This is a genomic window from Frankia sp. AvcI1, assembly GCF_001420875.1.
GTDB lineage: Bacteria > Actinomycetota > Actinomycetes > Frankiales > Frankiaceae > Frankia > Frankia alni.
Genome location: NZ_LJFZ01000010.1, coordinates 2,793 through 227,218 on the forward strand (window position 1 = coordinate 2,793; position 224,426 = coordinate 227,218).

At 72.0% G+C, this 224,426-nt stretch carries 118 protein-coding genes and 196 pseudogenes; 129 read left to right on the forward strand and 185 right to left on the reverse strand.

Annotated features, from left to right (window positions below; genetic code table 11):
- Positions 1-966 precede the first annotated feature (966 nt).
- The 3 pseudogenes from UK94_RS32460 to UK94_RS73615 form a co-directional block, all read left to right on the forward strand.
- Positions 967-1,347, forward strand: a pseudogene (locus UK94_RS32460) (potassium-transporting ATPase subunit KdpA); the annotation flags it as partial.
- A gap of 1 nt (position 1,348) precedes the next feature.
- Positions 1,349-1,447 (forward strand): annotated as a pseudogene (locus tag UK94_RS49280) (potassium-transporting ATPase subunit KdpA); the annotation flags it as partial.
- Position 1,448: 1 nt separating this feature from the next.
- Positions 1,449-1,507 (forward strand): annotated as a pseudogene (locus UK94_RS73615) (hypothetical protein); the annotation flags it as partial.
- Between the two features lie 258 nt (positions 1,508-1,765).
- On the opposite strand, the pseudogene UK94_RS49285 reads toward UK94_RS73615, so the two are convergent.
- The 7 genes and pseudogenes from UK94_RS49285 to UK94_RS12310 form a co-directional block, all read right to left on the reverse strand.
- Positions 1,766-2,189: pseudogene (locus tag UK94_RS49285) on the reverse strand (mycofactocin system glycosyltransferase); the annotation flags it as partial.
- Between the two features lies 1 nt (position 2,190).
- Positions 2,191-2,400: pseudogene (locus tag UK94_RS49290) on the reverse strand (mycofactocin system glycosyltransferase); the annotation flags it as partial.
- 1 nt (position 2,401) lies between these two features.
- A pseudogene (locus tag UK94_RS49295) lies at positions 2,402-2,599 on the reverse strand (mycofactocin system glycosyltransferase); the annotation flags it as partial.
- Position 2,600: 1 nt separating this feature from the next.
- Positions 2,601-2,934: pseudogene (locus UK94_RS49300) on the reverse strand (glycosyltransferase); the annotation flags it as partial.
- A 1-nt stretch (position 2,935) separates the two neighbouring features.
- Positions 2,936-3,020 (reverse strand): annotated as a pseudogene (locus tag UK94_RS49305) (hypothetical protein); the annotation flags it as partial.
- Between the two features lie 6 nt (positions 3,021-3,026).
- Positions 3,027-3,265 (reverse strand): annotated as a pseudogene (locus UK94_RS49310) (hypothetical protein); the annotation flags it as partial.
- Positions 3,266-3,287: 22 nt separating this feature from the next.
- Entirely contained in the window at positions 3,288-3,974 is a 687-nt protein-coding gene (locus UK94_RS12310) for a class I SAM-dependent methyltransferase (RefSeq protein WP_050997086.1), read from the reverse strand.
- A gap of 4,576 nt (positions 3,975-8,550) precedes the next feature.
- On the opposite strand from UK94_RS12310, the gene UK94_RS12330 reads away from it, so the two are divergent.
- The 5 genes and pseudogenes from UK94_RS12330 to UK94_RS49345 all read left to right on the forward strand — a co-directional run.
- A partial coding sequence (locus tag UK94_RS12330) for a hypothetical protein (RefSeq protein ID WP_235487654.1) occupies positions 8,551-9,156 on the forward strand: 606 nt, incomplete at its 3' end.
- Between the two features lie 1,659 nt (positions 9,157-10,815).
- Positions 10,816-10,932 (forward strand): glycosyltransferase family A protein (locus UK94_RS49315; protein ID WP_235487729.1); only part of this gene is annotated, 117 nt, incomplete at its 3' end.
- A gap of 17 nt (positions 10,933-10,949) precedes the next feature.
- Positions 10,950-11,079 (forward strand): annotated as a pseudogene (locus UK94_RS49325) (glycosyl transferase); the annotation flags it as partial.
- Between the two features lie 34 nt (positions 11,080-11,113).
- A pseudogene (locus tag UK94_RS49335) lies at positions 11,114-11,284 on the forward strand (glycosyl transferase); the annotation flags it as partial.
- A 31-nt stretch (positions 11,285-11,315) separates the two neighbouring features.
- A pseudogene (locus UK94_RS49345) lies at positions 11,316-11,670 on the forward strand (galactosyltransferase-related protein); the annotation flags it as partial.
- 1,295 nt (positions 11,671-12,965) lie between these two features.
- Here the strand turns inward: UK94_RS49345 and UK94_RS49350 are convergent.
- Positions 12,966-13,267 (reverse strand): annotated as a pseudogene (locus UK94_RS49350) (SDR family mycofactocin-dependent oxidoreductase); the annotation flags it as partial.
- Positions 13,268-16,078: 2,811 nt separating this feature from the next.
- Here UK94_RS49350 and UK94_RS33715 point away from each other — a divergent pair.
- Positions 16,079-16,387, forward strand: coding sequence for a transposase (locus tag UK94_RS33715; RefSeq protein ID WP_011603752.1), 309 nt, complete (start codon positions 16,079-16,081; stop codon positions 16,385-16,387).
- 412 nt (positions 16,388-16,799) lie between these two features.
- Here UK94_RS33715 and UK94_RS49355 read toward each other — a convergent pair.
- The 19 genes and pseudogenes from UK94_RS49355 to UK94_RS12405 form a co-directional block, all read right to left on the reverse strand.
- Positions 16,800-17,161 (reverse strand): annotated as a pseudogene (locus UK94_RS49355) (type VI secretion system ATPase TssH); the annotation flags it as partial.
- Position 17,162: 1 nt separating this feature from the next.
- Positions 17,163-18,058 (reverse strand): annotated as a pseudogene (locus tag UK94_RS49360) (AAA family ATPase); the annotation flags it as partial.
- A 1-nt stretch (position 18,059) separates the two neighbouring features.
- A pseudogene (locus UK94_RS49365) lies at positions 18,060-18,162 on the reverse strand (hypothetical protein); the annotation flags it as partial.
- A 1-nt stretch (position 18,163) separates the two neighbouring features.
- Positions 18,164-18,638 (reverse strand): annotated as a pseudogene (locus UK94_RS49370) (type VI secretion system ATPase TssH); the annotation flags it as partial.
- 1 nt (position 18,639) lies between these two features.
- Positions 18,640-19,427, reverse strand: a pseudogene (locus UK94_RS49375) (Clp protease N-terminal domain-containing protein); the annotation flags it as partial.
- On the reverse strand, positions 19,418-19,670 hold a 253-nt coding region (locus UK94_RS12375; protein ID WP_268761317.1), incomplete at its 5' end, for a chaperone modulator CbpM. The gene UK94_RS12375 and the pseudogene UK94_RS49375, both read right to left, overlap by 10 nt.
- Position 19,671: 1 nt before the next feature.
- A pseudogene (locus tag UK94_RS73620) lies at positions 19,672-19,741 on the reverse strand (hypothetical protein); the annotation flags it as partial.
- On the reverse strand, positions 19,738-20,162 hold a 425-nt coding region (locus UK94_RS49380; protein ID WP_313949491.1), incomplete at its 5' end, for a DnaJ C-terminal domain-containing protein. The gene UK94_RS49380 and the pseudogene UK94_RS73620, both read right to left, overlap by 4 nt.
- Before the next feature lies 1 nt (position 20,163).
- A pseudogene (locus UK94_RS49385) lies at positions 20,164-20,712 on the reverse strand (DnaJ domain-containing protein); the annotation flags it as partial.
- A gap of 136 nt (positions 20,713-20,848) precedes the next feature.
- Positions 20,849-21,334, reverse strand: a pseudogene (locus UK94_RS12385) (nucleotide exchange factor GrpE); the annotation flags it as partial.
- 51 nt (positions 21,335-21,385) lie between these two features.
- Positions 21,386-21,521: pseudogene (locus UK94_RS49395) on the reverse strand (hypothetical protein); the annotation flags it as partial.
- Between the two features lie 20 nt (positions 21,522-21,541).
- Positions 21,542-21,672, reverse strand: a pseudogene (locus UK94_RS49405) (hypothetical protein); the annotation flags it as partial.
- Between the two features lies 1 nt (position 21,673).
- Positions 21,674-22,854, reverse strand: a pseudogene (gene dnaK / locus UK94_RS49410) (molecular chaperone DnaK); the annotation flags it as partial.
- Between the two features lie 32 nt (positions 22,855-22,886).
- Positions 22,887-23,058 (reverse strand): annotated as a pseudogene (locus UK94_RS49420) (Hsp70 family protein); the annotation flags it as partial.
- A 1-nt stretch (position 23,059) separates the two neighbouring features.
- Positions 23,060-23,261: pseudogene (locus tag UK94_RS49425) on the reverse strand (Hsp70 family protein); the annotation flags it as partial.
- Between the two features lie 190 nt (positions 23,262-23,451).
- Positions 23,452-23,843 (reverse strand): glycine zipper family protein (locus UK94_RS76050; RefSeq protein WP_313949492.1); only part of this gene is annotated, 392 nt, incomplete at its 5' end.
- Position 23,844: 1 nt separating this feature from the next.
- Positions 23,845-23,922, reverse strand: a pseudogene (locus UK94_RS76055) (glycine zipper family protein); the annotation flags it as partial.
- Between the two features lie 493 nt (positions 23,923-24,415).
- A pseudogene (locus UK94_RS49430) lies at positions 24,416-24,529 on the reverse strand (DUF1931 family protein); the annotation flags it as partial.
- Between the two features lie 350 nt (positions 24,530-24,879).
- Entirely contained in the window at positions 24,880-25,236 is a 357-nt protein-coding gene (locus tag UK94_RS12405) for a hypothetical protein (protein WP_011603761.1), read from the reverse strand.
- Positions 25,237-25,856: 620 nt separating this feature from the next.
- Here UK94_RS12405 and UK94_RS73625 point away from each other — a divergent pair.
- The 7 genes and pseudogenes from UK94_RS73625 to UK94_RS32495 all read left to right on the forward strand — a co-directional run.
- Positions 25,857-25,901, forward strand: a 45-nt coding sequence (locus tag UK94_RS73625) for a hypothetical protein (protein WP_268761329.1), incomplete at its 3' end; no start/stop codon positions are given.
- Between the two features lies 1 nt (position 25,902).
- Positions 25,903-26,749: pseudogene (locus UK94_RS49440) on the forward strand (cyclic nucleotide-binding domain-containing protein); the annotation flags it as partial.
- Between the two features lies 1 nt (position 26,750).
- Positions 26,751-27,572, forward strand: a pseudogene (locus UK94_RS49445) (NAD(P)/FAD-dependent oxidoreductase); the annotation flags it as partial.
- 132 nt (positions 27,573-27,704) lie between these two features.
- Positions 27,705-27,973, forward strand: a 269-nt coding sequence (locus UK94_RS49450) for an SDR family oxidoreductase (protein WP_268761318.1), incomplete at its 3' end; no start/stop codon positions are given.
- Between the two features lies 1 nt (position 27,974).
- Positions 27,975-28,076, forward strand: a pseudogene (locus UK94_RS49455) (NAD(P)-dependent oxidoreductase); the annotation flags it as partial.
- 1 nt (position 28,077) lies between these two features.
- Positions 28,078-28,195: pseudogene (locus UK94_RS73630) on the forward strand (hypothetical protein); the annotation flags it as partial.
- Between the two features lie 2,085 nt (positions 28,196-30,280).
- Positions 30,281-30,939 (forward strand): annotated as a pseudogene (locus UK94_RS32495) (CaiB/BaiF CoA-transferase family protein); the annotation flags it as partial.
- Between the two features lie 731 nt (positions 30,940-31,670).
- On the opposite strand, the pseudogene UK94_RS49460 reads toward UK94_RS32495, so the two are convergent.
- From UK94_RS49460 to UK94_RS12500, 31 genes and pseudogenes are all read right to left on the reverse strand, one after another.
- Positions 31,671-31,882: pseudogene (locus tag UK94_RS49460) on the reverse strand (long-chain fatty acid--CoA ligase); the annotation flags it as partial.
- Between the two features lies 1 nt (position 31,883).
- A pseudogene (locus UK94_RS49465) lies at positions 31,884-32,543 on the reverse strand (AMP-binding protein); the annotation flags it as partial.
- A gap of 1 nt (position 32,544) precedes the next feature.
- A pseudogene (locus tag UK94_RS49470) lies at positions 32,545-33,233 on the reverse strand (AMP-binding protein); the annotation flags it as partial.
- 116 nt (positions 33,234-33,349) lie between these two features.
- Positions 33,350-33,913, reverse strand: a pseudogene (locus UK94_RS49475) (amidohydrolase family protein); the annotation flags it as partial.
- A 1-nt stretch (position 33,914) separates the two neighbouring features.
- A pseudogene (locus tag UK94_RS49480) lies at positions 33,915-33,963 on the reverse strand (hypothetical protein); the annotation flags it as partial.
- Position 33,964: 1 nt separating this feature from the next.
- Positions 33,965-34,144: pseudogene (locus tag UK94_RS49485) on the reverse strand (amidohydrolase); the annotation flags it as partial.
- 417 nt (positions 34,145-34,561) lie between these two features.
- Positions 34,562-34,730 (reverse strand): annotated as a pseudogene (locus UK94_RS49490) (acetyl-CoA C-acyltransferase); the annotation flags it as partial.
- Between the two features lies 1 nt (position 34,731).
- Positions 34,732-35,505: pseudogene (locus UK94_RS49495) on the reverse strand (thiolase family protein); the annotation flags it as partial.
- A gap of 1 nt (position 35,506) precedes the next feature.
- Positions 35,507-35,767, reverse strand: a pseudogene (locus UK94_RS49500) (acetyl-CoA C-acyltransferase); the annotation flags it as partial.
- 23 nt (positions 35,768-35,790) lie between these two features.
- On the reverse strand, positions 35,791-36,336 hold a 546-nt coding region (locus UK94_RS49505), incomplete at its 5' end, for a serine hydrolase (protein WP_235487658.1).
- Position 36,337: 1 nt separating this feature from the next.
- A pseudogene (locus tag UK94_RS49510) lies at positions 36,338-36,462 on the reverse strand (serine hydrolase); the annotation flags it as partial.
- 1 nt (position 36,463) lies between these two features.
- Positions 36,464-36,632, reverse strand: a pseudogene (locus UK94_RS49515) (serine hydrolase); the annotation flags it as partial.
- 1 nt (position 36,633) lies between these two features.
- Positions 36,634-36,906 (reverse strand): annotated as a pseudogene (locus UK94_RS73635) (hypothetical protein); the annotation flags it as partial.
- The coding region (locus tag UK94_RS12465; RefSeq protein WP_235487660.1) for an acyl-CoA dehydrogenase family protein at positions 36,903-37,685 on the reverse strand (783 nt) is incomplete at its 5' end. The pseudogene UK94_RS73635 and the gene UK94_RS12465, both read right to left, overlap by 4 nt.
- 124 nt (positions 37,686-37,809) lie before the next feature.
- Positions 37,810-38,509, reverse strand: a 700-nt coding sequence (locus UK94_RS49525) for an acyl-CoA dehydrogenase family protein (RefSeq protein ID WP_235487662.1), incomplete at its 5' end; no start/stop codon positions are given.
- 1 nt (position 38,510) lies between these two features.
- Positions 38,511-38,693: pseudogene (locus UK94_RS49530) on the reverse strand (acyl-CoA dehydrogenase); the annotation flags it as partial.
- Between the two features lies 1 nt (position 38,694).
- Positions 38,695-38,952 (reverse strand): annotated as a pseudogene (locus tag UK94_RS49535) (acyl-CoA dehydrogenase family protein); the annotation flags it as partial.
- Positions 38,953-39,028: 76 nt separating this feature from the next.
- Entirely contained in the window at positions 39,029-39,787 is a 759-nt protein-coding gene (locus UK94_RS12475) for an ABC transporter ATP-binding protein (protein ID WP_011603776.1), read from the reverse strand.
- Positions 39,784-40,671 carry an ABC transporter ATP-binding protein gene (locus UK94_RS49540; RefSeq protein ID WP_313949496.1) on the reverse strand — a complete coding sequence of 296 codons (888 nt, stop codon included), beginning with the start codon at positions 40,669-40,671 and terminating at the stop codon, positions 39,784-39,786. Before UK94_RS49540 ends, UK94_RS12475 begins: the two co-directional genes overlap by 4 nt.
- Before the next feature lie 74 nt (positions 40,672-40,745).
- Positions 40,746-41,165, reverse strand: a pseudogene (locus tag UK94_RS49545) (branched-chain amino acid ABC transporter permease/ATP-binding protein); the annotation flags it as partial.
- A 1-nt stretch (position 41,166) separates the two neighbouring features.
- Positions 41,167-41,253: pseudogene (locus UK94_RS49550) on the reverse strand (hypothetical protein); the annotation flags it as partial.
- 1 nt (position 41,254) lies between these two features.
- Positions 41,255-41,399: pseudogene (locus UK94_RS49555) on the reverse strand (hypothetical protein); the annotation flags it as partial.
- Positions 41,400-41,430: 31 nt separating this feature from the next.
- A pseudogene (locus tag UK94_RS76060) lies at positions 41,431-41,646 on the reverse strand (hypothetical protein); the annotation flags it as partial.
- A gap of 23 nt (positions 41,647-41,669) precedes the next feature.
- A pseudogene (locus tag UK94_RS49570) lies at positions 41,670-42,470 on the reverse strand (branched-chain amino acid ABC transporter permease); the annotation flags it as partial.
- A 28-nt stretch (positions 42,471-42,498) separates the two neighbouring features.
- Positions 42,499-42,564 (reverse strand): annotated as a pseudogene (locus tag UK94_RS73645) (hypothetical protein); the annotation flags it as partial.
- A 1,758-nt stretch (positions 42,565-44,322) separates the two neighbouring features.
- On the reverse strand, positions 44,323-44,576 hold a 254-nt coding region (locus tag UK94_RS49580; protein ID WP_268761319.1), incomplete at its 5' end, for an acyl-CoA dehydrogenase family protein.
- A gap of 1 nt (position 44,577) precedes the next feature.
- Positions 44,578-44,879 (reverse strand): annotated as a pseudogene (locus UK94_RS49585) (acyl-CoA dehydrogenase family protein); the annotation flags it as partial.
- Positions 44,880-44,917: 38 nt separating this feature from the next.
- Positions 44,918-45,206: pseudogene (locus UK94_RS49595) on the reverse strand (acyl-CoA dehydrogenase family protein); the annotation flags it as partial.
- A gap of 1 nt (position 45,207) precedes the next feature.
- A pseudogene (locus tag UK94_RS49600) lies at positions 45,208-45,307 on the reverse strand (hypothetical protein); the annotation flags it as partial.
- 1 nt (position 45,308) lies between these two features.
- Positions 45,309-45,465: pseudogene (locus UK94_RS49605) on the reverse strand (acyl-CoA dehydrogenase family protein); the annotation flags it as partial.
- Between the two features lie 97 nt (positions 45,466-45,562).
- A complete protein-coding gene (locus UK94_RS12500) occupies positions 45,563-46,174 on the reverse strand; it encodes a TetR/AcrR family transcriptional regulator (RefSeq protein WP_011603780.1) in 612 nt (203 codons plus the stop codon).
- A gap of 88 nt (positions 46,175-46,262) precedes the next feature.
- Between UK94_RS12500 and UK94_RS12505 the strand changes: the two genes are divergently transcribed.
- From UK94_RS12505 to UK94_RS12565, 21 genes and pseudogenes are all read left to right on the forward strand, one after another.
- Positions 46,263-47,087, forward strand: coding sequence for an enoyl-CoA hydratase-related protein (locus UK94_RS12505; protein WP_055749976.1), 825 nt, complete (start codon positions 46,263-46,265; stop codon positions 47,085-47,087).
- 315 nt (positions 47,088-47,402) lie between these two features.
- Positions 47,403-47,545, forward strand: a pseudogene (locus UK94_RS49610) (hypothetical protein); the annotation flags it as partial.
- Between the two features lie 7 nt (positions 47,546-47,552).
- Entirely contained in the window at positions 47,553-47,729 is a 177-nt protein-coding gene (locus tag UK94_RS49615) for an OB-fold domain-containing protein (RefSeq protein WP_235487737.1), read from the forward strand.
- 25 nt (positions 47,730-47,754) lie between these two features.
- Positions 47,755-47,922: pseudogene (locus UK94_RS49620) on the forward strand (thiolase family protein); the annotation flags it as partial.
- Between the two features lies 1 nt (position 47,923).
- Positions 47,924-47,987: pseudogene (locus tag UK94_RS49625) on the forward strand (hypothetical protein); the annotation flags it as partial.
- A gap of 1 nt (position 47,988) precedes the next feature.
- Positions 47,989-48,060 (forward strand): annotated as a pseudogene (locus UK94_RS49630) (hypothetical protein); the annotation flags it as partial.
- A 1-nt stretch (position 48,061) separates the two neighbouring features.
- Positions 48,062-48,193, forward strand: a pseudogene (locus UK94_RS49635) (thiolase family protein); the annotation flags it as partial.
- Between the two features lies 1 nt (position 48,194).
- A pseudogene (locus UK94_RS49640) lies at positions 48,195-48,416 on the forward strand (thiolase family protein); the annotation flags it as partial.
- A 1-nt stretch (position 48,417) separates the two neighbouring features.
- Positions 48,418-48,877 (forward strand): annotated as a pseudogene (locus UK94_RS49645) (thiolase family protein); the annotation flags it as partial.
- Between the two features lie 1,756 nt (positions 48,878-50,633).
- Entirely contained in the window at positions 50,634-52,112 is a 1,479-nt protein-coding gene (locus UK94_RS12525; protein ID WP_041939169.1) for an aldehyde dehydrogenase family protein, read from the forward strand.
- Positions 52,109-52,674: SDR family oxidoreductase (locus UK94_RS49650; RefSeq protein ID WP_235487664.1), on the forward strand; the 566-nt coding region annotated here is incomplete at its 3' end. The genes UK94_RS12525 and UK94_RS49650, both read left to right, overlap by 4 nt.
- Before the next feature lies 1 nt (position 52,675).
- A pseudogene (locus tag UK94_RS49655) lies at positions 52,676-52,917 on the forward strand (oxidoreductase); the annotation flags it as partial.
- 102 nt (positions 52,918-53,019) lie between these two features.
- Positions 53,020-53,208: pseudogene (locus tag UK94_RS49660) on the forward strand (amidohydrolase); the annotation flags it as partial.
- Between the two features lie 21 nt (positions 53,209-53,229).
- Positions 53,230-53,790: amidohydrolase family protein (locus tag UK94_RS49665; RefSeq protein ID WP_235487667.1), on the forward strand; the 561-nt coding region annotated here is incomplete at its 3' end.
- A 41-nt stretch (positions 53,791-53,831) separates the two neighbouring features.
- A pseudogene (locus UK94_RS49675) lies at positions 53,832-54,090 on the forward strand (amidohydrolase family protein); the annotation flags it as partial.
- Positions 54,087-54,569, forward strand: a complete 483-nt coding sequence (locus UK94_RS12540; RefSeq protein WP_231861612.1) for a PaaI family thioesterase — start codon at positions 54,087-54,089, stop codon at positions 54,567-54,569. The pseudogene UK94_RS49675 and the gene UK94_RS12540, both read left to right, overlap by 4 nt.
- Positions 54,570-55,716: 1,147 nt before the next feature.
- On the forward strand, positions 55,717-55,948 hold a 232-nt coding region (locus tag UK94_RS49680; protein WP_268761320.1), incomplete at its 3' end, for a zinc ribbon domain-containing protein.
- A gap of 1 nt (position 55,949) precedes the next feature.
- Positions 55,950-56,118 (forward strand): annotated as a pseudogene (locus UK94_RS49685) (OB-fold domain-containing protein); the annotation flags it as partial.
- Positions 56,115-57,962, forward strand: a 1,848-nt coding sequence (locus tag UK94_RS12555; RefSeq protein ID WP_235487668.1) for a CoA transferase, incomplete at its 3' end; no start/stop codon positions are given. The pseudogene UK94_RS49685 and the gene UK94_RS12555, both read left to right, overlap by 4 nt.
- A 401-nt stretch (positions 57,963-58,363) precedes the next feature.
- Complete coding sequence (locus UK94_RS12560) at positions 58,364-58,660, forward strand: hypothetical protein (protein WP_011603792.1); 297 nt, start codon at positions 58,364-58,366, stop codon at positions 58,658-58,660.
- Between the two features lie 95 nt (positions 58,661-58,755).
- A complete protein-coding gene (locus UK94_RS12565; protein WP_055749983.1) occupies positions 58,756-59,610 on the forward strand; it encodes a patatin-like phospholipase family protein in 855 nt (284 codons plus the stop codon).
- 153 nt (positions 59,611-59,763) lie between these two features.
- Here the strand turns inward: UK94_RS12565 and UK94_RS12570 are convergent, their stop codons facing one another.
- The 9 genes and pseudogenes from UK94_RS12570 to UK94_RS49720 form a co-directional block, all read right to left on the reverse strand.
- Positions 59,764-60,555, reverse strand: coding sequence for an enoyl-CoA hydratase/isomerase family protein (locus tag UK94_RS12570; protein WP_011603794.1), 792 nt, complete (start codon positions 60,553-60,555; stop codon positions 59,764-59,766).
- A gap of 152 nt (positions 60,556-60,707) precedes the next feature.
- On the reverse strand, positions 60,708-60,924 hold a 217-nt coding region (locus UK94_RS49690), incomplete at its 5' end, for an SDR family oxidoreductase (protein WP_235487670.1).
- A 1-nt stretch (position 60,925) separates the two neighbouring features.
- A pseudogene (locus tag UK94_RS12575) lies at positions 60,926-61,469 on the reverse strand (SDR family oxidoreductase); the annotation flags it as partial.
- Between the two features lie 575 nt (positions 61,470-62,044).
- Positions 62,045-62,333 (reverse strand): annotated as a pseudogene (locus tag UK94_RS49695) (integrase core domain-containing protein); the annotation flags it as partial.
- A 1-nt stretch (position 62,334) separates the two neighbouring features.
- Positions 62,335-62,458, reverse strand: a pseudogene (locus UK94_RS49700) (transposase family protein); the annotation flags it as partial.
- A 1-nt stretch (position 62,459) separates the two neighbouring features.
- Positions 62,460-62,532, reverse strand: a pseudogene (locus UK94_RS49705) (hypothetical protein); the annotation flags it as partial.
- Between the two features lie 12 nt (positions 62,533-62,544).
- Positions 62,545-63,091 (reverse strand): annotated as a pseudogene (locus tag UK94_RS49710) (IS3 family transposase); the annotation flags it as partial.
- Between the two features lie 54 nt (positions 63,092-63,145).
- A pseudogene (locus UK94_RS49715) lies at positions 63,146-63,315 on the reverse strand (IS3 family transposase); the annotation flags it as partial.
- Between the two features lie 626 nt (positions 63,316-63,941).
- The gene (locus UK94_RS49720) at positions 63,942-64,106 is read right to left on the reverse strand and encodes a group II intron maturase-specific domain-containing protein (protein ID WP_235487738.1); all 165 of its coding nucleotides are present in this window, start codon (positions 64,104-64,106) and stop codon (positions 63,942-63,944) included.
- 225 nt (positions 64,107-64,331) lie between these two features.
- Between UK94_RS49720 and UK94_RS49725 the strand changes: the two genes are divergently transcribed.
- The 7 genes and pseudogenes from UK94_RS49725 to UK94_RS12635 form a co-directional block, all read left to right on the forward strand.
- A partial coding sequence (locus UK94_RS49725) for an SAM-dependent methyltransferase (RefSeq protein ID WP_235487741.1) occupies positions 64,332-64,479 on the forward strand: 148 nt, incomplete at its 3' end.
- Position 64,480: 1 nt separating this feature from the next.
- Positions 64,481-64,627, forward strand: a pseudogene (locus tag UK94_RS49730) (SAM-dependent methyltransferase); the annotation flags it as partial.
- Positions 64,628-64,730: 103 nt separating this feature from the next.
- Positions 64,731-64,911: pseudogene (locus UK94_RS49750) on the forward strand (SAM-dependent methyltransferase); the annotation flags it as partial.
- Between the two features lies 1 nt (position 64,912).
- Positions 64,913-65,192 (forward strand): annotated as a pseudogene (locus UK94_RS49755) (SAM-dependent methyltransferase); the annotation flags it as partial.
- A 208-nt stretch (positions 65,193-65,400) separates the two neighbouring features.
- Positions 65,401-66,545: pseudogene (locus UK94_RS32500) on the forward strand (transposase family protein); the annotation flags it as partial.
- Position 66,546: 1 nt separating this feature from the next.
- Positions 66,547-66,732: pseudogene (locus UK94_RS49760) on the forward strand (ISL3 family transposase); the annotation flags it as partial.
- A gap of 6,272 nt (positions 66,733-73,004) precedes the next feature.
- Complete coding sequence (locus UK94_RS12635) at positions 73,005-73,289, forward strand: hypothetical protein (protein ID WP_055749995.1); 285 nt, start codon at positions 73,005-73,007, stop codon at positions 73,287-73,289.
- A gap of 20 nt (positions 73,290-73,309) precedes the next feature.
- Here UK94_RS12635 and UK94_RS12640 read toward each other — a convergent pair whose 3' ends face one another.
- Positions 73,310-74,458 (reverse strand): acyl-CoA dehydrogenase family protein, encoded by a 1,149-nt coding sequence (locus UK94_RS12640; RefSeq protein ID WP_011603944.1) that lies wholly within the window; start codon positions 74,456-74,458, stop codon positions 73,310-73,312.
- A 197-nt stretch (positions 74,459-74,655) separates the two neighbouring features.
- On the opposite strand from UK94_RS12640, the gene UK94_RS12645 reads away from it, so the two are divergent.
- Positions 74,656-75,216, forward strand: a complete 561-nt coding sequence (locus UK94_RS12645; RefSeq protein ID WP_268761331.1) for a TetR/AcrR family transcriptional regulator — start codon at positions 74,656-74,658, stop codon at positions 75,214-75,216.
- Between the two features lie 271 nt (positions 75,217-75,487).
- Here the strand turns inward: UK94_RS12645 and UK94_RS12650 are convergent, their stop codons facing one another.
- The 7 genes and pseudogenes from UK94_RS12650 to UK94_RS73650 all read right to left on the reverse strand — a co-directional run.
- A complete protein-coding gene (locus UK94_RS12650; protein ID WP_041939221.1) occupies positions 75,488-75,919 on the reverse strand; it encodes a peptidoglycan-binding protein in 432 nt (143 codons plus the stop codon).
- A gap of 261 nt (positions 75,920-76,180) precedes the next feature.
- The gene (locus UK94_RS12655; RefSeq protein WP_055750071.1) at positions 76,181-76,897 is read right to left on the reverse strand and encodes a DUF2889 domain-containing protein; all 717 of its coding nucleotides are present in this window, start codon (positions 76,895-76,897) and stop codon (positions 76,181-76,183) included.
- 108 nt (positions 76,898-77,005) lie between these two features.
- Entirely contained in the window at positions 77,006-77,719 is a 714-nt protein-coding gene (gene ureG, locus UK94_RS12660; RefSeq protein WP_041939223.1) for an urease accessory protein UreG, read from the reverse strand.
- A gap of 64 nt (positions 77,720-77,783) precedes the next feature.
- Positions 77,784-78,323, reverse strand: a pseudogene (locus UK94_RS49765) (tRNA (adenosine(37)-N6)-threonylcarbamoyltransferase complex transferase subunit TsaD); the annotation flags it as partial.
- Between the two features lies 1 nt (position 78,324).
- A pseudogene (locus UK94_RS49770) lies at positions 78,325-78,854 on the reverse strand (tRNA (adenosine(37)-N6)-threonylcarbamoyltransferase complex transferase subunit TsaD); the annotation flags it as partial.
- Between the two features lie 121 nt (positions 78,855-78,975).
- Positions 78,976-79,175: pseudogene (locus tag UK94_RS49775) on the reverse strand (transcriptional repressor); the annotation flags it as partial.
- A gap of 1 nt (position 79,176) precedes the next feature.
- Positions 79,177-79,518: pseudogene (locus UK94_RS73650) on the reverse strand (transcriptional repressor); the annotation flags it as partial.
- Between the two features lie 192 nt (positions 79,519-79,710).
- Here UK94_RS73650 and def point away from each other — a divergent pair.
- From def to cobF, 7 genes and pseudogenes are all read left to right on the forward strand, one after another.
- On the forward strand, positions 79,711-80,289 hold the full coding sequence (gene def, locus UK94_RS12675) for a peptide deformylase (RefSeq protein WP_041939224.1): 579 nt from the start codon (positions 79,711-79,713) through the stop codon (positions 80,287-80,289).
- Between the two features lie 135 nt (positions 80,290-80,424).
- Positions 80,425-81,138: TIGR03621 family F420-dependent LLM class oxidoreductase (locus UK94_RS12680; RefSeq protein WP_235487672.1), on the forward strand; the 714-nt coding region annotated here is incomplete at its 3' end.
- A 1-nt stretch (position 81,139) separates the two neighbouring features.
- Positions 81,140-81,387, forward strand: a pseudogene (locus UK94_RS49785) (LLM class F420-dependent oxidoreductase); the annotation flags it as partial.
- Positions 81,388-81,778: 391 nt separating this feature from the next.
- Positions 81,779-82,053 (forward strand): FAD-binding protein (locus UK94_RS49790; protein ID WP_235487745.1); only part of this gene is annotated, 275 nt, incomplete at its 3' end.
- A gap of 16 nt (positions 82,054-82,069) precedes the next feature.
- Positions 82,070-82,255, forward strand: a 186-nt coding sequence (locus UK94_RS49795) for an FAD-binding protein (RefSeq protein WP_235487747.1), incomplete at its 3' end; no start/stop codon positions are given.
- A 66-nt stretch (positions 82,256-82,321) separates the two neighbouring features.
- On the forward strand, positions 82,322-83,275 hold the full coding sequence (locus UK94_RS49800) for an FAD-linked oxidase C-terminal domain-containing protein (protein WP_268761332.1): 954 nt from the start codon (positions 82,322-82,324) through the stop codon (positions 83,273-83,275).
- 20 nt (positions 83,276-83,295) lie between these two features.
- Positions 83,296-84,138 carry a precorrin-6A synthase (deacetylating) gene (gene cobF, locus UK94_RS12690; protein WP_055750074.1) on the forward strand — a complete coding sequence of 281 codons (843 nt, stop codon included), beginning with the start codon at positions 83,296-83,298 and terminating at the stop codon, positions 84,136-84,138.
- Between the two features lie 103 nt (positions 84,139-84,241).
- On the opposite strand, the pseudogene UK94_RS12695 reads toward cobF, so the two are convergent.
- From UK94_RS12695 to UK94_RS12705, 4 genes and pseudogenes are all read right to left on the reverse strand, one after another.
- Positions 84,242-84,631: pseudogene (locus UK94_RS12695) on the reverse strand (carbonic anhydrase); the annotation flags it as partial.
- Positions 84,632-84,800: 169 nt separating this feature from the next.
- Positions 84,801-85,245 (reverse strand): annotated as a pseudogene (locus UK94_RS49805) (alpha/beta hydrolase); the annotation flags it as partial.
- A gap of 1 nt (position 85,246) precedes the next feature.
- Positions 85,247-85,702 (reverse strand): annotated as a pseudogene (locus tag UK94_RS76065) (alpha/beta hydrolase); the annotation flags it as partial.
- 88 nt (positions 85,703-85,790) lie between these two features.
- Positions 85,791-86,897 (reverse strand): enoyl-CoA hydratase/isomerase family protein, encoded by a 1,107-nt coding sequence (locus UK94_RS12705; protein WP_050997360.1) that lies wholly within the window; start codon positions 86,895-86,897, stop codon positions 85,791-85,793.
- Positions 86,898-87,174: 277 nt separating this feature from the next.
- On the opposite strand from UK94_RS12705, the gene UK94_RS32505 reads away from it, so the two are divergent.
- Positions 87,175-87,612 (forward strand): DUF222 domain-containing protein (locus UK94_RS32505; RefSeq protein ID WP_157734235.1); only part of this gene is annotated, 438 nt, incomplete at its 3' end.
- A 264-nt stretch (positions 87,613-87,876) separates the two neighbouring features.
- Here the strand turns inward: UK94_RS32505 and UK94_RS49815 are convergent.
- The 20 genes and pseudogenes from UK94_RS49815 to UK94_RS49895 form a co-directional block, all read right to left on the reverse strand.
- The coding region (locus UK94_RS49815) for a replication initiator (protein ID WP_313949493.1) at positions 87,877-88,224 on the reverse strand (348 nt) is incomplete at its 5' end.
- Between the two features lies 1 nt (position 88,225).
- Positions 88,226-88,379: pseudogene (locus tag UK94_RS49820) on the reverse strand (replication initiator); the annotation flags it as partial.
- A 1-nt stretch (position 88,380) separates the two neighbouring features.
- Positions 88,381-89,262, reverse strand: a pseudogene (locus UK94_RS49825) (replication initiator); the annotation flags it as partial.
- A 1,308-nt stretch (positions 89,263-90,570) separates the two neighbouring features.
- Positions 90,571-91,077 (reverse strand): hypothetical protein, encoded by a 507-nt coding sequence (locus UK94_RS12725; RefSeq protein ID WP_011603961.1) that lies wholly within the window; start codon positions 91,075-91,077, stop codon positions 90,571-90,573.
- A 186-nt stretch (positions 91,078-91,263) separates the two neighbouring features.
- Complete coding sequence (locus tag UK94_RS12735; protein WP_157734230.1) at positions 91,264-91,617, reverse strand: DUF397 domain-containing protein; 354 nt, start codon at positions 91,615-91,617, stop codon at positions 91,264-91,266.
- A 3,652-nt stretch (positions 91,618-95,269) separates the two neighbouring features.
- Positions 95,270-95,473, reverse strand: a pseudogene (locus UK94_RS49830) (recombinase family protein); the annotation flags it as partial.
- A gap of 328 nt (positions 95,474-95,801) precedes the next feature.
- Positions 95,802-95,933, reverse strand: a pseudogene (locus tag UK94_RS73655) (hypothetical protein); the annotation flags it as partial.
- Position 95,934: 1 nt separating this feature from the next.
- Positions 95,935-96,087: pseudogene (locus UK94_RS73660) on the reverse strand (recombinase family protein); the annotation flags it as partial.
- A 1-nt stretch (position 96,088) separates the two neighbouring features.
- Positions 96,089-96,306, reverse strand: a pseudogene (locus UK94_RS49835) (recombinase family protein); the annotation flags it as partial.
- 21 nt (positions 96,307-96,327) lie between these two features.
- Positions 96,328-96,706 (reverse strand): annotated as a pseudogene (locus UK94_RS49845) (recombinase family protein); the annotation flags it as partial.
- 179 nt (positions 96,707-96,885) lie between these two features.
- Positions 96,886-97,560 (reverse strand): ABC transporter ATP-binding protein (locus UK94_RS49850; protein WP_235487674.1); only part of this gene is annotated, 675 nt, incomplete at its 5' end.
- A 1-nt stretch (position 97,561) separates the two neighbouring features.
- A pseudogene (locus tag UK94_RS49855) lies at positions 97,562-97,724 on the reverse strand (ATP-binding cassette domain-containing protein); the annotation flags it as partial.
- A gap of 213 nt (positions 97,725-97,937) precedes the next feature.
- Positions 97,938-98,981 carry an ABC transporter ATP-binding protein gene (locus tag UK94_RS12760; RefSeq protein ID WP_055750007.1) on the reverse strand — a complete coding sequence of 348 codons (1,044 nt, stop codon included), beginning with the start codon at positions 98,979-98,981 and terminating at the stop codon, positions 97,938-97,940.
- Positions 98,978-99,161, reverse strand: a 184-nt coding sequence (locus UK94_RS49865) for an ABC transporter permease subunit (RefSeq protein WP_235487676.1), incomplete at its 5' end; no start/stop codon positions are given. The genes UK94_RS49865 and UK94_RS12760, both read right to left, overlap by 4 nt.
- Position 99,162: 1 nt before the next feature.
- Positions 99,163-99,560 (reverse strand): annotated as a pseudogene (locus tag UK94_RS49870) (ABC transporter permease); the annotation flags it as partial.
- A 1-nt stretch (position 99,561) separates the two neighbouring features.
- A pseudogene (locus UK94_RS49875) lies at positions 99,562-99,979 on the reverse strand (ABC transporter permease); the annotation flags it as partial.
- A 354-nt stretch (positions 99,980-100,333) separates the two neighbouring features.
- Positions 100,334-100,585: pseudogene (locus UK94_RS49880) on the reverse strand (ABC transporter substrate-binding protein); the annotation flags it as partial.
- Position 100,586: 1 nt separating this feature from the next.
- Positions 100,587-101,678, reverse strand: a pseudogene (locus UK94_RS49885) (ABC transporter substrate-binding protein); the annotation flags it as partial.
- Between the two features lie 298 nt (positions 101,679-101,976).
- Positions 101,977-102,597 carry an ABC transporter permease gene (locus UK94_RS49890; protein WP_313949494.1) on the reverse strand — a complete coding sequence of 207 codons (621 nt, stop codon included), beginning with the start codon at positions 102,595-102,597 and terminating at the stop codon, positions 101,977-101,979.
- 2 nt (positions 102,598-102,599) lie between these two features.
- Positions 102,600-102,978 (reverse strand): annotated as a pseudogene (locus UK94_RS49895) (hypothetical protein); the annotation flags it as partial.
- 380 nt (positions 102,979-103,358) lie between these two features.
- Here UK94_RS49895 and UK94_RS12780 point away from each other — a divergent pair.
- The gene (locus tag UK94_RS12780) at positions 103,359-103,877 is read left to right on the forward strand and encodes an SRPBCC family protein (protein WP_055750011.1); all 519 of its coding nucleotides are present in this window, start codon (positions 103,359-103,361) and stop codon (positions 103,875-103,877) included.
- A 144-nt stretch (positions 103,878-104,021) separates the two neighbouring features.
- Here the strand turns inward: UK94_RS12780 and UK94_RS12785 are convergent, their stop codons facing one another.
- Positions 104,022-104,501, reverse strand: a complete 480-nt coding sequence (locus tag UK94_RS12785) for a hypothetical protein (RefSeq protein ID WP_011603975.1) — start codon at positions 104,499-104,501, stop codon at positions 104,022-104,024.
- A 192-nt stretch (positions 104,502-104,693) separates the two neighbouring features.
- Here UK94_RS12785 and UK94_RS49900 point away from each other — a divergent pair.
- From UK94_RS49900 to UK94_RS49915, 4 pseudogenes are all read left to right on the forward strand, one after another.
- Positions 104,694-104,984 (forward strand): annotated as a pseudogene (locus UK94_RS49900) (hypothetical protein); the annotation flags it as partial.
- A 1-nt stretch (position 104,985) separates the two neighbouring features.
- A pseudogene (locus UK94_RS49905) lies at positions 104,986-105,144 on the forward strand (M20/M25/M40 family metallo-hydrolase); the annotation flags it as partial.
- Position 105,145: 1 nt separating this feature from the next.
- Positions 105,146-105,960: pseudogene (locus tag UK94_RS49910) on the forward strand (M20/M25/M40 family metallo-hydrolase); the annotation flags it as partial.
- Between the two features lies 1 nt (position 105,961).
- A pseudogene (locus UK94_RS49915) lies at positions 105,962-106,052 on the forward strand (hypothetical protein); the annotation flags it as partial.
- A 57-nt stretch (positions 106,053-106,109) separates the two neighbouring features.
- Here UK94_RS49915 and UK94_RS12795 read toward each other — a convergent pair.
- From UK94_RS12795 to UK94_RS49940, 7 genes and pseudogenes are all read right to left on the reverse strand, one after another.
- Positions 106,110-106,556, reverse strand: coding sequence for an OB-fold domain-containing protein (locus tag UK94_RS12795; protein ID WP_055750013.1), 447 nt, complete (start codon positions 106,554-106,556; stop codon positions 106,110-106,112).
- 2 nt (positions 106,557-106,558) lie between these two features.
- Positions 106,559-106,840 (reverse strand): annotated as a pseudogene (locus UK94_RS49920) (thiolase); the annotation flags it as partial.
- Positions 106,841-107,865: 1,025 nt separating this feature from the next.
- On the reverse strand, positions 107,866-109,692 hold a 1,827-nt coding region (locus UK94_RS12805), incomplete at its 5' end, for a CoA transferase (protein WP_235487678.1).
- A 1-nt stretch (position 109,693) separates the two neighbouring features.
- Positions 109,694-110,508 (reverse strand): annotated as a pseudogene (locus tag UK94_RS49925) (CoA transferase); the annotation flags it as partial.
- A 195-nt stretch (positions 110,509-110,703) separates the two neighbouring features.
- A partial coding sequence (locus UK94_RS49930) for an acyl-CoA dehydrogenase family protein (RefSeq protein WP_268761322.1) occupies positions 110,704-110,965 on the reverse strand: 262 nt, incomplete at its 5' end.
- Position 110,966: 1 nt separating this feature from the next.
- A pseudogene (locus UK94_RS49935) lies at positions 110,967-111,523 on the reverse strand (acyl-CoA dehydrogenase family protein); the annotation flags it as partial.
- Position 111,524: 1 nt separating this feature from the next.
- Positions 111,525-111,825, reverse strand: a pseudogene (locus UK94_RS49940) (acyl-CoA dehydrogenase family protein); the annotation flags it as partial.
- Between the two features lie 237 nt (positions 111,826-112,062).
- On the opposite strand from UK94_RS49940, the pseudogene UK94_RS49945 reads away from it, so the two are divergent.
- A pseudogene (locus tag UK94_RS49945) lies at positions 112,063-112,252 on the forward strand (GntR family transcriptional regulator); the annotation flags it as partial.
- A gap of 1 nt (position 112,253) precedes the next feature.
- A pseudogene (locus UK94_RS12815) lies at positions 112,254-112,845 on the forward strand (FCD domain-containing protein); the annotation flags it as partial.
- 80 nt (positions 112,846-112,925) lie between these two features.
- Here the strand turns inward: UK94_RS12815 and UK94_RS12820 are convergent.
- Positions 112,926-113,735, reverse strand: an 810-nt coding sequence (locus tag UK94_RS12820; RefSeq protein ID WP_313949495.1) for an SDR family oxidoreductase, incomplete at its 5' end; no start/stop codon positions are given.
- A 231-nt stretch (positions 113,736-113,966) separates the two neighbouring features.
- On the opposite strand from UK94_RS12820, the gene UK94_RS12825 reads away from it, so the two are divergent.
- The 3 genes from UK94_RS12825 (at position 113,967) to UK94_RS12835 (ending at position 117,920) form a co-directional block, all read left to right on the forward strand.
- Positions 113,967-115,277 carry an acyl-CoA dehydrogenase family protein gene (locus UK94_RS12825; protein ID WP_055750016.1) on the forward strand — a complete coding sequence of 437 codons (1,311 nt, stop codon included), beginning with the start codon at positions 113,967-113,969 and terminating at the stop codon, positions 115,275-115,277.
- 439 nt (positions 115,278-115,716) lie between these two features.
- Positions 115,717-116,880 carry a MaoC family dehydratase N-terminal domain-containing protein gene (locus tag UK94_RS12830; protein WP_235487753.1) on the forward strand — a complete coding sequence of 388 codons (1,164 nt, stop codon included), beginning with the start codon at positions 115,717-115,719 and terminating at the stop codon, positions 116,878-116,880.
- Positions 116,877-117,920, forward strand: coding sequence for an LLM class F420-dependent oxidoreductase (locus UK94_RS12835; RefSeq protein ID WP_055750017.1), 1,044 nt, complete (start codon positions 116,877-116,879; stop codon positions 117,918-117,920). The genes UK94_RS12830 and UK94_RS12835 overlap by 4 nt, the downstream gene beginning before the upstream one ends.
- A 42-nt stretch (positions 117,921-117,962) precedes the next feature.
- On the opposite strand, the gene UK94_RS49950 is transcribed toward UK94_RS12835, so the two are convergent.
- The 3 genes and pseudogenes from UK94_RS49950 to UK94_RS12840 form a co-directional block, all read right to left on the reverse strand.
- Positions 117,963-118,412, reverse strand: a complete 450-nt coding sequence (locus UK94_RS49950) for an acyl-CoA dehydrogenase family protein (protein ID WP_235487756.1) — start codon at positions 118,410-118,412, stop codon at positions 117,963-117,965.
- A 9-nt stretch (positions 118,413-118,421) separates the two neighbouring features.
- A pseudogene (locus tag UK94_RS73665) lies at positions 118,422-118,492 on the reverse strand (hypothetical protein); the annotation flags it as partial.
- A gap of 1 nt (position 118,493) precedes the next feature.
- Positions 118,494-120,146, reverse strand: a pseudogene (locus UK94_RS12840) (acyl-CoA dehydrogenase); the annotation flags it as partial.
- Between the two features lie 197 nt (positions 120,147-120,343).
- Between UK94_RS12840 and UK94_RS49955 the strand changes: the two are divergent.
- The 11 genes and pseudogenes from UK94_RS49955 to UK94_RS49995 all read left to right on the forward strand — a co-directional run.
- A partial coding sequence (locus UK94_RS49955) for an AMP-binding protein (protein WP_235487683.1) occupies positions 120,344-121,129 on the forward strand: 786 nt, incomplete at its 3' end.
- A 1-nt stretch (position 121,130) separates the two neighbouring features.
- A pseudogene (locus tag UK94_RS49960) lies at positions 121,131-121,351 on the forward strand (AMP-binding protein); the annotation flags it as partial.
- Between the two features lies 1 nt (position 121,352).
- A pseudogene (locus tag UK94_RS49965) lies at positions 121,353-121,514 on the forward strand (hypothetical protein); the annotation flags it as partial.
- Between the two features lies 1 nt (position 121,515).
- Positions 121,516-121,758 (forward strand): annotated as a pseudogene (locus tag UK94_RS49970) (acyl-CoA synthetase); the annotation flags it as partial.
- A 1-nt stretch (position 121,759) separates the two neighbouring features.
- Positions 121,760-121,903: pseudogene (locus tag UK94_RS49975) on the forward strand (hypothetical protein); the annotation flags it as partial.
- 50 nt (positions 121,904-121,953) lie between these two features.
- On the forward strand, positions 121,954-123,156 hold the full coding sequence (locus tag UK94_RS12850; RefSeq protein ID WP_050997109.1) for an amidohydrolase family protein: 1,203 nt from the start codon (positions 121,954-121,956) through the stop codon (positions 123,154-123,156).
- A gap of 251 nt (positions 123,157-123,407) precedes the next feature.
- The gene (locus tag UK94_RS12855; protein ID WP_011603989.1) at positions 123,408-124,448 is read left to right on the forward strand and encodes an MBL fold metallo-hydrolase; all 1,041 of its coding nucleotides are present in this window, start codon (positions 123,408-123,410) and stop codon (positions 124,446-124,448) included.
- Between the two features lie 180 nt (positions 124,449-124,628).
- Positions 124,629-124,944, forward strand: a 316-nt coding sequence (locus UK94_RS49980) for an LLM class flavin-dependent oxidoreductase (protein ID WP_235487685.1), incomplete at its 3' end; no start/stop codon positions are given.
- A gap of 1 nt (position 124,945) precedes the next feature.
- Positions 124,946-125,385 (forward strand): annotated as a pseudogene (locus UK94_RS49985) (LLM class flavin-dependent oxidoreductase); the annotation flags it as partial.
- Position 125,386: 1 nt separating this feature from the next.
- A pseudogene (locus UK94_RS49990) lies at positions 125,387-125,487 on the forward strand (hypothetical protein); the annotation flags it as partial.
- A gap of 1 nt (position 125,488) precedes the next feature.
- Positions 125,489-125,684: pseudogene (locus UK94_RS49995) on the forward strand (LLM class F420-dependent oxidoreductase); the annotation flags it as partial.
- Positions 125,685-127,457: 1,773 nt separating this feature from the next.
- On the opposite strand, the pseudogene UK94_RS50005 reads toward UK94_RS49995, so the two are convergent.
- The 4 genes and pseudogenes from UK94_RS50005 to UK94_RS50020 form a co-directional block, all read right to left on the reverse strand.
- Positions 127,458-127,943, reverse strand: a pseudogene (locus UK94_RS50005) (ATP-binding cassette domain-containing protein); the annotation flags it as partial.
- Positions 127,940-129,197: ATP-binding cassette domain-containing protein (locus UK94_RS50010; RefSeq protein ID WP_235487687.1), on the reverse strand; the 1,258-nt coding region annotated here is incomplete at its 5' end. The gene UK94_RS50010 and the pseudogene UK94_RS50005, both read right to left, overlap by 4 nt.
- A gap of 1 nt (position 129,198) precedes the next feature.
- Positions 129,199-129,769 (reverse strand): annotated as a pseudogene (locus UK94_RS50015) (branched-chain amino acid ABC transporter permease); the annotation flags it as partial.
- A 4-nt stretch (positions 129,770-129,773) separates the two neighbouring features.
- Positions 129,774-130,834, reverse strand: a pseudogene (locus UK94_RS50020) (branched-chain amino acid ABC transporter permease); the annotation flags it as partial.
- 380 nt (positions 130,835-131,214) lie between these two features.
- On the opposite strand from UK94_RS50020, the gene UK94_RS12880 reads away from it, so the two are divergent.
- Complete coding sequence (locus tag UK94_RS12880; RefSeq protein WP_231861618.1) at positions 131,215-131,679, forward strand: hypothetical protein; 465 nt, start codon at positions 131,215-131,217, stop codon at positions 131,677-131,679.
- Between the two features lie 112 nt (positions 131,680-131,791).
- Here UK94_RS12880 and UK94_RS12885 read toward each other — a convergent pair.
- From UK94_RS12885 to UK94_RS12915, 13 genes and pseudogenes are all read right to left on the reverse strand, one after another.
- Positions 131,792-131,939: DUF5703 family protein (locus tag UK94_RS12885; RefSeq protein WP_235487758.1), on the reverse strand; the 148-nt coding region annotated here is incomplete at its 5' end.
- 1 nt (position 131,940) lies between these two features.
- Positions 131,941-131,995, reverse strand: a pseudogene (locus tag UK94_RS76070) (hypothetical protein); the annotation flags it as partial.
- A gap of 243 nt (positions 131,996-132,238) precedes the next feature.
- Positions 132,239-133,618, reverse strand: coding sequence for a hypothetical protein (locus UK94_RS12890; RefSeq protein WP_011603994.1), 1,380 nt, complete (start codon positions 133,616-133,618; stop codon positions 132,239-132,241).
- A gap of 174 nt (positions 133,619-133,792) precedes the next feature.
- Positions 133,793-134,946: pseudogene (locus tag UK94_RS50025) on the reverse strand (hypothetical protein); the annotation flags it as partial.
- A gap of 1 nt (position 134,947) precedes the next feature.
- Positions 134,948-135,152: pseudogene (locus UK94_RS50030) on the reverse strand (hypothetical protein); the annotation flags it as partial.
- 1 nt (position 135,153) lies between these two features.
- A pseudogene (locus UK94_RS50035) lies at positions 135,154-135,231 on the reverse strand (hypothetical protein); the annotation flags it as partial.
- Between the two features lie 669 nt (positions 135,232-135,900).
- A pseudogene (locus UK94_RS50045) lies at positions 135,901-136,814 on the reverse strand (FAD-dependent oxidoreductase); the annotation flags it as partial.
- A 1-nt stretch (position 136,815) separates the two neighbouring features.
- Positions 136,816-137,391, reverse strand: a pseudogene (locus UK94_RS50050) (NAD(P)-binding protein); the annotation flags it as partial.
- Between the two features lie 2,089 nt (positions 137,392-139,480).
- A pseudogene (locus tag UK94_RS50065) lies at positions 139,481-139,839 on the reverse strand (hypothetical protein); the annotation flags it as partial.
- Between the two features lies 1 nt (position 139,840).
- Positions 139,841-141,188: pseudogene (locus UK94_RS12910) on the reverse strand (glycosyltransferase family 39 protein); the annotation flags it as partial.
- A gap of 108 nt (positions 141,189-141,296) precedes the next feature.
- Positions 141,297-141,634 (reverse strand): annotated as a pseudogene (locus UK94_RS50070) (exodeoxyribonuclease V); the annotation flags it as partial.
- 1 nt (position 141,635) lies between these two features.
- Positions 141,636-141,890: pseudogene (locus UK94_RS50075) on the reverse strand (ATP-binding domain-containing protein); the annotation flags it as partial.
- Positions 141,891-142,007: 117 nt separating this feature from the next.
- Positions 142,008-143,768, reverse strand: a pseudogene (locus UK94_RS12915) (AAA family ATPase); the annotation flags it as partial.
- A 194-nt stretch (positions 143,769-143,962) separates the two neighbouring features.
- Here UK94_RS12915 and UK94_RS50080 point away from each other — a divergent pair.
- The 9 genes and pseudogenes from UK94_RS50080 to UK94_RS12940 all read left to right on the forward strand — a co-directional run.
- The coding region (locus tag UK94_RS50080; RefSeq protein WP_235487689.1) for a histidine phosphatase family protein at positions 143,963-144,232 on the forward strand (270 nt) is incomplete at its 3' end.
- Between the two features lies 1 nt (position 144,233).
- Positions 144,234-144,420, forward strand: a pseudogene (locus UK94_RS50085) (phosphoglycerate mutase); the annotation flags it as partial.
- 19 nt (positions 144,421-144,439) lie between these two features.
- A pseudogene (locus UK94_RS50095) lies at positions 144,440-144,525 on the forward strand (phosphoglycerate mutase); the annotation flags it as partial.
- A 1-nt stretch (position 144,526) separates the two neighbouring features.
- Positions 144,527-144,787: pseudogene (locus tag UK94_RS50100) on the forward strand (phosphoglycerate mutase); the annotation flags it as partial.
- 6 nt (positions 144,788-144,793) lie between these two features.
- Positions 144,794-145,336, forward strand: a complete 543-nt coding sequence (locus UK94_RS12925) for a DUF3090 domain-containing protein (protein ID WP_011604001.1) — start codon at positions 144,794-144,796, stop codon at positions 145,334-145,336.
- Positions 145,337-145,460: 124 nt separating this feature from the next.
- Positions 145,461-146,240, forward strand: coding sequence for an SCO1664 family protein (locus tag UK94_RS12930; RefSeq protein ID WP_055750029.1), 780 nt, complete (start codon positions 145,461-145,463; stop codon positions 146,238-146,240).
- Positions 146,241-146,452: 212 nt separating this feature from the next.
- A pseudogene (locus UK94_RS50105) lies at positions 146,453-146,618 on the forward strand (cysteine--1-D-myo-inosityl 2-amino-2-deoxy-alpha-D-glucopyranoside ligase); the annotation flags it as partial.
- Between the two features lies 1 nt (position 146,619).
- Positions 146,620-147,778: pseudogene (gene mshC / locus UK94_RS12935) on the forward strand (cysteine--1-D-myo-inosityl 2-amino-2-deoxy-alpha-D-glucopyranoside ligase); the annotation flags it as partial.
- A gap of 3 nt (positions 147,779-147,781) precedes the next feature.
- On the forward strand, positions 147,782-149,293 hold the full coding sequence (locus UK94_RS12940; RefSeq protein ID WP_055750030.1) for a hypothetical protein: 1,512 nt from the start codon (positions 147,782-147,784) through the stop codon (positions 149,291-149,293).
- 360 nt (positions 149,294-149,653) lie between these two features.
- Here the strand turns inward: UK94_RS12940 and UK94_RS50110 are convergent.
- Both UK94_RS50110 and UK94_RS50115 read right to left on the reverse strand, forming a co-directional pair.
- A partial coding sequence (locus tag UK94_RS50110) for a PAC2 family protein (protein ID WP_235487691.1) occupies positions 149,654-150,198 on the reverse strand: 545 nt, incomplete at its 5' end.
- Between the two features lies 1 nt (position 150,199).
- Positions 150,200-150,496, reverse strand: a pseudogene (locus tag UK94_RS50115) (PAC2 family protein); the annotation flags it as partial.
- Positions 150,497-151,823: 1,327 nt separating this feature from the next.
- Here UK94_RS50115 and UK94_RS12950 point away from each other — a divergent pair.
- On the forward strand, positions 151,824-152,669 hold the full coding sequence (locus UK94_RS12950; RefSeq protein ID WP_041940469.1) for an HAD-IA family hydrolase: 846 nt from the start codon (positions 151,824-151,826) through the stop codon (positions 152,667-152,669).
- Here the strand turns inward: UK94_RS12950 and UK94_RS12955 are convergent.
- The 9 genes and pseudogenes from UK94_RS12955 to UK94_RS12970 form a co-directional block, all read right to left on the reverse strand.
- Entirely contained in the window at positions 152,617-153,864 is a 1,248-nt protein-coding gene (locus tag UK94_RS12955; protein ID WP_157734231.1) for a DUF559 domain-containing protein, read from the reverse strand. The two genes, UK94_RS12950 and UK94_RS12955, sit on opposite strands and share 53 nt — an antisense overlap.
- A gap of 559 nt (positions 153,865-154,423) precedes the next feature.
- Positions 154,424-154,887, reverse strand: a 464-nt coding sequence (locus tag UK94_RS50120) for an FtsX-like permease family protein (RefSeq protein ID WP_235487692.1), incomplete at its 5' end; no start/stop codon positions are given.
- 1 nt (position 154,888) lies between these two features.
- Positions 154,889-155,271: pseudogene (locus UK94_RS50125) on the reverse strand (ABC transporter permease); the annotation flags it as partial.
- Between the two features lies 1 nt (position 155,272).
- Positions 155,273-155,636 (reverse strand): annotated as a pseudogene (locus UK94_RS50130) (hypothetical protein); the annotation flags it as partial.
- 16 nt (positions 155,637-155,652) lie between these two features.
- Positions 155,653-155,814, reverse strand: a pseudogene (locus UK94_RS76075) (hypothetical protein); the annotation flags it as partial.
- A gap of 56 nt (positions 155,815-155,870) precedes the next feature.
- Positions 155,871-156,681: pseudogene (locus UK94_RS50140) on the reverse strand (FtsX-like permease family protein); the annotation flags it as partial.
- Position 156,682: 1 nt separating this feature from the next.
- Positions 156,683-156,955, reverse strand: a pseudogene (locus UK94_RS50145) (hypothetical protein); the annotation flags it as partial.
- 130 nt (positions 156,956-157,085) lie between these two features.
- A pseudogene (locus UK94_RS12965) lies at positions 157,086-158,315 on the reverse strand (ABC transporter ATP-binding protein); the annotation flags it as partial.
- Positions 158,316-158,763: 448 nt separating this feature from the next.
- The gene (locus UK94_RS12970; protein ID WP_011604011.1) at positions 158,764-159,750 is read right to left on the reverse strand and encodes a PD-(D/E)XK nuclease family protein; all 987 of its coding nucleotides are present in this window, start codon (positions 159,748-159,750) and stop codon (positions 158,764-158,766) included.
- Between the two features lie 477 nt (positions 159,751-160,227).
- Between UK94_RS12970 and UK94_RS12980 the strand changes: the two genes are divergently transcribed.
- From UK94_RS12980 to UK94_RS50160, 4 genes and pseudogenes are all read left to right on the forward strand, one after another.
- Positions 160,228-160,818: site-2 protease family protein (locus UK94_RS12980; protein WP_313949497.1), on the forward strand; the 591-nt coding region annotated here is incomplete at its 3' end.
- A 28-nt stretch (positions 160,819-160,846) separates the two neighbouring features.
- Positions 160,847-161,193, forward strand: a pseudogene (locus tag UK94_RS50150) (peptidase M50); the annotation flags it as partial.
- Between the two features lie 68 nt (positions 161,194-161,261).
- Positions 161,262-161,705: pseudogene (locus tag UK94_RS50155) on the forward strand (tRNA (adenine-N1)-methyltransferase); the annotation flags it as partial.
- Between the two features lies 1 nt (position 161,706).
- A pseudogene (locus tag UK94_RS50160) lies at positions 161,707-162,146 on the forward strand (tRNA (adenine-N1)-methyltransferase); the annotation flags it as partial.
- Between the two features lie 363 nt (positions 162,147-162,509).
- On the opposite strand, the pseudogene UK94_RS50165 reads toward UK94_RS50160, so the two are convergent.
- Both UK94_RS50165 and UK94_RS50170 read right to left on the reverse strand, forming a co-directional pair.
- Positions 162,510-162,639: pseudogene (locus tag UK94_RS50165) on the reverse strand (ferredoxin); the annotation flags it as partial.
- A gap of 1 nt (position 162,640) precedes the next feature.
- Positions 162,641-162,833: pseudogene (locus UK94_RS50170) on the reverse strand (ferredoxin); the annotation flags it as partial.
- Positions 162,834-162,952: 119 nt separating this feature from the next.
- Between UK94_RS50170 and UK94_RS50175 the strand changes: the two are divergent.
- From UK94_RS50175 to UK94_RS50220, 12 genes and pseudogenes are all read left to right on the forward strand, one after another.
- Positions 162,953-164,017, forward strand: a 1,065-nt coding sequence (locus UK94_RS50175) for an AAA family ATPase (RefSeq protein WP_235487696.1), incomplete at its 3' end; no start/stop codon positions are given.
- Position 164,018: 1 nt separating this feature from the next.
- Positions 164,019-164,644 (forward strand): annotated as a pseudogene (locus UK94_RS50180) (AAA family ATPase); the annotation flags it as partial.
- Between the two features lie 619 nt (positions 164,645-165,263).
- Positions 165,264-165,463: proteasome accessory factor PafA2 family protein (locus UK94_RS50185; protein WP_235487698.1), on the forward strand; the 200-nt coding region annotated here is incomplete at its 3' end.
- A gap of 1 nt (position 165,464) precedes the next feature.
- Positions 165,465-165,633, forward strand: a pseudogene (locus UK94_RS50190) (proteasome accessory factor PafA2 family protein); the annotation flags it as partial.
- Between the two features lies 1 nt (position 165,634).
- Positions 165,635-166,763: pseudogene (dop, locus tag UK94_RS13000) on the forward strand (depupylase/deamidase Dop); the annotation flags it as partial.
- A 189-nt stretch (positions 166,764-166,952) separates the two neighbouring features.
- On the forward strand, positions 166,953-167,171 hold the full coding sequence (locus UK94_RS13005; RefSeq protein ID WP_011604017.1) for a ubiquitin-like protein Pup: 219 nt from the start codon (positions 166,953-166,955) through the stop codon (positions 167,169-167,171).
- Between the two features lie 571 nt (positions 167,172-167,742).
- A pseudogene (locus UK94_RS50195) lies at positions 167,743-167,864 on the forward strand (proteasome subunit beta); the annotation flags it as partial.
- A gap of 1 nt (position 167,865) precedes the next feature.
- Positions 167,866-168,136: pseudogene (locus tag UK94_RS50200) on the forward strand (proteasome subunit beta); the annotation flags it as partial.
- Between the two features lies 1 nt (position 168,137).
- A pseudogene (gene prcB, locus UK94_RS50205) lies at positions 168,138-168,567 on the forward strand (proteasome subunit beta); the annotation flags it as partial.
- A 1-nt stretch (position 168,568) separates the two neighbouring features.
- Positions 168,569-168,760: pseudogene (locus tag UK94_RS50210) on the forward strand (proteasome subunit alpha); the annotation flags it as partial.
- 1 nt (position 168,761) lies between these two features.
- Positions 168,762-169,168: pseudogene (gene prcA, locus UK94_RS50215) on the forward strand (proteasome subunit alpha); the annotation flags it as partial.
- A gap of 1 nt (position 169,169) precedes the next feature.
- A pseudogene (locus tag UK94_RS50220) lies at positions 169,170-169,294 on the forward strand (proteasome subunit alpha); the annotation flags it as partial.
- Positions 169,295-169,448: 154 nt separating this feature from the next.
- On the opposite strand, the gene UK94_RS50225 reads toward UK94_RS50220, so the two are convergent.
- The 3 genes and pseudogenes from UK94_RS50225 to UK94_RS50235 form a co-directional block, all read right to left on the reverse strand.
- Positions 169,449-169,808: dienelactone hydrolase family protein (locus UK94_RS50225; protein ID WP_235487700.1), on the reverse strand; the 360-nt coding region annotated here is incomplete at its 5' end.
- A 1-nt stretch (position 169,809) separates the two neighbouring features.
- Positions 169,810-169,982: pseudogene (locus tag UK94_RS50230) on the reverse strand (dienelactone hydrolase family protein); the annotation flags it as partial.
- 1 nt (position 169,983) lies between these two features.
- Positions 169,984-170,234, reverse strand: a pseudogene (locus UK94_RS50235) (dienelactone hydrolase family protein); the annotation flags it as partial.
- A gap of 1,277 nt (positions 170,235-171,511) precedes the next feature.
- Between UK94_RS50235 and UK94_RS34655 the strand changes: the two are divergent.
- The 18 genes and pseudogenes from UK94_RS34655 to UK94_RS13085 all read left to right on the forward strand — a co-directional run.
- Positions 171,512-173,050: a hypothetical protein gene (locus tag UK94_RS34655; RefSeq protein WP_200912804.1), complete on the forward strand. Its 1,539-nt coding sequence runs from the start codon at positions 171,512-171,514 to the stop codon at positions 173,048-173,050.
- Positions 173,051-173,107: 57 nt separating this feature from the next.
- Positions 173,108-173,518: proteasome accessory factor PafA2 family protein (locus UK94_RS50245; RefSeq protein ID WP_235487702.1), on the forward strand; the 411-nt coding region annotated here is incomplete at its 3' end.
- 1 nt (position 173,519) lies between these two features.
- Positions 173,520-174,466 (forward strand): annotated as a pseudogene (locus UK94_RS13040) (proteasome accessory factor PafA2 family protein); the annotation flags it as partial.
- A 91-nt stretch (positions 174,467-174,557) separates the two neighbouring features.
- On the forward strand, positions 174,558-175,187 hold the full coding sequence (locus tag UK94_RS13045; RefSeq protein WP_055750085.1) for an FKBP-type peptidyl-prolyl cis-trans isomerase: 630 nt from the start codon (positions 174,558-174,560) through the stop codon (positions 175,185-175,187).
- Between the two features lie 160 nt (positions 175,188-175,347).
- Positions 175,348-176,487, forward strand: a complete 1,140-nt coding sequence (locus UK94_RS13050; protein WP_235487704.1) for a WYL domain-containing protein — start codon at positions 175,348-175,350, stop codon at positions 176,485-176,487.
- A gap of 3 nt (positions 176,488-176,490) precedes the next feature.
- Positions 176,491-176,950: pseudogene (locus UK94_RS50250) on the forward strand (WYL domain-containing protein); the annotation flags it as partial.
- A 1-nt stretch (position 176,951) separates the two neighbouring features.
- Positions 176,952-177,483: pseudogene (locus tag UK94_RS50255) on the forward strand (WYL domain-containing protein); the annotation flags it as partial.
- A gap of 10 nt (positions 177,484-177,493) precedes the next feature.
- A complete protein-coding gene (locus tag UK94_RS13060; protein WP_041940474.1) occupies positions 177,494-177,709 on the forward strand; it encodes a hypothetical protein in 216 nt (71 codons plus the stop codon).
- Between the two features lie 483 nt (positions 177,710-178,192).
- A pseudogene (locus UK94_RS50260) lies at positions 178,193-178,243 on the forward strand (twin-arginine translocase TatA/TatE family subunit); the annotation flags it as partial.
- 1 nt (position 178,244) lies between these two features.
- A pseudogene (locus UK94_RS50265) lies at positions 178,245-178,416 on the forward strand (twin-arginine translocase TatA/TatE family subunit); the annotation flags it as partial.
- A 226-nt stretch (positions 178,417-178,642) separates the two neighbouring features.
- Positions 178,643-179,594: pseudogene (gene tatC, locus UK94_RS13070) on the forward strand (twin-arginine translocase subunit TatC); the annotation flags it as partial.
- Positions 179,595-179,681: 87 nt separating this feature from the next.
- On the forward strand, positions 179,682-179,811 hold a 130-nt coding region (locus tag UK94_RS73675; RefSeq protein WP_268761334.1), incomplete at its 3' end, for a hypothetical protein.
- Position 179,812: 1 nt separating this feature from the next.
- A pseudogene (locus UK94_RS50270) lies at positions 179,813-179,982 on the forward strand (hypothetical protein); the annotation flags it as partial.
- A 1-nt stretch (position 179,983) separates the two neighbouring features.
- Positions 179,984-182,069 (forward strand): annotated as a pseudogene (locus UK94_RS13075) (helicase-related protein); the annotation flags it as partial.
- A gap of 1 nt (position 182,070) precedes the next feature.
- Positions 182,071-182,717, forward strand: a pseudogene (locus UK94_RS50275) (RNA helicase); the annotation flags it as partial.
- Positions 182,718-182,841: 124 nt separating this feature from the next.
- Positions 182,842-183,963, forward strand: coding sequence for a cobalamin biosynthesis protein (locus UK94_RS13080; RefSeq protein WP_095212710.1), 1,122 nt, complete (start codon positions 182,842-182,844; stop codon positions 183,961-183,963).
- A pseudogene (locus UK94_RS50280) lies at positions 183,960-184,423 on the forward strand (cobyric acid synthase); the annotation flags it as partial. The gene UK94_RS13080 and the pseudogene UK94_RS50280, both read left to right, overlap by 4 nt.
- 1 nt (position 184,424) lies before the next feature.
- A pseudogene (locus tag UK94_RS13085) lies at positions 184,425-185,522 on the forward strand (cobyric acid synthase); the annotation flags it as partial.
- A gap of 43 nt (positions 185,523-185,565) precedes the next feature.
- Here the strand turns inward: UK94_RS13085 and UK94_RS13090 are convergent.
- A complete protein-coding gene (locus UK94_RS13090; RefSeq protein ID WP_041939241.1) occupies positions 185,566-185,793 on the reverse strand; it encodes a hypothetical protein in 228 nt (75 codons plus the stop codon).
- A gap of 369 nt (positions 185,794-186,162) precedes the next feature.
- Here UK94_RS13090 and UK94_RS50285 point away from each other — a divergent pair.
- Together UK94_RS50285 and UK94_RS50290 are read left to right on the forward strand one after the other, a co-directional pair.
- A partial coding sequence (locus tag UK94_RS50285; RefSeq protein ID WP_235487706.1) for an SDR family NAD(P)-dependent oxidoreductase occupies positions 186,163-186,545 on the forward strand: 383 nt, incomplete at its 3' end.
- A gap of 1 nt (position 186,546) precedes the next feature.
- A pseudogene (locus UK94_RS50290) lies at positions 186,547-186,919 on the forward strand (3-oxoacyl-ACP reductase); the annotation flags it as partial.
- Between the two features lie 108 nt (positions 186,920-187,027).
- On the opposite strand, the gene UK94_RS50295 reads toward UK94_RS50290, so the two are convergent.
- From UK94_RS50295 to UK94_RS50330, 11 genes and pseudogenes are all read right to left on the reverse strand, one after another.
- On the reverse strand, positions 187,028-187,504 hold a 477-nt coding region (locus tag UK94_RS50295; protein ID WP_235487708.1), incomplete at its 5' end, for a phosphotransferase.
- A gap of 1 nt (position 187,505) precedes the next feature.
- A pseudogene (locus UK94_RS50300) lies at positions 187,506-188,131 on the reverse strand (phosphotransferase family protein); the annotation flags it as partial.
- Positions 188,131-188,217 (reverse strand): annotated as a pseudogene (locus UK94_RS73680) (cupin domain-containing protein); the annotation flags it as partial. The pseudogenes UK94_RS73680 and UK94_RS50300, both read right to left, overlap by 1 nt.
- A 1-nt stretch (position 188,218) precedes the next feature.
- A pseudogene (locus tag UK94_RS76080) lies at positions 188,219-188,652 on the reverse strand (cupin domain-containing protein); the annotation flags it as partial.
- Positions 188,653-188,661: 9 nt separating this feature from the next.
- Positions 188,662-188,821, reverse strand: a 160-nt coding sequence (locus UK94_RS13110) for a ferredoxin (RefSeq protein WP_235487760.1), incomplete at its 5' end; no start/stop codon positions are given.
- 55 nt (positions 188,822-188,876) lie between these two features.
- Entirely contained in the window at positions 188,877-189,452 is a 576-nt protein-coding gene (locus UK94_RS50310; protein WP_313949498.1) for a cytochrome P450, read from the reverse strand.
- Between the two features lie 662 nt (positions 189,453-190,114).
- Positions 190,115-190,933 (reverse strand): mycofactocin-coupled SDR family oxidoreductase, encoded by an 819-nt coding sequence (locus UK94_RS13120; protein WP_011604041.1) that lies wholly within the window; start codon positions 190,931-190,933, stop codon positions 190,115-190,117.
- Between the two features lie 140 nt (positions 190,934-191,073).
- Positions 191,074-191,351: aldehyde dehydrogenase family protein (locus tag UK94_RS50315; protein ID WP_235487710.1), on the reverse strand; the 278-nt coding region annotated here is incomplete at its 5' end.
- A 1-nt stretch (position 191,352) separates the two neighbouring features.
- Positions 191,353-191,528: pseudogene (locus UK94_RS50320) on the reverse strand (aldehyde dehydrogenase family protein); the annotation flags it as partial.
- 1 nt (position 191,529) lies between these two features.
- A pseudogene (locus tag UK94_RS50325) lies at positions 191,530-192,222 on the reverse strand (aldehyde dehydrogenase family protein); the annotation flags it as partial.
- 1 nt (position 192,223) lies between these two features.
- Positions 192,224-192,467, reverse strand: a pseudogene (locus UK94_RS50330) (aldehyde dehydrogenase family protein); the annotation flags it as partial.
- A gap of 247 nt (positions 192,468-192,714) precedes the next feature.
- Here UK94_RS50330 and UK94_RS50335 point away from each other — a divergent pair.
- Positions 192,715-192,895, forward strand: a 181-nt coding sequence (locus UK94_RS50335) for a helix-turn-helix domain-containing protein (RefSeq protein WP_235487712.1), incomplete at its 3' end; no start/stop codon positions are given.
- 74 nt (positions 192,896-192,969) lie between these two features.
- Entirely contained in the window at positions 192,970-193,356 is a 387-nt protein-coding gene (locus UK94_RS50340) for a TetR-like C-terminal domain-containing protein (RefSeq protein WP_268761335.1), read from the forward strand.
- Between the two features lie 37 nt (positions 193,357-193,393).
- Here UK94_RS50340 and UK94_RS13135 read toward each other — a convergent pair whose 3' ends face one another.
- Positions 193,394-194,968, reverse strand: a complete 1,575-nt coding sequence (locus UK94_RS13135; protein ID WP_055750054.1) for a cryptochrome/photolyase family protein — start codon at positions 194,966-194,968, stop codon at positions 193,394-193,396.
- Positions 194,969-195,175: 207 nt separating this feature from the next.
- Positions 195,176-196,020, reverse strand: an 845-nt coding sequence (locus tag UK94_RS13140; protein ID WP_235487714.1) for a LysR family transcriptional regulator, incomplete at its 5' end; no start/stop codon positions are given.
- A gap of 132 nt (positions 196,021-196,152) precedes the next feature.
- Here UK94_RS13140 and UK94_RS73690 point away from each other — a divergent pair.
- A complete protein-coding gene (locus UK94_RS73690; protein WP_268761324.1) occupies positions 196,153-197,457 on the forward strand; it encodes an MFS transporter in 1,305 nt (434 codons plus the stop codon).
- A 235-nt stretch (positions 197,458-197,692) separates the two neighbouring features.
- On the forward strand, positions 197,693-198,316 hold the full coding sequence (locus tag UK94_RS13150) for a class I SAM-dependent methyltransferase (RefSeq protein WP_011604047.1): 624 nt from the start codon (positions 197,693-197,695) through the stop codon (positions 198,314-198,316).
- Positions 198,317-198,336: 20 nt separating this feature from the next.
- Here UK94_RS13150 and UK94_RS50355 read toward each other — a convergent pair.
- The 5 genes and pseudogenes from UK94_RS50355 to UK94_RS50370 form a co-directional block, all read right to left on the reverse strand.
- A partial coding sequence (locus tag UK94_RS50355; protein ID WP_235487716.1) for an HAD hydrolase-like protein occupies positions 198,337-198,675 on the reverse strand: 339 nt, incomplete at its 5' end.
- A 1-nt stretch (position 198,676) separates the two neighbouring features.
- Positions 198,677-198,984 (reverse strand): annotated as a pseudogene (locus UK94_RS50360) (HAD family hydrolase); the annotation flags it as partial.
- Between the two features lies 1 nt (position 198,985).
- Positions 198,986-199,062: pseudogene (locus tag UK94_RS73695) on the reverse strand (HAD family hydrolase); the annotation flags it as partial.
- A 113-nt stretch (positions 199,063-199,175) separates the two neighbouring features.
- On the reverse strand, positions 199,176-199,819 hold a 644-nt coding region (locus UK94_RS50365; protein ID WP_268761325.1), incomplete at its 5' end, for a glycosyltransferase.
- 1 nt (position 199,820) lies between these two features.
- Positions 199,821-200,357 (reverse strand): annotated as a pseudogene (locus UK94_RS50370) (UDP glycosyltransferase); the annotation flags it as partial.
- Between the two features lie 159 nt (positions 200,358-200,516).
- Here UK94_RS50370 and UK94_RS13165 point away from each other — a divergent pair.
- Both UK94_RS13165 and UK94_RS13170 read left to right on the forward strand, forming a co-directional pair.
- Positions 200,517-201,353 (forward strand): LLM class F420-dependent oxidoreductase, encoded by an 837-nt coding sequence (locus UK94_RS13165; protein ID WP_011604051.1) that lies wholly within the window; start codon positions 200,517-200,519, stop codon positions 201,351-201,353.
- A gap of 354 nt (positions 201,354-201,707) precedes the next feature.
- On the forward strand, positions 201,708-202,727 hold the full coding sequence (locus UK94_RS13170) for an SDR family oxidoreductase (RefSeq protein ID WP_011604053.1): 1,020 nt from the start codon (positions 201,708-201,710) through the stop codon (positions 202,725-202,727).
- A 76-nt stretch (positions 202,728-202,803) separates the two neighbouring features.
- On the opposite strand, the gene UK94_RS50375 is transcribed toward UK94_RS13170, so the two are convergent.
- The 21 genes and pseudogenes from UK94_RS50375 to UK94_RS50465 form a co-directional block, all read right to left on the reverse strand.
- Positions 202,804-203,021 (reverse strand): HAD hydrolase-like protein (locus UK94_RS50375; protein ID WP_235487717.1); only part of this gene is annotated, 218 nt, incomplete at its 5' end.
- Position 203,022: 1 nt separating this feature from the next.
- Positions 203,023-203,103: pseudogene (locus UK94_RS73700) on the reverse strand (hypothetical protein); the annotation flags it as partial.
- Between the two features lie 547 nt (positions 203,104-203,650).
- The coding region (locus UK94_RS50380; RefSeq protein WP_235487719.1) for an ABC transporter ATP-binding protein at positions 203,651-204,049 on the reverse strand (399 nt) is incomplete at its 5' end.
- A gap of 1 nt (position 204,050) precedes the next feature.
- Positions 204,051-204,175, reverse strand: a pseudogene (locus tag UK94_RS50385) (hypothetical protein); the annotation flags it as partial.
- 1 nt (position 204,176) lies between these two features.
- A pseudogene (locus tag UK94_RS50390) lies at positions 204,177-204,892 on the reverse strand (ABC transporter ATP-binding protein); the annotation flags it as partial.
- A 1-nt stretch (position 204,893) separates the two neighbouring features.
- Positions 204,894-204,997, reverse strand: a pseudogene (locus UK94_RS50395) (hypothetical protein); the annotation flags it as partial.
- A 1-nt stretch (position 204,998) separates the two neighbouring features.
- Positions 204,999-205,621 (reverse strand): annotated as a pseudogene (locus UK94_RS50400) (ABC transporter transmembrane domain-containing protein); the annotation flags it as partial.
- On the reverse strand, positions 205,618-206,958 hold a 1,341-nt coding region (locus UK94_RS73705; protein ID WP_268761326.1), incomplete at its 5' end, for a glycosyltransferase. The gene UK94_RS73705 and the pseudogene UK94_RS50400, both read right to left, overlap by 4 nt.
- 23 nt (positions 206,959-206,981) lie before the next feature.
- Positions 206,982-207,536: alpha/beta fold hydrolase (locus UK94_RS50415; protein ID WP_235487721.1), on the reverse strand; the 555-nt coding region annotated here is incomplete at its 5' end.
- A gap of 1 nt (position 207,537) precedes the next feature.
- Positions 207,538-207,887, reverse strand: a pseudogene (locus UK94_RS50420) (alpha/beta fold hydrolase); the annotation flags it as partial.
- A gap of 2 nt (positions 207,888-207,889) precedes the next feature.
- On the reverse strand, positions 207,890-208,198 hold the full coding sequence (locus UK94_RS13195) for a phosphopantetheine-binding protein (RefSeq protein WP_011604058.1): 309 nt from the start codon (positions 208,196-208,198) through the stop codon (positions 207,890-207,892).
- Positions 208,185-212,257: type I polyketide synthase (locus UK94_RS13200; RefSeq protein WP_235487723.1), on the reverse strand; the 4,073-nt coding region annotated here is incomplete at its 5' end. The genes UK94_RS13200 and UK94_RS13195, both read right to left, overlap by 14 nt.
- A 1-nt stretch (position 212,258) precedes the next feature.
- Positions 212,259-212,415 (reverse strand): annotated as a pseudogene (locus UK94_RS50425) (beta-ketoacyl synthase N-terminal-like domain-containing protein); the annotation flags it as partial.
- 1 nt (position 212,416) lies between these two features.
- Positions 212,417-213,113 (reverse strand): annotated as a pseudogene (locus UK94_RS50430) (beta-ketoacyl synthase N-terminal-like domain-containing protein); the annotation flags it as partial.
- A 57-nt stretch (positions 213,114-213,170) separates the two neighbouring features.
- Positions 213,171-213,593, reverse strand: a 423-nt coding sequence (locus UK94_RS50435; RefSeq protein ID WP_235487725.1) for a KR domain-containing protein, incomplete at its 5' end; no start/stop codon positions are given.
- Position 213,594: 1 nt separating this feature from the next.
- Positions 213,595-214,532, reverse strand: a pseudogene (locus UK94_RS50440) (SDR family NAD(P)-dependent oxidoreductase); the annotation flags it as partial.
- A 1,850-nt stretch (positions 214,533-216,382) separates the two neighbouring features.
- Positions 216,383-216,749: pseudogene (locus UK94_RS50445) on the reverse strand (acyltransferase domain-containing protein); the annotation flags it as partial.
- Between the two features lie 32 nt (positions 216,750-216,781).
- Positions 216,782-218,873 (reverse strand): annotated as a pseudogene (locus tag UK94_RS50450) (beta-ketoacyl synthase N-terminal-like domain-containing protein); the annotation flags it as partial.
- A 5-nt stretch (positions 218,874-218,878) separates the two neighbouring features.
- Positions 218,879-221,141 (reverse strand): annotated as a pseudogene (locus UK94_RS50455) (nitronate monooxygenase); the annotation flags it as partial.
- Between the two features lie 129 nt (positions 221,142-221,270).
- A pseudogene (locus UK94_RS50460) lies at positions 221,271-221,570 on the reverse strand (dehydrogenase); the annotation flags it as partial.
- A 1-nt stretch (position 221,571) separates the two neighbouring features.
- Positions 221,572-222,029, reverse strand: a pseudogene (locus UK94_RS50465) (SDR family NAD(P)-dependent oxidoreductase); the annotation flags it as partial.
- Positions 222,030-222,633: 604 nt separating this feature from the next.
- Between UK94_RS50465 and UK94_RS13215 the strand changes: the two are divergent.
- Entirely contained in the window at positions 222,634-222,999 is a 366-nt protein-coding gene (locus UK94_RS13215; RefSeq protein ID WP_011604063.1) for a nuclear transport factor 2 family protein, read from the forward strand.
- A 103-nt stretch (positions 223,000-223,102) separates the two neighbouring features.
- Here UK94_RS13215 and UK94_RS13220 read toward each other — a convergent pair whose 3' ends face one another.
- Positions 223,103-223,606, reverse strand: coding sequence for a nuclear transport factor 2 family protein (locus UK94_RS13220; protein WP_095212711.1), 504 nt, complete (start codon positions 223,604-223,606; stop codon positions 223,103-223,105).
- A gap of 142 nt (positions 223,607-223,748) precedes the next feature.
- Between UK94_RS13220 and UK94_RS50470 the strand changes: the two genes are divergently transcribed.
- Positions 223,749-224,094, forward strand: a 346-nt coding sequence (locus tag UK94_RS50470) for a helix-turn-helix domain-containing protein (protein ID WP_268761327.1), incomplete at its 3' end; no start/stop codon positions are given.
- Between the last annotated feature and the right edge of the window lie 332 nt (positions 224,095-224,426).

Sequence of the window (224,426 nt, forward strand, 5' to 3'; positions counted from 1 at the left end):
CCGCATCCCACCGCCAGGAGGCCGGGAACAACGGGTCCTGGATGCCGGCGGCCTCGGCANCTCCTGNGGGGGGAGNAGCCACGGTCGGCTCCGCGGCCTGTGCCATGGCCACGCCCGGACCGAGCAGGACGGCGCCGGTCGCGACACCAGACATCGTGAGAAGAGCGGCGTAACGTCCGGTCCTCTTCTTCATTCCGTACCCTTTCTCNCAAATTTCATTGACCCCACTACTGCGAGCCACAACCTAGCTGGTCAGTCCGTTGAATCGGCGCAGCCGGCCGTGCGGGTTACCCGCGGGATAGTTGACGGAGTCGAAGCTCCAGAGAAATCAGAAGGTTAACTCTTTGGCCTCTCAACCGCCGGAGTTCCGGTTTTGGGTCCAGGTGCAAAGCATCGGAAGGCTTCCCAGAAGATGGAAATAGACGGCGACGCGCCACCAGGTCAACGGCGTGCCGACGAGTCAGAAGCAAGATCTGCGGCCTGGGTACGGCGCTTCATCGCGGCATCAGCTAAAGGCACACCTTCCCCGAATGATGCGCAATGCTATCGGTTGCCGGCGGCCCGGTGAGGAAATCCGGTTTACAACAGGTTATGTGATCACGCGGATACCNGCGAGGATGTCCGGCGGATCGCCCAGGGAACGATGCCGAGAGCCCAGGTCGCCCCCGTCAGCCTGGGTGGGGCTCCAGAACCCCGATTTGGGTGGTTACCTGCACGTTCACCTGCCGGATCGGGCCAGTGTCAGGCAGGCTGGTGAGCCGTGGGGGACTCGAACCTGGTGGGCCTGACGCACCACAATAAGAACCGTCTGAGGCGCTGCCGACGAGGTCCAGCGGTGCCATCCAGTTCCAGCCGGAGAGGCCGTCATCGCCCTTGTTCACCATCCTGGTGAACGCGTTCGTGTTGACCCCGATGAATGCGGTCAACGCCTGGTCGTAGTCATGGAAGAGGGCATTGGATTTCTAGATGGGCACGAATGCCGCGGGCGTCGTCTTCATCGTCTCGATGGTGCTGGCCCTCGCGCTGACCTATCGACCGCTGGGTGACTACGTGGCCCGGGTGTACACGAGCAGGAAGCACCTGCGGGTCGAGCGGGGTATTTACCGGCTGGTCGGAGTGGACCCGGACGCCGAGCAGCGCTGGGCGGTGTACGCCCGCAGCGTGCGGTCAAGCCGGCGCTCGCCTGGAACACGGCGATCAGTCTCACCACCAACACGAACTGGCAGGCATACTCCGGCGAGTCGACGATGGGTCATCTGGTCCAGATGGCCGGGCTGGGTGTGCAGAACTGCGTCTCCGCCGCGGTGGGTATCGCGGTGGTGATCGCACTGGTGCGCGGGTTCGCCCNGAAGAACACCGACCAGCTGGGCAACTTCGGGTCGATCTGGTCCGCACCATCGTGCGCATACTGCTGCCGATCTGCGTGCTGATGGCCATCGTGCTGATCNCCGGCGGCGCGATCCAGAACCTCCACGGCAACCGCGACGTGACGACCCTGACCGGCGGCCGTCCAGCCCAGGCCACCCTCGTGATCCTCCACGTGGAGCACCACCGCACCACCTGACACCAGCACCGACACACCCCGCTGCGACTACCCACCGCAACAAATCGTTTTTGGGAAAGGCTCGGTGTCCCGTAGTGACCACCAGTACAGTAGGAACACCGGTCACTTTCATGGTAGCCCTCCCTCATCTTCCGGCAATGGCGAACTCTTTGACGCGACCCGTGAGAACCNTGTTCATCTGCGNCGGAAGACGCTTGAGGGTCAGGGCTGGATGGCGGGCAGCAACGGCCGGGCCGAGCGACCCGCGAGCGTGCCTGCCCAGAGCCCCGCGCCGTAGGCGAGGTCGTCGAGGCGACGGGCCACCAGGAACCGCGCCGCGCCGAGGTTCGGAGGGACGCGGCGATACTGGAGTGCGCTGTCCGTGAGGGCGGCCAGCAGGACGGCTCGACGGGCGCGCCGGGAGGCCAGCGCGGCGGCCAGGCTGACCGGCCACCAGTGACGCATCATGAGTCGGTTGGTCTGCCTGACGGCGGCGGCCAGGTCGTGCCCGGCGAGCTCGGCCGCGAGCAGGGCCGGGTGGTCCGAGCGGTTGGTGAGCCTCCTCAGGCGAACGGTGAGCACGGCGGACGCGACGGCGGCGGCGGGCAGGGACCACCGTCGCTGGGCCAGGAGCGCCCCGACGAAGNCGGCCCCGGCGGGGGTGAGGACAGCGGGCGCCGCCGCGGCGCCGTGGCGCTCGGCCAGAGCGCGCCCCCCGCTGCCGTAGAAGGCCTTACGGCGTAGCCACGGGATCAGCCGCACCCGATGATCATGCCAGGCGGTCGCGGAGGGTTCGTAGCGCACGTGCCATCCCTGGGCAGCCAGCCGCCAGACCAGATCAACATCCTCGGCAACCTNCATGCCGTCGGTGAAGCCGGTGCCGAGGGCGTCGACGCGGGCCACAAGACAGGCGCTGGGTAGCCAGGCCACCGGCGAGCGTGGGTGCACCAGAGCGGGCGCCGGCCCGCGATCCAGGGACGACCGAACATCCTCGTAACGGGAGATCCAGTTCGATCGGCCGGGCTGGGCGCGCCCGAGGATCCGGGGAGCGACGGCNGCGACCCGGGGATGATGGAAGTGGCGCAGCAGGGCGGCGATCGTGTCCGGGCCGACGGTGACGTCGGAGTCGACGAAGGCGACGAACGGGGTGGTCACCCGCTCCAGCCCGGCGTTACGGGCGCCAGCCGGGCCGCGGTGGCGGGGCAGCACCACCAGTTCGGCGCGGTGGCGGGTCGCGACCTCGGCGACGGGACGCGGTTCGCGGGAGCAGTCGTCGACCACGATCGTTCGGATTCGGTCGCCAAGGCCGCTCATCAGCGCATCGAGTGACGGGGCCCGGTCGCGGACCGGGATCACCACCGTGACCTCGGCCAGCTCGGTCGGCGGGAGCCNATCGATGACCGGGTGGGCCGCGCCGCTGGCCAGCATCTGCATGGCGAGCCGCTCGGAGATGGGACCGGTCACCCGTAGTCGGCGGNCGGTNAGCTGGGCGGCCGCCTCCGCGCGCGGATGAAGCAGCCGGGCGGGAGCCCCCCAGACCAGGGTGCGGCCGCCGTCGCGCACCCGGACGTCACGGCCGAGCTCGACGACGAGGCCGCCGGGCGGCAGGGCCGCCGCGGGGCCGCCGATCGGGGAGGTCATCCGTTGAACCCGCCTTCCGCACTGGCCGGCCCCGGCCCGCTGACGATCAGGGCGGGAGAGGATCGCGGACCGGTAGGCCATGCGCCGGGACGGCCGGTCTGGTTCACGCCCGTCGGCCCGGCGCGTCGGCGCGGCGGGCGATCACCGCGGTGATCAGCGGCGGTCTCCCGGTCGCCGGGTGGCTCCGACGGGTCCGCAGCCGCATCAGCGGGTCCAGATCGAGCGCCGGGGCCCAGCCCTGAACCCACAACCCGGCCGCGGCCATCATGTCCGCAATCTCTCGCCGCGTATGCATCCGGTGTCGGCGTCGTGCGAGGGTGAAGAACGGCCGCAGGAAGCCGACCGCGTGGAAGTCCGCCAGGACAAACACTCCCCCCGGGGCCAGTACCCGCCCGACTTCGGCCACCCCTGCGCGCTGATCGGCCCAGTGATGGAAGGACAGCGTGCTGGTCACCAGATCGAACTCCGCGTCAGAAAACGGCAGTGCCGCGGCGCCAGCCCGCGCCAAGGTGGCCGGCACCCCGGACCGACTGGCCACGCTGATCATGCCGGGTGCCGGGTCGACGCCCGCCAGCGTCGCGGCGGGATAGTGACGCTTCATCAGCGTCAACAGGCTGCCCGTGCCGCAGCCGACATCGAGCACCCGCCGTGGGGAGACACCCAGACCGTCCACCAGCGTGAGTGTCCGCTCGTGGACCGGCCGGAACAAACGCTCCTGCATCGGGCTACGGTCATAGTCCGGCGCCCACCGGTCGAACTGGGCTACGTCCTTGTCGGCTTCCCGGCCCACCCCACACTCCTCCCGTGGTTGCATGACCCGTCTCCACCGCGATTTTCGCGGATGTCTCTCACCAGCCGGTTCACGCGGAATCGCTCTCGCAACTATTCAGGTGCTTTTTGGTTCCACTTTGGGGTGCCGGGCCTGGACCTGATGGCCCAGATCGTATTCGGCGCCGCAGAATTCGCCGCCAAGCAGCCGTTCTTCGACACTCTCGAGGTCCGGTTCGCCGACGACGTCAAGATAGTCTTCGGCATCATCGGCCGGCTCGAATCCAATGCTCCTTGCTTCGTCCAGGGTGAACCAGGCCCTCGTGTTGGCCGATACTCCCCAGACCACGCGATATCCTGGTTCGTTTACACTGATTGCTGCTTCGAAAAGGCTTCCCGCATCGTCGGGAGACAGCCATGTCGCGANCATCCTCGAGTTGTGCGGCTTCTCGAAGCAGCATTGTATGCGAAGACAGATCACGTCCATTCCATNGCGGCTGCTGTAGAGCGAGNCGAGCGCCTCGCCAGNCGCCTTGCTGACGCCGTAATAGGTGTCAGGCATCGGAAAGAGATAGTCTGGAGCGGGCGCCTTCGATCGCGGATAGAACCCCACCGCGTGATTACTCGAGGCGAAGATCACCCGTGGAACCCCTTGCCTTCGAGCGGCCTCGAAAACGGTGTACGTACCGTTGATGTTGGTGTNCAGGATTTTTTCCCAAGCGGTCTCTTCGGCTATCGCGCCCAAGTGAATCACGACGTCGACGCCCGCGCAGGCCTGCTCCATGACGGCCAGGTCCGTCACCGATCCACAATGAAATTCTTCAGCCTCGCCGAGTCCCTCGACAGGGCGAATATCGAGCAGCCGCAGTGTTCGGCCAGGTCGCGTCAGCCTCGGTCNCAGCATCTGGCCGATGCGGCCGGCAGCACCCGTGACAAGAATCCTCTCGGTTTCCACCATGTTTTCCCCGCTACTCTTCTGTCGGCGCCGCCGAGCCAGAGCTCGTCCACCAGGTGGACGCTCACGGTGTCGCCTCCACTGTGGGCGCCTGGCCGTCGGGAATTCCGGTCAGAAGGTAGCGCTCCAGGCGCGGCTCGAACAGGTCCTCGAAGTCGACATTGCGATGCGCGTAGCATTGGGTGCAGGGACCGNACCGCTGGTCGTCCGGCAGATGGCCCGCCCCATGCCACTGCCGGAGATCCCGCCACGGCTTGCCATTCCATATCTGGGTGAAGCCCTCGACGGTCATATCACCCATACATGAGTACTGCATCATCGGTCCGATGAGATAGTCACAGTAACCCACGCTGCCGTCGTAGCCGACCGTCACGTACGACCAGGGGTGCATGCAGAACGGGATGTCCTTCTTGATGCCGACCCGTCGGCCGAACCGTGAGCCCGCGTACAGCTCCACCCCGAGGCGCGCGGCCTCCCGAGCCGCCTCCATGATCGTCGCATCTACCTGGTCGTCCAGGCCGGTGAGAGCGTTGGGGTCGTCGGCGCTCAGCGTGACCGCATGGAGCACGATCGGAATTCCGCCCAAGTCGNCCGAGTAGCGCACGAGGTCGTTCAGGCCCGCCAGCGTGGCCCGCTGGACGGTCGCAGTGATCCGCAGCGACCCGTGCCCGGCGNCACTGGAGTAACGGCCGGCCAGTCGGCGGAGATTACGGTCGATGGCCGAGAAGCGTGNGCCCTGGCGGACGACGCCCAGGACATCCTGGTGTACCGAGTCGAGGGACACGTCCACCATTGCGCCCACGTCGGCCAGAAGATCGAGAGTTGCGGGTCGGTTGAACGAGAGGTTGGTGACGACGCGGCACTGGGAGCGATGCGCGTCCACTGCCCTGATCACGTCGTCAATTTCGGGGGCGAGCAGGCTCTCGCCCCAGCCGCGGATGTCCACCATCTGGGCGGTGGGAAACAAGACCTCGACCACCTCGGCGAGGAAGCTTCGTGGCATTTCACGTTCGCGGTAGCCGATGGCATGGGATCTGCACATGGGGCAGCGGAGGTTGCAGCCCTGGGTCAGCTCGACCAGAACATAACGTGGCATGCTGCGGAGCTCGATCTCTCCGGCCCGCATCTCGGCGAGATTCAGCTCGGCGTTCCGCCTCTTCAGCTCGGCATAGTACGCCGGACTCCGGGCCGCTGTCCTCGCTGGCCGCACACCGGCCGGCACCGATTCCGCCTGACCGGTCGATGTGNCATGATCTTCGATGCCACGCGACATATTGATCCTTTGCGTATCGTGAGTGCGCGGTAACACGCGATGGGCGACGGGCCGGAGACCTGCGCCGAATGAGGTCCAGCCTTCCTTCTGTCCGGCCTTGGTCTGCAGACGACAATTCGCTGCTGGACGAGGCTCCGGTCGAGCCGGCTGAGTCGCTCGGAGAGCTCACGATCCTCGACAACGATGTCCCGCCAGCGCGCCGGAATCTCGGTCGGCGCCACAGCGCGACCAGGCGCTGCTCCCGGGTAAGGCGGTAGACGCACCGTACCGCGCCAACGAGTCGCGTCGGTCAACTGTGGTATTTCACTTTCGTGTTACAACTTTAGTGACAACCGGTGGACAGGTCCCGTCGTCCCTGCCGGTGTTAGGGTGAGAAGAATTCTCGTCGCCTGCGGACGGAGTCATAACGTTGGCTCACGACAATCAGCTCGACAGTCTCGTGTTCACGCTGGTCCCGGAGAATCGCGACGTGGTGGCTGTCGGCCAGACGGCGGTGCAAGCCGGCCTCGCTGGTTTGACGCCGTCAAGTCTGCGACGTGCATCCCGGTCGACGCCACCATCGGNCACGCTGAGGACTTCGCGCGCGTGACGATCAGCGACGACGACCGCTGGCTACTCAGCTACTACCGGAGCTCGCCGGTTCCGCCAGGCGGATCGGTTCTACGGCGACGGGTCTCGTGATCCCGGATCTGACCCCGAGCGTCTCGTCGGTCGATATTCGGTTCGCGTGCCGTGAGACGTTTATGAGCATATTGGAGATGCGACGATGTCATGGTTCGACGCCGGACCCCGGGAGGCGGATGTCGCGCTCGCTTTCCATCTGTGCACCCCGGTGTCAGTCCGGTGCCTGCCCTTCGGGGGCGCACCGTGGGNCGGCGCATCCGTGGTGGTGGCCACCGCCCGCGTGGGTCCGCTCGCGGCGCGGTTCGCCCGGGAACTGTCCGCGGCTGGGGCACGTACGCGGATCGTGGAGGTGGCCGAGCTCACTGGNNGTGAAGGCGCGAGCCCGATAGGAGAAGTGGCCCGGATGTTGCGTGAGCAGCCGGGCCCGCGGTGGCTGGTCTGGGTGTCGGTGCCCGCGGTCACGCCGGCGGCGGTGAGCAGCGTCCACGGGGCTCGCACCATGGCCGAGCTGGCCTGCCTGCGGGCTGCGGCCCGTGGGCTGGTGGAAGGCTGGGAGGAACACGGCCTCGGCGGTATGATCGTGGTCGTCGGATCGGGCGGTGGCCTGGATGAACTGGGCGACCCGGGTAACGGGGCGCTCACCGGCTTCGCGAGCGCGCTGGGCCAGGAGTACCCGGAGTCCGGGATCGCCGTGGTCGACGTCGGGGACCAGAGATCCGCGGCGCTCGCGAGCCGAATCGTCGGCTTGGGGCGCCCGCNCGCCGGTCACCACGAGCTCGGCCTGAGCGGAGCCGGCTACCTGGCGACGGACCTTGTGCCCGTGCGGTCGTCGGTCGTGGACGCCGGTTCGGCCCCGCCCGGCACGGGTGTGCTGGACGCTCTGNGGGAGCCGGACGCCGCCGTGGTGGTATCCGGCGATGTGAGCGGCATCGTCGCCCGCATCGTGTGCTCCGCCGCCGAAGGGCTGGCCGGTCCGGCGCCCGGACAACTCTTCCTGCTCGGTCCGACTTCCCCCGTCGGCGGCCCGTCGCGCCGGGCGCTGGACGCGGTGGAGGTCCAGGCGATGGTGACCCGCCTCCGGGCCGCCGGCATCCGGGTACNCCACGTCGGGGTGGATGTCCGCGCTGCCCGGGGGATGCGCGAGTTCGGCGAACGGCTCCGCCTCGACGCGGTGACGGTCCGCACCGTGGTTCACATCGCGGGCAGCGGACGGTCCGGCGGGATCGCCGACACGCCCGCCGGAGAGTGGGAAGCGGCCGTGGCAGCGGAGGTCGTGGGCTTCGACAACCTGCTGTCCGCCGCCGGGGACGGCGTCCGCCTGGTCATCGCGCACGGTTCGCCGGTCGCCATGCTGGGCCCGCCGGCTGGCACGGGGCGTTCGGCCGCCAACGAGTATCTCGCCCGATCCGTGTCGCGGCTGCGGGCGGAGCGCCCCGGGGTTGTGGCCCAGTACGTCGAATGGCCGCTGTGGGAGGGCCTCGAGGTCGACGACGCCGCGGCGGGCACCACCCGGTTCGCGGGCGCGAGCCTGGACCGTCTTCCCGTGGATCGCGGGGTGGCGTGGGCCTCCGTGCTCGCCGGACAGGCGGNCACGCTTCCGGCACGCCTGGCCGTGCTTCCCGCCCCCGTTCCGCCGCTCGCCCGGGTCGCGCTCAGNGGCCCTTCGGACCGACGCGGCGTAGGAGCGACTACCGGGCCCGTGCCGGGGCGCTGTGATGTGGCCGACGCAGGCGAAGGAGAACGGACGTGAAGGAAGGCCCGATGACGACCGGCAGCGCCTGCTCGTTGCCCGAAGCGGCCCCGCAGGCCCCGCAGGCCCCGCAGGCCCCGCACGAGCCGAACACGGCACCTCTCCCCGAACCCGCGTCCCGGGTATGGGCGGCCAGGGTCTTCCCGGTGGAGCCGTCCCCGGTCGAGCTGCCCGCGCTGTGGGGACGGCCCCTGGACATGGCGCTCCACATCATCGAATGGGTGCACCGGCACGTACGGAAGGCCGAGGTGGACGAGCGGTGGCTGCGTGAGCGGTTCCTGCGCCGCACGCCGGCGGAGATCCTTTCCGAGGGGATCACCTTCGGTGTGCGGCCGTGCCCGGAGCGTACGGTCGTCGCCTCCACCGCGCTGTGCGTGAACGACATTCCCCACACGGTGGTCGCGCATGAGTTCCAGTCGTCAAAGACCGAACCGCCGCTCCTGCATTTTGCGATCGAACTGGATACGGACGACGGTTCATATTTCTTTGACTTCGGCTGGGAGACGATGTTCATCCGCGGCTCCTACACCGTCGGCGAGGGGCCCAAACGGATGATCGGCCTGCAACGCATTCCGATGCCACCCGGCTCCGGGCCCCTCCTGNTGAACGCCCGGCCGCTGGAGCTTCTCCACCTGGTGTCGAGCAAGGAATTCGATGTAGACGAGATGATCGACCGACAGGTCGCCGACCTCGGCCGCGGGATCAGCCCGCGCCTGCTCGAGGAACGCCTCATCTTCAACCATGCGGCCAGTATGTTCAATGCCGAGGCAAGCCGCCAGGGCAATGCCGGGCGTTGAAGCGACCGGGGATCTACGCGATCCGTGACCACCTGCTGTGACCCGGTGGGGCCCCGTCGAGGGAGTGAAATCGTGGCGATCAGCGACAACGACCGCTGGCTATGCAGCTGCCACCGGAGCTCGGAGATACACGGCGCGCTGCTCCGCGAGCTGGCGTGTCGGCACGAAATCCGCGGGGAGTCGATCGATTTCACGCTGTAAACTTCCTGCCATCCGCGCCTGCCTTGGAGGCAAATTGACGCGCCAATCTGTTCGGCTATCGACGGTCGTGATGACCCATCCGCGGCGGGATGAGGCGGCCCGCCGGCTGCAGAGTCAGTATCCGGAACTGGAGATGCGGATCGTACATGATCCGGATCCTTCCGGGCCGCCGGCCACATTGCGGACCGCGAGGCTGGCATGGAAGACGGTCGCCGAGAGCGCGACGCATCATCTGGTGCTGCAGGACGACGTGGAGCTATGCGACGAGTTCGCCGCGGCAGCATATCAGGCGATCGCCTCAGGGCCATCCGGGCCGCTGTCGTTCTTTGCCAACTGGGCATCTCGCTCTGGTCAGCTGGTACGGCTGGCAGCTCTGAGCGGTGCGTCCTGGGCCCCGGTGATGGATCCCTACATTCCCACCCAAGCGCTGTTGCTGCCGGCTCCGCTGGCCCTTGAGTTTGNGGAGTTCGCAGAGNCCCTTCCGTCCACCGTCCCCGACAATCAGGCCATGGCCCACTTTCTTCGGAGTAAGGAGATGACCGCCAGTGTGTGTTGCCCCAACTTGGTCGAGCATGCGGATGCGGACAGCCTGCTGCTACACGATGTCATGTTCGGGGTGCGCAGATCGGTAGTCTTTCCACGTAATGGTGAGNAAGTGTCCGGAGCCCTCGAAAGCGGAACGGTGGAGTCGCGATGCATCCCTCACTTCGAGAGCCTCTCCGGCTTCTCCATTGTCTTCTTCAGGGAGGGTCGGGGAGATGAATCGACATGGAGCATGACGTCTCACGAAGTACTCGGCGATTGTGGAATGTCCAAGTCCGACATCGTCGGAAAATTCCGCGAGGACCTGGCGAAGAATCCGCAGGCAGCGCCGCCGGTGTCAGGTCTCAGTCACCCTTTCGTCTTTCAGTTGTGGATAACCTCATTCATTCTCGGGGCAGTCGCGTCACAACTTCTCGGCGGTCCCGATCGCGACGTCCTGGACATAGGATTGAAGCGCCCCTGGGCACGTCAGGCGTTGGAGACCATACCGGCCGGAAAGCTGCGAAGATTCGTACCCGCGGAGCAGCTTGCAGAGGCCTCCGCACGACTGCTGGGACTCTGTACGGATGCTCTTGGAGCCGGCTTCGTGGNGCCCGCCCAATGGCCAGAACTACTTGACATTCCCTTCCGCTTCAAGGAACCCGAACATCATAAAAGGCGAGGCTCTGCGTACCCTGACGCTAGGTCGACAGGGCTGAGTCGAGCAGGCGGGAATGGTTCATGAATGGGCGGCTACTCTGTAGCGTCATTGTCCCGACATACAATCGAGCAAGGTTACTCGACTACACGTTGGCATCGCTTCTTAGACAGAGCATCAACGTACAGCAATTCGAGGTTNTGGTTGTCGATGACGNCTCCAGCGACTCGACGCCTGACGTGGTCGAACAATACAGCTCCTACCTCACGCTCCGCTACTTCACGCAGCAGGACGCGGGGTACCGTGCGGCCAAGGCGCGTAATGTCGGTATAGCCAACGCGAGCTCGNACATCTGCGTCTTCCTCGACTGCGGTGTAATTNCGCATTCCGAATGCCTGCGCGCCCATGTGAATGTCCATGCCGCTCAATCCTGTTCGACGGCCGTCTGCGGATACGTCTACGGACTGAGCTTCGATGATCACGATGCCGATGCGATCCGCAAGGGAATCGATCTGACCCGTCTGGACGAAGAATTGGCCGGACTCTCCCTCGNGTCCAGATGGGAGGATCCNCGCGAGACGTNCTACCGGAAATATTCGGACTCCTTCGGTGGTCTGCCCGCGCCCTGGGTCGTCTACTGGACCTGCAACGCGTCGGCCAGAACGAGTCAGCTCTGCGAGGTCGGAATGTTCGACGAGGCGTACCGATCCTGGGGGGCCGAGGACATCGATCTCGGCTACCGGTTGCATCGAGCGGGCACGCGATTTGTCCTCAGCCGCGAGGCGGCATCGCTGCACTGGCCACATCCGAAGGACCGTGCCGCCAACACCGCCTCGGTCATGGATAACTACGCCTACTTCAGGTTGACCTACGACGACCCCGCGGTGCGGTTGGTGGGCCGCGTTCCCTTGTTCGAACTCAACGACCTGCTCCTGTGATCGTGACCGGCACTCGCCGAGGAGTGCTTACCGACGATCCTCNCCTCNCCTCNCCCCNCCCCGCTCCGCCCCCGCCGCAGCACTCGACCGCATCCTGCGCTGGTCCCGGTAGCGGTGCCGCCACCGGGCCAACACCCAGGACCAGCCACTGCCNGCGCAGGGGCCATCAATGCGCAGAGGCCACCAGATCAAGCTGGCCTGCTGTCGTTGTTCGGGTGGGCGGCGCCCGGCCGACGCGGGGATGATACCGCAGAAGAAGTTATTCCGAGGGGGATTCCCGCCTTTTTCACGGCATCGAGTCGCGACACCGCCCCCAGCTTCATCAGAATATTGCTGACATGACGTTTGACCGTGTCCTCGGTGATTCCGAGCCGACNCGCAATCTGCATGTTCGTCGCGGCCTCAGCCACAATCTCTATGACCTCCATCTCTCGCTTGGAGAGTACTTCGCGCACGCCCGGCAGCGCCTCTCCCTCGTCGTCGCGAGGCAGGATGACGACCTTGGAATCCTGGTCGTTCAGAAGCAGCCAGACGGTGGCGAGCAGGTGGTCCCGGCGGGTCGCGATCGGCAGGTAAGCACTCGCCCCGCGGCGAAGAAAGGCCTGGGCTGTCGACATGTTGCTGTCCCGCCCGAGCACCAGGACCCGAGAATGCGGATATGCAGCAATCGCCTGATCAACCCGTGTCACATCCGTCTCGAAGGGGCCGCTGGCGTCGACAATCGTCACCTGGACGTTCGCGATGCCCTCTCCGAGTGCAGGGAGGATGTGACCATCGTCCACCGTAGCGGCAACAAAAGCGTAGTCGGCTGACTCGATCATTCTTGCGAGACCGTCGCGCAGCAATGCATTACCGCTGATTAGAAGTGTCCCAGCGCGTACCGTTTCGTCGCGGTGCACCCACTCCTCCAAAGATCGATCACGCCGTGCGCTCTCCAGGAAACGATCTTGTGCAACGTGCTATGAGNATTCATTGTCGCCGAGCCCGGCCGGCCGCCCCTCTGGNCAGTGGACCAGCAAGCCGGAGGAGCACCGCGCGGACTTTCCATGCGACTGGTGCCGGCCGCCGGCGTGGAGGCGCAGGTTAAGGCCGGTGATGTGCTTGGCGTCGTCGGAGGCGAGGAAAAGGAACAGCGCCAGCGAGCCGACGGCGCTCGGCTCGATGTGCGGAATCGGCATCGTCTCCAAAGCCGCAAACGCCTTCTCGGCGCCCTCGCGGGTGGTTNTCTCCAGGCTGGGGCGGAACGACCTGCAGATGGGGTCGTTCTGCAGCNGGCCGATCGCGCCGGCGTTTGNCGCGCCGATCAGGTCGACATCAGTTCCATCGACGAACACGCCCGCCAGCGAAAGGTCGTGCCACGGGCAGAAGCCCGCCTACCCGAGTACGATTTCCAGCCCCGACCGAGTGCGTCGATCACCTTGACGATCTGCGCGAGAATCTCCGGCGTCGCCCGCGGAAAGGGAACGCTCGCGATCGGCTCACAGAGGTCCACCGCGATGACGTCCGCGCCCGCGATCGTCAGCCGCACCGCGTGGCTGAGGCCCTGGCCACCCGCGGTTCCGGTGATCAACGAGACCCTGCCGTCGAGCTTGCCCATAGTGAATCCTTCCGGGGTCGTTCGGGTTGACGGTGCGGCCCGCTCGGCGGCGGGCCGGCCGGCGACGACTCGCGACGGGTCGGCATAAAAAGTCCACGACTTTTCGGTGATCTCGGTGACGACGCTCCATGCCGACGAGATCGCCCTTGTTGATCACGGACGACGACGCCTTGACGACGACTGACAAGGTGACACCGGTGGCCGCGCCAGCTCGCGTAGTCGGCGAGTGCCAGGTTCCGCACTCGACAGGTGATCTCCGACATCAGCCAGCCTGTTCCCGGCGTCCGATCTGGTTATCGTGGTGACTCCGATCATCTCGTCCGGTCGGCCTGCGCTGGCCGATCACCGTCATTGGTCCGACTGACTACGAAAATAGAATGAAACGGGTTTTACGGTCAACCGGCCAGCGTGGCGACAGGGNAGCCGCCGAGCGCCGAAAGTCCTCGGCCCCGCGAGGCCCAGGGGCCGCTGCCTGGGCAAAACCAGCCTGCCCCGAGCCGGCTGTGCTGGCGAGCGACGACTCGAAGTCTTTCCGGCGGGCGCGCTACCTCGGCGGCGGCCCCTCGGCATTGCCGAGGGACTGTCAGACGGTGCGACGGCCGCTGGGGCGGNCCGCATGGAGAGGACGGACGGGCACCGGCTTCAGCCAGACGAGGTGTCCGCCGGCACTGACGCACGGGTGACGTCAACGGAGAAGGATCTCGGGGCACGAGTTCGCTCGTCACGCGCAGCAGCATCAGTCCGAGAGCGTCGCGCGTCAGGGTGTAAACGACCACACCATAACCATCCGGNCCGCCCGACATGGGCACTGCCCGGCAGATAGACGCGCAGGTCACCGCCCAAATCGGGGTCTGGAGCCCCACAAGGTTCGGTGAAGAGCGGCTCGGCGACATCACGGACAGCCGTCCCGGTGCGTAGACTCTCATCGCTGCGCGCGCATGAGGCTGACGGCTTTGCGTACTTCCGCCGTGAAGAGGTCGGGTTCCTCCCAGGCGGCGAAGTGGCCGCCGCGGGAACGTCGCGAAGTTGAGGTGGATACCCTCAAGTCCGGCGGNCTGCAGCGCGGCGATCTCTTCGGTGACGGCGGCGCCGAGGTTGCCGCCCTGCGCGTACCAGTGGTGGTAGCCGTGCCGTTCCATGAGGGTGCTCCAGGCCCGCGCGGTGCGCTTGAAGTCCCATCCCGGTTCCGTGGGGGGCTGGGAGAAACCGAAGCCGGGCAGGCTGGGAATGACCAGGTGGAAGGCATCGCTGACGGCCCCGCCGTGGTCCTGGGGGTGGGTCAGTGGGGCGATCACGTGCCGGAATTCCAGGACGGAACCCGGCCAGCCATGGGTCATGAGCAGCGGNGTGGCGTCCGCGTGGGGTGAGCGGATGTGGAGGAAGGCGATGTCCAGGCCGTCGATCTGGATGGTGGAGTGGTTGTAGGAGTTGAGGAGTTGTTCGGCCAGGCGCCAGTCGTAGCTGGTGCACCAGTACTTCACGAGACTTTTGATCCTGGCAAGCTGGGGGCCCTGGCTGGTGTCTGTGACGGTCTCGGGGGCCGGCCAGCGCGTGCGGTCCAGACGGAGGTGCAGGTCTTGCAGGTCCGCCTCGGGAACGGCGATCGGGGAGGGGACGACGGGGTGGGTCATGGTGTGCTCCGGTCGACGGTGATGGTGGTGCCGGAGNTGTGCCTGCCTCCTTCGCCGGCGAGGTGTGCGACGGTTGCCGCGATGTCCGAGAGGTCCGAGCGGTCCGCTGCCGCGATGTCCGAGGGGTCCGCGTAGCGGCCGTGCGGTGTGGCATCGCGGAAGATTGCGGCCATGGGGCCGTCTGCCGGGTTGGCCTCGGTGTCGGTCGAGCCGGGCTGGACCATTACCGCGGTGATGCCCTGGGGCCGACCTCACGGGCCATTGCTCGCGTCAGGCCGCCCAGCGCGGATTTGCTCGCCGTGTCCACGACGGCGCCGGGGATGGGGACACGGTCGGCGAAGTTCGGCCGCACTGTTCACGGCGCCGGACAGGGCTTCGGCGTCAGCGCTGTCCGCCGGCAGCCCGATCGCGGAACGTCCCAGCTCCGGGAGCTCCTCGGCCGGCGCTGCCGCCTGCTCGTGAGAGTTGGTGTAGGTGAAAGCGACGTCGGCGCCCTCCTGGTCCCAGCCTTCGCACGGTTGCGGCACCGATGCCGCTGCTTCCCCCGTGACCAGAGCGGCCTGGCCGGACGGTTTGTCATCGTGCCCTCCAGCTTCTTCCTGTCACTTTCCTTGCCTAAGCAAGTGTTATCCTAGTTTCCTTGCTTAGGCAAGTTATCTCGGGCAAGATGGCAGAGTGGCCGAGCCCATCCCGCTGAGCCCGCAGGAAGAGCAGCTCGTGCGCCAGATCGGGCGCCTGGTGCATGGTTTGCCACGCTTCCTCGAAGATGACATGGCCGGTGCGGCCGGGATCGCCATGACCGACTTCGCGGTGCTGATCGTCCTGGCGGAGGCGCCGGGCCAGCGCCTGCNCATGGCCGATCTGGCGTGGCAGGTGGGACTCACCCCCAGCCGTATCACCCGCGTCGTCGACGGCCTGCGCACGCGGGATCTCGTCACGAAGGGGCGTGACCCCGGCGACGCGAGAAGNAACGTCGCGGCCCTCACGGCCACAGGACGCNTCGCGGCCCGCGAAGCTCAGCCTCACTACGTGGCGAGCGTGCGCCATCNCATCCTGACCCACATCCCGCCCGAGACCATGGCCGCAACCAGGGGGGGCATCAGCCGCGTCACCGACGCACTGCTTTCTGACTACGGTCCGCGGCGCGAGCGGGGCCTGACCCAGGAGTCTGGACACCGGAGTGACCCGGATCCTGATGGCGCAGGAGAGCGGAGTCCCCGTGGGGATGAAGTACTACCCCGCCGAGGTCAAGGCGGACGTGGTCGCGCTGTGCCGGTCCCGTCCGGGAGCGACGATCAAGTCGGTCGCTGCTGATCTCGGCGTGAACACCGAGACGATCCGGACCCGGATCCGGGCCGCCGACGGTCGCCGGTCCGGTGCTCACTTCGCACCGCCGGCGGCGCCGCGGCCTGGTGATGACGCGGTTCAGGCGGACGCAAACGCCGCTCCGCCGCCGGCGTCGGCGCCGGCGTGGTGGGATTCTTCGTGACGGCGGATCCGGGTCCGCCCCGCAAGGGCATCACTCCCGGTGGGCCACAAGTCGGCCATGAGCACCCGAAAGATCGCGGTCCTGTTCGCGAAGCACCGATAGACCGACGTACCGGTGCGCCCGGACGCTTCGCCGAACGCCTCTACTGTGACCCCGTGGTAGCCCCGCGCACCGAACAGCGCACGAGCCGCCTCGATGATCTCGGCCTGGACGCGGTTGCCGTGACGGCCCAGAGCGAGGNCATCATCCTGCGGAACGCGGTGGACCGGGATGGGCCCTACCAGACGCCACGGCCAGATCCTACGGGTTACCAACACCCGGTAATGGTGGTTCGGCGGTGCCGTAGGCGGAGTCGCCGAGGACCTCGCCGGGGGTGTCCACCCGCGGCTGAGTACCGCGCCCGCCGCGGCCGTCATCCCCCTTGCATCGCGGGCACGTCATGCGTGACAGTGAGACGGCCCTCGATCAGGTCGACGGTGACGCGGGAGCCGTCGGTGACGTCGCCGGCGACCAGTGCCCGGGCGATCCGGGTCTCGACCTCGCGTTGGAGGAACCGCCGCAGCGGCCTGGCGCCGAAGACCGGGTCGAACCCCTCCCGGGCGATGAACAACCGGGCCGGCTCGGTGATCTCCAGGGTGATCCGGCGGTCCGCGAGCCGCCGGCGCAGGTCCTCCACCAGCAGGTCGACGACCTGTTCGATCTCGGCCAGGGTCAGCGGCTTGAACAGGACGATCTCATCGAGCCGGTTGAGGAACTCGGGGCGGAAACGTTCTCNCAGCTCGGCCATCACCCGGGCCCGCGCCTCGGGTTCGATCTTGCCGTCGGGCGTCACCGCGTCCATCAGCCACTGCGAGCCGATGTTCGACGTCATGATGATCACCGTGTTGGTGAAGTTCACGGTGCGGCCCCGCGCGTCGGTCAGCCGGCCGTCGTCGAGGACCTGCAGGAGCGTGTTGAACACATCCGGATGCGCCTTTTCGATCTCGTCGAAGAGGACCACGGAGTACGGCTTGCGGCGCACCGCCTCGGTGAGCTGCCCGCCCTCCTCGTAACCGACATAGCCCGGAGGAGAGCCGATCAGCCGGCTGACCGTGTGGCGCTCCTGGTACTCGCTCATGTCGATGCGGATCATCGCCTCCTCGGCGTCGAACAGCGCCTCGGAGAGCGTGCGCGCGAGCTCGGTCTTCCCCACGCCGGTCGGTCCCAGGAAGATGAACGACCCGACCGGTCGCCGGGGATCCCTGATACCGGAGCGCGCGCGGATGACGGCGTCCGCCACCAGGCCGACGGCCTCGTCCTGGCCGACCACCCGCTGATGCAGGATGTCGTCCAGGCGCAGCAGCTTCTCGCGCTCGCCCTCGACGAGCCGGGTGACGGGGATGCCGGTCCAGCGGGACACGATGTCGGCGATCTCCTCCTCGGTCACCAGTTCACGCAGCAGCGGTTGCCCGTGCTGGCGGCCGGCCAGTCGTTCCTCCTCGGCGGCCAGCCGGCGTTCCAGCTCCGGGAGTTGGCCGTGGCGCAGCTCGGCGGCGGTGTTGAGGTCGTAGGCCCGCTCGGCTTCGTCCGCGCGCCGGCGGACGTGCTCGATCTCCTCGCGCAGCTCCTGAACCTTGCGGATGGCCTGGCGCTCGGATTCCCACTGGGCGCGCATCGCGTCGGCCTCCGCGCNCAGGTCGGCGAGTTCCTTGCGGAGCTGGTCGAGCCGGGCGACGCTGGCCGGGTCGCTCTCCTTCGCCAGCGCGGCCTCCTCGATCTCCAGCCGGGTGACCTTGNGGGTGGTCTCGTCGAGCGCGGTGGGCATCGAGTCGATGTCGGTGCGGAGCATGGCGCACGCCTCGTCGACGAGGTCGATCGCCTTGTCGGGCAGGAACCGGTCGGAGATGTAGCGGTGCGACAGCACGGCCGCGGCGACCAACGCACCGTCCTGGATCCGCACGCCGTGGAAGATCTCGAACCGTTCGCGCAGTCCGCGCAGGATGGAGATGGTGTCCTCCACCGACGGTTCGTCGACCAGCACCGGCTGGAAGCGGCGTTCGAACGCGGCGTCGGATTCGATGTGCTTGCGGTACTCCTCGACGGTGGTGGCGCCGATGAGGTGCAGTTCGCCGCGGGCGAGCATCGGCTTGAGCATGTTCCCGGCGTCCATCGATCCCTCGGCGGCACCGGCGCCCACGACGGTGTGCAGCTCGTCGACGAACAGCAGGATCCGGCCTTCGGCCGCCCTGACCTCGCCGAGGACGGCCTTGAGNCGCTCCTCGAACTCGCCCCGGTACTTGGCTCCGGCGACCAGCGCCGCCAGGTCGAGCTGGAACACCGTCCGGTCGCGCAGTCCCTCAGGTACATCGCCCCGGTGGATGCGCTGGGCGAGGCCCTCGACGATCGCCGTCTTGCCGACCCCGGGGTCGCCGAGCAGCACCGGATTGTTCTTCGTCTTGCGGGAGAGGATCTGCACGATCCGGCGGATCTCGGAGTCGCGGCCGATGACCGGGTCGAGCCGATCGTCGCGGGCCTCCGCGACCAGGTCGCGGCCGTACTTCTCGAGCGCCTCGTAGGTGGCCTCGGGGTTCGCGGACGTCACCCGCTGGTTCCCGCGCACCTCGGTCAGGGCGGCGAGCAGCTTCTCCCTGGTGAGGCCGTTCTGGGCGAGGATCCGGCCGGCGGCGCCGGACTGTCCCTCGTCGACGAGGGCGAGCAGGAGGTGCTCGACCGACACGTACTCGTCCTTGAGCCGACCGGCCTCCCTGCTGGCGGCGTCCAGCAGGCGGGACAGCCGCTGGGTCACGTACACCTCGCCGGGTCGCGCGCCGGGTCCGGACACCCTGGGCCGGCGCCGCAGTTCGTTCTCGACCGCTTCGGCGACCGCGGCCGGATCTCCGCCCGAGGCGATCAGCAGGCGGCGCACCAGTCCCTCGGGTGGTTCGAGCAGCGCGGCCAGCAGGTGCTCGCCGTCCACCTCGACCTGGCCGAGGCGCACCGCTCGTGCCTGCGCGGCGTCAAGAGCCTCGCGGGACTTCTCGGTCAGCTTGTTCATGTCCATGGATGCACCTCGCCTCGGGCGGGTCGGGCACGGAGGAGCCGTTCGAGTTCGTCGATCCGGTCGAGCAGGTCGAGCACGACCCCGGTCGCCGTGTAGGTGATGCCGAGGTCGCGGCGCAGCCGTTCGATCCGGCCGGCGCGTGCCACCGCCGTCATCGCGAGTGTGTAGTGGCCGGCGGGGTCGATCTCCGCGTCGAGGAGACCCAGCGTCACCAGCCGTCGGACGAGGTCGGGATGCAGGTGCNCCGCGCCACAGAACGCGTCGAGGTCGAGGCCCTGGGTACGGGCGCCGGCGCGCACGAGCAGCGTCGTCATGACCTCTCCCTGGGGTTGAAGGACGAGACCTCCGCGAGCTCGCGGAACAGCTCCGTCTCCCGCGCGGTGGGGTTGGCCGGGACCATGATTCGGGCGTGCGCGTAGAGGTCGCCGGCGCGGTCACCGCGCCTCGAACCACGCGCCGGGCGGGGCAGGCCCTTGCCGCGCAGGCGGAGCTTGCGGCCGGTGGAGGTGCCGGGCTGGACGGTGACGGTCACCTGCTCGCCGTCCGGGATGGTGATGGCGACCTTCGTGCCGAGCACGCCCTCCCATGGCGCGAGGGGCAGATCGGTGTGCACGTCCCGGCCTTCGACCCAGAATCGGGGGCCGGGCACCAGCCGCACCACGAGGTAGAGGTCGCCCGGATCCCCGCCGTCCCGGCCGCGGCCGCCCTGGCCCGCGAGCCGCAGCCGCTGCCCGTNCATCACTCCGGGGGGGATGGTGACCTGGACCTCGCGAGGTCCGGTCGGGCCCGCCAGGGTGACCCTGCGCCGACCGCCTTGGTAGGCCTCGGCGAGGGTGACGTCGATCTCGGCTTCCTGGTCGGCACCGGACACCGGTCCCGCCCGGCCTCGGCCGCGGAAGAAGCCGCCGCCCGTGCCGCCGAACAGGTCCTCGAAGTCGAACCCCTCGAACCCCTCGAACCGGAAGCCCGGGCCACCGGCGCCGGCACGCGCCCCGGCACCCGCGCCTGCGCCCGCCCATCGTTCGGCGCCTTCGGGCATCCGGCGGAAATCCCGGCCGAACCGGTCGTAGCGCGCCCGGGTGTCGGGATCGGAGAGCACGTCATACGCCTCCGACAGGTCCTTGAACCGCTCCTCGGCCCCAGGATCGGAGTTGACGTCGGGGTGGTACTGGCGGGCGAGTTTCCGGTACGCCCGCTGGATCGCGTCGGCGTCGGCGTTCCGGGGAACCCCGAGGATCTCGTAGAAGTCCTCGTTGGCCCGATTCGTGGTCTGGCCGCTGCTCATGTCACGATGCTTCCGACTCGGTATCCGGTTCTGGTCCCTTTCCTGGTTCCGACCCGGTATCCCGCCTTGGCCCGTCGTTCGATTTTGCTCCGTTGTTCGATTCTGGTCCGTTGTTCGGTTTCGGTCCGGCGCTCANGGCCACGGACGCGGGGCGCAGTACGCGGCCGTCGGCCTGGTAGCCCGGGCGGAGCACCTCCACGACGGTGCCCGCCGGGGGAGGACGGGACGTCGAGCCGCTGTCGACGACGGCGCCGACCTCGTGACGGGTCGGGTCGAAGGCGCCGGTCTCGTCGTCGAGCCGAGTGACCCCGGAGTTCCGCAGCGCGCCCAGAGCGAGCTGGCGTACCCCGCGTACCCCGTCGACGAGCGAGTCCGGGTCGGCGTCCGCGTGCGAGAGGGCGAGCTCAAGGTGATCCAGCACCGGCACCCACGCGAGAACCACACGATCCCGCTCGGCTGCCTTCGCGGCGCCGATCTCGCGTCCGGTCCGCCGACGGTAGTTGTCGAAGTCGGCGAGGGTCCGCAGGTGGCTGGCCTGGCACTGCTCGAGCTTCGCGGCGAGGTCGGGTGCCGGGGTGGTCTCGGGCCGCTCGGCATCCGATCGGTTCTCACCCATCGTCATGCGTGGTGAAGTCGGCGTCGATGACGTCGTCCCCACCGGCCGAGGTCTCGNCCGGTCCACCGGCTCCAGCTCCGCCGCCTCCAGCTCCGGCTCCGGCTCCGGCGCCGCCGCTGGCCGTCGGTGCCGTCTCGCGCTGCGCGCCGGCCGGGAGGCCGTAGAGGACCTGCTGGAGATCGTTGATGATCGGNCGGACGCGGTCGACGTCGNCGTGCTCCTCCAGCGCGCGGCGGGCGTCGGCGATGAGCTGTTCGGCGCGGGCCTTCTCGTGCACGGGGACCTGGTCGCCGAGTTCGGTGAGCCGCTGCTCGACCTGGTAGACGATCGTGTCGAGCTGGTTGNGGGCGTCGGCGTTCTCGCGCAGCCGGGCGTCCTCGGCCCGGTTGCGCTCGGCGTCGGCGACCATGCGCTGGATCTCGTCCTGCGGCAGGTTGGTGTTGTCCGAGATGGTGATCTGCTGTTCGGCGCCGGTGCCCTTGTCCTTCGCGGTGACGTTGAGGATGCCGTTGGCGTCGATGTCGTAGGTGACGTCGACCTGTGCCTGGCCGCGCGGGGCGGGTCGGATGCCCTCGAGCCGGAACCGGCCCAGCGTCCGGTTGTCGGCGGCCATCTCACGTTCGCCCTGGAGCACCACGATGTCGACGGCCGACTGGTTGTCCTCCGCCGTCGAGAACGTCTCGCTCCGGCGCGCGGGGATGGTGGTGTTGCGGTCGATCACCTTCGTGCTCACGCCACCGAGCGTCTCGACACCGAGGGAGAGCGGGGTGACGTCCAGCAGCAGCACGTCGGAGACCTCGCCCTTGATGACCGCGGCCTGGATGGCGGCGCCGACGGCGACGACCTCGTCCGGGTTGACCGTCATGTTCGGTTCCTTGCCGGCGGTCAGCCGGCGCACCAGGGCCTGCACGGCCGGCATGCGGGTGGCGCCGCCGACGAGGATCACCTCGTCGAGGTCCTGCTCGGAGACCTTCGCGTCCGCCATCGCCTGGCGCAGCGGCGGCAGGCATCGCTCGAGCAGATCGGCCGTGATCTTCTCGAACTGCGAGCGGGTGATGGTGGTGTTGAGGTGTCTCGGGCCGTTCGCGTCGGCGGTGATGAACGGCAGGTTGATCTGGGTCTGGGAGACAGTCGAGAGCTCGACCTTCGCCTTCTCGGCGGCTTCGAAGAGCCGCTGCAGTGCCTGCGGATCGTTGCGCAGGTCGATGCCGGTCTGGTTCCGGAACTCGTCGGCGAGGAAGTCGACGAGGCGGCGGTCCCAGTCGTTGCCGCCGAGATGGGTGTCGCCGGCGGTCGCCCGCACCTCGACGATGCCGTCGCCCACGTCGAGGACGGACACGTCGAAGGTGCCGCCGCCCAGGTCGAAGACCAGTACGGTCTCGTGCGACCTCTTGTCCATCCCGTAGGCCAGCGCGGCGGCGGTGGGCTCGTTGATGATGCGCAGCACGTCCAGGCCGGCGATCCGGCCGGCGTCCTTGGTCGACTGCCGTTGCGCGTCGTTGAAGTACGCCGGCACCGTGATCACGNCTTCGGTGACCTTTTCGCCGAGGAACTTGGNGGCGTCGTCGGCCAGTTTCCGGAGCACCATCGCCGAGATCTCCTCGGGGGCGTACTCGCGCCCGCGAACGACGATCCTTACTGCGTCTTCCTTTCCGGCGGTGATGTCGTACGTGACCGTCTTCAGCTCGCTGGTAACCTCGCTGTACCGGCGGCCGATGAACCGCTTGACCNCGGTGATCGTGCCTTTGGGATTGAGCACCGCCTGACGGCGGGCGAGTTCACCCACCAGCCGCTCGCCGCTCTCCGTGAAAGCAACGACCGAAGGCGTCGTGCGCGAGCCCTCAATATTGGGGACAACTGTCGGCTGGCCGCCCTCGACAACGGCGATGACCGAGTTCGTCGTCCCCAGGTCTATTCCTACTGCCTTACCCACGATGACCTCCCGGTGGGAGCCTTCTGGTGGAAGTGGCGGGGCCCCGGCAGTCCTCACGACCACGGTAGGACCGGCCGGACGAAGACCGCAACATGCCGCCACCCGGCGAACCAGTGCAAGACGGCGGAGCAGAGGCCGACACGTCCGCACGACGCGCCACCGCGCGCGCCGGGCCGGCGGACGATCAATGTCAGCTTCGGCTGCTCCCGGCGGACGAGAGCCGGCCGAACTCGGTCTGCGCCAGAAGCCGGGCCGCCTCGTGCGCCACGTCGGCATCGACGAGCAGGTCGTAGCGATCGGCACTCAGCGCCGACACGGAGACGAAATCCCGCCGGCCCCGGCTGAACGCGTACATGAGCAGGCCCATCAGAGCACCGAGGACTGCGCCGAAGATGGCTCCGTAGAGCGCGAGCAGCGCCGCTGCCTGGACAGGATTGATCCAGTTGAACAGGCCGAAGATCCAGCCGATCAGTGCGCCCGTGACGGCACCGGCGAGCGCCGACCGGCCTGCCGCGGACGCCCAGGTCAGCCGGCCCGTGACCTTCTCGACCGTGTGCAGGTCGCGGCCGACGATGGCGGTCCNTTCCACCGGGAAGTGAAGGTCGGCAAGTCGATCGACGGCCCGTTCGGCATCGGCGTAGGTACTGAAGGTGGCGACCACTTGCTGCGACCCGACCGTGTGGCCGGTCCCGTCCGCACGGTCCGTTCCCCGCTCGCTGCGAGCATCATCGGGGCCCGGGTCGCCGCGGTGGAGAACCCCTGCTCNAGGAGCACCGGCTCCAAGGTCATTCGACCGTGAGCCGCGGGCACTGCCCCCATCTGTCGCGAAATTGCCATCACCATGTGACATATCGATCGCCCCCACCCGACGTGGGTCGTGATTGCACCACCGCGCAGGGCATCCAAGATGTTTCCCCGAACGACGCGGTCGTTCTGGAGAGCCTGCCCGCNTGCCGGGTACCCAACCGAGTGTGCCCAAGATCCCCGGGGGCCACCACATCGAGATCTCCGAGCCCTCGGCGACGCGGAGCGGCCGGGCGATCGANGATGTTTCGGCCCGGGCTGACCTCACCACGCCTTCCCTTCCTCGCGTGNCTTCCCCCAGGTGTTCAAGGGAGGTTCACCGGCGGCTTAAAGGAGGAGGTCGAAGATGNGGCTGACGCGTTCCCATTCGCTGGGTCCGGGATTCTTGAGCTCCGGTTCGATGATCGTGAAGGCTCTGGCGAGTGCGAGGCTCAGTCCGCCGACGATGAGGGGAAGGCGGGCCGNGGTGTCGTCGCTCAGGGCAAGGTCCAGCGGGGGACGAGCCGCGATCTGTTCCAGGATGGGACGCAGCTCGATCTCCTCGTCGAGATCCCGGAAATGATGTATGCTCTCCTGGAGGCCCTTGGTGATGGGCAGGTCCCAGGGTTCTATCACATCTCGGACGTTTGCCTTCGCGGTCGCCTGCGCCATGAGCAGCAGATCGTAGACCTTGTTGTTGACGAAATCGCCGTAACGCTTCACGTCGTTCTTGTCCATGTCCAGACCCGCGGCGATCCGGANGAATCGCTCGAATCTGGTCACGCCCATAACCGGCATGGTGGTCCTCCCTCGGCTGGTCGTCGCGTGCGCGCCGCTATCCGGCGCGTACAACGTCAAGCATTCCATGCAGGTGGGCGGCGGCCTGTTCAACGTCGAAATGCTTGTACTGCCCGGCTCTCGACTCGGCAGACAGGACCCCGCACCGGTGCACGTTCTCGAAGTCACCGTAGGGGAACTTGTACCGCGTCCTCCGGCCCTCGCCGACCTTGTCGTCGATCCCCAGGTACCACCTCTGGTACTCACCGAGGCCATGCTCCTCGACGAACCTTCTCTCCCGCTGAGCTGACGGCTGATGCTCGCTCCAGTCGTCCCGCTCGTCCAGCATGACCTTCCTGTCCTCGATCAGCTTCCGGGCATGGTCATAGGCCTTTCTGTTCAGTCTCACCGCCACGATCTCCCCCGATCCTCATTGCTACGTTTCTACCCGGGTCCACTCTGCCCACGTCNACGTAGCCAGAGTGGAACGGGTGGGCTGGTTCCNCAAGAGATCAGTTCTCGAGCTCACANGAACGCTATCTCAGTAATGTCGCCGCATGCTCCCATGCCTCTGCGCGGGGCCGCGGGAGCCTGGGAAGGCCGCGGGAGCCTGGGAAGACAGCCGCGAACCGGCGATGTGTTTTCTGTTGGNCGCGGTGGGGCATCACNCCATTTTGGTCGCCGAGCAGGCAGGATAGAGGGTCATGTCCAATAACCGCGTGTTTCGTGACCGCAGGCTGGGGTGCGGGCCAGGAGGAACTGGNGATGGGCGCGATCGCCGGCGGCGGGGTGCTGGTTCAGGCCACTTCGAGGAGTCGTATGTCTGAGCGGCGCTCGACCACCGACCAGAACCTTCGACGGGAGCACGGCGCAACGGACGGGGAGGGACCGNCCGCCGCAGCCACGCCGACCTCCGCACGTAGGGACGCGTTCGACCCGACCGAGACTCCTGATCGGACCGAGACTCCTGATCTGACCGAGACACCCGACCTGTACGGGGCGTATCCCAGGCTGTCCGACGATCAGATCGCGACCCTGGCCGCCCGCGGGGAACGGCGCCAGGTCCGGGCCGGCGAGGTGNTGGTCCGGGAGGGCGAACGGACCGAGGAGTTCCTGGTCATCCTGCGTGGCAAGGTACTTGTGATCACCGGGTACGGCACCGACGAGGAACGGGTGGTCCGGGTGCACGGACCCGGTCGTTACCTCGGTGAGCTGGGTTTGCTGGAGGGCCAGGTCTCCTTCTTCACTGCGATCGCCGGCGAGGACGGCGAGATACTTGCGGTGCCGCTGGACGTCCTGCGGGAGGTGACAAACCGCGACGCCGGTCTCGGCGACGAGATCGTGCGGACCTGCTTCCAGCGCCGATCGATGCTGATCGGCCTGGGCGCCGGATTCCGGATCATCGGCTCCCGCTACAGCCCGGACAGCCGGCGGCTGCGGGAGTTCGCCGCGCGCAACCGGATGCCGCACCGGTTCGTGGACCTGGAACAGGACCGCGAGGCAGAGCAGGTGCTGCGCGCCATCGGCCTGACGCCCCAGGACACCCCGGTGGTGATCTGGCGGGACACCCTGGTGCTGCGCAATCCGAGCAACACCGAGCTGGCCCAGGCCATCGGCCTGCCAGTGGGCCGATCGGACACGTCGGTGCGGGACGTGCTGGTCATCGGGGCCGGTCCCGCCGGGCTCGCGGCGGCTGTCTACGCCGCCTCGGAGGGGATGGCCACCACCGTGTTCGATGCCGTCGCCACCGGCGGGCAGGCGGGCACATCGTCCCGGATCGAGAACTACCTGGGCTTCCCCGCGGGGATCTCCGGGGCGGAACTCGCCGACCGCGCGGCCATCCAGGCGCACAAGTTCGGCGCCGAGATCAACGTGCCGGCCGAGGCGGTGGCGCTGGTACCGGACGGTGACCTGTACGTGGTCCGGTGNGACACCGGCGGCTCTCACACCGAGATCGTCAGCCGGACCGTAGTGATCGCCACCGGCGCGCGGTACCGCCGGCTGGACGTGCCCGGCATCGACAGGTTCGAGGGGACCGACGTCCACTACGCCGCGACGGTGATGGAGGCCCGCCTGTGCGCCAGCCGCCCGGTCGCGGTGGTCGGCGGTGGCAACTCCGCCGGGCAGGCCACGATCTTCCTGGCCGACATCGCGCCGGTCGTCCACCTGGTGGTCCGGGAGGACGACCTGGCCGCGAACATGTCGCGGTACCTGATCGACCGGATCATGCGGCATCCCCGGATTTTCGTCGTGCCGCACACGGAGGTCCAGCAGGTGCAGGGAGACGACTCGCTGCGAGCTGTCGTACTGCGTGACAAGCACACCGGTGAACAGCGCACGGTCCCGGCCGAGGCCCTGTTCGTCTTCATCGGCGCGAAGCCCTGCACCGGGTGGCTCGCGGACACCGTCGCGCTGGACGACCGCGGTTTCGTGCTCACCGGCACGGACGCAGAAGAAGCCATGACCAGGACCACCACCGCGACCAGTGCGGCAGGCAACGCCACGACCGCCGCCACGACCGCCGCCACGACGACGCGGGACGGCGCGCCGCGGCGTCCCGACTGCCGCACGAACATGCTGGAGACCAGTCAACCCGGCGTCTTCGCCGTGGGTGACGTGCGCAGCGGCACCGTCCGCCGAGTCGCCTCAGCCGTCGGCGAGGGCGCCACCGCCATCCGCATGTTGTACGCATACCTCGAAAGCACCGGCAGCCCGGCATCGGTGACCTTCAGAAGGAGCCGAGGCGGTTGAGGTCGTTCTCGGAGGCGGTGGTGGAGTTCCAGCCGGGGGAGGCGGCCCGGCGGCCTTCCGCACAGCGGCGGCTGGTGGCCTCGGCGAAGGTATGGAACGCGGCGGACGCCCACAAATTGGGCCATAAGTTCCGTGAACGGGCCGAGCACCGCTTCGTCGAAGAGGTCCGCGATGGTCACGGCCGGCAACGGCGGGTCGATCGTCTGTACCAGCTCGGGTGCGGGCGCGAAGTACGTGCAGAACCTCGCCGACTACAACGCCTCCAAGGCGGGCGTCATCGCCCTCGGTAGGACACTGGCCAACGAGCTTGCCGCCCAGCAGATCCGAGTCAACGTGCTGTGCCCCGGCACCGTGAACACCCCGCTCGTCACCGAGAACGCCGGCACGTTCAAGCTGTTCCGNCCCGATCTCGAGAACCCGACGATCGAGGACGCCAGGCCGGTCTTCGCCTCGATCATGCGGATGGGCCAGCCGTGGATCGAGCCGGTCGACGTCTCCAACGCCNTCGTCTTCCTCGCCAGCGACGAGGCGCGTTACATCACCGGCACGGTCATCCCGGTGGACCAGGGCTCGATGAACCGGGCTGTCCGACATGACTCGAGCACCACGGGATCCGGGTTGATNCCAGNCGCCCGGCCGCCCGTATCCGCCCGACGCGCAGTATTCACCAAAGTTCACCTCCCTGCCGGATCTCTCCCGGCACGGCGCGGGAGTGCGGGGCGGCTCATCGGTCCTCCGATGTCGGTTCGAGAAACGACGAGAGATCGCGGCGGAGCAGGAACTTCTGCACTTTCCCCGACGGCGTCCGCGGAAACTCCGTCGCGATGTGCAACCCTTCGGGCCACTTTACCTTGGTCAGGCCGGCGCCGAGCAGATGACGCCGCACCTGTTCCAGGTCCGGCCGTGTCGCTCCCGGCCGCAGCCGCANCACGGCGTGCGCGCGTTCCCCTGTGCTTTCGTCGGGCATGCCGATCTCAGCGNCTTCCACCACGCCGGGGAGGGCGAGCAGCACATTCTCGATCTCGCCTGGGCTGATGTTCACGCCGTTGCGGATGATGAGATCCTTGCTGCGACCGGTGATCGTCAACCAGCCTTCCGCATCGAGGAAGCCGATGTCGCCGGTCCGCAACCAGCCGTCGGCGTCGAACAGCTCCGCGTTCAGCTCGGGATCGAGGTAGCCGGTCATCAGGTCGGGACCGCGGGCGCAGACCTCGCCGGCCTCACCGGGCGCCGCCGTCTCGCCCGAATCCCGGAGAATCTTCAGCTCCACGCCGGGCAGCGGCCTGCCGTCCGTTGTCTCACGTTTGTCGGCCGGGTCGGTGACGGCGGCTCCGGTGATCGTGGGATGTTCGGTCAACCCGTAGCTGCGAACGACGTCGATGCCCAGCTGGCCGGCGCGTCTGGCGAGGGAGGTGGGCACGGGGGAGGCACCGAGCACGACGGAGTCGATCTGTGCCAGTCGTCCGGGGGTCAGGTCGGGAGAGTCAAGCAGGCTGGCCAGAAAATACACCGCCCCGGTGCCCGCGGAAAGGCCCGTGGCATCCATGGCAGCGAAGACGTCGGCGGGATCCCANGTATCCATGAGGTTCACGGGCTGGCCGCGGTGAATCGGCAGCAGGAGGCCCAGCAGCATTCCCGCGGCATGGGAGATCGGGCCGCNGGTGAGCTGTGGCCGGCTCGAGGACGGGACCAGAATGGGTAGATGCGACCGGACTTCGGCGCACAGCGATCTGTGCGTGTGGACGACGCCTTTCGGNGCCGATCCGGTCCCGGAGGTGAATGNCAGCAGTGCGATCTGGTCGGGGTCCGTCCGTATCGGTTCGCTCGCGATCGGTTCGCTCGCGCGGTGCGCGACGAAGGCATCGAAGCCTTCGCAGCCGGTGGGCACCGGTCCACCCACGACGACGATGTGCTCAACCGAGGGTGCTGTCGACCTCAACGCTGTCACGACGTCGGAGCATCGGGCGGGATCGGCGCCTGAGGTGATAACGACTCGGGCCCGACTCAGTCGCGCGATTTTCCCCAGATCCGACCCGCTGACGTAGTGGGGAACAGGGACGGCCACCGCGCCCGCGAACGCCAGGCCGGCGAACGAGACGGCGGCCTCCAGCCAGTTGGGGAGGTGAAAGATGACCGGGTCGCCCGATCGCACGTTGCGGTGGTGCAGGGAACCGGCCACTCGGGTGGCCAGATCCCGCACATCCCGATAGGTGCCGGAGTATGNCCGAGTTCGGGACCAGACGCGGAAGACCGTGTCCGGCCGGCCGGTGAGACCATGATCAATTAATTGTCCCAGGGTGGTGTCGTCCCACCAGNCCCGGCGGAGATAGTACTGGCGGCGTGACGCCTGGACCATCGAATCCTGACGGGTCATCCTGGCGCCCACCTTCTCGTGACATCGCTGCAACCGAATGATTTATGGACTATAGTACAGAAATTATCTCCAGGTAAAGCCCCAGCTGCGGGACCTGGCGGCCGAGTGGGTGCGGAAGTGCGGCGCCGACGGCGCCGGCGGCGCCCGGAGAAGATCTTGGTGGCTNTGTGGCCCGGGTCGCCGTGAATTGGCCTCCGGAACGCGTGGGCGAGCGAGTCCGCCTGATCGTCCGCCCGCAACCTGGAGCAAGGTTGGGAAATCTGAGCTGACCGCGCGGTGGAACGCGTCGGTCGCATCAGCCGGCGTGAGGTGAGCCCGCCAGGAAGAGGAGCTGATGCCAGGACCCTTACAGGATCTCCGGGTGCTCGAACTCGGCGGGATCGGCCCGGGGCCGCATGCCGCCATGCTGCTGGCCGATCTGGGGGCGGATGTCGTCCGGGTGGAGCGGCCGGCCAGTGGTCTGCAGGTACTGCCCGAAGAGGCAGAGGCCTGGATGCTGCGCGGCCGTAGTTCTGTTTCGGCGAATCTGAAGGAATCGCGCGGCCGTGATATCGTACTCGCGCTTGCCGGGCGCGCGGACGTGCTGATCGAGGGATAGCGCCCGGGCGTGACAGAGCGGCTCGGCGTGGGGCCCGACAACTGCCTCGAGCGCAACCCGCGCCTCATCTATGCGCGTGTGACCGGATGGGGCCAGGACGGGCCGCTGGCCCTGTGGGCGGGACACGACATCAACTTCATCTCGCTCACGGGAGTGCTCAACGCGATCGGGACCGAGGGCGCGCGGCCCACGCCGCCGCTCAACCTTGTCGGCGACTTCGGGGGCGGCTCGCTCTATCTGGTAATGGGTGTTCTGGCCGCCCTGTATGAGCGGGAACGGTCCGGCGAAAGACAGGTTCTCGACGCGGCAGTCGTCGACGGGACGTGCTCGCTCGCGTAGATGATGTGGGCGGGACGCGCGGGGGTGGCTGGTCGGACGAACCGGCGAGCAACCTGNTCGACTCCGAGGCTCCGTACTATGACACCTACAGCCTCGGGATGTTCCTCGCCGATCTCGATGCAGATGTGATCAAGGTTGAGGCGCCACCGCGGGGCGATTATCTGCGCTACTTTCTCGGCCAGCTCGAACCCGGTTACAGCGTGCCGCATCTGCAGGTGAACAAGAACAAGCGCTCAATCGCGCTGGACGTGCGCNCCGACGCTGGCCGGGAGGTGTTCTGGCGCCTGCTGGACGGTGCGGAGAGCTTCCTCGACGGATAGCCTTCGGGGCGAACGGGCCGTACCGTGGTATCCCGGCGCACGGGATGATGATGGGCGCGGTGGCCGGGGCGCACCTGCTGGCCCGCGGCGACGACGGGCTGCTGCACCCGCGGGAGCCGACCACGGCANGCACCGAGATGGCCGACGAGGCAACGGTGGTGGGGGCGATGCAGGCTGCCCTCTACGCCTGCGCCGCCCTCATCCGGGCCCGCGAAACACGGATCTACAACCGCACCGNCGCCCCGCTCCTCGGCCAGCACAACACCGAGATCCTGCGCGACCTGCTCGGCCTCTCCGACGAAGCAGTCAAGACTCTCGAAGCCAACGGCGTCATCGGCACGGAACCCAGGACCGGTGGTCGTAGTCGTGGCATGCGGTAGCACGCACCGCGCCGGCCGAGGCCCATCAGCGCACAAATCAGCGCTGTTGTGCGTTGCGGGGAGACGGCGCAGGCCGGCCCAGGAGCGTCAGGTCTGGTCGCGCAGCGCCCGGCGCAGGAGCTTCCCGCTGGTCGTCTTCGGAATGTCGTCGACCAGCTCGAGCAGCCGCGGGTACTTGTACGCCGCCATCCGTTCCCGGGCGAAGGCGATGAGTTCCTGCGCGGTGGCGTTCGCTCCCGGCACGAGCGAGACGTACGCCTTCACGGTCTCGCCGCGGTAGTCGTCGGCGACGCCGACGANGGCTGCTTCTCGTACCGCCGGATGCTCGTAGAGTACGTCCTCGACCTCGCGCGGCCAGACCTTGTAGCCGCCCGCGTTGATCTGATCCTTCTTGCGATCCACGAGATAGAACCAGCCGTGCTCGTCCATGAAGCCGACGTCGCCGGTCCGCAGCTCGCCGGCGACGAAGGCCTGGGCGGTCTCCGCGGGTTTGCGCCAGTAGCCCGCGCAGACCTGAGGTCCCGATACCGCGATCTCCCCGATCGTGCCGGGAGCGCAGGGCGCGCCCGCCTCGTCGAGGATCCGCACGGTCGTGTCGAAGACCGGTATGCCGACGGCGAGCGCACCGCTCACGGGATCGACAGGCGCCTCGACCCCGAACGGCACGCCCATCGCCGGAGAGGTCGTCTCGGTCAGGCCGTAGATGTTGTGGATGTAGATCCCGAAGCGCTGCTGGAAGGCCCGCGCCGTGGCGGGGGCGATCGGCGCGCCGCCGGAGTAGAGGGCTCGCAGCGAGGTGAGCGCGTCGGGATCCGTGTCGGCGGCGTTCATCAGCGCGATGAAGACCGTGATGGACCCGACCATGAAGGTCGCCCGCTCGTCGCGGACGGTGCGCAGCAGGTCCGACACGTCGAACCGGTAGGTCAGCACCAGCGGTGCCCCGATCAGCAGCGACACCGCNATGTGGGCGATGAGACCGGTGATGTGGAACAGCGGCGCAACACCGAGAACGACGTCGTCACCGTTCAGCCCGACCCAGTCGCGGAAGGTCTGGGCGTTGAACACGGCGTTGCCGTGCGTCGTCATGGCCCCCTTCGGGGGCCCGGTGGTCCCCGAGGTGTACGTAAGAAGGGCGACGTCCGAACCCTGCAACGCCGGGCGGACCGGACGTTCGCCGTCGTGCTCGCCGACGAGCTCGAGCAGGTCGTGCGTCCCCTCCGCCCGGGTGCGCACGATGCCCGTGAGCAGCGAAGACTCGTCGGCCGCGAGGTCGAGCTCCGAGGTCGTCAACACCGTCCGGACGGCCGTGCTCCGCACCACCGCGGCCGCGACGTCGCGGTACAACGATTCGAGGCTGACCAGCACGGTCGCTCCGGAGTCGTGCAGGATCTCCGCGAGCTCCCGCGCCTTGTACATCGGGTTGGCCGACACCGCAACGCCGCCTGCCTTCCACACCGCCACCTGCGCGATGACGAACTGCGGCACGTTCTGCAGGTAGAGCACGGCACGGTCGCCCGCCGCGAAGCCCAGCGCCAGCAATCCGCTCGCCAACGCATCGCTCATCCGGTCGAGCTCGGCAAAGGTGATCGAGCGGCCGAAATAGCGGATGGCCGGCCGGTCCGGCACCCGCCGTACCGACGCCTCGATCATGTCGAGGATCGAGGCGAATTCCGGCTCGATGTGCGTCGGTAGTGTCGACGGGTAGAGGGAGTGCCACGCCTCGGTGGGTGTGGCGGCTTCGCTCGTCACAGCGCGCGTAGCAGCCNGAGGCCGTTGTCGCGCAGGAACGCCCGCCGGCGTTCGTCCCCGAGTGCGCTGACCCTGTCGAAGAAGTCCGCCGGCTCGCGCATGCCCTCGGCGTGCGGCCAGTCCGAGCCCATGAGCAGGCTGTCCGTGGTGCCGAGCCGGTCGGCGAGTGCCACCACGTCGTCCTCCGGATACGGGACCACCCGGACGAACTGCTGGAAGATCGTGCTCGGGCGTTCGGTGAGCGGGCCGCCCAGCCACGGACCATTGCGCCCCATGCCGCGGCTTTTGTCCATGTGCTTGACGAAGTGCGGCACCCACTCGGCGCCGAACTCGCTGACCAGGACCCGGATGTTCGGGAAGCGCCCGAACAGGTTGTCAAAGATGAGCGCCGACAGGGTGTCGGTGATCGGCCGCTCGCCGTAGGTGTTCTGCCACTGCCAGGCGGAGAACTGGAACGGCGGGACCAGACCCCAGCCCCACGGGGAGGCGACGTTGTCCTGGTAGAAGAACTCTGTGATGTGATAAGCCAGCACGGCTCCGGCCTCGTTCATCCGCTTCCAGAACGGGTCGAAGTAGGGGTCNCCCGGCGTCCGCCCGTAGGCCGGGCCGGTCGGCAGCATGATGAAGCGAGNCCCGGCCGCCAGCACCCGGTCGAGCTCCGCGACGGCCCGGTCGAGGTCCCGCAGAGACAGCAGCGCCGGCGCGTAGGACCGGTCCTTGTAGTTGAATCCCCAGTCCTCGTCGATCCAGCGATTGAACGACTCGAGATTGTCGTACAGCGGGCCCACGCCCTGGAGGTAGGCCTCCGCCATCAGCGCCCAGNCACCCGGGTACATGATCGAGCGCTCGACCTGCTGTTCGTCCATCTGCTTGAGCCGCACGTCCCGGTCGAGGTACTCCGGCTGCAACGGCTGCCAGAAGCGCTCGGCGTCGGCGGCCTCCCCGGAGGCGCGTTGGCGCAGCATCTCCGCCAACGAGCCGGGAACGTAGACCTGGTCGAGGTCGTTCTCGAGGGCGGTGACGATCCGGTCGCCGGCCAGCAGCACCTTCTTGCCGCTCGGCGCGACGATCGGCGCCACCGCGCTGTCGATCCTGGACTTGGGCATGTGCCGGGTGAAGCAGTCCTCGGCCTCGTAGGAGTGCTGGTCGAAGTCCACGAGCTGGTAGGGCAGTCGCCCGACGGTGTTCTCGATCATGGCCATCAGAGGTAGTCCTTCGTCATGCTGGTGTCAGGAACGGGAAGTGGGCGCGGGCACGTCGAGCACGATCGCGGATCCCATGCCCCCACCCGCGCATAGCGCCGCGACGCCGGTCCCCCCACCACGCCGTCGCAGCTCATGGACGAGCGTCGTAATCATGCGGGCGCCACTGGCCGCGATGGGGTGACCGAGGCTGCAGNCGGACCCGTTGACGTTCACGGTCGCCGGGTCGATGTCGAGGGCCCGGGTCGTGGCCACGCACATCGAGGCGAAGGCCTCGTTGATCTCGAACAGGTCGACGTCGCCCAGCGCCGTCCCCGAACGTGCGAGCGCCATCATGATGGCCTCGACGGGAGCGAGCCCCGTACGCACCGGGTCGACTCCCACCGAGGCCCAGCCGCGCACGAGCGCGAGCGCCTCGACCCCCTCCTGCCGGGCGAGGTCGTCCGCGAGGAGGGCCATCGCCGCCGCCCCGTCATTGAGGCCGGAGGAGTTCCCCGCGGTGATCGAGAAGCCCTCGATCTCGGGGTGCAGCACCTTGAGCCCGGCGAGCTTCTCCGCGGTCGTGTCCCGGCGGGGGTGCTCGTCAACGCCGAAGACGACCTCGGTCCCGTCGACCCGGGTCACCTTGACCGGGACGATCTCGTCCTCGAACCGGCCGCCGTCGATGGCCGCGACCGCCTTGCGGTGGGACTCCGCCGCCCACGCGTCCATCTCCTCGCGGGAGACGCCCGCGATCTGCGCGGTGTTCCAGCCGACCGTGATCGACATGTCGATCGCAGGCGCCGTCTCCGTGGGCTGGTGGGACGGCGACATCCACCGCGCGGGATCGAAGTCACGGGTGCCCGGGATGCGCTGATGCACACTCGGCGTGAGTGACAGCGACTCCGTGCCACCTGCGATGACCGCCCGCCCCATGCCGGCGCGGATGTCCGCCGCCGCCGTGATCACCGCGGACAGACCCGAGGCGCACTNCCGGTTCTGGGCGAGCCCCGGCACCGAGGTCATGCCGAGGCGGACCGCCGTGTGGCGCGCGATGTTGCCGCCGCCCTGCATGACCTCGCCCAGCACGACGTCGTCGTACGCCTCGGACGGCAGCCCGCTGCGCTCGAGCGCGGCGGCTACCACGTGCTCGGCGAGATCGAAGGCGGAGGTCGCTGCAAGAGTGCCCTTGTTCGCGGTACCGATGGCGGTACGGGCCGCGGAGACAATCACTGCATCGGGTCGGACCGGCATGGCTGTCCATCTCCTTGGTTGCGTCAGGGCACCAGATCGGCGGCGAGGTTGGCGACGTTGGTGAGGAAGGCGGTGCCGCTGCGCGTGTAGTCGTAGCCGCGAAGCGGATAGCCGTTGCTGAGCAGCGCGAACGAGACGTCCGTCTCGGGGTCGTAGAACGCCAGCTGGTATGCGGCGCCGCCGTGCCCCCAGGTGCGCGGTGACCCTGTCGTCGGCATCCAGTTCCCGCCGGTCGCACCGCTGACCGTGACGAACAGGCCCATGTTCACTGGCGTCGCGGAGCCGCCGTAGAGCTGGTCACCCGCGGGTATTGCGCTCAGCCGGATCCGCGTGGCATCGTCCACGACCGCTGCGTCCCACCGGCCGGAGTGGGCTACCGCCTGGTAGAACAGCGCCATGTCGGTCGCCGATCCGACCATCGAGTGGCTCGGCTCACCGGCGGCCAGCACCTCGGGCCGGGCGAGGAACCAGGGACCCCACGGATCGACGTCCTGGTCGGCGGACGTCCGGTCCACGGCGACCATCGGCGCCACGGTCGATGCCTGCTCCTCAACCGGCACACCCAGCTGNAGCGACAGGCCCAGGGGTTCGCTGATCTCCGCCGCGAGGTACTGCCCTGCTGTGCGGCCCGTCCGGCGCTCGATGATTTCCGCGAGCAGCCACGCGGCCGACGTGAGGTGGAACTGGAGCGCGCTNCCGGGTGCATAGTCGAGCCGCCACCGGCCGAACGCCTCAAGCCGTTGTGCGCGGTCCAGCATGCGTGGAAAACCCAGCGGTGCGAACGGGAAGCCCGCCGTGTGCAGGAGGACTTGTTCGACGGTGACCTCCGCCTTGCCGTTCGCCCCGAACTCGGGGATCACGTCGGNCACCCGCTCCTCGACGGACAGCAGCCCGTCTCCGATGAGCCGCCAGACGAGCGAGGCCAGCACCGGTCGGCCGACCGACTGCAGCACGTACCGGGTGGCGGTGGTCGCCGTACCGAAGTTCTCCGACGCGACGAGCACGCCGTCCTGCGCGACGGCGACCTGGGCCGAAGGGAGCGGACCGTGCGTGGGGCCAAGGGCGATCCGCGCGAGTAGCAGATCGACCCGACGGCGGTCGATGTGACCGCGCACAGCAGTCGTGTCGGTCGCGGTCACGGTGTTATCGCCCCGTCGACGAGCCGGCGGCCCAGTCTCTCCTCGAGGAAGCCGGACTCGCCTGCGAGCGCGTCAAGCGACGCGGCCCGCCGGACATAGCCGTGGAGCTTGTGCTCCCACGTGAGGCCGATGGCGCCGAAGACCTGCATGGCTGTCCGCATGGTGTGGTCCGCGGCGCGACCGGCGGCGGCCTTGGCGAGGCAGGCATCGTCCGCATCGCCCGAGTTCCAGGCGGCCCCGACCAGCTCCTGCGCGGCCGTGAGGTGCACGTGGGCCTCGGCCAGCCGGTGACGGACGGCCTGGAAGCTGCCGATCGGTCGACCGAACTGGGTGCGCTGCGACACGTACGTTATGGCCAGGGCCAGCGCTTCCAGGCCCACGCCGACCAGTTCGGAGGCAAGCGAGCGTCGCGCCGCGGTCAGGGCCGCGGACCAGGCCGCACCGTCGACCGGACGGCCGGACGCATCCGCACGGAGCACGACCCGGCGGGCGCCGAGCGTCGTGTCCAGCAGCCCGATGCCGTGCGGGCCGATGTCGTGCGGGTCGATGTCGGACTTCGTGAGGAAGACCGCGGACCGCAGGTCCCCGACGACCAGCTTCTCCGGGATGACATCGGTGAGGAGGATCGCCAGGTCACCGGACCTGGCACGAACGGGGATCGTCACGCCCGTCCCGACGTCGACGCCGAGCGCCTCGCAGAGGGAGGTGTTCAGGACATCGCTGGCCGCGAGCGCCCTGCCCTGTTCCTCGAAGAAGGCGACGTCCGTCTGCGCGGGGTCNTCGTGGCGCGCGTCGTCCCAGCCGAGGTCCGCGAGGTCCTTGTTGACGACGGAGGGGTCGGCGCCGGCGGCGAAGACCCTGCGCAGCGTCAGGCGGAGCTCGTTGAGCGTGTCGGCGTCCATGTCAGGCCTTCCCCTCACTGGGGAGCTTCAGCACGTGGTCGGCCAGAATCGACCGCTGTACCTCGGCGGAGCCGCCGTAGATGGAGGCTGCGCGGGTGTAGAACCACTCGGAGCGGGCGTCGTCGAGGTCCTCGGTGGCGAAGGTGAATGCGGCCAGGTCGACGGCCCGAGCGGCATCGGCGACCGCCTGCTCGGCCGTTGCCAGCAGAACCTTGTCGACGGACGTCTCCGGGCCGGGCGTCTCGCCCTCGGCCAGGCGCGCGATGGTGTGCCAGGTCCGGGCGCGCAGGGCGCGCTGGGCGGCGAGAGCCCGGCCGACCTCCCGGCAGCCGATCGGATCGGCGGGGTCGACTCGCCGGGCGAGCCGTGCCAGCCGTCCGCGCAGGCGCGCCATGCGCAGCCACGCATACATCCCCCGCTCGAACTGCAGGAGATACATCGCCACGGACCAGCCTTTGTCAACCTCCCCGATGAGCGAACTCCCGGCGACCGGCGCATCGTCGAAGAAGACTTCCGAGAGTTCCTCTTCTCCGTTGGCCAGCCGGATGGGCCGGCGCGTGATGCCGGGACCCGACAGGTCAACCATCAGCATCGTGAGGCCGCGATGCCGACTCTCGGCACTTCCGGTTCGGACGAGCGCCACCATGCGGTCGGCAAGGTGCCCGTAGCTGCTCCAGATCTTCTGGCCGGAGACGAGGAAGNCGCCCCCGGTGGGCACGGCACGACAGCGCAGGGAGGCCAGGTCGCTGCCGGCTTCGGGCTCCGAGAAGCCCTGGCACCACAGCTCCTCTCCGCGCAGGTACGGCAGCAGCAGCTCCTTCGCCAGCGTGGGGGCGAACCGGATGACCGCGGGCCCCACCGTCTCGATGACCGTGAACTGCTCCGNCACACCGATCCCGGCACCCTCGAGCTGGTCGTAGAGGACCGCCCGCTCGCGGATGTCCCCCCCGCTGCCCCCGACGTCCTCCGGCCAGCCGCGCAGGCTCCAACCGTCGGCCGCCAGCAGGGCCATCAGGCCGCGTCCCAGCTCGAGCCGGTCGGACACGGATGAGGGGTGCTCGTGGCGGAAGACAGCGAGCTCGGCCGCGCGCTCGTCGGTCCAGGCATGGAACTGCGCCGCCAGCGAGGTCAGATCTGCAGCCATCGTTCTCCTTCCACTGCAACGTGGAACCCTGGCTTATTTATGGACTGTAGTACGAAAAATAGACGGCCGCAAGCAGTCAGGCGGTCAGCTCGGCTCCCAGATAGGCACCCAGCAGCTGCTGTTCGTCGACGTCGGAGGCCGAGCCGCTGTAGACGACCTCGCCGTGGTCGAGGAGGAGGACATGGGGGGCGAGAGCCAGTGCGCGCTGCACGAACTGCTCGACGATCACGAGCGCGCACCCCGCAGCGGCCAGCGAGGCGAGGGCCTCGAAGAGCTCGTCGACCAGACGCGGCGCGAGCCCCATGCTCACCTCGTCGACGAGCACCAGCTTCGGTTCGGCGACGAAGGCTCGGGCGAGCGCCAGCATCTGCTGCTGGCCGCCGCTGAGGCTGCCCGCCCGCTGGTCGAGACGCCCGCGCAGGTCGGGGAACGCGGCGAGGGCGGCGTCCCACGATCCGGACGGCGACCACGGCGGCACGGCGAGCCGGAGGTTGTCGCGAACGTCGAGGTTGCGGAACACACCCCGGCCGTCGGGGATGCTGCACAGTCCGGCCCGGGCCCGCCGGTGCGGGGCGGCGGCGGTCACGTCGACACCGTCGAGCTCGATCGTCCCCGAGGCCGCGCGCAGGGCGCCGGAGAGCGTTCTGAGCAGCGTCGTCTTGCCGGCCCCGTTCGCGCCGAGCACCGCGACGGTGGCCCCGGCGTCAAGGGACAGCGAGACGTCCCGCAGCACCGTGGTCCGGCCGTAGCCGGCGGTGATCCCGCGGGCGGAGAGCAGCGGGCGCGTGTCCGCCATCCCCGCTGCGTGCCCGGGGCCTTCCTGCGGTTGCGTCATCGGGTCACCTTCTCCGTGTCGGCGGGCGACTGCTCGTCCGGCGAGGTCGCTGGTTCGGCGACCGAACCGCCGAGGTACGCCTCTCGGACGGCGGCCGAGGCGACGACGTCCGCCGGCGGGCCGTCGAAGATCTGCCGGCCGAAGTCCAGGACGTAGATGTGGTCGCAGACCCTCGTCACGAGTCCCATGTCGTGCTCGACCAGCAGGATCCCGACCCCACGGGCACCGACGACCTCGAGCAGCGTGTCGCCGAAGCGCACGGTCTCCGCCCGGTCGAGGCCGGACGAGGGTTCGTCCAGGAGCAGGACCTTGGTATGTCCGGCCAGTGCCCGCGCGAGGTCGACGAGGCGGCGCTGTCCGGTCGACAGAGCACCGGCGGGTCGCGCCGCGAGGTCCGTGATGCCGCAGAGCTCCATTGCTTCATCCGCGGCGCGTCGCACCTCGCGCATCTGCGCGCGGGTCCCCGAGAGCTGGCGCAGCGCACTGCTCCCGGCGAACCGGGCCTCGGCGCCCATCGCCACGTTGTCGTACACCGGTAGCGAGTCGAACAGCTGCATCTGCTGGAAGGTGCGTCCCAGGCCGAGGCGCGCCCGGGCGGCCGGTCCGCGACGCGTGACGTCGCGCCCGTCCAGCTCGACCCGGCCCTGCGCCGGTCGGAGCAGACCGGAGCAGGCGTTGAAGGTGGTCGTCTTGCCGGCGCCGTTGGGCCCGATGAGTCCGGTGATGCGGCCGACCGGCGCCGACAGCGACACGCCGTCGACGGCCACGACACCGCCGAAGCGGACGGTGAGTTCGTGGGTGTCGAGGCTGCCCGAGGCGAGTCGCGGCGGCGTCCTCGAGCCTGCGTGCCCGGCGGCGACCGACGCTGTCGACGGGAGGATCACCGACGGCCCTGTGGAGGTCTCTCCCTTCCAGCGAGCCGGGAGCGCCGCGGGCAACCGCTCGCTCAGTCGCTCGNTCACCTGGCGGAACAACCGGTCGCTCAGGGGGAGGAGCAGAGCGGCCGCACCGAACAGGAGCTGCAGACAAGTGGCCGTCGTCGCCCCCGAGAACGCGGCGAGGGCGGGAATCAGGATCAGGCCGAAGGAGGCGAACAGCGCATACCAGGGGTCACGCCCGGGAACGATCATGATCAGCGCGAAGAACGTCAGGGACAGCAGCGGGCTGTAGGCGTCCCCGCTCACCTGCTGCGCGGAGACGCCCTGCAGGGCGCCGGCCTCGGCCGCGAGGAACGCGCTCAGGCAGAAGACGAGGATGCGGGTGACGTTGATGGAGCTGCCCGACGTCGCCAGTCCCACCGGGCTGTCGGCCAGGGCGCGCAGCAGGCGTCCGAGTCGACTACGGGTGATCATCAGCGTCGTGGCCGCGGCGGCGGCGGNGAGCACCAGGACGAGGTAGTAGTAACCCTTGTCCGAGGAGACGGACAACCAGCTCACGGCGGGCCGGGACAGCGTGAGTCCGACGCCNCTCTCGCCGAACATGTAGTGCTCTGTGTAGAACATGTACTGCAACAGGATTCCGAAGCCGAACGTCGCGAGGGCCAGGTAGAGCCCCGAGAGCCGGATCGCCGGAATCGCGAGCACCGCACCCACCGGAATCGCGATCAGACCCGNGACGATGAGTGCGAGGAGCCAGGGCAGGTNCTCGCTCTGGGTCAGGTGGCTCATCGCGCTGACACCGATGGCCATGAAACTCACATGGCACAACGACACCTGTCCGGACGTACGGACGAGCAGGCCGAGCGACAGAAACAGGATCACGTAGGACAGCGCGTTGGTCCAGTCGGTCAGATGGAGCGTGTCGATCTGGGGGATGAAGGCGAGCAGCACCAGAACTGCCGCCCCTCCCACGCCCTGCACCGGCCACGGGACGACGAGGGCANGGCTACGCGGAACGATCCGGGAATCATCGGAGAGGCGTCGGCGCGACGAGATCAGCAACACGACGAACAGGACCAGGAAGGGCAGGGCCGGCGCCAGACCGGTCAGGACTCCGGTGGTGAACTGCTTGGTGCACAGTTGCTGCGCGACGCCGATGACCAGGCCACCGCCATAGGTGAGCGGAAGACTGCTGAACCTGCCGATCGCCGCGGCGCCGAAGGCGGTCACCACGAGGAAGGTCAGGTTGAGCGGATTGAGCTCCGCAAGCAGCGGAGCCAGGAGCACTCCCGAGGTTGCCGCGAAGGTCGCGCCGATGATCCACGACCAGCGCCGAACCGAGAGGGCCGAGGTGCCTGCGGCGTCCAGCAACGGGCCGTCGTCGACGACGGCCCTCATCGCCGCACCCAGCCTCGCCCGGCGGAAGAACACGGCGAGGGCCGCGGTCGCGGTGACACCCAGGACCGCGATGATCACCTGGGCGGCCGTGATCGGGGTGCTGCCGAGGTGAAAGCTCGACTGAGGGAGGTATTGCGGGACCACGCGGGTGGTCGTGCTGTCGTAGCGCAACGACACGATCGACACGACGACGAGTAGAAAGCCGATCGTGGACGCGATGCGCACGCTCAGACCGGTCGCGCCGAGAGAACGTGCGATCAGCTCGAAGAGCAGTCCGAGGACCGGGCCGCCGACCAGTACGCAGATCGCCGCCGCTAATCCCCAGGGCAGGTTCGCGTGGACGTTTAGCTCGTAGAAAAGGTACGCGGCAACGGTCGCCAGGGCCCCGTGGCCGAGGTTGAAAAGCCNGGACGTCTTGTAGGTGAGGACGAGGCNCGTCGCGGCGAGCCCGTAAACGGAGCCGGTGACCAAACCGGCGATGAGATAGGGGAGGTAGGTCATGCGCTCGAGTCCTCAGATCGATGTGGCGGCGGAGCGGGCGCACCCGGGACGGGGCTGGCGGTGCCCCGGCCCCGGTGCGTTTCCGGCGAGCGTCAGCCCTACGACTTACCGATCTGTGAAACGATCCCGGCTACAAGCGCGTCCGGGGCACAGGTCGTCTTGCTGCCGTTCGGCTGGGTGAACTTCCCGCCGTCGATGCCCATCGTGAAGTAGCAGTTCACGAGCGGTGCCTTGCCCTGGGTGAAGGTCAGCGGTGGCGTCAGTCCGTCGAGAGTCTCGCCCTTGAGCCCGTACAGAGCTGTCTTGAGCGAGCTGGCGGTGATGTCGCTGCCCGCGGTCGCGGCGGATCTGGCGGCCTTCTCGAAGAGCCTTCCGGCGGCGAAGGCGTACAGGCTGGCCGGGCCGTTGCTGTTACCCAGCTTCGGGAGGTACTTGGCGAGCAGCGCCTGGTAGGCCTGTCCGCCCGGCGTCGTCGTGTCGATGAAGGGCAGGGCCNCCTCGGCGAAGCGCGCCCCGTCGAGACTGGGCTCGGTCGCCCAGGCCGGCGAGGGTGTCCCGTCGTCGCTGAGNGGTTCGGCCTTGAGACCAAGCTGGCTGCATGCCCGGGAGACACGGATCACCACCGCGGAGGCGCTGGCAACCGAGTAGCTCTGGACGCCNGCGTCCTTCAGCTGCTGGCATACCCCGGTGTAGTCGGGAGCTGTCGCCGAGACCTTGCTGGNCACCGGCACCTGAACTCCGATGGCGCTGGCGATGCCCTTCACCAGGGGAACGGAGCTCGCGCACTGCGGCGCCTCGGCGCAGTAGAGGAACCCGAACTTGTTTCCCACCTGCTTCGCCAGTGCCAGCTCCCCGTAGAGCAGCGCGAAGGCGTTGGTCCCCGCCGGGAAGAAGTCGGCGTTCGTGGCAAAGGGAATGTTGATCGGCAGGCCACCGATGACTGGCACGCCGGTGCTCGCGATGTACGAGGCCCAGGTCGTGTCGGCGTTGTCCTGTTCGCCGACGATCGCGACGACCTTCTCTCGCTGAACGAGCTCCTTGNCCGCCGCCAGGCCCCCCGTGACGTTGTTCCCCAGGTCCTTGATGACGAGGTCGACGGGGTGCCCGGCAATGCCGCCGCCGTCATTGACCGACTGCGNCCACGCCTTGAGCACTTCAACGGAGCCGCCCTCGGACGACGCCTGGCTGCCGCTGAACGACCCGATGCTGCCAATCTTGATCGGTGTGCCCTTGAGTGTCGATAACGCCTTGGGGCTCGACGTACTCGACGTACTCGACGAGCCACACGCGCCGGTTATGAACAGAACGACGAACGCGACGGCCGCTGACGCGACCACCCGCTTCCTGAGCATGGGGGCTCCCTTGTCCCTGGTGTCAAGTTGAGCGCGACGTCCGAGTGATCCGTCGTCGGCCAGGCCGCACACCCGGTCCGGCGGAAGCCGGAGGCACAGGTACGCGGACCAGGAGTGCCGCGCTCCGGTGAGCGCGGCATCCGGTGATCGGTGGATCTCCGTCAGCCCGGAAGCTGTGCACGTGGCCTCGGTGCCTGCCCCATCGCGGGGACTCCCGTGCCACTCGCGTACCCGGCCCGAGCCGCCGGGCTGATCCAACGTCGGCCGTCGCCGGGCGTCATTATTGGACCAGGGAGCGAAAAATAGCAAGACTTGTCACAGATTTCCTTGCGCTACAGCCGCACCGCCGACGCGCGAGTCGGGTCCGTGGACCGGCGGCCGGACCTCGCCGCTTCGGGGTCCCGGGTCAGAAGCCCAGCGAACGCCCGATGAGGTCCTTCATGATCTCGTTGGTGCCGCCGTACAGTCGCTGCACGCGCGAGTCGCGCCACAGCCGGGCGATCTCGTACTCGTTCATGTAGCCGTAGCCGCCGTGGAGCTGCAGGCAGCGGTCGAGGATCTCCCACTGCGTCTCGGTCGCCCAGTACTTCGCGCCGGCGGCCTCCGCAGCCGTCAGCTCGCCGGCGTTCACGGCCTCGATACACCGGTCGACGTAGGTCTNCATGACGTCGACCTTCACCGACATCTCGGCGATGGCGTGGCGGTTGACCTGGAAGGTGCCGATCGGCTGGCCGAAGGCGCTGCGGTCGGAGGCGTACTGCTTGGTCAGCTCGACCGCGCGCCGAGCCTGGCTGACCGCGTTGATCGCGATGCCCAGGCGTTCCGCCGGGAGGTTGCTCATGAGGTGGTAGAAGCCTCGGTTCTCCTCGCCGATGAGGTTCTCGACCGGCACCTTCACCTCGTTGAAGACGAGCTCCGCGGTGTCGGCCGACTTCTGCCCGATCTTGTCGAGGTTGCGGCCCCNCTCGAAGCCCTCCATACCGCGCTCGATCGCGAGCAGNCTGATGCCCTTGCGGCCCGCGGCGGGATCGGTCTTGACGACGGTCACGACGAGGTCGCTCAGGAGCCCGTTGCTGATGAAGGTCTTCGAGCCGTTGACGACGTAGTGGTCTCCCGCGCGCCGGGCGGAGGTCTTGACGCCCGCCAGGTCGGACCCCGCCCCGGGCTCCGACATCGCGATGGCAGTGATCAACTCTCCGTTGACGAAGCCGGGGAGCCACCGCTCCTTCTGCTCGTCCGTCGTCATGTCCACGAGATATGACGCCATGATGTCGTTCTGCAGCCCGATGCNGATGCCGACCGTGCCGGTCGCGTACATCTCCTCCGTCATGATCGCGTTGTACCGGAAGTCCTTGATGCCCTGGCCGCCGAAGGCTTCGGGGGCTTCCCAGNCGATGAGTCCCATCGCTCCCGCGACGAGCCAGGGCTCGCGGGCGGTGACGCCGGCCTTCTCCCACTCGGCGGAGTGGGGGGCGCACTCCTTGTCGTAGAAGGCGCGAGCGATCTCGCGGAAGGCCCTGTGCTCGTCGGTGAACAGCTCGCGCTTCATGCCGGCTCCCGTCGTCGCGCCGCCCGCGGCCGCAGGGGCAATTAGTGGACGACGGTACGATAACCTCGAAGTGGCGGCAAGGACGAGCCTCGCGGCGTCAGGCGTGGACGAGCCCGGCGACGAACAGGTCGACCACGTTTTTGATCATTTTCTGGTCGGGGGTGGAGGTCTTGGTCCCCAGCAGCGCGTTCATGAGCAGGGCACCCATGAACGCGCTCGCGGCCGTGTCGAGGTTGATGTTCCGGCCGATCTCGCCCCGCTCGCGGGCCAGCAGGAAGATCTCCTTGCCGCGGGCGATGCCAAGTGCCATGTCGTAGCTCTGAAACCGCCGGTAGACCCCCGGAGCCGCGGCTCCCATCGCGACGAAATGCATGTGCAGTTCCAACAGCGGCGTCACCATCGAGACCCGGACGACCTGCTCGCCGAGCTGGAGGAGATCGGCGCGCAGGTCGCCCTTCGAGGGCAGCAGCTTGAACTGGGAGACCTCGACGAGTGCCTCCGCGAGCAGGTCCATCACGCTCGGCCACCGCAGGTAGACGGTGCTCTTGGCGACCCCGGCGCGCCGCGCGATCGACGCCAGCGTCACCTCATAGGTCCCGAGCTCCGCGACTTCCTCGCGCGCCGCCGTGCGGACACGCTGCGCGAGCTCCTCGTCGCGGGGGCGGCCCGGCCCCCGCCTTGCGGTCGATTCCTGCCGCGCGACCGTCACAGAACCCAGAGTAGAACGCCCCCGCCAGGTCCGACAGCGCATGCCGGCGTGATCTCCGTGACGCGCCGCCAGGAAAGCGAGACAACACATGTCCGGCGATGATCTGTTCGACGAGTACGCGACGGTGCGATGGGAGGACGCGGCCCCCAACGTCGTGCGCCTCTGGCTGGACCGGCCGGACCGGATGAACGCCTACGACAGCCAGATGTGCGCCGACCTGCGGGCGGCGATCGATCGCTTCGACCGGGACGACACCGTGAGGGTCCTCGTCCTGACCGGTGCCGGGCGGGGGTTCTGCGCGGGAGGAGACATCGGCGGTGACGACCCGAGGCTCGCCGCCGAGCTCGCCGGCCAGCTCGGCCGGGCGCAGAACCTGAAGCACGACCTGCACGCGGTGGTGCGCGACCTGCTCGCCCTCGACAAGCCCGTCATCGCGGCCGTGAACGGAGCCGCGGTGGCGGGCGGGCTCACCCTGGCGCTTACCGCGGACCTGCGTGTCGCGGGCGAGTCGGCGAAGCTCGGCGACACCAGCTCTCGGGTGGGGCTGCTGCCCGACGAGGGCGGCGCCTGGCTGTTCCCGCGCGTCATGGGCCACGGCGCCGCCTACCGCATGGTCGCCCTCGGCGAGGTCTACGGCGCGGCGCGGGCGCGCGAGCTGGGACTGGTGGACGAGGTGGTACCCGACGGCGAGCTCGCGCAGGTCGCGCTCGACCTCGCGAGCGCCTTCGCCGCCCGGTCCCCGCTCGCGCTTCGGGTCGCGAAGCGGCTGCTGCGCGACGGGGCGACGAGCACCCTGGAACAGTCGTTCTCCGACGCCGCCCTCGCCGTCATGTTCGTGAACACGAGCGAGGATGCCCAGGAGGGTCTGCGTGCCTTCCGGGAGAAGCGCGCCCCGGACTTCACCGGGCACTGAGACCCGCACCGGACCGGAGGAGATCACGCGCCGAGCCCTGGACCGGCGCCTGTCACCCCACCCTCAATCCGAACGGAAAGTAGTTGTATGACTGCTTTCAGTCATCGAACAAAGTCCTACCAGCGCATTGCTCCGACACCCTCCGGCGGGTTACTGTTCCCGAGTCCAATAATCCCGGACGTGAAGGACTGAGCGGTGAGCGCACCGATCCCCCTGGCCGAAGGCCTGTTCACGTGGCCCGCGGACGAGCCCGAGCTGATCGCGGGAAGGGTGCCCGGCACTGACCGCGTCCTGTTCCCGCGACCGGAGCACGTGATGGCTGACGACGGCAGCCTCGTCGAGACCGAGGAGATTCGGCTACCTCGGCGCGGAAACCTCTGGACGTTCACCACCCAGCGGTTCCGCCCACCGGCCTCGAAGGACTCCACCACGGCGTTCAGCGAGGAGAACTTCAGGCCNTTCACCGTGGGCTACATCGAGCTGCCGGGCTTCCTGAAGATCCAGACGCGGATCACCGAAGCGGACCCCGACAGGCTCCGGATCGGTCAGGAGATGGAGCTCGTCATGGAGCCCTTCGGTCAGGACACGCAGGGCCGGGATGTCGTGACGTTCGCCTTTTCCCCCGTCGAGGAGGTCTCCTGATGTCGGACGTGTCGATCATCGGTANGGGGCTGTTCCCCTTCGGTCGGTACGCCGAACTCAGCGCGCTCGACCTGGGAGCCGAGGCGGCACGGCGGGCCCTCGTCGACGCCGGGGCCAGGTGGTCCGACGTGGGAGCGATGTTCACCGGTTCACTCGAGGTCGACTGCCCGGAGGCTCTGGTCGCCAGGCTGGGNCTCACCGGCGTGCCCGCTCGATCGGTCTTCAACGGGTGCGCTACCGGCAACACCGCGCTGTATGNCGCCGTCTCCGCGGTCGAGCGCGGCGAATGCGACCTGGCCCTGGCGGTCGGACTCGACAAGCACCCGCGCGGNGCCTTCGTGGCCGATCCCTCCGTCTCTGGACTACCAGCGTGGTACGGCCAGGCCGGCCTGTACCTCACCACGCAGTTTTTCGGGATGAAGGCAACCCGCTACCTGCACCTGTACGGCGTGACTGCGAGGACGNTGGCACGGGTGGCCGCCAAGAGCTTCCGCAACGGTGCCCGCAACCCCGACGCCTGGCGGCGCAAGCCGCTCTCGGAGGACGAGATCCTGGGCTCCGAGCTGCTGAACTCCCCGCTCACCCAGTACATGTACTGCGGGCCCAACGAGGGCGCGGCGGCCGTACTCGTCACGCGGAGCAGCAGTGCGAGCAGCTACTCGGGCACCCCGATCAGGGTCCTCTCCANGGCGTTGCGCAGCCGCCGCGAAGGTGCCTTCGAGATCATGAGCACCTCGTTGCCGCTCGCCGAGGTCGAGAGCGTGACGGTCGACGCCTCACGCGAGGCGTACGAGAAGGCGGGTATCGGCCCCTCCGAGGTCGACGTGGCCCAGCTTCAGGACACCGACGCCGGGTCCGAAGTCATCCACATGGCCGAGAACGGCTTCTGCGAGCACGGCGACCAGGAGAAGCTCGTCGCCACGGGCTGGACCGAGATCGACGGTGGCCTCCCGGTCAACACCGACGGCGGGCTACTCGCGAACGGCGAGCCGGTCGGCGCGTCGGGTCTCCGCCAGATCCACGAGCTTGTGACCCAGCTGCGCGGCCGGGCCGGCAAGCGGCAGGTGCCGAACGAGCCGCGGATCGGCTATGCGCATCTCTACGGTGCTCCTGGTACCGCCGCGATCACGATCCTCGCTCGGCCATGAGTGGGAGCCGCTTACCGGCCTGGACGGTCCCGCCCGAGCTGCGGCGCCACTACCGCGAGGCAGGGTGGTGGGACGGCCNCACGCTGGTGGATGTCGCGGTCCAGGGGTTCNGCGGCTCGCCCCGCAGTGTCGTGCGCACGCATTCGGNGACCCATCCGTCCTGCCTGACCTACGCGGAGGTGCTCGACGGTGGGCGAGCCCTCGCCGCCCACCTGGAGTCCGTGGGCGTGCGCCAGGGCGATGCCCTTGCGTTCCAACTGCCGAACTGGTCGGAGGCGCTGGTCTGCTTCGTCGGCGCCCTTCTGCGCGGCGCGGTGCTCGTGCCGATCGCGCCGTACTACCGCGAGCACGAGTTGACCGGGATCCTGCGACGAAGCGAGGNCCGCTGCCTGGTCGTGGCCGAACAGGTGCGCGGCCGGCGTCCCATCGACGAGGTCGCCGGGCTGCGCGAGCAGCTTCCCGCACTTGGCGAGGTGATCGTTGTGGGCGACGGTCCCATCCCCTCGTGGGCGACGCCGTACGCCGGCGCCGTGGGGCACTCGAAGCGAGCCGGGGACCTGCCCCGCATCGATCCCGAGGCGCCGGCGGCCGTCACCTGGACCAGCGGGACGACCGCGGAGCCGAAGGGCGTCGTCCTCAGCCATCAGGCGCTCGCCTTCGAGGTTCGCTTCCACATGGCACCGTCCCTACCGTCCGGCGCCCGGCTGGCGGCAGCTCCGCTGTCCCATGTCACGGGCATGCTCGCCACCGCTCTCGTCCCACCCGTCCGCGGCGAGGACATCCATCTCCTCGACGTCTGGTCTCCCCCCTCGGTCGTGGCGCTGATGGACGAGCTGAAGCTGCCGCCGGCGCTGTACGCGCCGGTGTTCGCGACGTCGCTGCTGGACGAGCCGAGCCTGAGGCCGGACCACCTCCGTCTCATGGACACGGCGAGCCTCGGCGGGGCCCCGGTGTCCAGGGCGCTCGCCGAACGGCTCGAGAGCGCGGGTGTCGCCGTGACACGGGGCTATGGGTGCACGGAACATCCGTCGATCAGCCTGTCCGCGAGTTCGGACGGCAGTCGAGCGCGGTTGACGACCGACGGGCGCATCCTCCCCGGGGTCGAGCTGCGGCTTCTCGACGACGATGGCGCGCTCGTGGNCGTCGGAGCGCAGGGCGAGATCCACAGCCGCGGCCCCGATCTGTTCAGCGGTTACCTCGGAGCCGCGGGCAGCGCGACGAACGAGGACGGCTACTTCGCGACCGGTGACATCGGGGTCGTCGAGGAGGATGCAAGCGGCCGCTGGCTCCGGCTTGTGGACCGCAAGAAAGACATCGTCATCCGCGCCGGGATCAACATCAGCGCCGCCGAGGTGGAGGCCGCGCTCGACGGNCTTCCCGGGGCCCGGGAACTCTCGGTCATCGGCGTGCCCGATGCGCGGACCGGCGAGCGGGTGTGCGTCGCCGTCGTACCGGTCGCCGGTCGTGAGGTGACGCTCGAGGACGTCCGACGCCATCTCGACGCAGCGAGGGTGGCCAGGCAGAAGTGGCCCGAGTCCGTCCTGCTCGTCGACGAGGCGCTGCCCCGCACTCCGTCCGGCAAGGTGCGCAAGCCCGACCTCTGCCTGCAGTGGTCGCGAAGGTCGGGTGGACCGCTTAGGTCGGGCGGACATGGTGGCGACTGAGGTCGGCGGGCGACCCGCCGACCGGCCTTCGGGCGGCCGGTGGCAGCGCTGCGGATGCCTGTTCCGTACACCGTGCAAAGTTGGGAGACGACGTGGCTCACGATGAGTACGAGGGTCGGCTGTTCATCGGCGGATCCTTCCGCGAGGCCCGCTCTGGCCGGCGTTTCGACGTCGTGGATCCTTGCGACGAGTCGGTCGTCGCCACCGCGGCCGACGCGGACGCCGAGGACGTCTCGGACGCGGTGGCCGCCGCACGCGACGCCGCCGACACCACGTCGTGGGCGACCGACCACGAGCTGCGGCAGCGGTGCCTGCAGCAACTCCAGGTCGGTCTGCGCAAGGAGACGCAGGAGATCCGGGCCCTCCAGATGGCGGAGGCGGGCATCTGCTCGAGCGTGCTCGACTCCCACGTGGAGGCCCAGATCGAGAACATGTCGTGGTTCAACGACCTGATCGGCCGCTTTCCCTGGGAGACCGACTTCCCGGCCTTCTCGTTGCTGGGCATGCAGAGCCTTCGCCGGGTGCGGTACGAGCCGTACGGCGTCGTCGGAGCCATCACGCCCTGGAACGCGCCCTTCATGACCGACCTGTGGAAGGTCGACCACGCGCTCGCGACCGGGAACACCGTGGTGCTCAAGACGGCGCCCGACACCCCGCTGTCGGGCGCTGCCCTCGCCCGGATCGTGGCGGAGCACACCGAGATCCCGGCGGGCGTGGTGAACGTGATCAGCTCCGCCGACAAGGCCATCGCCGGCGAGGCGCTGACGGCAGATCCCCGCGTCGACATGTTCCACTTCACCGGCTCGCCCGCGGTCGGACGGCGCATCGCCGAGCGGGCCGCGGTCGGCATCCGTAAGGCGTGTCTCGAACTGGGCGGGAAGTCGGCCAACCTCATCCTCGACGACGCCGACCTCGATCAGGCCACCGGTCTCGGCGTCGCGATGTGCATGAGTTCGAGCGGTCAGGGTTGCGCGCTGGCGACCCGCATGGTCGTGCACGCCTCCGTGTACGACGAGGTGCTCGAGCGCCTCGCGGCGATCGTCGGCGTCCTGCCGTGGGGTGATCCCCGTGACTCGGGCAACGTGGTCGGACCGATCATCCGCCGGGAACAGCTCGACCGGATGGCCGCGCTGGTGGACCGGGCGCGCGACGCCGGGGCGCGCGTGCTCGTCGGCGGTGAGCGCGGTGACCGGGGCGGGAAGGGATTCTGGTACCTCCCGACGGTCGTCGCCGATGTGGGCGAGGACGACGAGATCGCGCAGACCGAGGTGTTCGGGCCGGTGCTCACGGTCGTGCGGTACGACGGCGATGACGACGAGGCCGTCCGGGTGGCGAACAACTCGGTCTACGGGCTGTCGGGCTACGTGCAGACCTCCGACCCCGAACGCGCCTGGCGCATCGCCCGACGGCTGCGTACCGGCACCGTCAACCTCGGGCCCGCGTTCTACCTGTCGCCGGACACGCCGTTCGGCGGCTACGGCGTCAGCGGCGTCGGCCGCGAGCACGGCGAGGACGGCTTCCGGGAGTATCTGCAGGCCAAGACGATCGCGTACCCGCAGGTGTCGGCATGACCGGCCGGCTCGACGGCAAGACCGTCCTGCTGACCGGCGCCGGCTCCGGTCTGGGTCGCGAGAGCGCCCACCTGTTCTCCGCCGAGGGTGCGCGCGTGGTTGTCACCGACGTGCGTCCCGAGCGGGTCGAACGTGTCGTCGGCGAGATCAAGGCGGCCGGCGGGGATGTCACCGGCACGCCCTGCGACGTCCGCGACCCGAAGGACTGTGCGGCCGCCGTCGCCGCGGCGGTGGCGACCTACGGGCGGGTCGACGCGCTCATGTGCTCGGCCGGCATTCCGGAAGAGGGGTTCGGCGCGACACCGTTCGAGGAGGCCACGCTCGAGTCGTTCGTGGACGTCGTGTCGACCAACCTCTTCGGCGTGTACCACGCGGCGCGCGCCGTGGTACCGCACATGAAGGCGAACCGGGCGGGGACGATCCTCGCGGTCTCTTCGATGGCCGGGCTGGTCGCCTACCCCGGCTTCCCGGGCTACGTCGCCGCCAAGCACGGGGTCAACGGTCTGGTAAAGTCCCTGTCGCTCGATCTGGGGCGGTTCGGCATCCGGGCCAACGCGCTGTGNCCCGCGCACGGCATGAGCGTGAACTTCGCGATGCCGCCCGACGCCGAGGTGCTCGGCCTGTCGTACGAGCAGGCGCAGCCGTCGTGGGACCCCTACGCAGGGTCGATCCCCCTGAAGCTGGCCCGTCCCCCCGCTCTTCGCGACAACGCCAACGCCGCCCTGTTCCTGATCAGCGACGAGTCGGCGTACATGTCGGGCGTGTGCCTGCCGGCCACGGACGGCGGCAACCTCGCCCGCAGCTCNATCATCTTTCCCAGCGACCTCGACGCGTCGTCGGACACGGCACCCGACGGCGTGCTGCCCGCCGACCAGGCCGCCCGGCTCGCCTAGGCAGTGGAGGAACCATGACCGACAAGATCTGGGCCAGCTCGGCCGACTCCCATGTGCTCGAACCACTCGACCTGTGGAAGCGGGCGCTGCCCGCGGCGCTCGCCGAGCGGGCGCCGTGGACGGTGCGTGACGACAACCGCGAGACTGTGTACGTCGACGGTCAGGTGATGCGGCGCGACCCCATCTCCTTCTCCGACGCGATGNGACCCCCTGGCGCGGAGGACGTGTCGGCTCGGCTCCAGGACCTCGACGAGCAGGGCGTCTGGGCGGAGGTCGTCTTCCCGTCCCGCGGCCTGTGGATCTCGAACATGAGTGATGCCGAACTCTCCCGCGAGTGCGCCCGGGCCTGGAACGACTGGTGCGCCGCGGACTTCGCCAGCGCGTCGGCGCGGCTGCTGCCCTCGGCGATCGTGAGCGCGCTCGACGTCGCCGACGCGGTGAGCGAGCTGGGACGCGCGAAGGAGCTCGGCTTCCAACACGTCTACCTACCCACGACGCCGCCCGCCGGGATGCCCTACAACAACGAGATCTGGGAGCCGCTGTGGGCGGCCGCCGCCGAGGCCGGGATGGCGCTGTCGTTCCACGTCGGCACCGGGGCCTCGCCCGTCGTGGCGCGCGGTCCTGGCGGAGCCGTCATCAACTACGTCGAGACGACGATGCCGGGGCAGCGCGTGGTGACCCATCTCGTCGCCTCCGGTGCCCTCGACCGGCACCCGGACCTCAGGATCGTCATCGCCGAGGGTGGCTGCTCGTGGATCCCGGCGCTGGCGGACCGGATGGACGAGNGCTANCGGCAGCACGACATGTTCGTGCGCCCGAAGCTGTNGCGGCTGCCGAGCGAGATCATCTTTCGGCAGGTCTACACCTCGTTCCAGCATGACCGCAGCGCGGTGCCGACGGTCGAGGCCCTCGGCTACGACAAGGTCATGTGGGGTAGTGACTATCCGCATCTCGAGGGGACCTTCCCGAACACGCAGAAGGTCCTGCACGAGCTGTTCGACGGGGTGGACCAGGCGGTCATCGACCGCATCACCGAGGGGACCATGCGCGAGCTGTTCGACCTGCCCGAACGGATCCCGGCGTGACGGCTGCGCTGACCACGGTCCGTGGCTGGGGCCCGCACGGGGTCGTCCTGTGCGCGTCGTGCCGCCGGACCGGCCTCTGCCGCCTGGGCGTCACCAGTGAGATCGTCGACGGCGACGCCGTCGCGTACGAGTTGCACTGCCCGCGCGAGCACGAAGGCGGCCCGAACGTCGCGCACGGCGGCTGGACAGCCGGGGTGCTCGACGAGCTCGCCGGGCACGTCGTGGTGCTCCGTGGGCAGCTCGCGGTGACGGGTCAGCTGTCGGTGCGCTTCGTCAGACCGGTGCCGGTCGAGCGGCCGCTGCTCGGCAGGGCGTCGCTCGTGCGCCGGGAGGGCCATCGGTGGTTCATCGAGGCCCAGATTGTGCTGGCGAGCAGCGGAGCGCAGCTCGCGGCGGCCGAGGCCGTCCTCGTGGCGCGGGACGCCGACCACTTCGCCCGCCACGAGCGATGGCTCGCCGAGCAGGAGGGATCGGCATGACCCACGGCCGCCCGGTGGCCGTCGCCGGTGTGCACGTCACCGAACAGGCGCGTCGCCTCGACGGGCGCACCTCCTTCGACCTGGCGCTCGAGTCGGTGCTGGGCTGCCTGACCGACGCGGGCCTGGACCGCGCCGACGTCGACGGGGTGCTGCTCGACTGGCCGGGCCCGGGCGGCATCGCGGGCGAGACGAGCTCGTGGGCCCGGCTGCTCGGGCGGCGGGCGTCCCTGTCGAGCGACACGATCATGGACAACGCCGGTGCTCGCGGGCTGCTCAAGGCGACCGCGATGGTGGCGGCCGGCTTCTGCGACGTGGTGGTGGTCGGGGGCGGCATGGCGGGCGTGTTCGGCGGCGGCCCGGTTCCCGGCGGCTCCGGCGCCACCTACAGCGACCTGTGGGGTTGCTACGTGGTGCCGCACTTCGCCCTGGTCGCGCAGCGGCATATGGCCGACCACGGCACCACCGCCGAGCAGATCGCCCGCGTCGCGGCAGTGATCCGCAACAACGGCCACGTCAACGAAGAGGCGGTCATGCACGGCCGCGGTCCGTACACCGTCGACGACGTCCTCGCGTCGCCGATGGTGGCGTCGCCGCTGCACCGTCTCGAGGTCTGCCTCACGGCGGAGGGCGGGGCGGCGTATGTCGTGACCACGCTCGATCGCGCCCGTGACCTGCGCCAGAAGGCGGTCGTCGTCCGCGGGGGCGGCATGGAGTACCACCAGGGCGCCTACGCCAACCCGGCCCTGCTNCGCGAGGTCGGTGACCTCGGGGCGCTCGCCATGCGGCGCGCCCTCGGCCTCGCCGACCTCGACCGCGGCGACATCGACGTCCTGTCCGTCTACGACCCCAGCTCCTTCGAGGTCATCCGGCAGCTCGAGGCGCTCGGGTTCTGCGAGGCGGGCGACGGCGGTGGCCTCGTCGACGCGGGGGTCATCGAGCTCGACGGTGCGCTGCCCGTCAACCCCGACGGCGGATGCCTCGCGCACTCCTGGAACGGAACGCAGCAGATGTCGATCCGCGTCATCGAGGCCGTGCGCCAGCTGCGGGGCACGGCCGTCAACCAGGTGGTCTCGGCCCGGCACGCCCTCGTGGCCAACGCGGGGTCGGGCGCCCAGCACTATGAACTGGCGATCCTCGGGGCGGACCGATGACGGAGCTGCCTGTGCCCGTCTTCGACGATCTCTGGGGGCCGTTCTGGAAGGAGCTCGTCGACGGCCGGCTGACGATGCCGCTGTGCCCGAACGGGCACAGGTTCTTCGTTCCGGAGCCGGTCTGCCCGACGTGCCTGAGCGCAACCTGGTCGTGGTCGCCGGCGGCCGGGCGCGGCTCGCTCTACTCGTGGTCCGTGGTGCACCGCGCCCCGGTGGCGGATGTCGCGANGCCCTATGTCATCGCCGTCGTCGACCTGGACGAAGGCTGGACCCTGATGACCCACCTCGTCGACGTGGCCCCCGGCCGGCCGTTGCTGGCCGGGGACCGTGTCGCGCTACGCATCACCCATCGCGGCGGGTGGGCGCTCCCGACCTTCGCCCTTGAGGAGGACCAGTGATCCTCGACGGGATCCGCATCGTCGACCTGACCACCGGACTGGCCGGTCCGGTCGCAACCCAGCTGCTCGCGGAGGCGGGCGCGGAGGTCCTGAAGATCGAGCCCCCCGCGGGCGATCCGGTCCGGTCCCGGCAGCCCACGGCCTTCGAGACCTGGAACCGCAGCAAGGACGGCCTCGTGCTGGACCTCGGCGACAGCGGCGACCGGGCCCGCCTCGACCAGCTTCTGGCCGGGGCGGATGTGCTGGTTCACGAGCTGACGCCGGCCCAGGCCACCGCGCACGGCCTCGACGACACCCAGCTCCGAGCCCGGTTCCCCGACCTGATCGCCGCCTCTGTCATCGGGTACGCCCACGGCCACTTGGACGCCGAGCGGCCGTGGGCGGAGATCCTGGTGCAGGCGCGGTCCGGGGCGATGGACGAGCAGCTCAGCCACCGCCCGGGGCCGTGCTTCCTGCGCTTTCCGATCGCGAGCTGGCCGACGGCGTACCTCGTGGCGGCTGGCGTGCTGGTCCGGTTGATCACCCGGCAGCGGACGGGCCGGGCCGGTCCGGTCCACACCAGCCTCCACCAGGGCCTGCTGGCCGTCCTGGCGATGCTCTGGAACGACGCGGAGTCTCCGAGTGACTTCCTGCGCGCGAAGATTCCGCTGCCCAAGGCGATGCCCTACGTCACGATGACGCTTTTCGAGTGCAGCGACGGTCGCTGGGTGCAGACGCTCGGCGGGTTCATGGAGAACCCGCTCGTCCTGGAGTCCTGCGCGATGCTCGGGGAGGAGCCGCCCTACTCGCCCTTCGGCACGATGCCGTCCGCCGAGGCGCAGGCGCTGTGGCGCCGGATGTTCAGGACCCGCCCCGCGCACGAGTGGATCGAGTCGTTCCACGCGACCGACGTCCCGGCGGAGTACGTCGAGGAGCTCGGCGCCGTCTTCCGCGACGAGCAGGTCCGGGTGAACGACTATGTCGTGGATCTCGACCATCCCCGGCTCGGTCAGGTCCGTCAGGCCGCCGCGCCCTTCACCACCTCGCCACCCTCCCGGGTGCGACGACCTGCTCCCGCACTGGACGAGTCCTGGACGAACTGGACAGACCGGCCCGCGGCCCACGTCAGGAACGAGCCGTACGCCGCCCGGCCGCTCGCGGGTATGCGCGTGCTCGACCTGGGCTCCTATCTCGCTGGCCCGCTCGCGCCGATGCTGCTGGCCGACCTGGGCGCAGACGTCATCAAGGTCGAGTCGACGACCGGGGAGCGGATGCGCCGCAGCGAGATGCTCTTCATCGGGGCCCAACGCGGCAAGAGGTCCCTGGCGGTCGACCTCAACCGGCCGGAGGGGAAGGAGGTACTGCGGCGGTTGATCCGCTGGGCCGACGTCGTGCACCACAACATGCGAGGCCCCGCGGCGGACCGGATCGGCCTCGACGAGGCGTCCGTGCGAGCTGTCAACCCCGGCGTCGTCTTCTCCCACGTCAGCGCCTACGGGCCGCACGGCGAGAAGTCGGCGTGGCCGGGCTACGACCCGATCGCCCAGGCCGCCAGCGGCTGGATGCTCGCCGGTGCCGGCGAGGGCAACCCGCCGCTGTGGCACCGCTTCGGCATGATGGATCACCAGGCGGCGCTCGCCTCGCTGCTGCCGACGCTTCTCGCCGTCTATGAACGCGATCGAACGGGCCGTGCCACCGGGACGACGTCCTCACTGCTGGCCGCGGCGACCATGACCAACAGCGAGACCTGCCTCGACCGCACGACCGGCGAGGTCGCCGCGGTCCCGGCCGTGGATCCGAACCTGTTCGGCCTCGACCCCTACTATCGGATCTATCCGGTGGGCGAGCGGTTCGTCGCGGTCGCTNCGACGACGCCCGAGCAACAGGACGCACTGCGAAGCGTCTGCGGCGCCTCCGACCTCGCCGCTGCGCTCGCCGACCGCGAGCCCGAAGAGCTGCTCGCGGAGCTCTCGCTGCGTGGCGTTCCGGCGGAGCTCGTCCGGACCGAGCAGGAGCTGGCCTTCCTCCGGGACGAGGAGAACCAGCGCCTGGGACTGGCGGTGTCCTACCAGCACCCCGAGTACGGCCGGCTGACCCAGCCCGGCGCCTTCTGGGACTTCGTCGACCAGGACCTGTTCCTCGACCGGCCACCGCCGACGCTCGGCGAGCACACGCGTGAGGTGTTGATCGAGCTCGGCTTCTCGGCGAAGGAAGTCGGCGCATTCAGGAAGGCCGGCCTCATCGCCGGCCCAGGGTTGGAGGACTCGTGAAACTGTCCGTCGGAAGCCGCCTGCACAGCCGGGTGGGGACCGCGTCCGTGATCGTCATCCGGGCGCCCAAGATCGATGTCGAGCTCGCGTGCGCCGGTCAGCCGATGTCGGACTCTGACGGCGACCGCGTCGCCGCCGACGACCTGGCTTTCGACCTGCCGATGGGCAAGCGCTTCGAAGACGCCGGACTCGGGCTCGAACTGCTCGTGACCTCGGCAGGATCCGGTCCGTTGAGCGTTGACGGCGTGCCCTTGACCATCCGCGCGCCGCGCACTCTGCCTGCCTCGGACTGACAGGTCGTCAGAGCAGGGGTCCTCGGTCTGGGCCGCGTAGTAGCTACAGGCTGTGGCCGGCCCGGCCTGTGCTCAGCGCAAGGTGGGAGGGGACTGTGACCTTCGCTTTGGTTCTGTGCGGTGGTGGCGTGGCCGGTGTCGCGTGGGAACTGGGCGTTCTCCGCGGGATCGCCGACGTCGACGAACCGCTCGCCGCGCGTCTGCTGGCCGCCGACACCGTCATCGGCACGTCGGCCGGCTCCACGGTCGCCGCACAGATCACCGGTGACACCCCGCTCGCCGCCCTCTACGACCGTCAACTGGCCCCTTCCTCCTCCGAGCTCGACATCGAGCTCGACCTCACGGAGCTGGCGAGTCGGCTCGGCACGGCGGTCGGCGGGGCCAGGGACGCCGCCGACCGCCGCCGTCGCATCGGTGCCCTCGCCCTGGCCACCGACACGGTCAGCGAAGCGACCCGTCGCGCCGTCATCGCAGGACGGCTGGACAGCGATCTGTGGCCCGTGCGGGACCTGCGCATCCTGGCCGTCGACGCGGCCACTGGCGAGCTCGTCGTGTTCACCCGCGACTGCGGGGTCGGCCTCGTCGACGCCGTGACCGCCAGCTGCGCGGTGCCGGGTGTCTGGCCGCCGGCCACCATCGGCGGACGCCGTTACGTCGACGGCGGCGTGCGTTCGGCGAGCAACGCCGACCTGGCCCGGGGAGCCCAGGCGGTACTCGTGCTCCCCCCCTCTCCGCCGGGCCAGCCCGGCGCGTGGGGTGACCTGGGCGCGGAGCTGTCCTGCCTTGCGCCGGCCCGCACCAACGTCGTGTTCGCCGACGAGGAGTCGATCGACGCCTTCGGCGCCAACCCGCTCTCGGTAGCCACCCGCGGGCCGTCCGCCCGCGCCGGACGCATCGTCGGCCGCGCGGCCGCCCAGACGGTCGGGACGTTCCTGAACCCGAAGCAGTAGCCAGGACCGTCAGCACGCCTGCAGTCGCCCGACGGCCAGCCCATCAGCCGGAGAGCCAGGTCACCCGCCACCCGGGCCGGGCCGGCCGTGCTGAGCGCACGGGGAGCGGACGCACGAGTCCCGCGGACAGAGCTCACCACTCGGCCCCCGTCCTCAGGACGAGGCCTGACGGCGCGCCCGCCTCTCCCGTACCGCCGCCAGGAAGGCCTGGTGGTCGTCGTCGCCCATGCTGAATCGCTCCGCGACGAGGGCGTAGCTGCGTGTGGCGGCCATGTTCTGTTCGAGTACGAGGTTCAGGGCGCGCTTGGTGTCCTGCGCCGCGCGCGCGGGAAGCGCGGCGAGCCGGCCCGCAAGCTCACGGGCCACGGTCATCAGGTCCGCGGCCGGCGCGACCCTGTTGGCAAGCCCCATCGCGACCGCGCGGTCCGATCCGATCCTGTCTCCGAGGAGAAGGAACTCCTTCGCGTGCAGCATGCTCACGTGCGCCGGCCAGGTCGCCGATCCGCCGTCGCCGGCGACGAGTCCAACCGACACGTGGGGATCCGCGAGGTACGCGGAGTCGGCCAGCACGACCAGGTCGCACATGACCGCGATGCTGGCACCGAGGCCGACGGCGGGACCGTTCACAGCCGCGACCAGCGGGAGCGGAAACCGGAGCATCTCCTCGATGATCCGGCGGCCTTCCTCCATCACGCGCCAGCGACCCGCGGGGTCGACCGCCTGCATCATGAAGGCAAAGTCGCCGCCCGCGCAGAAGTCCGCACCCACGCCGGTAAGGATCGCGGCGCGGGCGCCGGGGTCCGCCGCGATCTCGGCCCAGACGGTGGCCAGCCGGGCATGCAGCTCGGCGTCGACCGCGTTGTGCGCGGCGGGCCGGTTGATCGTGATGATCCGGATGTCACCCTCGGCCGCGATCATGATGGCCGGCTGATCGGCGTCGCCCATCCGTCCTCCCGTCTCCTCGCATGACTGCTTCGGCCACCCTAGAGGGTTTTATGTCCCGCAGTCCATTAATAAGACCTACGTCTACGCCTCCATCGGCAAGGTCACGGCTGCAGTCCCGCTGGCCGGTGCCGCCGAGATCGACCTCGCCGCCGTCAGGTCACGGTGAAGCCGCCGTCTACGGCGAGTGTCTGCCCGGTGACGAAACTACCGGCGTCGGAGGTCAGGAAGACCAGCGCCGCGGTCAGTTCCTCCGGTTCGCCGAGCCGTCCGCCGAGTACGCGGGACATCTGGGCATCGAGATAGCCCGGCTGATACTCGTCGGTCATCTCGGAGCGGAAGAAGCCCGGGGCCAGGGCGTTCACCCGGATGNCGCGCCGGCCGGTCCACTGCTGGGCGAGATCCCGCGTCATCCCGATCAGCCCCGCCTTGCTCGCCGCGTAGGCGGCCTGTGGCAGACCGGCGGTGGTCAGACCGAGGATGCTGGAGATGTTGACGATGCTGCTGCCGGGCCGCATGACCCGGGCCGCTGCCTGGGCCATCCAGTAGCAGCCGTTCAGGTTGACGTCGATGACGGAGCGGAACTGCTGCGGGGTCTCTCTCAGCGCGGGGACAGCGGTGCCGATCCCGGCGTTGTTGACCAGAATGTCGACGCGGCCGAAGGCTTCCACCGCGGCGACGACAAGCGCGTCGCAGGAGGCCGGGTCGGCGACGTCGGTGGCGACCGCGAGTGCGCGACGGCCCTCCTTCTCCACGGTCTCGGCGGTGGTGGCGAGCCGATCGACCCGGCGGGCGCCCAGGACCACGTCCGCGCCCGCCTGGGCGAGGCCCCGGGCGAAATCCACCCCGAGACCCGAGGATGCTCCGGTGACGACGGCGACCCGACCATCCAGCCGGAACCGTTCCAACACTGACATGGCACACTCCTACTCGGTGAACTTCGGTCTCGGACCCGCGCCGATGATCGCCTGCGAGGTTTCGGTGACGGGAAAGTGCTTCCGAATTGGAAGGATGGGAACTGGGGCCGATCAAGCCAACCCGAGAAGTTTCTTCACCGCGAAGACTACCAGTTCCCGCCCGTTTGTCCACGTCGGCGCCGCCGGACATCGACCATGAAGGAAATCACCGACCCGAGCGATTGCGATCCATGCCGAGCCTGCAAACTCCTCACCGCCGGTCTCGCCTTGGGTCAGTAAAAACCGCACATTACCGGTCTCTCCGTGAATGGACCTGCAAATTCAGGGAACTCCCGGGTGGAACCCGTCAAGCTGTTTCAGGCAGGATGTTGCAGAAATTAGCCGGATGATGTGTCTGTCTGGTCGGGCTGTTCCTCCTCCGGGGGCCGGTTGATCCACGCCGGTTCGGGCAGCGCTGGTGGTGCTGGAGGACGACGGATGAACCGTTCGGGATGCTCGGCGTAGGCGGCGTCCAGGACGGCAGCGCGGGCCTTCCGGACAGCGGCGNCCTGGCCGTGGTGGACCACCGCCGGGGNAAGCAGCCCGATCCCGGAATGCCTGTGCTGATTGTTGTAGTAGTCGAAGAACCCTCGGCACCAGGCCCCGGCGGCCTGGAGGTTCTCGAACGAAGCCGGGAAGTCAGGCCGGTATTTCATCGTCTTGAAGTGCGCCTCGGAATACGGGTTGTCGTTCGACACCCGAGGCCGGGAATGCGAACGGGTGACACCGAGATCAGCGAGCAGCAACGCGACGGTCTTCGAGGTCATGGACGTTCCCCGATAGGCGTGGATCGTCAGCTCCTCACGGCCGATCCGCTGTTTGGCGNAGCCGGCTGTGATCAGGTCCCCCGCGAGAGCCGCGGACTCCCGGTCCGCGACCATCCAGCCGACAACATACCGACTGTACACATCGATGATCACGTACAGGTGGAAGTAGGTCCATTTCTTCGGNCCGCGGAGCTTCGTGATATCCCAGCTCCACACCGAGTTCGGTGTCCCCGCGATCAGTTCGGGTTTGACGTGGGNGGGATGGGTGNCCTGACGGCGACGTTCCCCGGTCTCGCCGAGCTCGGCCAGCAGCCGGTACATCGTCCGCTCCGAGGCCAGGTAGACACCCTCGTCCAGCAGGGTCGCCCACACCTGGGCCGGGGAAGCGTCGACGAACCGCTCCGAGTGCAACAACGCGACGAGCCGCTCCCGCTCGGCCGGCGACAACGCCGCCGGCTGCCGGCGCTGCATGTGCGGGATCGGCGCCGGCCGCGGCGGGGCCGGGCTTTTCCGATGCCGGCGATAGTGCGTCGCCCGTGACCGACCCATCGCCCGACACGCCACGGCCACCCCGACCCGGCCGGTCAGACTCGCGACACCATCCTCGACTACTCGTTCCGCTTGTTCGGCGAGTTCCGGCCGTCGCTGATCTCGGGAATGCCCTCGGAGAGCGTCTCCAGGAGCTTGGAGACTTTTCCCTGCACATCAATCACGAAGCGGGCCTGCGTCAGCTCCTTTTCCAACCGCGCCTTCTCCGCCCGGAGCTTCTCAAGCTCCCGGTCCCGCTCATCCACCGCAGGACGGCCCTTCGGCTTCNACAAACCCGCCAAAGCCCCCGCCTCACGGNCCTTGCGCCACTCCACGATATGNGCCGAGTACAGGTTCTCCCGGCGCAGGATCGCACCTTTCCCACCCGGCGACGTCGCCGCCTCGTACTCGGTCAGGATCCGCAGCTTGTACGCCGCCGAGAACGACCGCCGCCGCGCCTTCGGCTCGACCTCTGGATCCGGCCGCGACCGGCCATCCTCACGATCTTCCACCCGGCCATCATCGACCAGACCCCGCCCGGCCGTCACCGCCACCACCACGATCCTCGTCTCCCTACCCCGCCACGGTCGCAAAATGATAGACATCACCTGTCTCATGCCATCCTGACAGGTAGGGGGAGCCGGGACCGGGCGGCTGGCCAGCGTGCATCAACTGATCGGCATGGCGCCCCTGCAGGGAATCAGCGTCGGGGTGGACCGCAAGTCCCCGGTTTCCTGGCCCGTCCACCAACGGCACGGAAGCTTCCGGTACACGGGTCGCCTGCGAACGGTGACCTACACGCCGGGGCAGTCCGGGCCGGACGATCCGGAAACTCTGATCCGGGTACGGCGGGAGGCCGCGGCCGCATTCGAATAGCCGTAGGGGTTCGTGCGTCGAGGTGAGGCTGGCAGCCGGGCGAGATCCTGGTCGGGTGGCCCGGGGGATCGCACCCCCGGGCTCCCACAGAACGGAGCGTGAACCTCTCGGTTCACTCCGCTCTTCTCGCCGTGTCCGGTCGGCAGGGATGCCCAGGCCCAGTGCGCGAACAGTCCGGGCTCTCGATCGAGGATCCCGGTCCACCATGCTCTGAACCGCTTGAACGGGCGTAGCCGTCTGTACTTCTTGCCAGCCCACCGCATCAGGTAGGTGTTGATGCGTTGCAGGAGGGTGACATCTGCGGCCGGTAGAACCGGCCATAGTAGTTCATCCAGCCCGCCACGACCGGGTTGATCAGTGCGGCGAGCTCGCTCAGGTCGTGTCTGGTTCGCGTGTGGATTCGCCATCGGCGGACCCGCTGGCTCATCTCCTTCAACGCCTCGGGGCTGACCGCGGGCTGGAAGGCCACGAACANCGTCCCGTCGGCTCTCCCGGCACCCCTGGGCGGCAGGACCTCATCGCGATGGTCNGTGAGCTCCGCCGGCGCANGATCGGGTTCCGGAGCCTGCATGAGGCGGCCGACACCACCACTCCGGGCGCTGCACTAGGGTGATTTGTGAGGATCGTCCAATACACAAGGGGTTGGTCGCGGGTGACGAGTGCGGATCCACACAGCACGCAGGTCGGGACGTGGTGGAAGACCCTCGCCGAAGAGCGCAGCCCGGTCGACCTGAAGACCGATCAGCCGCATTCGGCCCGGATGTACGACTACTACCTTGGGGGCAAGGACCACTTCCCGGNCGACCGGGAAGCCGCCGAGCGGACCCTGGCGGTGTTCCCGAACGCCCGCATCGCCGCCCAGGCGAACCGGGCTTTCATGATCCGAACTACCCGTTATCTGGCCGCGCAGGTCGGGATCCGCCAGTTCCTCGACATCGGCACCGGCATNCCCACCAGCCCGAACCTGCACGAGGNCGCNCAGGNCNTCGCNNCCGACGCCCGGGTCGTCTACNCCGACAACGATCCGATCGTGCTCACCCACGCCCGCGCNCTGCTCACCAGCACCCCGGCCGGCCGTACCGCCTACCTCAACGCCGACCTCCACAACCCTGAGAGCATCCTCGACGCTCCCGAGCTGCGCGCCACCCTCGACCTCACCCAGCCGGTAGCCCTCTCCCTCATCGCGACGATCCACTTCTTCCCCGACTCCGACGACCCTCACGGCATCCTGCNCCGGCTCCTGCAGGCGCTGCCGTCGGGTAGCCATCTGACCCTCACCCACGCCACCGCCGACTACGACGAAGGTATGGAGAGGGTCGCCGCCGCCTACCGGGCGGGCGGCATTCCCGCGCAGCAACGCGGTCGCACCGAGGTCGCCCGTTTCTTCGACGGCCTGGACCTGCTCGATCCCGGCCTGCAGATCGTGCACCGCTGGCGTCCCGACGACGACACCCCCAACGACCTCACCGACGCCCAGGTCAGCTTCTACGGGGCCGTCGGACGCAAGCCGTAGCAGCCAGCCATCGCGCTGACACCGGGGGACTGTCCAGCTAACGGCTCTGTCGCACTTTCGGCTCTGTCGCACTTTCGGCTCTGTCGCACTTTCGGCTCTGTCGCACTTTCGGCTCTGTCGCACTTTCGGTGGTGACGGAGCGTGGTCTCTGGGGAGTCTCGTTCCCGAGGATCGGTGGTCTGCCGGATGTAAGTCGACACGATGTGTCATGTGTGGTGCGGATTGTCTGGTGAAGCTGGCGTTTTCGGGGTTGTCGCCGTTGGTCGTGGAAGAGGTGATCGACGACGGTGGGCTGATCCGGGTGCGGACGCGGACGCGGACGCCGGACGCGCCGGTGGCCTGTCCTGGCTGTGGCGTCGAGACGTCGCGGGTGCACGGATACCACCTGCGGACGGTGGTCGATCTGCCCGTCGACGCCCGCCGGGTGGTCGTGGTGGTGCGGGTGCGCCGCCTGGTGTGCCCGACACGGGCCTGCCGGCAGACCTTCCGCGAGCAGCTACCCGGGGTACCAGCGCCTCACCTCCCGACTGTCCGCGCAGGTCGGTGTGGTGGTGCGGGAGTTAGCCGGCCGCGCGGGCCGTGGTCGTCTCCCGGCACACCGCACTGCGGACGCTGCTACGGCTGCCGCTGCCGGCTCCGCGGGTGCCCCGCGTGCCCGGCAGCCTCGAGGCGTGGCTGCGGGCCCACCCGGGCGTCGAGGTCGTCTGCCGCGACGGCTCCGGCGCCTACGCCGAAGCCGTCCGCCGCGCGCTACCTCACGCGGTGCAGGTCGGCGACCGCTGGCACCTCTGGCACAACCTGGCCGAAGCCGTCCTGAAAGAGATCGCCGCGCACAGCGTCTGCTGGGCCAAAGCCGGCCCACCACCGCGCGAGGGCCCCCCGGGCCGCGACCACCCGCGAACGCTGGGCGCAGGTCCACGACCTGCTCGACCACGGCGTCGGCCTGCTCGAGTGCTCCCGCCGCCTCGGCCTCGCGCTGAACACCGTCAAACGCTACGCCCGGATCAGCGAACCCGAACGCCTCATCCGCGCACCGCAGTACCGCCCCACCCTCGTCGACCCCTACCGCAACCACCTGCGCCAGCGACGCGAACAGGACCCGGCCGTCCCCGTCCTGCGCCTGTTCGACGAGATCGCACAGCTCGGCTACACCGGCAGCCTCAACCTGCTCTACCGCTACATCACCCAAGGGCGGGTCGAAGCCGACCGTCCGGCGATCTCACCACGACGACTCACCCGCTACCTGCTCACCGCCCCCGACCAGCTCACCGACCGCCAGCGGGAGCTGCTCGACACGCTCACCGCCGCCTGCCCGGAGATCACCGCCCTCGCCGGCCTGGTGCGCTCGTTCGCNGCCCTGCTCACCCCCGCCGACGGCAACGCCGAACAGCTGACCGCCTGGATCACCGAGGCGCAGGCCGAGGACCTGCCCCACCTGCACGCGTTCACCCGCGGGCTCGAGCTGGACCGCGACGCCGTGAACGCCGCCCTGACCTGCGACTACCACAACGGCGGCACCGAAGGCGTCAAGCGTCAGATGNACGGACGCGCAGGCTTCCCGCTCCTCCGCCACCGGATCCTGCTCGGCTGACACCACCCTCCGTCACCACCGAAAGTGCGACAGAGCCGTTGTTCTTACACTCCCCGAACCGGGTCCGGGGCGTAGGTCTACGGCGACTGGGTTAACGTTAGCCCGATGCGAGACCGAGATGGCTGCCGGATGGTGGAGTGCCGTCCGGCGGACGACCATTCAGCAGGTGCTCGCCGCCCGCGACCGGTTCGGTTGTGTCCGCGGATGCTACGCCAGACCAGGTGCCCGACAATAGCCGCGGTCCCGAACGCGGTCCGACGGTCGGAATTGTGTTTTCGCCACCCGTCACTCCGGGCGGGTCGGAGATGAGGTTCTTTGACGGCTCGGGCGTGCTTGTCTGGTGCGGGAGGTTGATCTCGACGGGGCTGTAGAGATGTCGCTCGATCGCGTCTGCCGCGGCGGGTGCCTGGTTGCGGGCGAATGCGGCGGCGATCTCCTTGAGGAGATATGGACGTCGAACGTCTCCAGGAGCCACGCCGGCGTCGAGGAGTAGCGCTTCTATGGAGTGCGCGGTCTCGGTGGGCCGGTCCGGTCGTGGTGTCACAGTGAGCCCGACCGATTGAGGCGGTTCGAAGGATCTGTCGCCTCTCATGGCATCTCCGGGTCCGTCGGGTTGTCCTTCGGATTCGCTAGGGCAGGCAGCGTCCGCCGTCTCGTGCAGATGGCTCCGGAACCAGGCAGGCAGCGGCTCGTTGTTGACAACGGCGGAGAGGGTGCCCAGACTCCGCAGGTCCGCGACGGCTTGGGCGACGTCATCCTCGTGTCTGGCGAGCCACCACACCACCGCGCTGCCCGGAGTCCGCAGCACGTCCTGTGCCAGATAGCGGCGCCTGTTCTCCTCCCGGCTGCGTTCCTGGTTCCACAGCTCCTCATCCTTGCGGACGGCGGCGAGGCGTTCGAGTCGTTCACGGTCCGGCGCGGGCAGCGTCAACTCGACTCTATCCGCCATGACGGTTACCCGGCCGGTGGAATCCCGTTGAGTCACGCTCAGTGCCGCCTCCAGCTCCCGTGCGNCAAGGGATGTGTGGAGAGGCTCGTGCTGAGCAGTGATAGTTCGTGCCCGTTCGACGACCGCCGCGCAGGCGAGCGTGCGTGGGTCGAATGATCCGGGGGTCTGTCTGTCCGGTACATCTGTGGACCACCAGCGCANGGTGGCGCAGAAGACGAATGCGTAGTCGGGCACGGCNCTGGGCATCCGATCCGTGGTAATCCGCTCCTCTCCCGGCCGTGCCGGAATGTCCGGAGCATACGGATGGGATGTAGCGCTGTTCGTACCAGCTTCGTCCGGNTGACGGAGGAACCACATCGTCAGGAGGGCACCTGTCAGGATCGTCAGGACGAGGGTCGCCACCGTGCTCATCGGCCATGCGCCGCCGGGGTCGACCAACGAGATCAGGAGCAGCACGAACGCGGCGACAGCCCAGACAAGCGCGGGCAGATACCGCCGGTTCATGATGCAAACTCCCCGGCGCTCCAGGCGGCTGCCTGCCGTGCGGAGACCGCACGATAGAAGGCGTCGGTGACACCGCCGCGCCTGCGTCCGGAGGAGCTCGGGTCGACCGTGNGCCTCGACCAGGCGACGTGGAAAAGCTTCGCCGGAGCGGCGGGATCGTCCGCGGCGGCCTGCGCGAGCACGTCCAGCAGTTGGTCCCGGTGCCCGGCGTCGGTCTCCGCCACCGTCAGCCAGGCTGACACCTGCTCGGCCCAGTCCTCCATCCCGGCGATACGCAGCACCTCGCGCCAGCCAGTGACGAGACTTTGACGCACCCGTGGTTCGTGGAGCAGTGAATCGCCTGTCGCGCNGGCTGCGGTGAGGGCCGCGGCGTCGGCGAGTTGGAGGAACAGCCTCCGGTCCAGTTCCCACCGCGTTCGGTTCTCTGTGACGTGTTCGGCGAGTCGGACGAGCATGAAGGTGCGGAAGTCGGGCCGCCTTCGTACGAGGTCCAGCAGGCTGTCTGTGACCTTGNCGTTGTCCATGTTCCGTCGTGCGAGATGGTGCAGTCNCACCATGGCCTGATCAGGGTGGCGATCTGCGATCACGTCCGTGCATACCCGTCGCACGAGGGAGATCAGTCCAGGGGAGCGCCGGGATATTATCGACCACTGGTACACCTCGTGCCGGAAGAACGAACCTGCTTCGTCATCCTGGAGTGCCTTCGCGGCGATCTGCAGCGCGAGGTTCTGGCGCCAGGTCTGAGACGTCTCGGCCCAGGTACGAACCAGGTCTGCGAGCTCGTGCCAGTCGCTCGGGTGATGGTGCCGCAGGCGCTGTTCGGCGAGGCCGAGGNCCAGGCGTGTCGTCGCCTCGGAGGAGAAGTCGGAATTATCTACGGCAGTTTCTACCCACCGCGCGATCGCGCGGTGGAGGTCGGGCCGCTGATTCCAGAAGTATCCGCGTACAGCACGGTCGAAGTCTGGTCGCAGGAACCGCACTCTGCCGTCCTGGCCGTACTCGCCGCCGAACCTTGTGATCCGGCTGGCGAGATCAGGCTGCGTAAGAACGGTTGTACTTTGCGCGGCTGGCTCGACGGTCTGGACCAGAAGATCTGCCGCGGTCCACACGTCACGGCCGGACAGTCCCTGGAGCATGCCTGTGGAGAGGAACAGCGCGCGCGACGTCGCGTCGGGCAGGTTGTCGGCGAGTTTGCGGACCTCGCCATCCCAATCCTTGAACGCCTGNCACGCGTCGGCGGTCCACGTGCCGAAGTCCGCGTCTCGCGCGGCTTCGTACGCCTGCCGAACATGACCTGCGAAAAGGCTGACGTCGTGCATCGATGGATCGGTGTTGCGAAAGTCCGTCACAGCTGGAGTGGGGGCGAGCGTCATCTNGGGTGAGAACCCGTCTGCACGGAAAGNACGCTGCAGGACCTCGTTGAACGGAGGCTTCGTCAGGCGCGTGCCGAACGCCGCGAGATCCCGGGGGAGCACGGAGGGCATCATGCCGGGGAGGACAACCGCGAGATACGCGCGTTGCTCCTTGACCTCCTGGAACAGCGCCGGCAGCTCGCTCCTCGCCCGCTCCCAGAGTGATCCTCGAGCCTCGGAGAGATCCCAGGACACGCGGTCCGCCTGGCCGATGGTGCCCGGCGGGATCAGCACACGATCCTTCTCAGTCGGTGCGAGCTCATGAAAAGTGCCGTCGTTGCCGGGGCGTTCATGCAGCAGCATCCGGGCCGCGGAGGTACGGCCGGTGCCAGGCCGGCCGCTGATCAGCACGACCCGATATTCGGTCAGGATCGCCCGGGCCTTGGACATTCCGGTCGGCGGCACGAAGTGGCGGGCGAGTATTTCTAGGCCGTCTGCGAAGGAGACTCGCCTGAGCTGCACATCCGGTTCGTCGACCGTCCCTCGGGCGATGGTGACATAGTTGGTCGTCGGGGAGTAGTGATTTACCGACGGTCCGGGAATATTCTGGCTGTGATTCTCAGGATCCGGAGAGGGCCCGCCGGTCATCGTGATTCCTCATCCCGCCGCTCGGTCGGGTCTGGTTGCAATTCTGGACGCCCGCCCCCGGCATTGTGTACGTTTCCGGAGCCGCCTATGGATCCGGCTCCATGGATGTCGCCGGTGTTGACGACCCCTCCACCGGAAACGTNGTGGTAGTCGCCGGCGACATGGTGGGAATTATCGACCCGATAGGAGTGATCGGTGTGCTGTGAGTGATCGGTGACATGGTGCGAAGGGCCGGTGTACATGGTACCGAGATTGATCGGCCCCGGNCCGCCCTTGATCGTACGCACAATGTTTCCTTGGACTGTGTTGTTCTCCCAGGCATCGCCACGTGCCGCCGTCCAGGCCGGATCGGCCTGTTCACGGCCTGGTTTCTCCTGGTCGAGATCCCGCAGGCCCGGCACGTGGNGTGTCAGCAGATCTCCGAGGTCTCGCAGCCTGGCTTCCAGGGTCTGGGGGTCCAGGCGTATGGACTGGAATTCGGCGAAGCGGGCCAGCTCCGGGGGGAGGCGGTCGGGGTCGAGACGTTCGACCAGGCGGTTGTCGAGGACCGGCACGATCCAGATCCCTCGCTGCATCGCGAGGAGGATCTCGCGGCGGACCCAGTCGTTCGGGTCGCGCAGTTTTGGAGAATCAGCCCAGGTGGAGCCGACGACCGGCACCATCGCGCTGGCCGCGGAAACCCTGCTGAGCAGTCCCTCGACAAAGTTCTCACCCGGCTGGATGCTCTTCGGCGCCAGCACGATGTGTTCGCTACCGAACCGCGCGGACAGGGCAGTGTCGATGATCTGCGCCGTCTTCTCGCCGTCTCCGGTTCGATAGTTGATGAAGATCGTTGGATTCATGCTCCCCAGTGCGGTGCGCACTGTCGTCCTTCCTATCGGCGGTCGGGATTCAGGGCACTGCTGAGGTTCGGAGCGAGTGCCTGGACCGAACGGCGGCGATGGTGGCGACGGAGGGTTCTCGCGAGATTGGATAGATCGGTACGGATCGTCGCCGAGTTCAGGACACCTGCGGGACCAAGTAATGGGGCGACCAGATGACATGCCTGGTCCACCTCGCCCGCTACCGCGAGTGCCCGTGCCTGCCTGACCTCGAACCGCGCGCGCGTTCTCAACGCATGGCTGGGANCCCGCTCCAGCTCGGCCNCCAGGACATCCGCCGCCTCCGACGGCCGACCGAGATCAAACAGGCACCAGCCGGTGATCATCGAGGTTGGATCGGTCAGGTTCGTCGTGCCGAGAACCGGTCCATTGGTTGTCGGTTCCGCCTGGCTCAGGAGATCACGGGACGCATCCAGACATCGCATACTCGCCGTGTGGTCACCATTGATCGCATGCCCCTGAGCCTCTCGCTGGAGAGCAAGCATGCGGATGCGGGGCGGGAGGNCCACGTCCTGTGCGTGGCGCGCCAAGGCGATGGTCTGGTCCCCGTCGTTGCGGTACATGGCGACCAGCGCCCGTCGCACGGACGTATAGGCCGCCAGATCCGGGTCTCCGCCCGCTGCAGCCAGGCTGCCTGCTCGTTCCGTCCACCACATGGCGTCGTCGTCGCCGCCGGCCTCCTGCGTGAGCCAGNCGATGTACTCGGCGTACCGGGACGTCAGCCGCAGAGCCCTGCGTCTTTCCGCNCCGTCCGTGCCGGTCGCGATGTCGCGCAGCACGTGCGTCTGGGCTATGAGCACCGGCAACAGGGCCCCGGAGCTCGTTGTCTGCCCGATCTGACGGTACTGCTGGAAAAGGACCTCGAANCCCTCCAGCGCNCCCACATCGTGTACAGCGATGGGTCGATCGCTTCCCGCCGAGCCTGCCCCCACCAGTGACGCCGCGCCGCCCAGCAGAACCTGCCGGCGACCCATCGATTGAAACCAGCTTGCTCCCCCTACAGAAAGATGCATTCGCCACACCTCGTCACGNCTCTCGTCCTTCTCCACCGCCGCCAACGGTGCTGGTTCGCGNCTCTGGTCTTCGAGGAGGGTGATCAGTGCGCCATTCGCGTCGAGGCACGCATCACACAGGCCAGCAAGTTCGCGGCTGGGATCCTTGAGTCCTCGTTCGACCTTGCTGAGCTGGGCCTTGCTGTAGTGCACGGACCTGGAGAGACCGGTCAGGGAAAGTCCGGCTGCCAGCCGTCGCCGCCGAAGCTCTCGGCCGAACGCGTGCGATCGCACCGCCACACGGAACCTCCGCTTCCTACCGGGATCTCATCGCCACCACAAGTGTCCCGCTTTTTGCTATCGGGTGGGCGGTGCAGAAGCGTTTCCCGTTTCCTCTTTTGGAGTACCCGAATCGGTATCTAAGCGGAAAATCGGGCGAACGGCCCTGGTCTTAACGGTGAGTGCGACCCCTGGTGCGCGAGCCGACGGTGACGGCGGGTCCGGATCAGGTCCTGGCCGACGCGGTCGCCGCCGGGGTCCTGAGTCGGACCGAAGCCGACCTGATCGCCGCCATGCGGGTTGACGAGTGGTGTCCGGGGCTGCTCGGTCAGCAGTCGCCCCGGATGCTGGCCAACCCGACGAGTTTTCCCTGGATCCGGCGATGGCGTCAGGTCGGATTTTCCTGTGCGAGGCGCAGGACCAGACCGCAGATTTCTCGGCGTGCCGGTGGTTAGCTGGAGCGACTTCCATCTATAGGTAAATATTTGTTCTAGAAGCTCGCGGCGCCACATGCTCGGCGGGCAGGTAGGACCCGCTGCGGCGGGTCCGAATCATTGCGTCCGTGGTTGTCGCTGGTGGTCATGAGAGCGGCGATGACGACATCGGTGTCGACCAGATGCGACGGATCGCTGCGGTGTGTGGCGCGGGCCACTCCGTGCGGGTGTGTCTGCTCGTCTACGCGAGGTGCATCTCCGGTGGGGACGAGGCCGCCCGGCGGCGGATCGACGCGGCGTTGGCCGCCGAGAGCGAGACGGTCGAGGTCTCGCCGACTCAGAAGCCGGCGGATTCTCATCCGCGCCCTATCCGCAGCCAGCCGGAAACGACCGGACTGGACCGGACACCGCTGGACATCACCCTGGCAGAGCCCGAACCGACGACCGGACCCGAACTGGAGCTCTGACCAGCGTGAAGGCCCTCTGATCAGCCTCGGGCGAGGTGGCGGCTGATCACTAGGCGCTGGATCTGGTTGGTTCCTTCGAAGATTTGCATGATTTTGGCTTCGCGCATGTAGCGCTCGACGGGGTAGTCCTTGGTGTAGCCGGCGCCACCGAAGACCTGGACGGCGTCCTCGGTGACCTTCATGACGGCGTCGGTGGCGACGAGCTTGGCGATGCTCGCGGCCTTGCCGGCGGGCAGGCCGGCGTCGCGGCGGCGCGCCGCGGCCAGGGTCGTCGCCCGGGCCGACTCGACGGCGGCGGCCATGTCGGCGAGCAGGAAGCCGAGGCCCTGGTGGTCGATGATCGCCTTGCCGAACGCCTGGCGCTCCTTGGCGTAGGCGACCGCGTCGTCGAGGGCGCGCTGCGCCAGGCCGACCGCGGCGGCGGCGATGCCGAGCCGGCCGGCGTCCAGGGCCGCCAGGGCGATCCGCAGGCCGTTGCCCTCCGTACCGATCAGGCGGTCGGCGGGCACGGGCGCGGCGTCGAAGCCGATCTGGGTCGTGGGCGAGGCGGTCAGGCCCATCTTGCGCTCGGGCGGGTGGACGTCCATGCCGGCGGTGCCGGCGTCGACGAGGAAGCAGGAGATGCCGCCGGAGCGGTCCTCCGACGTACGGGCGAACACGGTGTAGAAGTCGGCGGCGCCGCCGTGCGTCACCCAGGCCTTCGTCCCGGACAGCCGGTAGCCGCCGTCGGGGTCGGGGCGGGCGGCCGTCGTCATCGCGGCCGGGTCGGAGCCGGCGTGCGGCTCGGACAGGCAGTAGGCGCCGAGGAGCGTGCCCGACAGCAGCCGGGGCAACAGGGCGGCGCGCTGGTCGTCGGTGCCGTGGTAGGCCAGCGGGAAGCAGCTCAGGCTGTGCACGCTCACCCCGACGGCGACCGACGCCGAGCGGTAGGCGATCTCCTCCAGGGCCTGTAGGTAGACCTCGTAGGGCTGGCCGCCGCCGCCGAACTCCTCCGGGTAGGGCAGCGCGAGCAGGCCGGCCTCGCCCAGGATCGCGAAGACCTCGCGGGGGAAACGGGCCTTCGCCTCGTCGTCGACGACGCGGGGCTCGATCTCCTTCTCGCCGATGGTGCGGACGAGATCGATCAGCTCGCCGGCCTCGGGGGAGGGAAGTAGGCGGTCGGCCGGCATGGCGTGCCTCCAGGGATGTCACCGAGGAACCGGGGCGTCGCCGACGCGTGCCGTGCGACGGAGCCTACAGTACCGCACGGGGTACCCGGGTACTGTTCAGAGCTGAGGTAGATTGATCGATCATGACGGTGAACTGGGACGTCGACACCTGGTCGGCCGCGGCGGCCGGCGNACCGAGGACCAGTCGTCAGTCGGACCTGTTCGACGCCCTCGTCGAGATCTTCCTGGCGGAGGGGTTCGCCCGGTTCACCCTCGCGGACCTCGCCGGCCGGCTGCGCTGCTCGAAGTCGACGCTCTACACCCTCGCCCACAGCAAGGAGCAGCTCGCGGTCGCCGTCGTCGTGCACTTCTTCCGCAGCGCCGCCGAGCGGATCGACGACAGCCTGCGCAGCGCGCCCGACCCGGCCGACCGGCTGCGTCGCTACCTCGACGGGGTCGCCGCCGAGCTGCGCCCCGCCTCCGCGGCCTTCCGCGCCGACCTCGCCGCGTTCCCGCCCGCCCGCGCCATCTACGAGCGCAACACCAGCATCGCCGCGGCGAAACTGCGCACCCTGGTCGCCGAGGGAGTGGCCGTCGGCGTCTTCCGGGAGGTCGACGCGCGGTTCGTCGGACAGGTCGCCACGCTCGCGATGGTCGGTATCCAGCAGGGCACCATCGAACGCCAGACGGGCCTCGCCGACGCCGACGCCTACGCCCAGCTCGCCGGCCTGCTGCTGCACGGCCTGGCCCGCCGCGACGGCGACGCGACAGCCGGATAGCAGCTCCGCCCGGCGCCCGGCGCCCGGGGTTCGGGGCGGGTGTGTGGGAGAGCCGCGACCGTGGTTCTTCTGTACGGTTCGGCGTCCGATTTATCCACACGGAGCAGGCAACACACGCGGCTCCGTTTCCGCGCACGCTATTCGCGGGGCGCGGTGCCGGGGACCCGGTCTGCCTTCGGACGCCAGGCCGACCGGCCCCCGCCCGCGGACCGCGGTCGCGGGGGAGGATCCGGTCGGCTCCGGGCTCCGGGCTCCGGGTGGGCGGGCGCGGTCAGCTCGCCCGGTCCCCCTTGGCCAGGTGGTTCCAGGTGGTGGGGCCGACCTCGCCGTCGACGAGAGCGTGGACCGCCCCCTGGTAGTGCCGCACCCAGGCGGCGGTGCGCGGCCCGAACTCGCCGTCGAGCGCCAGCTTCGGCTGGTAGTGGGGGTCGAGCGTGTGGGAGGCGTCCTGCACGGCGTGGACGGCCTGGCCGCGCGAACCGGAGCGCACCGGCACGATCAGCACCGGCCAGGTGCGCTGGCCGACCTGCCCGTCGGGCGTCAGCCCGTGCCGGGTCTGGAATTCGCGCACGGCGGTCACGGTCCGCGGGCCGTAGGCGCCGTCAACCGGGACGCGCAGGTCGTGCGCGCCGAGAAGGTACTGCACGAGCTGCACGGTGAGTCCGGCGTCACCGGACTTCTGAAGGGGCCAGGAAAGTGCCATGAGGAGGTCTCCCGTATCGCGTGAGTGCGGGCGGATGGGGGGTTTGGAACACTTACGAGACTGCNCTCNAAACCCGATTTCCGCCGCATTTCGTCGTGCTCGCGACACGCGGGAATTAGTCCGTACTTCTCCTTTCTCGCGGCCGTTCCGGACGCGCGGAATGGAGCAACATTGTCGTTCGCTCGGCAACGATTTCTCGCCGGCCGGCTGGAGCCGCCGGCCGGCTGAAGACGCCCGGCTGAGGCCGTGGGGTGGGGCGGTTCAGGTGGGTTCGTAGGCGGTCAGCGGCGGAGCGGGATAGGGGTCGAAGCCCGGGCGCCAGCCGGCGGCGAGTTTCCGCGTGGCGATGCCGTCGGGCGCCCAGATGTGGCAGGTCCCGGTGAGGGCCGCGGCCTGCCGTCCGCTCACCACAGGACCCGAGCCCCCGGCCCGATCCGCCGTCTGTGCCTCCGGCGGTTGGGCAACCGTCGTCTGCGCGTCCGTCGTCTGCGCGTCCGTCGTCTGGGTGTCCGCCGTTTGGGCTTCCGTCGATGCGGGCGCGTCCGGGGGCTCGGCGCCGGGGGTGAGACCGCGGCGGCGGGCGTCGGAGGCGCTCAGCGTCGCCTGGATGATGGCGGGGCCGGCGGCGCGGGCAAGCTCGTGCAGATGGGAGCAGCCGTGGACGCCGGACACGGTCTCCCGCAGCGCGCGGGTGAACCCGCGGCGCACCGACAGCCCGACGAGGCGGTCGAAGCTCGGCCTGATCAGCGGGCACTCGGTGTGCGGGAAGGCGTTCATCCCCGACTCGACGGCGACGATCGTCAGGTCCGCCGCCCGCACGTGCAGGGCGAGCTGCATGTCGTGCAGCAGCACCCGGGCCGGGTCCGGATGCCAGGGCCGGGTGTCGCGCAGCCTCGCCCGGGCGATCAGCAGGTCGTCGGCCTGGTGGACCTCGATCTCGATCGTCCTGCGGTGCACCGGCGGCACGGCTGCTGGCATCGCGACTCCCCTCGTGCTCGCCCGGCGGCCGGCGGGCGGCCCCGGGCTGGTCCGGCGGTCGGACCGGAGCCCGCTCACGGTGACCGCGGCCCGCCGGTCCTTCGCGGCCTACCCGGCGGCGGCCGGGGTGGCGCCGCGGGGGCCGTGCGGGGACAGGTCGGCGAGCTGGGCCCGCACCCAGGCTGTCACGTCGCCGGCCGTGGGGTCGGCGGTCAGCGACGTGAACAGCACCGGGCGGGGGCCGCGGGCCGCCGCCGCGTCGCGGGCCATGACGCCGAGATCCGCGCCGACGAGAGGCGCGAGGTCCGTCTTGTTGATGACCAGCAGGTCGCTGAGGGTGACCCCGGGACCGCCCTTGCGCGGCACCTTGTCGCCGCCGGCCACGTCGACGACGAAGATCTGCCGGTCGATCAGTCCGTAACTGAACGTGGCGGTGAGGTTGTCGCCGCCGGACTCGACGAGGACGAGGTCGAGGGGGCCGGTGTCGGCCTCCAGATCCTCGACCGTGTCCAGGTTGGCGGTGATGTCGTCGCGGATCGCCGTGTGCGGGCAGCAGCCCGTCTCCACCGCACGGATGCGCTGTGGGTCCAACACCCCGGCGCGGCGCAGGAAGTCGGCGTCCTCGGTCGTGTAGATGTCGTTGGTGACGACGCCGAGACGCAGGCTCGGCGCCAGCGAGCGGCACAGCGCGGCGACGAGCGCGGTCTTGCCGCTGCCCACCGGGCCGCCGACGCCGATGCGCGGCGCCCGCCCGAGCGGCACCGGCCCGCCGCCACCGCCGTGCGCGTGCGGGGGCTGCAGTTCGTCATGACCGAGATGCATCGTCGAAGGTCTCCCGGGTGCGTGCGTGCGTGCGTGTGGCGGGGCGGGGGCGGTGGGCGTGGCGTCAGGCGGCGCGCTGCGTCGGCTGTACCACGCCGAGCTGGGCCTGGTCGAGGAAGGCGCCGGGCATCGCCGCGAGGTCCGGGCGGGACGGGGCGGCCCCCGAGCGGACCAGCAGGTCCCCGAGGGCGGCGATCATCACCCCGTTGTCGGTGCAGCGCTTGCGGGCCGGGATCCGCAGCCGCAGGCCGGCCGCCTCGCACCGCTGCGCCGCCAGGGCCCGCAGCCGGCTGTTCGCCGCGACCCCGCCGACGATGAGCAGGTCGCCGATCTCGTGGTCGCGGCAGGCGCGGATCGCCTTGGCGGTGAGCACGTCGACCACCGCCTCCTGGAACGACGCGATCACGTCCCCGGCGGGGACGGTGGAGTCGGGGTGCGCCTCCACCCAGCGGGCGACGGCGGTCTTCAGCCCGGAGAAGGAGAAGGTGTACGGCGAGTCGGTGCGGCCGGTCAGGGGGCGGGGGAACGCCAGCGCCGCCGGGTCGTTGCCGACCGCCTCGCGGTCGACCGCCGGACCGCCCGGGTAGGGCAGGCCGAGCACCCGNGCGACCTTGTCGAAGCATTCGCCGGCGGCGTCGTCGAGGGTGTCGCCGAGGTGGACGATCGGATCCCGGGCCAGGTCACCGACGCGCAGCAGCGACGTGTGCCCGCCGGAGACGATCAGTGCGATGAGCGGGTCGGGCAACGGCTCGCCGTCGACGAGATCCGCGGCGAGATGGCCGGCGAGGTGGTGCACCCCATAAAGCGGCACGTCGAGGGCGGTGGCGTAGGCCTTCGCCGCGGACACCCCGACGTGCAGCGCCGTGGCGAGGCCGGGGCCCGCGGTGACCGCGACGGCACCGATGTCGGCCGCGGTCAGCCCGGCCGACGCCAGCGCCGCGCGCACGCACGGGACCAGCGCCTGCACGTGGGCCCGCGCCGCGATCTCCGGCACCACGCCGCCGTAGCGGGCGTGCTGGTCCATGCTCGTCGACAGCGCGTCGCCGAGCAGGACGCCGTCGCGGACGAGCGCGACCCCGGTCTCGTCACAGGACGTCTCGATGCCCATCACCACCGGGCTGGGCTGCACCGGCATCGTTCGTGGCCTCCCTCGGACGGCGGACCGCCACCGTCCCTACCAGCGCTGTCTCCTACGAGGGACGAACTACGCCCTCGGGTGAGCCTACGCCGGCCCCGGGATCGCGAGTCGGCCCAGGTCAGCGTGGGTGGTCCGGCGGATCGGCCGCGGCGGCGCAGGGCCGGCACAGGCCGGTCAGCGCGGCATGGTCGGGTTGGAGCCGGAACCCGATCTGACGGGCGAGCCGATCGGCGACGCCGTCGAGCAGGTCGGCGGGCACATCGCTGATCTGGCCGCAGCGGCGGCAGCGCACGTGCAGGTGGCCGCTGCCGGTCAGCGNCGAGGCGAGGTGGTAGACGGCGGGCCCGTGGTCGGGATGGACGTGGGTGACCAGGCCGAGCTCGCCGAGGGTCTCCAGCGCCCGGTAGACGGTGGTGCGGTGCAACCCCGGGACGATCTCGTCGGCGCGGGTGAGGACGTCGTCGACGGAGAGGTGTTCGCTGGTTCCGGCGAGGACACGCAGCACCGCCCGGCGGGCCGGGGTGACCCGCTCGCCGAGCGCGCGCAGCTCGGCGATCCCGGCCGCGGCGAGATCGTCCCGCCGCCCGGGGAGCGCATCGTGACCGGCGGCGGCCGTTGCCGCAGCGGCTCCGACGGGCCGGCGGTCCTCCACGACGTCCACCTCCGGACAACGATCGGCCGGCTGGCGGTGCTCCCGGGCGATGACCCGCAGACTGTACCGATCATCCCCGCCCGTTCCCGATCCGGTCGCCCCGCGGCCCGGCGGCCATTGTTGCGGGCAGGTGACCGACGTCTGACCGGCGTCCGGCGGCGGGCTCCCGGTGGTGGGCCGGCTTGTGACACAGTGTCCNCCATGGCCGTGCTCCCCATCCGGACCGTCGGTGACCCCGTGCTGCGCACCCCGACGGCCCTCGTGACGACGTTCGACGCCGCCCTGGCGCGGCTCGTCCACGACATGATCGACACCATGTACGACGCGCCCGGCGTGGGGTTGGCCGCCCCGCAGATCGGCGTCGGCCTGCGGGTGTTCGTGTTCGACGTCGGCTACGACCCGCGTGACGTCACGGTGCCCCGCGTGCCCCGCGTCGTGGTCAATCCGGTGCTGGAGCTGGCCGCCGACGGCGAGCAGCAGGAGGGCCAGGAGGGCTGTCTGTCCGTGCCGGGCCTGCACTTCTCGACGACGCGGGCGCTGCGGGCGAGCGTTCGCGGAGTGGACGTCACGGGCGCGGCCGTGGAGTACGCCGGCGAGGGCCTGCTGGCCCGCTGCTTCCAGCACGAGGTCGACCATCTCGACGGCACCCTGTACCTCGACCGGCTGACCGGTGAGGAGCGCCGCGCGGCCGTGCAGGCGTTGCGCGAGCCGCCGCCGAGCCCGGAGCAGGTGCGCGCGGCCGGCGAGGAGCTGCGCGCCCTGCGCCGCGCGGACCAGTGACGTGTGCGGCCGCCTGACATGTACGGCCGCCTGACGTGTGTGGCCCTCTGACATGTGTGGCCGGTGACGCGGGTGGCCGGTGAGGGCGTGATGATGTCGGCGGGGGCCGGATCGGTGGAGTGAGGAGTGGCAGCGGTGACGGAGATCTCTGGCGGGCCGTACAAACGGCCGTTCCGGTTCAACATCCAGTGTTCCTCACCCGAGCAGGTCGACGCCCGGTCGTGGGCGGACCTCGCCCGGCAGGTCGAGGATCTGGGGTACACGACGCTGACCGTCTCCGACCACCTCGACGAGCAGGTCGCCCCGATCGCGGCGCTGATGGCGGCGGCGGACGCCACAACCACGTTGCGCATCGGCGCGATGGTGTTCAGCAACGACTACCGGCATCCGGTCGTCCTCGCGAAGGAGGCGGCCACCCTCGACGCGCTGTCCGGGGGCCGGTTCGAACTCGGCCTCGGCGCCGGGTGGATGACCTCGGACTATGAGCGCGCCGGCCTGCCGCTGGACCCGCCGGGGGTGCGGATCAGCCGTCTCGCCGAGTCCCTCGCGGTCATCAAGGGCATGTTCGCCGACGGCCCGCTGACCTTCCACGGCGCGCACTACCAGGTCGCGGGGCTCAGCGGCACGCCGAAGCCGGTGCAGCGCCCCCACCCGCCGATCGTCATCGGCGGCGGCGGGCGGCGGCTGCTGTCCCTGGCCGCGCGGGAGGCCGACATCATCGGGCTGAACATGAACATGGCCGGCGGGGTCATCGACGCCTCCCTCGGCCCGAACGCGACGACGGCCGCCACCGAGGAGAAGATCGGCTGGATCCGCGAGGCCGCCGGCGCCCGGTGGGACGAGCTCACCNTGCAGGTGCGCATCCACCTGGCGATCGTCACCGACAACCGCGGTGAGATCGTCGATCAGCTCGCCGCCGGCTTCGGGCTGACCACCGAGCAGGCGTACGCCACCCCGCACGCGCTGTGCGGCTCGGTCGACCAGATCGTCGACGACCTCGTCGAACGCCGGGAGCGGTTCGGGATCAGCACCATCGGCGTCGCCCTCGACTCGCTCACCGCGCTGGCACCCGTCGTCGCGCGGCTCGCGGGAACCTGACCCGCCCGGCGGGCGGCGCCGCCGCGCTTCCGCCGCTGCCGGTCCACGCCGCCGTCCGCCGCCGTCCCGCCCGCCGCCGCCGTCCCCGTCGCCGGCTGCATCCGTCGTGAGTACCGAATCCGTCCGAACGCCCGTCGTCGTCGAGGAGCCAGCGTTGGTCGAGCACATGAAGTGGTGGGGTTGGGGCCGGGAGAGCGTCTCCTTCAGCCACAGCGACAAGCCCGACCTGGCGCCGTTCGTGCNCACGAACATCGGGCTGGACATCACCCGCCCGCCCGCGCAGCCGCCGGCCTTCGCGGACCTGACGATCCCCGACCCGACGCTGCCGGAGCCGCTGCGCGCGGCGCTCACCGCCGCCGTCGGCGCCGAACACGTCCACACCGACGCCCACATGCGGGTGGTGCACGCCTACGGCAAGAGCCTGCGGGACCTGGTCCGGATCCGCAACGCCGACCTCGGCCGGCTGCCCGACGCCGTCGTCTACCCGGACGGCGAGGAGGCGGTGCGGGCCGTGCTCGCCGCGGCGCTCGACGCCGACGCGGTGGTCATCCCGTTCGGCGGCGGCAGCAACATCTCCGGCAGCCTGGAGGCGCCGCGCGGGGAGACCCGACCGGTGATCTCCGTGGACCTGGGGCGCCTCGACCGCGTCCTGGAGATCGACGCCGANGCCCGGCTCGCCCGCATTCAGGCCGGCGCGCTCGGCCCGCACCTGGAGGAGCAGCTCAACGCCCAGGGCTGGACGCTGGGCCACTTCCCGGACAGCTTCTCCCACTCCACTCTGGGTGGCTGGATCGCCACCCGTTCGTCGGGCATGCAGTCCGACAAGTACGGTGACATCGCCGAGATCACCCGGGCGGTCCGCGTCGTCNCCCCCGCCGGCGTCCTCGCGACCCGGCCCGTGCCCAGCCAGTCGACCGGGCCGAGCGTGCGGGAGATGATCCTCGGCAGCGAGGGCCGGCTCGGCATCATCACCGAGGCGACGGTGCAGGTCCACCGGGTGCCCGAGGAACGCGTCATCCTCGGCTACTTCTTCCCCACCTGGGACGACGCCCTGGTGGCCATGCGGGAGATCGCCGAGAGCGAGGCCAGCCCGACCGTCACCCGGGTGTCCGACGCGAACGAGACCCGGTTCTCCTTCGCGACCCGCAGGAAGGGCTCGCTCGCCTCGGGCCTGGTCTCCGCCGGGCTGAAGCAGTACCTGCGCCGGGTCCGCAACTACGACCTGGAGCAGATGTGCCTGTCGTTCATCGGCTTCGAGGGGACGCCGGCGCACGTCAAGGCCCAGCGCAAGCTCGTGGGCGAGATCGTCGGTCGCCACGGCGGCCTCTGCGTGGGCACCGGTCCCGGGCAGCTCTACGACCAGAAGAAGTTCGACACCCCCTACATCCGCGACTTCCTGCTCGGTCAGGGCGCGGTCGCGGACGTGTCGGAGACGTCGGCCTCCTGGTCCCAGCTCGGCCCGCTGTACCGCGGCGTGGTCGCCCGGGCCAACAAGGCGTTCGCGGAGATCGGCGTCGACGGCTGGATCATGTGCCACCTGTCGCACTCGTACCATTCCGGCGCCTGCCTGTACTTCACGTTCGCCTACTCCTCGCCGGTGACCCTCGAGGCGATCGAGGGCTATGACACGGTGAAGTCCGCGATCCAGCAGGGTTTCCTCGACCTCGCGGGCACCCTGTCCCACCACCACGCGGTCGGCGTCGAGCACGCCCCGTGGCTCGGCGACGACATCTCCCCGGCCGGCGTGCGCCTGCTCACGGCGCTGTTCGACGGCATCGACCCCGGCCACAACCTCAACCCCGGCAAGATCATCCCGGGTGCGGGTGCGGGTGCGGGTGCGGGTGCGGGTGCGGGTGCGGGTGCGGGTGGCGGGCCGGTGGGGGAGTAGTCCCCGGAAGGGCAGTGGGCATGCGCACGATCCTGGTGGTCGGGATCGGAGCCGGGGATCCCGACCAGCTCACGATCCAGGCGGTCAAGGCACTCGGTCGCGCGGAGGTGTTCTTCGTGCTGGACAAGGGCCCGGCCAAGGACGACCTCGTCCGGCTGCGCCGGGAGATCCTCGACCGGCACCTCGGCGCCGGCGACCACCGGGTCGTCGAGGCCCGCGACCCCCGCCGCGACCGCAACCCCGCGGACGCGGCCGCCTACGCCGCCGCCGTCGAGGACTGGCACGACCGCCGCGCCGAGCTCTACGAGCGGATGATCCTCGACGAGCTGTCCGAGGACGGCTGCGGCGCGTTCCTGGTCTGGGGCGACCCGTCGCTGTACGACAGCACGCTGCGCATCGTCGAGCGGGTCGCCGCGCGCGGGCGGGTGGCGTTCGACTACGAGGTGATCCCCGGGATCACCAGCGTGCAGGCGCTGGCCGCGAGCCACCGGGTGGTGCTCAACCGGATCGGCGGCCCCGTCGAGATCACCACCGGTCGGCGCCTCGCCGAGGGATTCCCGGTCGGGGTCGACGACGTCGTCGTCATGCTCGATGCCGACACCACCTTCCGCAGCCTCGACGACCCCGACCTCGACATCTACTGGGGTGCCTACCTCGGCACGCCGGACGAGATGCTCATGCACGGCCGGGTCGCCGACGTCGGCCGCTCCATCGCCCGCACCCGCGCCGACGCCCGCCGCCGCAAGGGCTGGATCATGGACATCTACCTGCTGCGCCGCCGCCCGCCCGGGCCCGGAGCCGGACCCGGCCCCGCCGACCATCGCCCGTCCGCCGCACCGGCCGACGCCGACATTCTCGAATAGTGCGGTGCCCCGCCGGGCGAGGAGCGCGCACCACCGCCTGAGCGGCGATCTACTCGCTGCGTACCGGCGTGGGGCCGACGACGGTGTCGACCAGCCCGGTGGNGACGTCGTAGACGAGTCCTGACACCAGGAAGCCCCTGGCGCGGATCTCCCGCTCGATGATGCCGACGTCGACGCGAACCGAGGCGACCGGGTCGCCGACCGCCTTGGCGTCGAGGTCGCGGGCGGGGATCTCGAAGTAGTCGGCGAGCAGCGCCGGGAAGGCGGCCAGGTCCGTCATGCCGCAGTCGGTGTGGTGCAGGATGACCAGATTCCAGTCGCCGGCGGGACGGCCGTCGCGGTCGGCCTGGCCGACCTCGCCGAGCAACGCCATCGTGCGCAGCGTCGCGGGCGTGATCCGCCCGCCGACGTTGCGGATCACGGCGGCCTCGCCCTGTTCGAGGCCCAGCACGCGAGTCGGATCGACGCGGGGGTCGACACAGCAGACGACCATCAGGTTGCCGCTGGGACTGATGCTCGGGTCGGCGCTGAATCCGGCGGCGGCGAACTTCGCGTTACGTCTGGTCAGATCGTCCGCGCTGGTCACGACGCCTCCTCAACCGGCGATGAAGTCGAGCAGCTCCTGGTTGAAGTCCTNCTCGAACCGACCGGTCAGGCCGTGNGGAGCGCCGGGGTGGACCTTCAACGTGGCGTGGGGAATCAGCTTCACCGAGCGGTACGACGAGGCCTCGATCGGCACGATCTGGTCATCGTCGCCGTGCGAGAAGAGGACCGGGACGTCGATCTTCTTCAGATCCTCGGTCAGGTCCGTCTCGGAGAACGCGGCGATGCAGTCGAAGGCACCCTTGACCCCGACCGTCATGCACATCTGCCAGAAGGCGTCGCGGGTTCCCCGGGACACGTTCGCGCCGTCGCGGGTTCCCCGGGACACGTTCGCGCCGTCGCGGTTGTTGCCGTAGAAGGGTTCGCTGAGGTCCCGGTAGAACTGGGCCCGGTCCGCGGACAGCCCCGCGCGCAGTCCGTCGAAGACCGCCATCGGCGCGCCCCCCGGATCACTGTCGGTGCCGAGCAGATGCGGCGCCACCGCGCCCCGCAGCACGGCCCTGGNCACCCGGGAGGAGCCGTGCCGACCCAGATAGCGGGCCACCTCGCCGCCTCCGGTGGAGTGACCGACCAGGACGGCGTCGGTCAGATCGAGGGCCTCGATCACCTGGGCGAGGTCGTCGGCATAGGTGTCCATGTCGTTGCCATCCCAGGTCTGGCTGGACCGGCCGCCGCCACGGCGATCATGGGCGATCCCGCGGTACCCGTGGTCGGCGACGAGCTTGACCTGACTGTCCCAGACGTCGGCGGTCAGCGGCCAGCCGTGGCTGAACACGACCGGCTGGCCGGCGCCCCAGTCCTTGTAGAAGATCTCGGCGCCGTTCCGCGTGGTGATCGTGGGCACGATGATCGTCCTCCCGTCGGCAGGTCTGCGGCGGCGTCCGCCAGGGCGCGGCCGGGCGCGGTCTCGCCGGGGCTGACAGTAAACGTTCCGTAACCACCTGGGTCGGTAGGGCGACACGGTGCGCCGCCGCCACGGCCGGATAGCACCGCGGCCGTCCGTTCACCCGAACGGCCGGCCGGCGCCGGGTCGGCGGGCGGGCGCCGGGTCAGCGGGCGGGCGCGGCGGCGGACTGGCCGGCGGCGGACTGGGCAGCGGCAGCGGACTGGGCAGCGGCGAGGCCGAGCTCGACGTCGACGGGGGCGAAGAACCGGTCGACCTCGGCCGGGTCGACCTCGTCGAGGCTCGCCGGTGACCATCGGGGGTCGCGGTCCTTGTCGACGACCGCCGCCCGGATGCCCTCGACGAGGTCCGCCGTCGCGAGGCTCGCCCCGGCCAGCCGGTACTCCTGGTCGAGCGCCGCCTCCAGGCTCGTCATGGACCGCGCGGCCCGCAGCGCGCGCAGCGTGACGACCAGCGACGTCGGGCACTTGCCGCCGATCTCCGCCGCATCGGCGGTCGCCGCCGGCACGGGGCTCGCCGTGAGCGCCGCGAGGATCTCGGTGACCTTGTCGCCGCGGTAGAGCTCGTCGATCCACGCGCGGTCGGTGGTGAGATGCCCGGGGGGCGGGGTGTGGGCGGTGAAGTCGAAGGCGGCGAGCGCGTCGGCCGGGTCGGGCGCGCGGCGGAGTGCGTCGAGCAGGTCGGGGAGGCGGGCGGCGGGCAGGTAGTGGTCGGCCAGGCCGGCGGTGATCGCGTCGGCGGCGCCGATGCGGGCGGCGGTGAGGGCCAGATGCGTGCCGAGCTCGCCGGGGGCGTGCGACAGCAGCCACGTGCCGCCGACGTCGGGGATGAAGCCGATGCCGACCTCGGGCATGCTCAGTACCGACCGCTCGGTGACGATGCGGACCCCGCCGTGCGCGGAGACGCCGATGCCGCCGCCCATGACGATCCCGTCCATGATCGCGATGTACGGCTTGGGGAACCGGCGGATGCGGGCGTTGAGCCGGTACTCGCCCGCCCAGAACGCCAGCGCCCGCTCGGGTGCCCCGGCGAGCACCGCCTCGCGGATCGCCCGGATGTCCCCGCCGGCGCACAGCCCGCGCTCGCCCGCGCCGTCGAGGACGACGACGGCGACCGTCGGGTCGTCCGCCCAGTCCCGCAGCGCCGCGTCGAGCAGGCCGACCATGGTCGGCGTCAGCGCGTTGATCGCGCGCGGCCGGTTCAGGGTGAGCCGTCCGAGCCGCCCGCCCGGGCCCTCCCGCCGCACCAGCACCTCCGGCTCCGATGCCGTGCCGGACGACGGACCGGTGGGGTGCCCGGCGTGCGCCGATCCGGGTGCCGATCCGGTGAGGGGCTGGGCATCAGCCGCGTGCGGGGACATGGGTGCGCCACCCTTCGAGTCGAGGAACAGCGGAACCGAGAGGATTCCGCCCATCCTGCCGGCCGAGGGCTGCCCACGGTAGGGATCGCCCGTGCGGGTGCCGAGGCAGTCTGTTCACGCAGACGAACATACGTTCGACATTGGGGGTGTGTCGACCTACCGTTGATCCATGGGCTTCGAGGACGATACGGAAGACGGGCCGGCGCCGCCGGCCCGGTTGGCGGTGATCGGCGGGCAGCTCGACGGGTTGCTGTCGGATGCGACCTGGCGGCTGTCGGACGCCGAGTTGGAGGCGTTGATGGAGGGGGTCTGCCGCCTGGTCGGGCGGGTGGCGGCCGCGCGAGGTCGCCTGCTGGTCGAGGCGCAGGTTCGGGGGTTCGCCCTGCGGCAGGGGGCGGTGGACACCGCCGGCTGGTTACGGGACCGGCTGTCCCTCGCGCCCAGAGAGGCGCGCCGGCAGGTCGCCCTCGCCCGTGATGTCCACGAGGTGTGCCAGGCCACCGGCGCGGCTCTGGCCAGCGGCGAGCTCACGGTCGAGCAGCTCACAGTTCGGTTGAGGCACCACCGTTCGATCATGATGCCCACCGGGGTGGAGGACCGAGCAGCCNCCGCAGGTCTGCTTTCTGCCGGTCGGTCAGCCGCGGGGCGCGTGCGAGGAGCCGCGCCACATGATCCTCAACGCGCGAACGGGCCGGGGGCCGCCCGCCCGCCCACCCGTCCGCCGGTGCCGGTCGCTGNGGGACGTGCGTGACGTCCGGGGCTGGTGTCGAGCAGGGACCTTCGGTGCTCATGTCCTGGCCGGCGTCGCGCCGGTCCGGGTCGTTCTCGCCCGGCACGTCGTCGAACAGGGACGGCTGTACTCCCGGCCCGTTCACCGCTGCACCCCGCGGACGCTTCCCGCCCCGACCACCCGTGGTGGTGGACTGTCCGGGCCGCCGCGCCCGGCGTATTGCCAGGCCCGGACGGTGACCGTCGCCGGATCGCCGTCCGGACGGCCGAAGGCGTCGACGAGAGACCGCCCGGACTGTGCGGCGATCATCGTGCGAGCCCAGACGCGCCGTCCGTCGCGCAGGACCGTGAACGTGGTGGAGTAGCGGCGGGCTTTCGTGAGCCAGTGACCTCCGAAGCCCCACTGATGCGACCAGCGCAGCAGCCCCACCGTCCGCGCGGGTAGCCGTCCGGCCGCCTCATCGAGCGCTGCGGCATACCGTTCGTCCGCNCCGAGCTGCCAGCAGGTCTCGACCAGCCGCCGCCCGTGGGCGTTCAGCGGGAGGCGCTCCAGGTGGGCGAGGCTACGCACCGGCCGGTCGAGCATCCCCCCGGCCTGCACACTCTTCGTCAGATACTTCGCCAGGTAGTTCGCAATCCGCCCGGNATCGGTCGAACGGTCCAGGACGATCGGGGAGATGTCGACCTGCGCACCCCAGCGCACCGCCCGCGTTCCGGCCGGATCATCCGGGTCCGGGGCGGGCACCGTCACGTCCGCGAGGACGCCGCGCAGGCAGTCGCCGATCAGGTCCGTGGTCGCCCACGCGGGGGGCGCCGCGATCTGCTCGGGATCCTCAATCCATCCGTCGAGTCGGATCACGGCGTGCAGGTGGACCAGGCCGCGGGCCTGCATTTCCGCCGCCTTCACGAACGTGATCCGCAGCTGACGGCGCAGCCCCGCCACCGTCAGCCCCGCCGACCGGGCCACCGCGGACTCGACGCCGTCCCGGGTCGCCTTCCACAACCGGGGAACGAGACTGTTCCACACCACCGCACCCGGATAGTCGAAGCAGTCCGCGCACAACGGCGACCCGAGCAGCGGATCCCCGTCACCGTGGCGGGCATGACACCCCGCCGCCCGGCCATGCGGACACGTGCCCCGCCGGGGGCGGCACGCCCGCGCCTGCCCGTCCTTGCCGGGCGAGCGGCGGGAATGCACCGGGCCGAAGCTGGGCGCGGTCAGCGTGACGAACAACGCCGGATGACCCGCCACCGTGTCCGGCACCCCGCCGCCACCGGCCAGCCCGGACAGCACAATCCGCCGGGCATCACGCTTGTAAACCTGCGAGCACGCCGGACACACCGACTCCCGCCGATTGTTACACCGCACATGCACCACACCGCCGGGTTGACCAGCGGACGAGAACACCCGCCGAACCTCACCGGAACCCCGATCAACATGATCGGTATGACCGGTCAGGCGAATCGGAGAAGAACAACCACCAGCAACGACGGGAACACCACGAGAGTCGGGAACACCCTGGGGCATAGGGAGATACCGCTTCCAGGCGGACCCGGTCCAGCCCGGCTAACGCCAGGCGGCACACAGGTCAACGGGCAAGGGCGGTCGTTGACGCCCCGAGCCCGGCCAGCTATTGGCAGCCCGTCTTATTGGCGTGACCCGTTCTAAGTAATGGCGATAGCAGTAGCTCAGCCACCCATATCAACGCATCACGACACGCTTGGGTTCCCGCAATGCAGGAAAGCCCCGGGCAGGATGACGGAAGACGACATCCCACCGGGGCGGACGTGACCAGCCGCCACACAAGACGCGGGGCATGGTGAGAGCGAGGCCGTTAGCGCCGTGACGATGTTCGGGAGAAGGAGAAGACTGGCAGCCAGGCCCACGGCCGCCGGTGCGAATGCCCCCTGCCCCCGGCTAGCACCCGCTCTGCGTGAACACGAGCGTGGTGACGAGCCAGGTGCCGTCCTGCCGGGTGAGGTCGGCGGTAATGCACTGGCGGGGCGTCGAGTTGGGCACCTGCTGGCCGGTGCTGCGGACGACCAGTGGCCACAGTGTCCAGTCCTGCACGTCGGTGACTCGTGCCTGCTGCTTCGATCTGCTGGTGACTCGTTCGTGGAGCGCGAAGCCCGGTTTGATCGAGCGGACCCAGCCGTTGGCCACGTAGGCGCGGACCACTTCCTGGGCCCAGGCGAGGGCCTGACCGGTGGCGCGCCGGGTCATGTCCGGATAGGTCGGATCGCCGAGTGTTTGTGCGTTAAGAAACCCCAGCCAGAACTGCTCGTAGGCGTCGTCGATCGGATCCCCGGTGTTCCCGAAGGTCGAGGAAGGACTTGGTGACGGTGAAGCGGCCGGTGGGGGGGTGGTTGCCGCCGTCGAGCTGCTGGCGGTCGGGGTCGGCTCTGGGGTGCTTTCGCTCGCGGAGCAGCCGGTGGCCAGAAGGGTCGCGGCGGNGAGCAGGGCACCCAGAGCCGTCCAGGTGTGGCTGTTCGCGCGCACCGCTTCCTCCCGACATGGTGACCTTGCCCAGGGTCAGCCCTCACCGAAGTGATCGATATCGGTCAATCTAGGCGTATGTACCCGACGCAGAGGGTAGGGGCATGCGTCGTTCCGTGCCAGCCTTATCACTGAGACGCCAGCGCCGACAGGTCGGGCGACGACTCCGCACCCTCCAAGATCGCGCGTTCGACGAACGCGGTGCTGGCCCAGCCCTCCACCGTGCGCAGCCGAATCGGGTGCTGGTCACGAGGATGGAGGACCCCGCTGGAGGGGCAGGGTCCTCCCGATAGTGGCGACGGTCGAGGGGGAGAGGGGTTCCGCCGCCACCAGGTTCGGTCAGCCGGAGCGACCGGCCGCCTGCCACGCCGCATACCGGCCAGCCGGCATGACCTCCCACACCTGCCGGCGCACCCACGGCGCCGCATCCGGAACACCGACCCCCTGCCCCGGATCGGCGAGAACCTCAACGTCGTGGACGACCAGCCGACGGCCATGGGTAGATATCTCAGGTCCGACCGGTTCCTTTCCTGCGAGGACCAGTCCGAACGGCCGGGCGAACACCCCCAGCCGCAATCCGACCGTGAACGCCAACCGGGTAGCGTCCGCGGCGGTGTCCTGGGAGTGGATCGCGACAATCCCCACGTCCGCCATGGCCACCAGGCCCATGGCGACCTCGATCAGCCGGTCGGCCGACACCGGGATGAATTCCGCTTCCACTGGCGCCCAACCCCGGCCCACGTCGTACGACAGCGGCGCCGCGACCAGCAGCCCGTTGCGGTCGGGAACCTCCATGTCGACCAGCGAGTGATACCCGTCGTCCTGCGTCGGCAGAAGGTCGCTCATGGGCCGGTCACCTCCACCGGGAGCGGCAACAGCACCAGCNGCACAATGCGCCAGTCCCCGTAACGGTGTTCCTGCGCGTAGCCTTCCGCCGCCCCAGGCGTCGGGAACGGGCCCACCATCCCCGTCACCACCCGGGCCGAGCCCTGCAACACGGCAACCGACCACAGCACCGGCGCACCGGCCGCCTCACCCATCGCCGGCCGCCGCCTGCCGCGGTTCCGCAGAACCCTCGCGGTGCGGCGCAGAGGCCAGCGCCGTGCGACGCAGCCGCGCGAACTCCCCGCTACGCAGACCGGCGACGAACGCCGCCCACTCCGACAGCTCGAACAGCAACGCCGCCCCCGCCATCGGACCCCGGCCGTGCCGCACCGCCACCCCAGGCCCGGCAAGCCTCGACACCGGCGACCAGCCCGGCACCGCGGCCACCTCCACCGCCCCCGGCCCGGCCCGCGACGACCGCAACCACAGCAGCCGGTCCCGGCCCCAGACCCCCAACTCACACTCGACCCGCGCGAAATGCTCGTCCTCCCAGGCACCCACGCCAGAACCTCCCCTCTCCCGCCGGACGGTGAACGACGGCCCCGGCCGGGGATACGCGGTCAACCCGACCGGAACCGTCACCACAAGTCCAACCCNCAGACCGACAGCACGACAGCGCACCCGCTAGCAGCATCTTTAACCGTGTGTCATGCATGGCCAGCTCTACGTCATGCACGCTGCGGGGAGATGGCACNGGAGCACTCGACCGCCCGGCTCCAACCCGGGTTAGTCATCCATGAGCCATCCGTACGCCATCGCCCAGATCTAGTCATCGATTGAGCCATTTAGCCATGATCCGAATTCGGATTTCGGGTATCCGCGTGGACACGGGGCGGAACCGTTCGTGATCCGTTAGCGTCCTCACCACACGGCGCAACACGGTCACACGGGCAGGGGGCGACGGTGGTAGAGACCGAGCACCCGCAGTGGAACCCGGCCCTGCTCCGGGAACACCGCCACGCCGTCGGCCTGACCATGGAACAGACCGCCGAGAAGATCCGTAACCTGTCCTTCCCCGACGGCACCACACCGCCCGCCGCGACGTTCCAGATGATCGGCCGGCACGAACGCGGCCAGGTCTACCCCGGGATNGGCTACCAGCGCGCCTACGCCGCTCTGTACCGCACCACCCGATCCGCCCTCGGATTCGCCCCGCCCCAGCTCAGCGGCCCGCACCATCCCGCCATCCGCCAGAGTGACCCGTCGCTCACCGGGGACGGGGTGGAAACCCCCGGCCGGCTGGGTCACCATAGGAGAACCGGCGCCGTGCCAGCCAACATCGGCTTGGAACGGCTCTGGCAGCCCGGCACGCTGCCCGCGGTGTTCGAGGAGGTGACCGCCACCCTGACCGCCTCCCCACTCCCACGCCGCCAGTTCCTCACCGTCTCCGGCGTCGCACTGGCCNCCGCCGCCCATGAATGGCTGGTCGCCGACCCCGCGCGGATCTCCGCCGCCCTGGCAGGCCGCCAAGCCGACGCGAGCGTCATCGCCGACCTGAACAGCGGCGTTGATCTCCTCCGCCGCCTCGACGACAAACTCGGTGGCCAGGCCGTCTACGGCATGACCGTCGAACAGCTACGGCTCGCCGTCGGACTCCTCCGCAACGCCAGCTACAGCCAGGCGGACGGAAAAGCGTTGCACGCCATCGCCGCCGAACTGTCCCGCATGGCCGGCTGGACCGCCCAGGACACCGGCGCCCACGGCACCGCCCAACGGTTCTACCTGCTCGGCCTCCGCGCCGCCCACGAAGCCGACAACCCCGGCATCGGCGCGAACATCCTGCGCTGCATGGCCGAACAGGCATGCGGACGGGGCGACCCCCGCACCGGCGTCGAACTCCTCCGCTCAGCCCGAGCCGGCGCACGCGGACGGCTCACCGCCACCGAAAACGCCATCCTCGCCGGACAACTCGCCGTCGCCCACGGTCGCGCCCAGGATCGGCAGGCAGCCCGGAGCGCCGCCGACGAAGCCCGCGACCACATCGCGCAGGCCCGGCCCGACGAGGACCCACCCCACGTCTACTGGGTATCCGCCCACCACATCACCTACCAAACCGGCGTCTCTATGATCTTCAGTGGTGACCCCGCCGCCGCAATCCCGCACGTCCGCTCCGCCATCGACCATGTCGACCCGGATATGCCCCGTGACCTACTGGAATTTCAGGCAAGCCTTGCCGTGGCCCACGCCAGAGCCGGAGACCCCGACGCCGCGGTCCGTCTCGCGCACGACGCGATCGACGCGACGTCCCTGACGTCCTCCGCCCTCTTCGGCGACAGCTTCGCCGAAGTCTGCCGAGAGGTACACGCCGCCGGCCATCCCGGTGCGAAGGACCTAGCCGAACACCTCCGAGCAGCCACCGGAGCCACAAGCGTCTGACCGGCACAAACAGGAACAGAAGATCCATCGCAGACTTTATATGCGGGTTTCAAGGGCGGCCCTTCGGGCCGCCGCGCCGCACACGCCGCGCTCGACGCACCCGCCGTGCCGGCAGGGTCGCCGCACCACGACGGGGCCCCGCCTCCCTCCGGTCGGCACCCCGCCGGGGCGTCGCCCCCGCAGGCCCGTCGGAGCGTCGGCCCGTCGGAGCGTCGCCATCAGACTTGGCTACGCTACGTCACAACATCGGGGTAACATTCTNTGACCACCGTCGCGATGTGGGGACNCCGCCTACCTAGTAGGAACNGGGTAGGGGTTCATGATCCGTCAGGATCAAGCCTGTAGTACGAGGTACGCCGTCAACATCGGTCTCCCAACCGGTCACTGTCGATGACTGCCGATGCTGTGGTTGAGTCATATACTGACGTTGTCTGTAGCCGCAGACAGCGAAGGAGCCTCCCAGGCACGCGGGTCAAGGCACACCTGAGAGGCCCCGGGGCACCTAGCGCGACCGGTGGGCAAACCAGACACGCGCTACGAGCCCTAGCATGGCTGCCGAGACCTCCGCGATGTTTGCGGAGGTATCTCGGCCCATGGTCCGGAGGGCGATCCCCGAGAAGGTCAGCCAGGACTGTACGTCCAGGACTAGCCTTTCAAGATCGTCTTCCGGTGGAGGTGGGTCGTCCACCTTTCCCCCTGCGTCCGTCGGATATTGATCCTTTTGGGATCTCACCGGCCGTCGGCCGGGCCCGTACCTACGGCCGGCTGGTGACGAACGCGATGGATGAGGCACCTTGCCACGCTCCGTGCGCCATTCTANCCATTGCGCAGCGTCCTAGATCTGCCACCGCACAACAAACAGTCACAGGCGCGGGACGGCTCGCGGTCGCCGTTTGAACCACGGGGCGCTGCCCCGGACCCCGGCCCTCTCTCTGGAGGAGGGGAGGGGCCGCCGGTTGCGTGGGCAGCGGGGTGGGTGACGTCCGCTGATCGCCTCCGCCGCCCGGTCCCCGGAGGGCTACCCCGGAACCTCCCGCCCGCNCAAGGGACGCACAGCGCCCAGCACGGGATGGGTGTCGTTGGNGCCCTTGNCCGGTCGGGAGAACCCGGGGTAGGGCTGCGCCGCCCGACCGACGGAGGAGATCAGCTCAGCCCGAGGACTGTGCAGGGCAGCAGTTCACCGGACCTCCCATGCCCCCGACCGCCCGCAGGCCCGAGGGTCGGCATGGTCGAGCCGCCGGCATCGGCGAGCACCCCGGCAGCCCCGCGGACGGGTCACCGGGCCCGGACATGACAACGGCCGGTAACCCCAGCAGGGTTACCGGCCGTCCGAAGCGCCGTTGGCGTCTACCTGTTCTGCTGCTTCCCACCGGGCCAGCCGTTGACGTGCGAGGCGTACCACTGGCTTGCCATCGTCGCCGACACGGTCACCGAGTCCCACCACCGCGCCGCCACGTCATACGGCATGTCCGACGCCACACTCNCCCGCNCCCCCGCCGGAAGGATCAACGTCGGCCGCGACACCGAGAACCGCGGACCCGCCGCCGGAAGATGCACATCCGCCGCCTCTCCCGGATGCGCGTGAAGATCCACACCGACCGTTGACCGGCCACCCCACCGATCCGCACCTCTGGCATCATGCTCACGGGTTCCTCTCCTGTTCACTCAGGATTGGGATCAAGGCCCGGGGCTGGTGCTGGTAACACCGTCCCGGGCCGCCTATTTCTTGCCTCTCCCCGCATGGTCGTTCCTCGCGGGAATGTCGTGGGCGACGCCGCTACGCCGCAGCCGCAGCCGGGAAACGTTCCGGGTGCGGAATCACGTCGATGGACTCTTCCCCCGCATGCCCACCCTTACTGGTAGGTAGAACCGTGACCTTGCACAGGTAGTCGACGATGCTGCGCCGCCGGTCCAACGGCAGACCCGGGAAATTCTCCGCCGTCACCCCGTGCAACGCCGAGGGCAGAGCCGTCAGTTTCTCNTCCCGTTCCAGGTCTTCGAGATTCCCGCGCAACCGGGCCAGGTTCCGCTTCAACCCGTCCACGGAAACATCCTTCAGATCATCGGTGGNATCACCGACAAGGGCGTCTTCGACCTGACTGATACGCAGCCGGACCTCATCGGCGCGGGCCCGCAGGTCATGCGTGGGAACCGCGATGTCCGGCACGTCGAATGTCACTCCATCCCGGGCCAGCCAGNCGACCACGAACCGGGTCACCACATCGTCGACGAGATCACCGCGGCGCCGCAGGTGATTCGCCGACGCGCACCGGTACATCCGCGCCCCGNCACGGTTCCCACCCGCACGNATCACCTTCCCGCACCGGCCGCACAGCGCAATCCCGGACACCAACCGGTTCGGCTTGTTTCCCGATGCTGTACGGCGCGCCGGGTCCGTCAGCACCGCCCGGCACAGCTCCCACCGGGGCATGCTCACGATCNCCGGCCACGCCGCCGGGCCCAGGACCCGGCCCTGATGCACCCGCAGCCCGGCGATCCGTCCGCCGATCAGCACCTTCCGTAGCACCGTGACCGACCAGGGGACCCCGGTCGACGTCGCCACCTGGGCATCGTTCAACTCGCCCACCAGCGCCCNCAGCGTACGGCCCGCGATCACTCCGCCCATCGCCCAGCGGATCACTTCCGCCTCATCCGGGCGGACCGTCATCCCGTCAGGCTCATAACCGAACGGACGCCGCATGCCCCCATGCGGCAAACCCGCCTCAGCGTTCTGCAACATCTTCCGCCGGATCCGGTCCGACCGATGTTCCGACTCGTAACGCGCCAACCCCCCGAGAATCCGAGCATGCAACCNGCCCTCACCGGTCGACAGGNCAACCCGACCGCCCTTGACCGTCTCGATACGCAACCCGGTCTGATTCGCCAAATCGACGATCTCTTCGAGTTCCTTCGGGTTACGGGTCAACCGGTCCACATGCCAGATGAGGAGAACGTTCCACCGGCCCGACGCGATCCCGGACAGCACCTCCTCATACCCCGGACGCCGCTTCCGCGAATACGCCGACACATCGTTGTCCGTCACGACCTCCGGACGCGGCATCCCCAGACGATCCGCCACATCGTTCAAGTCCGCAGTCTGACGGGCAACCCCCAGACCCGCGCCCTCCCGATCCAACGAGATACGCACATACCCCACCGGACGCAACAGCCCGATATTTGAACCAGCAGAGACGAAAGGATCAGTAATCGTCATAGGACTATTCTAAAACGAGCTGTGCCTTAATTGAACTATGAGACACGCGGTGGTCATCTGCCAGGCGATACGGTCCCTGCCTGCCGGGGTGACCCGCATCTGCGGCGGACCACGAGACGTTGATCGACGCGTTGCGGGGCCCGCTCGGGCTTGCCGACGGCTGACGCACGTCGCAGGGGTCAGACGACGGCGCGTTTTTCGGGGAAGTGGCAGGCGACCTGGTGGCCGGGGGCGCGTGCGAGCAGGGGCGGGGCCTCGGTGCGGCAGATCTCCTGGGCCTTCCAGCAGCGGGGGTGGAAGCGGCAGGCCACCGGCGGGTTCAGCGGGCTGGGCACCTCGTCGCGCAGGCGGATGCGTTCGCGGCGGCGGACGCTGGCGGGGTCGGGGATCGGCACCGCGGACAGCAGCGCGTGCGTGTAGGGGTGCAGCGCGCCGGAGAACAGGTCGGTGCGGTCGGCAAGCTCGATGATCTGCCCGAGGTACATGACGGCGACGCGGTCGCTGATGTGGCGCACCATCGACAGGTCGTGCGCGATGAACAGGTAGGTCAGGCCGAACTCGGCGCGCAGACCGTCGAGCAGGTTGATGATCTGCGCGCGGATCGACACGTCGAGGGCGGACACCGGCTCGTCGGCGATGATGAGCTTGGGGCGGGTGGCCAGCGCACGGGCGATGCCGATGCGCTGGCGTTGCCCGCCGGAGAACTCGTTGGGGTAGCGGTTGTAGTGCTCCGGGTTGAGGCCGACGAGTTCGAGCAGTTCCCGGACCCGGGCGCGGACGCCGCCGCGGGGCACCTGCTTCTGGATGCGCAGGGGCGCGGCGACGATCGCGCCGATGGTGTGCCGGGGGTTCAGNGACGAGTACGGATCCTGGAAGATCATCTGGATGTCGCGGCGCAGTGGGCGCAGCGCGCGGGTGGACAGGTGGCTGATGTCCCGGCCGTCGAAGACGACCGAGCCGGACGTCGGTTCGAGCAGCCGGGACAGGAGCCGTCCGGTCGTCGACTTGCCGCTGCCGGNCTCGCCGACCAGGCCGAGCGTCGTGCCGCGGTCGATGGCGAAGCCGACCCCGTCGACGGCGCGGACCGCACCGGCGCCGCGGCGCACCAGCCTGCCGCGGCGCACCGGGAACAGCTTGGTCAGGTCGGTGACGCGCACCAGCTCGTCCCCGCCGGCCGACCCGGCGTCCGCGGCGGCCGGCGGGGCGGGAAGGTCCTTGGTCAGGTTGTCGGTCATAGCGTGGGAAGCACCTCCTCGCGCAGCAGGCGCCGGCGCTGCGCGACCGGCAGGTGGCAGGCGACCCGGTGGCCGGGGGAGGTCTCGGCCAGGGGCGGGCGCGTCGTGCTCGTCGCGGGACCGGCGAGCTCGCGGTAGGTGCAGCGGGGATGGAACGGGCAGCCCGCCGGCACGTTGATCAGGCTTGGCGGGTTGCCGGGGATGGTGCGCAGCGTGGTCTCGAGCTGGTGGTCGAGCCGCGTGATCGACTGCAGCAGCCCCCAGGTGTAGGGGTGCTCGGCGTGGGCGAAGACCTCCTCGACGCCGCCGTGCTCCATCACCTGCCCCGCGTACATCACCAGGACGTCGTGGCTGATCTCGGCCACGACGCCGAGTTCGTGGGTGATGATAATGATCGCCGAGTTGAACTCCTTCTGGAGCTGGCGCATGAGGTCGAGGATCTGCGCCTGGACGGTGACGTCCAGGGCGGTCGTCGGCTCGTCGGCGATGAGCAGGTCCGGACTGCACGAGACCGCCATCGCGATCATGGCGCGCTGCCGCATCCCGCCGGAGAACTGGTGCGGGTAGTCGTCGAGGCGCCGCGTGGGTTCGGGGATGCCGACGAGGTCGAGCAGCTCGGCGGCGCGCCGGCGGGCCGCGGCCTTGCTCACCCGGTTGTGCACCCGGTACGCCTCGACGATCTGCTCGCCGACGGTGAACTGGGGATGCATCGACGACAGCGGATCCTGGAAGATCATCGCCATCCGTCGGCCGCGTAGCCCGCGGACCCGCTCGGCCGGCGCGGTGACGAGGTCCTCGCCGTCGAGCAGGATCTGCCCGTCGATGGCGACCCGCCGGCCGCGCCGGTGCAGGCCCATGATCGCGAGGCTGGTGACACTCTTGCCGGAGCCGGACTCGCCGACGATGCCGAGCGTGCGGCCGCGTTCGACGGAGAAGCTCAGCTTGTCCACGGCGTGCACGACGCCGTCGTCGGTGCGGAAGCTGACCGTGAGGTCGCGCACCTGGAGGAACGGTGTGCCGCTGGGGGTCGGGTCGGTCATGACGGTCGCACTCTCGGGTCGATGATCGCGTAGGTGACGTCGACCAGGACGTTGGCCAGGATGATGAAGAAGGCCGCGAACAGCGTCACCCCCATCGTCACCGGCAGGTCCTGGGTGTTCACCGCGTCGATGGAGATGGCGCCGAGACCGCGGAAGCCGAACGTGTGCTCGGTGAGGATCNCGCCGCCGAACAGCACTCCGAGGTCGAGGCCGAAGATGGTGACGATCGGCGTCAGCGCGGGGCGCAGCGCGTGCTTGCCGATCACCGTGCGCTCGCGCAGGCCCTTCGCCCGCGCCGTGCGGACGTAGTCCTCACCGAGGGTCTCGATCATGCTGGCCCGGGTCAGCCGCTGGTAGTTGGCGGTGTAGAGCAGCGACAGCACGAGCCAGGCCGGGATCAGGTTCCACGCCCACAGCGCCGGATTGTGGGTGAAGTCCACGTAGTGGACGTTGTCGATGATGTGCCACTTGTAGCTGACGAGCAGCAACAGCAGCAGGCCGGTGAAATACACCGGCAGCGACACACCGGCCAGCGACACCGCGGCCGCGATCCGGTCGAACAGGCCGCCGCGACGCACCNCCGAGAACACCCCGGTGCTCACGCCGACGACGAGGAACAGCACGGCCGCGCCGAAGGACAGCGAGGCCGTCACCGGCAGCGCGTCGACGATCTGAGACCACACCGGCTGGTCGTTGCGGAACGAATAGCCCAGGCACGGCGCCGGGCACCAGCTTCGATCCGCGCCGGAGTCGAAGTGACGGCCGACGAAGACGCCCCGCAGGAAAGCCCAGTACTGGTCGACGTACGAGCGGTCCAGGCCGAGTTTCCTCGTCACCCCGGCGATGGTGGCGGGGTCCGGGCTGCGCCCGGCGAACAGCACCGCCGGATTGTTGCCCAGCGCCTTCGGGACGACGAAGAACAGCACGAAGGCGAGCACGCTGACCAGCCACAGGATGACGATGCCGCCGATCAGCCGGCCCAGGATGAACCTGGCCACGTCACCTCCCTCGAACAGTGGGTGGAGACCGGGCCCGCGTCGGCGACAACCCGCGGTGGAGCACCGCCGACGCGGACCCGGTCAGTCACTTGACGACGCCGAACTGGGCGAAGTCCGCCATGCCGTACGCGGAGGTGAAGTAGATGTTCGTGGTGCGGTCGCTGAACAGGTTCAGCGCCTTGTCGTAGACCAGCGGAATGTAGGCGGCGGACTTCACGATCGCCCTGTCGGTGTCGGTCCAGGCCTGCTGGGCCTTGGCCTCGTCGGTGGTGGNGGTGCCCGCGTCGAGGCCGGCGTTGACCGTCGGGTCGTTGAGCTCGGCGTAGTTGCTGTTGCCGGCGGCGAGGATCTTGNGGCCGTCGACGATGGAGCTCAGCATCGCGTACGGCGTCGGCCAGTCCGGGCCCCAGGCGGCCATCGCCAGGCCGATGCCGTTCTTGTGGACGTTGGCCGGGATGCCGATCGTCGAGGAGAAGTACTGCGACGGGGCGCTCTTGTTGATCGTCACCTTGATGCCGATCTTCGCCAGCGACGCCTGGACCGCCTCGGCCTGCGCGACCTCCTTGCCGTTGCTGCGGCTGGCCAGCGTGGTGGAGAAGCCGTTCGNCTGGCCGCAGGCGGTGAGCTCCTGCTTGGCCCTGGCGACGTCGCCCTTGCTGCCGGGGGTCGGGAACAGGTCGAAGGATGTGTAGTACTTCAGCGGCGGGGTGAGCATCGTCGTGGCGACCGCGCCGCCGCCGACCGGGCCGCCGCGGGCGAGCTGCTGGGCGGTCCTGTCGAGGGCGTAGGCGACGGCGTTGCGGCAGTGGATGTTGTCGAACGGCTTGACCTTCGTCATCACCGACAGGTAGCGGATGAAGCCGGTGACGTCGTTGGTGGTCCGGTCCTTGCGTAGCGACGGATCACCGAGAATCTTGTTCTGGGCGCTGATCTGCACGCCGGTCTGGCCGACGTAGAAGTCGGCGCTGTTGGCCAGCAGGCGGTTGTCGATGTCGTCGAGGTCGAGGCCCATCGTGACCTCGATACGGTCCGGCAGCGCCTTGTTCACCGTGTCCGTCCTCGGGTCCCAGTGCGGGTTGCGGACGAAGGTGATGATCTTGTTCGGGGTGTACTTCTCGATCTGGTAGGGGCCCGAGGAGACCGGCTTGAACGTGTAGTTCGCGCCGGTGTCCAACGCCCTCGGCACCGGGGTGACGCCCGGCAGCGCCATGACGAAGTTCCAGTCCGCGAACGGCTTGTTCAGGTGGAAGGTGATCGTCTTGTCGTCCGGGGTCTCGACCGACTTCAGGCCCAGCTTGTTCGGGTCGGTGTCCTTGTAGGGGCCCGGGTAGGGGGCCTTGGGGTCGTCGAGGTAGTCGATGAGGTAGGTCGGGCCGCCGTTGATGACGTCGGTGGCGAAGACCCGCTCGACGGCGTACTTGATGTCCTTCGACGTGATCGGCGTGCCGTCGGAGAACTTCAGCCCGTCCTTGAGCGTGTACGTCCAGGTCCTCAGGTCCGACGAGCTCGGCACGGCGGTGGCCAGGTCACCGGTGAGCTTGGGCGTGCCCGGCTGTGGGACGTAGGTGACGAGCTGGCGGGAGATCCACCGCTGCTGGTCCCAGCAGTTCGCGTAGTACGTGCGGGCGGGGTCCCAGTAGTCGCAGTCGGAGTCGTTGAGGGCGCGCAGCGTCCCGCCGGACTTGTCGGAGGTGTGCAGGACCGCGTCGCTGGCCCCCTCCGACGCACCGCTTCCCGACGACGAGGTCGCGCCGCCGCCGGCCGCACCGCCGCTGGAGCCGCCGCCCCCGCTNCTGCCGCCGCAGGCCGCCAGCACCAGCCCGGCGGCGGCGACGAGCGCCCCCATCCGGATGAGATGTGCACGCCGTTTCATGTATCTCCCTCACACGTGTGCCGGGCCCGCCGTGTCGCGGGCGGGTCGGCCCGGATGTCCCGCGAGATGACCGGCGCGGGAAGCCGGCGAGCAGCGCCGCGGCGGCGCCGTGGGTGGGACGCGATCACCGGCCGCCGCGCGGGTCGAAGGCGTCGCGTAGCCCGTCGCCGAGCAGGTTGAACGCGAGCACGGTGGCGAAGATCGCCAGGCCCGGGGCCAGCATGAAGATCGGCTCGATGCTGTACCAGCCGTGCGAGGCGACGGCCAGGGAGTCACCCCAGGAGGCCGTCGGTGGTCGCACCCCGACCCCGAGATAGGACAGCGCCGCCTCGTTGAGAATGTTCGTGGGAATGAGCAGCGTCGCGTAGACGAGCACCGGCGCCGCGACGTTCGGGAGCAGCTCCCGGAACATCACCGTGAACGTCCCCGCACCGAGCGAGCGGGACGCCTCGATGAACTCCCTTTCCCGTAGTGACAGCACCTGCCCGCGGACGATGCGCCCGATGTACGGCCAGGCGAATATCCCGATGACGAAGACCAGCACCGCGATACGCAGCCCCGAGCCCGACAAGCCGAACGCCTTGTTCGGAATCACCGCCACGATCGCGATCGCGAACAGCACCGACGGCACCGACAGCAGCAGGTCCATCAGCCGGGCGATGATCGTGTCCCACAGCCCGCCGAGATAGCCGGCGAGCATCCCGAGAACGGTGCCGATGATGACCGCCGTCGCGGTCGCCAGCAGCNCCACCAGCAGCGACACCCGCGCGCCGTAGACGGTCCGGCTGAAGATGTCCCGGCCGTTGACCGGCTCCACCCCGAGCAGATAATGCCAGCTCATCCCGCCGAACCGCCCCCGCGGCGCGGCGGTGTTCGGATCAAGAAGGTCGTAGTGCGGCTCGTTCGGCGGATGCCCCAGCAGCGCGACGATGACCGGCGCGAATATGGCGATCAGCGCGAGGAGGATCAGGAAGATTCCGCTGGTCACCGCCGGTTTGTCGCGCCTCAGTCTGATCCATCCGGATCGCCACAGCGAGCGACCCTCCGTCGGAACGACGGCCGGGGCGGCAACGGAATCGACCATCATCTCGCCCGGCGGAGCCGTCATCGTCCCACCACCACCCATCCTGGCCGCGAATTCGTCTGCCCGATGCGGTCGCGGGAACGCTAACCAGCCGCGGTGGTGATGAATAGCCGTGGACGGTAGTTGACCCGGAAACTTTTCGCATTCGCTACATGGCGCGCGCCGCCGACATCATCGGATTCTCTCCGGACATGCTTCGAAGACACCGATGTAACCGCGGCGTGTCGATCACCCGCGCAGCCCCGGTGCCACATCCACCCGTATCGGTCACAAAGGGCAGACCGGACGCCCGTCGTGGCGCGGCGGGTCACCTCCGTGTGTCCTCCGCGCCCCGCGGTCGAGGGCGACCAGCTCGGGTCGTGGGTGGGAGCATGTCCAGGTCCGGTGATCCACGACACCCACGGCCCGACGGAGGAGACCTGATGGATCTCGGCTGCTTCTTCGAGCAGGACGGCCGACCCGCGGTGCGGTTCGAACGCGTCTACCCACGGCCGCCGCAGCGGGTCTGGCGGGCGGTGAGCGACCCGGCCGAGCTCGCCTTCTGGTTCCCCTCGCGGGTGACGGTCGAGCCGCAGGCTGGTGGCGTCGTCACCTTCTTCGGTGACCCCCGTCTCGCGGACATGTCCGGCCGGGTGCTGGCCTTCGAACCGCCGCGCCGGCTGGCGTTCACCTGGGGCGGCGACGAGCTGCACCTGACACTCGAACCGGTCGGCGAGGCGGCCACCCGGCTCGTGCTCGTCAACGTGCTCGACGACCGATCCGCCGCCGCGCGCAATGCCGCCGGCTGGGCGGTCTGCCTCGGCGAGCTCGACCGGGCCGTCGCGGACCGGCCCGGCGACGGCCCGCACGGACCCGCCGCGGCGGCGGCCTGGCGGCCGTCCTACGAGGCCCATCTGGCGGCCGGCCTGCCCGGCGGCGCCCCGGTGCCCGCCGCTCCCTGACGGCACCGGCCCGGGTCCGCTGGGCAGGCGTCAAGCCCGCTGGGCAGGCGTCAAGCCCGCTGGGCAGGCGTCAAGCCCGCTGGGCGGGCGTCGGGCCCGCCGGGCGGGCGTCAAGCCCGGCCGTGCCCGCTGAGGTGGCCGAGGTCATCGGGAGATGCGGAGGCGCCGCCTGCGGCGGCTGGGTTCGGCCGTCCGGTTGCGTGCGTCGGCGCGGCCGGCCTTCTCCGTTCGGGCGCCTGCCCGCGAGCGTGTGCGGATGTCCCCCCGGGTGCGGGCGCGGGCACCTCGGCGGGCCGCGGTTCGTGCGCCGGGGGCCGGCGCGCGTTCGAGCTGCGGGGTGGGCGCCGGCTCGCCCGGGACGGCGGTGCCGTGGGACTCGCCCAGGGTGGGGGTGCCCGGGGATGCGACCAGGGTGGGGGTGCCCGGGGTCTCGGCCAGGCCGTCGGGGACGTGGCGGGCCGGGCGGGGGCCGATCGGCAGCGGGTGGTCCGGGCGCAGGCTCGCGACGATCCGCCAGAAGGCGCGGTAGCCGTGGGTCACGTGGAGGTGGTAGTCGAGGTCGCCGGTGCTGAGGAAGCGTTCGGCGCAGTCGAGGTCGGAGCGCGGGCAGAGGTAGACGGTCACAGGGGCCTCCCACGGGCGTGTCGCGGTCGCCGCCGCGCAACGCGGTCCCGCCGCAGAGCATGCTGCGGGCGATCACCGTGGGGCCAGCTCGGACGGGGACGCGGCGACGCAATGCTGCTGGTCGGCTACGACAGTGTTTCACGGTACGGTCCGCGTCCGGCGTGCGCATCCCGGGCGGGGCAGACTGGAGGCATGCCTAGCGCGCCGTCTTCGTCCCCCGACCCGACCGGTGGCATCCGGCTGCCGGTGACCGCACCGGACGCCGAGGGTGAGGTGGTCGAGCTCTGTCGGGACCTGCTCCGCTTCGAGTCGGTCAACCGGGGCGGTGGCGACGGCCACGAGCGCCCGATCGCCGAGTACGTCGCCACGAAGCTCGCCGAGGTGGGGATCGAACCGACCATCCTGGAGTCGGAGCCGGGGCGCACCAGCGTCATCGGCCGGATCGAGGGCGCTGACCCGTCCCGTGCGCCACTGCTCATCCACNGCCACCTCGACGTGGTGCCCGCCGACGCCAGCCAGTGGCGGGTCGCGCCGTTCTCCGGTGAGGAGGTCGACGGTTGCCTGTGGGGGCGCGGCGCCGTCGACATGAAGGACATGGTCGCGATGACCCTCGCGGTCGTGCGCGACCTCGCCCGCTCCGGCCNCAAGCCACCGCGTGACCTCGTCGTGGCCTTCCTCGCCGACGAGGAGGCCGGCGGCGGGCTCGGCGCCCGCTGGCTCGTCGAGCACCATCCCGAGCTGTTCGCCGACTGCACCGAGGCGATCGGCGAGGTCGGCGGCTTCTCCTACACCGTCTCGGACGATCTGCGGCTCTACCTCATCGAGACGGCCGAGAAGGGCCTGGCCTGGATGAAGCTGACCGCGACCGGCCGGGCCGGGCACGGGTCGATGATCAGCGACGACAACGCGGTCACGGCGCTGTGCGAGGCGGTGGCGCGGCTGGGTCGTCACGAGTTCCCGCTCGTGCTCACCCCGACGGTGCGGGTGTTCCTCAACGAGTTGGGGGACGCCCTCGGCATCGAGTTCGAACTCGACGACCTGCAGGCCACGGTCAGCAAGCTCGGCCCGGTCGCCCGGATGATCGGCGCCACGCTGCGCAACACCGTCAACCCCACCCAGCTGCAGGCCGGCGAGAAGGTCAACGTGATCCCCGGCGAGGCGACCGCCTACGTCGACGGGCGCTTCCTGCCGGGCCAGGAGGAGGAGTTCGTCCGCCAGCTCGACGAGATCCTCGGGCCGGACATCCGGCGCGAGTGGGTCGTCCATCACGACGCCGTGGAAACCGGCTTCGACGGGGCGCTGGTGGAGGCGATGGGCGCCGCGCTGCGGGCGGAGGACCCGATCGCCCGGGCGGTTCCGTACATGCTCTCCGGCGGCACGGACGCCAAGTCGTTCTCCCGGCTGGGCATCCGCTGCTTCGGCTTCTCCCCGCTGCTGCTGCCCGCCGACCTGGACTTCTNCGGGATGTTCCACGGCGTGGACGAGCGGGTCCCGGTCGAGTCCCTGCGCTTCGGCGTCCGGGTCCTCGACCGTTTCCTGCGCGCCTGCTGACCTGCGAGGCGAGCTGGTCGCCGGTCGGTGCGTGGCGACGGCGAGCGCCGCCACGCATCAGCCGGCGTCGGGCCCGAAACGGGGCACGGCGTAGGTGTCGGTGATCCGGTCGAAGCGGATCCGGACCCGGTCGCCGATCTGGACCGTCTCGGGGTCGACGTCGACGATGTTGGCGATGATGCGGCAGCCGGCCCCCTGGGTCCCGTCCAGCTCGACGACGCCGGACACGTACGGCACGACCTCGGCGAGCCGCGGGGCGAGCGGGTGGCGCACGACGGTGAAGGTGTAGATCGTGCCGGTGCCCGGCAGGTCGGTGTAGGTGAACGCGGCGCCCCGACAGGAGAAGCAGAACGGCTCGGCGGGGAAGACGAACGTGCCGCAGGTGTCGCACCGGGCGATGCTCAGGCGGCCGGCCAGGGCCGCGTCCCAGAACGGCTGGGTGCGCTCGTCGGCCATCGGGTCGGCCAGGCGCGCGGGGAACACGCCCCGTTGGAGCTCGGTCACCGTTACCTCCGCAGAAGGGTGCCGCTGACGGGCAGGCCGGCCGGGCCGCCGGTGACGAGGGCGATCTCGGCGCCCGCCACCTGGTTGACGGCGACGCCGCGCAGTTGCTCCACGGCCTCGCGCACGTGCGTCATCCCGATGAGGTAGGCCTCGGACAGGTGGCCGCCGTGGGTGTTCACCGGGATGCTGCCCCCGTCGAACCGGATGGTGCCCTCGGCGACGAACGGGCCGCCCTCGCCGATCCCGCAGAACCCGTAGTCCTCGAGCTGCATGATGACCAGCGGNGAGAAGTGGTCGTAGAGCAGGGCGACGTCGACGTCCTGGGGTCCCACGCCGGCCATGTCGTACATCCGCCTGGCCACGGTGCGGTGGCCGCTGGAGGCGAAGTACTCGTCCGGCATCTGGAAGTAGCTGAAGATGGCGCTGCCCCACCGGCCGGCGCCGCCGTTGGCCGAACCCATGATGTAGACAGGCGGTTGGCGCAGGTCACGGGCGCGCTGCGCCGAGGTGACGACCGCGGCGATCGCGCCGTCGGACTCCATGGTGTAGTCGAACAGGCAGAGCGGGTCGGAGAGCATCGGGGCGTTGAAGTAGTCGTCGAGGGTCAGCGGCTCCCGGCGTAGCGCCGTGGGCCGCTTGCGGGCGTTCTCCCGCTGCGAGATCGCCACCTCGGCGAGGTGCTCGCGCTTCGTGCCGTACAGCTTCATGTGCCGCTGGGTGAGCAGGGCGAAGCTGTGCCCGGGTGACATCAGGCCGCTGCCGGCGGCCAGGACGAACCCCTGCGGGATCCGGCCGGACCCGTACGGGCTCCCGCCTCCGCCCCCGCCGCCCGCGCCCCCACCGTCGACCTGGGTGCCGCCGAGGCGGCGGGACGCCTGCTGCAGCGTCATCACAGTGACGCACACGTCGGCCTGGCCGGAGACGATCGCCGCGGCCGCGAGACCCAGCGACCCGGCCATCCCGCCGCCGCCGGAGGTCAGTGTCGCGGCGAACCGAACCTCCGGCACGCCGAGGATCGAGCCGACCGAGGCCGGGTCGATCGAGCTGGAGTAGATCGTGAAACCGTCCAGGTCGTCGACGGTCAGTCCGGCGTCCGCCAACGCCGCCAGGATGGCCTTGCCGGCCATTTCGGTCTCGGTCTGCGGCAGCGACTGGCCCCGCTTGTAGTACGGCGTGTAGCCGATACCCGCGATCGCGGTCTGGTCCTTCATGGTTGCTGCGTCACCCTCCTGCGCCGTGGGATGGAAGAAGGCATCGGCTGCCCGCGGCCGGCCGCGGCGGCCGGCCGCGGGCAGCACAGGGGCGGACGTCAGCCGATGACCTTGGCCTCGCGCAGCCGGGCCAGCTCGGCGTCGCCGAGGCCGAGAAGCTCGCGCAGGACCGCGTCGGTGTGGGCGCCGGTCAGGCAGCCGCCCCGGGCCTGGGTCGCCGAGCGGGAGAAACGCACCGGCGGGCCAATCCGCAGGTGCTCCTCGAACACCGGGCTGTCGGCCTGGGCGCCGTACTCCGCGCCGAGGGTGTCGTCGGTGAGCAGGAGCTGCTCGGGCGCGACCTCGGCGACCTCGACGGCGCCCACGTCGGCGGCCGTCAGCAGCCGCTCCCAGTCGGCGGCGGCGCGGGTGGCGAGGATCGTCGCCAGCAGCGCGGCGAGCTCGGTGTCGCGCGCGGCGCGCCCGGCGGCGGTGGCGTAGCCGTCGTCGCCCAGCGCCGCGACGGCGTCCGCCAGGCCGGTGCCGGCCGCACTGGCCGTGTCCGCACTGGCCGTGTCCGCACTGGCCGCGTCGGCGAGCGCGGCGGCCAGCTCGCGCCACTGTCGGTCGCTCGGGGCGGCGAGGAACAGCAGGCCGCGGGCGGTCGGGTACATCCGGTACAGCGCGTGGAAGCCGTTGCCGTCCGGGTCGACCGTCGGGGACGCCGGCCGGCCCGCGTAGTCGACGACCCGGTCCAGCAGGGCGTGCGTGCCGGTGCCGAGCATGGTGACGGTCACCGGGGGAAGCGGGCGGCCGCGGCGGCGGGCGAGCGCGCCGAGCAGCATCGTCGACGCGACGCCGAGCGCGGCGATCCCGTCCGCCTGCAGGTTGAGCACCGCGGACGCGGCGAACAGCCGGTTGGCGGCCAGCTTGACGTCGCGCATCGTGCCGGTGGCGCCGGCGGCGTCCGGCGCCTCCGCGAGGGCGAGGCCGATCGCCGCGCCGATCGACGGGGCGTACGCCGGACGGTGGCCGAACGGGCCGTCGGTGCCGTAGCCGGGCGCGTTCACGTAGACCAGGTCCGGGTTGATCTCGCGCAGCGTCGTCGCGTCGATCCCGGCCCGTTCGGCCGCGCCGGCGCGGAAGCCCTGCAGCACGATGTCGGCGTGGCGCACCAGCCGGCGGACCAGCCGCCGGCCCTCGTCGGTGCCGAGGTCGAGGGCGACGCTCTCCTTGCCCTGCAGGACGCGGGCGCCGCCGGCCTCCGGGAACGGCAGGATCCGGCGGATCTCGTCGCCCTCCAGGGACTCGACCTTGATGACGCGCGCGCCGAGGTCGGTGAGCATCGTCGCGCCGAACGGCGCCGCGAACATGACGCCGAACTCCAGCACCGTCAGGCCGGCCAGCGGCAGGCCCGACGACCCGGCGTCCTCGTCGCCACGGGCCTCGACCGCACCTGGCTCCGCCGCACCGGAGTCGGCCGCACCGGAGTCGGCCGCACCTGACGTCGCCGCACCTGACGTCGCCGCACCGGACTCGGCGGGCGCGATGGCGGCCGGGGTGGGGGTGCCAGCGGCGTGGGTGGCGCGCAGGCCCGGCCCGTGCTCGTCGAGGCGGGGCGCCGGGCGCGGCGCGGCGAGCGGCCCGCCATCGAGGTGGACCAGGGTCGACGGGCGGCGCACGGGGCCGCGCTCCGGGTCCTCGACGACGGCGTCCCGACCGTCGTGGCGGATCTGTGGGTGATCGAGCGCGCCGACGCCGGCGCGGAAGATCTCGGCGTTGATGTCGGGGTTGGTGTCGAAGACGTGGCGCCACTCGGCGAGGGTGCGCGAGGCGACCTTGGCCAACATGTACTCCCACAGCTCGGTGCGCAGCCGTGGGGTCTCCAGGAACGGGAAGCCCTTCCACTTCGGGTCGGCGAGCATCTCGATCATGTCGAACTCGTGNAGCATCGCGCCGAACAGCCGCGGCTGGACCTGGGCGAACTGCAGCCAGTGGCCGTCCTTCGTCGGACCGACGAGCAGCGGGTAGATCAGAGCGCCGCCCGGCTCGCCGTCCGAGGTGGCCGCGTCGACCGTGGTGTAGGCGTCCGGCCAGCGCAGCCCGACCAGCCGCTGGAACCAGGCCCACGTGTCGAGCATGAGCACGCCGCGCACCAGGTCGGTCTCGACGTGCTGGCCCAGGCCACTGGACTCCCGTTCGAGCAGCGCGCCGAGCAGCCCCTGCACCGCGCTGTGCGCCGCGCCCCAGCTCGCGAACGGGACGGAGACGAACGCCGGGCCGGGGCGGGTGACCATCCCCTGCTTGGCGTGGAACAGGCCCAGCTTCGCCATCACCATGCCCTCGTAGCCCTTGAGGTCGGCCCACGGTCCGGTCGAGCCCCAGCCGGTGATCGCCACGCTGACCAGGCGCGGGTTGAGCGCGCCGAGCCGGGACGCGGTGAGACCGAGCCGCTCGGCGGCGCGCGGGCGCATGGTCGTCACCAGCGCGTCGGCCCCGGCGGTCAGCCCGTCGAGCCGGGCCCGGTCCGCGGGGTCGTGGAGGTCGAGCACGACGCTGCGCTTGCCGCCGGCGACCGCCGGCCAGGCCGCCTCCGCCCGCAGCGGGCTCCCGCCGGGCGGTTCCACCAGGACGACGTCGGCGCCGGCCTCGGCCAGGAACTGGGTGGCGAACGCACCCGCCATCGTCGTCGACAGGTCCACGACCGACAGTCCGGCTAACGGACCCTCTCCCGTGGCCTGGTCGTGCGGGATGGGGCTCATGCGGGCTGGCCTCCAGGGTGAGTCGGTGCGCCGGCCGCCCGGACTGTTCGCCTGACGGCGGCGGGACGACGGTGCAGGGATGACGGTGCACGGACGACGGCTGCGGGACGACGGTGCACGGACGACGGCTGCGGGACGACGGCTGGGGGAGGAGGGGTTACGGGACGACGGGCATGGCAGCGCCGGCGGCGGGCGTCACACGCCAAGCAGGTCGGCGAGGGCGGCGCGGTGGGTGGCCGGGTCGCCGAACATGACCCGGTCGGCGGCGGCCCGCCTGAGATAGAGGTGCGCGGGGTGCTCCCACGTGTAGCCGATGCCGCCGTGGATCAGGATGTTCTCCTCGGCGCAGGTGTAGAACGCCGTCGAGCAGTAGGCCCCCGCCAACCGGGCCGCCACCGGGAGGTCCGCCGCGCCGTCGGCCGCGGCCCACAGCGCGTGGTAGGCGGCCGAGCGGGCCNATTCGACCCGCAGCAGCAGGTCGGCGCACCGGTGCTTGATCGCCTGGAAGGAGCCGATCGGCCGGCCGAACTGGACCCGCAGCTTGGCGTACTCCACGGCCATGTCGAGCACCCGCTGCGCGCCGCCGACCTGCTCGGCGGCGAGCTGGGTCGCGGCGACGTCGCGCACCCGGGCCCGCACCCCCGCGCCGGCTCCCTCGGCGCCGACCAGCCGGGCCGGTGCCGCGTCGAAGGCCAGCCTCGCCTGCCGGCGGGTGGCGTCCATCGTCGCGGTGGGCGTCCGGGTGAGTCCGGCGGCGTCCGCCTCGACGCCGAACAGGCTCGGCCCGCCCGGTGCCGCCGCGACCACCAACACGACGTCGGCGCTCGCACCGTCGACCACGTGCCCGACCGTGCCGGTCACCCGCCAGCCGCCGTCCGCTGGTGAGACGCTCGCCGCGACCGACGCGCCGGCAGGATGCCCCCCGGCGGCGAGATGCTCCCCGGCGGCGAAGGTCGCGCGCAGCGACCCGTCGGCGATGCCGGGCAGGTACGCCTTGTTCGCGGCCTCGTCGCCGNCCGCGAGCAGCGCCTCGGGGGCCAGCACGACCGTCGACAGGTACGGCGCGCACAGCAGCGCCGCGCCTGCCTCCTCCATCACGACTCCGACCTCGACCGGTCCGAAGCCGGCGCCCCCGTAGTGCTCGGGGATCGCGAGCCCGGTCAGCCCGAGCTCGGCGAGCCCACGCCAGACGGCCGGATCGAACCCGTCCGGGGTCTGCATCAGCCGACGGACCTCGGCCTCGGGCGAGGTCTCGGCCAGCAGGTCCCGGACCATGGACCGCAGCCCGTCCTGCTCCTCGGTGAAGACGAACTCCATCAGGGGCGCCTCCGTCCACCGGTCGGCCCGTCCGCCAGGACGACCGCTCGGAAAGCGAGTAAACCATAATCTCTTTTTGTGTCCTAGCCCCTGATCGCCCGGTCGTGCCCCCCGGCGGACGCGCGGGCCAGGGTCAGCCCGAAAGGGACCAATCACTGCGCTGATAATCTGGGCCCAGGAGCCCAGCGACGTGCCCGAGCCACCGCGGCGGGCCCTGCGATTGTTCAAGGAGTGCCGATGACCTCGCCCGAGGCCGTTGCCGCCGCTGCCGCGGCCGGGGTGGAGCCGATTCGGATCCCGCGCCGGGTCGAACGCAGCGCGCGGACCTCCGAGGTTGTGGCCGCCTCGATCCGGTCGCAGATCGCCCGCGGCGAGCTGAAGGCGGGTGACCGGTTCCCGCCGGAGGACGAGCTGATGGAGGTCTTCGNCATCGCCCGCACCACCCTGCGGGAGGCGCTGCGGATCCTGGAGGCCGAGGGCCTCGTCACCGTGCTGCGCGGGCGCCGCGGCGGGCCGCGGGTCACCACCCCGACCGTCGAGCACATGACCAGGATGTTCGCCCTGCTGCTCCAGATCGAGGGCGTGGCGCTGACCGACGTCCACGACGCGCTCGCCGTGGTCGAACCGCCGCTGGCGGGCCGGCTGGCCGCGAGTCACACGCCCAAGGCGCTCGCCGAGCTCACCGCGGCGATCGACGCCGCCGCGGCCGCGGCCGGCGTCGAGGACGACGGGACGGCGTTCGGCGAGGCCGCGGCCGCCGTGCACCACACGCTGCTGCGCAACGCCGGCAACACGTCCCTGTCGATCCTCGGCCAGCTCCTGCACGAGGTGATCGCGCAGTACTACCGCCGCTCCGGCCAGCACGCCACCGCCGCCGAGCGCCGCCGCGCGATCAGGTCGTATCGGAAGTTTCTCGGGCTGGTCACCGCGGGCGACTCCGCCGCTGCCGAGGAGCACTGGAACCTGCTCATGCACTACCCCGACCGCCGCAACAAGCAGCGCGTCGACCTCTACTCCTGACCTCTGCTCCTGACCTCTGCTCCTGACCTCGGCTCCGCGTCGGCTCCGCGTCGGCGCACCGCGCGCGACCCGGTCGCCCGCTACCTGGGGGCGAAGCGCTGGCCGGCGTCGAGGCGGATGGTGCCGCCGTTGAGCATCGGGTTCTCCACGATCGCCAGCGCCAGTCTGGCGTACTCGTCGGGACGGCCCATCCGCTTCGGGAACGCCGCGTCCTTCGTGAGCGCCTCGGCGGCCCGGTCCGGGATGCCCTCGGTGAGCCCGGTGCTGAACAGGCTCGGGGCGATCGTCAGCACCCGGATGCCGACACCGCCGAGGTCGCGGGCCATCGTCAGTGCCATCCCGGCGATGCCGGCCTTGGCCGCCGTGTAGGCGACCTGGCCGATCTGGCCCTCGAACGCCGCGATCGACGCGGTGTTGATGATGACGCCGCGCTCGTCCTCCTCCGGCTCGTTGTCCTTCATCGCCCACGCCTGCAACCGGTTGAGGTTGAACGTGGCGATCAGGTTCAGCTCGACGACGCGACGGAACTCCGCCAGCGGGTGCGGGCCCTCCTTGGCGATGGTCCGCTTCGCCACTCCGCCGCCGGCCGTGTTGACCGCGATGTGCAGCCCGCCGAGAGCGCCGACGGCCTCCGCCACCGCCGCCTCGGCCGCCGCGTCGTCGGTGACGTCGACCGGGTGAAACGTCGCCCCCAGCGCCGCCGCCACCTCCGAGCCCGCCGACTTCGGCAGGTCGAGGATCGCGACGCTCGCGCCCTGCTCGCGCAGACGCTGCGCCGTCGCCCGTGCCATCCCCGACGCGCCACCGACCAGAATGGCCTTCTTCCCAGCGACCTGCATGGACCGTTCCTCCATCCGTTGCTGCGCGCTGATGTGCGTCCCGCTGACGTCNGACCAGACCGGTCCGGCCTCGTGACCCGACCGCCGGGCTCGACAGCCTCCGGTCGACAGCCTCTGGTCGGCAGGCTCCGGTCGCCAGGGCTGGGCGGCACGCGTTCGAGCCGCTACTCTAGCCACTTAATAGAGTAATGAGAAGTCGGATTTCGGCGTGGCCTGGCTGCGTCGTGAGCCGGCCGGCGGAAGCCCGGCGCCGGGTGTTCGCCTCGACCCCGGGAGGACCACGTGACGGCGGAGCACGCGGCGGAGCACACGACCGAACGGACGGCGGCGGACGGCGGTGACGCGGGCGACCCGCGGGCGCGGGTGCGCGCGTGGTTACGGGCGAACTGGGACACCTCGCTGACCCTCGCCGCCTGGTGGCGGCGGCTCGCTGACGCCGGCTACGCCTACCCCTCCTGGCCGGCCGGCCTCGGCGGTCTCGGGCTGTCGCCGGACGATGCCCGCGACGTGCTGGCCGAGCTGGCCGCCGCGCGGGTGATCGGGGCCCCGGCCGGGATCGGCCAGGGGCTGGGCGCCGGCACCCTGCTGGCGCACGGCACGCCCGAGCAGTGGGCCCGCCTCCTGCCCGGGCTGGCGACCGGGCAGGAGGCGTGGGTCCAGCTCTTCAGCGAACCCGGCTCCGGCTCGGACCTCGCCAGCCTGTCGACCCGGGCGGTGCTCGACGGCGACGAGTGGGTGGTCAACGGGCAGAAGGTCTGGTCGTCCGGCGCGCTGAGCGCCGACCGCGGCATGCTGCTCGCCCGCACCAACGTCGACGTCCCCAAGCACGACGGGATCACCTTCCTGATCATCGACCTGGACCAGCCGGGGGTCGAGGTCCGACCGTTGCGGCAGATGAGCGGCGACGCGCACTTCTGCGAGGTCTTCCTCACCGACGCCCGGGTGCCCGCCGACCGGGTGGTCGGCGCGGTCGACGACGGCTGGCGGGTCGCCCGTACGACGTTGCTGCTCGAACGCTCGGGCCTCGGCGGGGAGGGCCTCGCCGGCCTGCGGCTGGTCGAGGGCGGCCGTCGGTCGGGCAACCTCGACCGGGTGGTCGCCGACGTCCTCGCTGCCCCGGCACCGAACCAGCGCGCGGGCTTCTTCCTGCCCCCCGAGGCGATGATCGCGCTGGCCCGGGAGCGCGGCCGCGGCGCCGACCCGGTGATCCGCCAGGCGCTCGCCGACTACTACGTCGAGGCCGAGGTGATCCGGCTCAACGCGCAGCGGGTCAGGGCGGCCGCCCAGGCCGGCCGGCTTCCCGGTGCCGCCGGGTCGACGCTGAAGCTGGCGATCAGCCTGCACGGCCGCCGCTACCGCGACCTGATGCTCTCGCTCGTCGGCCCGGACGCGACCCTGGTCGACGCCGACGGCCCGGACGACGGCCGGCTGCACGCCACCTACTACTGGAGCTTCGCCGGCGCGATCGGCGGCGGCACCGACGAGATCCAGCGCAACGTGATCTCCGAGCAGGTCCTCGGCCTGCCCAAGGATGCCGACGCCGGCCGCAACGTGCCCTATCGCGAGCTCAGGGTCGGCACCCAACGCCGCTGAGCGGGGCGTCCGTCGGGCCCGCTGCGCTCAGCGGCAGGGCCGCGACCAGCGGCGTTCGTCGGGCCGCACCCGCCCCGCCGCGGAAAGAATTCGAGTAATGATAGTAGTTATTGATGTGCCCGGGACGCGGGCGAGGTCGGGACGGGAGAGACCGCAGATGCCGGAAGCCTGGATCATCGACGGTGTGCGGACTGAGCCACGGACAGATCTCCCGTACATCGGCACCCTGACTTTTTGAACAAAGGTGGAGGGCGGACGGATGACGGTCGATGNCGACGGGGCGCCGCGGGTGGGCGACGCGGACGACGAGACGAGCGACGAGACGAGCGGGGAGACGAGCGCGGAGAGGTTCGGGGTGCTCACCGACGCGGCGCTCGCGCGGTCCCGCCGGCGCGTCGGCGTGCTGCGCCCCGGCGCGGGGCGGCCGCACAACCACGAGGTGACCTGGGACGCCGCCCGGCACTTCGCCTACGGCTACGGCGACGACAACCCGCTGTACTGCGACCCGGAGTACGCCAAGAACACCCGCTGGGGCACGCTGATCGCCCCGCCGACCTTCCTCTACACGATGGGCGAGAACATCGTCCGCGCGGCCGACCCGGAGACGAAGGCGCTGCTCAAGGGCGACCCGTTCGCCGGCCTCGGGTCCTACCAGGCGGTCATGGAGTTCGAGTGGTGGCGCCCGTTCGCCCTCGGCGACCGGGCCCGGACCATCCACTCCCAGGTCGGCGTCACCGCCAAGCGCAGCTCGTTCGGCGGCCGCACCGCCCACGTCACGAACGAGACGATCTACAGCAACGACCGCGGCGAGCTCACCTGCCTGCAGCGCGGCACGTGGGTGAACGCGGAGCGGCACACCTCGCGGGAGCGCAGGAAGGAGCGCGAGCTGCCCGAGCCGTACACCCCCGAGCAGCTCGCCGAGATCGACGCGGCGTACGCGGCGGAGACCCGGCGCGGCGGCACCCCCCGCTACTTCGAGGACGTCGAGATCGGCGAGGAGCTGCCGACGAAGGTGAAGGGCCCGCTGACGACGACCGACGTGGTCGTCTGGCACCTGGGCTGGGGCATGCAGCTCACCCCGCCCGGCACCTTCCGGCTCGCCTACCAGGTCCGCCGCAAGGCCCCGGGGCTCTACCCGCCGAACGCCCTCAACATCCCGGACACGGTGCAGCGGCTGCACTGGGAGCCGCAGCGGGCGCAGGAACTGGGCCTGGCGACCTCCTACGACTACGGCGGCATGCGCGAGACGTGGCTGTGCCACCTGCTGACCGACTGGGTCGGCGACGACGGCTGGCTGTGGAAGCTCTCCGCGCAGCACCGCCGGTTCAACTTCGTCGGCGACACGACGTGGGTCGGGGGCAAGGTCGTCGACAAGCGGCAGGTCGACGGGCGCAGCGAGGTCCACATCGAGCTCCAGTGCACCAACCAGCGCGGCGTCGTCACCTCACCCGCGACGGCCGTCGTCCTGCTCCCGACCCGCGACGAGCCGGTCGTCACCCTGCCCGCCCCACCCCGCGACACCCTGGAGGCGATGATCGAGTACGAGATCGAACGCATCCGCCAGCAGGAGTCGGTGGCCGAGCGGACGGAGCAGTCGTCATGACGACCAGCCTGCGCATCGGCGTCATGTCCGGTGGCTACAACGGCCGCAGGCTCGCCGAGCACGCGCGGTTCATCGAGTCGCTCGGCTACGACTCGTTCTGGACCGGCGAGGCCTACGGCGGCGACGCCGTCACCGCGCTGACCTGGGTCGCGGCGCACACCGAGCGCCTGCGCATCGGCTCGTCGATCCTGCAGCTCGACGCGCGCACGCCGTCGAACACGGCGATGACCGCCTGGGCGCTGAACCAGCTCAGCCGGGGCCGGTTCAGCCTGGGCCTGGGGGTGTCCGGGCCGCAGGTGGTCGAGGGCTGGCACGGCCGGCCGTTCCGGTTCCCGCTGGCGCGTACCCGGGAGTACGTGACGGTCATCCGCAGGCTGCTGGAGGAACAGGGCAGGATCGAGTTCCACGGCGACCACCTGAGCATCCCCTACGACGGCCCGGACGCCACCGGCCTCGGCAAGCCGCTACGCCCCGGCTTCCCGAGGACGAAGCTGCCGATCTACCTCGCCGCCATGGGCCCGAAGAACATCGCGATGGCGACCGAGATCGCGGACGGCCTGCTCCCGCTGATGTGGAGCCCGCACCGCCTCAAGGAGATCTACGGCGACCTGATCGCCGCCGCGGCCGCCCGCAACACCGCCGCCGGAGCCGAGGCCGGCGCGGCGCCGTTCGACATTCGCCCGGCGGTCCCGGTCGCCGTCGGCGACGACATCGCCGCCTGCCGCGACCAGGTCCGCCCGAACCTCGCCTTCTACCTCGGCGGCATGGGGGCGCGCACCGAGAACTTCTACGCCAACCTGATCCGGCGCTACGGCTACGAGCAGGACGCCGACACGATCCAGGACCTCTACCTCGGCGGCCGCCGCGAGGAGGCGGCCGCCGCGATCCCCGACGCCCTCGTCGACGAGCTGACCCTCGTCGGGCCGCCGGCCGCCATCGCCGACCAGCTGGCCGTGTGGGAGAGCTCCGGTGCCACCGGCCTGCTGATCCGCTTCGCCGACGACAGGGCGCTGCGCACCGTCGCCGAGGTCGCCTTCTGACGGCCCGCTNGGTGATGCGGCCCGCTCGGCTCGGCCGTGGGGCTAGCGCAGCAGGGGGTCGCGGGGCAGGCCGAGGATGCGCTCGGCGATCTGGTTGCGGGTGATCTCGGAGGTGCCGCCGGCGATCGTCATGCCCCGCCAGGCGAGGGCCGAGGTGCCGGCCGCGGCGCCGAGACCCTCGGCGAACGCCGCCTCGGGGCCGGCGAAGTCGAGGAACAGGGCGGCCACGGTCTGGCCGCGCTCGGCGAGGACCAGCTTGGTGATGTTGCCCTCGGGGCCGGGCTCGCCCCCGACGACGGCCCGTTCGGCGCGGCGCAGGTTCAGCAGGCGCAGGGCGTGGCCCTCGGCGACGTGCCGGCCGACCCGCTCGGCCGCCGCGGGGACGTGCGCGCCCCGCTCCCGGTACAGGTCGAAGACGTTGGCGACCTCGAACCCGCCGGAGACCCCGCCGCCGATGCTGACCCGCTCGTTGCCCAGCGTCGCCCGGGCCACCGACCAGCNCTCGTTCGGCGTACCGACGACGTCGGCGTCGGGGACGAAGACGTCGGTGAGGAACACCTCGTTGAACTCGGNCGTGCCGGTGACCTGCCGCAGCGGCCGGACCTCGACGCCGGGATGCGTCAGGTCGATGATCATCATCGTGACCCCGGCGTGCTTCGGCGCCGCCGGGTCGGTGCGCACGGTGGCGAATCCGCGCTGGCAGTACTGGGCGCCGCTGGTCCAGACCTTCTGGCCGTTGACGAGCCAGCCGCCCTCGACCCGGTCGGCCTTCGTCCGGATGCCGGCGGCGTCGGAGCCGGCGGCCGGCTCGCTGAACAGCTGGCACCAGATCTCCTCCTGGGCCAGTGCGCGGTGGACGTACCGGTCGATCTGGTCGGACGTGCCGTGCTGGACGAGGGTCAGGATCACCCAGCCGGTGATGCCGTAGGCCGGCCGCCGGACCCCGGCCGCCTGGAACTCCTGGTCGATGACGAGCTGCAACCCGGCGGGCGCCGCCAGGCCCCACGGCCGCGGCCAGTGCGGCTGGACGTACCCGGTGGCGATGAGTCGCTCGCGCTGCTCCGCCGCCGGCAGCGCCGCCACCCCCCGGGCGAACGCCTGCACGTCGGCGCGGGCCGCCTCCGCCTCCGGCGGCAGCTGCAGCGTCGACACGCGCGCGACGCCGGCCAGGCCCAGCCGGGTCACGTCCGCGGCGGCCGCCCCCGGGCGCAGCACGGACTCCAGCGTCGTCGCCCGGCGCTGCAGCAGGTGCGCGTCGTGTTCCCAGGTGTAACCGATGCCGCCGTGCACCTGGATGTTCAGCGACGCGTTCGCGGCGAACGCTGCGACGGCCAGCGTCGCCGCCGTCGCCGCGGCCAGCTCGAACTGCGCCGGCGGCGACCCGTCGCCCGCGGCACGGGCGGCGTCCCAGACGGCGGCGGTGCCGAGCTCCGCGGCCACCAGCATGTTCGCGAGATGGTGCTTGATCGCCTGGAACATCCCGATCGGCCGGCCGAACTGCTCGCGCACCTTCGCGTACGCCGTCGCGACCTCGACCGCCTCCAGCGCCCCGCCGACCGCCTCCGCGGCGAACAGGGTCCGGGCGAGGGCCTCGGCGCGGCGGGCCGCGCCCGTCAGCACGTCGTCGGCGCCGACGGCCACGTCGCGCAGGGTCAACCGGGCCGACCGGCGGGACGGGTCGAGCGCGGGGGGTACCTCGACGGTCAGCCCCGCCGCGCCCGCCGGTACCACCACGGCATCGTCGCCGACGACCAGCACGAACAGCGACGCCAGCCCGCCGCCGAGGACCACCCCGGCCCCGCCCGACAGCACGCCGCCGGTCAGGGTCAGGTCGTTGCCCGTGCCGGGGCCGCCGAGGGCGAGCGCGGCGACGGTGCCGCCCGCGGCCAGGCCCGGCAGGAACCTGGCCTGCTGCGCCGGCGTCCCGGCCGCCGCGATCACCGCGGCGGCGACCACGGTCGGGACGGCCGGGCCGGGCGCGACCGCGCGCCCCAGCTCCTCGACGACGACCACCAGCTCCGGCAGTCCGGCGCCGCCGCCGCCGTGCTCCTCGGGCAGGTGCAGGCCGAGCAGGCCCAGGTCGGCGAACTCCGTCCAGAACTCCGGCAGCGGCTCCTGGTCGGCCTCCAGGAGTGCGCGGTTCGCGGCGCGAGCCTCGTGCGACGCCAGAAAGGCCCGCGTCGTGCGGGCCAGCTCCCGGTGTTCCTCGCTGATCGCGATCGCCATGCCTGCCTCCTGGCAACTCGTCGCTGGTTGCGGCCCCGGCCCGGCCGCCGGACGGCCCGGCCGCCGGACGGGCCTGGCCGGCGAGGTGGGTCGCGCCAACCGTTGACGCGGACCACTCGCCGTTTAGTAGAGTAAATATAAGCCTCTTTTAGAGCCGGGTGTCAGCTGCTGGAACCCGGGACGGGAAGCGTGGGCCGATGAAGCATCCCTGGGACCGCCCGCTGGGCGTGTGGCACATCGCCGAGAACCATCCCGACCAGCCGGCGATCGCCGCGTGCCCCACCGGCGAGGTGCTGTCCTACGCGCAACTCGCCGGTCGGGCGCACCAGGTGGTGCACGCGGGGCGGGCCGCCGGCCTCGCCTACGGCGACGTGGTGGCCGCCGTCCTGCCCAACGGCCTCGACATGATCGTCTGGATGCTGGCGGCCAGCGAGACCGGCTGGCGGCTCACCACGCTCAACCCGATGGCGGCCGCGGCCGAGATCGAGACGATCGTCGCGCACGCCGGGGCCAGGGCCCTGGTCGTCTCCACCGAGTACGCCGAGCGCGCCGGCCGGGTGGTCTCGGCGCCGCTGCTGGTCAGCGTCGGCGGCGAACTGCCCGGCTACCGCCGCCAGGAGGACCTCGTCGCCGGCCACCCGACGACGAAGCCCGCCGAGCGCCGGGCCGGGACGCCGTTGATCTACACCTCGGGGACGACCGGGCGGCCCAAGGCGATCGCCCGCAACGCGTCGATGCCGGACGTCGACCCGGCGGACATGGCCGACGCGACGAAGCTGTTCAGCCAGGCGTTCCGGTTCCTGCCGCTGCAGGGTGCGCACCTGATCTCCGCGGGCATGCACCACGGCGGCTGCCAGGGCTTCTTCATGGGCGCGCTCCACGTCGGCCAGGCACTAGTGATCATGAAGAGGTTCGACCCGGAGGAGACGCTCCGGCTGATCGAGAAGTACCGGATCACCACCGGCTACCTGGTGCCCACCCAGNTCGTCCGGCTGCTGCGCCTGCCCGACGACGTCCGGACCCGCTACGACCTGTCCAGCCTCCAGGTGGTCGTGCACTCGGCGGCGCCGTGCCCGCCGGAGGTCAAGAGGCAGATGTTCGCCTGGTGGGGCCCGGTCATCTGGGAGACCTACGGCGGCACCGAGGGCGCCGCCACCATCGCCAAGCCGCACCACTGGCTGGCCCGGCCCGGTACCGTCGGCCGGNCCGTGCGCGGCGTGCGGGTCCGCATCCTCGACGCCGACGGCCGCGAGCTCGGCCCCGGCGAGCGGGGCACCGTCTACATCGACGCCGGCGCCCGGACGTTCGCCTACCGCGACGACCCGGAGCAGACCGAGCAGGTGTACCGCGGCTCCGCGTTCACCATCGNCGACATCGGCCACCTGGACGCCGACGGCTTCCTCTTCCTGTCCGACCGCGCCAAGGACATGATCATCACCGGCGGCACGAACGTCTACCCGGCGGAGGTCGAGGCGGCGCTGCTCGGTCATCCCGCCGTCGCCGACGTCGCCGTCGTCGGTGCTCCCGACCCGGAGTGGGGCGAGCAGGTCCGCGCCGTCGTCCAGCCCGAGCCGGGGGTCCGGGCCGACGACGAGCTGGCCGCCGAGCTCATNGCCTACTGCCGGGCGCGGCTCGCCAGCTACAAGTGCCCGCGGGTCGTCGAGTTCCGCGCGGCGCTGCTGCGCACCGAGACCGGAAAGCTGTCCAAGGCCGCCATCCGGGCGCAGCTGTGGGCGGGCGTCGACCGCAGGGTCTGACGGGCNGGCTCCGTCGAGAGTCGGCGCGGCCCGTGGAGGAAGCAGAGATCATGAAGGAGACGGCAACCGTGACCGACCTGACCGAGGGCAAGATCTGGGCGAACTCCGGCGACTCGCACATCCTGGAGCCGCCGGACCTGTTCTCGTCCCTGCCGGACGACGTCAAGGCGCTGCTGCCGCGCAGCGTGAAGGACCCCGGCGGCGCGTTCGAGACGATCCACATCGACGGCCAGGAGTTCCGCCGGGAGCTGCCGCGCCCGGCGCCGGGTGCGCCGAAGAAGAAGGGCCTCGGGATCAACGCCCGGCCGGTCGACTCCACCGAGGACGACTTCCTGCGCCGCGCCCTGGGCGGCAACGACGCGGCCCACCGCCTGCGAGACCTCGACGACGAGGGCATCTGGGCGGAGGTGATCTACCCGTCGCTCGGCATCTGGACCTTCAACATCCGCACGCCGAAGGTCGTCCGGTACGGCGTGCGGGCGCTCAACGAGTTCGCGTTGGACTTCCAGCGCTCCTCGCCGCGTTTCGTCTGCGCGGCGTCGATCCCGCTGCTCGACGTCGACGACGCGGTCGCCGAGATCCGCCGGGCCAGCGCGCAGGGGTTCGCCGCCGGCTTCCTGCCGACCCGCCCGCCGCTCGGCCGGCCGCTGTGGAACGACGAGGAGTGGGACCCGATGTGGGCGGCGTTCGCCGAGACCGGCACGGTCGTCGCCTTCCACATCGGCACCGAGCCGCACGACCCGACCGAGCGCACCGGCGTCTACTACCGCGGCCGCGGCGGCGCCGTGCTCAACTACGTCGAGACGACCTACGGCGGCCAGCGCGCCGTCACCCAGCTCATCGCCGCCGGCGCCCTCGACCGCCACCCCGAGCTGCGCGTCCTGGTCTCCGAGGGCGGCGCCACCTGGGGCCCGTTCATCGCCGACCGGATGAACGAGGGCTACCGCCAGCACAGCGCCGCCGTGCGCCCGGTGCTGTCCAGGCCGCCGTCGGAGTACCTGTTCGACCAGGTCTACGCGTCCTTCCAGCACGACGGCTCGGCCGTCGCCGCGCACGTGGCGATGGGCTGGCGCAACGTCCTGTGGGGCAGCGACTACCCGCACTTCGAGGGCACCTTCGGCCACACCCAGAAGACGCTGCACGAGCTGTTCGACGGCGTCGACCCGGTCGCCAGCGAGCGCATCCGGATCGGGGCGTTCCACGAGCTGTTCCCGCACGTCCCCCTGCCGCCCGCGGCGGCGCCGGCGAGCTGACCGGCGCCCCGCCGCCCGGACCCCGCCGCCCGGACCCCGCTTCTCGGCGCGGCCCGGGCGGCCCGGCGCGGGTGACGCCGGTCACGTCGCCGGCGTCCTCCACTCGCAAGGTAGCAGATGAAATGTAGTACTGATTACAGCGGCGGAAGGACCGTCGGGGCGAGCGCGTGTCCGCCCCGGGCCGGCAGGCACCACCTCGGCCGGACCGAGGCCGGGAGCGTGGCCGCCGATTCGCGGAGGGCCAGGAACCCATGACCTCGCTGACGCAGCCGCCCGGCATCGCGCTGCCACCCGTCGAACGGCTGCGGCCCGGGCTTTGGAGCATCCCGGTGCCGCTGCCGACCGCCGGCCTGCGGCACGTGTTCGTCTACCTGTTCGAGACCGACGCCGGCGGGTACCTCGTCGACTCGGGCTGGGACACCGCCGAGGCGTTCGACGCGCTCGGCGCGGGTCTCGCCGTCGCCGGCTACCGGATCGGCGACATCCGCGGCGTCATGCCCACCCACATGCATCCCGACCACTACGGCCTCGCCGGCCGGATCCGGGCGGAGTCCGGGGCCTGGGTGGCGCTGCATCCCGCGGACGCCGCGCTGCTCGGCCAGTTCCCCCGCGAGCCGGCCGAGATGCTCGCCGGGCTGAACCGGCTGCTGGCGCGCGCCGGCGCGCCGGCGGGCGAGATCGAGGCGCTCAACCGGGTGGCGCTGCCGCCGGGGCCGATGCCCGCGCCGGCACTGCCCGACGTGCTGCTCGCGGACGGCGACCGGCCCGACATCCCCGGCTGGGACCTGCGGGCGGTCTGGACCCCCGGGCACTCGCCCGGGCACCTGTGCTTCTGGGAGCCGGCCAACCGGGTGCTGCTCTCCGGTGACCACGTGCTGCCGCGGATCACTCCGAACATCCCGTTCTCCCCGGTCGGCGACGCGGATCCGCTCGGCGACTACCTGTCCTCGCTCGACCGGCTCGACGACGCCGACACCTTCCCGGCCGCCGAGGTACTGCCCGCGCACGAGCACCGGTTCCCGGACCTGACCGGCCGCCTCGCCGCGCTGCGCGACCACCACGACCAGCGGTTCGGCGAGGTCCTCGCCGCCCTGCGCGCCGCCGACGGCACGGCGACCGCCTGGGACGTCTGCCGGCAGATGACCTGGTCCCGTCCCTGGGACCGGATCGAGGGCTTCATGAAGCGCGCCGCCCTCGCCGAGGCGCTCGCCCACCTGCGCGTCCTGGAACGCCGGGGCCTCGTCCGCGAGGTCGACGGCGAGCCGCCCACGTGGCGTCTGCTCGCCAGCTGAGGGGAGCGGCCACCGTGGTCTCCGACAGCGCCCCGACCACCGACAGCGCCCCGACGACCGACAGCGCCCCGACGACCGACAGTGTCGCGAGCCTCGCCGAGGACCGCGCCCGGCTGCGGCGCCGCTGGTACGACTGTCGGCTCGCCCCGCCGACGGGTCGAGGGCCAGGAAAGGACGACGATGAGGATCGACTCGAACCTTGGCGGCGACCTGCGTACCGTCCAGGACACGGCCCGGACGCTGGAGGACGCCGGCTACGGCGGGCTGTGGATCGGTGAGACCCAGCACGACCCGTTCCTGTCGTCCCTACAGGCGATCAACGCGACCCGCACCGCGACGGTCGGCACCTCGATCGCGATCGCGTTCGCGCGCACCCCGATGACGCTGGCGAACATCGGCTTCGACCTGGCGCAGGCCAGCGAGGGCCGGTTCGTGCTCGGGCTGGGCTCGCAGGTCAAGGCGCACATCGAGCGCCGATTCTCGATGCCCTGGTCGCNCCCGGCCGCGCGGATGCGCGAGCTGGTGCTGGCGATGCGCGCGATCTGGGCGTGCTGGCAGGACGGCACCAGGCTCGACTTCCGCGGCGACTTCTACACCCACACGCTGATGACGCCGTTCTTCTCGCCGCCGGCACACGCCTACGGCCCGCCGCCGGTCTACCTCGCCGGCGTCAACGAGCTGATGACCGAGGTCGCCGGCGAGGTCGCCGACGGCTTCTTCCTGCACCCGTTCACCACCTCCCGCTACATCGAGGAGGTCACCCTCCCGGCGCTGCGCCGCGGCCGGGCGAAGGCCGGCCGGGTCGGCCCGGACGGTGAGGGCACGCTGGACGGCTTCACCCTCGCCGGGCCGACCTTCGTGACCGTCGGGCGCGACGAGGTGGAGCTCGCCGCCGCGGCGGCGGGCACCCGCGGTCAGATCGCCTTCTACGCGTCGANGCCCGCCTACCGCGGGGTGCTCGACCTGCACGGCTGGGGGGACCTGCAGCCCGAGCTCACCCGCCTGACCAGGCAGGGCCGGTGGGCGGAGCTCGGCGACCNCATCGACGACGACATGCTGCGCGCGTTCTCCGTCGTCGGCACGCCCGAGGAGGTCGGTGAGCAGCTCCGGGCGAAGCTGACCGGCGTCTACGACCGGGCGACGTTCTACACGGCGTACAAGGTCGCCTCGGAGATCTGGCCGGCCCTGCTCGACGCGTCGCGACCCGAGGGCGCGCCCGCCGGACGGGGCGAGTGACGGCGACCGAGCCGGCGCTCGCCCGGCCCCGGCGGCATCAGGCCACCCGGACCCGCCGGCCAGGGATTCCCCCGGCCCCCCACGGGCGGTGCTCCCCTCAGGGCGTGAACAGCCTGGTCGTCTCGATCACCTTGGCGTCCTCGACCGTCCCGTCGTCCTTGACCGTGCCGATCTGGACCTCCGACGAGCAGACGTTCGGCAGGATCGGAACGGCCTTGCCGTCGCAGGTGTAGGTCGCGCCGTCGCCCAGGAAGAGGGGGACGTTCTTCGCGGACCTGAGTTGCTGGGTGATGGCGGCAGATGTCGGGTCGCCGGTGAAGCCCTTGAACAGGTTGACGAAGGACAGCAGGGTGATCGCGCCGGCGGACTGGCTCGCGCTGACGGCCGGGTCCGGGTCGACCTTCGAGTTGTAGGTCCTGGCGATCGCGCCGTAGAGGGTCGCATCCGTGGTCGCTGTGTCGGTGGTTGCGGTCGCGGTCATGACCGAGCCGGCGATGACCGGCTTGTAGGCCTTCAGGGTGGTCGGATCGATGCAGGTGTTGATGATGTAGCGCGGCAGGTCGAGGTTCAGCGTCTGGTAGGCCTGCAGCCAGGAGGTGCAGAACGTCAGGTCGCCGACCATGCTGATCGCGTCCGCGCCACCCTTGACCGCCGCCTGCATCTGCGGCGTCATGTCGGCGGTGCCCACGGGCACCGCGATGGTCTGGAACCCGACGCCCGCCTTGCGGAAGACGATGCCGCCGATGCCGTTGACCGCCTGCAGGACCGCCGGCCCGTCGGTGGCGAGCATCGCCATCTTCCTGACGCCGTGGTCGTGGGCGTAGGCGGCGAACGCGGCCAGCCCCACCGAGAACCCGCCCGTCAGCGAGAACGCGCCCGGCTTGGTCAGCTCCTCGGTCGAGGTGCCGCTCAGCGAGACGTAGGGGATCTTGGCCGCGGTCAGCACCGGCACGACCGAGGCGCCGTTCGCCGTGAACGGGCTGATGACCGCCGCGACGCCGCGGTTGACCATCTGGTTGGCGCAGTCCTGGGTGCCGGCCGGCGTCTCGCCGCCCTGGCAGATGAACAGCGCGATCGGGCGGCCGGCGATGNCGCCGCGGTAGGCGTTGGCGTACTTCAGGGCCATCTGCATGCCCTGCTCGATTCGCTGGAACTGCGCGGACAGCACGCTGTCCGAGGCCGACGCGCTGATGAGCCCGATCGTCACGGGAGCGCCCTCGGCCGGGCTCGGCGCGCCGAGGACCTGGGCGGCCGGGGTCGCGCCGGCGCCGTCGGACCCGCCGCCGCTGTCACCGCCGCCGCAGGCCGTGGCGGCCAGCGACAGTGCCAGCGCGCCGCTGATCAGCCAGCCGCTCCGGCGAACCGTGCGTAACAGGCCCATTCGACCCTCCTGCTGGTTGTGCGGAGACGTGCGGCCGGCACCTTCCGTGCGCCGCCGACCCGGCTCTCCGCTGGTTTGACGAAACCGCGTTCCGAAGGTCACGCGGGGTCCTCCGGTCTCCTCGCCGTGCCGGCCGGGTCGGAGCTGCCGGCCGGGTCGGAGCTGCCGGTGGTCCCGGTCGTGCCGAGGTAGGCGGCTTCGAGTGCGCCCGGGTCGTCGCGGAGCTCGGCGGCCTTGCCGGTGAGGGAGACGTCACCGTGCACGAGGACCATGGCAGTGTCGGCGACGTCGAGCGCGAGGTGGACGTGCTGCTCGACGAGGACGATCGCGGTCCCGGTCTCGTCGGCGACCGTGCGGACCAGCGGCATGAGCTGCTCCACGACGATCGGGGNCAGGCCCATGCTCATCTCGTCGATGAGCAGCAGCCGCGGCCCCTGCACCAGCGCCCGGGCGACCGCGAGCATCTGCTGCTCGCCGCCCGAGAGCATCCCGGCCCTGACCTTGGCGCGGGTGCGTAGCTGCGGGAACAGGTCGAGGACCCCGCTCACCGTCGCGCCGCCCTTCCGGGCGGCGATCGCGATGTTCTGCAGGGTGCTCAGGTTCGTGAACAGCGCCCGGCTGTCCGGCACCAGCACCACGCCCGCGCGGTTCATGCGGCGGGCCGAGCCGGCCCGGACGTCCCGCCCGTCGACGCTGATCGAGCCGCCGGTCGGCGCGAGGAACCCGGCGAGCGTCAGCAACAGCGTCGTCTTGCCGGCGCCGTTCGGCCCCAGCACGGCCAGGATCTCGTTGCGGCCGAGGGTGATGCCGATGCCTCGGGCGACCGTGGTGCGCTGGTAGCCGACGCAGAGTTCTTCGCAGGCCAACGCCACGCTCATGACGCCATCTCCTTCGCCGCGTGGTTCGGGTCCGCCGTCCGGTTCGGGTCCGCCGTCTGGTTCGGGTCCGCCGTCTGGTTCGGGTCCGCCGTCTGGTTCGGGGGCGCCGCTTCGGTGGCGTGTGCCGCGTGGGTCGAGCCGAGGTAGGCCTCGGCGACCCTGGGGTTGGCCCGGATCGCCGGCGGCGGGCCGCCGGCGATCTGCCGGCCGAAGTCGAGGACGTGGATGATGTCGCACAGGTCGAGGACGAAGCGCATGTCGTGGTCGACGAGCACGATCGTCACGCCGCGGTCGCGCACCGCCCGCAGCCGCACCGCCAGCCAGGCGCTCTCCGTCGGATCGAGCCCGGCGGCCGGCTCGTCCAGCAGCAGTACCTGCGGTCCGCTGGCCAGCGCGCGCGCGATCGAGACGAGCTGGCGTTGGCCCTGCGAGAGCTCGCCGACGCCCCGGCCACGCTGCTCCCACAGCCCGAGCGAGACGAGCAGGTCGTCCAGCGACGGCGCACCCGGCCGGGCGGCGTGCTGGCCGGCCATCAGGTTCTCCTCGACGGTGAGGTCCTCGTAGAGGTCGAGGCCCTGGAAGGTGCGGGCGAGCCCGTGGCGGGCCCGGCGGTGCGGCGGCAGGCCGTCGAGCCGCTGCCCGGCCAGGGTGATCTCGCCGGCCGCGGCGGTGAACCCGCAGGTGGCGTCCATCATCGTGGTCTTGCCGGCGCCGTTCGGGCCGATCACGCCGACGATTGTTCCGGGCGCCACGTCGATCGTCAGGTCGGACAACGCCGTCACGCCGCCGTAGGTGACGCCCACCCCCGAGATGGACAGCCGCGCTCCGACGAGCATGCGCTCCCCGTCCACCGGCAGACCCCCGTCCACCGGCAGACCCCCGTCCACCGACGGGACGCCGTCCACGGACGGACCAGCGTCCGCCGCCGCGGGGGCCGGGGCGGTCGGGCCGGCGCCCCGTCGGCTTCGGCGCCGTTTCTCGGCCGCCAGGTGCGCCGGTCCGACGATGCCGTCCGGGTTGCGGATCACGACGAGAATCAGGCCGAGGCCGCTGACGATGCCGTACCACTCCCCGATGTCGATCGTCCGGGACAGGAAGACGTAGAACACGCCGCCGATCCCGAGCGCCCCGGCGAGCAGCCCGCCGGACACCGAGGTGATCCCGGCCAGGAACACGGTGGTGAAGACGCTCAGGCCGAGCAGGGCGCTGAACGAGGTGAACGTGACGGTGGTCTGCTTGTAGGCCGTCAGGCAGNCGGCGAGGCCGGCGATGAACGACGCGATCGCGAAGCCGAGCAGCTTGACCCGGACGACGCTGATCCCGGCCGCGGCGGCCGACCGTTCGTCGGCGCGGACCGCCAGCATCGCCGAGCCGAGCCTGCTGCGCCGCAGGTGGGCAACGCCGATGGCGACCGCGGTCAGCACCGCGAGGCACAGCAGCCCGAATTCCGGGCGCGGGAACGCCTTGCCGGTGCCGATCCCCAGGTCCAGACCGAAGATCGACGGGTTCGCGATCGGGGCGCCGCCGGTGCCGCCGTTGAGGTCGTTGTTGCGGAACCAGAGCGCCTCCAGGGCGACCGCCAGGGTCAGCGTGACGACCGCGACCAGCATGCCGCGGATCCGCAGTGCCGGCAGGCCGGCCAGCACGCCGATGACGGTGGCTCCGAGCGCGGCGAGGATCGGCGAGATCGGGAACGGTATGTGCCAGGCGTGGCTGAACGTCGAGAGCAGGAACCCGGCGGCGCCGGCCAGTGTGAGCTGGGCGAGCGAGACCTGCCCGACGTAGCCGGTCACCACGACCAGCGAGAGCCCGAGCACGCCGGCGATGAANGTCTCCATCAGCGCGCCGCGGTAACTGTCGTTCGCCACGTAGATCGCGACGACGGCGAGCGGCACGAGCACCACGGCGGGCTTCCAGGCCGACCGCGGACGCGGCGCGCGGCCCAGCGTCCGCTCCAGAAGCATGCCGCGGGTCGGCAGCGGCCGGCCCTGGATGACCAGCACGGCGAGCACGATCACCAGGGGGATCAGCTCGGCGACGCCGCTGCTGGGGAACCAGTCGGCCCGGCTCTGCAGGTAGACCGCCTCGGACTGCAGCGCGCCGATGCCGATGCCACCGAGGACGGCGGGCGCGAGCAGGGTGAACCGGCCGAGCACGGCGGCGGCCAGGGCCGGGACGATGAACAGCGTGTAGGTCCCGGGCACCAGCGGCACCAGCGGGGCGATCAGGATGCCGGCGATGCCGGCGACGGCCGCGCTGATCGCCCAGTTGGCCAGCGCGATCAGGTCCGGTGACAGGCCGCTGACGAGCGCGCCGATCTCGGTCTCGGCGGCGGCGCGGGTCGCGGTGCCGAACCTGGTGAACCGGTAGACCGCGGCGAGCACGGCGGCGATCAGCAGGATGACGGCGACGAACCAGAACCGGTCCGACAGCAGGCTCACCCCGCCCGCTTCCCAGGTCCGGCGCGGCAGGATCGGCGCGACCAGGATCTGGTCGCCGCCCACCTGCATGGTGATGACGCCGGTGAACAGACCCATGAGCCCGAGTGAGGCGACCGCCTTGGCCACGGCCAGGTGCGCCCGCAGCGGGCGGAACACCAGCACGTAGAGCAGCACGCCCAGCGCGGCCTCGAACAGGACCGTGATGAGGATCGCCGGCCAGAGCCCGACCGGCCCGGACAGGCCGATCGTCTCCGGCAGTCCGGGAACCGGCACCAGGATCTTCCCGTCGCGTAACAGGGCGTAGGTGTACGCCGCGTGTAACGACAGGGCGCCGGTGCCGAAGTTGAGTACCCCCGAGCTTCGGTAGGTCACGACGAGTGCCAACGCCAGAGCGGCGAACACGGCACCGTTCCCCAGGCCCAGAAGGACGAAGTTCAGATGGTCTACCACGCTCGCTCCACCGGTTCGGACGATCAGNCAGGGTCGCTCAGTGACGTCCGTCACTAGAAGCTCGGGAGGGACCATAGCATTATCCGACTAATGATTGATGCTTTTCCGGTGGCGAGGGATGGCGGCGCCGGACGGGCGGCGGTTCGGGGGCGGTGGGTGCCGGTGGACGCGGCCGCGGGTAGCACAATCGTGCTCATCGGCGCGAGTGCCGACCGGCGGCTCACGGTCGTGGACAGTCCCCGTGCGCCGATGTCGTTCCGGCTCGGCTCTCCGGGTCCCGGGCCAGGCCAGGCCACGGCAGGTCAGGGCAGGTCGGGGCAGGGCAATCGCGGGGACTTTCCCGGTCGTTCCGCCGCGAAGTGTCACGCATCGTGTAATTGGTGAGGTCGCTGCGTGACATCATGGTGGATGTGACCGACGACGCACTGTCCGCTTTCGGCCTCCGCCCGCCTGTCGAGGTCGAGCCGGACCGCCCGCCGGTCACCTTCGCCTACCTGGTCCAGGTCAGCTCGGACGGCAGCCGGTGGGTGGCCGACCGGACGGAGCCGTCGGGCGGTTTCGAGCACAGCTCGGATACCGCGGCGCAGGTCGCCCGCCAGGTCCTGCATCGCCGCTTCGTCCAGTTGCGGGCCGACGAGGACGCCCGGTGGCGCGATCTGTGGTTCCGCGCCGACGTCTGGTCCCTCGACCAGTCCGCCGGCCCGGGCCACGCCGGCCGGCCGGCCCCGCCGGCGGTCCCGGCCGGCTGGGCGCTGTCGGGGCGTCATCTACAGACCCACGGGATCACCCCGGACGCCGTGGAGGTGCGCACGCCCGCCCAGGTCCGCCGCGAGGTCGGCCGCTGACCGGCCCCGGCCAGCACCGACGGCTGCCGTCGGCGTCGAGGCGGCGGGCGGCGTCAGGATGACGGCCAGGGCGAGGGACGGCCGCCAGGCCGCAGGGGGTCGGCGGCGGGTGTCAGGTGGGTAGATAGCCGGGCAGGCCGCCCGGGCGCCGGCGGCGGCGCAGGACGACGCGGCGCGACCCGTCCGGGAACAGACGCAGGCGCTCCAGCTCCCAGTCGCCGAACTCGGCGTGCATCGTCAGGATCTGCACGGCCGCCCGGNGATCCGTGCCCGGCGGCATGTACAGCTTCTGGTATTCCAGCTCGACTCCAGCCAAAGCGACCTGACCTCGACGTGGCGAACGATGGACCGTGGCGACCGATGGGACTGTTGCGAACGATGGGACTGTTGCGAACGACGGGACCGGCTCGGACGATGGAGCCGGCTCGGACGATGGAACGGAGCGTGGGGCAGGACCACCGTGCGGTCCCACCACGTTAACTGTCCGGCTACCTCCCGCGAGGGTCTGCGGCGCGGCGGGGACCCGGTTGTTGCGGGTTCCTGCCGGGGCGCGTGGGCCTCAGGGGACGTAGGAGAGGGTGAAGGCCAGCGTGGCGTAGAGCGCCATCGCCGCGGTCGAGGCGACGAGCGCGAAGGTGAAGATCTCCCGGCGGGCGGTGACCAGCGCCGCGACCAGCAGGAACGGGAAGGCGCCGTAGACGTAGCGTTCCGCCGAGTCGAGGTTGCTGCCGGTCAGCACGGCCGCGAGCACCAGCGCGCTCCACAGCACGTAGGAGACCGGCAACCGCCGGGCCATCACCACCAGGCCCACCAGGGCGAGCAGCAGCCACGGCACGTGCAGACCCGTGCCCAGCTCGCCGGAGAAGGTCCCGCGGGCGGCGTGCCACAGCACCGACAGGGGGTTGCCGGTGCTGCCGTGGCGGGCCTCGTCGCGCTGAAGGGTGAACGGCGCCAGGCCGTCGCCGTAGGTCCGGTCCGACCAGAGCACGTAGATCGCGGCGCCGGCCGGTGCCGCGAGGACCGCCATCAGCCGGCGCAGCAGCTCCCGCCCGCCGATGCGGCCGGCCGACGTGGCGTCCCACTGCGTCCCGTCCGCCGCGGTGGCCCGCCGTGTCCCGTTGCCGGCGGTGGCCGGTGGGGGGCCGAGGCGGCGCAGGCCGGGCCAGGGCAGCCCCCGGGCCGCCTCCACGGCGACGGGGACGGCCAGCAGCACGCCAAGCGGCCGGCACAGTCCGCCGAGCAGGGCGGCCGCGGCCGCAAGCTCCCACCGGCGGCCGCGCGCGCCGAGGAACACCGCCACCGCCAGCAGCCCGGCCAGTGCCTCGGCGTATCCCATGACCAGGACGAACGCGGGCGGCGCGAGGGCGGCGAACCAGATCAGCCGGAAGGTCGCCTCCGCACCGAGCCCCTCCAGGCGGGCCAGGCGCACCAGCGCCAGGGCGAACCCGAGGGCACACAGGTTGACCACCAGCAGCAGCACGATGCCGACGTGGGCACCGGCGCCCGGCAGGTGCGACAGGACCCGCACCAGCGTGGGCAGCAGCGGGAAGAAGCGGCGGCTCTCGTTGCCGGCGCCGCTGTAGCCGACCTCGGCGATCGTCCGGTACCAGCCGGCGTCCCAGCCGAGCAGGTCGGTGGTCTGCAGCCGGGCGCCCTGGTCGCCGCGGGCGTTGTCGGCGATGAACTTCGTCATCGCCAGGGCGGCGCCGACGACCAGGCGGGCGGCGAGCCAGGCGAGAACGACCTCCCGCAGGCACCACGGGTCGTCCTGGCGGAGCAGGACGCGCCGCCGGGACGCGGTGTGCCGCCGAGACGCGGCAGTGGTGGGAACCGGCGGGGTGGTGGCGGGGTCGTGCGCGGGGGGCGTCCCCGTTCCGGTTGCCGGGCCTGGGCCCGACTGGGGACCGGGGTGGGCGGACGTCCCCCGCGCGCTGGTCACTGCGCCTGGAAGCGGAGCAGCGAGTAGTTCTCGGACACCTTCGCCGGCAGACCCTGCTCCATGACCTCGTCCGCGTGCGGGCGGGCGTTCTGCAGGGCGCCGCGGACCACCGTGCACAGCTCCTCGTAGGTCCGGTAGGAGCCGGAGCCGGCGAGGAAGACGGTGTGCTGCGGNCCGGCCTCGGTCACCGCGCGCCGCGCGATCGCCTGGCCGTCGGCGGCCTTGTTGCGATCCTCGTAGTCCACCCAGTCGACCCGGTCCGGCGGCGCGTACGTCGGCACCACGTACACCTTCAGCCAGGAGGGCACGGTGCGGGCGAGCCCCGGGCCGAGCTGGTCGGGGCAGACCAGCATGACGTCGCCGGGCTTGGCGAGCCGTTGGAGCACCTGGGCGGCCTCGCCGGCCTGCGACCGTTCCCGCCGGATGTCCGTGGTGCCGGCCAGCAGGCCGACCAGGGCCGCGACGGCGATGACCCCGTGGAACACCCGCCGGTCCCCGATGACGGTGGCACCCAGGCCGATGACGAGCAGGAACGGGACGAAGGCGGTGGCCGTGTACCGGTCGGCCCAGGCGTTGCCGACGAGCTTGCCGGCCGTCACCGCGACGACGAGGGTGCCCGTCGCCAGGAAGAACATCGTGCGGCCCGGTTCGAGCCCGCGCAGGTCGATCAGGATGAACCGGCCGCCGGGGCTGCGCCCGGCGATCCCGGCGGCGGCCAGGCCGGTGATGAGGAACAACAGCAGGCGGCCGAGGGTCGTCGGGCCGCCCGCCCACTGGCCGTAGGCGTGGGAGATCGCCGCGTAGCTGGCCGGCTCGCCCCAGGGGGTGCCGGTGTGGGCGAGCTGGTCGAAGAAGTTCGGCAGCCACGGGGAGAAGACGATCGCGCCGCCGATGACGCCGAGCAGCCCGTAGACCGGCCCGCGCCGCTGCGCCGTCAGGTACCGGCCGGATGTCTGGGACCGGCCGGACGTCTGGGACCGGCCCGACGACGCCGACCGGCCGGACGAACGATGGCTGCGTGCGCCGGGTGGGCGGGCCGTCGGGCCGCCGTCGGCCACCCCGGCACCCGGCCGTGCCAGGGACGCCGTCCCCGGCAGCGAGGAGCCCGGCCCGTTCGGCGCCGACCCCGGCCCCGCCGACCCCAGCCCCGATGCCCCCAGCCCCGACGGCGACACGGCTCCGGGCGGCGATGGCGCCCCGGCCGCCGAGGCCACGCCGAGCTGGCGGGCGCGGCGAGCGCGGTACCAGGGGCGCAGGGTGAGCAGCCCGATCAGCCACACGGCGACGGTGAGCAGCAGGTACAGGCACCAGTAGTGGGTCAGCGCCAGNCAGCCGGCGGCGAGGGACAGGCCGAGCACCGAGCGCACCGACGGCGCCCGCAGCACCCGCTCCAGGGCGAGCCCGCCGAGCGCGGTGAGCAGCACGATCAGGCTGTACATCCGGGTCTCGGTACCGAAGTACAGCGCGAACGGCGAGGTCAGGTACAGCACGACGGTGACCTTCGCCGCGCGGACGTTCACCACCCGGCGGGCCANCACGAACAGCGGCCACGCCGCGGCGATGTTGATCACGGCGGACAGGGACCGGACGGCGAGGTTGGTCTCCCCGAACACGGCGATCCAGNCGTGCAGCACCAGGTAGTACAGCGGCGGCGAGCCGTCCTGCAGCAGGCCGTCCCACATGGTGACGCCCGACCCGCCGAGGGGGAGTCGCGCGATGGCGACGCTCTGCGCCTCGTCGAGCCAGAGCGCCTGGTTGGNGGTGAAGCGCACGATGACCGAGGCGGCCACGAGCACCCCCACGACCACCGCGAACACCCGCCCCGCGCGGTCGGGTGCGTCCCCGACCCGGTCGACCGGCCCGGGGAGCTGCTCCGCCGGCCGGACCGCGACATCCGTCACGGTCAGTCCCTTCCGTCCACGTTGCCCGCGGTGCGCCGCGGCCAGCCGGGCCACGATCCGGCCGACCAGGCAGTCCGCACCCGGTGCAGGTCTCGTGCGGCCGCCCCCGCGCCGCGGCGATGCCGGGCGGACGCGGGGAGCAGACCGCGGATTGCATGCCGGGGCGGTGGGCTGGCCCCCGAAGCCGCCGCCAGGGCGCGCCGGGTGGGCGCGGAGCGTACCGTCCCGCATTCTGAACGGGTCGGCCGCCGACGGCACGCCGACAGGTGCCGCGCGCCGACGACCGAAGGCCCCGGCCAGGTCCTTCGTCGGCGGGAGGGCTCGGCCCATCCGGGTGTTCCGGCGGGCCGAGCCGTCGCGCTGCGCAGGTCGGTCCGGGCGTCAGCGCTTGGCCGCGCCGCCGGACGACACCTCCTCGTGGTAGTCCTCCTCGACGTTGACCTCCCAGACGTCGTGCTTCGTGCCGTCGATGATGTTCTCGACGGTCAGCATGGCGGTCAGCATCGAGTGGTCCTGGTTGTTGTAGCGGTGCATGCCGTTACGGCCCACCGGGTGCACGTTCGGCGCGTTCTCGGCCAGCCAGGCCCGAATGATATCGACGTTCTTCTTGTACTGCATGTCGTAGTACGGGTACGCCTTCGGCATCCGCACGACGTATCCCTGCTCGACCTGGGAGGCGCGGATGAGCCCGAGCTCGACGAGTTCCTTGGTGGCGAGCTTGACGAGGTCCTCGTCCGAGCTGCTCCACGTCTCGTCGCCCTCGAAGACGAAGTACTCCAGCCCCAGACAGGTCCGCCCGTCCTTCACCAGGAACGGCGACCAGGAGGCGAAGTTCTGGATCCGGCCCACCTTGACCGTGGGGGAGTGGATGTAAATCCAGTTGTCCGGGAAACCGGCCGACTCCGGCACCACGAGGGCGACGGTGAGGAAGTCGCGGTACTTCAGCGCGTTGGCCGCGGCCAGGACGTGGTCGGGCACCGGCGGGTCCATCACGCGGACCAGCGACGAGAACGACATCGACGAGATGATCTCGTCGGCGGGGTACTGGTACTCGCTGCCGATGTCGGTGCGCGACGACTCCGGCGCGCCGGCCCCCGGGCCATAACCGCCGGTCACCGTGGTGGTGACGCCGGTCGCGCGCCCCCCCTCATGGTGGATCTTGCGGACCTTCTCCTCGAAGACCACCCGACCGCCCTGCTTGACGATCTTGTCGGTGGCGGTCTCCCACATCATTCCGGGCCCGTACTTCGGGTACTGGAACTCCTCGATGAGGGAGGTGATGTCGGTCTGGTTCCNCTTGGGCAGCACCGAGTTCACGATGGCGTTCATCATGGACAGGCTCTTGATGCGCTGCGCCGCCCAGTCCGACGGCATCTCACTGACCGGAACACCCCACAGCTTCTCGGTGTAGGTCTTGAAGAACGTGCGATAAAGCCGCCAGCCGAAGCGGGCCACCAGCCAGTTCTCGTAGTTGCTCTGGTCGGCCGGCGGACGCACGCGGGCCGCGGCGTAGGAGGCGATGCAGCGTGCCGCCTCCACCAGGCCCAGCCCGCCGAGTGCGTTCGTCGCCTTCAGGGGGTAGTCGAAGAACTTCCCGTTGTAGTAAATGCGGCTCGATCGCGGTCGGAGCAGGAAGTCCTCGTCCGGCAGGATCTCGTGCCAGAGCTTCTCGACCTCGGGCACCTTCGTGAAGAAGCGGTGGCCGCCGATGTCGAAACGCCAGCCGTCCCGCTGCGCGGTACGACTGATTCCGCCGACGACCGAGTCACCCTCGATAATCGTCACGGGCACGTCCCGTTTCACCAGCTCCCAGCCGGCGGACAGACCTGCCGGCCCGGCTCCGATGACGACTACCTCTGGCTTTTCGGTCACTGTGCCGGACCTCTCCTCAACGCACCTTCATGGTCACTCCCGCGGCCGGATGCCGGGCATCGGCCACCGGGGGCGCCGGACCCTGGGACCGGCCTCGGGGGGCAAGTCTTGCATGCGGACGGGTGTGACCCGCCCGCACCCCCTCGCGGTCACCGACACGATCATCCGTGGTACATCCGGACTATTCCCCCTGTCCCTCGGCCATCCGCCGAGTCCGCCGGCTGTGCGCCGGCCCGCCTCTGGCATCGTGCGGGCATGGGTTTGCCTGCATCCGGCCCGCGGCGGTCGGTCGCGGCGCGGCCCGAAGGTGCCGACCCGGGTCCGCGGCGGACGCTGCCGGCGATCCTCGTGGGCTGGTGCGCCGTCGCCTGGGGCATCGCGGCGAAGGACGGCCGGTACGGCGCCTGGGCGATGGCCGGCGTCCTGCTCGGCACCGCCGCCGCCACGTTCGCCACCGTCCGTCACCGCCCGCGGTCAGAGACTTCCGGGTCCGTTTCCGCCGTTCCCGCCAGTCCCGCCAGTCCCGCCAGTCCCGCCGCGCCCGAGATGCCGGGCGCATCCGGGTCCGGTGACGCCGCTCCCGCCGGTCCTGCCGCTTCCGCTTCCGCTCCCGCGGCCGTGGGCGTGGGTGTGGGAGCGGGCGCCGTCCGTGGGCGGGCGTGGGTCGGCGGCTGGCTGCTCGTCGCGATCACCGTCGGGGTGGGCCCGATCGTGCGCCATCCCCGCTACTACGCCACCGGGCCGCTGGCCGCCGTGGCCGACGTGCTCGCGATCGTCGCCGGTCTGCTCGCCGCCGCCGCCGTCCTGGTGGCGTTGTTCGCACCGCCGGCCCGCGGGCGACCGGGGTCGGCGGCGTCGCCCGCGTCCCCGGCCCCGGGGAGATCGGTGCTGGTGGCCGGTGGTGCGGTGGCGCGGCGGGCGCTCGGCTCGCCCGCGCTGTTCTGGGTCGTGCTCGGCCTGGCCGCCGCCGCGGGGGTCGCGACCATCCGGGCGGCGCCCGCGCCCCGCATCGACGTGTTCCACCTGTTGCAGGTCTCGGCCGCGGGGCTGGCGCACGGCGCGGACATGTACCGCCAGCAGTGGGCGCCGAGCCGGGCCGCCTACCCCGTCGACGGCCTGTTCGACGTCTACCCCTACCTGCCCCTGACGTCGGTGCTGCTCGCGCCGTCGCGGCTGCTGCTCGGCGACGTCCGCTACGGCCTGCTCCTGGCGCTCGCGGTGGCGGNGATCTGCGCACGCGGCCTCGCCACCGGCCCGCGCGGCGCGCTCGCCGTGCTGCCGCTGCTGGTCGTGATCCTGCCCGAGTCGATGTACGCGTTGCAGCAGNCGTGGACCGAGCCGCTGCTCGTCGTCTGCCTCGCGGCCATGGTGCTGGCCGTCCGGGGCGGCCACGGGCGCACGGCGGTCCTCGCCCTCGCCCTCGCCCTCGCGACCAAGCAGCACATCGCCCTGCTGCTGCCGGTCGCGGCGGCCTGGCCGCGGTTCGGGCCGCGCCGCACGGCCGTGGCCGCGGGCGCCGCCGTGCTGGGCGTCGCGCCGTGGGTGCTGGCCGGGCCGGGGGACTTCGTCGACGACGCCGTCTGGACGAACCTGCACTACCGGGTGCTCGGCCATTCCCTGTCCGTACCGGGGTGGGCGTCGCACTTCGGGATCACGCTCGGCTTCGCGCCGGCCGCGGTGGCGCTGGTCGCCGCGTACGCCGCCGCCTGGCGGGCGCGCGGCGACGCCACCGGGTTCTGCCTCGGGGCCGCGCTGGTCCTGCTCGCCGTGGACCTGATGAACAAGCAGACGTTCTTCAACCACTACACGCTGCCGATGGGCCTGCTGGTCCTCGCCGCCACGACCCTCGGTTCCGGCGGCGGCGGCCCGGTCACGGGCGTGCCCGCCCAGGCCGCCGCCGGTCGGCGCGCCGCCGGGCAGCGCGCCGCCGGTCAGCGCAGGGTGGAGAAGCGTTCCAGCGAGGCGCCCTCGTAGAGGTCGCGCCGCTCGACCTGGACGGTCCGGTCCCGCAGGGTCGCAAGCTGGTCGGACAGCACCGCGCAGGCACCTTCCAGGAACCGGTATCCGTCGGCGCGCACGAGCAGCACCNCGTGGTCGGGACCGGCGAGTTCGTTGACCTCGGCGGCGAACGTCGTGCCGTTGGCCCGCTGCATCCGGTCGGCGTAGTCGACCCAGTCGACGAGCGCCGGGCCGGTGTTGTCCGCGTACACGATCTCGCGGACGGTCAGCGGGCCGTGCCGGGCCAGCGCCCGGTGCACGGCCGGACCGAGCTGGTCGGGGCAGTAGGCCACCACGTCGCCCGGCCGGGCGAGCGCGACGATCCGCCCGGCGATCTCCCCGGCCTGCGTGCGTTCGGTGCGGGCGAGCTGCCAGCCGCCGACCAGCCCGCTGAACACGGCCACGGCCAGCACGATCGCCCGCACCCGCGTGCCCGGAAGCTGGGCGATGNCCAGGGAGGCCAGCAGCAGGCAGGCCGGCAGGGCGATGCCGGTGTACCGCTCGGCGTACGCGCTGCCGCCGAACATGTTCACGAAGTACGCCAGCACCAGCGGCAACAGCCAGATCGCCGCCAGGTAGCGGCCCGGCACCCGGCCGGTCACCCGGACCGCGAGCTCGCGGCGGCCGACCGGCCGGGCGGTCAGACCGACCAGCGCCCCGCCGAGCAGCACCACGCCGAGCAGCGCCCCCGTCGACTGCGGACCCGCCCAGTCGAACACCGTGTCCAGCAGAACCTGGGCCTGCACCTTCGGCGCCCACGGGGTGCCGGTGTGCAGCATCTGGAACAGGAACGACGGCATCCACGGGGCGAACAGCGCCGCCGAGGCCGCCATCGCCGCGAACGCCCGCAGGGTGACCCGGCGGTAGTACGGGCGGCGGCGGGCCTGCACCAGCAGGAACGCCGCCACCGTGAAGATCACCAGGAACGTCCAGTAGTGGGTGTAGACCAGCGCCGCCGTGGCCAGCGTCAACGCCGCCAGCCGGGGCAGGGTCGAGCGTTCCAGCGCGCGCACCGCCGCGAACCCGAACACCAGCACCAGCAGCACGACCAGCGAGTACATCCGGGTCTCGCTGCCGTAGCGGATGGCGTACGGGGAACAGGCGAACATCAGCAGCGTCGCCACGCCCACCCACACCGGGGCGTCCCGCTCGCCGTTGCCGGCGGTGAACGCGATGCGCCCCACCCGGCGCCCGGCGAGCCATGCCAGCGGCAGCGTGAGCAGCGACAGCACGCCCGACAGGGCCCGGACCGCGATGTCGCCGTCACCGAAGACGCGGATCCAGCCGTGCAGCAGCAGGTAGTACAGCGGCGGTGAGCCGTCGTGGCGCAGCGCGTGGAGCAGGTCCGGCACCGGCCGGGAGGCAATCGCGACCGTCAGCGACTCGTCGAGCCACAGGTGGCTCGGCGTGGCGAACCGCATGACCGCGCCGACGGCGACCGCGATCGCGACCGCGGCGAGCAACAGCCGCGGAACCTGCGACACGATCCAGGCCCCCGCCGCGCGCCCCAGCCGCTGTCTGCTGGGCGGGACGGTGGCGCTGGCAGCATCGGCGGTGCCGGTGGTGCCGGTGGTGCCGGTGGTGCCGGTGGTGTCGGCGGTGTCGGTGGTGCTGGCGGTGTCGGTGGTCGTGGGGACGGTCGTCACGGCCGTGCCGCCCGGGGAAGCCTCGGGCTCGTCGCCGTCCGGTGCCTGCCGGGGCGAGCGCGGACCGGGCAGGACGGTCGGCCCGGATCCGGCCTCCCGGCTGGTGGCGGCCGTCCCGGGTGCGTCTGCGTCCACGATGGGAACGCTACCCATCCTCATAGGGCACGATCTTGCCTCCCGTCGGGGGCCCCCGACGCGTCGGGGGTACCGCAGGCGCCCGCGGCGGGGACGGCTGCCGGCCATCGCCGCGCCACCGGCCGGTCACCCACCCTTCACCCCGGCACCGGATCGCAGGCCCTCGCGCCGCGGGTCCCGGCCGTCCAGGTGCCGACCGCCCACGTGCCGACCGGCCAGGCTCTGACCGTTGCGATCCTGACCGTCCGGGTTCTCGTCGTCCAGGTTCTCCTCGTCGTCCGGGTCCTCGTCGTCCTCGGTGAGCTCGCCGGCGACCTCCCCGGCGAGCAGGGCGGCGAGGGACGTCAGGCGCCGCCGGCCGCCCGCGTTGCGCACCGCCTGGCGCACCGCGGGGCCGTTCACGGCGACGATCGACAGGTGCGTCGCCGCCCGGGTGAGCGCGGTGTAGATCAGCGGGCGGGTCANCATCCGGCCGGCCTCCGGGGGGAAGACGGCGACGACCGCCGGCCACTCGCTGCCCTGTGCCCGGTGCACCGTCACCGCCCAGCCGTGACGCAGATCCCCGAGGATCCCCGCGGGCACCTCGACGACCCCGCCCGGGAAGGCGACCCGCAGCGCCCCGCGCTCGCCCGCGGCGACGACGGTGCCGATCTCGCCGTTGGCGAATCCCACGTCAATGTGGTTGGCCGTCGCCACCACCCGGTCCCCGACGTCGAATCCNGACACCGCGCCCGCGCCCGGGTTGAGGACGCGTTTGAGCGCCGCGTTCAGCGCTCCGGTGCCGGCGGGCCCGGCATGCACCGGCGTGACGACCTGGATGTCGGCGACGGGGATGCNCAACGCCCGCGGAATGGAGTCGGTGACGAGCTGGACGGTGCGGTGCGCCGCCTCGCCGGAGCTGCTCGAGGGGACGACGACCACCTCGCGGCCGGGGCCGGGCGGGGGCGGCGGCAGCTCCCCGCCGCGCACCGCGGCGGCCAACATCGCGATCGCCCCGCCGTCGACCTGCCGGTAGAGCCGGCGCAGCTCCGTCACCGGGATCTCGCCGGACTCCAGCAGATCGGTGAGGACCTGGCCCGGGCCGATGCTCGGCAGCTGGGCGGGGTCCCCGACGAACATCAGGTGGGTGCCCTCGGCGCAGGCGTCGAGCAGCGCGGCGGCGAGTTCCGCGTCGAGCATCGACGCCTCGTCGACGACGACGAGGTCGGCGTCGATCGGGTTGTGCTCGCCGCGGGCGAAGCCGCCGCCGCGGCCCTGCGCGCCGAGCAGCCGGTGCAGGGTGCTCGCCGGCGCCCCGCACAGCTCCTCCAGCCGCTTGGCGGCCCGGCCGGTCGGCGCGGCGAGCGCGACCTCGGCGTCCGCCGCCCACGCGAGGCGGACCACGGCGGCGACGGTGCGGCTCTTGCCCGTCCCCGGCCCGCCGGTCAGCACGCTGACCCCCGACTCCAGGGCCGCCCGGGCCGCGGCGAGCTGCACCTCGTCCAGGCTGCCCACCGGATCGTCCCCGGTCGCCCCGGTCGCCCCGGTCGCCCCGGTCGCCCCGGTCGCCCCGGTCGCCCCGGCCGCCCCGGCCGGGCTGGCCAGGGCGTCGGCGTCCACGGCCCCGGACATCCCCGCCGACAGGCCGTCGCCACCCGCCCGGCCGTCGCCACCCGCCTGCTCTGCGCCGCTCGCCCGGTGTCCGCCGCTCGGCGGGTCGTCGTCCTCGGCGTCCTCGTCGTCGAACATCAGCGCGGTCGGCGGTGGGCCGGCCGTGGCCGGCGACCCGTCGGCGTCGGCGTCGGCGTCGTCGGCGTCGTCGTCCGGGCGGCGGCGCACCCTCGGCGCGCCGGCCCGCAGCGGCTCGGCGGTGGCCAGAAGTCGTTCGATGCCGTCGGCGATGGACTGCTCGGCCATCGCGTAGCGCTCCAGCGCTATCCGGTCGCCGACGGCGATGATCCGTCCGTCGTCGAGGGCGGCGTCCAGCGCCTGGCGCGGATCGGCCACCCCTTCCCGGCCCGCGGCCTGCAACACGGCGTCGACCGGGCCGGCGGTGTCCCCGGCGCGCGTCGCCGCCCGGCCCAGCAGGTGGGTGAGCACCGCGGGGCCGCGGCGCGAGTCGTCCCGGTGCAGCCCACGGCGACGGGCGAACCGGTCGGCCTGACCGATCTCGGCCTCGGTGGCGGTCAGCAGCATCCACGGGTCGGCCCGCAGGGCCTCGGCGGCGGTCGGGCCGAGCCGCTCGGTGGCCCCCCGGGCGAGGCGGGCCGGCAGGTCCGCCGCGACGAGCAGCTCGACGACCGCGTACGTCCCCGCGGCGGCGCGGAAGCTGTCGGCGAGCCGGCGGGCCCGCGGGCCGTTGACACCCTCGACGGTGCCGAGCCGGCCGACGTCGACGTGTTCGGGCCGGGTGATGCCGGCGGCGGGCAGGCGGGCGGCCGTCGTGCGGCCCAGGCCCGGCCACAGCGCGGCCTCGCAGAACGCGGCGAACACCGCCGTCGGGTCCGCGGACGCGTCGGCGACGACCGGGTCTGCTCCCGGGGCGGGACCGGCGGTGGGGGCGGCTCCCCGGGCGGGACCAGGTCCCGGGGCGGCGGCGGTCGGGTACTCGTCGGGCATGCCGGGAAGCGTAACGACGCACCACTCGACGCCCGGCGAAGCCCGCTGGGTAGCGTGGTATCACCGGTGGCCGTGCCAGGGCGCGCCGTGGTCCGCACCCGGCGTGTCCGGCGTCGCGGCCGCGCGCCGCCCGGTCGGCCACCTGCGGGTCCGGTGGCGTCGCGGACCCGTCCGATCTCGAAGGGACCGACCGGTTGACCACTGTGTTGCTGGTCCGCCACGGCCTGACCGCCGTCACGGGCAAGATCCTCCTCGGCTGGACCCCCGGCGTCAGCCTGGACGAGCGCGGCCGGCGGCAGGCCTCGGACCTGGCGGGCCGGCTCGGGAACATCCCGCTCGCCGCGATCGTCAGCAGCCCGCTGGAGCGCTGCCGCGAGACGGCGGGCACGATCGCGGGCCGCCGCCCCGAGGGCCCACAGGCTCCCGGCGGGGTGCAGCCGGTCGCCGTCGACGAGCGGTTCGGCNAGTGCCGCTACGGGGACTGGACCGGTCAGGAACTCGCCGTCCTGGCCAAGGACCCGCTGTGGGCGGTGGTGCAGAGCCATCCCAGCGCCGTGGTCTTCCCGGGGCCCGAGGGTGAGGCGCTGCGCGACACCCAGGCGCGCGGCGTCACCGCGGTGCGGGAGTGGAACGACCGGCTCGGTCCGGACGCNACCTGGCTGCTGTGCTCNCACGGCGACGTCATCCGCACGATCGTCGCCGACGCCCTGGGCATGCACCTCGACATGTACCACCGCATCACCGTCGATCCGTGCTCNCTGACGGTGATCCGCTACGGCGAGCGGCGACCGTTCGTCCGGCGGATCAACGACATCGGCGGCGACGTCGCCGAGCTGCTCCCGCCGCCCCCGAAGCCCGCGGGGGAGGCCGGCGAGGGTGGCGGCGAGGGTGGCGGGGACGGTGCCGCCGGCTCGCCCGCGGTGGACGGTGCGGCGCCCGGGCCGGCGCTCGGGCCCGACGAGGTCGTCGGCGGCGGCGCCGGGTCCTACCCGCCCCCCGCCGGCGGGGGAGCGGTCTGATCGACCATGGCGCGCCGGATACACGTCTTCGACCCGCCGGAGCGGTTCGTCGCGGGCACCGTCGGCTCGCCCGGTGCCCGCGCGTTCTACCTGCAGGCCCGGGCCGAGGCGAGGCTGGTCACGGTCGGGGTCGAGAAGGCCCAGGTCGCCCTGCTGGCCGAGCAGCTCACGGAGCTGCTCGACGAGCTGGGTCGGCGCGGCGTCGCGACGGTGCCGGCCGAGCCCGCCGGCATGGTCGACACGTCACCGCTGGAGCAGCCGATCGAGGCGGAGTTCCGGGTCGCCACGATCGCCCTCGGGTGGGATCCGCGCGGCAGCCGGGTCGTCGTCGAGGCGCAGGCGGCCGGCGGGGCGGAGTCGGCGTCGGGGTTCAGCGACGACCCGGGCGGCCCCGACGCGCTGCGGGTGCTGCTCGCGGCGGGCCCCGCCCGTGCCTTCGCCCGCAGGGCCGGGCGACTCGTCGCCGGCGGGCGCCCGTCGTGCCCGCTGTGCGGCCTGCCGCTCGACGAGGACCACATCTGCCCGCGCCAGAACGGACACCGGCACTGATGCGCGCCACCCACCCGCACCCGCGGCCTGGCCGGGGGCGCGGCGTGCGGGTTCGGCGCGGAGAGACCCCGGTCACCGTCCGGACCCGGCGACAGAGCCGGCACGTAGCGGACACACTGGGCTGATGGGCGTTCCCGCGGCGGGTCCCCCTCAGGGGCGGCGGCTGCCACTCGATCCGATCGACGGCGGCGGTCTCGACGCCCCCGCCGCGCTCGACCTGCTGCGCCGCGGCGAGCTGACGGTCAGCGCCAGGCTCGCCGACGCCAGCAACGCGACGCTGTACTGCGACATCACCGCGGGCGAGGTCGCCGGGCGCTGCGTCTACAAGCCGGTGCGCGGCGAACGGGCGCTGTGGGACTTCCCCGACGGCACCCTCGCCGCCCGCGAGCTGGCCGCCTACGAGGTCTCCGCGTACCTCGACCTCGGGATCGTGCCGCCGACGGTGCTGCGCGACGGCCCGTTCGGCGAGGGCATGGTCCAGCTCTGGATCGACACCGACGTCACCGTCGACCTGGTCGCCCTCACCCGCTCCGACGATCCGCAGCTACGCAGGATCGCGCTCTTCGACGCCGTCATCAACAACGCCGACCGCAAGGGTGGGCACCTGCTGCCGGCGCCGTCGGGGCGCATTCACGGCATCGACCACGGCGTCACCTTCCACACCGAGGGCAAGCTGCGCACGCTGCTGTGGACGTGGCGGGGCCGCCGCCTGCTCGCCGAGGAGACGGCCCTGCTCGGCTGCCTGCGCGAGGCGCTCGTCGGCGACCTCGGCGACCGGCTCGCCGAGCTGCTCACCGTCGCCGAGTCCGGCGCGCTGGCCGCCCGCGTGGACCGGTTGCTCGACGAGGGACGCTTCCCGCTTCCCTCGGGGGACTGGCCCCCGATCCCGTGGCCGCCGTTCTGAACCGCCGCCGTTCTGAACCGCCGCCGTCGTGCGCCGCCGCCGTTCTGAACGGCCGCCGTCGTGCGCCGCCGCCGTTCTGAACCGTCGGTGTACGGCATCGTCAGTTTACTGACGGTGATGACGGTGGCTGTGTTCATTTTCGCAGGTCGGTTACGGGATGGTTACCCGTCTTGTGCCCGCCGGCGGAACGGTTCGCGGTTACTCTGACACGCATGCAGGCGTGGCCATCTCCTCCGATACGTCCACTTCCAGGCACCGGCCGGCCCTTGCGGATCTTCGACACGGCCACGTCGAGCGTGCGGGCCCTGGATTCCGCTCCCACGGCCCATCTCTATGTCTGCGGCATCACGCCGTACGACGCGACGCATCTGGGTCATGNGTTCACGTACCTGACGTATGACCTCGCGCAGCGGGTTCTCCGAGATTCCGGACATAAAGTCCTTTATGTACAAAATGTTACGGACGTCGACGACCCCCTGCTCGAGCGCGCCGACCGCGACGGCCTGGACTGGCGCGACCTCGCCGCGCGGGAGATCGCGCTGTTCCGTGAGGACATGGCCGCGCTGCGGATGCTCGCCCCGGACTCCTACGTCGGCGTGGTCGAGGCGATCCCGATGATCGTCGACATGGTCGCCGAACTCGTCGACCGAGGCGCGGCCTACCACGTCGACGACGACCTGTACTTCTCCGTCGCCGCCGCACCCGCGTTCGGTGAGATCTCTCACCTGTCCCGGGCCGAGATGCTCGCGATCTGCGCCGAGCGCGGCGGCGACCCTGGTCGCGGGGGCAAGAAGGATCCCCTCGACCCGCTGCTGTGGCGGGCCCGGCGCCCCGGGGAACCGTCGTGGCCGTCCCCGTTCGGACCCGGCCGGCCGGGCTGGCACATCGAGTGCTCGGCGATCGCCCGCCACCATCTCGGCGGCGTCGTCGACCTCCAGGGCGGGGGCACCGACCTGTCGTTCCCGCACCACGAGTGCAGCGCCGCGCACGCCGAGGTCGCCGCCGGTGCCCGCCCGTTCGCCCGCAGCTACGTGCACACCGCGATGGTCAGCCTCGACGGCCACAAGATGTCGAAGTCGCGCGGCAACCTGGAGTTCGTCTCCCGGCTGCGCCGCGCCGGGACGGACCTGGCCGCACTGCGCCTCGCCCTGCTGGACCACCGCCACACCGCGGACTGGGAGTGGTCGGCGAGCCTGCTGACGGACGCGGTGGCCCGGGTCGGACGGTGGCGGGCGGCCGTCGCCCTGCCCGCCGGCCCGGACGCGCAGGGGGTGCTCGCCACCGTCCGTGAGCGGCTCGCCGACGACCTCGACGCCCCCGGTGCCCTCGCCGCGGTCGACGCCTGGGTCGACGCGGCACTCGCCGACGCCGGCGGTGGTCCCGTCGGCGGTTCCGTCGGCGTCGGTTCGTCCGGTGGGTCCCTTCGCGGTTCTGGCGGTGCGGCAAGTGCGGGAGGGGAGGCGCCCGCACTCGTCGCGCGGCTCGTTGACACACTGCTCGGTGTAGACCTTGAACCCGTCCGACCCAGAGGGAGCTGAGGGATGGGGGCTCACCACCACGGAACAGATCCCGGGGCAGCGACCGAACGACCCGCGTTCGACGAGGTCGCCCACGGCTACGACCCGCGCCAGGTGGACGACTACCTCGCCACGCTGTGGCGGTACGCCAGCCAGGTGACCTCGCGCGCGGCCGCTGCCGAAAGCGCGCTGAGGCACGAGCGGGAGCGCAACGCGGGCGTCGCCGGCACCGAGGCGTTCGCCGCCCAGGCCGGCGGCCGGATCGGGCAGATGCTCGCCATCGCCCAGCGGGAGGCCGACGAGATCATCGACGGCGCCCGCCAGATCGCCGAATCCGCCCTGGAGGAGGTGATCGAGGACGCCGGGGCGAACCATCCGATCGTCCGCGAGGCCCGCGAGCAGGCCGAGAAGCTCCTGCTCGACGCGGTGGAGGAGAGCCGCCGGCTCGCCGTCGAACGTCACCGGGAGCTGGCGGACGAGATCGCCCGCAACTCCGCGTCCCTCGACGCGCTTCGCCACCAACAGGGCGAGATCATCGGAGCGGTGCTGCGGCTGCGTCGCATTCTCGGCTCCGACGACGTCGACCGCGCCCTCACCGACCTCGCCCGGGCCGGCACGGCTCCGCCGGAAGCGGGCGGCGGCGACCCCGCCGCCGGTGGCTTCCCCGCCGCCGGCACACAGGACGGCTTCGTCCCCGGCGCGCAGGACGGCTTCGTCCCCGGCCCCGCCGCGGCGCAGGCCACCGGTGGCGGCTTCCCGGGCGGCCCGGAGGCGGCGGCCCCGACGACTCCGAGAGCCCCGTCGGCTCCGACAACTCCGACAACTCCGACAGATCCGGCGGCCCGGTCGGTTCTGGACGGGCCGACGATGCCGTCCACGGCCCCCGTAGGCGTCCCACCCCGGCCGCCCGGGGTGCCCGGTAGCCCCGACGGTCCCGGACCGGCAGCCGGCCCGGGATCACCAGCCGGCCCGGGATTCTCCGCCGCTGCCGGAGCCCCCGCCGCCACGGGCCCACACGGCGCCGTCCCCCGGTACGGGACTGCCCCGCAGCACGCGCCTGCCCCGCAGAACGACACCAGCCAGCGGCACGGGGCTGCTCCGCAGCACGGGACCGGCCAGCACGGTGCCAGTGAGCACGGCGGCGGACTGCACGGCGCCGGCCCCGGCGAAGCCGGTCCCCACGGCGCCGGTCAGCGCGGGCCGGGCTGGCCGGCGGCCGCGGGCACCGGTGGGGCGGCCTGGGATGCTGCGGGCGCCGTCGGTCCGCTCGGCGGAGCGGACGGAAACGGATCCTCGGGGGACGCGCCTGGCCCGGCCGTCGGCGTCGGTGCGGCGGGCGGCCGGGTCACGGGACGCATGGGCGCCGCCGGGCTCGGTCGGCGCCCTCCTGGCCGGCATCGGCAGGGTGAGGTCGCCGACGCCGAGCCGTACCCGGCGAGCGCCGCCCAGCGGGAGCCGGCGGCCACCACCGCCGGCGTCCCCTTCCGCCGGGGCGCCGACGAGGACATCATCGACGCCGAGATCGTCGAGGAGTAAGGCCACCACCGCTGTCCGCAGACCCACGCGGACACGACGGGCCGGTTGCACGTGCCGTTCCGCCCGACCCGGGAGCCTCGGGGCAGGCCGCCCGGGTCACTGTCCGGGTGACCGACACCGGCCTCCGTCCACGGCAGCGGCGGGTCGCCCCGTCCCGGTGCGACCTCTGTTCACCCCGGCCACGGCCAGGCCAGAGCGCCGGGCGGGCCGACGGTGTCACCGCCCGATCATGCCGTAAGCCGATCATGGGGCGGGCCGGGCAGGTCCGCCCGGGCCGACCACGGTGACGGCGGTCGGCCGGAGCTGGCCGGATCGCGCGGCGGGCCGGCGGGCCGGCGGGGCGTCAGGGCGTGAGAGACATCACTGCCCGCGGCGCCGCAGGTAGCGCTCGAACTCGCGGGCGATCGCGTCCCCGCTGGCCTCCGGCAGCGCAGTCTCCGGCTCCCGGGACTCCAGCGAGCGGACGTACTCGGCGACCTCGGTGTCCCCGGCGGCGAGCTCGTCGACCTGACGCTCCCACGCCTTGGCCCGCTCCGGCAGATCCCCGAGCGGGATCTCGATGTCGAGCAGGTCCTCCACCCGCCGCAACAGCGCGAGCGTCGCCTTCGGGCACGGGGGGTTCGCGACGTAGTGCGGCACCGCAGCCCAGAAGGACACCGAGGCCAGCTCCGCCCGCGCGCAGGCGTCGCCGAAGACGCCGACGATGCCGGTCGGACCCTCGTAGCGGGACGGCTCCAGGCCGAGCCTCGCCGCCGTCGCCGCGTCCCCTGCCGTGCCGCTGATGGGCACCGGACGGGTGTGGGGGGAGTCCGCGAGCAGCGCACCGAGCGAGATCACCATGTCGCTGCCGAGGGCGTGCACCGCCTCGATCAGCTCATCGGTGAAACCGCGCCAACGCATGTTCGNCTCCAGCCCGCGAATGAGGACCAGGTCCGTCTCCGACTTCGGCGGCCGCGCCACTGACAGCCGGGTGGTCGGCCAGGTGATCTTCCTCGACGCCCCGTCGGTTCCGCTCACCGTCGGCCGGTTCACCTGGAAGTCGTAGTAGTCGTCCGGGTCGATCGCGCCGATCACCCGGGCCTTGAACGCCGTCTCGAGATGCTCCACGGCGGCGGAGGACGCGTCGGCGGCGTCGTTCCAACCCTCGAAGGCGGCTACCACGACCGGCGACCGCAGTTGACCGACGCCGGAGAACTCGATCACCTACCACCTCCTGCCGCCCAGCGGCGGCCCACTGCCCCCGTGACAGTGCAACGGTACGTCCTCACGGAGACGACTCCTGCCCAGAGCCGACATCCGTTACGTCAGCCCTCCTTGCATCCGGTGGGGAACCTGCCCTCGCCCGCGGTGAACCTCCGCGGGACCAGTCTGCCGGTGTTCTCGTGGGAACGCCTTTCCTCGGTCTGTCGATGGCGAACGACGCCGGGCNGATCGGACATCCGTTCCGGATCGACGCGGTGGCTGCACCGTATCGGCTCCCGACGAGTACCCGCTGTCGCGGGAAGGCGAACGGTCGCGGCAAGCACTGTCCAGCTTGCGACACCCGCCCACTCCCGTCCCCCGGCACCTTCCCCGACCCGTCTCCCGGCACCTTCCCCGACCCGTCTCCCGACCCACCCGCCGGCTCCGGCGGCCGTCGTGCTCCCGCCCGTCCCGGCGGCGTCGCCGCGGGCCCGCGGCGACGTGCCGCACCGGCTCCGTCAACTCCCGCGCCGTCAACTCCCGCGCCGTCGACTCCCGCGCCGTCGACTCCCGCGCCGTCGACTCCCGCGCCGTCGACTCCCGCGCCGCCCGTCCTACCACCTCCCCGGAGGCCCGCGTTCACCCGGCCGTCGCAGGCGGAGTTCACCCGGCCACCGCGGGCAGCATCGTCGCCAACCCACGACTGGGCGACCATGTTCCCGTCCGTGACCATGTTCCCGTCCGTGACCAGGTCTCTGGCCGTGACCAGGTCTCTGGCCGTGACCAGGTCTCTGGNCCCGTCGTGGGCCCGAGCGCGGGCGCGGGCGCGTCGCGATCCGCGGCTGCAGTGGCCTGCCTCGGTGCGCCGCCCGTCCGCGAGGGGGCCGATGGCGNCGGGGTCGCCCGCACAGCCCCGACGGTTCACTGCCCGTCTCGTCGCGGTGTGTGCCGCAGGCCTCTGGCGCCATGGTCACCATGTTGCCGGGCCCCGCCCCCTTCCCGCGCGGCATTCCCGCCGACTGGCGATGTAACGAGGTCCTCAGGTCCTGGCCGCCCGGACGGGCCGGACCCCGCGTCCCGGGCCCGCGCAGCCTCCCGGCGTCCGACGCGCGTCCGCGATCCGGCAGCATACGGGCAGGACCGGTCCGTACCGGGCGCAGCGGTGCCCTCGTCGGACCGCAGACGGGTCGCGCCGGTCGGGACCGGACGTGACCGGTCGGCGTGGGCAGCCGGCGGCGGGCGGCAGCCGCCGGCGGCGGGCACGCGGCGGCCCCGCGTCCGGGCAGGGCACGTCGAACCGCGCACCCGGAACCATCCGGTGCGCCCCGATGCGAGCTGGGAGCACAACGTGGAAAGCCTTGCGGCGGTCTTCTTCGACATGGACGGCCTGCTCGTCGACACGGAGCCGATCTGGACCGTCGCCGAGCACGAGGCGGCGGCGCGGCTCGGCGGCGAGTTCACCCCGGCGATGAAGCGGGCGATGATCGGCCACGGCATCGACACCGCCGTGCCGATCATGGTGTCGATGCTCGGCCGGCCGCCGGCCGACGTCCCGGCCACGGCGCGTTTCCTGCTGCGGCGCTCCGCAGAGCTGTTCCGCGAGCCGGGTGTGATCGTCCCGCAGCCCGGCGCCGTCGAGCTGCTCGCCGTCCTGCGGGAGCGGGGCGTCCCGGCGGCGCTGGTCTCCTCGTCCTTCCGGGACCTGATGGATCCTGTGCTCGACGTGATCGGCCGGGAGCTGTTCGCGACGACGGTGGCCGGCGACGAGGTACACCGCCGCAAGCCGGACCCCGAGCCCTACCTCACCGCCGCCCGCATGCTGGGCGTGGACCCGCGGCGCTGCGTCGTCCTGGAGGACAGCCCCTCGGGCGCCCGCGCCGGGGTGGCCGCCGGCTGCGCGACCATCCTGGTCCCCTCCATGCCGGGCCTCGACCTCGCCACCGCGGCCCCGTCCACCGCGACCCCGTCCACCGCGGCCCCGTCCACTACCGTCCCGCCCGTCGTCGCCGTGCTCGGGCCGTCTGCCGCGGTGCCGTCCGGTGTCGTGCCGCCGGATGCGGCGCCGTCTGCCGCGGTGCCGACGGATGCCACCGAGACCCCGCCCTCGGGCCTCGCCGCGATCGTCGGCAGCCTGCACGACGTCACCCTCGACCTGCTCCAGGATCTCCTGGCTGCCCGCCCGGCCGGGACCTGACCGCACCGTCCGCCAGCGCCAGCGCGCGGCGCACCAGATCGGCGACGCCCGCCGGACCGCCCAGCACATCAGCCCAGGTGAAGCGCAGCAGGGTCCAGCCGGCCGACAGCAGGTCGTTCTGCCGCACGCGGTCGCGGAACAGCGCGCGGGGCTCGCCATGGTAAGCGGCGCCGTCCGCCTCCACGGCGACCCGCCGGCTCGGCCAGGCCAGGTCGAGCCGGGCGACCAGGCGTCTTCCCAGCCCCGGGTCCCGATGCGGCGGCGTGCTCGGCGTCGGGTCGGAGAGGTCGGGCTTCCCGAGCCTCGTCGGCTCGTGCCGTGTCCGCGTGGGGCCGGGGTCCCATACCTGCCACTGCAGTTCCTCGGGCGGCAGGCCCGCGTCGAGCAGCAGCAGGCGCAGTCGCGTCTCCAGAGGAGACTCCGCCCGCCCGTCTGCGAGCGCGAACCAGGTCTGGCGGCCGACCACCCCCCGACGTCCGGATGCCGACCTGAGCACGGCGCGGGCATCCGGCACACGCCGCGCGTGCAGCGCTGCGTCGAGCAGGCTGACGGCGGTCTCCCGATCGCTGTCCAGGACCAGGTCGGCCAGGGTGCGCTCGACGGTGGTGACGGGGATGCCTCGCCGCGAGTGCCACTCGCCGGGGCGCAGGGCGCCCAGATGCCGGGTGAGACCGGCGATGCCGGCGGCCCTGTGCGCGGAGCGGGGGAGCAGGAGGTGGATCGGCTCGCCGAGCAACGCCGTGGTTCCGATCTCCGCCGCGCCGCCACGGCCGGCGCTGGGTCGACCCGCGCCGGGAGTGCGTCGAGGCGCCGCCCCCGCGTGCGAGGCCGAGCGGTGAATGTCCTCGCCGGCCCGCCCGGATCGACGAGGGGCACCAGGCAGTCCCGGCAGGCCCAGGAGACGGGCGGCGCTCAGGTGGCAGACGACGGCGTCGGGCCGCCCGACCAGCGCAGCCCGAAGGGGACCGCGCAGCGGGTGCGCGGTGGGGAGCAGGACCGTACCGCGGAACGGGATGGACCAGCCGGCGTCTCGAATCAGGCGATCGAGGTGCCGTCGGGTCATGCCCGCTTGCCGGAGCTGCGCCCAGGTGAGCATGCCGTCCTGGCACAGGGCCAGGTGACGCAGCGAGTGCGGGAGCGTGGGAAGGTCCACCCGCCCAGCCTGGCCCGTGGTCGGGCCGCCCTGCAGCGGCATCGGCCAATCTGTGGACGAGCCGGTGCCCTGTGGACGAGCCCGGTGCCCTGTGGACGAGCCGGTGCCCTGTGGACGAGCCGGCGTCCTGTGGGTGAGCCGGCGTCCTGTGGGTGAGCCGACGTCCTGGGGTGAGCCGACATCCTGTCCTGCGGAGGCCGTCTGCGGGCCGCGCGGCCTGCAGACAGATGCGGCCCNCCGAGGAGGCTGCCAGGCTCGGAGCCTTTTTGTAGTCGGGTGGCTACAGAATCGTGCCGAGGTTTGGGCACGGTTTTCTGCTCCGAAACCGTGTCTAACCCTCGGCATGATTTGGCATGTTTGTGGCTGGGTTTCTCGGCGGGTGGGTGACGGTGGGGCTGGCCGGGCGTTCAGATGGCGGGCGGGTCAGGGCGCGGCCGGGCGGGTCGGGGCATGGCGGGCGGGTCGGGTCGGGGCCGTGGCGGGCGGGTCGGGGCGCTGTGCGATCCAGCGTGAGGTCGCCAGGAGGCCGCGCGAGCTGGGCGGGGCGCGGCTGCGCGGACCTCCTGCGGCTGGGGTGGCGCCGGCGCCGCTGGCCGCCGGGTCAGGTGGCGGAGATGGCGCGCAGGACGTCCATGCGGGCGGCGCGGCGGGCGGGGAAGACGGCGGCGAGGATGCCGAGCAGGACACCGACGACGATGACGATGATGATGGTCGGGACCGGGTAGGCGAACGTGCTGATGCCCTGGGAGGCCAGGGCCTTCGTGAGGGCCCAGCCGAAGATGCTGCCCACGGCGACACCGAGCACGGCGCCGAAGACGGAGATGATCGTCGACTCCATGACGACCATGGCCCGCATCTGCCCGCGACTCATGCCGACGGCGCGCAGCAGTCCGATCTCCCGGGTCCGTTCGATCACGGACAGGGCGAGCGTGTTCACGATGCCGAACAGTGCGATGATCACCGCGAGGGCCAGCAGGACGTAGATGAAGCCCAGGAGCTGGTCGATCTGCTTCTCCTGCTGGGCGACGAACTCCGACTGGTCGCGCACCTCCACGGTGGCGTAGGNCCTGACGATCTTGTTGATCTCGGCGCGCACGGCGGCGGGGTCGGCTCCATCGGCGCGTTTGACCAGCACGAACAGGTCGAGATCGTCGGTGTTGTGTCGGGCGAACTGGCCGGTCGAGATGATCCACGAGCCGGCCACCTGGCTCTTCTTGTACGTCCCAGCGACGGTGAGGTCCTGGGTGCCGTCGGGGAAGGTGACGGGGATCTTCTGCCCGACGTCGAGGTGGCGGTCGGCGGCGACGTCGTCATCCACGAGGATCGTGCCGTCGCCGAGGCCGCGGAGGTCACCGGCGACCTTCTTGAGGGCCAGCACCTTGGGCAGGCCGGCCGGATCCCCGGCGAGCACCTGGGCGTCGCGCCCGCCGACCTTCGCCAGGCCGCCGCNCAGCCCGGTCGCGACCTCGATGCCGGGCTTGCCGGCCAGATCGCGCGCCACCTGCCCGCTGAAGCCCTGGCCGAAGCCCTGGGTGGTCAGGAAGAAGTCGGCGCCGAGACTGTCCTGCACGGTCGTGCGTACCGACTCCTTGATCGACTGGCCGAGGATGGAGAAGGCGCTGACCAGCGCTAGTCCGATCATGAGGGCGGAGGCCGTCGAGGAGGTGCGTCGCGGGTTGCGCATCGCGTTCTCCCGGCCGAGCCGGCCCGTGGTGCCGAACAGCGAGACGAACGGCGCGCCGAGCACCCGGATGATCGGGCCGGACAACAGCGGCGACAGGGTGGCGATGCCGAGGAAGATCCCCGCGGCACCGNCTCCCACGGCGGTGNCTCCCGACTTGCCCGCCGACGCGGTCCCGAGGACGAGCAGCAGCACCCCGAGCGCCGTGAGGGCGGTCCCGGCGACGGCCCGGGTGCGCAGCGAGCGCGTCGGCAGCACATAGGACTCCCGCATCGCCGCGATCGGTGGCACGGACGCCGCCTTGCGCGCCGNCACGAAGGCCGCGGCCGAGGTGATCACGACNCCCACGGCGTAGGCGGCGATGATNGTACGCGCCTCGAAGACCAGCGAGCCGCTGGGTAGATCCACCCCGAACGCCCCGACGGCCGCCCGGAGCAGCACGGCGAGCCCCGCGCCGAACAGCAGACCCACGCTCGCCCCGGCGAAACCGACCAGAGCTGCCTCGACCTGCAGCGAGATCTGTACCTGACGCCGGCTCGCGCCGATCGCCCGCAGCAGCGCCAGCTCCCGCACCCGCTGCGCCACCAGCATGGTGAACGTGTTGAAGATGATGAACGCGCCAACGAACACCGAGATCGCCGCGAAGATCAGCAGGAAGGTCGAGAAGCCGCTGATCGCCTGCTGCACGGCGCTGGCGTTCTCCTCCGACAGCTGCGTGCCGGTGATCGCCTCGACGCCGGCGGGGAGCACGGCGGCGACCCGCGCGCGCAGCTCCGACTGGCCCAGGCCGGGGACGGCCGCCAGGTGGATGGAGCTGAACTGGCCGGGGGCCAGCAGCACCCGTTGGGCGGTGGCGGTGTCGAACGCGGTCACGGCGGCACCGCCGAGGCTGTCCTGCCCGGCCACCCGGAACGTGCCGACCAGCGTGTACGTCGTCGGTGCGCCCTTGGTCTGCACGGAGACCCGCGTTCCGAGGACGAGATGAAGGTCCCTCGCCGTCGCCCGATCCACCGCGATCTCGCCTGGCCCCGGGGCGTGGCCCTCGGCGAGTTGCTCGGGCGCGGTCGGCTGGCCGCCCGTCCAGTTCGTGCCCCGCCCCGGCGCCCCGCCCTCCTTCGCCGGCTTGCCGGTCCGTGGGTTGATGAGCACCGCCTGGCCGTCGACCGACCCGACAGCCGNCCGCACCCCGTCGACCCTGGCCACGGAGTCGAGGATCGACGCGGGCAGCGGCGGTCGGCCGGCGTCGCTCGTCGGGTCGATCTGGTTGACCGCCCGGACCGCGACGCTGACGTTCTTGTTGATGTCGGCGAACAGGGTGTTGAAGGTCCGGTTGAGCGTGTCCGTCAGGACCAGGGTGCCGGTGACGAAGCTCACGCCGACGACGACCGCCAGCATGGACAGGGCCAGCCGGATCTTGCGGGCCAGCAGGCTCTTGAGGGTGGCGCGCAGCATCGGCTCAGGCCCAGCCCGCCGACCCGGGCCCGTCCCCGCGTGGGGCGCTCTGTCCGTCCGTGGAGCCGTAGCCGTCCGAGGAGCCGTAGCTGCCCGGAGCGCCGTAGCCCTCCGGGGGACCGTAGCCGTNCGGAGGACCGTAGCCGTCCGGGGAGCCGTAGCCGTCCGGCTCGTCGTCATCACGTGGGCCGGTGGGGCGCGGTAGCGGTCGGCGCCGCGGGTCACCCGCCGGCCCCCCGTAGCGGCCGCCGCCCGGGCCGCTCCCGTCCAGCGGCCCGGTCTCGGGCCCGGGGACGGGGGCGAACTCGCCGGTGAACGGCTCGGCGTAGCGGCCGTCGTAGGACGCTGGTCGGGCCGCCCGGCCGTCATTGCCGTAGCGCTGGTCGGGATAGTCGTAGTCGCCGTAGGGGTCGTCGTCGCCTGCCGGGTAGCCCCGAGGGCGGGGCGTCGCGTCGTAGCCGTCCTGGCGGGCACGGCCGCCCTGACGCTCGCGATCCGCGGGACGCGCGTGGCGGTCCCGGCCGTCGTGGCGGCCCCGGCCGTCGTGGTCGTCCCGGTGGTCGTGGCCGTCCCGGTCGTCGTAGGCGCCCGCTTCGCCGGCCGCGTCGGCGCCGTCGGGAAGCAGGCCTCGCTGGGCGGCGTCGAGGTGCTTCATCCGGTCGAGCACCTCGTCCGCGGTGGGTCGCTCGATCGCGTCGACGAGCCGGCCGTCCGCGAGGAAGATCACCTCGTCGGAGTAGGAGGCCGCGGTGGCATCGTGCGTCACCATGACGATCGTCTGGCCGAGCTCGGTGACCGAGTCCCGCAGGAACGACAGCACCTCGGCGCCCGAGCGGGAGTCCAGGTTGCCGGTCGGCTCGTCGGCGAAGATGATCTCGGGTCGGGTGACGAGGGCGCGCGCGCAGGCGACCCGCTGCTGCTGGCCGCCCGAGAGCTCGCTCGGCCGGTGCCCCAGCCGGGGGGCGAGGCCGACCGCGTCGACGACGGTGCGCATCCACGCCTGGTCCGGGGAGCGGCCCGCGATGCTCAGCGGCAGCGTGATGTTCTCCGCCGCGGTCAGCGTCGGCAGCAGGTTGAACTGCTGGAAGATGAAGCCGATCCGGTCCCGGCGCAGGCGGGTGAGCTCCTTGTCCGACAGTCGGGACAGGTCGACGTCGCCGATGAACACCCGCCCGCGGGTCACCGTGTCCAGACCGGCCAGGCAGTGCATGAGCGTGGACTTCCCCGAACCCGACGGCCCCATGATCGCCGTGAAGCGGCCGCGCGGGAAGTCCAGGTCGATCCCGCGCAGCGCGGTGACGGTCGTGTCCCCGGTGCCGTAGATCTTCGTCAGCCGGTCGGCGCGCGCCGCCGGGACCATGCCTCCCGCGCCGCCGCCGGGACCGCCCACGACGCCGGCGGCGGGCTGCTCGCGGCGATCGGCCCCGCGCTCGGCGGTCCGCGCCACCCGCTGCGGGCGACCGGCCGGAGCGCCCCGGCCCGCGTCCCGCCTCCCGCCTGGGGATGATCCGGTCCGTCGGGCCATCGTGATGTCCTCTCCTCGCGAGCTCGGCGCGTCTGCCGATGCCCCTGCCCGCCGCCGGGTACAGGGCCCGTCCCATCGTCCTCTGTCGGTGTTTCGGTGCGCGGACTGGCACGCGTCGCGGGGCTCGCCTGCCGGCCGCCCGGCCCGGACGACCTCGATCGCGCCGTCGGAGTCCCCAACGACCGAGTGATGATCCGCATCTCGGGATCGATCCGGAATCCCCGACAACCCCTCCCATCGACGTTCCCGTCCTCGCCCGCGTGCGGTGTCCTCCCGGCGGCCGTCAGCCGTCCGCCTCGCAGACGGTCGGGGCCGCGTCGTCGAGGGGGAGGGCGGGGGCCTGGCGCGGCAGCGGCGGGGGCGTGCCGCCGAACGCCGGGCACAGCGCCTGGTGATGGCACCAGGAGCACAGGCGGTTGGGGGTGGCCCGCCAGTCCCCGCTGCGGTGGGCCCGGTCGATCGCCGCCCACAGCGCCTCGATCCGCCGCTCGGTGGCCCGCAGGTCCGCCTCGTCCGGGGCGGCCCGCAACCAGGTGCGGTCCCCGAGGTAGTACAGGCGAAGCTCCCGGGGAATCACGCCGCGGATCCGCCACAACAGCAGGGCGTAGAACCTCATCTGGAACATCGCCGAAGCCTCGAACGCCGGCCCGGGCGAGCGGCCGGTCTTGTAGTCGACCACCCGCAGGGCCAGGCCCTGCGGGGTCGTGGCCTCGTCGAGCCGGTCCACGTAGCCGCGCAGCCGCAGCCCGGAGTCGAGCACGTGCTCGACGTAGAGCTCGCGGGCCGACGGGGCGAGCCGGGCCGGGTCCTCCAGCGCGAAGTACCCGGCGAGCAGGTCGCGCGCCGAATCCAGCCAGGCGGCGAGCGCGTCCGGGCCGTCGAAGAGCGTCTCGACGGCGGGCTCCCGTTCGCGCAGCGCCTGCCAGGCCGGCTCGACGAGCGTGCGCGCCGCCTCGAGGGTCCGCCCGGCCGGCGGCAGGTCGAACAGGTTCTCCAGGACCGAGTGCACGACGGTCCCGCGGCTGGCCGCCTCGCTCGGCGGTTCGGGCAGCCGGTCGACGACGCGGAACCGGTAGCGCAGCGGGCAGTTGACGAAGTCCGCCGCCCGCGACGGGGACAGCGAGCCGATCAGCGGCCGCTCGGCACCCCGCGGCCCGCCCGGCGCTGTGGAGCCGACCAGTGCCGCGCGGCCGGCCGGCGCTGCGGGAGCGGCCGCCGACACCGGGGCGTCCCTGGATGCCGCGGAATCAGGCGGCGGCGTCGTGGTCATGACCCGACCCTAGAACCCGCCACCGACACTTTCGCCGGTCGGTCCCGGCCGGCGCCGACGGACGTGCGCGGCGGTGCGGCGGTGGCGGTCCGGTCGCCGGCGGTGCCGTCCCGGGGGACCGGCGCCGCGGGGTGCGCGGCGGGCATCGGCGCGCCGGGGTGGCCCTGACCGGAGGCCTCCGGCACCCCCGCTGGTCACAGGCGTGGACAGGGCCGGCAGACGCGGCCGGATCTGGTCCGTAGCATCGGTTCCATGACGGATCAGCGCGGTGGCACCGGCTCGGATGCCCATGGCGGCACGGGTGGTGCGTCGCGGCATCCGGGGGAACGCCCGTCGGGAGTCGTCATCGGGCGCATCCGCGGCGTCCCGATCATGGTGTCGCCACTCGCGCTGATCTTCGCCCTCCTGGTGGCCTACCTGCTCTCCGGCTCCATCCGGGACCGGCTGCCGACGGCGTCGGACGGCCAGGTCCTCGCCATGGCCACGGTGATCTCCGTCGGCTTCCTGGTCTCCCTGTTGGTCCACGAGATCGGGCACTGCCTGGCCGCGCTCGCCTTCGGTCACACCGTCCGTTCGGTGACGCTGCACGGGTTCGCCGGGTTCACCGAGTTCGAGCCCGAGCCCCGCAGTCCCGGCCGCGAGTTCCTCATCGCCTTCGTCGGGCCGGCGGCCAACGGCGTGCTCGCCGGGCTGTGCTTCCTCGGCCTGCTCGGCATCGGCGGCGACACCCACGTCGGGGTCGTGCTGCGTGATCTCGGGGTCATCAACCTGGCGCTGTTCGTGTTCAACCTGGCCCCCGGAGTGCCGCTGGACGGCGGGCGGGTGGTCATCGCCGCCGTGTGGGCGGTGACCGGGGACAAGCTGCGCGGGCTGCGGGCCGGCGCCTACGGCGGCTTCGTGGTGGCCGCCGGCATGGTCGTCTGGGGTACGACGATCTCCGGCGACAGCTTCGGCCTGTTCTACACGTATGCTCTGGCGGCGTTCCTGGCCTTCGCGGCCTTTCAGTCGCTGCGGGCGGCCCAGCTGCGGGGGCGGCTGCCGGGCCTGTCCGCCGGCCGGCTGGTGNGCNGGACGCTGCCCGTCGAGGGCGCCGTGNCGCTGGCCGAGGCCCTGCGCAGGGCGCAGGAGGTCGGCGCCACCGCCGTCGCGGTGATCGACCGGGACGGTAATCCCATCAAGATCATGAATGGCTCGGCGGTCGACGCGCTGCCCGAGCATCGGAGGCCGTGGATGTCCGTGGACGAGGTGAGCCGGGCGATCGCGCCCGGGATGGTGCTCGACGCCGATCTGGAGGGCGAGGACCTGCTCGCCGCGGTGCAGACCATGCCCGCCTCGGAGTACCTGGTGCTGCAGCACGGCCGGCCGGTCGGCGTGCTCGCCATGGTCGACCTGGTCGCTCGCCTCGACCCGGCCGCCGCCGCACGCATGGTGGCGCAGCGGTGACCGAGCCCGATCTCCGTCCCGGTCCCACCGGCGCGGCGCACCGCCGCGGGCCCTTCACCAAGGGCGANCGGGTGCAGCTCACCGACCCCAAGGGACGCAAGCACACCGTCGTCCTGGAACCGGGCAAGCAGTTCCACACCCACCGCGGCGCCGTCGAGCACGACGCGCTGCTAGGCCGGCCCGAGGGCATCGTCGTCACCAGCACCGGCGGCACCGACTACCTGGCGCTGCGCCCCCTGCTCGTGGACTTCGTGCTGTCGATGCCCCGCGGCGCGACGGTGGTCTATCCCAAGGACGCGGGCCAGATCGTCACGTACGCGGACATCTTCCCGGGCGCGCGCGTGCTCGAGGCCGGCGTCGGCTCGGGCGCGCTGTCCTGCTCCCTGCTGCGCACCATCGGGGACGCCGGTCGGTTGATCTCCTACGAGCGGCGGGAGGACTTCGCCGCCATCGCCCAGCGCAACATCGAGACGTTCTTCGGCGGGCCGCACCCGGCGCACACGGTGATCGTCNGCGATCTGGCCGAGACGACCGAACGGGACATCGACCGGGTCGTCCTCGACATGCTGGCGCCCTGGGACGTCGTGGACGCCGTCAGCGCGGCGCTCGTTCCCGGCGGGGTGGTCTGCGCCTACGTCGCCACGACGACGCAGCTCTCCCGCGTCGTGGAGACCCTGCGCGCGCACGGCACGTTCGCCGAGCCCGCCGCCTGGGAGACGATGATGCGGGACTGGCACGTCGAGGGCCTTGCCGTCCGCCCCGGCCACCGCATGGTCGGCCACACGGGCTTCCTGGTCACCGCGCGCCGCCTCGCCGACGGCGTCACGCCCCCGGTCCGCCGGCGCCGGCCCGCGAAGGGCGCCCTCGGCGAGCCGACGGCCACGGGACCCGCGGAGTCGGCCCCCCTGGCCGCGCCGGTGGCCGCCGAGGACGAGCCCGAGTCCGTCCCCTAGGCCGCCGCGAGGCCCGGCCGCCGGACCTCCTCGGTTCGCACCGCCGGTTGGTTCCGCGCTGCGTACGGTCTGCGCTGCTTCTCGCGCGGCCGGTCCGCTTCTCGCGCGGGCCGGTCCGCACTGCCGCTCTGCCTGGGCTGCCAGCCGCTCTGGGCCGCCTGGCTACCTGGTCTGTGCTGCCTGTGGGGCCGCCTCCACNGGGCACGGCTCCACGGGGCTCGGCTCCACGGGGCTGTGGGCCCGCGGGGCTGTGGGCCCGCGGCCGCACGCCGGCCCGCGCCGTCCACGGCGGCGCGGACGGGCCTTCGGACCCTGCTCCGGCCGGCCCCCTGGTCGGCGGGCGTCGTCCTGGTCAGGGGGTCGTCAGCTCAGGGGGCCGCCGGCCTCGAGGGTGCCGTCCGGGCGTTCCACGTAGATGCACGTCCCCGGACACTCGTCGGCCGCGTCGACGACCGCGTCCACGACCGGGAGGGGGACGGGCACGTACGCTCCGNCGGTCGTCTGGAGCTCACCGGCGTCGTCCTTGACGTAGGCGAGCCCGTCGACGTCGAACTCGAAGACGCTGGGGGCGAGCTGGACGCACAGACCGTCGCCGGTGCAGGCGTTCTGGTCGACCCGCACGCGCAGGCCCGCCGAAACGCCCGGCTTCGCTGGAGTTGCCACAGGGCTCCGATCTTCTGTCACCATGGCACCGTAACCCGCTGTTTACGGCAAAGCCGGGTCGTCCTTGCGTGACCGGCCTGCCAGCGGCGGTCACAACGGTAGTGTGGGTGCGTCCCGGTCAGCACGGGGGAGGTGGAGGCGCAGTGTCCGGTCCCCGTTCGGGCTCTGGCTCCGGTGGGAGCACGGGTCGTCCAGGTGATGCCGAATCACGGCGGTCGGCGTACGAGAAGGAAGCACACGAGCTCACGACGCAGGTCGCCTTCCTGGAAGAGGAAGTGGCCATGCTGCGGCGTAGGTTGTCCGAATCGCCCAGGCAGGTCAGGGTGCTGGAGGAACGCCTCGCGGAGGTTCAGGCCGAGCTGTCGTCCGCCACGGGACAGAACGACAGACTCGTCGCCACCCTCCGGGAGGCGCGCGACCAGATCGTCACCCTGAAGGAGGAGGTCGACAGACTCGCGCAGCCGCCCAGCGGCTACGGGATCTTCGTCTCCCGGTATGACGACGGCACCGTCGACGTGTTCACTCAGGGCAGAAAGCTCCGAGTGACCGTGTCGCCGAGTGTCGACGTCGGCTCGCTCTCGCCCGGCCAGGAGGTCATGCTCAACGAGGCCCTCAACGTGGTCGAGGCTCGCTCCTTCGAGCGACAGGGTGAGATCGTCCTGCTCAAGGAAGTCCTCGAAAGCGGTGACCGAGCACTGGTGATCGGTCACACCGACGAGGAGCGGGTGGTCATGCTGGCCCAACCGCTGCTCGACGGTCCGATCCGCGCGGGGGACTCGTTGTTGATCGAGCCCCGCTCCGGGTACGCCTTCGAGCGAGTCCCGAAGTCCGAGGTCGAGGAGCTCGTCCTCGAAGAGGTCCCGGACATCGGGTACGAGCAGATCGGCGGGCTGAAGAGCCAGATCGAGTCGATCCGCGACTCGGTGGAGCTGCCGTTCCTGTACAAGGACCTGTACCGGGAGCATCAGCTCAAGCCGCCGAAGGGTGTGCTGCTCTACGGCCCACCCGGCTGCGGCAAGACGCTGATCGCGAAGGCGGTCGCGAACTCGTTGGCCAAGAAGGTCGAGGCGATCACCGGCCAGGGCAACGGCCGCGCCTTCTTCCTCAACATCAAGGGCCCCGAGCTGCTCAACAAGTTCGTCGGCGAGACCGAGCGGCAGATCCGGCTGGTGTTCCAGCGGGCGCGCGAGAAGGCGTCCGAGGGAATGNCGGTGATCGTGTTCTTCGACGAGATGGACTCGATCTTCCGGACCCGCGGCTCGGGTGTGTCCTCGGACGTGGAGAACACGATCGTTCCGCAGTTGCTCAGCGAGATCGACGGCGTCGAGCAGCTCGAGAACGTGATCGTGATCGGCGCGTCCAACCGTGAGGACATGATCGACCCGGCGATCCTGCGGCCGGGACGGCTCGACGTCAAGATCAAGGTGGAGCGGCCCGACGCCGAAGCGGCCCGCGACATCTTCGCCAAGTACGTCGTGCCCAGCCTGCCGCTCTACCCGGAGGACCTCGCCGAGTTCGACGGCAACCGGGAGGCCACGGTCGCCGCGATGATCCAGCGCGTCGTCGAGCGGATGTACGCGGAGAGCGAGGAGAACCGCTTCCTCGAGGTGACCTACGCCAACGGTGACAAGGAGGTCCTGTACTTCAAGGACTTCAACTCGGGCGCGATGATCGAGAACATCGTCGCCCGCGCCAAGAAGATGGCGGTCAAGGCGCACATCGAGGGCGGCCTCAAGGGTCTGCGCATGCAGTACCTGCTCGCCGCGTGCCTGGACGAGTTCAAGGAGAACGAGGACCTGCCGAACACGACCAACCCGGACGACTGGGCCCGGATCNCCGNCAAGAAGGGCGAGCGGNTCGTCTACATCCNCACGCTCGTCACCGGAACGAAGGGCACCGAGGCCGGACGCTCCATCGACACCATCGCGAACACCGGCCAGTACCTGTAACGGCCGGCGTAACACCACCGCAGTTCCGTCGCGGTCGCGCTGTCCAGGCGACCGCGACGGGAGGCGGCACGCTTCGTACCGCGGCGCTCGGGACCGAGGAGGTCCCGAGCGCCGCGGTATGTGCGCGGCGAAGGCACGGCCCGCACGGCCCGCCTGGCCCGGCCCTGCCGGGCCCTCGGGCCGGCCCTGCCCGGGCCACGGGCCGGCCCGTTCGGACCGGCCCGTCCGTGCGGGCCCTGCAGCCCACCACGAGGGCTTTCGCGAGGGCGGCCGCCACCTGCGTGGCCGCCTCCGCGGGTCGGTCGCGCCGCGATCCCGTCCCGGCTCAGGGTGCCCCCGATCGGGGGATCCCCGGTTTCGGGAGGGTCCGGTGAGGGGCCATTCGCGCCGATCCNCATCGGGCGGAACGGGTCCGTGCGCACCGCCCAGAACAAACAAGGCGGACGTCCGACCAACCGACCGCCCGCGCAGCACCTACGCTTGCAGAGTGAGCGCGCGCCGGATCATGGGAATCGAGACCGAGTACGGGGTGTCGGTGCCCGGTCAGCCGAACACCAACCAGATGTTGGCCTCGTCGTTGGTGGTGAACTCCTATGCCAACAGAACGTCGTCCTCGGGCAGCCGTGCCCGGTGGGACTTCGAGGAGGAGTCGCCACTGCGGGACGCGCGAGGCTTCGAGCTCCCCCGGGAGCCCGCGGTCGACCCNAGCGCGCCGGCCAACGAGGACGACCTGGGCCTCGCCAACGTCATCCTGACCAACGGGGCGCGGCTCTACGTCGATCACGCCCATCCGGAGTTCTCCTCGCCCGAGGTCACCAACCCGCGCGACGTCGTGCTGTGGGACAAGGCCGGTGAACGGGTGATGGCGGAGGCGGNGCGGCGCGCCCTGACGGTGCCCGGCGCCAAGCCCGTGAACCTGTACAAGAACAACACCGACAACAAGGGCGTCTCCTACGGCTGCCACGAGAACTACCTCATGGCCCGCTCGACGCCGTTCGGGGAGATCGTCCGCAACCTCACCCCGTTCTTCGTCTCCCGCCAGGTCGTCTGCGGTGCCGGTCGGGTCGGCCTCGGCGTGGACAGCCGGGAGGCCGGCTTCCAGATCAGCCAGCGGGCGGACTTCTTCGAGGTCGAGGTGGGCCTCGAGACGACGCTGAAGCGCCCGATCATCAACACCCGCGACGAGCCGCACGCCGACCCGGAGAAGTACCGCCGGCTGCACGTCATCATCGGCGACGCGAACATGAGCGAGGTCGCCACCTACCTGAAGGTGGGGACGACGTCGCTGGTTCTCGCCATGATCGAGGACGGCTGGTTCAGCGTCGACCTGTCCGTGGACGGTCCGGTGGCCGCGCTGCGGGCGATCTCGCACGACCCCTCGCTCAAGCATCTCGTCACGTTGCGCGACGGTCGGAAGATGACCGCCGTGCAGCTGCAGATGGAGTACTTCGAGCAGGCCCGCAAGTACGTGGAGAACCGGTTCGGCTCGGACGTCGACCCGCAGACCGCCGACGTCCTCTCCCGGTGGGAGTCGGTCCTCGGCCGCCTCGAGGTCGACCCGATGAGCTGCGCCCGGGAACTCGACTGGGTCGCCAAGCTGTCGATCCTGGAGGGGTACCGCTCGCGCGACGCCCTGGCCTGGGACTCGCCCCGCCTGGAACTCGTCGACCTGCAGTACCACGACGTCCGGCCGGACAAGGGCCTGTACAACCGCCTCGTCGAGCGCGGCCGGTTCGATCTGGTCGTCAGCGAGGACGAGGTCACCAGGGCGATGACGGAGCCGCCAGAGGACACCCGGGCGTTCTTCCGGGGGCGCTGCCTCGCCCGCTACCCGCAGCAGGTCGCCGCGGCGTCGTGGGACTCGGTGATCTTCGACATCGGCCGGGACTCCCTGCAGCGGGTGCCGACCCTGGAGCCGTTGCGGGGGACGAGGGCGCACGTGGGCGAGCTGCTCGACCGGTGCGCCACCGCCGCGGATCTCGTCGACGCGCTGGCCGGCCGCTGAGGAGGCCGCAGGCCCCCTTCCTCGCCCGTCGCCGCGCCGGGCCGCCCCCGGCTGACCTGCGGGCGTTGCGCCCTGGGCGGACGTCGCGACGAGACGGTCAGTTCGTGATGGAGTGGACCTCTCACCGATCCGACTGATGGTGTCGGTGGGGCGGGATAGTGTCGCGCCAGGCGATCGAAGGAGGGCTTCATGGCCACCAGGGACAGCGGCGGCGGGCAGCAGCACACCAACCGGCATGCCGACGAGGTCGAGGAGGTCGCCGCCGAGGGCAACGACGCCAGCGACCTCAAGGAGCGGCACGAGAAGCTGTCCGAGGACGTCGACTCGCTCCTCGACGAGATCGACGACGTCCTCGAGGAGAACGCCGAGGAGTTCGTCAAGGGCTACGTCCAGAAGGGCGGCGAGTGACCGCGCGGCGTCGGCGGGGCTGAGCCCGCACCGCGCACCGGCTCCGGGCGCGCTCGGGGCACCGGAAGGTGCCTCTCGATCGTGGCGGTCGTCCTGTGTCGCCTGACCGCCGCCGGCCGGGTCGCCCGCCCGCGCCCCGTGTGTCGCCCGCCGGGTTCCACCGGCGGGCGAGGCCGGGGCGTGGAGGGTTGCCGGGCGCCGGAACCACGGTGTCGGCCTCCGTTGCGCCGCACGCCGCGGTCCGCGGCGTGCGGATCGCCGCTGGTCGCGTCGGCGGCCGGCCGGGTGTGCCCGGACGGCCTGATCCGGCCCGGGGCGCGCCGCGGGGTGCGGCCGGGTGTCGCGGCCGGGTCGGCCGGGTGCCCGCGGACGGTCCGCGNGGGGTGGATGTGCGGTCGGTGCGGGAGCGGGCTGCGCGCCCGGATCGCCGGTCGGTCGCCGAGCCGGTCGCCCTGGCCGACCGCACCAGGTGGCCATGGCCCTATGTTGTGCTCATGCGCACGTCGCCCGCGGTTCCCGGAGACGACCGGGACGCCGCGGACCGTGTGACCGTCTATCGGAAGGGGGATGCGTGGCTGATCCAATGGGTGGCGCCGGGCGCCTACCGGCTGTGTTCATGACACCGGGAACGTCGTCGTTCACCGATTTCCTGTCGCAGTCGGCGCCGCACCTGCTGCCGGGGGCCCGGGGTGGNCTGCCGGGGCCGGTCACCGAGGTGGCGCACGGCACGACGATCGTGGCGGTGACGTTCCCCGGTGGTGTGATCATGGCCGGTGACCGCCGGGCGACGCAGGGGCACATGATCGCCCAGCGGGACGTCGAGAAGGTGCACCACGCCGATGACTTCTCCTGCGTGGGCTACGCCGGCACGGCCGGGGTCGGCGCCGAGCTGATCCGGCTGTTCCAGGTGGAGCTGGAGCACTACGAGAAGATCGAGGGCGCGACCCTGAGCCTGGACGCCAAGGNCAACCGGCTGGCGGCCATGGTCAAGGGGAACCTCCCGATGGCCCTGCAGGGCCTCGCCGTCGTGCCCCTGTTCGCCGGCTACGACCCGGACCTGGACAAGGGCCGGATCTTCTCCTACGACATCGCCGCGGCGAAGTCCGAGGAGCGTACCTACGAGTCCATCGGTTCCGGCTCGGTGTTCGCGAAGGGCTCGCTGAAGAAGCGCTTCCGCGTCGACCTGACCCAGGACGACGCGGTGCGGATCGCCGTCGAGGCCCTCTACGATGCCGCCGACGACGACTCGGCCACCGGTGGCCCGGACACGATCCGCAAGCTGTACCCGATCGTCGCGTCGGTCACGTCCGACGGGTACCGCCGCTACGGCGACGACGAGGTAGAACCCGTGGTGACCGCCATCATCGCGGACCGTTCCACGAGCGCGGGAGGCTGACGTGACCATGCCGTTCGGATACGCGAGCCCCGAACAGCAGGTCCGCGACAAGTCCGAGTACGCGCGCAAGGGCATCGCGCGCGGGCGCAGCGTCGTCGTCATCACCTACGCGGACGGGATCCTGTTCGTCGCCGAGAACCCCTCGGCGACCCTGCACAAGATCAGCGAGATCTACGACCGCATCGCGTTCGCCNCCGTGGGCAAGTACAACGAGTTCGAGAATCTGCGCACGGCCGGCATCCGTCTGATGGACTCCCGCGGCTACATGTACGACCGGCGCGACGTGACCAGCCGGGCCCTCGCCAACGCCTACGCGCAGACCCTCGGGGCGATCTTCACCGAGAGCGTGAAGCCCTACGAGGTCGAGATCGTGGTGGCCGAGGTCGGTCCCACCACCGACGACGACCAGATCTACAAGCTGACGTTCGACGGGTCGATCGCCGACGAGCGGGGGTTCGTCGCGATCGGCGGCGCCTCCGACCAGGTCACGACCTCGCTGAAGGAGCACCACCGGGACGGCCAGCCCCTCGCCGACGCCCTGCGGGTCGCGGTCCAGGCGCTGACCGTCAGCGTCCCGCCGGGGCTGCCGCAGAACGGCGAGNGGGTGCTCACCGCGGCCAACCTGGAGGTCGGGATGCTCGACCGGACCCGTGCCCGGCGCCAGTTCAAGCGGATCGCCGGTCCCGCCCTGGCCGAGCTGCTCGCCCAGACCGCCACCTCGTCCTGACCGCCCGCTTCTGACCGACCGGATCTTCTTGGCCGACAGGCTCCTCTTGACCGATCGGTTCCTTGATCGACCGCTTCTGATCGACCGCCTCTGATCGACAGAGCCGGCCGGTCCGGTCAGGGCCCCAGGGCGACTGCCGGACCGGCCGGGCGGCTCAGCGCGGGCGGACGTGCTCGTCGAGGAAGGCGAGCGCGCGGGACCAGGCGTCCGCGGCGGCGACCGGGCGGTACACCGCCTCCCGGTCGTCGCTGTGGAAGGCGTGTCCCGCGTCCGGGTAGCTGACGAGTTCCGTCGGCGCGCCGCTGCGGGCGGCCGCGGCCCGCAGCGCGGCGATCTCGTCCGCGCTGATCAGAGCGTCCTGCTCGCCGTAGAGGCCGAGCCACGGCACGCGCAGCGCCGGGGCCGCCTCGACCAGCGGCGGCACGCCCGGCCAGTACGGCGTGCTCACCCCGCCGCCGTAGAACGACACCGCCGCGGCCAGCGGGTGGCGGGTGGCGGTGTGCAGCGCCACGGTNCCGCCCATGCAGAACCCGACGATCGCGCTCTGCCCGGCGTCGAAGCCGGAGTCGGCGAGATGGGTGAGCGCCGCGTCGACGTCGGCGTCGATGCCCGTCCCCGTCAGCGTCTCCATCGCCGGGACCGCCCCCGGCCAGCCGCCGGCCGGGTCGACCTCGTCGAAGCCGTCCCGNTGGTAGAGGTGCGGCGCCACGGTCAGCCAGCCGGCCCCCGCCAACCGGTCGCACACGGAGACCAGGTACGGCGTGATGCCGCGGGCGTCCTGGACGACGACGACGCCACCGCGGGGCGGGTCGTCCGCCGCGGGGGCCACGATCGTCAGCGGGACGGAGTCCCGCCGGGTGACCTCCGCCCGCAGGTGGCTCTTCAGGGTGCCGTTGCGGTGGGACTGGCTGGACGTCGCATCGTTCGTTCCGGTTGTCATGGCGNCCATCCTTCCCCGTCGCAGCCGTCGTGACCGCATGGCCTGCGTCGGACATGCCACCGTCGCGGCCCTGGCGTGTGGGCGCCTCACGTCGACCCCCGTGTGGCGGCCCACCGCAGTGCCCCCGGCCTGCCCGCCGGGGCCGCCGGAGGGCGCCGGGAACCGCCGGGTGACGACGGATTCCGTCGCGAAACGCCGTGCCGCGACACGCCGCCGGACGGGCCGCGACACCGTGAAGGCGGCACGCTACTCCCCGTAGCGTCCCGGCGGGCTCCGCCGGACGGAGGGGAGGATGCGGTGAGCAGACCGCTGCCGAACAGGACGGCGAGTGCGCGCACGACGGCGGACTCGCGGGGCACGGCGGGCGCGGCGCGGGCCGGCGTGACCGGGACAGCGGTCCCGTGGTGACCGGCGGCCGGCACCGGGAGGGTGACCGAGGTCCCCTGCCCGGGCAACGTCACCAACCCGGCCCGCAGGCGGACGGCGCCGCCGGACCGAGCGCCGAGCCGGCCGCCCACCGCGAGCCGGCCGCCCACCGTGAGCGGGACGGCCTTCGTGAGCGGGACGGCCTTCGTGAGCGAGACGACCTTCGCGAGCGGGACGGCCTTCGTGAGTCGGACGGCCTTCGGGGTGCCGACGGCGCCGATGGTTCGGGCGGCCGTGAGAGTTCGGGCGGCCCTGACCCTTCGGGCGGCCTTCGTGGTGCCGTCGACCAGCGGGATCCGGGCGGCATGCGTGCTCCGGCCGGGAGCGGCTCCGCGGTCGGCTGGCACGCCCATCCCGGTTACCCGCCGCACGAACACGGGCGGGGCGACATCGGCTCGCCGGACCACCGACCGGCGTACGGCCACCGCCATGCGGCCGACGGCGGCGTGGTCCCGACTCCGGACGGCAGCGACCCTGCCGGTGACACCTCGCCGGGCGCCCCCCTGGCCGCTGGCGATGGCGCCGGCTCGGTCCGTGTCCGTGGCTCGTCGGGTGTCCCCGGCTCGTCGGGTGTCCCCGGTTCGTCGGGTGTTCCTGGTTCGTCGGGTGTTCCTGGTTCGTCGGGTGTTCCTGGTTCGTCGGGTGTTCCTGGTTCGTCGGGTGTTCCTGGTTCGTCGGGTGTTCCTGGTTCGTCGGGTGTTCCCGGTTCGGGAGGTCTGCCTGCCACGGCAGGGGCGCCCGGCCTGGCGCGGGCGGGACGCTGGAGGCCGGCCGCCCCGGCGGAGCAGCGCCCCGGGCGTGACCCGCTCGGCCTGCGCGCGGTGCGGCGGGCCGGTGCCATCACGGTCGGGATGGCCGTGCTGATGGGGATCCTCGTCTGGCTCTACGGGACGTCGGTGACCAGCCTGCGGCCACGGGACCTGCCGATCCTCACCGTGGGTCCGGCGCCCGCGGCGACCGCGCTCGCCGACCAGATCAGCCGGGTCGAGCCCGGCGCGCTCACCGTGCACACCGTGCCGACCGTCGCCGCGGCCGACCAGGCTCTACGCGATCGCGACGCCTACGCTGCGATCGTCATCGGCAACGACGGGCTGACGCTGCGGGTCGCCTCCGCGGCCAGTCCCGCGGTGACCGAGGCGATAACCCGGGGCATCCGGGTGTTCATGCCCGGTCTGGAGATCCCGGTCGTCGACGTGGTCGCGAACGCGCCCAGGGACCTGGCCGGCGGAGGACTGGCCGCCGGGTACCTGCCGCTCGTGCTCGTCATCGCCGCCGCGGGGGTGCTGCTGACCCGGCTCGTCCGCTCCCGCGCGGTCCGGCTGGCCGGCATCGCGGTACTCGCGGTGCTCTGCGGGTTCGCCGGGACGGTGGCGCTGCAGGGCGCGCTGGACGTCCTGCCGGGTTCCTTCCTGACGACGATGGCGGTGCTGACCCTGCTGGCCCTGGCGGTCGCCGGGCCGATCGTGGGGGTCGGCGCGGTGGCGGGGACGCCGGGCCTGGTGGGCGCCGTCCTGGTGACGGTCGCGGGCGCCGCGCTGTCGGCCGTACAGTCCGCGCCCGAGATGCTGCCCCGTCCGTGGGGGGACATCGGCCAGTTCGGGCCGCCCGGAGCGGGGGCGACCCTGCTGCGCTCCACCAGCTACTTCGAGGGCGCGGCCGGCGGCCGGCCGGTGGTCGTGCTGGCCGTCTGGCTGGTGGTCGGCCTCTGGCTGGCCTTCGTGGGGGAGCGCGGCGCCGCCTCGTCGCTGTACCCGGGTACCCGGGGTACCCCCCGGTCGGACCAGGAGCCGCACCGACAGCCGGCCGGCATCGCCCCGGCCGGTGCAACCGCGACGGGTGCGCCGCTGGCGGGCGGGGCCACGATTCCGGCAGGCGCAGGCGCAGGCGCAGGCGCAGGCGCAGGCGCAGGCGTTACGGCCACGGCGGGTTCCGGTTCGGGCGCGGCGGGCTCGGGCGTGCCAAGCCCGGGGGCGGCGGCGGTGCCCGCACGAGCCGGCGCGACCGCGGCGGACGAGGTGTGGGCACCCCAGGAAGCGGCCGGTGGCCCTGTGCCTCCCGGTGGCCCAGTGCCTCCCGGTGGCCCTGTGCCTACCGGTGGGTCGGCACTGCCGGGTGGTTCGGTGCTGCCCGGTGCTTCGGTGGGGCCCGGTGGCGGGGCGGCGGTGGATCAGGCGCCGGCGGCGCGCGCGGGAAGCGCGCCCGGTGGGCCACCGGCCGCGGTGGCGACTCCCCTGCCGACGTGGCGTTCGCCGCTGGAGCGCACCGTGCCGATCGAGCCGTCGGGAGGAGGCGTCCGGCTGGTGCCCCCGACCCGTCCGGGTGACCCGCCACCAGGGCGTGGGGGAGCCCCCGCGGGGGGTGCGACGGCGGGCGGGTCGGAATCCCGCTGACCTCGAGCCCGAGCGTCTGGCCACGCCAGGGTGGCATCCGAGCATAGGGTCACAGACGTGGATCGCCGCATCTTCGGACTGGAGAACGAGTACGGCGTCACCTGCGTGTTCCGGGGGCAGCGGCGGCTGTCCCCGGACGAGGTGGCGCGGTACCTGTTCCGTCGTGTCGTGTCATGGGGACGCAGCAGCAACGTGTTCCTCAAGAACGGCGCCCGCCTCTACCTCGACGTCGGGAGCCATCCGGAGTACGCCACCCCGGAATGTGACTCCGTCCCCGACCTCGTCACCCACGACAAGGCCGGCGAGCGGATCCTGGAGGGCCTGCTCGTCGAGGCCGAACGGCGCCTGCGGGAGGAGGGCATCGCCGGAGACATCCATCTGTTCAAGAACAACACCGACTCCGCCGGCAACAGCTACGGCTGCCACGAGAACTATCTCGTCGGCCGGCACGGCGAGTTCTCCAAGCTCNCCGACGTGCTGGTGCCCTTCCTGGTCAGCCGGCAGATCCTCTGCGGGGCCGGCAAGGTGCTGCAGACCCCGCGCGGCGCGGTCTACTGCATCTCCCAGCGCGCCGAGCACATCTGGGAGTCGGTGTCGTCGGCGACCACCCGGTCCCGCCCGATCATCAACACCCGGGACGAGCCGCATGCGGACGCCGAGCGCTTCCGCCGCCTGCACGTGATCGTCGGCGACTCGAACATGAGCGAGACGACGATGCTGCTCAAGCTCGGCTCCACCGACCTGGTGCTGCGCATGATCGAGGCCGGCGTCATGCTGCGCGACATGACGCTGGAGAACCCGATCCGGGCGATCCGCGAGGTCAGCCACGACATGACCTGCCAGCGCAAGATCAAGCTGGCGAACGGTCGCGAGGTCAGCGCGCTGGACATCCAGCGGGAGTACTACTCGAAGGCCGTCGAGTTCGTCGAGCGCCGCGGCGGCGACGAGGTCGCCAAGCGGGTGCTCGACCTGTGGGGCCGTACGCTGCTCGCGATCGAGACCGACGACCTCGAACTCGTCGCCCGGGAGATCGACTGGGTGACGAAGTACGTGCTCATCGAGCGGTTCCGGCACAAGCACGGCCTGTCGCTGGCTTCGCCGCGGGTCGCCGAGCTCGACCTGAAGTACCACGACATCCACCGCGATCGCGGGCTGTACTACCGGATGGAGCGGGCGGGCCTCGTCGAGCGGGTGACCCGCGACCTCGACGTGTTCGAGGCCAAGTCGCGCCCGCCGCAGACCACCCGCGCCCGGCTGCGCGGCGAGTTCATCAAGCGGGCCCAGGAGAAGCGGCGCGACTTCACGGTCGACTGGGTCCACCTCAAGCTCAACGATCAGGCGCAGCGTACGGTCCTGTGCAAGGACCCGTTCCGCTCCGTCGACGACCGGGTGGACAAGCTCATCGCCAGCATGTGAGGACCCGACCCCTGTGATGTCCGCTTCGCGGCGCGCCCGCGCCGCCCTGACCGCCCCGCGCATGGCGGTCCAGCGCATGGCCGTCCAGCGCATGGCCGTCCAGCGCGCCACCGCCCCGCGCGCGACCACCCCGCTCGCGCGGGTCGCCCACCGTCGGCGCCTGCTCGCCGGCGTGGTGCTGCCCGCCGTGCTGGTCGTCCCGGTTCTCGCGGGCTGCGCCGCCTCGGACGCTCCCGACGGCACCAGCGCCGCGCCGGCGCAGGCCGTGACCGCCGGCTCCCGCCTGCCCGTGGTGCAGAACGCCACCGACCTGACCCGCAAGCCGCTGTCCGCGGCGGGGTCGGGAACCGCGCCGACGACGCTGGTCACCGACGACCTCGTGACCGGCCACGGGGCGCGCGCCTCGGCCACCAGCACCGTGGTCGTCCAGTACTCCGGCGTGCTGTGGCGCAACGGCCAGGAGTTCGACACCACCTGGGGCACCGGGCAGGCGGCCACCTTCCCGCTCGACAGCACCATCCCCGGCTTCGGGCGCGGCATCGACGGCATGCGCGTCGGCGGCCGCCGGCAGATCGTCATCCCGCCCGACCTCGGCTACGGGCCGGCGGGCGGCCAGCCGCCGACCATCCTCGCCGACGACACTCTGGTCTTCGTGGTCGACCTGCTCGCCGTCCAGGGCGGCGCAGGTGCCGGTGCAGGCGGGGCGACCGTCCAGCCCTAGCCGCCTGCGTGGCCGGCGGGAAGGGCAGCGGAGTCGGGTCGCGGGTGGTCGCGGGTGGTCGCGGGTGGGGGCGGTGCCGGCCCGGCGCCGCCGGCCGGCTAGCGTGTGTCAGGTGTCCCGGCGACGGGTGGAGCGCCTGCTGAACCTGACGATGTGCCTGATGGCGACATCGCGCTTCCTCACCGTGTCCCAGCTCGGTGAGCTGGTGGAGGGCTACGAGCCCGGCGTCACCGAGGAGGAGCAGGAGGCCTTCCGGCGGATGTTCGAGCGGGACAAGGCCTACCTGCGTGAGATCGGCATCCCGCTGGAGACCGGGGCGGACTCGGCGTTCAGCGACGAGGTCGGCTACCGGATCCGCCGCGGCGACTACGCCCTGCCCGACATCGCGCTGGCACCGGACGAGGCCGCCGCGCTGGCGCTGGCCGGGTCGCTGTGGTCGACGACGGCGCTGGCCGGGCCGGCGGCGAGCGCACTGCGCAAACTGGCCGCCGGCAGGGCCGCGGTCGGCGGCGGTGCTGACAGGGGCGGTGCTGACGGGGGCGGTGCTGACGGGGGCGATCCTGAGGGCTCCGACGGCTTCGCCCCTCTGAACGGTCTCGACACTCTGGACGGCTTCGAGCCGCGGGTCGACGCGCGGGATCCGGCGTTCGAGCCGTGCCTCGCCGCGGTGCAGGCCGGCCGGGCGATCCGCTTCCCCTACCGCAAGGTCGGCGAGATCGGCGCGGCCGAGCGGCACGTCGAGCCGTGGGGCGTGCTGTCCTGGCGGGGCCGCTGGTACCTGGCGGGCCACGACGTCGTCCGCGGCGCCCCGCGGGTGTTCCGGCTGTCCCGGTTCGCGGGGCCCGTGCGGCCGGTCGGACCCGGCGGGGCCGTGCGCGTCCCGCCGGACGTCGACCTCTACGCCATGGTCTCCACCGAGGCCCCGCCGGACCGGGTGCGCACCGCGACGCTCGCCGTGCGTCGCGGCACCGGCCACGCGCTGCGCCGCGGCGCTCGCCCCGTCCATCCCGCCTGCCCCCCGACCGAACCGCCGCCGGGCCTGCTCACCGGCCTGCCGGCCGAGGTGGGAGGTCGGCCGGCCGAGGCGGGGCGGCGGCCGGTCGTGCCGGCGGACATGGACCTGGTGGAGCGGGAGTTCGCCGACACCGAGCGGTTCGCCCGCTGGATCGTCGGGTCGGGGCCGGACGTGCTCGTGCTGGGGCCGCCGGAGCTGCGCGCCGCCGTGGTCGCCCGCCTGCGGGCAGCGGCCGCGGGCACCGCCGGCGCGCAGGCGGCCGCCGCGGTTCCCGGCGGGCGATGAGCGATGAGCGCCGCGACCGACCGGTTGAGCCGGCTGCTCGCCCTCGTCCCCTGGCTGCGGGCGCATCCCGGCGTCCCGCTGCCGGCCGCCGCGGAGGCCTTCGGCATCACGCCGCGCCAGCTACGCGACGACCTGGATCTGCTGTTCGTCTGCGGACTGCCCGGCGGGGCGCCGGGCGACCTCATCGATCTGAGCTACTCCGGGGACCGAATCACCGTCGCCGATCCGCAGACCCTCGACCGGCCGCTGCGCCTGTCGGTGGACGAGGCCACGGCGTTGGTCGTCGCCGCCCGCGCGCTCGCCGACGTGCCGGGGCTCGCCGGCCGGGAGGCTCTCGACCGGGCGCTGGAGAAACTGGAGAAGGCGGTCGGCGCGGCGGGCAGCGTCGCCGGCCAGGTGCGGGTGAGCCTCGACACCCACGCCGACGTGCTCGCCGCGGTGCAGCGGGCGGTGCGGCAACGCCNCCGGGTGCACCTGCGCTACCTCGTGTGGTCCCGCGACGAGCTGACCGAGCGTGACGTCGACCCGATGCGGGTGCTGGTCCGGGAGGGTCACTGGTACCTGGAGGGCTGGTGCCACCGGGCGGAGGCGGTGCGACTGTTCCGGCTGGACCGCATCGACGGGCCGGGCGGGGTCGAGGTGCTCGACGTCCCGGCCGCACCGCCGCCGGGCGCGGTGTCCCGCGACACCAGCGAGGGGATCTACCGGCCCGGCCCGGCCGACGTCCGGGTCGTCCTCGAACTCGCCTCGCCGGCCCGCTGGGTCGCCGACTACTACCCCGTCACCGGGGTGCGGGAGCTGCCCGACGGCCGCCTGGAGGTCACCCTCCACGCGCGGGAGACCTCCTGGCTGCACCGCCTTGTGCTCGGCCTCGGCGCCGACGTGCGGGTCGTCGAGCCGCCGGTGCTCGCCGCCCAGGTGCACGCCCTGGCGCGCCGGGCGCTGGCCGCCTACGGGCTCGACGCCCCCGCCGCCGGCGCCGGCGGCGACCGGTAGGGTGATCGGCATGTTCTGGGCGCTCGTCTACCTCGTGCTCATCCTCGGCGGGCTCGGCCTGCTCGGCCTGTGCGCCTGGCGGGTGTGGCAGAAGGTGCGCGGCGTGCGCCGGGCACTCGGCGAGCTGTCGACCCGGGTGTCCGGCCTTGCCGCAGACACCGCGGAGCTCTCCGCCCGGCTGAACCATGCCGAGGTCACGGCCCGGCTCGCCGAACGCACCTCCTGATCGGCCCGGCCTTCCGATCGGCCCGGCCTTCCGATCGGCCCGGCCTGCTGATCAGCCGGGCTCGCCGATCAGCCGGGCCCGCGGGTCAGCCCGACCGGGCCGGATGCGCTGCGCGGCCAGGCAGCTCGAGTGTGGTCCCGCCGTGATCCATGAGGAGCGATCGCGGGATTCCCACTCGTGACGCCGAGTCACGGCCAGGTCGACCTGACGTCGCGTCCTGATGACTGTGGGAGATTTCGGCGGTCGTGGCGCAGAACTTCGCGTGCGAAGGGTTCTGGAACGGCTACAATTTGTCCGNCAGACTCGCTTCGTTGCNCAGCCGTCATCTCCGAGATACCCGTATGCCTTCTATCTCCTCCTAGGCTGGCGGACGTAGCATCGATCGCACCGGTCGTGGGACCGGGGCCGGTACCGCTCATCGGAGGACGCAGAGCATGNCTAACCTGGGCACCACCGAGATCATCATCATCNCCCTCGTCGTGNTGGTGCTGTTCGGATCGAAGAAGCTCCCCGACGCGGCGCGTTCCTTCGGCCNCTCGCTGCGCATCTTCAAGGCCGAGACCAAGGGCCTGCGCGACGACGAGCACCCGGCCCCGGCCGCCCAGCCGGCCCCGTTGCCGATCGAGGCCCCGGCTGTGAGCCCTGCTCAGGCGGCCCAGCCCGGCGCGTCCGTGAACGGCTCCGCTCCGGTGGCGGATCGCCACTGACCGCACGTCCCGGCCGGGCACAGCAGGGCCCGGCCGATGGGTACAGGTCACCGTCGGGGGTTCTTCGCGCCGTCGAGGTGCCCCGTCGACCCGCCTGCCCCTGATCCCTCTCGACTCTGCCCCCCTCGATCCTGCCCCTCCCGATTCTNCCCCCTTGACCAGGAGACGCCGACGTGCCAGGGATCCCCACGCCGCGCAGGCTCTTCGCCTCGGTGCACCAGCGGCNGACCCGCACGGTCGAGGACAGCCGGATGCCCCTGACGGAGCACCTTCGTGAGCTGCGGAACCGGATCGCGGTCGCGCTCCTGGGGTTCGCGGTCGCCGCGGTCGTGTGCTTCATCTTCGAACCGCACATCTTCAACTGGCTCAAGGCGCCCTACTGCGACCTGCCGGCCAGCAAGCGTTTCAGCCCCGACGGCGCCGCGTCGACCAACTGCACCCTGTACTTCTTCGGCATCCTCGACGCTTTCACCATCCGGCTGAAGATTTCGATGATCGCCGCGGCGGTGGTGTCCTCCCCGGTGTGGCTCTACCAGCTCTGGTCGTTCATCACCCCCGGCCTGCACCGGCACGAGCGGCGCTGGTCGCTCACGTTCGTCGGGATCTCGCTGATCCTGTTCGCCACCGGCGCCGTCTTCGCCTACCTGACCCTGTCCACGGGGCTGAGCCTGCTGCTCGGGTTCGGCGGCAACGGCCTGGTCAGCGTCCTCGACGGCAACAAGTACCTCAGCTATGTGCAGGCGATGCTGCTGATCTTCGGGTTGTCGTTCGAGGTTCCGCTGCTCGTCACCATGCTGAACCTGGCCGGGGTCGTCACCACCGCCCGGCTGCGGTCCTGGCGACGCGCCGAGATCTTCCTCGTGTTCGTCTTCGCCGCCGTCGTCACGCCCAGCCAGGACCCGTTCACCATGCTGGCGCTGGGCCTGCCGATGGTGCTCCTCTACGAGGTCGCGCTGATCGTCGGCTGGATCAACGACCGGCGCAAGGCCCGCCGCGGCGACGACTCGCCCTACGCCGACCTCGGCGACGACGAGACCTCGCCGCTGGACTACGACGACGCCCCGCTCCGCGCGGCCGGCGCCGCCCGGCCGACCGAGTCGACGCCGGCATCGCCGGTCGGCGCCGGAACCGCCGCCACGGCCCCCGGTGTCGATCCGTCGCACCTCGACATCACCTGACCCCGACTCACCTGACCTCGACATCGGCTGACGGGTCCGGCTCCGCGACGGTCGGTGCGGGGGCGCCGCGTCCCGTAGGGTGGCACTGTGTCCTCCACGCCTGAGGCTCTCGTGGAGTTCGCCGCCAGCCTCCCCTTCGGGTTCGACCCGTTCCAGCTCGAGGCGCTCTCGGCGCTGGCGGCAGGCGAAGGGGTTCTGGTCGCGGCGCCCACGGGAGNGGGCAAGACGGTCGTCGGCGAGTTCGCCGCCCACCTCGCCCTGAGCACGGGAACGCGCTGCTTCTACACGACGCCGATCAAGGCGTTGTCCAACCAGAAGTACACCGACCTCGTCGCCCGCTACGGCGCGGACAGGGTCGGCCTGCTGACCGGTGACACCTCCCGCAACGNCTCCGCGCCGGTCGTCGTCATGACGACCGAGGTGCTGCGCAACATGCTCTACGCCGGCCCGGTCGGCGGCGGCGGCCTCGACACCCTCGCCTACGTGGTCATGGACGAGGTGCACTATCTCGCCGACCGTCAGCGGGGCGCCGTGTGGGAGGAGGTCATCATCCACCTGCCGGCGCACGTCCGGCTGGTGTCGCTGTCGGCGACGGTGAGCAACGCCGAGGAGTTCGGCGAGTGGCTCGTCACCGTCCGCGGGCACACCCGCGTCATCGTCAGCGATCACCGGCCGGTGCCGCTGTGGCAGCACGTCCTCGCCGACCGCACCCTGCACGACCTGTTCCTCGAGGACGGTTCCGGCGCCCCGGCGCCGTCCGCCGGGGCGGCAGTCGCGCGGGCGGTGTCGGGGGAGGAACTCGCCCGGCCCGGCTGGGGTGCCCCGCCCACCTCGGGATCCGCCCGGGCGGTCCCGCCTGCCACCGGGTCCGCCCGGACGGTCCCGCCCGGGGCGGGCGGGCGGTCCGGTGACCGGGGCCGCGGCGGGGAGCGCGCCCGGCGCCGCGACGGGCGGGGTCGTGCCGACGACGCCGCCAGGACCTCGACGCCGGCGGTGCCCGCGGCCCGCGCCGGCGGCAACGGCGCGGCTCGCGGGGACGGCGCGGCTCGCGGCGCGACGGCCAAGGTGGGTGGCCGGGTGGTCAACCCGGACCTGGTCCGGCTCGCCCGGGAGGAGAACCGGGCGATGCCCGGCGGCTACGGCCGGGGCCGCGGCGGGCCCGGCGCCCCGCGGCGGCGGATGTGGGTGCCGGGCCGGCCGGAGGTGGTCGAACGCCTCGACCGCGACGGCCTGCTGCCCGCGATCGTGTTCGTGTTCAGCCGGGCCGGCTGCGACGACGCGGTCACCTCCTGCGTGCGGGCGGGGCTGCGCCTGGTCGGCCCGGCCGAGCAGCAGCGCATCCGGACGATCGTCCGCGAGCGCACCACCGGGATCCCCGACGCCGACCTCGGCGTCCTCGGCTACTGGGCGTGGCTGGAGGGCCTGGAACGGGGCATCGCCTCCCACCACGCCGGGATGCTGCCCACGTTCAAGGAGATCGTCGAGGAGCTGTTCGTCCAGGGGCTCGTCCGGGTCGTGTTCGCCACCGAGACCCTGGCGCTCGGCATCAACATGCCGGCGCGCACCGTCGTCCTGGAACGGCTGACGAAGTTCAACGGCGAGAGCCGCGTGGACATCACCCCCGGCGAGTACACGCAGCTCACCGGCCGCGCCGGCCGCCGTGGCATCGACGTCGAGGGTCATGCCGTCGTGCTGTGGCAGCCGGGGCTGGACCCGCTGGCCCTGGCCGGGCTCGCGTCCACCCGCACCTATCCGCTGCGCTCGTCGTTCCGCCCCTCCTACAACATGGCGGTCAACCTCGTCGGCAGGCTCGGCGCCGACCGGGCCCGCACCGTGCTCGAATCGTCGTTCGCGCAGTTCCAGGCCGACCGGGACGTGGTGGGTCTGGCGCGGGTGGTGGCGCGCAACACCGAGGCTATCGACGAGATGCGCGCGCAGCTGAGCTGCGACCGCGGGGACGCCGCCGAGTACGACCGGATCCGCCGCGACATCCGCGAGCGGGAGGCGGCGCTGTCCCGGGAGGGCACGGCGCGCCGGCGCGCCGAATCGGCGGCGGCGCTGGGCCGGCTGCGCACCGGCGACATCGTGCGGGTACCCGCCGGGCGGCGCAGCGGGCTCGCCGTCGTCCTCGACGCCGACGCGGGCGCGGTCGGCGCCGAGGGGCCCCGTCCCGTCGTGCTGACCGCGGACAAGCAGGTGCGGCGGCTGTCGCTGGTCGACTTCCCGGTCGCGGTGGAGCCGCTCGGACGGGTCCGGGTGCCGCGGTCGTTCAACCCGCGCTCGCCGCAGTCCCGTCGGGACCTGGCCTCCTCGCTGCGGGCCGCGGACGTCGACCCCGACGGTCCGCCCGGCCGGCGGGCCAAGGCGCGCTCCGCGGCCGCGGACGACGCCGAGCTCGCCCGGCTGCGCCGCGCCCTGCGCGCCCACCCGGTGCACGACTGCCCGCGCCGCGAGGAGCATCTGCGCTCCGCCGAGNAGGTCAACCGGCTCGCGAAGGAGACCGCGGCGATCTCCCGGAAGGTCGAGGGCCGCACGAACACGGTCGCGAAGACGTTCGACCGGGTTCGCGCGGCGCTGGCGGAACTCGGCTACCTCGACGGCGACACGGTCACCGACGCCGGCCGGGTGCTGGCGCGCATCTACTCCGACCAGGACCTGCTCGTCGCCGAGTGCCTGCGCGCCGGCATCTGGGAGGACCTGACCGCGCCGGCGCTCGCCGCCGCCGTGTCCAGCCTGGTCTTCGAGCCGCGCGGCGACGACGTGGGCGTCCCGGCGCTGCCCGGCGGCGCGGCGCTGCGCGACTGCCTGGACGAGATGAGCCGCCTGGCGTTCCGGCTCGCCGCGACCGAGCAGGGCCACCGGCTGAGCTTTCTGCGCCCGCCCGAGCTCGGGTTCGTCCCCGCCGCGCACGACTGGGCCGTGGGCCGACCGCTGGAACGGGTCCTCACCGACAGCGGGCTGGAGCTGACCGCCGGCGACTTCGTCCGCTGGATGCGCCAGCTGCTCGACCTGCTTGACCAGATCGCCAAGGTCGCCCCCGACGACTCCCGGGTGCGCCGCACCGCCCGCTCCGCGATGGACGCGCTGCGCCGCGGCGTCGTCGCCTACGCCAGCAGTGTCTGAGCCCGCGCCGGGGGGCCGGGTGGCGCATCGGCGCTCGGCGGCCTCGTCCGGTGGTCGGGGGCGTGCGGGCGTTGCCGGACCTGCGGGCGGTGGTGGGCGTCTCGGCGGTGGTGGGCGTCGGCGCGTGGCGGCGCGGGCCGGCGGGCTGATGCTCGGGGCGGCCCTCGACGCGCTGCTCGCCGATCCGGCGCGGCGGCACCCGGTCGCCGGCTTCGGCCGGGCCGCCGGCCGGCTGGAACGGCTGCTCTACCGGGACGACCGCGCCGCCGGGGCCCTGTACACCACGCTGCTGCTGGCCGCGGTCGTCGTGCCCGCCGCCGCCGCCGAGCGCGCCGGCGCGCGGACCCGTGGCAGCGCCCCGATCGCGCCGGCCGCCCCAGTCGCGCCGGCCGCCCCAGTTTCGCCGGTAGCGCCGATCGCGCTGGCCGATTCTGTCGCGCCGTGGGCGCCGGTCGTGATGACCGCGGCGCTGACCTGGGTGGTGCTCGGTGGGGCGTCGCTGCGCCGGCAGGGCAGGCGCCTCGGCGCGGAGCTGCGCGCCGGCGACCTGGCCGCCGCCCGGGCGCGGCTGCCGACGCTGTGCGGGCGGGACCCGTCGCGGCTCGACGAGGCCGGGGTCGCCCGCGGCGCGATCGAGTCGATCGCCGAGAACACCTGCGACGCAGTGGTCGCCCCGCTGTGGTGGGGTGCGTTCGCCGGCCTGCCGGGGCTGGCCGGCTACCGGGCGGTGAACACCCTCGACGCGATGATCGGCCATCACAGCGACCGCTACGAACGGTTCGGCTGGGCGGCGGCCCGCCTCGACGACCTGGTGAACCTGGTGCCGGCCCGGCTGTGCGCGCTCGCGACCTGCGCGTGCGCGCCGGTCGTCGGGGGCAGCGTCGCCGACGCGTTCTGGGTGATGCGCCGCGACGGCCGATCCCATCCCAGCCCCAACGCGGGGATGGCCGAGGCCGCGTTCGCCGGGGCGCTGGGCCTGCGCCTCGGCGGGGAGCTGCGCTATCCGTACCGCGTCGAACACCGGCCCGAGCTGGGGTTCGGCCGCCCGCCGCGGGGCGCCGACGTCCTCGCCGCCGCGCGGCTGTCCGGGGCCGTCAGCGCGCTGTGCCTCGCGGTGACGGCACTGGCCGGCGGCACGGCGGGCGCGCTGCTGGCCGCTGGCCTGCGGGGCCTGCGTCGGGCGTGCTGCCCACGTGGGGTGGGCGGGACGTGCCCGGCCCTCAGGCAGGGGGGGTCGCGCCGGTGAGCGGGGGACTGCTGGTCGCCGGGACGGCGTCGGATGCCGGCAAGAGCGTGCTGACCGCGGGCATCTGCCGGTGGCTGGCCCGCGAGGGCGTGCGCGTCGCGCCGTTCAAGGCGCAGAACATGGCGCTGAACTCCACCGTCACCGCGGACGGCGCGGAGATCGGCCGGGCGCAGGCGATGCAGGCCGCGGCGGCCGGGGTGGAGCCGGAGGCGGCGATGAACCCGGTGCTGCTCAAGCCGGGCGGCGACCGCCACAGCCAGCTCATCGTGCTGGGCCGCCCCGTCGCGGAGGTCGACGCGCTGGGCTACCGCCCCCACAAGGAACGGCTCGCGAAGATCGTCCTGGAGTGCCTCGACGACCTGCGGGGCCGGTTCGACGCGGTGATCTGCGAGGGCGCCGGGTCGCCGGCGGAGATCAACCTGCGGTCCACCGACATCGCTAACATGGGACTGGCCCGCGCNGCGAACCTGCCGGTGATCGTGGTCGGTGACATCGACAAGGGCGGGGTGTTCGCCGCCCTGTTCGGCACCCTGGCGCTGCTCGACCGGGCCGACCAGGCCCTCGTCGCCGGCTGGGTGATCAACAGGTTCCGCGGCGACGCCCGGCTGCTCGAACCCGGACTGCGCCAGATCGAGGCGCTGACCGGCCGGCCCGTGCACGGCGTCGTCCCGTTCCGCTCCGGCCTCTGGCTCGACGTCGAGGACTCCCTCGACCTGACCTCCTACCCCGACGCCGAGCCGGACACCGACTCCGGACTGGCAGGGGAGGACGCGTCGGCGGGGGAGGGCGCGTCGGCGGGGGACGGGGTGCGGCGGGAGAGCCTGCGGGTGGCGGTGGTCCGGCTGCCCCGGTTGTCGAACGTGACCGACCTGGACGCGCTGCGCGCCGAGCCCGGCGTCGTGGTGCGGCTGGTCACCGGGCCGGACGAGTTGGCCGACGCCGACCTGGTGGTGCTGCCCGGCACCCGCTCGACGGTCGAGGACCTGCGCTGGCTGCGCCGCCGCGGCCTCGCCGACGCCGTCGCCGCCCGCGTCGCCGCCGGCCGGCCGGTGCTGGGGATCTGCGGCGGCTACCAGATGCTGGGCCGGCGCATCCACGACGACGTCGAGTCGGGTGCGGGCGAGGTCGCCGGCCTCGGCCTGCTGCCGGTGACGACCACCTTCGAGGCGTCGAAGCTGCTCGGTCGCCGCGCGGCGACCGACGCCGCCGGCCGGCCGGTGACCGGCTACGAGATCCGCCACGGCCGGCTGGCCATCGCCGACCATCCCGCCGCGGAGCCGTTCGCCGCCGACGGGGTCCGGGTCGGCGCGGTCGCCGGCACGAGCTGGCACGGGCTGCTGGAGAACGACGAGTTCCGCCGCGCCTACCTCACCGAGGTCGCCCGCGCGGCCGGGCGGGCGTTCGTCCCCGCCCGCACCCGCTTCGCCGACGTGCGCCGACGCCGCCTCGACGTCCTCGGCGACCTGGTCGCCGAGCATCTCGACACCGCCGCCCTGCGCCGCCTGCTCGACGAGGGAGCCCCACCCGGCCTGCCCTTCGTCCCGCCCGGCGCGCCGTGACGCCGCCGGTCGTCAGACTCCCAGCAGTCAGGGCGGTCGGCGGTCAGAGCCGGTTGCGTAGGAGCTGCTTGCCCTGCTCGGCGCCCTTGCGACTCTCGGTCTGCGCCCGGCGGAACAGGTCGTGCAGCTCCCGGTCGCCGTCGCGTTCGGCGTCGGCGGCGTAGGTCTCCAGCCGCAGCGCGTTGCTCAGGCAGATTTCGGTGAACCACAACAGGTCGTACTGAGCGTCCTTGGTCCCGGTGATGCTCCCGTGCTCCACGGTGGTCGTCATCTGGATCGACCTCTCTCCTGCGCTGTCGAATTTTCTGCGCTGTCGGATCTCCTGCGCTGTCGAATCTCCTGCGCTGTCGTGAACCTGTGGCCCGTCGCACGCCGTGAACCCACGCGCCGGCTCGCACACGGCCGGACCGATGATCGAGCCCTCACACGCCCCGGTTCGGCGGCACAGGGCAATCACCATCGGTGCCTATTCCCGCACCGAACGTTCCTACCCGTGTGCTCGCCCGATCGGTCTCGCCGCCTCCGCGGAAGACCGGCGGCGGCCGGGGGGTTCCCCGNAGAAGACAGTGGCAGGGTTCCCGGGAACAACCGAGATCCGCAACCAACCGAGATCCGAGATCGATTGACTGGAGACCACGCGATGGACGGGCGAACGATTCTCATCACCGGTGCGACCGACGGCCTGGGCGCCCATCTCGCCGAGCGGTTGGGCGCGGCGGGCTGGCGGGTGCTCGTCCACGGCCGGGACGCCGAGCGCGCCGAGCGGGTGCGCGCCCGCATCGAGGCCGCCGGCGGCCCCGAGCCGACGGTGCTGCTCGCCGACCTGGCCGACCTGGGCGACGTTACCCGCCTCGCCGCCGACGTCGAGCGGCACACCGACCGCCTCGACGTGTTGGTGAACAACGCCGGGGTCGGGTTCGGCACGCCGGGCGCCCCCCGCGAGACCAGCGCCGACGGCATCGAGCTGCGCTTCGCCGTCAACTACCTGGCCGGCCACCGGCTCACCCGGCTGCTGCTGGCGCCNCTGACCCGGTCGGCCCCGGCGAGGATCGTCAACGTCGCCTCCGCCGGGCAGGAGCCGCTCGACTTCGCCGACCTGCTCACCACCCGCGACTACGACGGCGTCCGCGCCTACCGCCGCAGCAAGCTGGCGCAGATCATGGGCACGTTCGACCTCGCCGAGGAGCTGGCCGGCACCGGCGTCACCGTCGACGCCCTGCACCCCGCGACGTTCATGGACACCACGATGGTCCGCCAGGCCGGATCCCCGGTGAGCAGCACCGTCGCCGAGGGCGGCGACGCCACCCTGAACCTGATCGACGGCCCCGCCGCCGCCACGGGCACCGGCCGCTACTTCGCCGGCCTGCGCGAGGCCCGCGCCCTCGCCCAGGCCTACGNCCCCGCCGCCCGCCACCGCCTGCGCCAGGGCACCGACGAGCTCCTCGCCGCCTCCGCCCGGCGCTGAGAGCAAAGTAGCCATCGGTGTTCGGACGGAGGGTTGGCGGTCAGGTCAGGGAGCGGGCCAGGGCCTCGGAGTCGAGCAGCAGGCGGCGGACGATGGCGTCGAAGCGGTCGCCCTTGGCCTTCGGTGACAGCCCCTGGATCGCCTCGGCGACCTTGTACTCGATCATGCAGGCCGCGCGCCACTTGGCGAGCACCGAGTAGTAGCCGATCGTCGAGACGTCGCGGCCGGTCCGCTCGCCGTAGTAGGCGATGACGTCGTCGCGGTGCGGGAAGCGCCCGGGCGCGAAGTACCGCATGGCGCCGTCGTCCTCCGCCTCGGTGACGAGGTTGTTCGCGAAGGCGGCGAGGTCGAGCAGGGGATCGCCGATGGTTGCGGTCTCCCAGTCGATGATCGCGGCGAGGCGGGCCGGCGGGCGGTGGTGGAACAGCGCGTTGTTCGGCGCGTAGTCGGCGTGGATGAGCGCGGGACGCGACCCCGCGGGGACGTTGTCCCGCAGCCAGTCCGCCACGTACGTCAGNCCGGGCAGGTCACGCCGCTCGTACTTCGGGTAGCGCCGCTGGTAGCCGTCGACCTGGCCCAGCCAGCGGTCCGGCTGGCGCTCGAGGAACCCGTCGGGCCGGCCGAACCCGCCCAGCCCGACCGCGGTGTAGTCGAGGTTGGCCAGCGCGACCAGCCCGTCGGTCATCGCCCAGCAGATGTAGTGCTGGTCGGGGCCGCCGTCGAAACCCGCCGGCCAGATCGTCTCGTTCTCGGCGGTGATGGTCGCCGCCCAGCCGTCGACCAGCTCCATGACGTAGAAGCTGACCCCGAGCAGCGACTCGTCCGCGCAGAAGCCGAGGAACTCCGGGCTCGGCACGTCCGTCCCGGTCAGCGCGCGCAGGACGGTGGCCTCGCGCTGGATCGTGCGCGCGCCCTGCGGGCTGCCCGCCAGGGGCGGGCTGCGGAAGATCGCCTTCCGGCCGCCCCGGTCCAGGCTCAGGATCAGGTTGGTCGACCCGCCGGAGACCAGGGCCGTCGTCAGGGGCCCGTCGCCCAGACTCGGGACGTGCTCGTCCAACCAGCCGGTGAGCGCCGCCACATCGATCAGATTGTTCGCATCCGCCACAGATGCAGCGTTCCACACCTGCGACGGTGACGTTCTCATCAGTGCCCGACGGCTCGACCTCCCACGATCACGTACAGCACGACCGCGGGTTCGTCGCGGCGGTTGCGCCAGCCGTGCGCGGCGCCNTTGTGGACCAGCACGTCCCCGGCTGCAAGCGCGCGTTCCGCGCCGCCGGCCAGCACGATGCAGATCTCACCCCGCAGCACCACGCCGTAGTCGACCGTCTCCGTCGTGTGAAGCAGGCTGTCGTCGAACGGGGCGGCAGCCGCGTCGTCGACGTCCGCGGGCGGCCTCGCGGCGGGCTCGCGAAGCCCGAACCCGGGCGGATACGTCACGGAGATGAGGCGGGTTCCCCCCGCAGGCGGGACGGGCTCCTGGTCGAGCCGGGTGCTCTCCGCGCCGCTGCCGGGCACCGAGGGCGGCTCCTCGGTGGACCACAGGTAGCTCACCTCGAGGCCCGGCCGGCTGTCGTTGGTGATCACATGGGGTGCCGGCCCGTCCTGGACGAAGATCCCGGCACCGTCCGGGCCCGCGCCCGTCACCACGCGTCGTAGAGCCACATCACATACTTACTCGTCGACGAGGCTCAGCGCGCGCTCGGGGCAGGCGGCGACGGCGTCGCGCGCACGCCTCTCCTGGCCTGGCGGAATCTCCGGGTCGGTGACGGCGAGGTAGCCCAGATCGTCGAGGGGAAAGAGGTCCTCGGCGGTGGCGTTGCAGCGGGCGTGGNCCGAGCAGAGCCCGGTGTCGACCACGATCCTCATCGGTCGTCCTTTCCGCCGGGTCAGGACCCGAACTCCGCCAGGGGCAGGGAGAAGATGCCGTGGACGTTGCCCCAGTACGCCTGGGGCGCGGTGCCCTCGCCCAGGGCGTAGGCCGGGATGACGCGGTGCCAGCCGGCGAGCGCGACGTTCATCTCGATCCGGGCGAGGTGGGACCCCAGGCATCGGTGGGGGCCAGCGCCGAACGCCAGGTGCGGGGCGGGCGGCCGGGAGACGAGGTCGACGGTGCCCGCGCCGGCGACGAGCGCCTCGTCCCGGTTCGCGGCGACCAGCGGGAAGAGCACGAGATCACCGGCTCGCAGCTGCTGCCCGCCGATCTCGATGTCCTGCTTCACCTTCCGGCCGACCTCGGGCACGGCGTAGAAGCGGAGCAGCTCCTCGACGACGCCGTCGAGCGGCTCGCCGGCGGCGGCCAGCCCCGCGACGTGCCGGCGGTCGGCGTCGTGCGTCGCGAGGTGGTGCATCGCGAAGGACAGGCTCATCGCCACGGTGTCCAGGCCCGCCAGGAAGAGCAGCAGGGAGCAGTTGACCAGCGCGTCGTCGGGGGCCGGCGCACCGTCGAGCTCCCAGTCGAGCATCGCGCCGAGCAGGCCGNCCCCCCGCTCGCCGCTGTCCCGGCGACGGGCGATCTCGGCCTGGAAGTACCCGACGACCGAGAAGATCCCGCCGATCTGCCGGTCCTTGTCGAAGTCACCGCTGTCGGTCGGGGCGAGCGCCTGCTTCTCCCACTCCAGGAAGGTCGGCAACTCGTCGATCGGCANCCCCATCAGCTCGAGGAAGACCACCGTCGGCAGCTCCAGCGCGAAGTCCTCGACGTAGTCGCATTCTCCCCTGGCGCGGATCGCGGCCACGAGCTCGGTGGTGCGTTCCTCCAGGCGCGGCCGCAGCAGCCCCATCGTGCGCGGAGAGAAGTACTGCGCCAGCAGCCGCCGCCACTGCGTGTGCTCCGGCGGGTCGAGCTGGATGGGAATCATCGACAGCGGCGGGTCCGGGCTGAGCGGGGTGATGACCTCGCTGGAGAAGACCGCCGGATTCTGCAGGCACTCACGCGCGAGATCGTGGTCCAGCACCATCCAGTAGGAGCGGTCGGGTTCGGTCACCCTGACGATGCGGTGTAAGGAACGCAGCGCGTCGAAACGGTCGCCTGNGTCGCCGACCGTGCCGACTCCGACGATGNGGTGGTCGGTGATCTCGGTGGTGGGCGTTGTCATCGCGGACTCTCCTCAGTCGTCCCGGGCCGTCAGCGGACTGTGAAGCCGGCGTCGAGGGCCCACTGGGTCCCGGTGATGAACCTCGCCTCGTCGGAGACCAGGTACGCCACGGCGCCCGCGATGTCCTCAGGCTGAAGAATGGGGATCGGCAGGGCGTTCTGCATCGCGGAGATGTTGGTGTCCGCCTTCGCCATCGCCGCCTGCATCGCGGCGTTCATCGTCATGCCCGACACGACCCCGGTCGGGTGGATGGTGTTGACCCTGATCATCTCGGCGGCGTACTGGTTGGCCAGCACCTGCATGTAGCCGACGAGCCCCCGCTTGGCCGCCGTGTAGGCCTGGGCACTCGGCTCCTCGCTCGCGGTGCCCTTCAGCCCCGCGCTCGAGGAGGTGATGACGATCGAGCCGCCACGCCCACCCTCCCGCAGGCGCGGCAGGGCCACCTGGACGGTGTTGAACGTGCCGGTGAGCAGGATGTCGATGGTGTCCTGCCACTCGCGTGTCGGGTCGACGCTGTCGCCGACCCGCAGGATGCCGGCATTGGCCAGGATGATGTCGACCCGACCGAACGCGGCGTACCCCTCGTCGAAGACGGCCCGAAGCGCGGTCTGGTCACGGACGTCGGCCCTGCCGATGATCGCCCGGCGGCCCTCCTTCTCGACCAGGTCGGCGGTCTCCGCCAGCTCGGCCCAGGTGCCGCACGGGTAGTTCATCGACGGGATGTCCGCACAGATGTCGACACCGATGATGTCGACGCCCTCCCGGGCGAGGCGCACGGCGTGCGCGCGGCCCTGGCCGCGGGCGGCGCCGGTGATGAAGGCCACGCGCCCTTCGAGCTTTCCGGTCATGTGTTCCTGTCCTGTCTCGCGTGCCGAAGAAGAGGCCGGGGCCGACGTGAAGCCGGGGCCGAGGTGAAGTCGGGGCCGAGGTGAAGTCGGGGCCGACGGGGAACCGGGCCGAGGGATGGCCGGCCGAGGTGAGGCCGGTGTCAGACGGTGATGCCGACGCTGCGGATGCGCAGGAACTCCTCGATGCCCTGCCGGCCGCCCTCCTTGCCGACGCCGGAGAGCCCGAACCCGCCGAACGGCCGGCCGACCTTCAGATTGGTCGCGCCGTTGACGAGCGTTTCGCCGGCGTCGAGTTCGGCGGCGACCCGCAGCGCCCGCTGCAGATCCCGGGTCTGGACGTAGGAGGACAGCGCGTACCGGGTGCCGTTGGCCAGCGCGACCGCTTCTTCCTCGGTACGGAACTTGAAGATCGTCAGCANCGGGCCGAAGACCTCGGTCTGGGCGAGCTCGGAGTCCGGGTCGACGTCGGCGAAGACGGTCGGCTGGATGAAGTAGCCGGCCCGGTCGATCCGGCTCCCGCCGGCCAGCAGGGTCGCGCCCTGCTCGGCGGCCCGCTCGATCATCCCGAGAATCCGCTCGACGGCCGCCTGGTTGANGACCGGACCGGAGGCGACGGCGGGATCGAACGGGTCACCGACCGGGATGTTCTGCGCGATCAGCGTCACCCGCGCGACGACCTCGTCGTACACGTCCTCGTGGACGATCATCCGGGTCGCGAAGGCACAGCCCTGGCCGGAGAGCGCGATCAGGGAGAACGTCGTCCCGATCTGGCAGGCCACGTCGAGGTCGGCGTCGGCGAAGACGATGTTGGCGGACTTGCCGCCGAGTTCGAGGACGGCGGGCTTCATGCTGGGCGCGCACGCCTCGAGAATCCTGGTCGCCGTGGCCGGGCCACCGGTGAAGGTGACCTTCCTGACCAGCGGGTGGGAGACGAGTTGCGCGCCCGCCTCGGCGGTGCCGGGCAGGACGTTGACGACGCCGGGCGGGAACCCGGCCTGCTCGACGAGGTCCATGAAGAGCTCCCCGCTGAACGGGGTGAGCTCGGAGGGCTTGACCACCACGGTGTTGCCGGCCGCGACCGCGGCCGGGATCTTCATGGCCAGCGAGATGAGCGGCCCGTTCCAGGTGATGATGATCCCGACGACGCCGTACGGCTGGGCGAGGGTGTAACCGAGCTCGCCGTCCTGGACGGGGTTGCCGGTCAGGTCACCCTGGATCTTGTCGGCCCAGCCGGCGTAGTAGCGGGTCCACTCCGCCGAGAGCACCGGGAAGGCCGCCCCGACGGTGAGNGGCGTGCCGTTGTCCAGGGCCCCGAGCCGGGCGAACTCGTCCGCGTTGGCCTCGATGAGGTCCGCGAGCCGGACGAGCAGGGCGCGGCGCTGGGCGGGCGGGGTCCGCTTCCAGCTCTGGAACGCCTCGTGCGCCGCGGTGACGGCGAGGTCGATCTCGTCCTTGTCCGCGAGCGGGATCTGCGCGTCGACCTCGCCGGTCGCCGGGTTGACGTGACCGTAGGTGCCGCCCGAGCCGGACGCACNCCTCTCGCCGTTGACGCGGAGGTGGACCTTCGGCGGGGTGCGGTCGATGCCTGACATGGCGCTCCTCGGGACGTTCCCGCTCATACGACGGAGGTGACTAAGTGACCTCAGTGAACTGTGGCGGTGCTCACGTGTCAAGGTATCGGACAAAGTCGTCCGTAAACGGTGCGCGGAGATCGGCTCCGCGGGGCCCGCGGCTCGCCGCTACGGTGAGGATCGGCGCGCGGACACGGCGGGGGGAGATCCATGGGTGACGGCGTGACCGCCGCGCGGCGGTCCCCCGGCCGGCCTCGCCGGGCCGACGCCGAGCGGCGCATCCTCGACGCCGCCATCGACGAGTACCTCGAACGCGGCGCGAGCGGCTTCACCATCGACGGCGTCGCCCGGCGCGCCGGGGTCGGCAAGTCCACCGTCTACCTGCGCTGGCNCGACCGCGACACGCTCCTCGTCGACAGCGTCCTGGNGCGGTCCCGCGCGATCGAGGACGTCGACACCGGATCACTGCGCGGCGACCTGGTCGCCCTGAGCGTGAACATGTTGCGCTTCCTGCTCGACCCCGTCGGGTTCGCGACGCTGCGCCTGACGGTCGAGGCCGTGGCCAGCGGTTCCACCCGCGAGGTCACCACCGGGGTGGCCGATCGCCATCGCCGGGCCGCGGGCCTGGTACTCGCCCGGGCCGCCGAGCGCGGGGAACCCGTCAACCCGGGCACCCAGGCCCGCGTCGTCGAGTGCCTCTACGGCGCGATCACCATGAAGGCGCTGGCGCACGGTCTCGAGACGGACGCGACCAGCGAGGCGACCATCGTCGCGGCCTGTGTCGAGCTGGTCGACCTGCTCCTGCCGCTGCTGCTGGAGCACGTCCGACCCCCGCCGGACCCGGCCCGGTGACGCCCCCGCCGGCCCCCGCGGTCCGGGCCGCCCGCGGTCAGGGCGGGCCCGCGCCGCGGCGGTGTTCGGCGGCGGTGACCGCGGCCCGGTCGGCGAGGCGGGCGAGGCCCGCGAGCGGGCGGCGCAGGCGGGGGTTGGCGGCCAGCGCGCCGGCGTTGCGGTCGAGGAAGGCCCAGTAGCCGGCGGTGAAGGGGCAGGCGTCCTCGCCGAGGCGATGGGACGGGTGGTAGCGGCAGCCGCCGCAGTAGTCGCTCATCCGGTGGATGTAGGCGCCGCCGGCGGCGTACGGCTTCGTCGCCATCAGGCCGCCGTCGGCGTACTGGCTCATCCCCACGACGTTGGGCGCCATCACCCAGGCGTAGCCGTCGACGAAGCTCTCGTGGAAGAAGTCGGTGAGCGCCCGCGGGTCGTAGCCGCGTTGCAGCGCCCAGTTGCCCAGCACCATCAGCCGGGGGATGTGGTGGACCCAGCCGCGCTCGCGGACCCCGGCGAGCACGTCGGACAGGCAGGCGGCGCCGACCGCGTCCGCGTCGAGGTCGGCGAACCAGCGTGGCAGCGGGGTCCGCGCGCCGAGGGCGTTGCGCTCGACGTAGTCCTCGCCGGCCCACCAGTAGATCCCCCAGACGTACTCGCGCCAGCCGAGGACCTGGCGGACGAACCCCTCGACGCTGGCGATCGGCGCCTCGCCGCGCCGGTACGCCTGCTCGGCCGCGGCGACGACCTCCAGCGGGTGCAGCAGGCCCAGGTTGAGCGCCGGCGAGAGGGTGGAGTGCGCCATCGCCCAGTCGCCGGCGAGCATCGCGTCCTCGTAGGGGCCGAAGTCGGCGAGGCGATGGCGGACGAACCAGTCCAGCGCCTGGCCCGCCTCCGCCCGGGTCGCGGCGAACCGGCGCGGGCCGTCGACGCCGCGGAACTGCGCGTGGCCGTCGCGTTCGAGCCGGTCGAGATGCTCCCGGACCTCGGCGTCGACCTCGGTCTCCGACGGCGACCACGGCTCGGGCAGGTCGAGGTGGGCGCGCCGGGGCGGGGGGTGGCGGTTGTCGTGGTCGAAGTTCCACCGGCCGCCGGCGGGGGAGTCGCCGTCCATGAGCACGCCGAACCGGCGTCGCTGCCAGCGGTAGAAGTCCTCCATGAGCAGCCGTCGACGACCGCCCGTCCCGCCACGAGCACCGTCGCCGTGACCGTCCCACCGGCCGTCGCCGTGGCCGTCCCACCGGCCGTCGCCGTGGCCGTCGCTGTGGCCCTGGTCGGTGCCGCCGTGGGCCCAGGTGGAGAAGTCGTCCCGGCTCGTGGCGGTGTAGGCCGTCGGCACGACCGTCACTCCGGGCAGGTCGGTGACGAACCGCCGCGCCGCCCAGGAGGTCGGGTCGGGCACCTCCAGGGGCTCGCCGTAGTCGGCGACGGCCTCGCCGTAGGTCGCGCCGATCCGGTGGTCGCAGCGGTCGCCGAGCTCGCGCGCCCGGTGGCGCAGGGCCGAGAGCAGCAGCTGCGCCTTCTGCCGGTGGAAGCGCCGCCGGGCCAGCACCCGGGTCGACTCGACGAGCAGGACCGGCTGGTCGGGATCGTCGAGGAAGTGCGGCCCGAGCTGGTCGGCGAACAGCCAGCGGCGCATCGTCCGACGGTGACACACCCGCCGCGACCGGCCAACTCGATCGTGCGCCGCCCGCGCACACTCCGCCTCGCCCTGCCACGAGGTCGGCCAGGTCCCCCAGCAGCCGCGGCGTGCCATCCACCGCCTCACCAGATAATCAACGTTGTTGACGACGTGTGATCGGCACTGATGATCATGGACGGTCGGTGGGCACCACGGTGACGGTCGTTACCGGGCCACCGGGGCGGGTTGGCGGGCGAGGACGGTGTCGAGCAGGATGCGGGCCGCGGCCGAGGTGGCGCCGGCCGGGGTGACGATTCCCGTCGGGAAGGTGGGGACGGGCGGGGCGAGCGGGATCAGCCGCAGCTCGTCGCGGTGGCGGGGGTCGAGGCTCGGCGGCAGGACGGCGACGCCGAGCCCGTGCGCGACGAGGTCGAGCAGCGTGTCGGTGTCGCCGACCTCGCAGGCCAGCCGGCGGCGCAGGCCGTGATCGGCGAGCACGGCGTCGACGACCGTGCGCGACCCCCAGCCGGGCGGGTAGTCGACGAAGTCCTCGTCGGCGGTCTCCGCCAGCGACACCGCCGCCCGGCCGGCCAGCCGGTGCCCGCCGTGGCAGGCGAACACCATCGGCCGGTCGTCCAGCGGGGTCAGGTGGACGCCGGCCGGGGCCGTCCGCGCGCAGGCGAACGCGAGGTCGAGGGTGCCGGCCGCGACCCGGTCGAGCAGGTCCGCGCTGGGCGCCTGCACGAGCCGTAGCTCCACCCGCGGGTGCTCGGCGTGGAACGCGGCGAGCGCCTCGGTGAGGCCGCGGCGGAAACACTGCATGATTCCGATGGTCAGCCGGCCCCCCATGCCGCCGGCCACCCCGGCGACCGCCGAGCGCGCCGTGGCGGCGGCGGACAGGATCCGGCGGGCCTGGGTGAGCAGCACCTCGCCCTCCTGGGTCAGCCGCACGGCGCGGGTGCTACGCACGAACAGCTTCGCGCCGAGCTCGCGTTCCAGGGCGCCGATGGACGACGACAGCCCCGACTGGACGATGTTCACTCGCTGCGCGGCCCGGGTGAAGTGCAGCTNCTCGGCGGCGGCGACGAAGTGTTCGAGCTGGCGGAGCTCCATACATCTCCTACACAGATGAAGCCAAGCTGATTGTTCTGTTGGACAGGTTACCCAGGGTGCGGCACGCTGGCCCCATGATCGACGGCGGCGTGACGACGCACGGATCCTCCGACGGCGCGTCCGAGGGCGGCGCACCCGGAGGCGGCAGGTCCGGGGGCGGCGCGTCCGGGGGCGGCGCCTTCGCCGACGGCACCTCCCCGGCGGCGGGGACGGGTCTCGGCCGCGGCCTCGTCGGGCTGCTCGCGGTGAGCACGGGCATGTGCGTGGCGGCGATGTACTACGCCCAGCCGCTGCTCGGCGAGATCCGGGCGGCGCTGGGCCTGTCCACCGGCACGGCCGGGCTCGTCGTCTCGGTGACCCAGGCCGGCTACCTGGTGGCGCTGTGCCTGCTGGTCCCGGTGGGCGACCTCGTGGCCCGCCGCCGCCTGATCCCCGCACTGGTCGCCGCCCAGGCGGTGGGCCTGTTCGTGCTCGCCACCGCCACCTCGGCCACCCAGCTCCTGATCGCCGCCGTCGCGGTCGGGGCCCTGTCGGTGACCGCGCAGATCGGCGTTGCCTTCGCCGCGACGCTGGCCGGCGACGCCGAGCGCGGCAAGGTCGTCGGGACGGTGATGAGCGGACTGCTGCTGGGCATCCTGCTGGCCCGCACCGTCGCCGGCTACCTGGCCGACCTCGGCGGCTGGCGTACCCCGTTCTGGGTCGCCGGGGCCGCCCAGCTCGTGCTGTGCGCCGTGCTCGCCGCCCGCCTGCCGGCCGAGCCGCGCACGGCGGCGCCGCGGCTCGGCTACCGGGCGCTGATCGCGTCGGTGGTCGGGCTGCTGCGCGACGAGCCGGTGCTGCGGCTGCGCGCGGCCTACGGGGCGGCGTCGTTCGGGGCGTTCAGTGCGCTGTGGACGCCGCTGGCGTTCCTGCTGTCCGCGGCGCCGTACCACTACTCGACCGGCGTCATCGGCCTGTTCGGCCTGCTGGGCCTGATGGGCGTGCTGGCCGCGTCGTTCGTCGGCCGGGCCGCCGACCGCGGGCGCGCCGGGGCGGCGACCGTGGGCACGGCCGCGCTGCTGCTCGCCGCCTGGCTGCCGCTCGGCCTCGGCGGCCACTCGCTCGCCGCGCTGATCGTCGGCATCCTCGCGCTCGACCTCGCGGCGCAGGGCCTGCACATCGCCAACCAGAGCGAGATCTACCGGCTGAACCCCGCGGCCCGCAGCCGGCTCACCTCCGCCTACATGGCGACCTACTTCGCCGGCGGCCTCGCCGGCTCGATCGCCTCGGGCACCGCCTACAGCCACGGCGGCTGGACCGCCGTCAGCGTCACCGGCGCCGTGTTCGGCCTCGCCGCCGTCGCCCTGGCCTGCTGGGACGCGCTGCGCCGCCGCTCGGCCGCCGTTGCGGTGTGATCCGCCGGGCGGCGGCGACAGTCCTGCACCGGCCCGTACCCGAGCCGCCCGCAGTGCCACGTCGGCCGTCGCGAGCCCGATCAGCCACGGGTGGTCGCCCGGATTCACGGTGTCCACAGCGTAGGATGCCGAGACCGACCGAACAGCCCGTATCGTCGGCGCGAGGCTCTGGTTCGGCCCCACCGGGTCGGTGAGTGCGCGTGCGGGGTCGAGTCGGGACGTGGGGGCGAGGCGGATGGACGCGGCGGCGTGGGATGCCCGGTACGCGGCCACCGAGCTGCTGTGGGGCTCGGCGCCGAACCGCTTCGTCGCCGCCGAGATCGACGGGCTGGCGGTGGGGCGGGCGCTCGACCTGGCCTGCGGCGAGGGGCGCAACGCGATCCACCTGGCCACCCTCGGCTGGCACGTCGTCGGCGCCGACTTCTCCGCCACGGCGGTGGAGCGCGCCGGGCGCCTCGCCGAGCACGCGGGGGTGGCGGACCGGACGACCTTCGTCGTGGCCGACGCCGTCGCCGGCCCCCTGCCCGCCGGCCCGTTCGACCTGGTCCTGCTCGCCTACCTGCAACTGCCCGCGCAGCGTCGCCGGACGGCGCTGCACCGGGCCGCGGATCTGCTGGCACCGGGCGCGACGCTGCTCGTCGTCGCCCACGACTCGGCGAACCTCACCGAGGGCGTCGGCGGCCCGCAGGACCCGGCGGTGCTGTACACCGCCGACGACGTGACCGCCGACCTGGCCGACCGCGCGGAGCTCAGCGTGGACGCCGCGCGGCGGGTGCACCGCCCGGTGCCGACCCCGGCCGGCGAGCGCACCGCCGTCGACGCCCTCGTCCGCCTGCGCCGTCGGGTGGGCCGCGGGTGAGGGCCGTCGTGTGAGGGCTTTCAGGTGACGGCGTCGCCGTGGAGGGCGGTGCGGCCGTAGACGGCGGTGCGCAGGGTGGGCAGGCTGGTCAGGTCGGTCAGGACCGCGTTCGGGCCGGCGGCCCGCAGGGTGTCCGCGGTGGTCGCGCCGGTGGCGACCGCGACCGCCCGCACCCCGGCGTCCCGCGCGCCGCGGACGTCGTGCACCGTGTCCCCGATGACCACGACGCGGGCCGGGGAGAAGGTCAGCCGGTGGGCGGCCTGCGCGCGCTTGATGGCCAGGGCGACGAGCACGGCGCGGTCGGTGTCGTCGTCGCCGTAGCCGCCGACGGCCAGGTCGAGCAGGTCGGTCAGCCCGCANCAGGCCAGTTTGAGCCGAGCGAGGGACGGCAGATTGCCGGTGACCACCGACTGCACCACACCGTCGCCCGCCAGGCCTTCGAGGGCCGCCCGCGCGCCGGGCAGGACTCGGCCGGTCCGACGCATCCGATCGTCGAGCGCGACGGCCGCGGCCGGCAGCGCCGCGTAGAACGCGGGCAGCAGCGACTCCGGCCGGTCGATCCCGTTCAGCCGCAGGGTGTCGACGACGATGGCCCGGTCGGTGCGGCCGGCGAGGTCGGCGATCTGGTCCGCGGGCCGGCCGACGACCGCCTGGAAGGCCCGGGCGTGNAGCTCGCGGCCGAGCCCCGGGAACGACAGCAGCGTATGATCAACATCCCACAGGATCAGCGCAGGTTCGGCGGGCATCCGCGCACGATCTCACAGCTCGCCGACCCGGCGGGTTGCTCGGTGGAAGTGAGCGGCCGGCAGGGAACGGATGGTAGGGCCGGTCAGGGAAGGGCCGCTCAGGGTAGGGCCGGTCAGGGCAGGAAGGACTCGACGGCGTCGGCGGCGGCCTCGATTCCGCCGTGGGCGCGCAGCACGGACGCGAGCCCGGTCAGCCGTCCGGCGATCTCGGCGTCGGCGGCCACGGACGCGACGGCGGTGCGCAGGAGCTGTGGGTCGACCCGGTCCGCGGCGAGCTGCTGGCCGACGCCGAGGGCGGCGAGGATCGCGGCGTTGCCGAACTGCTCGGCGGCCAGCGGGATCGCCACCGTCGGCACGCCGAACCACAGCGCCTCGACGCAGCTTCCCATCCCGGCGTGGGTGACGAACGCCGACGCCGCGGCGAGCACGGCGAGCTGGGGGACGCTGCGGTGGGCTTCGACGTTGGCGGGCAGCGGGCCGAGCGCGGCGGTGTCGACGCGCCGGCCAAGCGCCATGACCACGTGCCAGTCGGTGCCGGCGAACGCCTCGGCGGCGGCCCGGTAGATGTCGGGCCGGTCGTTGTAGACGGTGCCGAGGGACACCAGCAGCACCCGGCCGGCGTCCGGCGGCGCCGTCCAGGTCCGTTCGGCCAGGCGCGCGGGGTCCAGGCACGGCCCGACGAACCGCACCCCCGGCCGGACCCGGTTCAGGTGCGGCTGCAACACCGGAGGGATCAGCGAGACGGTGGGCCGGTCGGNGCCCAGCCACTCCCAGGGGTCGCGGTCGAGGCCGTTGTCGCGCAGCCACGCGCTGAACCTCGCCTGGTACTCCTTGCCGGGCACGGACGTGCGCAGTGCCGACAGGGCCTCGGCGTTGTCCTGCTCGAAGCCGTCCCACGGCACCCAGGTCGGGGACAGCAACACCGCGGGGACGTCCCACCGGGCGGCGAGCACCGGTCCCGCCTGCGCGGCGACATCGTGGATCAGCAGGTCGGGCCGGTCGTCGTCGAAGTGGCGGGCGAGCGGCGGGAGGGTGGCGATCCCCTCGTTGAGCAACATCCGGGTGGCGAGTTCGGCGGCCGGGTTGTCGGGCCAGTCACCGTCCTGCGCGGGCAGCGTCGAGGGGTGGGTGACGGGCCGCGCGCCGGTGGGCTCCACCAGCGCGGCGAGCCGGTCGCCGATGGCGTAGCTGACCCGGTGGCCGCGGCGGACGAGTTCGGCGATGACGCCGAGCGAGGGGTAGACGTGGCTGGGCGTGGTGCAGCCGATCATGGCGATGTGTCGCGGGGTGCGCATCGGGTCTCGTGTCCTGCCGTTCAGCGTCGTCTGGTGGCTGCCGGTGACGGCGGGTCTGGTCCGGCCGGGTCGGCGCGTCCGTTTCGTTGTCGTCCGGGCCGGTCGGCAGGTTGCCCGCCGACCCGGAAGAGGCTCCCGGTTCGGGGGGTTGCAGAGGCCATGACCACTCTCGGCACCATCGGCATCGCGAGTTCGACGATCGCCTTCAACCCGGACGTCCCCGCCGCCGTCGCCGCGGCCGCGGAGCTCGAGGACCTGGGCTACTCGACGCTGTGGCTGCCCGGCGGCCAGGGCAACAACGTCCGGCTCGTCGAGCAGGTCGTGCGCGGCACGGGGAGCCTGCTCGTCGCCAACGGCATCCTGTCCGTCGACCAGGTCCCCGCCGCCGAGGTCGCGGCGACCTACGCGGCGCTCGCCGCCGACCATCCCGGCCGCTACCTCGCCGGCCTCGGCGGCGCGCACGGCGCGGGTCCGCTGGCCACCCTCGGCGCCTACCTCGACGAGCTCGACGCCGCGCAGCCGGCGGTGCCGGCCGCCGGGCGCATCCTCGCCGCCCTCGGCCCGGCCATGCTCCGCCTCGCCCGCGACCGCGCGGCCGGGGCGTACCCGTTCCTCGTCACGCCGCAGTACGTCACCGACGCGCGCGCCGTGCTCGGCCCCGACCGGACGCTGGCCGTGCTCGTCACCGTCGTCCCCGACCGCGACCCGGCCGCCGCGCGCGGCACCGCCCGCGAGGCGATCCGCTTCCTGACCACCGTCCCCGGCTACGCCAACAACCTGGTCCGGATGGGCTTCACCGCCGACGACGTCGCCGACCTCTCCGACCGGCTCATCGACCAGGTCACCGTGTGGGGCGACGTGGAGACCATCGGCAAGCGGGTGGCCGAATACCTCTCCGCCGGCGCCGACCAGGTCGTGCTCCAGGTCAACGACGCGACCGGCGGGGAGCCCGAGTCCACCTGGTGGCGACGCCTCGCCGACGTCCTGCTGCCCTGAGCTGCTGCCCTGAGCTGCTGCCCTGAGCCGGCCGACCGGCCGATCGGCCGATCGGCCGGCGGGCCCGGCGGCCGGCCGCTTTCGCGAGTCCAGGTCCACCACGGCGGGCGCTGTCCCGGAACGCCGAAACCGAGGCACGTTCCTCTGTCGATACCGCATATTCGCCGCGATGGTGACCGGACTCGGCGCGGCATTCTCCCTTCCGGTGATACCGGTTCTCGGGTGTGGAGCGGGCCGGCCGGATGGTGCGGGCCTGTCACCCGACGAGGGGAAATGCGGTGCGAGTCGGGTCCGGCCGGTCGACCGGGTCCACGGATACTGGTCGTCCCCGTTCCCCGAAGAAGGAGTTCCCACGTGCCGTCCCCGCTACGTCCCTACCAGTTCGCCGCCGCAACCGCCGTCGTGACCGGTGCCGCGAGTGGCCTGGGGGAGGAGATGGCCTACGAACTCGCCGGCCGCGGCAGCAACCTCGTCCTGCTCGACCGCGACGCACCGCGCCTGGCGGCCGTGGCCGCCAGGATCTGTGCCCGCCATCCGCGGCTGCTGGTCGACTGCCTGACCGTCGACCTCGCCGACGCCGACGCCGTCGACGCCGCGGCGACCCGCGTGCTGGCCGAGCATCCTGGGGTGTCCCTGCTGGTCAACAACGCCGGCGTCGCGCTCGGCGGCGGCTTCGAACACCTCACGCTGGAGGAGTTCGACTGGGTGATGGACATCAACTTCCGCGCGCCCGTGCGGCTCACCCGCCTGCTGCTGCCGGCCCTGCTCGCCAGCCCCGGCAGCCACATCGTCAACGTCTCAAGCCTGTTCGGGCTGATCGGACCCCCCGGCCAGACGGCCTACTCGGCGAGCAAGTTCGCCGTGCGCGGCTTCACCGACGCGCTGCGCCACGAGCTGGCCGGCCGCGTCGGCGTCACGGCGGTGTTCCCCGGTGGGGTGCGCACCCGCCTCGCCGAGACGGCCCGGGTGGCGCGGGCCGTGCCGAGCCACGAGGCGGAGGCGGGCCGCCGCGAGTTCGCGAAGATGCTCAGCTACCCGGCGGACGCCGCCGCCCGGGAGATCCTCGCCGCGGTCGAGGCCCGCCGAGGCCGCGTGGTCATCACCCGCCAGGCCAGGACGATCGACGCCGTCGCCCGCCTCTTCCCGGCGTCCCACATGTCGATCCTCGGCTACGTCCTCACCCGCGCCGCCCGCCTGACCGTCTCCGCCCGCCCCGCCCCCGCCAGCCCCGCCAGTCCCACCCCCGAAGGTGCCGGTCCCACCGTCCCGGTCCCCACCGTCCCCATCCCTGGCGGTCCCGTCCCCACCATCCCCGCCGCCGGCAGCCCTGCCGCTGGCAGCCCCGTCACCGGCAGCGAGGCCACCACCGGCTGACNGGTGGTCCGCACGGGGGACGACGGCTGGGTCGTGGATCGATGGTGAACGCGTGGCGCTCGGCAGGCCGCCGCCGTCAGGCCTGCCGGACCAGTTCCAGGACCGCCGTGAGGTCCCCGACCTCGGCGACGAGCGACGCCCCTGCCGGCCGTTGCCGGTGCGTGCGGTTCATCCAGACGGCGGGAATGCCGAGCGCGTTGGCGCCGGCCACGTCGCAGGCCAGGGAATCGCCGACGTGCCAGACCTCGCCCGGAGCGAGGCTGTGCTGGCCGGGTCCGTGCTGGCCGGGTCCGTNCTGGCCGGGTGCCAGGTGGTCGAGGGCGAGCCGGAACGGTTCCGGTCGCGGTTTGTACTCGCTTGTGACGATCGCGTCCACTCGGAGCCCGTGGGCGTCGAGTGCGGCGTCGAGATCGACACGGTCGATGTCGGAGACAAGGCAGACCGGCAGTTCGATCTCGGCCAGGAAGGCGGCGGNGCCGGGCAGGAGCGCCGGCCGACGCCAGTAGTCGAACAGCCGCCGGCTGAGCGACTCCTCGTCGGCGTCCGAGCCGAAATGCCGGATCGTCTCCCGCAGTGACCGGCGTTCCAGCTCCCGCTGGGTGGCGAACGCGGGGCCCGCCGCGGCGGCGCACAACCGGGCGAAGGCGTCCGACCAGTACCGGCCGATCGTCGCCGGATCGCGCACTCTGGCCGTCGCGGTCTGCTCGATGCTGCGGCAGACCGCGGCCACCACGTCGTCGTCCTCGGCGACGACGGTGCCGTAGAAGTCGAGCAGGATCGCGCGCGGCCGGCTTATCCGTCTTCCCCCGGAAGGAATGGTGGGTGGTGCTGATCAGTGGTAGGTCGTGCACCACCTCCGCCAGCCAGTGTCCGCCGCCGACCGCCGCGGCAACAGCCGGACAGGCCGCCGCGGGCCGGGCGGGTCAGCCGGTGGGGACGAGGAGCTGGGTCGTCGCCAGGTCGCGGTAGAGCGGGTCGGTCTCCAGCAGTTGCGCGTGGCTGCCGAGGGCGCGTACCCGGCCCGCCTCCATGACGATGATCTGCCGGGCGCCGACGACGGTGGACAGCCGGTGGGCGACGACCAGCACCGTCGTCGTGCTCGCCGCGGCGGCGATGGTGTCGCGCAGCGCGAGCTCGTTGCCGGCGTCGAGCGCCGAGGTCGCCTCGTCGAGCAGCAGCAGCCGGGGCCGGCGCAGCAGGGCGCGGGCGATGGCGATGCGCTGGCGTTCACCGCCGGACAGGGTGCTGCCGCGGTGGCCGATCCAGCCGTCGAGCCCGCCGGGCAGCGCCGCCACGAACAGCTCCAGCCGGGCCAGGCGCAGNGCCTCGTGCAGGTCCTCGTCGTCGACGCCGGTCAGGCCGAGCGTGAGGTTCTCGCGCAGGGAACCGGCGAGCACCGGAGCCTCCTGCTCGACGTAGCCGATCGAGCGGCGCAGCTGTGCCAGCGGNCAGTCCCGCACGTCGCGGCCGTCGACGAGGATCCGCCCGGCGGTGGCGTCGTAGAACCGTTCGAGCAGCAGGAAGATGCTCGACTTGCCGGCGCCCGACGGGCCGACGATGGCGGTCATCCCGCCGGGCGGGACGGTGAACGACACCCCCCGGTGCACCGGCGGGAGGTCCTGCCGGTAGGCGAACTCGACGTTGTCGAAGGCCACCGTCGCGCTGGCGGCCCGGCGGTTCGGCCCGGTGTTCGTGGCGGACGCGGCGCGCCTGGTCAGCGCGGCGCGGCGGACGACGACGGGCCCGCGCCTGAACATGGGGCCGCTGGTGGCGGGATCGCGGTGGCCGCCGTTGGCGCGTCGGCCGGCGGTGGTGCGTCGGCCGCCGTTGGTGCCTCGGCCGCCGTTGGTGCCTCGGCCGGCGGTGGTGCGTCGGTCGAGGGAGCTGCGTCCCCGGGCCGCGGTGGGTTCGGCATCCAGACGCAGCACCGCCTGGATGCGTTCCGCGGCCGCCCCGCCCGCCCTGAACTGACCCCAGGCGCCGACCAGGGTGGTCACCGGCTGGGTCAGGAAGAACATGTAGAGCAGGAACGCGATCAGGTCGGCGATCGGCAGGTCCCCGGCGGCGACCCGGGCGCCGCCGACGCCGAGCACTCCCAGGAACGACGCCTGCATGAGCATGCCGGCGCTCGCCCCGGTGCCCGCCTGCCAGGCGGCGACGCGCAGNCCCCGGCGGAACGCCGTCTGCGCCGCGTCGGCGAGCAGGCCGATCTCGTGGTCCTCCGCTCCGGAGGCCTTCACCGTGCGCAGGGCACCGAGGTCGCGGTCGAGNAGGGTGGCCATGTAGCCGACGGCGGCCTGCGCCTGCCCGGTGGCCTTCCCGATCCGCGACGCCGACCAGCGCACGCTGGCACTCATCAGCACGACCGACGACAGCGTGACGCCGAGCAGGACCACGTCGATGAGGGCCATCATCACCAGCGCCCCGACCAGGGCGATGGTCGCCGTGCAGCTCGTCACCAGGGCCTGGGTCGTGACCTGGCGCAGCAGCGTGGTGTCGCCGACGAGCCGCGACATCAGATCACCGGGCTTGATCTCGTCGGTCGCGGACAGCCGCAGTCGCAGGATGCGTTCCACCAGGCGGATGCGGACGGTCCGCACGAGGGTCTCGCCGACCGACTCGATGAGGAAGAATCCGCCGGCGGACACCGCCGTGCCGAGCAGGACCGCGACGGTCAGGACGCCGAGCAGCCGCCCGACCGGCTGGTCGGCGGTGAGCCGGGCCAGGATGTGCTGGGCGATGATCGGCTGGGCCAGCGACATCGACGTGCCGAGCAGGGTGAGCACCCCGCCGGCGAGCAGGACGCGGCGCGAGCCCGCGGTGAAGCGGAGCACGAACCGCCCGGCCGGCAGCGGCTGGCGGCGCGCCGCGGCGGCGCGGCGGGCGCGGCTCATCCGACCGGGCTGCGCGCCGCGGCGAGGCGCTGCAGGTGCTCGGCGGCGGCCGCGGCCCCGCCCGCCGCCTGGAACGAGGCACCGACGCGGGCCGCGGCCGACCGGTAGCGGGGATCGTCGAGGACCTCGCGGACGGCCGACGCCACGATCGTCGGCGTGGCCCGGGCGAAGCGCAGCCGGATGCCAGCACCCGCGTCCACCACCTGCTGGGCGATGACCGGCTGGTCGTCCCGGATCGGCGCGACGACCAGCGGCACGCCGTGCCCGAGCGCCTCGCAGACCGTGTTGTGCCCGCCGTGGCAGACGACCGCCGCCGCTCGCGGCAGCAGGTCGACCAGCGGCAGGAACCGCGCGGCGATGCCGCCGTCCGGCAGGGCGGCCGGGTCGACGGCGCCCAGCGGGTCGGCGATGACGGCCTGCACGCCGTCGCCGAGCGTGCGCAGCGCCGCCGCGCACGTTCGCAGGAACTCCCCGCTCACCTGGCCGTTGACCGTCCCGAAGCTGGTCACCACGAGCCGGCGTCCCGGATCGAGCCGCCCCCACGGGAATGCCTCGGCCGCCGCCGAGCCACCCGGTTGCGGCCGACCCGGTTGCGGCCGACCCGGTTGCGGCCCACCCGGGCCGCTGCCGAGGGGAGCTGGACGTGGCGGTGGCAGCGACGGGCCGACCCAGGCGGTCGGCGGCCCGTCCGGGCCGATGAGCGAGTCGCCGCCGGGCGGCCCGGCCAGCGCCTGCGTGGTGAACGCGACGACGAGATGAGGGGACAGCCGCAGCGTGCCCGGCGTCGGCGATCCGCCGGCCGCGGCCGGGTCGGCCCGCACCGGGCTGGCGGTGGGGGCTGCGTCGGCGAGCCGGGTCGGGGTGGCGAGCCGGGTCGGGGTGGCTGTGCGGGTGATGAGCCCGTCGAGCAGGTCGTCGAACCACCGCTGGACCTTCGGGGTGGCGGCGAAGGTGTCCCGCAGCGGGCCCGACGTCGTCGCCGACGTCGCCCACGGCCGGCCCAGCCGCGCCGCCGCGAGCGGCCCGGCCAGCGCCTGCATGTCGCAGACCAGCACGTCCGCGGCCGACCGGACGGCCGCCTCGACGACCGCCGGATAGGTCGCCTCGGCCAGCGGGACGAGGAACTCCTCCCACAGGAAGCGGACCCCGGCGTAGCCGCGCAGCTCGGCGCCGCGGATGTCGACGTCGACCGGTCCCGCCAGGCAGGGGTGAATCTCGGCGCCCGATCCGGCCAGCCGCCGCACGATCGACTCCTCGCCCGACCAGACCACCCGGTGGCCGCGGTCGCGCAGCCGGTCGGCCACGGCGACCAGCGGGGTGATGTGCCCGGCCAGCGGNGGCACCACGAACAGGAAGGTGCTCACGCCCCCTCACCGGAGGGGACGCCCACCGCCTGGTGCCGGTGCACCCAGTCGATCGTCAGGTCGCGGACGCGCCGGTGCGACTCGACGAGCACCGAATGGTCCTGATCCGGCACGATCACCGTGTGGCAGTCGGGAAGAACGCTCTGTAACAGATAGGGGTCCTCCGCCTGGAAGCCGTCGCTGCCCAGGATGCTCAGCACCGGCTGCTGGATGCGGGCCAGGTCCTCCAGGTCGAGCAGCGGGCCCTGCGGGATCTCGTCGGCCATCGACGTCTCCTGCAGGCGCCGGTAGGCCAGCCGGGACAGCCGGACGTAGTGGGAGCCGAAGGTCTTCTGCAACCAGGCGTAGGTGTCCTCGCGGCCGAGGTCGCGCCGGGTGTTCTCCAGCATCAGCCCCACCCGGTCGGCCCATGGCTGCGTCGGCGGCTCGGCCTCGATCGTGACGATGCTCGCCACCCGGTCCGGGTGGGCGGCCGCGAAGGCATAGGCGATCGTGCCGCCGAAGCTGTTGCCCACCAGGTGCACCGGCTCGTCGATGCCCAGGGCTGCCAGNAGGCCGGCGAGATCGGCGACGAAGTCACCGACGGTGTAGCCCCGCGCGGGCCGGCCGCTGTTGCCGTGCCCGCGCAGGTCGTAGAACACCGCGTCGATGCCGGCGGCTGCCAGTGGGGCGGCCATCGTCAGGTAGAAGCTGGCCAGGCTGTCGGTGCCCAGGCCGTGCACGCAGACCAGCGTCGGCGCCGCGCCCGCGGGCCGGGCCGGGTCGCCGAGGTCGGTGCTGGTGGCGGCGGGGGCGGGGGCGACACCGGGGCCGGGCGCTGCGAGCTCGCCCCGCTGCTGGCGGCGTTTGCCCCGTTCGTGGAGGTAGTGGAGGTCGTTGCCGTTGACGTCGATGATCGGCACGGTCAGTCCACGCCTGCCGGGGCGCCCAGCCGGGAGCGGACGAACGCCACGATGTCGCCCACGGTGAGCGCGATGACCTCGGTGAGATCCTTCTCGGCAAGGAACTCGGCGAGACTGACGTTCTCGCCGTACCGCTCGGCGAGCATGCCGCCGAGCGTGACCAGGTCGATGCTCTCCATCTCCAGGTCGTCGTGGAAGGCCGTGGTCATCTCGACGCGCACGTCGCCCAGGCCGTATTTCTCCAGGATGCGGGCGATCATCGCGCCGATCTCGGCGAGCAGCGTGCCGGACAGCTCGTCATCGTGCGTCATGGTGCGATTCCTCTCGACTGGGGGTGCCTGTCGTCCAGGCGACCACGTACCGGTGCCGCGTCCCCGCGGTGGCGTGCCCCTGCTGCGCGGCGGGCGCGTCGATCTCGGCGTAGCCCACGGCGTACCGCTGCGGCGGCGGCGCGCCAGGACCGCCGTCACCGCCGTCCGGGTCGGCGCCGACCGCGACGATCAGCGTGCCGTCGGGGCCCGTGGCCACGACCCGGGCAACGGCGTGACCGCCGGCCCGGCTCGCGGCCTGCCGGGCGGCGGCGAACCGGGCCCGCCAGCGGGCCGCCGCCTGGTCGCCTTCTGCCCGGCACTCTCCGCGCAGCCGGCGCAGCAGCTGTCTCTCCGCGGTGTCCGCGGGGTCCGCGACGGCCGGCCCGGCCGGGGGATGGGGCGTAGCCGGAAGGGCGGGGTCGGCCGGGTCGATCCTGGCGAGCGCGATGCCGACGCCACCGCCGCGTCCCTCGCGCGCGGGGCGGGCGAGGGCCACGGCCAGTCCGGCGTCGTGGGCGACCGACAACGCGAAGGGCGCCAGCGCGCCGCCGTGAGCCCCCGTCACCGTCGTGCTGGCCACCACGTCAGCGGTCCCACCGGCGCCGGTTCCACCGGGGCCGGTCGCACCGGGGCCGATCACCGCGTCGGTGACGTGCAGCTCGGCGGGGAACAGGGGGCCGTGGCCCGCCGCCCACAGCCGGGTGCGCACGGCGTCCTTCGCCGCGATCCGGCGCAGCAGCCAGGCGCGCCGCGCCGGCGGCGGGGTCGCGTCGTGCACCGCCCGCTCGGCGGCGCCGGTGACGCTGCCCAGGACCAGCTCCCGCGTCGCCAGATCGGGCCACTGTTCGGTGACGCGCACCCAGCCGCCGGGCTGCGCCAGTGCGAACGGGTGCCGGTCCGGATGGCGGAACGCCTCGTCGAGCGCCGGATCGAGGCCGAAGCGGCGGTCCACCCAGCCCTCGACCTCGGCCCAGACCTCGGTGCCGTCGACGAGCTGCAGGTGGGCGTGGACCCACTGGTCGTCCATCCAGGTCACCCACGCCTGGCAGGTCACCGGGGTGCCCGGCGCCGGCTCCGGTCCGTACAGCCGCACCCCGCCGATGCGCACCGGGAACAGCACCAGCCCGTCGCGGGCCTGGGTGCGGATCCAGTAGCCGAGCAGCTGGCCGGCGGCGTCGAGCAGCGAGCCGGGTGCGCGGGTGCCGGTGAGCACCGCGCGCACGCCGTGGGCGCTGTGGCCGAGCAGGGCCGTCACGCCCTGGAACGCCGGGCCGTGGAACATCCACCGTTCGCGGTAGAAGTCCCGCGCGTTGATGATCGGCGGCTGCTCGGCGGCCGGGTCGACCGGCCAGCGCGCCGGCCGGGACGCCGGATAGCGATCGGCGACGACGACCTGGGCGCTGGCGTAGCCGGCGAACGTGACCTGCAGCCGGTCGGGCCCCGCCGGCGCGATCCTGACCGCCACCTCCCGGGTGGGGGTGGCGGGCAACCAGGCGTCGAAGCGGGCGTCGGCGACGCCGACGGCGATCAGCCCCGACGCCCGCTCGGCGGCGTCCATCATCAGCCGGACGGTCGTCGTCGCCGCCACCACCGGGCGTCGGTCGGCGTCGTCGGGCCAGCCGGGGCGCTGCGCGTGCAGTGCGTGGTCGAGCAGGTGGGGCATCGCCTCCAGGGAGACTCGAAGGATCGCCTCCCAGCCGGCGCCGCTGCGCGTCGGAGTGCTCAGCGCGGGTTCGGTCGGCCGCGGTGGCGCGGCGAAGGCGCTGGCCAGCACGGACGCGGCGGTCTCGGCGGTGTCGTCGAGCAGGGCCATGAGCTCGCCGGCCAGGGGATCGCGGGCGGCCCACGCGGCCAGCGGGCTCGCCGACCGGGCCGGCTCCAGCCTGGGCAGCGCCGACGGGTCGAGGTGGACCGACGCCGCCCCCAGATCGAGGCGGACCAGCGGGCCACCGCGGCGACCCGTCGCCCCCGCACCGCCCGCGCCGCCCGCGCCGCCCGCGCCGCCCGCGGGGGTCTCGGGGGTCGCGTCGACCGCGGGAGTCGCCGGGACAGCCGCACCGCCGGCGGGAAGGGGAGCAGGCGGCGCCGTACCGACGCCCGGGGAGTCCAGGGCGGCGAAATCGGGGTCGCCGTGCTCCACCCACAGGGCGACGGCGAGCCGGCGCAGCTGCCCGAGCCCGTCGCGTTCGGAGCTGTTCGCCGCGATCGTCAGGTGCGGTGTCGACTCCAGGGTGGCGTCGACGAGCCCCCCGAGTCGTCCGGGCCCGACCTGCACGAACACCCCGACGCCGGCGGCGGCCATCGCCTCGACGACCTGCCGGAACAGCACCGGTTCGAGCAGGTGCCGGACGAACAGCTCGCGGATCGCGTCGGTGTCGTCCGGATACGGCGAGGCGGTCGTGGCCGACCACAGCTCGATCTGGGGCGCCCGGCGGATCCGCATCCGCTGGGTGCGTTCCCGCAGTCCGGCGAGGTAGGGCCGCAGCATCGGGGTGTGAAAGCCGGAGCGGAACGGCAGGATCTGCACGACGACGTTGCGTCGGCGCAGCCCGCGGGCGAGCTCGGCGATCCGCGCCGGCGGTCCGCACACCACCGTCTGCGTCGGGGCGTTGTCGTGGGAGAGCACGACTCCGGGATGGTCGGCGATCGCGGCCAGGGCGTCGTCGTGCGAGCAGCTCAGCGACGCGTAGTCCACCTCGGGCACGGCACCGTCGTACGGGTCGGCGCCGAAGATGTCGGCGTCGACCTCCGCCTCGTCGAACAGGCCCGCGGCGAACATCGCGCTCCACTCGCCGATGCTGTGCCCGGCCACGGCGTCGGGCTCGACGCGCAGCCGGCGCAGCGTCCGGTCGAGCACGCGACTGGTGGCCAGCACGCTGGTGCCGTGCGTGCCCAGGCCGTCGGCGGACAGCCGCGGCGGCGCGAACCCGAAATGCGCGCACACGTCGTCGAGCCGCGGGGCGAACTCGGCCTCCAACCCCGGGAAGACGAACGCCACCCGCGCCGGCTTCGGGCCGGCGAGCAGGCCGGACGCGCTGTACCAGACCTCGCTGCGACCCCGCCAGGCGTCCCAGGCCCCGGTGCGGGCCCCGCCGGCGGCGTGCCGGGCGGCGGCGAGCCGGCGCGGGGTGGGATGGACCAGGCCGAGGCGGGCGCCGGGACCCGAGTACGCGGGCGTGCCGCCGGCCGTCGCGCGCAGGGTCGCGTCGTCGGCGTCGAGCTGGCCGGCGAGCTCGCGCGGCGTCGCCGCGGCGAAGCGGAGGACGATGTCGGCCTCGCGGACCGTCGCCGTCGCGCTTGCCGTTGCCGTTGCCGTCACCGTTGCGGCCCCGGCGGGTGCGGCGGACTGGCCCGCGGAGGCCGGGTCCCGCCGCGCCCCCGGCGAGTCGGCCCCCGCGGGGGATCCGGGTGCCCCGGCCCCGGCGCGCGGGGCGGTGGGGGGCGGTGCCTCCTCCAGCAGCACGTGGGCGTTCGTCCCGCCGAACCCGAAGGCGTTCACCCCGGCGCGCCGCGGCCCGGCGCTCTCCCACGGCGCGGCCGTCAGCAGCGGGCGAAACCGCGTCCGGGTCAGCGCCGGATGCGGATCCTCGCAGTTGACCGCCGGCAGCAGGACGCGGTTGTGCAGGGCCAGCGCGGCCTTCACCAGCCCGGCGACACCGGCCGCCGCCATCGCGTGCCCGATCATCGACTTGACCGAGCCGAGCACGCCGATGTCGTCCCGGTCGCTGCCGAAGACCTGGACCAGGGTCGCGAGTTCCGCGGCGTCCCCCGCCGGCGTCGCGGTGCCGTGCGCCTCGATCATGCCGACCGAGTGCCGGGCGCGTGGATCGAGTCCGGCCGCGGCCCAGGCCCGTTCGACGGCGAGGGCCTGCCCGGCCGGCTCCGGATTCACCAGGCCGCCGCCGCGCCCGTCGCTGGACGTCCCGGTGCCGCGGATCACCGCGTACACCCGGTCGCCGGCGCGCTGGGCGTCGTCGAGGCGCTTGAGCACGACGACGCCGGTGCCCTCGCCGATGAGGATGCCGTCCGCGGCGCGGTCGAACGGCCGGCTCTGCTGGCNCGCCGACAGCGCCCCGAGCTGCGCGAAGGTGCTCCACAGGGTGATGTCGTGGCAGTGGTGGACGCCGCCGGCGAGCACCGCGTCGCAGCGCCCGGCGGCGAGCTCGGCGACCGCGCTGTCCACGGCGATCAGCGACGAGGCACAGGCCGCGTCCACCNTGTACGCGGGGCCGCGCAGGTCGAGCCGGTTCGCGATCCGGGACGCGGCCAGGTTCGGCACCATCCCGATCGCGCCGTCCGGGCGCTGCGGGCCGAGTTGGTCGGTGAAGGCCGCCCGGATCCGGTCGAGCTCGCCCGCGCCCAGGGCGGGCAGCAGCGTGCCGAGGGTGGACACGAGCTGGTGGGCGGTGCGCAGCCGCTGGTCGAGGCGGGCCAGGCCGGCGCCGAGGTAGCCGCCGCGGCCAAGGATGACGCCGACGCGGGCCGGGTCGCCGAGCCGGGCGGCGCCGCCGGCGTCGTCGATCGCGCTCGCGGCGACCTGCAGCGCGAGAAGCTGGTCGGGTTCGATGCCGGCGACGTCGGCGGGCGGGATGCCGAAACGCAGCGGGTCGGCGTAGGCGTACTCGTCGACGAACCCGCCGCGGCGGCAGTAGATCCGCTCCGCGTGGTGGTCGTCGGCGCCGGCCGGGTCGTAGAAGCGGGGATCCCAGCGGTGCGGCGGCGCCTCGCTGATCGACTCGATCCCGCCCAGCAGGTTCTGCCAGTAGGCGGCGAGGTCCGGTGCACCCGGCAGCAGCACCGCCATGCCGACGACGGCGATCGGTGGCTGGCGCCAGCCACCGGCGGCGGGGCCGGGCGGCGCGACGGCCCGGGACGGGCGCGCCGGTAAGGAGGGCGGGGCCGGCGAGGGCGTCATCGTGGTCGGACTCCTTGGACCGGGAGGGACGGGCGGGGACGGGGCCGCGGCGGCCGGTTACCAGTCCGATGCCGTGTAGACGACCGCGGGGGCGTCGCGGGGCCCCCAGGCGAGCTCGCGCAGCAGGCACAGGTGACCGGCGTCGGGGTCGATGAGATCCACCCCGCGGCGCGCGAACTCCGCCTCGAGCCCGGGGTCGACCATCCCCGGATGCGCGGCCGACGGCGCCCACGGACCCCAGTGCACGGTGATCGTCCGGGTGTCCCGGTGGCGGGCCCAGGCGGCCCCGAGGGTCTCCAGCGCGTCGTTCGCGGCGGCGTAGTCCCCCTGACCGCGGTTGCCCAGGACGCCCGCGATGCTGCCGAAGAAGGCCAGGAACCGGGGCGCGACGGGCAGTTCGGCGAGCGCGGCCAGCAGGGTCCGGGCCCCGGCGACCTTGGTGTCGAACACCCGCCGGAACGACTGCGGATCCTTGTCCGCNACGAGGGCGTCCTCGATGACCCCGGCCGAGTAGACGACGCCGTCGAGGCGGCCGTGGCGGGCGAAGACCTGCTTGACCGCCTGCTGGACGGCGTCGGCGTCCAGGACGTCGAGCTGGCGGTACCGGGCCTGGCCACCGCGCGCCTCGACGTCGGCGAGGGTCGCGGCGATCTCCCGCCCGGCGAGGACGGCGGCGACCGCGCGGCGCGCCTCCCCGGGCGTGCGGTGCCCGAGCTCGCGTACCGCCTGGATCAGACCGGCGCGGTCGACGATCCCGGCGGTGCGGGGATGCTCCGCGGCCGGCGGGGCGGTGCGCCCGGCGAGTTCGAGCCGGCAGCGCGCGGCGCCCGCGAGCAGCGTCGTGAACCCTGCGGTGATGCCCCGGGCCCCGCCGACGAGCAGGATGACGGCGTCGCGGTCGAGGCCGAGCGCCGCAGCCTCCGCCGCGCCGTCGGCGGCGGGCCCGGCGCCCGCGGCGGCCAGCGGTCCCGGCGGCACCGCCGTGAGCCGCTCTCCGAGCCGGACGCCGCCGCGGTGGACGACGACCGCCCCGGACCCGGTGGACCGGCCGAGCTCGGCGACCAGGACGTCCGCCGCCGCGCGGGCGGCGTCGAGCTCGACGAGCCGCACCAGCCGATCCGGATATTCCCTGGCCAGCGTCCGGAACAGCCCACGCAGGCCGGCGGCGCGCTCGGTGGGCAGCGCCCGCCCCGACCCGGCGGGACTGGTCGCGTCGGTCGCGTCGGTTGGGTCGGTTGGGTCGGCGGCGAGTGAGCTGACGGCGAGCACCCAGCGGGGCCCGGCGCGCAGCACGGCCTGGATCGCCGCGAAGGTCTCGGGCAGCTCCGGCTCGCCCTCGGCGCGACCCCAGCCGCACAGGTAGACCACCCCGTCGACTCGCTGCGGCGCAGCCGTGGCCAACGCGGAAGCGGTGCGCATGGTGACCGTAGCTCCGAGGTCCGCCAGCCGGGTGACCACCGCGTCGGCGACGTGGTGCGCNGTCACGTCACCGAACACCGTCCACTCGGTGCCGGTGAGGTCGACCGAGGCGGCGAGCAGCGGCGCGGGGACGGTCGTGAGCACGAACCGGGTCGGCGCCCGCCCACCAGCGCGCCCGCCGGGCTCGCCTGGCCCGGAGCCGACGGCCGGTGCGACCGTCCCCGTAGCCACCGCGGGCGCCATGGCGGTCGGGGACGCCGGAGGCGCGCCGGATGCTGGGGACGCGGTGGTTGCTGGGGACGCGGTGGTTGCTGGGGCCGCGGTGGTTGCTGAGGGCACGGCGGGTGCGCCGGGGCCAGGTGCTGCGGCCCGTTCGGTGAGCCAGGTGATGATGGCGCGGACGGTGCGTAGTCGGCTCAGTTCCTCGACGGCGCGGGGGCCGTGTGTGTCGGTGAGGTGGAGTCGTTGGGTGAGCTGGCCGGCGATCTCGGTGCGTTTGATGGAGTTGACCGACAGGTCGGTTTCGAGGTCCAGGTCGGGTTCGATCATCTCGGTGGGGTAGCCGGTGCTGCCCGCGAGGAGATCCAGCACGACCGCGCCGAGGTCGACCGCCGCGGCACCGCCACCGTTGCCGACCTCCCCGCCGACCCCGCCGGTCTCCACGCCGACCCCGCTGTTCCCCGCGCCGACCCCGCCGTCTCCGGCGCCGGATCCGCCGTCTGCCGTGGCGAGTCGGCCGTCTGCCGTGGCGAGTGGGCCGTCTGCCGTGGCGGGTCGGCCGTCACCGCCGCCGGGCCGGCCGGTCCCTGCCGGGGCGATGGCCGCCGCCGGGCCCAGCAGCGGCGCCGTCGTCCCCACCGCGGCGAGGGCCGACGGCACCGCTGGGCCGGCTCCGGCCGGGGGGGTGGCCGGGGTGCCCAGGTAGGACAGCAGGACGTCGCGCTGAGCGGCAAGCATGTCTCGTGCGGTCGTGAGGAAGTGGCCGACCAGTGCCTCCCGGGTCGGCGCACCCGCGTCCCGTCCCGCGCCAATCTCCTGCCCGCCCAGTCCCGGCTGTGGCTGGTTGAGTGTCCCCGGCTGTGCGAAGGCTGCCGCCTGGACGAACGCCCCCGGCTGCGCCGGCGCGGCGGGCAGGCCGCCGCCAGAGGGCTGGGCGAGCGTTGTGGGCTGTCCGGACAGCGACGTCCGGGCCGGTGCGAGGGGGACCCGTCGGGCCGGTGTGAGTCCGCCCGGCAGCGGCTCGCCGTCGGCCGTCAACACCGCTCGGCCGGTCACGCTCCATCGCGGGCGGGCGGGCGGCCGGCTGCCCCGCAGGTCGGCGGCGTCGCGTCCCTCGACCAGCCAGTCCGGGCGCAACGCGACCCCGGCGACAGCGAGCTCCGCCACCGCGTCGAGGAAACCGCGCAGGCCACCGCGGCGCCCGTCGCAGGCGACCGCGACGTGCGGGCGCTCGCCGAGGATCTCGTCGACGAGCCCGGTCAGCACCCGACCTGGACCCGCCTCGACGAACACGCGCGCCCCGGCGGCGTACATCGCCTCGATCTCGTCGACGAACCGGACGGGCGCGCCCACCTGCGCCGCGAGCTCCGCCCGCACCCTCGCGCCGCCGTCCAGGTCCGTGCCGCCGTTCGGGTCTGTGCTGCCGTGCGGGTCTGTGTCGCCGTTCGGGTCTGTGCTGCTGTTCGGGTCGGTGCCGCCGTTCGGGGCCACGGCGGCGTGCCGGTCCGCGTGCCCGTCCGTGTCTGCGTCCGTGTCTGCGGGTGTGCCGGTCGCCGAGTTCCCGTCGGCCTCGACCGCGGGCGGCTCGGTGCCGCCCTGCGGGTCGGCGACGGGGTAGAGGGAGGCGGTGNGGTTCGCCCACACGGGCAGGCGCGGCGCCGTCACCCGGGTTCGGGCGAGGACCTCGGCGAACCGGTCACCGGCCGCGGCGACCAGGGGACTGTGGAACGCGCACGCCACCGGCAGCCGCACGGCACCCAACCCGGCCGTGCGCAGCAGTTCGACGGCTCGCTCAATGCCGGCGGTCGCCCCGGAGATCACCGACTGTCCGGGGGAGTTGTGGTTGGCCACGACCACCTGGGCGGCGAGCCCGGCGTCCGCGAGCACTGCCTCGATCTCGGCCGCGCCGGCACGCACCGCCGCCATCGCCCCCGGATCACTCACGTGCCCGGCTGCCTCCGAGCCCTCGCCGCTGTCCGCCGTCTCCACCGCAGCCATGATCGACTGGGCGCGGGCGGCGCTGAGCTCCNGCAGCGTCTGCGGGTCGAAGGCACCGGCGGCGGCCAGCGCCACCAGCTCTCCGTAGCTGTGCCCGGCGAGCAGGTCCGGTTGCACACCGAGCCGGGTCAGCAGGTGGTGGACGGCGAGCCCGGTGATCCCGAGCGCCGGCTGAGCGACCCGGGTATCGCGCAGCCGCGTCTCGGCGTCCGCGCCCGCGTCGCCTCTCTGCGCGTCGCCTCCTCGCGCGGCGGGGCCCGCGTCGCCTCCCACCGTGGTGACGAACGCGGACGGCGGGTGCAGCAGGTCCGCCCAGGCGTCGCCGGCCCGCAGGTAGTCCTGGAGCTCGGGGAAGGCGACGAACAGATCGGCGAGCATTCCCGGCCGCTGGCTGCCCTGCCCCGGGAAGAGCACCGCCACCCGTCCCGGCGCCGATCCGCCCAGCCCATCGGAGCTGCCCTGCGTGGGCGCGGCCGCGGCACCCTCGCCCGGGGCGAGGAACAGGCCGCGGCCGGGGCGCGCGTCCGGGGCCGCCGTCCGGGCCAGCAGGTCGGCGAGATGGTCGAGGTCGTCGGCGACGAGGGCGAAACGCACCGGCCCACGGCGCTCCGCCGCCATCCGCGCCGCGGTGGCCGCGAAGTCCCGCAGCGCCCAGGGCCGACCGGCCTCGTCGTTCGCCGCGACCAGGCGACGCAGCTCCTCGACGGTCTCCCCGGCGGCGTCGAGGTCGGTTCCACGGATCAGCAACAGCTCGGCGGGCCAGCGGTCCAGCGCGTGCCGGGCCCCGGCCGTCGCCGGATGGCCGGCTATCACGGCGTGGTAGTTCGCCCCGCCGAACCCGAAGGCGCTCACCGCCGCGACCCGCCGCGCCGGCGGGACCGGCCACGGGCGGGCGGTGGCCGAGAACGAGAACGGGCTGGTCGACGCGTCCCAGGCCGGGTTCGGCTCGCGCACCCCCAGGGTCGGCGGGCGGACGCCGTGATGCAGCGCCAGCGCCACCTTCACCAGCCCGGCGAGGCCCGCGGCCGTCTTGGTGTGGCCGATCTGCGACTTCACCGAGCCGAGCGTGCAGGCCCCCGGCGCCGCGCCCGCCGCCGTGAACACGTCGGTGAGCGCGCCGAGCTCGGTACGGTCCCCGACGACGGTGCCGGTGCCGTGCGCCTCCACGAGGCCGACGTCGGCGGGGGAGACCCCGGCGGCGCGGTAGGCGCGTTCCAGCGCCACGCGCTGCCCGTCGGCCCGCGGCGCGGTCAGGCCGAGCGAGCGCCCGTCGCTGGCCGCGCCGAGCCCCTTGACCACCGCGTACACCCGGTCGCCGTCGCGCTCGGCGTCGGCGAGCCGCTTGAGCACGACGCAGGCGACACCCTCGCCGAGCGCGGTGCCGTCCGCGGAGGCATCGAACGGCCGTGGTGCGCCCGTGGCGGACAGCGCGCCCACCGAGGAGAACATCAGGTAGTCGAGGATGCCGTTGTGCAGGTCCGCGCCGCCGCAGAGCATCACGTCGGCGGTGGCGAACCGCAGCTCCTTGCAGGCCAGGTCCAACGCGGTCAGCGACGAGGCGCAGGCCGCGTCGACGACGTAGGCGGGGCCGCCGAGGTCGAGGCGGTTCGAGACCCGGTTGGCGATGATGTTGCCGAGGATGCCGGTGAACGTCTCCTCGGTCACCCTGGGCAGCTGGTCGTCCAGTTCGGCCGGCACCCGGCCGTAGTAGGCCGGCAGCAGCCCGCGCAGGGTGATGGCCGCGGACAGGTCGCTGTTGGTCTCGGTGCCGAACACGACGCCGGCGCGGGCGCGGTCGAAGCCCCCGGGGTCCAGGCCGGCGTCCTCGAGCGCGCACCGGGCGGTCTCCAGGGCGAGGAGCTGGACCGGTTCGATGCTGGTCAACGCGGACGGGGGGATGCCGTAGCGGAGCGGGTCGAACGGGATCCGTGGCAGGAACCCGCCCACCTTCGACCGGGTCCGTTCGCCGCTGGGGCGCGACTGACCGCCGTCGCCGGCGTCGAAGTAGATCTCTGGATCCCACCGGTCGGCCGGTACCGGGCCGATCGCGCTCGCCCCGGCGACGATGTTCGACCAGTAGCTCGCCAGGTCGGGCGCGTCCGGGAAGACGCAGGCCATTCCCACGATCNCGATGTCCATCGGACCGGGGGAGGCGGCCGTGGACAGGTTGGCCGAGGGTACGGCGGCCGAGGGTAGGGCGGCCGAGGGCAGGGCGGCCGTGGACGCTGCGGCGTCGGCCATGCGGATGCCGGTCAGCCGGCGGACTCGGCCCGCCTGGTCGGCGAGGAACCGGCGGGCCCGGATGGTGACGTCGTCGTGCAGGTCGGCGATGGTGGTCGCGGTCGCGCGCAGCACGGCGACCTGGCCGGCCATGAACAGGCCCTCGGCCCGCTGGCGTTCGGCGTCGACGCGCAGCAGCTCGTCGCCGCGGCGCTCCAGGCCCTTGCTCGCCAGGCGTAACCGTCCGACGTTGAACTGTTCGAGCCGCTCCCACGCCTCGTGGTCGGCGACGCCGTCGGCGCGTAACTGCGCGCGCAGCTCGTCGAACCGGTCGACGAACGGGCTGGTCACGCAGCGGGTGAGGTGGCCCGGCGCGGTGGCCAGCAGCGCCGTGGCGCGGGCCCGCAGCGCCTGGCGCTGGAACTCCGCGCCGATGGCGCCGTCGCGGACCGCCTCGCCGGTGAACAGGTAGGCGGTCCCCATCAGCAGGCCGACCTCGACGCCGCGGGCGGCCAGCGGCCCGGCCAGCGCGGCGACCATCGCCGCGGACCGGGCGTCGTGGATGCCGCCGGCGAACAACACCTGGACAGGGGCCCGCGAACCCACCGAACCGCCTCCGGCACCGGGCCCCCCGGCACCGGGCCCCCCGTCGTCAAGGTGGTCGAGCAGGACCCCGACCTGGGCTTCCCACAACGGGAAGCTGCCACGGGGGCCGACGTGCCCGCCGCACTCGGCCCCCTCGAACACGAACCGGCGCGCCCCCGCGGCCAGGTACTGGCGCAGCAGGGTGGGGGAGGGGACGTGCAGGAAGGTGGGGATCCCGAGCTGTTCGAGTTCCTCGGCCTGGCCCGGCCGTCCCCCGGCGATGATGACGCACGACGGCCGGATCTCCCGGACGGCGGCGAGCTGGGCGGCCCGGAGGTCCTCGGCGACGAACCCGAGGACGCCGACCCCCCAGGGTCGCGCACCCAGCGCGTCGCGGGTCCTGGCGAGCAGCCGGCGGGCCTGCTCGCCGGTGGCCAGCGCCAACGCGAGGAACGGCAGCGCGCCGTCGCCCGCGACGCTGCGGGCGAACGCCGGCGAGTCGCTGACCCGGGTCATGGGCCCCTGCGCGACGGGGCGGGTGAGGCCCAGCGTGGTGCACAACGGCGAGTCGCCGGTGAGGATGGCCGCCGCGGCGGCGGCCTCCGCGCCGCCGGCGGTCGCGGCGATCGCGCGGCGCACCGCCCTGACGGCACGCGCCGCCGTGCCGTACCGCTCGGCGAACGCGCGGGCGAGGTAGCCGTCCTGGCCGACGGGGAGGAGCCGCCCCTCGCCGTGGCCGCCGAGCCGGTCCAGCACCCGCGCGGACGGCCAGGTCGCGGCGTCGCCGTGGGTGCGGCGGTCCGGCGCGGACTGCAGGACCCGATGGCCGGCGGCGACGATGGTCTCGGTGCCGTCCATCCGGCGCAGCAACGCGGCGGTCTCGGCGGGCACGTCGGACTCGGCGAGCAGGGCGAGCTGGCTGTCCAGCACGACGCCGGCGGCGCCGCCCACGACCGCCGCCGCCGCGGTGCGCACCCCGATCCCACCCCAGCACCACACCGGCAGGTCCCGGCCGTCACCGTCGAGCAACTGCTGGAGCAGGACGAACGCGCCGAGCTCACCGACCCGGCCGCCGGCCTCGTTGCCCCGGGCCACCAGCCCGTGCGCCCCCGCGTCCGTCGCCGCCCGGGCCTGCTCGACCGTGGTGACCTCGACGAGGCGCCGCGCGCCCGGCAGCGCGGCGAGCTCCGCCCGGCGCGGGCCGTCGCCGGGCGGCGGCGCCGGGAGCAGGACCAGACCGATGCGGTCGGCGAGGGCCGCGAGATCCGCCGGGGCGACCAGCCCCGGGTCCGCCAGCCGGATCCCGAACCGGCCGTCGACCAGACGCGCCGTGGTGCGCAGTGCGGCGAGCGCTGCGACCGGGTCCCGACCCAGGTCGAGCACGCCCCAGGCGCCGGCGTGGCACAGCGCCGCCACCAGCCGGGGATCGGGCTCGCCGAACGGGCTCACCCCGAGGACGAGATCGCGCCGGTGACGAGCCGCGGCGGACGCCGGAACCGGGGCCGGGGCCGAGAACGGGGCCGGAACCGGTGCCGGTCCCGGTGAGCTGCCCAACGCGGCGGCGGGAGGCTGCGCGCTTGCCTGCATGGACTCACTTCTCCAACGATGATCGGCCGCCGGGCGGACGGCCGCCGGGCGGACGGCTGGGTGACGGGCGGGACGGGCCGGGGCGGCGGGCGCGGGCCACGCCGCGACGGCGGTGCCCGCGGAAGGGCGTCAGGAGGCGGGGACGGCCGTGGCCCGGCGGTGCCGGACGAGCCAGCCCTCTGGGTCGGCGGCCTTCTCGGCGTACGCCGTCGCCGTCTGCGCCTGGGGCATTATCAGAAACCGGCCCTCGGCGACGCCTTCGATCGCACATCGGGCGACCACGTCGGCCTCCAGCACCGGGCCGGACGCCACCACCGCGCGGGCCGTCTCGTGACCGGCGTTCAGGGCGTCGACCAGCATGTCCGTGCGGACGCCGAGCGGGCACAGGACGCTGATCTGCACGCCGCGGCCGCCGTGGGTCAGCGCCAGNCATTCCGCGAGAGCGACCGCGGCGCCCTTCGTCACGGCATAGGGCGCGTCCCCGGGGATATTCAGCAGGCCGGCTGCGGACGCGGTGATGACAAACGCGCCGCTGTCCCTTTCCAGCATGCTCGGAAGCACAATGCGTGCGGCGTGGACGTGAGACATCACATTGATGCTCCAGGCGCGGGCCCACTGGCGCGCGGTGGCATCGACACCGGCGCCGGCCGCGATTCCTGCGTTGGAAAAGAACACATCGACGGAACCGAACATCTCGCGGGTTCGGCGGGCCAGCTCGTCGAGGTCCGCCGGTGACCCGACGTCGGCCCGGACGGCCTCGACCGCGGTGCCGTTCAGGCCCACACGCTGGGCTGTCGCTCGTGCGACGGTAAGATCGATGTCGGCGACGACGACGGCCCGGGCGCCGGCCCCCGCGGCCTGGTCGGCGAGCGCCGCGCCGATTCCGCGNCCGCCACCGGTGACGACGACAACCTTGTCCGCGAGCAGCATGGAAACCTCCCTGCCGATGATGACATCCCAATAAAAGGGCAGTCGGCGGTGCCGCGAGATGATATTCGGGTGAATTGATTCGCCGAGAGATGGCGAGCTCGCGGGTCCGGTCCTGCATGGTCCGGATTGCTGAATCCTGCCACTTGTTGATCTGAGTCAGCAGGAACACTAGGCAGTGCCCGAACTTCGTGCAAGTGCAGCGGAAGGGCGATTTCCACCAAGGAGCTACCCCGGGCATCCNCCTCCGGGGGGACTCGGGGCGCCAAACGAGCAGGTCGGACGGTGTGCGTGGATCGCGTCCGGTACGTCTGATCTGTCCGGTTTTCGGCAGTCAAAGATGACTTGTTCTTTACAGTCGGCGACGGGCGGGAGGGGGACAGGCGCGAACGCCTCCACCGCCGGGAGGCACCCGAGCTCTCGGCACCTCATGAGCACTGGTTCTGGAAGCCATATGAATCATCTGTTGGACTTCTGGCCGCCGTCCCGGAGATCCTGGAACCNCACAGATCGGCCCGGATCACAACCAGGCTCCCAGGAGCAGGCTCCCCACGNAGGAGGACACATGTCGGAGCGCGACAAGGCGTGGCAGCCCGAGGACCTCACCCGGCTGTTCGTCGAGCGAGTCAACGCCCGCGACGCCGAGGGCATCGCGGCGCTCTACGAGCCGGACGCGGTGATGGCCTACCCGCCGGGCAGCGTGACGGTCGGCCGCGAGGCCATCCACGCCTTCTGGGCGAAGGTCCTGCCGCAACTGCCGCCGTTCGAGCAGGAGGCGCCCTTGCCGACCCTGGCCAGCGGCGACATCGCCCTGACCTCGACCCCGCCGAAGGACGGCGCGGGCGCCCGCGCCCAGGTCGTGCGCCGCCAGCCGGACGGCTCCTGGCTGCGCCTGATCGACCAGCCGGAGTTCACCACCCCGCCTGCCTGACCCCTCACCCGTCCGCGCCCACCCAGGTGCGTCCGGCTGACCGCGTCCGCCCTGCCCGCCCGCCTCATGGCGCGGGCGGCTCATGGCGCGGGCGGCTCGCCGGTCAGCCGGCGAGGGCCGCGGCGAGCGTGTCGAGCTGGCCGAACGCCCGGGCGAACCCGACGGGGTCGGTGTAGTCGCGGGACTCGATGATCCGCCCGGCGCGCACCCGCAGCACGAAGACGCATGCGACGTCGAAGTCGCGGGCGTGCGCGCGGCCGACGTAGTGGAACTCGCCGATGACGACCTCCGGGTCTGCGGTGGCGTGCACGGTCCGCTCGACCGCGGCGAAGGTCTCGATCCCGTCGGCCTCCGTCGTCGCCCCGCCGAAGTGTCGGCGCAGGTCGTCGCGGGTGCGCAGCGGCTCGGTCGGGAACGGGGCGAACGGATGGCGGACGTCGGTGGGCTCGGCGTACAGCGCGATGAGTGGTTCGAGCTGGGAGCGGTCGCCCAGCACGAGCCGCGGCACCGCGTCGGCGAGCGCGTGGAAGACCTCGGCGGGGGTGGGCGCAGGGGCAGGGGCTGGCGTAGGGGCAGGGGTGGGCGTAGGGGTGGGGGTGGAAGTCATCCCAGGCCTCCGGGCGACGTAAGCGAAGTGACGACTTCGCATCCTAGCCGAAGTGGCGACTTCGTTTACACCCCTTGGCGGCGGGGGTGATACGACGGTCGGGGGGCTGTCGTCGTCGGTGAGGGAGGGTCAGCGGATGNGGGTGGACGCCCGGCTGAACCGTGAGCGCATCCTCGCCGCCGCCGAGGAGGTGTTCGGCGAGCTCGGCGCGCAGGCGTCGACGGAGGAGGTGGCCCGTCGGGCCGGGGTGGGCGTCGCCACGGTGTTCCGCCACTTCCCGACCAAGACCGACCTCGTCGAGGCGACGCTGGTCCGGCATTTCGACGACCTCGTCGCGCACGCCCGCACGCTCGCGGCCGCGCCCGCACCGGGTCCGGCGCTGGGCGATCTGGTCACCGCGATGGTCGAGCGGGGCGCGACGAAGGTGACGCTGGCGAACCTGCTCGGTGCCACCGATCAGGTCCCCTCGGGCGCGGCGGACGCGGCTCNGCGGCTGCGCGACGCCGTCGACGCCGTGCTGCGTCGCGCGCAGGACGCGGGGGTGGCTCGTCTGGACGTCTCCGTCGACGAGCTCTACTTCCTGGTTCGGGGCCTGACCCAGGCGGCGGCAGCGATGCCCGTGCCCACCGCGGTCAGCCGCGGGGCGGTCGCGGTCGTTCTGGACGGTCTCGCCGCGCGTCGGTGACGGTCCGGGCCCGGTTGTGATCCTGGGCCCGGTCACCGTTCGTCGCGTTGCGTGGTGTTCCGTTGTGATGTGGCGCGTTGTGCTCGCGATGTTCGTGTGTCGATGGTCGACGGTCACTGGTGCGGCGTGCGGCGT

Bases quoted from the DNA above. Each gene is read 5' to 3' on its own strand.
- UK94_RS12505 (WP_055749976.1), top strand. From the start codon at position 46,263: ATGTCCGGCGATGATCTGTTCGACGAGTACGCGACGGTGCGATGGGAG.
- UK94_RS12925 (WP_011604001.1), top strand. From the start codon at position 144,794: ATGGCGCGCCGGATACACGTCTTCGACCCGCCGGAGCGGTTCGTCGCG.
- UK94_RS50310 (WP_313949498.1), bottom strand. From the start codon at position 189,452: ATGCTCGACTGGGAGCTCGACGGTGCGCCGGCCCCCGACGACGCGCTG.
- cobF (WP_055750074.1), top strand. From the start codon at position 83,296: ATGCGCACGATCCTGGTGGTCGGGATCGGAGCCGGGGATCCCGACCAG.
- UK94_RS12760 (WP_055750007.1), bottom strand. From the start codon at position 98,981: ATGACCGACCCGACCCCCAGCGGCACACCGTTCCTCCAGGTGCGCGAC.
- UK94_RS12955 (WP_157734231.1), bottom strand. From the start codon at position 153,864: ATGCCGCTGCAGGGCGGCCCGACCACGGGCCAGGCTGGGCGGGTGGAC.
- UK94_RS12475 (WP_011603776.1), bottom strand. From the start codon at position 39,787: ATGACGCAACCGCAGGAAGGCCCCGGGCACGCAGCGGGGATGGCGGAC.
- UK94_RS12655 (WP_055750071.1), bottom strand. From the start codon at position 76,897: ATGCCAGCAGCCGTGCCGCCGGTGCACCGCAGGACGATCGAGATCGAG.
- UK94_RS12780 (WP_055750011.1), top strand. From the start codon at position 103,359: ATGGATCTCGGCTGCTTCTTCGAGCAGGACGGCCGACCCGCGGTGCGG.
- UK94_RS12570 (WP_011603794.1), bottom strand. From the start codon at position 60,555: ATGGGCGACGCCGATCAGCCGGCCATCATGATCGCGGCCGAGGGTGAC.
- UK94_RS13215 (WP_011604063.1), top strand. From the start codon at position 222,634: ATGTCGGAGCGCGACAAGGCGTGGCAGCCCGAGGACCTCACCCGGCTG.
- UK94_RS12635 (WP_055749995.1), top strand. From the start codon at position 73,005: ATGCGACGGATCGCTGCGGTGTGTGGCGCGGGCCACTCCGTGCGGGTG.
- UK94_RS13050 (WP_235487704.1), top strand. From the start codon at position 175,348: ATGGCGACATCGCGCTTCCTCACCGTGTCCCAGCTCGGTGAGCTGGTG.
- UK94_RS13045 (WP_055750085.1), top strand. From the start codon at position 174,558: ATGGCCGTCCAGCGCGCCACCGCCCCGCGCGCGACCACCCCGCTCGCG.
- UK94_RS13150 (WP_011604047.1), top strand. From the start codon at position 197,693: ATGGACGCGGCGGCGTGGGATGCCCGGTACGCGGCCACCGAGCTGCTG.
- UK94_RS12650 (WP_041939221.1), bottom strand. From the start codon at position 75,919: ATGGCACTTTCCTGGCCCCTTCAGAAGTCCGGTGACGCCGGACTCACC.
- UK94_RS13195 (WP_011604058.1), bottom strand. From the start codon at position 208,198: ATGACGCACGATGACGAGCTGTCCGGCACGCTGCTCGCCGAGATCGGC.
- UK94_RS12970 (WP_011604011.1), bottom strand. From the start codon at position 159,750: ATGACCACGACGCCGCCGCCTGATTCCGCGGCATCCAGGGACGCCCCG.
- UK94_RS49800 (WP_268761332.1), top strand. From the start codon at position 82,322: ATGATCCTCGGCAGCGAGGGCCGGCTCGGCATCATCACCGAGGCGACG.
- def (WP_041939224.1), top strand. From the start codon at position 79,711: ATGGCCGTGCTCCCCATCCGGACCGTCGGTGACCCCGTGCTGCGCACC.
- UK94_RS13005 (WP_011604017.1), top strand. From the start codon at position 166,953: ATGGCCACCAGGGACAGCGGCGGCGGGCAGCAGCACACCAACCGGCAT.
- UK94_RS13165 (WP_011604051.1), top strand. From the start codon at position 200,517: ATGACCACTCTCGGCACCATCGGCATCGCGAGTTCGACGATCGCCTTC.
- UK94_RS49720 (WP_235487738.1), bottom strand. From the start codon at position 64,106: ATGAGCCAGCGGGTCCGCCGATGGCGAATCCACACGCGAACCAGACAC.
- UK94_RS13220 (WP_095212711.1), bottom strand. From the start codon at position 223,606: ATGACTTCCACCCCCACCCCTACGCCCACCCCTGCCCCTACGCCAGCC.
- UK94_RS13090 (WP_041939241.1), bottom strand. From the start codon at position 185,793: ATGACGACCACCGTGGAGCACGGGAGCATCACCGGGACCAAGGACGCT.
- UK94_RS13120 (WP_011604041.1), bottom strand. From the start codon at position 190,933: ATGACCGGAAAGCTCGAAGGGCGCGTGGCCTTCATCACCGGCGCCGCC.
- ureG (WP_041939223.1), bottom strand. From the start codon at position 77,719: ATGCATCTCGGTCATGACGAACTGCAGCCCCCGCACGCGCACGGCGGT.
- UK94_RS34655 (WP_200912804.1), top strand. From the start codon at position 171,512: ATGGCCGTGCTGATGGGGATCCTCGTCTGGCTCTACGGGACGTCGGTG.
- UK94_RS12940 (WP_055750030.1), top strand. From the start codon at position 147,782: ATGGGGGCTCACCACCACGGAACAGATCCCGGGGCAGCGACCGAACGA.
- UK94_RS12930 (WP_055750029.1), top strand. From the start codon at position 145,461: ATGGGCGTTCCCGCGGCGGGTCCCCCTCAGGGGCGGCGGCTGCCACTC.
- UK94_RS12835 (WP_055750017.1), top strand. From the start codon at position 116,877: ATGACGACCAGCCTGCGCATCGGCGTCATGTCCGGTGGCTACAACGGC.
- UK94_RS12855 (WP_011603989.1), top strand. From the start codon at position 123,408: ATGACCTCGCTGACGCAGCCGCCCGGCATCGCGCTGCCACCCGTCGAA.
- UK94_RS13135 (WP_055750054.1), bottom strand. From the start codon at position 194,968: ATGCGCCGCTGGCTGTTCGCCGACCAGCTCGGGCCGCACTTCCTCGAC.
- UK94_RS12640 (WP_011603944.1), bottom strand. From the start codon at position 74,458: ATGCCGGCCGACCGCCTACTTCCCTCCCCCGAGGCCGGCGAGCTGATC.
- UK94_RS13060 (WP_041940474.1), top strand. From the start codon at position 177,494: ATGTTCTGGGCGCTCGTCTACCTCGTGCTCATCCTCGGCGGGCTCGGC.
- UK94_RS12850 (WP_050997109.1), top strand. From the start codon at position 121,954: ATGAAGGAGACGGCAACCGTGACCGACCTGACCGAGGGCAAGATCTGG.
- UK94_RS12725 (WP_011603961.1), bottom strand. From the start codon at position 91,077: ATGAGCGACCTTCTGCCGACGCAGGACGACGGGTATCACTCGCTGGTC.